General features: G+C 34.7%; 225 protein-coding genes, 12 pseudogenes and 2 riboswitches (2 of these 239 only partly in view). Of the genes and pseudogenes, 127 read left to right on the forward strand and 110 right to left on the reverse strand.

Going from position 1 to position 230686, the window contains the following annotated elements; translation table 11 throughout:
* The 3 genes from O7776_RS09765 to O7776_RS09775 form a co-directional block, all read left to right on the forward strand.
* Window positions 1-536, forward strand: partial view of a GNAT family N-acetyltransferase gene (locus O7776_RS09765; protein ID WP_274310394.1) — the 3' portion only. It extends 94 nt beyond the left edge of the window; 536 of the gene's 630 nt are visible here — the last part of the coding sequence; its start codon lies beyond the left edge, outside the window; its stop codon occupies window positions 534-536.
* Between the two features lie 72 nt (window positions 537-608).
* Window positions 609-935, forward strand: a complete 327-nt coding sequence (locus O7776_RS09770; RefSeq protein WP_274310395.1) for a nucleoside triphosphate pyrophosphohydrolase — start codon at window positions 609-611, stop codon at window positions 933-935.
* Window positions 936-1306: 371 nt separating this feature from the next.
* The gene (locus O7776_RS09775) at window positions 1307-1771 is read left to right on the forward strand and encodes an RND transporter (protein WP_274310396.1); all 465 of its coding nucleotides are present in this window, start codon (window positions 1307-1309) and stop codon (window positions 1769-1771) included.
* Between the two features lie 127 nt (window positions 1772-1898).
* On the opposite strand, the gene O7776_RS09780 is transcribed toward O7776_RS09775, so the two are convergent.
* Window positions 1899-3040, reverse strand: a protein-coding gene (locus O7776_RS09780) for an IS3 family transposase (protein ID WP_420802120.1) whose coding sequence is annotated in 2 segments (ribosomal slippage) — window positions 1899-2767 and window positions 2767-3040 — 1143 coding nt in all. Because the reading frame shifts where the segments join, the coding sequence is not laid out codon by codon here.
* Between the two features lie 330 nt (window positions 3041-3370).
* On the opposite strand from O7776_RS09780, the gene O7776_RS09785 reads away from it, so the two are divergent.
* From O7776_RS09785 to O7776_RS09805, 5 genes are all read left to right on the forward strand, one after another.
* Window positions 3371-4213: a DUF6612 family protein gene (locus tag O7776_RS09785; RefSeq protein ID WP_274310397.1), complete on the forward strand. Its 843-nt coding sequence runs from the start codon at window positions 3371-3373 to the stop codon at window positions 4211-4213.
* Window positions 4214-4386: 173 nt separating this feature from the next.
* Window positions 4387-5886, forward strand: coding sequence for a lmo1851 family serine protease (locus O7776_RS09790; RefSeq protein ID WP_274310398.1), 1500 nt, complete (start codon window positions 4387-4389; stop codon window positions 5884-5886).
* Between the two features lie 61 nt (window positions 5887-5947).
* Window positions 5948-6847 (forward strand): CobW family GTP-binding protein, encoded by a 900-nt coding sequence (locus O7776_RS09795; protein ID WP_274310399.1) that lies wholly within the window; start codon window positions 5948-5950, stop codon window positions 6845-6847.
* Window positions 6848-7025: 178 nt separating this feature from the next.
* Entirely contained in the window at window positions 7026-7919 is an 894-nt protein-coding gene (locus O7776_RS09800) for a CAP domain-containing protein (protein ID WP_274310400.1), read from the forward strand.
* Window positions 7920-8335: 416 nt separating this feature from the next.
* A complete protein-coding gene (locus O7776_RS09805) occupies window positions 8336-9412 on the forward strand; it encodes an undecaprenyldiphospho-muramoylpentapeptide beta-N-acetylglucosaminyltransferase (protein ID WP_274310401.1) in 1077 nt (358 codons plus the stop codon).
* A gap of 32 nt (window positions 9413-9444) precedes the next feature.
* Here the strand turns inward: O7776_RS09805 and O7776_RS09810 are convergent, their stop codons facing one another.
* Complete coding sequence (locus O7776_RS09810) at window positions 9445-9993, reverse strand: GNAT family N-acetyltransferase (RefSeq protein ID WP_274310402.1); 549 nt, start codon at window positions 9991-9993, stop codon at window positions 9445-9447.
* A gap of 396 nt (window positions 9994-10389) precedes the next feature.
* Between O7776_RS09810 and dapF the strand changes: the two genes are divergently transcribed.
* The 6 genes from dapF (at window position 10390) to odhB (ending at window position 20076) form a co-directional block, all read left to right on the forward strand.
* Window positions 10390-11346 (forward strand): diaminopimelate epimerase, encoded by a 957-nt coding sequence (gene dapF / locus O7776_RS09815; RefSeq protein WP_274310403.1) that lies wholly within the window; start codon window positions 10390-10392, stop codon window positions 11344-11346.
* Window positions 11347-11372: 26 nt separating this feature from the next.
* Entirely contained in the window at window positions 11373-13418 is a 2046-nt protein-coding gene (locus O7776_RS09820) for a sensor domain-containing diguanylate cyclase (RefSeq protein WP_274310404.1), read from the forward strand.
* A 103-nt stretch (window positions 13419-13521) separates the two neighbouring features.
* Entirely contained in the window at window positions 13522-14193 is a 672-nt protein-coding gene (locus O7776_RS09825) for a response regulator transcription factor (RefSeq protein ID WP_274310405.1), read from the forward strand.
* A complete protein-coding gene (locus O7776_RS09830) occupies window positions 14190-15593 on the forward strand; it encodes a HAMP domain-containing sensor histidine kinase (RefSeq protein WP_274310406.1) in 1404 nt (467 codons plus the stop codon). Before O7776_RS09825 ends, O7776_RS09830 begins: the two co-directional genes overlap by 4 nt.
* A gap of 322 nt (window positions 15594-15915) precedes the next feature.
* Window positions 15916-18729 carry a 2-oxoglutarate dehydrogenase E1 component gene (locus O7776_RS09835; RefSeq protein ID WP_274310407.1) on the forward strand — a complete coding sequence of 938 codons (2814 nt, stop codon included), beginning with the start codon at window positions 15916-15918 and terminating at the stop codon, window positions 18727-18729.
* 93 nt (window positions 18730-18822) lie between these two features.
* On the forward strand, window positions 18823-20076 hold the full coding sequence (gene odhB / locus O7776_RS09840) for a 2-oxoglutarate dehydrogenase complex dihydrolipoyllysine-residue succinyltransferase (RefSeq protein WP_274310408.1): 1254 nt from the start codon (window positions 18823-18825) through the stop codon (window positions 20074-20076).
* Between the two features lie 237 nt (window positions 20077-20313).
* Here the strand turns inward: odhB and O7776_RS09845 are convergent, their stop codons facing one another.
* On the reverse strand, window positions 20314-20538 hold the full coding sequence (locus O7776_RS09845; RefSeq protein WP_274310409.1) for a hypothetical protein: 225 nt from the start codon (window positions 20536-20538) through the stop codon (window positions 20314-20316).
* A gap of 138 nt (window positions 20539-20676) precedes the next feature.
* A complete protein-coding gene (locus tag O7776_RS09850) occupies window positions 20677-21222 on the reverse strand; it encodes a DUF7010 family protein (RefSeq protein ID WP_274310410.1) in 546 nt (181 codons plus the stop codon).
* Window positions 21223-21978: 756 nt separating this feature from the next.
* A riboswitch (Lysine riboswitch) is annotated at window positions 21979-22164 on the forward strand.
* Window positions 22165-22278: 114 nt separating this feature from the next.
* Here O7776_RS09850 and O7776_RS09855 point away from each other — a divergent pair.
* From O7776_RS09855 to O7776_RS09875, 5 genes and pseudogenes are all read left to right on the forward strand, one after another.
* Window positions 22279-23109: a transporter substrate-binding domain-containing protein gene (locus tag O7776_RS09855; protein WP_274310411.1), complete on the forward strand. Its 831-nt coding sequence runs from the start codon at window positions 22279-22281 to the stop codon at window positions 23107-23109.
* A 109-nt stretch (window positions 23110-23218) separates the two neighbouring features.
* Entirely contained in the window at window positions 23219-23965 is a 747-nt protein-coding gene (locus O7776_RS09860) for an amino acid ABC transporter permease (protein ID WP_274310412.1), read from the forward strand.
* Between the two features lies 1 nt (window position 23966).
* Entirely contained in the window at window positions 23967-24701 is a 735-nt protein-coding gene (locus O7776_RS09865; RefSeq protein ID WP_274310413.1) for an amino acid ABC transporter ATP-binding protein, read from the forward strand.
* Window positions 24702-25004: 303 nt separating this feature from the next.
* Window positions 25005-25202, forward strand: coding sequence for a DUF6501 family protein (locus tag O7776_RS09870; protein WP_274310414.1), 198 nt, complete (start codon window positions 25005-25007; stop codon window positions 25200-25202).
* 311 nt (window positions 25203-25513) lie between these two features.
* A pseudogene (locus O7776_RS09875) lies at window positions 25514-25849 on the forward strand (nuclear transport factor 2 family protein); the annotation flags it as partial.
* A 94-nt stretch (window positions 25850-25943) separates the two neighbouring features.
* Here O7776_RS09875 and O7776_RS09880 read toward each other — a convergent pair.
* From O7776_RS09880 to O7776_RS09890, 3 genes are all read right to left on the reverse strand, one after another.
* Window positions 25944-27053: a toxic anion resistance protein gene (locus tag O7776_RS09880; RefSeq protein ID WP_274310415.1), complete on the reverse strand. Its 1110-nt coding sequence runs from the start codon at window positions 27051-27053 to the stop codon at window positions 25944-25946.
* 3 nt (window positions 27054-27056) lie between these two features.
* Complete coding sequence (locus tag O7776_RS09885; protein ID WP_274310416.1) at window positions 27057-27704, reverse strand: 5-bromo-4-chloroindolyl phosphate hydrolysis family protein; 648 nt, start codon at window positions 27702-27704, stop codon at window positions 27057-27059.
* Window positions 27705-27868: 164 nt separating this feature from the next.
* The gene (locus O7776_RS09890; protein WP_274310417.1) at window positions 27869-29596 is read right to left on the reverse strand and encodes a methyl-accepting chemotaxis protein; all 1728 of its coding nucleotides are present in this window, start codon (window positions 29594-29596) and stop codon (window positions 27869-27871) included.
* A gap of 117 nt (window positions 29597-29713) precedes the next feature.
* On the opposite strand from O7776_RS09890, the gene O7776_RS09895 reads away from it, so the two are divergent.
* The 3 genes from O7776_RS09895 to O7776_RS09905 all read left to right on the forward strand — a co-directional run bounded on the left by O7776_RS09895 (window position 29714) and on the right by O7776_RS09905 (window position 32506).
* Complete coding sequence (locus tag O7776_RS09895; RefSeq protein WP_241369704.1) at window positions 29714-30004, forward strand: DUF1033 family protein; 291 nt, start codon at window positions 29714-29716, stop codon at window positions 30002-30004.
* 410 nt (window positions 30005-30414) lie between these two features.
* Window positions 30415-30615, forward strand: a complete 201-nt coding sequence (locus O7776_RS09900) for a cold-shock protein (RefSeq protein WP_274310418.1) — start codon at window positions 30415-30417, stop codon at window positions 30613-30615.
* 91 nt (window positions 30616-30706) lie between these two features.
* Window positions 30707-32506, forward strand: a complete 1800-nt coding sequence (locus tag O7776_RS09905) for a hypothetical protein (protein ID WP_274310419.1) — start codon at window positions 30707-30709, stop codon at window positions 32504-32506.
* 292 nt (window positions 32507-32798) lie between these two features.
* On the opposite strand, the gene O7776_RS09910 is transcribed toward O7776_RS09905, so the two are convergent.
* The gene (locus O7776_RS09910; protein ID WP_274310420.1) at window positions 32799-34403 is read right to left on the reverse strand and encodes an ABC-F family ATP-binding cassette domain-containing protein; all 1605 of its coding nucleotides are present in this window, start codon (window positions 34401-34403) and stop codon (window positions 32799-32801) included.
* 473 nt (window positions 34404-34876) lie between these two features.
* A complete protein-coding gene (locus tag O7776_RS09915; protein ID WP_274306921.1) occupies window positions 34877-35458 on the reverse strand; it encodes a copper resistance CopC family protein in 582 nt (193 codons plus the stop codon).
* A 592-nt stretch (window positions 35459-36050) separates the two neighbouring features.
* Between O7776_RS09915 and O7776_RS09920 the strand changes: the two genes are divergently transcribed.
* The 10 genes from O7776_RS09920 to O7776_RS09965 all read left to right on the forward strand — a co-directional run bounded on the left by O7776_RS09920 (window position 36051) and on the right by O7776_RS09965 (window position 47605).
* A complete protein-coding gene (locus O7776_RS09920) occupies window positions 36051-37076 on the forward strand; it encodes an S-layer homology domain-containing protein (protein ID WP_274306922.1) in 1026 nt (341 codons plus the stop codon).
* A 167-nt stretch (window positions 37077-37243) separates the two neighbouring features.
* On the forward strand, window positions 37244-38425 hold the full coding sequence (locus O7776_RS09925; RefSeq protein ID WP_274306923.1) for an MFS transporter: 1182 nt from the start codon (window positions 37244-37246) through the stop codon (window positions 38423-38425).
* A gap of 85 nt (window positions 38426-38510) precedes the next feature.
* Window positions 38511-39635, forward strand: coding sequence for a hypothetical protein (locus O7776_RS09930; RefSeq protein ID WP_274306924.1), 1125 nt, complete (start codon window positions 38511-38513; stop codon window positions 39633-39635).
* A 204-nt stretch (window positions 39636-39839) separates the two neighbouring features.
* Window positions 39840-40514: an HAD hydrolase-like protein gene (locus tag O7776_RS09935; RefSeq protein ID WP_274306925.1), complete on the forward strand. Its 675-nt coding sequence runs from the start codon at window positions 39840-39842 to the stop codon at window positions 40512-40514.
* Between the two features lie 4 nt (window positions 40515-40518).
* Window positions 40519-40854 (forward strand): serine hydrolase, encoded by a 336-nt coding sequence (locus O7776_RS09940; RefSeq protein ID WP_274306926.1) that lies wholly within the window; start codon window positions 40519-40521, stop codon window positions 40852-40854.
* A 154-nt stretch (window positions 40855-41008) separates the two neighbouring features.
* Window positions 41009-41428, forward strand: coding sequence for an SRPBCC family protein (locus O7776_RS09945; protein ID WP_274306927.1), 420 nt, complete (start codon window positions 41009-41011; stop codon window positions 41426-41428).
* Window positions 41429-41803, forward strand: coding sequence for an ArsR/SmtB family transcription factor (locus O7776_RS09950; RefSeq protein WP_274306928.1), 375 nt, complete (start codon window positions 41429-41431; stop codon window positions 41801-41803). It begins immediately after the preceding gene.
* A gap of 362 nt (window positions 41804-42165) precedes the next feature.
* A complete protein-coding gene (locus O7776_RS09955; protein WP_274306929.1) occupies window positions 42166-44034 on the forward strand; it encodes an FAD-dependent oxidoreductase in 1869 nt (622 codons plus the stop codon).
* A 320-nt stretch (window positions 44035-44354) separates the two neighbouring features.
* Entirely contained in the window at window positions 44355-46118 is a 1764-nt protein-coding gene (gene recQ, locus O7776_RS09960) for a DNA helicase RecQ (protein ID WP_274306930.1), read from the forward strand.
* Window positions 46119-46357: 239 nt separating this feature from the next.
* Window positions 46358-47605 carry a helix-turn-helix domain-containing protein gene (locus tag O7776_RS09965; RefSeq protein WP_274306931.1) on the forward strand — a complete coding sequence of 416 codons (1248 nt, stop codon included), beginning with the start codon at window positions 46358-46360 and terminating at the stop codon, window positions 47603-47605.
* Window positions 47606-47648: 43 nt separating this feature from the next.
* Here the strand turns inward: O7776_RS09965 and msrA are convergent, their stop codons facing one another.
* Window positions 47649-48164, reverse strand: a complete 516-nt coding sequence (gene msrA / locus O7776_RS09970) for a peptide-methionine (S)-S-oxide reductase MsrA (protein ID WP_274306932.1) — start codon at window positions 48162-48164, stop codon at window positions 47649-47651.
* Window positions 48165-48346: 182 nt separating this feature from the next.
* Between msrA and O7776_RS09975 the strand changes: the two genes are divergently transcribed.
* From O7776_RS09975 to O7776_RS09985, 3 genes are all read left to right on the forward strand, one after another.
* The gene (locus tag O7776_RS09975; protein WP_274306933.1) at window positions 48347-49288 is read left to right on the forward strand and encodes an LCP family protein; all 942 of its coding nucleotides are present in this window, start codon (window positions 48347-48349) and stop codon (window positions 49286-49288) included.
* Between the two features lie 75 nt (window positions 49289-49363).
* Window positions 49364-50593, forward strand: a complete 1230-nt coding sequence (locus tag O7776_RS09980) for an AI-2E family transporter (protein WP_274306934.1) — start codon at window positions 49364-49366, stop codon at window positions 50591-50593.
* A gap of 204 nt (window positions 50594-50797) precedes the next feature.
* Entirely contained in the window at window positions 50798-51187 is a 390-nt protein-coding gene (locus O7776_RS09985; RefSeq protein WP_274306935.1) for a cysteine synthase, read from the forward strand.
* 218 nt (window positions 51188-51405) lie between these two features.
* On the opposite strand, the gene O7776_RS09990 is transcribed toward O7776_RS09985, so the two are convergent.
* The gene (locus tag O7776_RS09990; RefSeq protein ID WP_274306936.1) at window positions 51406-52563 is read right to left on the reverse strand and encodes an aminotransferase class I/II-fold pyridoxal phosphate-dependent enzyme; all 1158 of its coding nucleotides are present in this window, start codon (window positions 52561-52563) and stop codon (window positions 51406-51408) included.
* A gap of 158 nt (window positions 52564-52721) precedes the next feature.
* Here O7776_RS09990 and O7776_RS09995 point away from each other — a divergent pair, with 158 nt between their 5' ends.
* The 3 genes from O7776_RS09995 (at window position 52722) to O7776_RS10005 (ending at window position 55642) form a co-directional block, all read left to right on the forward strand.
* Entirely contained in the window at window positions 52722-53540 is an 819-nt protein-coding gene (locus O7776_RS09995; RefSeq protein ID WP_274306937.1) for a hypothetical protein, read from the forward strand.
* A 99-nt stretch (window positions 53541-53639) separates the two neighbouring features.
* Window positions 53640-55109, forward strand: coding sequence for an FAD-binding oxidoreductase (locus O7776_RS10000; RefSeq protein ID WP_274306938.1), 1470 nt, complete (start codon window positions 53640-53642; stop codon window positions 55107-55109).
* An 11-nt stretch (window positions 55110-55120) separates the two neighbouring features.
* On the forward strand, window positions 55121-55642 hold the full coding sequence (locus tag O7776_RS10005) for a hypothetical protein (RefSeq protein WP_274306939.1): 522 nt from the start codon (window positions 55121-55123) through the stop codon (window positions 55640-55642).
* Window positions 55643-55783: 141 nt separating this feature from the next.
* On the opposite strand, the gene O7776_RS10010 is transcribed toward O7776_RS10005, so the two are convergent.
* Complete coding sequence (locus tag O7776_RS10010; protein ID WP_274306940.1) at window positions 55784-56581, reverse strand: enoyl-CoA hydratase/isomerase family protein; 798 nt, start codon at window positions 56579-56581, stop codon at window positions 55784-55786.
* A gap of 326 nt (window positions 56582-56907) precedes the next feature.
* Between O7776_RS10010 and O7776_RS10015 the strand changes: the two genes are divergently transcribed.
* The 7 genes from O7776_RS10015 to O7776_RS10045 all read left to right on the forward strand — a co-directional run bounded on the left by O7776_RS10015 (window position 56908) and on the right by O7776_RS10045 (window position 63989).
* Window positions 56908-57777 carry a tyrosine-type recombinase/integrase gene (locus tag O7776_RS10015; RefSeq protein WP_274306941.1) on the forward strand — a complete coding sequence of 290 codons (870 nt, stop codon included), beginning with the start codon at window positions 56908-56910 and terminating at the stop codon, window positions 57775-57777.
* A 41-nt stretch (window positions 57778-57818) separates the two neighbouring features.
* The gene (locus O7776_RS10020; RefSeq protein ID WP_274306942.1) at window positions 57819-58220 is read left to right on the forward strand and encodes a hypothetical protein; all 402 of its coding nucleotides are present in this window, start codon (window positions 57819-57821) and stop codon (window positions 58218-58220) included.
* Between the two features lie 632 nt (window positions 58221-58852).
* Complete coding sequence (locus tag O7776_RS10025) at window positions 58853-59797, forward strand: tyrosine recombinase XerC (protein WP_274306943.1); 945 nt, start codon at window positions 58853-58855, stop codon at window positions 59795-59797.
* Between the two features lie 156 nt (window positions 59798-59953).
* Complete coding sequence (locus O7776_RS10030) at window positions 59954-60115, forward strand: transcriptional regulator (RefSeq protein ID WP_274306944.1); 162 nt, start codon at window positions 59954-59956, stop codon at window positions 60113-60115.
* Window positions 60109-60279, forward strand: coding sequence for a transcriptional regulator (locus O7776_RS10035; RefSeq protein ID WP_274306945.1), 171 nt, complete (start codon window positions 60109-60111; stop codon window positions 60277-60279). Before O7776_RS10030 ends, O7776_RS10035 begins: the two co-directional genes overlap by 7 nt.
* Window positions 60280-60468: 189 nt before the next feature.
* Window positions 60469-61992: a methyl-accepting chemotaxis protein gene (locus tag O7776_RS10040; RefSeq protein ID WP_274306946.1), complete on the forward strand. Its 1524-nt coding sequence runs from the start codon at window positions 60469-60471 to the stop codon at window positions 61990-61992.
* A 290-nt stretch (window positions 61993-62282) separates the two neighbouring features.
* Window positions 62283-63989 carry a putative bifunctional diguanylate cyclase/phosphodiesterase gene (locus tag O7776_RS10045; protein ID WP_274306947.1) on the forward strand — a complete coding sequence of 569 codons (1707 nt, stop codon included), beginning with the start codon at window positions 62283-62285 and terminating at the stop codon, window positions 63987-63989.
* A 164-nt stretch (window positions 63990-64153) separates the two neighbouring features.
* Here O7776_RS10045 and O7776_RS10050 read toward each other — a convergent pair whose 3' ends face one another.
* Entirely contained in the window at window positions 64154-65527 is a 1374-nt protein-coding gene (locus O7776_RS10050; protein ID WP_274306948.1) for a nucleoside-diphosphate sugar epimerase, read from the reverse strand.
* 391 nt (window positions 65528-65918) lie between these two features.
* On the opposite strand from O7776_RS10050, the gene O7776_RS10055 reads away from it, so the two are divergent.
* Window positions 65919-66293 (forward strand): rRNA methyltransferase, encoded by a 375-nt coding sequence (locus O7776_RS10055; protein ID WP_274306949.1) that lies wholly within the window; start codon window positions 65919-65921, stop codon window positions 66291-66293.
* 178 nt (window positions 66294-66471) lie between these two features.
* Window positions 66472-66933: a GNAT family N-acetyltransferase gene (locus tag O7776_RS10060; protein ID WP_274306950.1), complete on the forward strand. Its 462-nt coding sequence runs from the start codon at window positions 66472-66474 to the stop codon at window positions 66931-66933.
* A 521-nt stretch (window positions 66934-67454) separates the two neighbouring features.
* Here O7776_RS10060 and O7776_RS10065 read toward each other — a convergent pair.
* Window positions 67455-67595 carry a hypothetical protein gene (locus tag O7776_RS10065; protein WP_241369735.1) on the reverse strand — a complete coding sequence of 47 codons (141 nt, stop codon included), beginning with the start codon at window positions 67593-67595 and terminating at the stop codon, window positions 67455-67457.
* Between the two features lie 394 nt (window positions 67596-67989).
* On the opposite strand from O7776_RS10065, the gene O7776_RS10070 reads away from it, so the two are divergent.
* The 6 genes from O7776_RS10070 to O7776_RS10095 all read left to right on the forward strand — a co-directional run bounded on the left by O7776_RS10070 (window position 67990) and on the right by O7776_RS10095 (window position 74689).
* Window positions 67990-68916 (forward strand): ABC transporter ATP-binding protein, encoded by a 927-nt coding sequence (locus O7776_RS10070; protein WP_274306951.1) that lies wholly within the window; start codon window positions 67990-67992, stop codon window positions 68914-68916.
* Window positions 68907-69803, forward strand: coding sequence for an ABC transporter ATP-binding protein (locus O7776_RS10075; RefSeq protein WP_274306952.1), 897 nt, complete (start codon window positions 68907-68909; stop codon window positions 69801-69803). Before O7776_RS10070 ends, O7776_RS10075 begins: the two co-directional genes overlap by 10 nt.
* A complete protein-coding gene (locus tag O7776_RS10080; RefSeq protein WP_274306953.1) occupies window positions 69796-70581 on the forward strand; it encodes an ABC transporter permease subunit in 786 nt (261 codons plus the stop codon). Before O7776_RS10075 ends, O7776_RS10080 begins: the two co-directional genes overlap by 8 nt.
* A 325-nt stretch (window positions 70582-70906) precedes the next feature.
* A complete protein-coding gene (locus O7776_RS10085) occupies window positions 70907-72100 on the forward strand; it encodes an HD-GYP domain-containing protein (RefSeq protein WP_274306954.1) in 1194 nt (397 codons plus the stop codon).
* A 109-nt stretch (window positions 72101-72209) separates the two neighbouring features.
* Window positions 72210-73406, forward strand: coding sequence for a PqqD family protein (locus O7776_RS10090; protein ID WP_274306955.1), 1197 nt, complete (start codon window positions 72210-72212; stop codon window positions 73404-73406).
* 503 nt (window positions 73407-73909) lie between these two features.
* The gene (locus O7776_RS10095) at window positions 73910-74689 is read left to right on the forward strand and encodes an alpha/beta fold hydrolase (protein WP_274306956.1); all 780 of its coding nucleotides are present in this window, start codon (window positions 73910-73912) and stop codon (window positions 74687-74689) included.
* Between the two features lie 87 nt (window positions 74690-74776).
* Here the strand turns inward: O7776_RS10095 and O7776_RS10100 are convergent, their stop codons facing one another.
* The 3 genes and pseudogenes from O7776_RS10100 to O7776_RS20340 all read right to left on the reverse strand — a co-directional run.
* Window positions 74777-75481 carry a DUF421 domain-containing protein gene (locus tag O7776_RS10100; RefSeq protein WP_274306957.1) on the reverse strand — a complete coding sequence of 235 codons (705 nt, stop codon included), beginning with the start codon at window positions 75479-75481 and terminating at the stop codon, window positions 74777-74779.
* A 361-nt stretch (window positions 75482-75842) separates the two neighbouring features.
* Window positions 75843-76310, reverse strand: a pseudogene (locus tag O7776_RS10105) (GyrI-like domain-containing protein); the annotation flags it as partial.
* A gap of 38 nt (window positions 76311-76348) precedes the next feature.
* Window positions 76349-76473: pseudogene (locus O7776_RS20340) on the reverse strand (glutamate synthase); the annotation flags it as partial.
* Between the two features lie 84 nt (window positions 76474-76557).
* Here O7776_RS20340 and O7776_RS10110 point away from each other — a divergent pair.
* From O7776_RS10110 to O7776_RS10120, 3 genes are all read left to right on the forward strand, one after another.
* Window positions 76558-77271 carry a ZIP family metal transporter gene (locus O7776_RS10110; protein WP_274306958.1) on the forward strand — a complete coding sequence of 238 codons (714 nt, stop codon included), beginning with the start codon at window positions 76558-76560 and terminating at the stop codon, window positions 77269-77271.
* A 500-nt stretch (window positions 77272-77771) separates the two neighbouring features.
* Complete coding sequence (locus O7776_RS10115) at window positions 77772-78113, forward strand: hypothetical protein (protein WP_274306959.1); 342 nt, start codon at window positions 77772-77774, stop codon at window positions 78111-78113.
* Between the two features lie 375 nt (window positions 78114-78488).
* Window positions 78489-79034 carry a GNAT family N-acetyltransferase gene (locus O7776_RS10120; protein WP_274306960.1) on the forward strand — a complete coding sequence of 182 codons (546 nt, stop codon included), beginning with the start codon at window positions 78489-78491 and terminating at the stop codon, window positions 79032-79034.
* Window positions 79035-79108: 74 nt separating this feature from the next.
* Here the strand turns inward: O7776_RS10120 and O7776_RS10125 are convergent, their stop codons facing one another.
* Entirely contained in the window at window positions 79109-80533 is a 1425-nt protein-coding gene (locus O7776_RS10125; RefSeq protein ID WP_274306961.1) for an anion permease, read from the reverse strand.
* Between the two features lie 576 nt (window positions 80534-81109).
* Here O7776_RS10125 and O7776_RS10130 point away from each other — a divergent pair.
* Window positions 81110-83212 carry a transglycosylase domain-containing protein gene (locus tag O7776_RS10130; RefSeq protein WP_274310475.1) on the forward strand — a complete coding sequence of 701 codons (2103 nt, stop codon included), beginning with the start codon at window positions 81110-81112 and terminating at the stop codon, window positions 83210-83212.
* 194 nt (window positions 83213-83406) lie between these two features.
* Here O7776_RS10130 and O7776_RS10135 read toward each other — a convergent pair.
* Window positions 83407-83730, reverse strand: a pseudogene (locus O7776_RS10135) (flavoprotein); the annotation flags it as partial.
* Window positions 83731-83990: 260 nt separating this feature from the next.
* Between O7776_RS10135 and O7776_RS10140 the strand changes: the two are divergent.
* The 11 genes and pseudogenes from O7776_RS10140 to O7776_RS10190 all read left to right on the forward strand — a co-directional run bounded on the left by O7776_RS10140 (window position 83991) and on the right by O7776_RS10190 (window position 92951).
* Window positions 83991-84134 (forward strand): hypothetical protein, encoded by a 144-nt coding sequence (locus O7776_RS10140; protein WP_274306962.1) that lies wholly within the window; start codon window positions 83991-83993, stop codon window positions 84132-84134.
* Window positions 84135-84199: 65 nt separating this feature from the next.
* Entirely contained in the window at window positions 84200-84958 is a 759-nt protein-coding gene (locus tag O7776_RS10145) for a MerR family transcriptional regulator (RefSeq protein WP_274306963.1), read from the forward strand.
* 11 nt (window positions 84959-84969) lie between these two features.
* Window positions 84970-85548 carry a GAP family protein gene (locus tag O7776_RS10150; protein WP_274306964.1) on the forward strand — a complete coding sequence of 193 codons (579 nt, stop codon included), beginning with the start codon at window positions 84970-84972 and terminating at the stop codon, window positions 85546-85548.
* A 210-nt stretch (window positions 85549-85758) separates the two neighbouring features.
* A pseudogene (locus tag O7776_RS10155) lies at window positions 85759-85875 on the forward strand (IS30 family transposase); the annotation flags it as partial.
* A 97-nt stretch (window positions 85876-85972) separates the two neighbouring features.
* Window positions 85973-86560, forward strand: a complete 588-nt coding sequence (locus O7776_RS10160; protein ID WP_274306965.1) for an ArsR/SmtB family transcription factor — start codon at window positions 85973-85975, stop codon at window positions 86558-86560.
* A 28-nt stretch (window positions 86561-86588) separates the two neighbouring features.
* The gene (locus O7776_RS10165; protein ID WP_274306966.1) at window positions 86589-87845 is read left to right on the forward strand and encodes an MFS transporter; all 1257 of its coding nucleotides are present in this window, start codon (window positions 86589-86591) and stop codon (window positions 87843-87845) included.
* 234 nt (window positions 87846-88079) lie between these two features.
* The gene (locus O7776_RS10170; protein WP_274306967.1) at window positions 88080-88298 is read left to right on the forward strand and encodes a hypothetical protein; all 219 of its coding nucleotides are present in this window, start codon (window positions 88080-88082) and stop codon (window positions 88296-88298) included.
* A gap of 764 nt (window positions 88299-89062) precedes the next feature.
* Complete coding sequence (locus tag O7776_RS10175) at window positions 89063-89662, forward strand: nitroreductase family protein (protein WP_274306968.1); 600 nt, start codon at window positions 89063-89065, stop codon at window positions 89660-89662.
* Between the two features lie 356 nt (window positions 89663-90018).
* Entirely contained in the window at window positions 90019-90876 is an 858-nt protein-coding gene (locus O7776_RS10180) for a GRP family sugar transporter (protein WP_274306969.1), read from the forward strand.
* A gap of 15 nt (window positions 90877-90891) precedes the next feature.
* Window positions 90892-91677: a glucose 1-dehydrogenase gene (gdh, locus tag O7776_RS10185; RefSeq protein ID WP_274306970.1), complete on the forward strand. Its 786-nt coding sequence runs from the start codon at window positions 90892-90894 to the stop codon at window positions 91675-91677.
* Between the two features lie 653 nt (window positions 91678-92330).
* Window positions 92331-92951, forward strand: a complete 621-nt coding sequence (locus O7776_RS10190) for a YitT family protein (RefSeq protein WP_274306971.1) — start codon at window positions 92331-92333, stop codon at window positions 92949-92951.
* A 562-nt stretch (window positions 92952-93513) separates the two neighbouring features.
* Here O7776_RS10190 and O7776_RS10195 read toward each other — a convergent pair.
* A complete protein-coding gene (locus tag O7776_RS10195) occupies window positions 93514-94158 on the reverse strand; it encodes an acetyltransferase (protein ID WP_274306972.1) in 645 nt (214 codons plus the stop codon).
* A 242-nt stretch (window positions 94159-94400) separates the two neighbouring features.
* Between O7776_RS10195 and O7776_RS10200 the strand changes: the two genes are divergently transcribed.
* The 8 genes from O7776_RS10200 to O7776_RS10235 all read left to right on the forward strand — a co-directional run bounded on the left by O7776_RS10200 (window position 94401) and on the right by O7776_RS10235 (window position 99937).
* Complete coding sequence (locus O7776_RS10200) at window positions 94401-94715, forward strand: ArsR/SmtB family transcription factor (RefSeq protein ID WP_274306973.1); 315 nt, start codon at window positions 94401-94403, stop codon at window positions 94713-94715.
* Between the two features lie 9 nt (window positions 94716-94724).
* The gene (locus O7776_RS10205; RefSeq protein ID WP_274310476.1) at window positions 94725-96014 is read left to right on the forward strand and encodes an arsenic transporter; all 1290 of its coding nucleotides are present in this window, start codon (window positions 94725-94727) and stop codon (window positions 96012-96014) included.
* Between the two features lie 18 nt (window positions 96015-96032).
* Window positions 96033-96458: an arsenate reductase (thioredoxin) gene (arsC, locus tag O7776_RS10210; protein ID WP_274306974.1), complete on the forward strand. Its 426-nt coding sequence runs from the start codon at window positions 96033-96035 to the stop codon at window positions 96456-96458.
* 18 nt (window positions 96459-96476) lie between these two features.
* Entirely contained in the window at window positions 96477-96836 is a 360-nt protein-coding gene (gene arsD, locus O7776_RS10215) for an arsenite efflux transporter metallochaperone ArsD (RefSeq protein ID WP_274306975.1), read from the forward strand.
* Window positions 96836-98602 (forward strand): arsenical pump-driving ATPase, encoded by a 1767-nt coding sequence (gene arsA, locus O7776_RS10220; protein WP_274306976.1) that lies wholly within the window; start codon window positions 96836-96838, stop codon window positions 98600-98602. Before arsD ends, arsA begins: the two co-directional genes overlap by 1 nt.
* Window positions 98603-98604: 2 nt before the next feature.
* A complete protein-coding gene (locus tag O7776_RS10225; RefSeq protein ID WP_274310477.1) occupies window positions 98605-98880 on the forward strand; it encodes an iron-sulfur cluster assembly accessory protein in 276 nt (91 codons plus the stop codon).
* Window positions 98855-99082: a hypothetical protein gene (locus O7776_RS10230; RefSeq protein WP_274306977.1), complete on the forward strand. Its 228-nt coding sequence runs from the start codon at window positions 98855-98857 to the stop codon at window positions 99080-99082. Before O7776_RS10225 ends, O7776_RS10230 begins: the two co-directional genes overlap by 26 nt.
* Window positions 99083-99520: 438 nt before the next feature.
* Entirely contained in the window at window positions 99521-99937 is a 417-nt protein-coding gene (locus O7776_RS10235; protein ID WP_274306978.1) for a VOC family protein, read from the forward strand.
* Between the two features lie 211 nt (window positions 99938-100148).
* Here O7776_RS10235 and O7776_RS10240 read toward each other — a convergent pair whose 3' ends face one another.
* A complete protein-coding gene (locus tag O7776_RS10240) occupies window positions 100149-101534 on the reverse strand; it encodes an NAD(P)-binding domain-containing protein (RefSeq protein ID WP_274306979.1) in 1386 nt (461 codons plus the stop codon).
* 76 nt (window positions 101535-101610) lie between these two features.
* On the reverse strand, window positions 101611-102057 hold the full coding sequence (locus O7776_RS10245; RefSeq protein WP_274306980.1) for a MarR family winged helix-turn-helix transcriptional regulator: 447 nt from the start codon (window positions 102055-102057) through the stop codon (window positions 101611-101613).
* A 94-nt stretch (window positions 102058-102151) separates the two neighbouring features.
* Here O7776_RS10245 and O7776_RS10250 point away from each other — a divergent pair, with 94 nt between their 5' ends.
* Both O7776_RS10250 and O7776_RS10255 read left to right on the forward strand, forming a co-directional pair.
* Window positions 102152-102640, forward strand: coding sequence for a GNAT family N-acetyltransferase (locus tag O7776_RS10250; RefSeq protein WP_274306981.1), 489 nt, complete (start codon window positions 102152-102154; stop codon window positions 102638-102640).
* A 161-nt stretch (window positions 102641-102801) separates the two neighbouring features.
* Entirely contained in the window at window positions 102802-103854 is a 1053-nt protein-coding gene (locus tag O7776_RS10255) for a flavin-containing monooxygenase (protein WP_274306982.1), read from the forward strand.
* Between the two features lie 166 nt (window positions 103855-104020).
* Here the strand turns inward: O7776_RS10255 and O7776_RS20345 are convergent.
* A pseudogene (locus tag O7776_RS20345) lies at window positions 104021-104215 on the reverse strand (hypothetical protein); the annotation flags it as partial.
* 24 nt (window positions 104216-104239) lie between these two features.
* On the opposite strand from O7776_RS20345, the gene O7776_RS10260 reads away from it, so the two are divergent.
* On the forward strand, window positions 104240-104845 hold the full coding sequence (locus tag O7776_RS10260) for a methyltransferase family protein (protein WP_274306983.1): 606 nt from the start codon (window positions 104240-104242) through the stop codon (window positions 104843-104845).
* Window positions 104846-105320: 475 nt separating this feature from the next.
* Here the strand turns inward: O7776_RS10260 and O7776_RS10265 are convergent, their stop codons facing one another.
* The 5 genes from O7776_RS10265 to O7776_RS10285 all read right to left on the reverse strand — a co-directional run bounded on the left by O7776_RS10265 (window position 105321) and on the right by O7776_RS10285 (window position 110344).
* Complete coding sequence (locus tag O7776_RS10265) at window positions 105321-106838, reverse strand: transglutaminase domain-containing protein (RefSeq protein WP_274306984.1); 1518 nt, start codon at window positions 106836-106838, stop codon at window positions 105321-105323.
* A 135-nt stretch (window positions 106839-106973) separates the two neighbouring features.
* Entirely contained in the window at window positions 106974-107285 is a 312-nt protein-coding gene (locus O7776_RS10270) for a hypothetical protein (protein ID WP_274306985.1), read from the reverse strand.
* 204 nt (window positions 107286-107489) lie between these two features.
* Window positions 107490-108032, reverse strand: a complete 543-nt coding sequence (locus O7776_RS10275) for a hypothetical protein (RefSeq protein ID WP_274306986.1) — start codon at window positions 108030-108032, stop codon at window positions 107490-107492.
* A 488-nt stretch (window positions 108033-108520) separates the two neighbouring features.
* Window positions 108521-109714, reverse strand: a complete 1194-nt coding sequence (locus O7776_RS10280) for a chromate transporter (RefSeq protein WP_274306987.1) — start codon at window positions 109712-109714, stop codon at window positions 108521-108523.
* Between the two features lie 87 nt (window positions 109715-109801).
* Complete coding sequence (locus O7776_RS10285) at window positions 109802-110344, reverse strand: GNAT family N-acetyltransferase (RefSeq protein WP_274306988.1); 543 nt, start codon at window positions 110342-110344, stop codon at window positions 109802-109804.
* 541 nt (window positions 110345-110885) lie between these two features.
* On the opposite strand from O7776_RS10285, the gene O7776_RS10290 reads away from it, so the two are divergent.
* The 5 genes from O7776_RS10290 to O7776_RS10310 all read left to right on the forward strand — a co-directional run bounded on the left by O7776_RS10290 (window position 110886) and on the right by O7776_RS10310 (window position 115587).
* Entirely contained in the window at window positions 110886-111224 is a 339-nt protein-coding gene (locus O7776_RS10290) for a DUF485 domain-containing protein (protein WP_274306989.1), read from the forward strand.
* Between the two features lie 3 nt (window positions 111225-111227).
* Window positions 111228-112778 (forward strand): solute symporter family protein, encoded by a 1551-nt coding sequence (locus O7776_RS10295; protein WP_274306990.1) that lies wholly within the window; start codon window positions 111228-111230, stop codon window positions 112776-112778.
* Window positions 112779-113211: 433 nt separating this feature from the next.
* Window positions 113212-113538: a DUF485 domain-containing protein gene (locus O7776_RS10300; RefSeq protein WP_274306991.1), complete on the forward strand. Its 327-nt coding sequence runs from the start codon at window positions 113212-113214 to the stop codon at window positions 113536-113538.
* Window positions 113535-115079 carry a solute symporter family protein gene (locus tag O7776_RS10305; RefSeq protein WP_274306992.1) on the forward strand — a complete coding sequence of 515 codons (1545 nt, stop codon included), beginning with the start codon at window positions 113535-113537 and terminating at the stop codon, window positions 115077-115079. Before O7776_RS10300 ends, O7776_RS10305 begins: the two co-directional genes overlap by 4 nt.
* A gap of 118 nt (window positions 115080-115197) precedes the next feature.
* Window positions 115198-115587 (forward strand): hypothetical protein, encoded by a 390-nt coding sequence (locus O7776_RS10310; protein WP_274306993.1) that lies wholly within the window; start codon window positions 115198-115200, stop codon window positions 115585-115587.
* A 316-nt stretch (window positions 115588-115903) separates the two neighbouring features.
* On the opposite strand, the gene O7776_RS10315 is transcribed toward O7776_RS10310, so the two are convergent.
* The 5 genes from O7776_RS10315 to parE all read right to left on the reverse strand — a co-directional run bounded on the left by O7776_RS10315 (window position 115904) and on the right by parE (window position 122957).
* The gene (locus O7776_RS10315; protein ID WP_476661789.1) at window positions 115904-116779 is read right to left on the reverse strand and encodes an alpha/beta hydrolase family protein; all 876 of its coding nucleotides are present in this window, start codon (window positions 116777-116779) and stop codon (window positions 115904-115906) included.
* Between the two features lie 177 nt (window positions 116780-116956).
* Window positions 116957-117643: a DUF3600 domain-containing protein gene (locus tag O7776_RS10320; protein ID WP_274306995.1), complete on the reverse strand. Its 687-nt coding sequence runs from the start codon at window positions 117641-117643 to the stop codon at window positions 116957-116959.
* Entirely contained in the window at window positions 117636-118160 is a 525-nt protein-coding gene (locus O7776_RS10325) for a sigma-70 family RNA polymerase sigma factor (protein WP_274306996.1), read from the reverse strand. The genes O7776_RS10320 and O7776_RS10325 overlap by 8 nt, the downstream gene beginning before the upstream one ends.
* A 394-nt stretch (window positions 118161-118554) precedes the next feature.
* A complete protein-coding gene (gene parC / locus O7776_RS10330) occupies window positions 118555-120984 on the reverse strand; it encodes a DNA topoisomerase IV subunit A (protein WP_274306997.1) in 2430 nt (809 codons plus the stop codon).
* Complete coding sequence (gene parE / locus O7776_RS10335; RefSeq protein ID WP_274306998.1) at window positions 120981-122957, reverse strand: DNA topoisomerase IV subunit B; 1977 nt, start codon at window positions 122955-122957, stop codon at window positions 120981-120983. The genes parC and parE overlap by 4 nt, the downstream gene beginning before the upstream one ends.
* A 422-nt stretch (window positions 122958-123379) precedes the next feature.
* Here parE and plsY point away from each other — a divergent pair, with 422 nt between their 5' ends.
* From plsY to O7776_RS10355, 4 genes are all read left to right on the forward strand, one after another.
* Window positions 123380-123982 carry a glycerol-3-phosphate 1-O-acyltransferase PlsY gene (gene plsY, locus O7776_RS10340; protein ID WP_274306999.1) on the forward strand — a complete coding sequence of 201 codons (603 nt, stop codon included), beginning with the start codon at window positions 123380-123382 and terminating at the stop codon, window positions 123980-123982.
* 246 nt (window positions 123983-124228) lie between these two features.
* On the forward strand, window positions 124229-124519 hold the full coding sequence (locus tag O7776_RS10345) for a HesB/YadR/YfhF family protein (RefSeq protein WP_274307000.1): 291 nt from the start codon (window positions 124229-124231) through the stop codon (window positions 124517-124519).
* Window positions 124520-124591: 72 nt separating this feature from the next.
* The gene (locus tag O7776_RS10350; RefSeq protein ID WP_337999439.1) at window positions 124592-125245 is read left to right on the forward strand and encodes a YczE/YyaS/YitT family protein; all 654 of its coding nucleotides are present in this window, start codon (window positions 124592-124594) and stop codon (window positions 125243-125245) included.
* A gap of 227 nt (window positions 125246-125472) precedes the next feature.
* Window positions 125473-126243 (forward strand): ABC transporter ATP-binding protein, encoded by a 771-nt coding sequence (locus tag O7776_RS10355; RefSeq protein WP_274307002.1) that lies wholly within the window; start codon window positions 125473-125475, stop codon window positions 126241-126243.
* A 298-nt stretch (window positions 126244-126541) separates the two neighbouring features.
* On the opposite strand, the gene metA is transcribed toward O7776_RS10355, so the two are convergent.
* On the reverse strand, window positions 126542-127483 hold the full coding sequence (gene metA / locus O7776_RS10360) for a homoserine O-acetyltransferase MetA (protein ID WP_274307003.1): 942 nt from the start codon (window positions 127481-127483) through the stop codon (window positions 126542-126544).
* An 88-nt stretch (window positions 127484-127571) separates the two neighbouring features.
* Window positions 127572-127681, reverse strand: a riboswitch (SAM riboswitch).
* Window positions 127682-128133: 452 nt separating this feature from the next.
* On the opposite strand from metA, the pseudogene O7776_RS20350 reads away from it, so the two are divergent.
* Both O7776_RS20350 and O7776_RS10365 read left to right on the forward strand, forming a co-directional pair.
* Window positions 128134-128235: pseudogene (locus O7776_RS20350) on the forward strand (recombinase family protein); the annotation flags it as partial.
* A gap of 106 nt (window positions 128236-128341) precedes the next feature.
* The gene (locus O7776_RS10365) at window positions 128342-128932 is read left to right on the forward strand and encodes a copper amine oxidase N-terminal domain-containing protein (protein WP_274307004.1); all 591 of its coding nucleotides are present in this window, start codon (window positions 128342-128344) and stop codon (window positions 128930-128932) included.
* Between the two features lie 392 nt (window positions 128933-129324).
* On the opposite strand, the gene O7776_RS10370 is transcribed toward O7776_RS10365, so the two are convergent.
* The 4 genes from O7776_RS10370 to O7776_RS10385 all read right to left on the reverse strand — a co-directional run bounded on the left by O7776_RS10370 (window position 129325) and on the right by O7776_RS10385 (window position 132457).
* Complete coding sequence (locus O7776_RS10370; protein ID WP_274307005.1) at window positions 129325-129759, reverse strand: hypothetical protein; 435 nt, start codon at window positions 129757-129759, stop codon at window positions 129325-129327.
* A 280-nt stretch (window positions 129760-130039) separates the two neighbouring features.
* On the reverse strand, window positions 130040-130969 hold the full coding sequence (locus O7776_RS10375; protein ID WP_274307006.1) for a DNA/RNA non-specific endonuclease: 930 nt from the start codon (window positions 130967-130969) through the stop codon (window positions 130040-130042).
* Window positions 130970-131763: 794 nt separating this feature from the next.
* Window positions 131764-131937 (reverse strand): hypothetical protein, encoded by a 174-nt coding sequence (locus tag O7776_RS10380; protein ID WP_274307007.1) that lies wholly within the window; start codon window positions 131935-131937, stop codon window positions 131764-131766.
* Window positions 131938-131953: 16 nt separating this feature from the next.
* On the reverse strand, window positions 131954-132457 hold the full coding sequence (locus O7776_RS10385; RefSeq protein ID WP_274307008.1) for a hypothetical protein: 504 nt from the start codon (window positions 132455-132457) through the stop codon (window positions 131954-131956).
* A 183-nt stretch (window positions 132458-132640) separates the two neighbouring features.
* Between O7776_RS10385 and O7776_RS10390 the strand changes: the two genes are divergently transcribed.
* The 3 genes from O7776_RS10390 (at window position 132641) to O7776_RS10400 (ending at window position 134431) form a co-directional block, all read left to right on the forward strand.
* A complete protein-coding gene (locus O7776_RS10390; protein ID WP_274307009.1) occupies window positions 132641-133507 on the forward strand; it encodes a ParM/StbA family protein in 867 nt (288 codons plus the stop codon).
* Complete coding sequence (locus O7776_RS10395) at window positions 133504-133767, forward strand: hypothetical protein (protein WP_274307010.1); 264 nt, start codon at window positions 133504-133506, stop codon at window positions 133765-133767. The genes O7776_RS10390 and O7776_RS10395 overlap by 4 nt, the downstream gene beginning before the upstream one ends.
* A 103-nt stretch (window positions 133768-133870) precedes the next feature.
* The gene (locus tag O7776_RS10400) at window positions 133871-134431 is read left to right on the forward strand and encodes a DUF5067 domain-containing protein (RefSeq protein ID WP_274307011.1); all 561 of its coding nucleotides are present in this window, start codon (window positions 133871-133873) and stop codon (window positions 134429-134431) included.
* Between the two features lie 57 nt (window positions 134432-134488).
* On the opposite strand, the gene O7776_RS10405 is transcribed toward O7776_RS10400, so the two are convergent.
* From O7776_RS10405 to O7776_RS10430, 6 genes and pseudogenes are all read right to left on the reverse strand, one after another.
* Window positions 134489-134776 carry a hypothetical protein gene (locus O7776_RS10405; RefSeq protein ID WP_274307012.1) on the reverse strand — a complete coding sequence of 96 codons (288 nt, stop codon included), beginning with the start codon at window positions 134774-134776 and terminating at the stop codon, window positions 134489-134491.
* Window positions 134777-134844: 68 nt separating this feature from the next.
* Complete coding sequence (locus tag O7776_RS10410; protein ID WP_274307013.1) at window positions 134845-135219, reverse strand: YhjD family protein; 375 nt, start codon at window positions 135217-135219, stop codon at window positions 134845-134847.
* Window positions 135219-135548 carry a YolD-like family protein gene (locus tag O7776_RS10415; protein ID WP_274307014.1) on the reverse strand — a complete coding sequence of 110 codons (330 nt, stop codon included), beginning with the start codon at window positions 135546-135548 and terminating at the stop codon, window positions 135219-135221. Before O7776_RS10415 ends, O7776_RS10410 begins: the two co-directional genes overlap by 1 nt.
* 99 nt (window positions 135549-135647) lie before the next feature.
* Window positions 135648-135935, reverse strand: a complete 288-nt coding sequence (gene ligD, locus O7776_RS10420; RefSeq protein ID WP_337999470.1) for a non-homologous end-joining DNA ligase LigD — start codon at window positions 135933-135935, stop codon at window positions 135648-135650.
* A gap of 1267 nt (window positions 135936-137202) precedes the next feature.
* Window positions 137203-137478, reverse strand: a complete 276-nt coding sequence (locus O7776_RS10425) for a hypothetical protein (protein WP_274307015.1) — start codon at window positions 137476-137478, stop codon at window positions 137203-137205.
* A 501-nt stretch (window positions 137479-137979) separates the two neighbouring features.
* Window positions 137980-138102: pseudogene (locus O7776_RS10430) on the reverse strand (hypothetical protein); the annotation flags it as partial.
* Window positions 138103-138526: 424 nt separating this feature from the next.
* On the opposite strand from O7776_RS10430, the gene O7776_RS10435 reads away from it, so the two are divergent.
* Window positions 138527-138658, forward strand: coding sequence for a hypothetical protein (locus O7776_RS10435; RefSeq protein ID WP_274307016.1), 132 nt, complete (start codon window positions 138527-138529; stop codon window positions 138656-138658).
* A gap of 100 nt (window positions 138659-138758) precedes the next feature.
* Here O7776_RS10435 and O7776_RS10440 read toward each other — a convergent pair whose 3' ends face one another.
* The 3 genes from O7776_RS10440 to O7776_RS10450 form a co-directional block, all read right to left on the reverse strand.
* A complete protein-coding gene (locus O7776_RS10440) occupies window positions 138759-140531 on the reverse strand; it encodes an AIPR family protein (RefSeq protein WP_274307017.1) in 1773 nt (590 codons plus the stop codon).
* An 82-nt stretch (window positions 140532-140613) separates the two neighbouring features.
* The gene (locus tag O7776_RS10445; RefSeq protein ID WP_274307018.1) at window positions 140614-142812 is read right to left on the reverse strand and encodes a DEAD/DEAH box helicase; all 2199 of its coding nucleotides are present in this window, start codon (window positions 142810-142812) and stop codon (window positions 140614-140616) included.
* 1 nt (window position 142813) lies between these two features.
* Entirely contained in the window at window positions 142814-143755 is a 942-nt protein-coding gene (locus tag O7776_RS10450; RefSeq protein WP_274307019.1) for a HamA C-terminal domain-containing protein, read from the reverse strand.
* A 110-nt stretch (window positions 143756-143865) separates the two neighbouring features.
* On the opposite strand from O7776_RS10450, the gene O7776_RS10455 reads away from it, so the two are divergent.
* A complete protein-coding gene (locus O7776_RS10455) occupies window positions 143866-144108 on the forward strand; it encodes a hypothetical protein (protein WP_274307020.1) in 243 nt (80 codons plus the stop codon).
* A gap of 80 nt (window positions 144109-144188) precedes the next feature.
* Here the strand turns inward: O7776_RS10455 and O7776_RS20355 are convergent, their stop codons facing one another.
* On the reverse strand, window positions 144189-144293 hold the full coding sequence (locus O7776_RS20355; RefSeq protein WP_420802112.1) for a stalk domain-containing protein: 105 nt from the start codon (window positions 144291-144293) through the stop codon (window positions 144189-144191).
* Between the two features lie 3 nt (window positions 144294-144296).
* On the opposite strand from O7776_RS20355, the pseudogene O7776_RS10460 reads away from it, so the two are divergent.
* The 4 genes and pseudogenes from O7776_RS10460 to O7776_RS10475 form a co-directional block, all read left to right on the forward strand.
* Window positions 144297-144626: pseudogene (locus O7776_RS10460) on the forward strand (non-homologous end joining protein Ku); the annotation flags it as partial.
* Window positions 144627-145090: 464 nt separating this feature from the next.
* Complete coding sequence (locus O7776_RS10465; protein WP_274307021.1) at window positions 145091-145897, forward strand: hypothetical protein; 807 nt, start codon at window positions 145091-145093, stop codon at window positions 145895-145897.
* Window positions 145872-146678: a radical SAM protein gene (locus O7776_RS10470; RefSeq protein WP_274310478.1), complete on the forward strand. Its 807-nt coding sequence runs from the start codon at window positions 145872-145874 to the stop codon at window positions 146676-146678. The genes O7776_RS10465 and O7776_RS10470 overlap by 26 nt, the downstream gene beginning before the upstream one ends.
* Before the next feature lie 550 nt (window positions 146679-147228).
* Entirely contained in the window at window positions 147229-147540 is a 312-nt protein-coding gene (locus tag O7776_RS10475) for a hypothetical protein (RefSeq protein WP_274307022.1), read from the forward strand.
* 369 nt (window positions 147541-147909) lie between these two features.
* Here the strand turns inward: O7776_RS10475 and O7776_RS10480 are convergent, their stop codons facing one another.
* The 9 genes from O7776_RS10480 to O7776_RS10520 form a co-directional block, all read right to left on the reverse strand.
* Window positions 147910-148680, reverse strand: coding sequence for an HNH endonuclease (locus O7776_RS10480; protein WP_274307023.1), 771 nt, complete (start codon window positions 148678-148680; stop codon window positions 147910-147912).
* A 286-nt stretch (window positions 148681-148966) separates the two neighbouring features.
* Complete coding sequence (locus O7776_RS10485; RefSeq protein WP_274307024.1) at window positions 148967-149191, reverse strand: hypothetical protein; 225 nt, start codon at window positions 149189-149191, stop codon at window positions 148967-148969.
* A 239-nt stretch (window positions 149192-149430) separates the two neighbouring features.
* The gene (locus tag O7776_RS10490) at window positions 149431-150822 is read right to left on the reverse strand and encodes an MrcB family domain-containing protein (RefSeq protein ID WP_274307025.1); all 1392 of its coding nucleotides are present in this window, start codon (window positions 150820-150822) and stop codon (window positions 149431-149433) included.
* A gap of 887 nt (window positions 150823-151709) precedes the next feature.
* The gene (locus O7776_RS10495) at window positions 151710-152315 is read right to left on the reverse strand and encodes a recombinase family protein (protein ID WP_274307026.1); all 606 of its coding nucleotides are present in this window, start codon (window positions 152313-152315) and stop codon (window positions 151710-151712) included.
* An 887-nt stretch (window positions 152316-153202) separates the two neighbouring features.
* Entirely contained in the window at window positions 153203-154735 is a 1533-nt protein-coding gene (locus O7776_RS10500; protein WP_274307027.1) for a DEAD/DEAH box helicase family protein, read from the reverse strand.
* Between the two features lie 1170 nt (window positions 154736-155905).
* Window positions 155906-156820, reverse strand: coding sequence for a tyrosine-type recombinase/integrase (locus O7776_RS10505; protein WP_274307028.1), 915 nt, complete (start codon window positions 156818-156820; stop codon window positions 155906-155908).
* Between the two features lie 214 nt (window positions 156821-157034).
* Window positions 157035-157775: a nucleoside-diphosphate sugar epimerase gene (locus tag O7776_RS10510; protein ID WP_274307029.1), complete on the reverse strand. Its 741-nt coding sequence runs from the start codon at window positions 157773-157775 to the stop codon at window positions 157035-157037.
* Window positions 157776-158033: 258 nt separating this feature from the next.
* Window positions 158034-161780, reverse strand: a complete 3747-nt coding sequence (locus O7776_RS10515; protein ID WP_274307030.1) for an AAA domain-containing protein — start codon at window positions 161778-161780, stop codon at window positions 158034-158036.
* A gap of 107 nt (window positions 161781-161887) precedes the next feature.
* Window positions 161888-162307 carry an acyl-CoA thioesterase gene (locus O7776_RS10520; protein WP_274307031.1) on the reverse strand — a complete coding sequence of 140 codons (420 nt, stop codon included), beginning with the start codon at window positions 162305-162307 and terminating at the stop codon, window positions 161888-161890.
* Window positions 162308-162852: 545 nt separating this feature from the next.
* Between O7776_RS10520 and O7776_RS10525 the strand changes: the two genes are divergently transcribed.
* From O7776_RS10525 to O7776_RS20360, 3 genes are all read left to right on the forward strand, one after another.
* A complete protein-coding gene (locus tag O7776_RS10525) occupies window positions 162853-163116 on the forward strand; it encodes a Parvovirus coat protein VP1-like protein (protein WP_274307032.1) in 264 nt (87 codons plus the stop codon).
* A gap of 971 nt (window positions 163117-164087) precedes the next feature.
* A complete protein-coding gene (locus tag O7776_RS10535; protein ID WP_274307033.1) occupies window positions 164088-164261 on the forward strand; it encodes a hypothetical protein in 174 nt (57 codons plus the stop codon).
* Window positions 164262-164400: 139 nt separating this feature from the next.
* The gene (locus O7776_RS20360) at window positions 164401-164640 is read left to right on the forward strand and encodes a tyrosine-type recombinase/integrase (protein WP_420802176.1); all 240 of its coding nucleotides are present in this window, start codon (window positions 164401-164403) and stop codon (window positions 164638-164640) included.
* Window positions 164641-165000: 360 nt separating this feature from the next.
* Here O7776_RS20360 and O7776_RS10540 read toward each other — a convergent pair whose 3' ends face one another.
* Window positions 165001-166890, reverse strand: coding sequence for an S-layer protein (locus O7776_RS10540; protein ID WP_274307034.1), 1890 nt, complete (start codon window positions 166888-166890; stop codon window positions 165001-165003).
* 454 nt (window positions 166891-167344) lie between these two features.
* Between O7776_RS10540 and O7776_RS10545 the strand changes: the two genes are divergently transcribed.
* A complete protein-coding gene (locus O7776_RS10545) occupies window positions 167345-167551 on the forward strand; it encodes a hypothetical protein (protein ID WP_274307035.1) in 207 nt (68 codons plus the stop codon).
* A 246-nt stretch (window positions 167552-167797) separates the two neighbouring features.
* Window positions 167798-168127 (forward strand): antibiotic biosynthesis monooxygenase family protein, encoded by a 330-nt coding sequence (locus O7776_RS10550; RefSeq protein ID WP_274307036.1) that lies wholly within the window; start codon window positions 167798-167800, stop codon window positions 168125-168127.
* Window positions 168128-168184: 57 nt separating this feature from the next.
* On the opposite strand, the gene O7776_RS10555 is transcribed toward O7776_RS10550, so the two are convergent.
* Window positions 168185-168367, reverse strand: a complete 183-nt coding sequence (locus tag O7776_RS10555; RefSeq protein WP_274310479.1) for a hypothetical protein — start codon at window positions 168365-168367, stop codon at window positions 168185-168187.
* 171 nt (window positions 168368-168538) lie between these two features.
* Here O7776_RS10555 and O7776_RS10560 point away from each other — a divergent pair, with 171 nt between their 5' ends.
* Entirely contained in the window at window positions 168539-168637 is a 99-nt protein-coding gene (locus tag O7776_RS10560) for a YjcZ family sporulation protein (RefSeq protein ID WP_274307037.1), read from the forward strand.
* A gap of 265 nt (window positions 168638-168902) precedes the next feature.
* Here O7776_RS10560 and O7776_RS10565 read toward each other — a convergent pair whose 3' ends face one another.
* The 3 genes from O7776_RS10565 to O7776_RS10575 all read right to left on the reverse strand — a co-directional run bounded on the left by O7776_RS10565 (window position 168903) and on the right by O7776_RS10575 (window position 169698).
* Window positions 168903-169028: a RusA family crossover junction endodeoxyribonuclease gene (locus O7776_RS10565; protein WP_274307038.1), complete on the reverse strand. Its 126-nt coding sequence runs from the start codon at window positions 169026-169028 to the stop codon at window positions 168903-168905.
* Entirely contained in the window at window positions 169028-169312 is a 285-nt protein-coding gene (locus tag O7776_RS10570; RefSeq protein ID WP_274307039.1) for a RusA family crossover junction endodeoxyribonuclease, read from the reverse strand. The genes O7776_RS10565 and O7776_RS10570 overlap by 1 nt, the downstream gene beginning before the upstream one ends.
* A gap of 167 nt (window positions 169313-169479) precedes the next feature.
* The gene (locus O7776_RS10575; RefSeq protein WP_274307040.1) at window positions 169480-169698 is read right to left on the reverse strand and encodes a DUF3955 domain-containing protein; all 219 of its coding nucleotides are present in this window, start codon (window positions 169696-169698) and stop codon (window positions 169480-169482) included.
* 885 nt (window positions 169699-170583) lie between these two features.
* On the opposite strand from O7776_RS10575, the pseudogene O7776_RS10580 reads away from it, so the two are divergent.
* Together O7776_RS10580 and O7776_RS10585 are read left to right on the forward strand one after the other, a co-directional pair.
* Window positions 170584-170976, forward strand: a pseudogene (locus O7776_RS10580) (NUDIX domain-containing protein); the annotation flags it as partial.
* A gap of 198 nt (window positions 170977-171174) precedes the next feature.
* Window positions 171175-171705, forward strand: a complete 531-nt coding sequence (locus tag O7776_RS10585; protein ID WP_274307041.1) for a GNAT family N-acetyltransferase — start codon at window positions 171175-171177, stop codon at window positions 171703-171705.
* Between the two features lie 280 nt (window positions 171706-171985).
* Here the strand turns inward: O7776_RS10585 and O7776_RS10590 are convergent, their stop codons facing one another.
* Entirely contained in the window at window positions 171986-172456 is a 471-nt protein-coding gene (locus O7776_RS10590) for a peptide-methionine (S)-S-oxide reductase (RefSeq protein WP_274307042.1), read from the reverse strand.
* 15 nt (window positions 172457-172471) lie between these two features.
* On the opposite strand from O7776_RS10590, the gene O7776_RS10595 reads away from it, so the two are divergent.
* Window positions 172472-172672 (forward strand): hypothetical protein, encoded by a 201-nt coding sequence (locus O7776_RS10595; RefSeq protein WP_274307043.1) that lies wholly within the window; start codon window positions 172472-172474, stop codon window positions 172670-172672.
* Window positions 172673-173187: 515 nt separating this feature from the next.
* Here O7776_RS10595 and O7776_RS10600 read toward each other — a convergent pair.
* From O7776_RS10600 to O7776_RS10610, 3 genes are all read right to left on the reverse strand, one after another.
* A complete protein-coding gene (locus tag O7776_RS10600) occupies window positions 173188-173748 on the reverse strand; it encodes an AAA family ATPase (protein ID WP_274307044.1) in 561 nt (186 codons plus the stop codon).
* Between the two features lie 183 nt (window positions 173749-173931).
* Entirely contained in the window at window positions 173932-174861 is a 930-nt protein-coding gene (gene epsC, locus O7776_RS10605; protein WP_274307045.1) for a serine O-acetyltransferase EpsC, read from the reverse strand.
* Window positions 174862-174947: 86 nt separating this feature from the next.
* Window positions 174948-175394 (reverse strand): Rrf2 family transcriptional regulator, encoded by a 447-nt coding sequence (locus tag O7776_RS10610; protein ID WP_274307046.1) that lies wholly within the window; start codon window positions 175392-175394, stop codon window positions 174948-174950.
* Between the two features lie 157 nt (window positions 175395-175551).
* Between O7776_RS10610 and O7776_RS10615 the strand changes: the two genes are divergently transcribed.
* Window positions 175552-176187, forward strand: a complete 636-nt coding sequence (locus O7776_RS10615) for an NAD(P)-dependent oxidoreductase (RefSeq protein ID WP_274307047.1) — start codon at window positions 175552-175554, stop codon at window positions 176185-176187.
* A gap of 123 nt (window positions 176188-176310) precedes the next feature.
* Here the strand turns inward: O7776_RS10615 and O7776_RS10620 are convergent, their stop codons facing one another.
* The 7 genes from O7776_RS10620 to O7776_RS10650 form a co-directional block, all read right to left on the reverse strand.
* On the reverse strand, window positions 176311-177156 hold the full coding sequence (locus tag O7776_RS10620) for a MetQ/NlpA family ABC transporter substrate-binding protein (RefSeq protein ID WP_274307048.1): 846 nt from the start codon (window positions 177154-177156) through the stop codon (window positions 176311-176313).
* Window positions 177157-177166: 10 nt separating this feature from the next.
* Window positions 177167-177829 (reverse strand): methionine ABC transporter permease, encoded by a 663-nt coding sequence (locus O7776_RS10625; RefSeq protein WP_274307049.1) that lies wholly within the window; start codon window positions 177827-177829, stop codon window positions 177167-177169.
* Entirely contained in the window at window positions 177830-178567 is a 738-nt protein-coding gene (locus O7776_RS10630) for a methionine ABC transporter ATP-binding protein (RefSeq protein ID WP_274307050.1), read from the reverse strand. It lies immediately after the preceding gene.
* 178 nt (window positions 178568-178745) lie between these two features.
* Window positions 178746-179600 (reverse strand): glycine betaine ABC transporter substrate-binding protein, encoded by an 855-nt coding sequence (locus O7776_RS10635; RefSeq protein ID WP_274307051.1) that lies wholly within the window; start codon window positions 179598-179600, stop codon window positions 178746-178748.
* Window positions 179601-179616: 16 nt separating this feature from the next.
* A complete protein-coding gene (locus O7776_RS10640) occupies window positions 179617-180471 on the reverse strand; it encodes an ABC transporter permease (RefSeq protein WP_274307052.1) in 855 nt (284 codons plus the stop codon).
* Window positions 180464-181660 carry a quaternary amine ABC transporter ATP-binding protein gene (locus tag O7776_RS10645; RefSeq protein ID WP_274307053.1) on the reverse strand — a complete coding sequence of 399 codons (1197 nt, stop codon included), beginning with the start codon at window positions 181658-181660 and terminating at the stop codon, window positions 180464-180466. The genes O7776_RS10640 and O7776_RS10645 overlap by 8 nt, the downstream gene beginning before the upstream one ends.
* A 268-nt stretch (window positions 181661-181928) precedes the next feature.
* Window positions 181929-182555: a GntR family transcriptional regulator gene (locus tag O7776_RS10650; RefSeq protein WP_274307054.1), complete on the reverse strand. Its 627-nt coding sequence runs from the start codon at window positions 182553-182555 to the stop codon at window positions 181929-181931.
* A 384-nt stretch (window positions 182556-182939) separates the two neighbouring features.
* On the opposite strand from O7776_RS10650, the gene O7776_RS10655 reads away from it, so the two are divergent.
* The 3 genes from O7776_RS10655 to O7776_RS10665 all read left to right on the forward strand — a co-directional run bounded on the left by O7776_RS10655 (window position 182940) and on the right by O7776_RS10665 (window position 185587).
* Window positions 182940-183410 carry a DinB family protein gene (locus O7776_RS10655; RefSeq protein WP_274307055.1) on the forward strand — a complete coding sequence of 157 codons (471 nt, stop codon included), beginning with the start codon at window positions 182940-182942 and terminating at the stop codon, window positions 183408-183410.
* Window positions 183411-183486: 76 nt separating this feature from the next.
* Window positions 183487-184338: a hypothetical protein gene (locus tag O7776_RS10660; protein WP_274307056.1), complete on the forward strand. Its 852-nt coding sequence runs from the start codon at window positions 183487-183489 to the stop codon at window positions 184336-184338.
* Window positions 184339-184621: 283 nt separating this feature from the next.
* On the forward strand, window positions 184622-185587 hold the full coding sequence (locus O7776_RS10665; RefSeq protein WP_274307057.1) for an urea transporter: 966 nt from the start codon (window positions 184622-184624) through the stop codon (window positions 185585-185587).
* 134 nt (window positions 185588-185721) lie between these two features.
* On the opposite strand, the gene O7776_RS10670 is transcribed toward O7776_RS10665, so the two are convergent.
* Window positions 185722-186054, reverse strand: a complete 333-nt coding sequence (locus O7776_RS10670; protein ID WP_274307058.1) for an alpha/beta fold hydrolase — start codon at window positions 186052-186054, stop codon at window positions 185722-185724.
* Window positions 186055-186116: 62 nt separating this feature from the next.
* Window positions 186117-186497 (reverse strand): alpha/beta fold hydrolase, encoded by a 381-nt coding sequence (locus tag O7776_RS10675; protein WP_274307059.1) that lies wholly within the window; start codon window positions 186495-186497, stop codon window positions 186117-186119.
* A 405-nt stretch (window positions 186498-186902) separates the two neighbouring features.
* Here O7776_RS10675 and O7776_RS10680 point away from each other — a divergent pair, with 405 nt between their 5' ends.
* On the forward strand, window positions 186903-187457 hold the full coding sequence (locus O7776_RS10680) for a TVP38/TMEM64 family protein (protein WP_274307060.1): 555 nt from the start codon (window positions 186903-186905) through the stop codon (window positions 187455-187457).
* A 164-nt stretch (window positions 187458-187621) separates the two neighbouring features.
* The gene (locus O7776_RS10685; RefSeq protein WP_274307061.1) at window positions 187622-188296 is read left to right on the forward strand and encodes a serine/threonine protein kinase; all 675 of its coding nucleotides are present in this window, start codon (window positions 187622-187624) and stop codon (window positions 188294-188296) included.
* A gap of 359 nt (window positions 188297-188655) precedes the next feature.
* Here the strand turns inward: O7776_RS10685 and O7776_RS10690 are convergent, their stop codons facing one another.
* The 12 genes and pseudogenes from O7776_RS10690 to O7776_RS10745 all read right to left on the reverse strand — a co-directional run bounded on the left by O7776_RS10690 (window position 188656) and on the right by O7776_RS10745 (window position 196596).
* The gene (locus tag O7776_RS10690) at window positions 188656-189264 is read right to left on the reverse strand and encodes a CPBP family intramembrane glutamic endopeptidase (RefSeq protein WP_274307062.1); all 609 of its coding nucleotides are present in this window, start codon (window positions 189262-189264) and stop codon (window positions 188656-188658) included.
* A 274-nt stretch (window positions 189265-189538) separates the two neighbouring features.
* Entirely contained in the window at window positions 189539-190522 is a 984-nt protein-coding gene (locus O7776_RS10695; RefSeq protein WP_274307063.1) for a hypothetical protein, read from the reverse strand.
* Window positions 190523-190872: 350 nt separating this feature from the next.
* Entirely contained in the window at window positions 190873-191256 is a 384-nt protein-coding gene (locus O7776_RS10700) for a VOC family protein (RefSeq protein WP_274307064.1), read from the reverse strand.
* A gap of 121 nt (window positions 191257-191377) precedes the next feature.
* Window positions 191378-191847, reverse strand: a pseudogene (locus O7776_RS10705) (GNAT family N-acetyltransferase).
* Window positions 191848-191951: 104 nt separating this feature from the next.
* Window positions 191952-192407 carry an NUDIX hydrolase gene (locus O7776_RS10710; RefSeq protein ID WP_274307065.1) on the reverse strand — a complete coding sequence of 152 codons (456 nt, stop codon included), beginning with the start codon at window positions 192405-192407 and terminating at the stop codon, window positions 191952-191954.
* A gap of 372 nt (window positions 192408-192779) precedes the next feature.
* Window positions 192780-193220 (reverse strand): NUDIX hydrolase, encoded by a 441-nt coding sequence (locus O7776_RS10715; protein ID WP_274307066.1) that lies wholly within the window; start codon window positions 193218-193220, stop codon window positions 192780-192782.
* A gap of 313 nt (window positions 193221-193533) precedes the next feature.
* The gene (locus O7776_RS10720; RefSeq protein ID WP_099424311.1) at window positions 193534-194037 is read right to left on the reverse strand and encodes a GNAT family N-acetyltransferase; all 504 of its coding nucleotides are present in this window, start codon (window positions 194035-194037) and stop codon (window positions 193534-193536) included.
* Window positions 194038-194363: 326 nt separating this feature from the next.
* On the reverse strand, window positions 194364-194816 hold the full coding sequence (locus O7776_RS10725; RefSeq protein WP_274307067.1) for a GNAT family N-acetyltransferase: 453 nt from the start codon (window positions 194814-194816) through the stop codon (window positions 194364-194366).
* A 222-nt stretch (window positions 194817-195038) separates the two neighbouring features.
* Window positions 195039-195503, reverse strand: coding sequence for a hypothetical protein (locus O7776_RS10730; protein ID WP_274307068.1), 465 nt, complete (start codon window positions 195501-195503; stop codon window positions 195039-195041).
* Window positions 195504-195607: 104 nt separating this feature from the next.
* Window positions 195608-195799 (reverse strand): DUF1272 domain-containing protein, encoded by a 192-nt coding sequence (locus O7776_RS10735; RefSeq protein ID WP_274307069.1) that lies wholly within the window; start codon window positions 195797-195799, stop codon window positions 195608-195610.
* Window positions 195800-195826: 27 nt separating this feature from the next.
* Entirely contained in the window at window positions 195827-195961 is a 135-nt protein-coding gene (locus tag O7776_RS10740) for a DUF2812 domain-containing protein (RefSeq protein ID WP_337999471.1), read from the reverse strand.
* 50 nt (window positions 195962-196011) lie between these two features.
* On the reverse strand, window positions 196012-196596 hold the full coding sequence (locus O7776_RS10745; RefSeq protein ID WP_274307071.1) for a DJ-1/PfpI family protein: 585 nt from the start codon (window positions 196594-196596) through the stop codon (window positions 196012-196014).
* A gap of 137 nt (window positions 196597-196733) precedes the next feature.
* On the opposite strand from O7776_RS10745, the gene O7776_RS10750 reads away from it, so the two are divergent.
* Window positions 196734-197150, forward strand: a complete 417-nt coding sequence (locus O7776_RS10750) for an Lrp/AsnC family transcriptional regulator (protein WP_274307072.1) — start codon at window positions 196734-196736, stop codon at window positions 197148-197150.
* Window positions 197151-197329: 179 nt separating this feature from the next.
* Here the strand turns inward: O7776_RS10750 and O7776_RS10755 are convergent, their stop codons facing one another.
* The gene (locus O7776_RS10755) at window positions 197330-198064 is read right to left on the reverse strand and encodes an HAD-IIB family hydrolase (RefSeq protein ID WP_274307073.1); all 735 of its coding nucleotides are present in this window, start codon (window positions 198062-198064) and stop codon (window positions 197330-197332) included.
* An 84-nt stretch (window positions 198065-198148) separates the two neighbouring features.
* On the opposite strand from O7776_RS10755, the gene O7776_RS10760 reads away from it, so the two are divergent.
* On the forward strand, window positions 198149-198811 hold the full coding sequence (locus O7776_RS10760) for a Crp/Fnr family transcriptional regulator (protein WP_274307074.1): 663 nt from the start codon (window positions 198149-198151) through the stop codon (window positions 198809-198811).
* Window positions 198812-199090: 279 nt separating this feature from the next.
* Here the strand turns inward: O7776_RS10760 and O7776_RS10765 are convergent, their stop codons facing one another.
* Complete coding sequence (locus O7776_RS10765; protein ID WP_274307075.1) at window positions 199091-199522, reverse strand: hypothetical protein; 432 nt, start codon at window positions 199520-199522, stop codon at window positions 199091-199093.
* Between the two features lie 139 nt (window positions 199523-199661).
* Window positions 199662-200051, reverse strand: coding sequence for a VOC family protein (locus tag O7776_RS10770; protein ID WP_274307076.1), 390 nt, complete (start codon window positions 200049-200051; stop codon window positions 199662-199664).
* A 323-nt stretch (window positions 200052-200374) separates the two neighbouring features.
* Between O7776_RS10770 and O7776_RS10775 the strand changes: the two genes are divergently transcribed.
* Window positions 200375-201175 carry a cupin domain-containing protein gene (locus tag O7776_RS10775; RefSeq protein ID WP_274310480.1) on the forward strand — a complete coding sequence of 267 codons (801 nt, stop codon included), beginning with the start codon at window positions 200375-200377 and terminating at the stop codon, window positions 201173-201175.
* A 383-nt stretch (window positions 201176-201558) separates the two neighbouring features.
* On the opposite strand, the gene O7776_RS10780 is transcribed toward O7776_RS10775, so the two are convergent.
* From O7776_RS10780 to O7776_RS10800, 5 genes and pseudogenes are all read right to left on the reverse strand, one after another.
* Window positions 201559-202700 (reverse strand): IS3 family transposase gene (locus O7776_RS10780; protein ID WP_420802113.1). Its coding sequence is split into 2 segments (ribosomal slippage): window positions 201559-202427 and window positions 202427-202700, totalling 1143 coding nucleotides; the frame shifts between segments, so codons are not numbered across the junction.
* Window positions 202701-203248: 548 nt separating this feature from the next.
* Complete coding sequence (locus tag O7776_RS10785; protein WP_274307078.1) at window positions 203249-203533, reverse strand: hypothetical protein; 285 nt, start codon at window positions 203531-203533, stop codon at window positions 203249-203251.
* Window positions 203534-203822: 289 nt separating this feature from the next.
* Window positions 203823-204302: pseudogene (locus O7776_RS10790) on the reverse strand (GyrI-like domain-containing protein); the annotation flags it as partial.
* Between the two features lie 116 nt (window positions 204303-204418).
* Entirely contained in the window at window positions 204419-204952 is a 534-nt protein-coding gene (locus tag O7776_RS10795; protein WP_274307079.1) for an NUDIX domain-containing protein, read from the reverse strand.
* A 103-nt stretch (window positions 204953-205055) separates the two neighbouring features.
* Window positions 205056-206197 (reverse strand): IS3 family transposase gene (locus tag O7776_RS10800; RefSeq protein ID WP_420802114.1). Its coding sequence is split into 2 segments (ribosomal slippage): window positions 205056-205924 and window positions 205924-206197, totalling 1143 coding nucleotides; the frame shifts between segments, so codons are not numbered across the junction.
* Between the two features lie 349 nt (window positions 206198-206546).
* On the opposite strand from O7776_RS10800, the gene O7776_RS10805 reads away from it, so the two are divergent.
* Together O7776_RS10805 and O7776_RS10810 are read left to right on the forward strand one after the other, a co-directional pair.
* Window positions 206547-206663, forward strand: a complete 117-nt coding sequence (locus O7776_RS10805; protein WP_274310481.1) for a hypothetical protein — start codon at window positions 206547-206549, stop codon at window positions 206661-206663.
* A gap of 29 nt (window positions 206664-206692) precedes the next feature.
* On the forward strand, window positions 206693-206788 hold the full coding sequence (locus O7776_RS10810) for a hypothetical protein (RefSeq protein WP_274310482.1): 96 nt from the start codon (window positions 206693-206695) through the stop codon (window positions 206786-206788).
* 345 nt (window positions 206789-207133) lie between these two features.
* Here the strand turns inward: O7776_RS10810 and O7776_RS10815 are convergent, their stop codons facing one another.
* Window positions 207134-209362 (reverse strand): YcdB/YcdC domain-containing protein, encoded by a 2229-nt coding sequence (locus O7776_RS10815; RefSeq protein ID WP_274307081.1) that lies wholly within the window; start codon window positions 209360-209362, stop codon window positions 207134-207136.
* Between the two features lie 112 nt (window positions 209363-209474).
* Here O7776_RS10815 and O7776_RS10820 point away from each other — a divergent pair, with 112 nt between their 5' ends.
* Window positions 209475-209783: a DUF2971 domain-containing protein gene (locus tag O7776_RS10820; RefSeq protein WP_274307082.1), complete on the forward strand. Its 309-nt coding sequence runs from the start codon at window positions 209475-209477 to the stop codon at window positions 209781-209783.
* 648 nt (window positions 209784-210431) lie between these two features.
* On the opposite strand, the gene lepB is transcribed toward O7776_RS10820, so the two are convergent.
* From lepB to O7776_RS10840, 4 genes are all read right to left on the reverse strand, one after another.
* Entirely contained in the window at window positions 210432-210998 is a 567-nt protein-coding gene (gene lepB / locus O7776_RS10825) for a signal peptidase I (RefSeq protein WP_274307083.1), read from the reverse strand.
* A 234-nt stretch (window positions 210999-211232) separates the two neighbouring features.
* Window positions 211233-211901, reverse strand: coding sequence for a DNA alkylation repair protein (locus O7776_RS10830; protein WP_274307084.1), 669 nt, complete (start codon window positions 211899-211901; stop codon window positions 211233-211235).
* Window positions 211902-212149: 248 nt separating this feature from the next.
* Window positions 212150-212989, reverse strand: a complete 840-nt coding sequence (locus O7776_RS10835; protein WP_274307085.1) for an aminoglycoside 6-adenylyltransferase — start codon at window positions 212987-212989, stop codon at window positions 212150-212152.
* 271 nt (window positions 212990-213260) lie between these two features.
* Window positions 213261-213815 (reverse strand): GNAT family N-acetyltransferase, encoded by a 555-nt coding sequence (locus O7776_RS10840; RefSeq protein ID WP_274307086.1) that lies wholly within the window; start codon window positions 213813-213815, stop codon window positions 213261-213263.
* A 417-nt stretch (window positions 213816-214232) separates the two neighbouring features.
* On the opposite strand from O7776_RS10840, the gene O7776_RS10845 reads away from it, so the two are divergent.
* From O7776_RS10845 to O7776_RS10865, 5 genes are all read left to right on the forward strand, one after another.
* Complete coding sequence (locus O7776_RS10845) at window positions 214233-215762, forward strand: spore germination protein (RefSeq protein WP_274307087.1); 1530 nt, start codon at window positions 214233-214235, stop codon at window positions 215760-215762.
* A 19-nt stretch (window positions 215763-215781) separates the two neighbouring features.
* Window positions 215782-216969 carry a Ger(x)C family spore germination protein gene (locus tag O7776_RS10850; RefSeq protein WP_274307088.1) on the forward strand — a complete coding sequence of 396 codons (1188 nt, stop codon included), beginning with the start codon at window positions 215782-215784 and terminating at the stop codon, window positions 216967-216969.
* 3 nt (window positions 216970-216972) lie between these two features.
* Complete coding sequence (locus tag O7776_RS10855) at window positions 216973-217224, forward strand: hypothetical protein (protein WP_274307089.1); 252 nt, start codon at window positions 216973-216975, stop codon at window positions 217222-217224.
* Between the two features lie 11 nt (window positions 217225-217235).
* On the forward strand, window positions 217236-218375 hold the full coding sequence (locus tag O7776_RS10860) for a GerAB/ArcD/ProY family transporter (RefSeq protein WP_274307090.1): 1140 nt from the start codon (window positions 217236-217238) through the stop codon (window positions 218373-218375).
* 174 nt (window positions 218376-218549) lie between these two features.
* Window positions 218550-218714 (forward strand): IS3 family transposase, encoded by a 165-nt coding sequence (locus O7776_RS10865; RefSeq protein ID WP_420802177.1) that lies wholly within the window; start codon window positions 218550-218552, stop codon window positions 218712-218714.
* Window positions 218715-218752: 38 nt separating this feature from the next.
* Here the strand turns inward: O7776_RS10865 and O7776_RS10870 are convergent, their stop codons facing one another.
* Together O7776_RS10870 and O7776_RS10875 are read right to left on the reverse strand one after the other, a co-directional pair.
* The gene (locus tag O7776_RS10870) at window positions 218753-219337 is read right to left on the reverse strand and encodes a helix-turn-helix domain-containing protein (RefSeq protein ID WP_274307091.1); all 585 of its coding nucleotides are present in this window, start codon (window positions 219335-219337) and stop codon (window positions 218753-218755) included.
* Window positions 219338-219677: 340 nt separating this feature from the next.
* Window positions 219678-222764: an efflux RND transporter permease subunit gene (locus O7776_RS10875; RefSeq protein ID WP_274307092.1), complete on the reverse strand. Its 3087-nt coding sequence runs from the start codon at window positions 222762-222764 to the stop codon at window positions 219678-219680.
* A 94-nt stretch (window positions 222765-222858) separates the two neighbouring features.
* Between O7776_RS10875 and O7776_RS10880 the strand changes: the two genes are divergently transcribed.
* Window positions 222859-223689, forward strand: coding sequence for a TetR/AcrR family transcriptional regulator (locus O7776_RS10880; protein ID WP_274307093.1), 831 nt, complete (start codon window positions 222859-222861; stop codon window positions 223687-223689).
* A 62-nt stretch (window positions 223690-223751) separates the two neighbouring features.
* Here the strand turns inward: O7776_RS10880 and O7776_RS10885 are convergent, their stop codons facing one another.
* A complete protein-coding gene (locus O7776_RS10885; protein ID WP_274307094.1) occupies window positions 223752-224486 on the reverse strand; it encodes an alpha/beta fold hydrolase in 735 nt (244 codons plus the stop codon).
* A gap of 104 nt (window positions 224487-224590) precedes the next feature.
* Window positions 224591-225463 carry a DMT family transporter gene (locus O7776_RS10890; RefSeq protein ID WP_274307095.1) on the reverse strand — a complete coding sequence of 291 codons (873 nt, stop codon included), beginning with the start codon at window positions 225461-225463 and terminating at the stop codon, window positions 224591-224593.
* Between the two features lie 383 nt (window positions 225464-225846).
* On the opposite strand from O7776_RS10890, the gene O7776_RS10895 reads away from it, so the two are divergent.
* Complete coding sequence (locus O7776_RS10895) at window positions 225847-226209, forward strand: nucleotide excision repair endonuclease (protein ID WP_420802178.1); 363 nt, start codon at window positions 225847-225849, stop codon at window positions 226207-226209.
* Window positions 226210-226260: 51 nt separating this feature from the next.
* Here O7776_RS10895 and O7776_RS10900 read toward each other — a convergent pair whose 3' ends face one another.
* The 6 genes from O7776_RS10900 to panF form a co-directional block, all read right to left on the reverse strand.
* Entirely contained in the window at window positions 226261-226869 is a 609-nt protein-coding gene (locus O7776_RS10900) for a transcriptional regulator (protein ID WP_274307097.1), read from the reverse strand.
* Between the two features lie 75 nt (window positions 226870-226944).
* Window positions 226945-227505: a 5' nucleotidase, NT5C type gene (locus O7776_RS10905; RefSeq protein WP_274307098.1), complete on the reverse strand. Its 561-nt coding sequence runs from the start codon at window positions 227503-227505 to the stop codon at window positions 226945-226947.
* A 9-nt stretch (window positions 227506-227514) separates the two neighbouring features.
* A complete protein-coding gene (locus O7776_RS10910) occupies window positions 227515-228591 on the reverse strand; it encodes an FAD-dependent monooxygenase (RefSeq protein WP_274307099.1) in 1077 nt (358 codons plus the stop codon).
* Window positions 228584-229696, reverse strand: a complete 1113-nt coding sequence (ribD, locus tag O7776_RS10915; RefSeq protein WP_274310483.1) for a bifunctional diaminohydroxyphosphoribosylaminopyrimidine deaminase/5-amino-6-(5-phosphoribosylamino)uracil reductase RibD — start codon at window positions 229694-229696, stop codon at window positions 228584-228586. Before ribD ends, O7776_RS10910 begins: the two co-directional genes overlap by 8 nt.
* A gap of 15 nt (window positions 229697-229711) precedes the next feature.
* Window positions 229712-230446, reverse strand: coding sequence for a GTP cyclohydrolase II (locus O7776_RS10920; protein ID WP_274307100.1), 735 nt, complete (start codon window positions 230444-230446; stop codon window positions 229712-229714).
* Window positions 230447-230568: 122 nt separating this feature from the next.
* Window positions 230569-230686 carry the end of a sodium/pantothenate symporter gene (gene panF, locus O7776_RS10925; protein WP_274310484.1) on the reverse strand. The gene runs 1328 nt beyond the window's last position, so 118 of the gene's 1446 nt are visible here — the last part of the coding sequence; its start codon lies beyond the right edge, outside the window; it ends in the stop codon at window positions 230569-230571.

Consider the following 230686-nt stretch of genomic DNA (forward strand, 5'->3'; position numbering starts at 1 on the left):
AAACGTCAAAACCAACATTTGAAGGGCGTCCATCCATTGAGTTAATAGCAATAGAAGATGGAATTGTAGTCGGGCTGCTAGACATGGTACTTGATACAGACGAATTAAAAACATCATTTTTAGCAAAAGGCTTAGGTGCGTTTTTAAAAGTCATTGCTGTTCATCCAGATTACCAATCTAAAGGAATTGGACGGAAATTATATGAAACGGCTCTAATAGAACTCGAAAGTACTCCTATTGAATTCATAGAATTGTACACACGGGGAGATGAACAAGCTAATAATTTTTATAAAAAATTAGAGTTTGAGTTATTTTTAGAAACGTATGACGTATTTGGAGTGGAAATAGGATTAAGTAAACCTATTTCTATAAATGGAATAGAAAATAAAAAGCTTATGGCAACATATGAAAACGGTGAGACGTGTGATTATATCCTAGTCGATGGTGTATATGAAGTATACGATTTAAAAGCACTAGATAACATTGACTATGACCGTTATTACCCAGCACGAGGATATTACAAAAAAATAAAATAATAAGTACATACGTAAACTGGATAGAATACATTTAGTTGGACACAGTTTATATAGTATAAGGAGCTAAAAATTATGCCTGTGTATAATAAGTTAGTAAGAGATAAGATTTTAGAAATTATCGAAGCAGATGGGTTAGCTTATAACGCACGAATATTGGAGCGTAATGAACTTTTATATGAAGTTAAGGCGAAAATGATTGAAGAAGCTAAAGAGTTTCATACGGCAAATAGTACTCATGAGAGCGTTGAAGAATTAGCTGATGTATTAGAGTTAGTACATACAGCTCTTAGTACATTAGGTGTGACCTTTGAAGAACTTGAAGAAGTGCGGCAGCAAAAAAAGGAAATACGTGGAGGCTTTGAAAAAGCAATTTACTTGATTGATATAGAAGACAAGTAATTTGTGTCAAAGATTTTGTATATGAATAGTTACTTGGATAATAATAATTCTTTAGAATCTAGTTTCCGTTTGAGATACTTGTTTGGTAGGAATGGTGCTATTCAAGAATAGTCATAGCAAGGGTTTAAGCATTACATATTTTCAAAAGGGACATTAACTTATTTTATTGACCATCCAAGCTCACTAGACAATAATTTGTTAAGTGGGCTTTTTTGTGGATGGGAATATATAAAATTTTCCAGTGTAATCCACAAAATAATGATGGCTTGAAATGAATCGCATCGGCTGTATACGCTATAAAAAATATTATTAATTAGATGTTATGGAATTTCACTCTTCATCAAATAATGATGGAGAAGGAGATGAAAAAAATGAGTAAAGAAGTAGGGAAAATATTTGTAGAAAGATTAACGACGAATAGCGACCCATTATCAAATATTGTGACCGTTCACCTTTTTTGTGAAAATGCGATTAACTGCTTGATAAAAGCAAGGGGAATCGGTGTAGAAGATTTTTCTAAAAGAAATAGAGGAGAAACCTACATCCCTATATTAGATTCAAATTATTCTACAAAATTATATTTTGTATACTCAATGGGTTTCATTGATCAAAAACTGTATGATAATTTACGGTTGCTCAACCATTGGAGAAATAAAGCAGCCCACAATATACATGAAGAAATAAAAAAGTTACCCATGGATTTTCATATATCGAGCGATAATGAGAAGAAAATTGCTCCTGAATCCACTGAAAATGAAATAGTGATTGGTGTCGCTTTTGCAACTTATGTTGAATTACATAAGTTTATTGAAGAACATTACGACATCAAATTATAAGCTTTTGTAAAAGTATCATGCAATCGAATTTGCCAAGCTTACAATTATAAAAAATACCGGTTCAACTTAGAAGCCCTTTACAATAAGGCACTGACTACCCTTTTTGAGACAAGAATAAAACACCCTTTTATGCAGCCAATTGACGGTATTGAACCGGCGATTGGCTGTTTAGTTTCGTTTGAATACGGATATTGTTATAATAAGTAATGTATTCTTCGACAATCTGTATCACACGTGCGTTCGTTGTGCGATAGATATCGTCGAGATAGAACGTTTCAGACTTTAGCGTGGAATGAAACGATTCGATTGGGGAATTATCAGCTGGCGTGCCTTTGCGGGACATGCTCATGGTAATTCCTTTTTCTTTGGCTGCTTTTTGATAAGCATAGGATGTATAAACGGAGCCTTGGTCACTATGCAGAATGCATCCTTCTGGTAGCTTAGGCAATTGATAGAGCGTATCCAACACAAAATCAGTGTCTTGTTTGATACCAGTAGTTTGTGCCACAATTTCGCCATTGTAGACATCGAGAATACTAGAAAGATACATCATCGATTGTCCAAAAGGCAAGTACGTAATATCCGTGACTAGCTTCTCCATAGGCTTAGATGCTGTAAAATCGCGTGCTAATAAATTCGGTGCGACGTATGCTGGCTGCCCGGTACGCTTCCGTTTCTTCACCTTTACTTTACATTGCCAACCATATTTTTGCATAACACGCTGCACAGTCTTCCTACAAACTCCTGGGTACAGATTAGCAATCTTTCGATAACCATATCGAAATTTATTCTGTTTGCACAAGTCGCCAATCTGCTGATCTCGAATCTCCTTTTGTGTGGATTGATCCACATCCTTTCTCCAACGATAGTATGACGAGCGACCTACGCCTAAATGACGACAGATTTCACCAATTGGCATAACATCTTTTAATTCTTCAACTAATTGAAGTACTACTTTTGGCGCCACTTCCCTTCCAATTCCGCGTACTTTTTTAAAACTTCAATCTGTTGTTTCAACTCTAGATTCTCTGCCTGTAGCTTGGCTGTCTCACTTTCAAATTCCGGTCCTTTGCCGAAGGCATATTGTTTACCAACTGGTTGTTTAAGACGGTGCATTTCACCATTTCGATACCAATGCATCCATCGCTTCAACTGCGTATAGTTTCGAATGTCCAATTCTTCCATTACTTCTTTTACCGGTACGTTAGCCATTCGCATTTCAATTGCCTTCATTTTCACTTCTACTGGATAACTGACTCTTGTTCCCATAGAAAAACACCTCCACATTGATTATTTCAGGTTTAAGTCCCCGTTATTCAATGAAAGGTGTTTTTATTTGTCTCATGTTATTAGGTCAGTGCCTAATGTGTAGAGGGCTTTTTATTTGCGAGAAGATCTTAGTAGATGAAAAGAAGGTTACTCCCAAGCTTTTGCATTTTGAGAAAAGAAGTTATTAAAGAAACATCTTACATAATTCAATGGTGTAAATTGTTCAGTCTATACAATTAAACTGTAATAAATTTCACGTCTCCGAAATACGATAATAATCTACGAAACCGGGTATTTTAGTGTACGAATTATAGAAAAGGAGTTGGCGTTTTGAAGAAACGGTACTCTCTCGCTATATTGGCGTTGGTTGTGTTTGTACTAGCTGCATTTGGTTATTTTGCGAAATTACTTATTGAAACTCACGGAGAATCAAACTTAACACTCCAACAGGTTTATAAAAAAGCAATGAAGCGTCAACATACATTGAAAAATGTACATGCTGATGTTGATATGGAACAACAAACGGAAATGACTGTGGACGGGGTAACAGTTCATTTTTCAACTTCTTCTGATTTAGTAATGGAAATTCAGCAAAAACCAATGGCGATGTATACGAAGGGAACGGTCGCGATGGAGATGGAAGGCGAATCGATGGAAATGCCAATGGAAATGTATATGAGCAAATCTGATGGCTTTTATTTATTAACTGGTGAAGAAAATCAATGGTCCAAAATTCCAAAAAACGATTATGATCAAGTACTTGCGCAAACAGGAGCAAAACCTGATGCGACAGCCCAGCTAAAAAAATTGAAGCGGTTCACTAATGATTTTGAATTCAAACAAGACGATACGAGCTATTTCCTAACACTGAATTTGGAAGGGGATAAATTTAAAGAATTTATTGTCGATCAACTTGGTTCGGTAATTGAGGGAACAGTTGAAATGACGAGTGAGACAGTAGAAGCTATGTCGTTCGAAGACTCGAAATATGAGCTTGTTATTAACAAAGATACTTTTGATACAAACGAGATTCATATGGATATCACCATATTAATGGATATTGAAGGCCAGCTAGCGCAAATTAAAAATGATGCATCTATTAAATACTCGAAATTTGACGAATTAGATGAAATTACTGTACCAAAAGAAGTAAAGGACAACGCAGTTTATTAATAAAGATAAGCAGTGCAGCAGTGTAAATTTACTGAAAGGCACTGCTTTTTTTCATTGAAATAAAAAACCATATAAAAAAGTTGGCGTCTATTCTTTTCTAGTGGCTTGGAAACTGCTATTATTGGTATATGTGTGAATCAGTCATGGCAAATATGAGAGTGGTGAAAATTTAAATGGATGATCAAAATCAAAATGGGCTACAACCCGAAAACAACGAGCAGCAAGTAAAAGTAAAACCTGCGGGGAAATATTTACGCATGAAGCCATTTGCGTTCATTATGCTCATTTTTTTAACAATTTTACTTACAGCAGGTTTGACAATCTTTGCGCTTACGTTTGGTGAGCAAAAAGTTGTTGAAGTAAAAGTTCCAGTAGAGCGTACAGAATTTAAACAGCTGTATGAAGCGTATGATGCATTAAAAGAAAAGTACTATGAAGATATTGATGAAGATCAAGTAATTCATGGTGCTATCAATGGATTATTCGATGCATTAGGCGATCCATATTCTGATTATATGGACAAAGAAGAAGCAACATCGTTCAACGATAGCTTATCATCAAGCTTCCAAGGCATTGGTGCTGAGATATCAGAGCGAAACGGTTATATAATGATTGTTTCACCGATCAAAAACACACCTGCTGAAAAAGCAGGATTGCAGCCTAAAGATATGGTACTTTCAGTAGACGGCAAAAGCGTAAAAGGCTTGAGCTCTACAGAAGCGGTATTATTAATTCGTGGCGAAAAAGGTACTGAGGTAACCTTATCTATTCAACGTGGGGAAGCAGAACCGTTTGATGTAACAATCGTACGTGATGATATTCCAGTTGAAACGGTATATGGTGACATTGACGAAAATGGTATCGCACACTTCCAAATTACATCATTTAGCGAAAATACAGCAAAAGAGCTTGAGAAGCTACTTGAAGAATTTGAAAAACAAGGCATGACTTCAATCATTTTAGATGTTCGTCAAAATCCAGGTGGTTATTTAAAAGCTGCGATTGATATTTCAAACTTGTTTGTTGAATCTGGCAAACCAATTGTCCAAATTCAAGAAAAAGGTCAAGAACCATCAATTGTTGCGGCGGATAACCGTACAAAATACAACTTGCCGATCACGGTATTAATCGATGAAGGTAGTGCGTCAGCTTCGGAAATTTTAGCGGGTGCGTTAAAAGAATCAGTTGGTGCAAAACTTATTGGTTTAACATCATTCGGTAAAGGCACAATGCAAGAAGTTGTTTATATGGAAGATGGTGCAAACCTTAAATTCACAACAGGTAAATGGCTAACGCCAAATGGTAACTGGGTGAACGAAAAAGGAATTAAACCAGACGTAGAGGTGAAATACCCTGATTATGCGTCATTACCTTATATAGATCCTTCACAAACATTTGAAGTTGGGGCAACAAATCCAATGATTCAAACAGCAGAACGTATATTAGAAGTGCTTGGCTACACTCCAGGTACAGTCGATACAACGTTCACGGAAGAATCAGCGGACGCGTTAAAAAAATACCAACAAGATAATAAATTTGAAGCAACAGGCGTATTAACGGGTGAAACAACGTATGCGTTAATGGATGCAATTAGCGAAAAGCTAAAAACTGATGATCCACAAATTTTAAAAGCAAAAGAATTACTAGGTACTACTGAAGCAACAAAAGAATAAAACTATTGGGCTGGTCTTGGGTATATCCTAAGCCGGCCCATTGTGTTAAGGACGTGACGATATGAAAGATGTATATTTATTTAGCGGATTTTTAGGGAGTGGCAAAACGTCGATGTTAACGGATGTCATTCGTCAATTGAAGGAAGCCGGTTTAAAGCCAGCTGTTATTATGAACGAGCTAGGAAAACTGCCATTTGATTCGCAAGCAGTAGAAGAAGACGTACCATTAAAAGAAATGTTGGAGGGTTGTATTTGCTGTAGCGGCGCTGAAAAAACGGAGGCTCAAATTCAATCATTATTACATGACCAAGAATTTGATGTATTAATTATTGAAACAACGGGCGCAGCTCACCCAGTTGAAGCATTAGATGCCGTGTATTCACCGTTATTTGCTGATAAATTAAATATTAAAGGCATTGTCACTGTAGCGGATAGTAAACTATGGCTAGACCGCGCAAGTTTAACTCCTCAAGTGCGCTCGTTATTTATGGAGCAAATTCGCCACGCGCATTTACTACTAGCAAACAAATCTGATTTATTATCAGAATCAGAGCAAGCGCAAGTGGTATATGAATTACAAGGTTTTAACGCAAAAGCATTCATTTTACAAACGACGAATGGGCGAGTGCCATTAAAGCTTTTACAAAACATGCAGTCAACTGCGCAAATTACAAAAGATGATATCGTGTCAGCACGCATTGGCGACAGCTTTAACTTAGGCTCACGTTTAATTTCGTTTCAAACTAGCTTCACCCAAGAGCAGTTCGAAAACTGGGTACGTAGCTTACCAGAAACGGTGTATCGTATGAAGGGGTATGTGCAAATTGAAGGTGTTAAAAACCCGATGCTATTCCAATATGCTTATGGAATGGTGCAATGGCTGCCAGAATACGTGAAAATGGCGCCGAATTTAGTGATGATTGGAGAAAATATTAAAGACGTTACGATAATTGGTGAATAGTCGTCAATAGCTTTTTACATGAAAGTGTTGCGTAAGTTGGATAAATTTACGTAAATTATGTTCGAATAAACCCCTAAAACAAGGCTTATAGATTGGTAGTTGGACAACTTACCAATTTATAGGTCATTTTTTTTTGATATTTGCGTTTACGATGAAATCACGAAAGGAGATGTACCAAATGAAAAAATCAGTATTAACATTTTGTACAGTATTACTTTTAGCAACGCAAGCACCCGTTGCAAATGCAGAGGGGGGCAAAGCTGAAACTGAAGCTAAAGCGAAATACTTCCAATCGGCTTCTGAATATCAATTGCAAATAAATGCAGCTAATTTTAAAATTCAATGGCCATTCGAAAATATTAAAATCGGGGATTTAGAATCGATTATAAAGACATTACCAAAACCGGAAGTAAAACCAGTACCGAAACCGGAAACAAAACCGGAAGTAAAACCAGTACCGAAACCGGAAACAAAACCGGAAGTAAAACCAGTACCGAAACCGGAAACAAAGCCGGAAGTAAAACCAGTACCGAAACCGGAAACAAAGCCAGAAGTAAAACCAGTTCCTAAACCGGAAACTAAACCAGAAACAAAACCAGAAACAAAACCAGAGCAAAAACCAACAACGCCACCAAATCAAGTGACTGATTCAGAAAAACCAAATCAGCCAGATAATAGTACAAATGATTCTGATGTTGCTGCGATTGAAAAGCAAGTAGTTGAATTAACGAATAAAGAACGTGCGAAATTTGGTTTACCAGCACTTCAAATAGATCAACCATTAATGGCTGCTGCTCGTGAAAAATCTCAGGATATGAAAGATAAAAATTACTTCTCTCATACTTCGCCAACATTCGGTAGTCCATTCGATCGTTTGAAAGCGTTAGGTATTTCTTATAAATCAGCCGGTGAAAATATTGCAAAAGGTCAAACGAGTGCGGCACAAGTTGTCGAAGCATGGATGAACTCAGAAGGCCACCGAGCAAATATTTTAAATAAAGACTTTACGCATATTGGTGTTGGTTATGTGAAGTCAGGTAATATTTGGACACAACAATTTATAAAAAAATAATTGTATTGCCTACCCTCTATTTAGGGTAGGTTTTTTATATGAAAAAAACGACTCAATAAATAATATTATCCATATAATAATTTTTTTGCTCTATTAGAAAATATGAATATACGGATATCAAGTTTACACTTGTGATTTTTAGATGAAATGTTTTCTAAGTTCATGAAATATGCTACAATAAACAGAGTAGTTCATATGTTTAAAATGAAATATTGTTTGATTTCACTAGGAGCTTATGTTTATACATAACTAATTCCTAAATTTAAAGAAAACATTACTATCATAAAAACATATCGTTACTTGATAAATTAATTATATAAATATAGTAAGTGACATTATGACAATAAAAGAAAATGCATGAAAAGCAATGATGTTGCATAAAATTGAATACTCATATTGTTTGTTAGGAGAAACTTATGAAAGCAAAATCAATTATTTTAACCGGTGGGGGTACGGCTGGGCACGTCTCGTTAAATGAAGCGATTATCCCATCATTAATCGAAGCAGACTATGATGTGCATTATATCGGATCACATGATGGCATCGAAAAAGAGTTAATCGGCAACGCATTCCCTGAGTTACCGTATCATAGTATTTCAAGCGGGAAATTACGTCGTTACTTTTCGATACAAAATTTTACGGATCCATTTAAAGTGTTAGTCGGCATAGGGCAAGCATTTTCAACTATTAAAAAGGTAAAGCCAAGCGTTATTTTTTCTAAAGGCGGCTTTGTTTCAGTACCGGTAGTGATTGCTGCAAAATTAGCGAATATTCCCGTCGTTGTTCATGAATCAGATGTAACACCCGGATTAGCAAATAAAATTGCCCTGCCATTTGCATCGCATATTTTTACGGTATTCAAGGAAACGGTCAAACATTTGCCAAGTGACAAAGCGACCTGTACCGGCTCGATTATTCGCCAGCAGTTATTTGAAGGCAATCGCGAGCAAGGACTTGCCTGCTGCGACTTTACAGCAGATAAAAAAGTGCTACTAATAATGGGCGGAAGCTTAGGATCTGTTGTAGTAAATGATGCTGTGCGTGAGAACCTAACGAAATTACTTGAAAAATATCAAATCATTCATTTATGTGGTAAAGGGAATATAGATTCGTCTTTGCTAAATTTAGAGGGCTATCGACAGTTTGAATATGTAACGGATGAATTACCTGATTTGTTATATGCAGCCGATTTCATTGTATCACGTGCGGGTTCGAATTCGATTTTTGAATTTTTAGCTCTTCATAAACCGATGCTATTAATTCCATTATCAGCTGCAAAAAGTCGTGGTGACCAAATTTTAAATGCTCGTTTATTTAAGCAACAGGGCTTTGCGCATGTACTTGATGAAGATACGATGACAATAGAGTCATTTTACAAGGCGGTGGAAACACTAGTAGCCAATGCCGATGAAATGATCGACAAAATGCTAGATGTAGAACAGCCAAAGACACCGTCAGAAATGGTTTCATTAATCACACAATACGAAAAATAAAAATCGCCGAGGCAAAATGCCTTGGCGATTTTTTACATTGCTTGCTCTTCGTCTTCGCTTTGCGTGTAAGCAGTTGTTAAGTAGAACAAGTCTTTTGGGATTTTAAATAGGAGAAATTTCGTCTCTCCTTGATTGATTTCATTAAATAATGATGGGTTTGAGTGCTCAGCATCGACCACATAAGGTAATTTTAGCGCTGCAGCTTGAGAGCGACCGTTTTCTTTGCGAATGCGTAAAAATACCGTATTAAAATTATAGTCATAAAACAACTCATTTAAAAAAGCTAACTTTGCTTTTTGGTTGTAGCCAAAGCCTTGGAAAGGTTGCCCGATCCAAGTGCCTAAAAAACCGGCACCATCTTGAATATCAAAAATACTAATTGTACCGATTGGCGTACCCCATTCATCGATAATCGTTCGTGATATTGTTAAGCCGTTTTGCTCTTCTTCCATTAACTGCTTCGTCATAAATAAATATTCTTCGGCAGATGTTGCTTTTTGACGTACGTAAGGAAACACAGACGGATGACGTAGTAACTCGTACAGTTCTGCAGTTTCGTGTAGTTCTCTTTGTTTTAACATGAGAAACGCCCCCTTTTAAGAAGAAAATGGTAGAGCCTAATGCGAAAATTAAAAAACCTAATTCAAATGGAAATGAAAAAGGTTTTATATCCAAAGGCAACGGTCATTTCGAACTTGATTCAACCTAAAAGAATCTGACGTTAAACTATTTGTACGTTAGTCGTATGTCTCGCTCTAAACTAGACTATGAAAAGCAATATCGAAATAAAATTATTATCTACATTTTATTATAATAACTTCTATTTATGCAACATTCAAGCTCGAAAAAAACATATTTTTCTCATTAATTGCATATTAATTCTGAATAATCTTAATATTCTCTTCTTTATTGTCATAAGTAATTTTTACGAAGTATAATAAACTAATCGATAGAGTAAAGAGGGAGCGTTTAAAACGATGAAACTACTAAAAGTACATGGCTCAAGCAATACATTTTATTTATTCGAAGCATTATATGATAATGAAGTTAATTATGTGCAATTAACAAAGTGGCTATGTGATAAATCCAATGAAGGTGGTGCAGATGGATTATTGTTAGTCCTTCCATCACAAATAGCTGATGCAAAAATGCGGGTTATTAATGCAGATGGGTCTGAAGCGTCTATGTGTGGCAATGGACTTCGATGTGTTGCCCGTTATGTTTGTGAAAAACTTGGTGTTGAAGAGGCGGTAATTGAAACGATGCGTGCCAACTTACATGTGAAAAAAGCACAATCGATTTTTGAAGAGCTGCCAACCTATGCAGTCGAAATTTCACCCGTATCATTTGATTTAAATACATTGCCGATGCACTATGATGACAAAAACCAAATTCGTCATGAAAATTTAGCGAAGTTTTCAGACGATATCTTATTTACAGCTGTATCAGTGCCAAACCCACATTTAGTAGGGATTGTCCAGTCTTCTCATATTATGGATACAACTCATCAACAACAACTGGCTTCATATTTGAACGGGAAAAATGAAATTTGTCCGGATGGGGTAAATGTGTCCTATGTTTATCCGATTTCTGAGCATGAAATTTTCGTTCGTACATATGAACGAGGTGTAGGCTTTACTAATGCATGTGGAACAGCAATGACAGCGTCTGCTCTAATTGCCAATGTGGAGAATTATGTAAGTACCGAGGTTGTGACGGTATACAATCCTGGTGGCTTCGTTCAATGCAGCGTTAAAATGTGTGAAAATCAATATGAATTATTATTAATCGGCAATGCGACAATTATCGGATATTACGAAGTGGAATCTAAAGCGGATAAATTTGAATTTATAAATTGTTTTTTAACAAAGGAACCGTTACAATATGAAAAATGTAATATTTATGTAAAAGAAAAATTAGGACAATATATTTAGCGTTAAATGCTATAGGGAGGGATTTCATGAGCTCGGTATTTTCCGTTGAGCAATTCGAGTTATTATTTGGCAAAAGTCATGATGCCGTATTCTTTATGGAAAAAGTTAATGACGATTATCGCTATATCCATGTAAATGAAGTAGCAAAAAAACTAATTAACATGGAACCTACAGGGAAATTCGTTGGGCAAGTTGTGTCACCGCATATAGCGAAGAACATTTTACAGAATTATAACTTAACACTTCAAAACTGTGAGCAAGTGGATTTTGAGGATTATACCTATGCTGAAATGGAAGTACGAAAACAGCGCACATCAACAATTCCGATAATTGATGAGGACAAGCAATATATTTTGGCCATTACAAAAGAAGTGCACTTGAGTCGAGATATGGAAGACAAATATTTGTTTATGCGCTCAGTATTTTTTAAATCGTTTTTATCGACGATTTTAATTTCAAATGAAATGTTCCTAATTGAGGCTGATCCGAAATTTGCTGATGATTTCAATTTAAGGCCAGAAATCATGAAGGATAAAACCATTTTTGATATTCCATTTGTTGATGAAAAGACTGCACCACTTTTGCGAGAATACTTGCAGCTTGCGCAAAAAGGTGAAAATATCACATCAAAAATGTTGCATTTTATCGATAAAAATGGTCAAATCCGCCATTATAGCGCAACTTTCTCTTCACTGACGAGCAATGATGAAATATTTGCTGTCTTTATTATTTTGCAAGAAATTACAAGTTTCATTAAACAAGGACAGGCGTTAAAAACTGCATCGCACGGCTTAGAAACGTTTAAGAATGCGATTAGCTCGGTTGCAGATGTATTATTTACGAGTATAGATGGAACAATTTTGGATGTGAATGAGCGAGTTTTAAAAAATACTGGTTACCAGCGTGATGAATTAATTGGACATAATCACCGTATTTTCAACTCGGGGCATCATGAACCAGAATTTTTTGTGAAGCTTTGGGATACCATTAAAAACGGTAATATTTGGCGTGGTGAAGTTTGTAATCGTAAAAAGAACGGTGATATTTACTGGATGGATATGACAATTATCCCATTGAAAAATATGCAAGGTGAAATTGAACAATTTTTATCGATACACTACAACATTTCTTCAGAAAAACGTTTGATGTCTGAGCTTTATAAAATTGAGCAGACATTCCGTGCGATTACAGAAAACACGAATGATTTTATTGTTATTACCAATCAATCTGGTAAAATCAAATATGCTTCCCCATCCTATACACGTAAGCTTGGTTACAGATCCGATGAATTAATCGGTTTGCCGTATGAGTCCTTGCTAACTTCTGATAGTATTGATACTTGGCGTAATGTAATCGAACAGCCTCAACATAGTGCGATACAAGAACAAAAAATTGAATTGCAACTGCGCTCAAAATTCAATGGAGATATCTGGACGGAAGGCAACTACACAATTTCTTTAGAGCTGATGGAACAGGAAGTAGCTGAAATTGTCATGGTTTCGCGTGAAATTACTGAACGTAAGGAGTTAGAAACTCGTCTTACGTATTTAGCATATCACGACAGCTTAACGCAATTAGGAAATAGACGTAAGTTATATAAAGAATTTCCAATAATAGAAGAACGGGCAAAAATTTCACAATCAAGCATAGCGATTTTCTATTTAGATGGAGACAATTTCAAGCGAGTTAACGATCAATATGGGCATGATGTTGGTGATGAATTTTTAAAGTGCTTTGGCCAATCTATAGTAGGTAGTGTGCGACATGATGATTTAGTCATTCGATTAGGCGGCGATGAGTTTTTAATTGTTGTGACGGGCTTGTCTTTAGAGGAATTTGAGAGAATGGAACAAATCCAACACATTATTGACCGTATAAAAACCCAGTTAGCAATTGGTTGGGAAATTAATAATATTCACTTTTCACCGACAATAACGATTGGTATTTCGATTTTTCCAGATCATAGCTCGAGTTTAGATGAATTAATCGATTTAGCTGACCAGGCTTTGTATGAAGCCAAACAAAAATCGAGAAATTCATTTCGACTATGCCAAGAATCTCAATTGAAATAAATTTCAGGGGTGCGATTATTTCGCATCCCTTTTTCATGGGTTAATAGTAGCCCTAATGGTACACTGTAAATAGTTTCATGTTTATAAGAAAGAAGGAGTTTTTTTGAAGCAAAAAATTTTAATTGTTGAAGATGAAAAAAGCATCGCTCGTTTTTTAGAGTTAGAATTGCAACATGAACAATTTGATACGGCGCAGGCACATGATGGCCGAAGTGGGCTTGATATGGCACTTTCACAAAATTTTGATTGTATTTTACTGGATGTAATGCTGCCAGAACTAAATGGAATCGAGGTTTGTCGACGTATTCGCAAAGTAAGCGATGTCCCAATCTTGCTATTGACAGCTCGTGATGCAGTCATGGATCGTGTGGCAGGTCTTGATGCAGGAGCAGATGATTACATCGTAAAACCATTTGCAATTGAGGAGCTTTTAGCGAGAATTCGTTCAATTTTGCGTCGTGTTAAACCATTAGAGCAAAAGGATATTCTTAAAATCCGAAATTTAGAAATAAATGTCAATGCATATGAGGTCGTATTTGAAGGTAGAAAGCTGGAACTTACAAGAACAGAGTATGATTTACTAAAGCTACTTGTAGAAAATAATAACCACGTATGTACCCGTGAATCAATTTTAGAACGTGTATGGGGCTTTGAAACAGAAGTCGAAACGAATGTTGTTGATGTGTATATTCGCCATTTACGGTCAAAGCTACAAACTGACGATGAGCCATACATTGAGACGGTACGTGGGGTTGGTTATGTGGTGCGTGTATGAAACGATTGGAGGAACGCTTCTTAAAAACATCGTTAAAATCAAAGTGGATACTTGCAGTTGGAGCTACAATTTTTATTAGCTATACCATCATTTCGGTTGTACTCTATATTGCACTACAAACGTGGCTATTAAATAATGAAGAAAAAAATGCAATGCGTACAGTAGATGATATGACGAGTTTTTTTTACGCGCAGGAAAGATCTGTTACAATACAGAATTTGCAAAATAATAGTGCACTGATGAAGGCGATTTTAACGCAAGAACAAACGGTGCGAATTTTTAATATGGATGGTATTGAAGTATTAAGCATTAATGATATTACGTCGGTAGCGGATTTTCCCAGTAATGCGAATATCAATGAAAATGAAACGAATATTAGTGAACAAACAGTAGATGGGAAAGATTCCTTTGTTGTTCATCAACTTGTACAAATTGGTCCATTTCAAGGAATTATGCAGCTTATTCATCCATTATCGACCTTCCATTCGATGATGAAGTATATATTAACTACTATTATTATTGTTGGTATAGGTGCTTTATTATTTTCTGTTTCCATTAGTTATTATTTGGCTAATCTATTAATGAAGCCGCTTGTGCAACTGCGAGATGCGATGAATTTAGTGCGTAATGACGGCTTTATAGCACAACCAGAATTTCATTATAAAGCCGATGATGAAATAGGAGACTTGCTTCATATGTATCGGACGTTAATGAATGAGCTCGAAATTTCGTTTACAAAACAACAGCAATTTGTTGCCGATGCCTCACATGAGCTACGAACGCCAATCCAAGTAATTGAAGGTCATTTATCGCTTCTTTCGCGTTGGGGTAAGAATGACCCACAGGTGTTGGAAGAATCGTTACATACATCCCTTGCAGAAATTACAAGTATGAAAAAGATGATTGAAGAGCTACTACAGCTTGCCCGGAATGTGGAAGTAGATGAAACTAAAAGCGCGGATGTTGAAGTCGTCTATAATCAAGTAAGTAAAGAGTTGAAGCAACTTTATCCAAATGCAAGTTTTGAATTAACTGTTATAGGGCAGATTGGAAATGCGGTTATAACTGAACATGCACTAACCCAAATCTTTAGAAATATTATGAGTAATGGCATTCGATATAACATTAACGAACCAATATTACAAACAACGATACAATATACAAATAGCGCTATTTTTGTAACGATAGAGGATAATGGGATCGGCATTGCACAAGAGCATTTACCACATATCTTTGATCGTTTTTACCGAATTGACGCATCGCGAACAAACGCTATTTCAGGTACAGGGCTAGGCTTGAGCATTACAAAGATGCTTCTAGAAAAATACCAAGGGGAGATCAATGTCGAAAGTACGCTAAATAGTGGCACGGCATTTGTAATAAAGTTATTTAAAAAATAGAGTGAATTTAGTGCATTTTCGTGTAATTTCAATGGTTCAAGAAAAAAATTGCTTATTTTTATAAAAATAGTTGTATTTTTTGTGAAGAGTAGTAAGATTGAGATGGAAAAAATGTTCTTTAGCGCGCTCAAACAATGTGCTTTCAGTATGCGATAAAGAATGGTAAAATATTATTTGATTTATTTTGGTAGATAAATAAAGAAATTCTTTATTATCGTCAGCAATTAAAACATCATTTTGGATAGTATTAATATTATTCAAAACATGTTTTTCAAAGTAAATTATTGGAACAGCCATAAGGCGAAATTTGGAGGTTATTTTCATGTCGAACAATGTATTACCTGCAGGTTCTCCATGGTCAGCATTCTCTGGACCTAACTTAGGTTACGTATTAGAGCAATATGACTTATTCCTGCAGTCTCCTGAAGAAGTTGAACCGGAATTAGTACAATTATTCCAAGCTTACGGTGGTCCTGTTTTTGTGAATGGTCAAGCGCCAGTTGCAACGACTACTGCTACAGTAGCAGGTTCTGGAGACTACAAAAAAGTATTAGCTGCAGTTAAATTAGCAGCGTCAATTCGTGAAAACGGTCACTTAGCTGCGGATTTATATCCACTTAAAAATCGAAAATTAGACACTACTCGCATTGAAGAAAGCGTATTCAATTTAACAGATGCAGACCTTGCTGCGATTCCAGCAGAAGTATTCTTTGCTACAGTACCAGCAGGTGTTACAAATGGTAAGCAAGCAATTGATTACTTAAAATCAGTTTATGCTGATAAAGTTGGTGTTGAAGTAGCTCACTTACAAAACGCTGAAGAACGCGCTTGGATTGAAGCACAAGTTGAATCAGGTGCTTTTAAACAAACATTAGCTGCTGACCAAAAGAAAGCGGTTTTAGAGCGTTTAACTCGTATCGAGAACTTTGAAAAATTTATTCATAAAACATTTGTTGGTCAAAAACGTTTCTCAGGTGAAGGTTTAGACTCTCAAATTATTTTATTAGATGAAATCATTAAGGGTTCAGAAGAACAAGGCGTTAAAAATGTACGTATCGGTATGGCTCACCGTGGCCGTTTAAACGTATTAACTCACGTATTAAACAAACCATATGACATGATGTTCTCTGACTTTGCACACGTTTCTAATGACCTATTCTTACCAGAAGACGGTAAATTAGAAATTACTAAAGGTTGGACTGGCGACGTTAAATACCACATGGGTGCTTCTTACACTTATGATTCTGGTTTAAACGTTAAATTAGCTTACAACCCATCTCACTTAGAAGTGGGTAACCCATTAGTAATCGGTGGCGTTCGTGCTGCTCAAGATGATACTTCGGCACCAGGCTTTGCAAAACATGATGATTCTAAAGCTTTGGGTATCTTATTACATGGTGATGCTGCTTTCGCAGGTCAAGGTATCGTAACTGAAGGCTTCAACTTCTCACAAGTTAATGGCTTCAAAACAGGTGGTACTGTACAAATTATCGCCAACAACATGATTGGTTTCACAACGGAATTATTCGATTCACGTTCATCTAACTACGCATCTGACCCTGCAAAAGGTTATGATATCCCAGTAGTTCACGTAAATGCGGATAGTCCTGAAACGGTTGCTGCTGTTGGTCGCTTCGTAGCAGCATACCGTGCGAAGTTCAAAAAAGATATCGTAATCGACCTTATTGGTTACCGTCGTTATGGTCACAATGAAACAGATGATCCGACAGTAACAAACCCAGAAACATATAAATTAGTTTCTAAACACAAACCAATTCGTGCTTTATACGGTGCTGAGTTAGCAGCAGCAGGTGTATTATCTGCAGAGGAAGTAAAAGCTATTGATACTAAAATCTATGCTGAAATGCAAGCTGCTTACGATTACGTAAAAGCGATGGCAGAAAAAGACGAGCACAAATCGCTTGAAATGCCAGAAGAATTAAAGGTTGAATTCCCAGCAATCGACACGACTGTTGCTGCTGAGCGTTTAGCAAAAGTGAATGAAGATTTACTTGTATTTGCTGATGGTTTCGAGCCACAAAACAAATTAGGTAAAATTTTAGAAAAACGTCGCGATGCATTTGCAACTGCGAAAATTGACTGGGGTCATGCTGAAACATTAGCATACGCTACAATTACGCAAGACGGCACACCAGTTCGTTTCACTGGTCAAGATGCACAACGTGGTACGTTCTCTCAACGTCACTTAGTATTACATGACAAAAACAACGGTTCTGAGTTCACACCATTACACCATGTAGATGGCGTAAAAGCTTCATTCACAGTTTACAACTCTCCACTTACAGAAGCAGGGGTTGTAGGTTATGAATATGGCTACAACTTAGAAAACGAAAATGTATTATCTGTATGGGAAGCACAATTCGGTGACTTCGCGAACATGGCACAAGTAATGTTCGATAACTTTATCTCAAGTGCTCGTTCTAAATGGGGTCAAAAATCTGGTTTCGTTCTTCTTTTACCACATGGTTATGAAGGTCAAGGCCCAGAACACTCATCTAGCCGTATGGAACGTTTCTTACAATTATCAGCTGAAAACAACTGGTTCGTAGCAAACTGTTCAAACGCAGGTAACTACTACCACTTATTACGTCGTCAAGCAGGTTTACTTGGTACTGAAGGAGTTCGTCCATTAGTAGTTGTTTCACCTAAATCATTATTACGTCACCCATTAGCTGCAGCATCTGCTGAGCAACTTGCAACTGGTCGCTTCCAAGAAGTAATCGAGCAAGAAGGCTTAGGTAAAAATGTAAAAGCAGTAGAAAAAGTAGTACTTGGTTCAGGTAAAGTAATGATCGACCTTGCTGAACGTGTAAAAGATGGAGAAGGTTTAGACCACTTACACATCGTTCGTGTTGAACAAATCTATCCATTCCCAGCAGAGCAAGTAAAAGAAATCATCGCTCGTTTCCCTAACGTAAAAGAAATCGTTTGGGTACAAGAAGAGCCGAAAAACCAAGGTTCTTGGACATATGTTCTTGAAACATTATATGATATCGCTGAAGGTAAAAAAGTTCGCTATGTAGGTCGTCCTGCAATGAGCTCAACTTCTGAAGGTGATGGCGATTCACATAAAGCAGCTCAAGCTAAATTAGTAAACGAAGCACTTGAAAAATAATTTTATTATTACTTGATTGAAATGCGGCTACTTCATAAAATGGAGTAGCCGGCTATACGAAAATGTATGGCGTTATTAAAGGAGGATATTAACGTGGCTGAAATTAAAGTCCCTGAGTTAGCAGAATCAATTACTGAAGGTACAATTGCCCAGTGGGTGAAAAAAGTTGGAGATCGCGTAGAAAAAGGCGAATTCATCGTAGAATTAGAAACAGATAAAGTAAACGCTGAAATCATCTCTGAAGAAGCAGGCGTATTAACACAAATTTTAGCTGAAGAAGGCGACACTGTACTTGTAGGTCAAGTAATCGCAGTGGTTGAAGCTGGCGAAGGCGCAGCACCTGCTCCAGCAGCACCAGCTAAAGAAGAAGCGGCTGCCCCAGCTCCAGCACAAGAAGCTCCAAAAGCAGCAGCACCTGCTCCGGTAGTAGTTGAAGAAACTTCTGGTGAGCGCGTAATCGCATCTCCAGCAGCTCGTAAATTAGCTCGTGAAAAAGGAATCGACTTAGCAGCGATCTCTCCAGTAGATCCACAAGGTCGTGTACGTGTACAAGATGTTGCAGCTCACGGTACAGCTCCAGTTGCACAAGCAGCAGCACCAGTAGCAGCTACAGCGGGTCCAATGATCTTCACTCCAGCTGGTGAAACTGACCGCGTAACAGTTGAGAAAATGTCTCGTCGTCGTCAAACAATTGCAAAACGTTTATTAGAAGTTAAACAATCAACTGCAATGTTAACTACATTTAACGAAATCGACATGACGAACATCATGGCATTACGTAAACGTAAACAAGATCAATTCGTGAAAGCAAACGACATCAAATTAGGTTTCATGTCATTCTTCACTAAAGCTGTAGTTGCAGCACTTAAAAAATATCCATACGTTAACGCTCAAATCAATGGTGATGAAATTCACTTAAACAACTTCTTCGATATCGGTATCGCGGTATCAACGGAAGAAGGTTTAGTAGTACCAGTAGTTCGTGATGCTAACGCTAAGAACTTCGCTGAAATCGAGAAAAACATTGCTGAATTAGCAGGTAAAGCTCGCGATAAAAAATTAGGCTTAAACGACATGGCTGGTGGATCATTCACTATCACAAACGGTGGTGTATTCGGTTCATTAATGTCTACGCCAATCATGAACGGTACACAAGCTGGTATTTTAGGAATGCACTCAATCGTTAACCGCCCTGTAGCTGTAAACGGTGAAGTACAAATCCGTCCAATGATGTACGTGGCATTATCTTATGACCACCGTATTATCGATGGTAAAGATTCTGTAGGCTTCTTAAAAACAGTTAAAGAAATGATCGAAAACCCAGAAGATTTATTATTAAACTCATAATTAACTCCGAACCCCACAAACGCTGTAATATAAGTGTTTGTGGGGTTTTTTTGTTTAGATGGAAAATTAGGACGACGATGATTATACAGTGTCATATCTAATTTGGTGGCATTACAAATTATCGACGAAAAGCAAACTATGGGAAATGAAAAAGCTAGTTAATCGACATAAGAAAAAAATGTGAAGTAAGTGGAATAAGACGTGAGCAAAAAATCCCTCTATAAAAGAGGGTTGGTATTAATATAGTCGTCGGTGGTCCTGGCAAGGTGGAAATCCATTTATATCCTGAATCATTTGAAAATCATATTGCTTCAAGGCGAATTGTGCTTGATATAAATATTCAATGACAAGAAGTTTTCCATTGGATGCACCACATAATACCCCAGAAGTTCCTTGGCCATTTATTAATGAAATACCAACAGGTTGACCAATTAAATAACCAATTTTTTGATGCCAAGGCATCGTCATCACCCCTTTAAATACATAATATTATCTATGTATTTAGCAAGTGCCTGTCTGACTTTAGAAAATAAGATTAATGCACAATATGTAAAATAGATATCGTATTATCTATAAAAAAAATCACCTAATAATAGGTGATTAAACAAGATTGACTTTAAGTTCTCTTTTAATTAAAAGCACTCCAATTCCATACACAATAGATATTGCTAAAGGTACAAGAGTGTAAGCATGTTCAACAAAGAAGCTTCCTAAGATTAGAGCAGAAAAACAGGTTCCTAAAGTAACAAATAAGTAAGCTTTACTTTTATAAATCCATATATAAGGTAAAAAATGAGAGCCTGCAAGCAAACCAATTGTGAATGGAAGGTATTCAGGTATGTTCATGTACACAATGATAAATACAGGAATATAAAAAGCTTGAGGAGCTGCGACTATTCCTCCTAAAGTGCCTAAAGGATTGTTAGTAGCGTTTAAATTTACGCCTAAAATTTTACTGATGAAAAAGCCAAGAGGAAAAATGACACCTAAGCCAAATATCCAAATTAAATGTACAATTTCTATTGGGAAAACAAAGTACATTAGCATGAAAATTATAAATACGACAGATCCAGATAGCAAAATTGGGAATCCTTTTTTTGCTTCAAAAATAATTTCTTGTTGTAAATTATCAAGTGTTTTACTCATATACTCATCACCTTTCGAAAAATTAGTAGATTGTCTAAATAATATAACTAATATTACCATATATAAATGATTGATGGTAATTATTGTATTGTATTTTTTCGAAGGTTAAGAGGAATTTGCAATAGAAGGGATATTTATGATGCATATAACTAATATATTTGCCTGATTCATTTTGCAGAATATTTAGAAAATATTGCGCGGGAAATAAGTATAGAAATTTCAAAATATTCTGTACGGACAATAAAGTTCGATTTATTAAAGATACCTACGACTGAACCGTAATGTGTACTTTATGTAAAAGACATTTAATAAAAGAATAGGCAAGATGATAAAGCGGCAGTCCGTATTTTCCATGCAGTAGCTTTTTTTTATGGATAAAAAAAGAATATGAATTTCACATAAAAATCTTTTTCGATAGGAAATCGAAGTCGAACAATCATTGAATTCGATTCACGTAAAGCCTCGCAACAATGAGTGTCAGCGCTTATTTTCGTATGACATTAGTATTGCCCATAGTCAACACGCGATAATTTCGACTTTTGGCGTAATGCAATCGGGACATTTTTTTAAGTAGAGAAGCATAATGTATTAGAAGTAATATCGATTTCAAATGTAAGTGTTCATGAGCGCCGTTTATTTAGTTGGAAAAATTGCGTATTCTTAGAAAATCGTTAACTATCTGAAAATTGCTTATTGACGGATATATAACATTAATGTAATATAAACATATCAATTTCATATCAAAACCTCACAAACTCGTGAGGTAGAGGCGCGATATTTATTAGTTTTTTATGGAGCCATTGAGCTGGCTAAGAAGTTTGAAAGAAGGAAATGTCGCCGAAGTGTTGTTAACGCTCGAATTAATAATGCTGGGTCTGCAGTGAATAATTGCAGAACTGTCTCAATCATCATCCCGGATGATTGAGTTGTGCTATCTCAAAAAGGGAATGTAGAGGATTTGGGCTAACTGTACACGTATAACGACCTAAAGACTTCTTTTAGGTCGTTTTTAGTATCTGTAAAACCCAAAAATTATAAAAAAAGGAGAGATTTGCTATGAAAAAGAAATTATTAATTTGCCTAACAGCGATGATGACAATGCTAGTATTAGCAGCTTGTGGATCAGGTGATGAAAAAACAGGCGAATCAGGTAAAAAGGTTTTAAAAGTTGGGATGGAGGCAGCATATGCACCATTCAACTGGTCACAAAAAGATGATTCAAACGGCGGCGTAGCAATTAAAGACTCTAAAGAATATGCAGCAGGTTATGATGTAGAATTCGCGAAAAAAATCGCGGAAGGTTTAGATATGGAATTACAAATTGTTAAAACAGACTGGGACGGTTTAATCCCTTCTTTACAATCAGGTGCTATTGATGTTGTAATCGCAGGTATGTCACCAACAGCTGAGCGTAAAGATACAATTGATTTCTCAGAAAACTATTATACAAGTGATTATGTAATCGTTGTAAAAGCAGATGGGCCATATGCAAACGCTACAACATTATCAGACTTCTCAGGTGCAAAAATTACAGGTCAGCAAGCTACAACACACTATGATGTAATTGACCAAATTCCTGGCGTAAATAAACAAGTGGCAGGTACTGACTTTGGTGCAATGCGCGTACAATTACAATCAGGTGCAATTGATGCCTATGTATCAGAGCGTCCTGAAGGGATTTCTGCTGAGATGGCACTTAAAAACATTAAATACATCGTACCAGAGCCAAACTTCGAAGCTGACCCATCTACAACAGCTGTAGCAGTAGGTCTAAAAAAAGGCTCAGATTTAACAGAACAAATCAACAAAGTTTTAGCTGAAATTTCGGAAGAAGAGCGTCAAAAGATTATGGAAGACGCTATTGCAAACCAACCAGCAGCCGAATAAGCTGCTAAACAAATAGGTTGTCTTGCCGGCAAACGAGCGAGACAGCCTTTTGTGATTTTTAGGTTAAATTTTATCATTTAAAGTGTGAAAGTATAAGGAGGACAAGACGATGCTATTTTTAGAGTCCGTATGGAGCTTGTTTACAAACAACTGGGATCTTTTCCTACGTGGTGCATGGACAGCGTTATTATTAGCAATAATCGGTACAATTTGTGGTACGTTGATCGGCTTTTTCATCGGCATTATGCATACAATTCCACATCGTAAACGCAGTGCAAAAACAGTTATTATAAAAATCTTTAACTTTATTTTGACAGCGTATGTAGAAATTTTCCGTGGAACGCCAATGATGGTTCAAGCAATGGTAGTATTCTATGGTTTAGTATATTTAGGTGTTGATATTGACCGATTCTTAGCAGCGTCAATTGTAATTAGTTTAAACACAGGTGCCTATATGGCGGAGTATGTGCGCGGTGGGATTGTGTCGATCGACAAGGGGCAATTCGAAGCAGCACAAGCAATTGGTATGAATCACTTACAAACAATGATTTACATCGTAATTCCACAAGTTGCGCGAAATATTTTACCGGCAACAGGGAACCAATTCGTAATGAATATTAAAGATTCCTCTGTATTAAGTGTTATCTCGGTTGTAGAGCTATTCTTCACAGCAAACTCAGTAGCCGGCAGTAACTACCGCTATATTGAATCATTTTTCATCGCAACGGTGCTTTACTTCATTATGACGTTTGCTGTAACACGTATTTTACTAATGTTCGAAAAGAAAATGGACGGTCCAGAGAGCTACAAAGTGGAGCTTATTACTGGGAACAAGCTAGAAAAGGATGGTGAATAACATGTCAGTTGTTATTGATATTCAACATTTGAACAAAAAATTTGGTACACACGAAGTATTAAAAGATGTGAACTTCCAAGTAAACAAAGGTGAGGTAGTAACGTTAATTGGTTCATCAGGTTCTGGTAAATCAACACTTTTACGCTGCATTAACTTACTAGAAACACCTACTGCTGGTTCGATTATTTACAATGGTGAAAACATCTTAAATGAAGGCCACAATATCGAAAATTACCGTACACATTTAGGCATGGTATTCCAGCAATTTAACTTATTTAATAACTTAGATGTATTAAACAACTGCATGGTTGGCCAAATGAAAGTGTTAAAGCGTTCAAGGGAACAAGCGGAACAAAATGCGATGAAATATCTTGAATTAGTGGGTATGGCTACTTATAAAAACGCCAAGCCAAAGCATTTATCTGGTGGACAGAAGCAGCGTGTTGCAATCGCTCGTGCACTTGCAATGGATCCAGATGTAATGCTGTTCGACGAGCCAACTTCAGCGCTTGACCCAGAAATGGTAGGGGAGGTATTAAAAGTAATGCGTCATTTAGCAGATCAGGGGAACACAATGTTAATTGTAACGCATGAAATGGAATTCGCAAAAGAAGTTTCAGACCGAATTGTCTTCATGGATAAAGGTGTAATTGTTGAAGAAGGTCATCCATATGACGTACTTGTAAACCCGCAGCATGACCGTACAAAAGAATTCTTAAAACGAACATTACGATAAATTATATCTTGCTATCTTGCAAATATATTAATATAAATAAGCTCGCAAAATTGCGAGCTTATTTTCGTGAGTTATATTCGCTTATAAGTATAAATACAATTGCAAAGGCAATCGCAATGGCGAAAAACCACATCGGAACGCTACCAAATGCCATTTAATATCCACCTCTCGCTTGTGAGTGTAACACGGAGCATGGCGCCAAATCAAACTTCCACAAGTAAAATTTGACTCTAGACTTTCATCTAGTATGAAAATCGTATAAAATAAGAAAGAATTCATTTACGTAAAAGTGAGGTTATTTTAATGTTACATTTAAAATGGAAAGATGCACCTACAATCCGCACAGTAAAATGTGTCCACACGAATGCATCAAAATATTTAGTATCAAATGTATTAACAGTTGGTAAAGAGTATGAAGTGAAAAACGAAACAGAAGAGTTCGTATTCGTCATCGATAACACAGGCGAAGTAGGCGGCTACTACAAAGAATACTTCGCATAATGAAACGAAAAATAACACCATTTCTCAGATATGAGGATTGGTGTTTTTTAGAATTCACTTTTCCTATAAAGCCTGTTGGCAGAAATTGTGATGTTTTTAGCATTCGTACTATTATTGCCTAGGCACAGATACAGCATTTACTTCGTACAGACAATTTATGTTGGATTTTTATGTTTATGTTGTTTTAAAGATTGTGAAGAAATATCTTTAAACTAATCTAAGTAGGTAAGTTGCATTAAAGAGTACTAGTATATCAAAAATATGGACTGAAAAGGTGAATAATAATGACATATAAATCTTTAAAATAACAGTTATTACAACTAGAGGAAAAACTGTTGGAACCAGAAATCAGAACATCAAAAGAAGAGCTATCTAATCTACTAGCAGACAATTTTTTTGAATTCGGAAGCTCTGGTAAAGTATTGTACAAATACGAGAACATTGGAGAAATGAATCTTAGCGTAGTACAAATGAAGTTGAGTGATTTTGAAATTCATCCAATGTCTGAAGAAATCATATTAACAACCTATCGAATTTATAACAAAATGAATAACCAACATTCATTACGCAGTTCGATATGGAAATTAATTGACGGACGTTGGAAGATGCATTTTCACCAAGGGACAAAAATTACTTCTTCGCTCTAATTATTCTAGAGCATAAAAATGCCGAAAACTTGATAAATCAACATTTCGGCATTTTGTATAATTCAAGCTAAAACATCCTTCATAGAGCAGTCCCTTATTTGAGTTCCAAAATTGTATGCTCAATCTCGTTGCGTTTTTCGTCGGTGCTTACCTGCATGCGTAGGGTATCCTCAATATCTTGTAAAAGCTGCAATTGGGTTGCTTTGAAGCGGTCTACGTCTGTATGTGACAGAGTAGGGCGCTTGCTGTTTTTTTGTACTTCAAGCATTTTTCCGTTTTTGTGTAACATTTGTTCTGAGGCATTCATCAAACGCTCTTGAGACTGCATTGCACGGCGTTGGTTGTTCATGCTTAGAAGCATACTAATTTGCTGCTGCCAGAGCGGGATAGTGGTCATAATCGACGTTTGAATCTTTTCAATAAGCATTTGATTGGTCTGCTGAATTAAGCGAATTTGAGGAGCATATTGAATGGCCACTTCACGTGATAATTCTAAATCATACATTCGGCGGTCAAGCCATTCGATTTGCATTTGAATATCTTTTAATTCATGTTGCTTAAACGGATCAGCATCTTCAGAAATAGCCTTTTCAATAGAGGGCAACACGACATCGTAAATATGCTGTTTTTTTATTTCCAATGAGGCAATGAAGACGTTTATTTCTTGAAAGTAGTCTTCGTTCATCGCATAAAGCTCATTTAGAAATTGGTAATCACTTAGTAAGGCATGTTGGTTGTGCTCGAGTTGGATGCTTAAACGGTCAATGCGCTTAGAAAGCTTATTATACTGTGTCATCACTTCTTGAATCGATTGCTTTGGTTTACTGAATATCTTCGCAAAAAAGCCCTTTTTCTGCTCAATTAACGCATCCGGATCAATGAGCTCTAGGTGGTGCAGTAAATCGTTTAACACATCGCCAACTTTGCGCACATCTTTTCGCTGTATGTAATTGAGCATTTGTGAGGTGAATTTTTTTAACGCTTCTTGTGATGGGAGACCAAAACCAAGCACATCCTCATATTGTTTAGATTCTAAATGGAGTGCCAGCTTTAGCGAACGCTGCTTCATATCGTTTGAAAGTGATGCGAAAAGCGGTGATGTTGCATTATTCGCAACATTCACCGCAAATTGATCTTTACTAACTTGAATATCCACACTGTCACTTGTTGTAAACGCTTCAAATGGATTATGGTTGTTTGTCATAGCTTATTCACCGCCGATTTTTAATCGATCTTTTCGCTTTTCGTTCGACATTTTTGCAAAATCTAATTCGATTTTTAAATTTTCAATGTCTGAAGATAGAGCACTTTTTAAATCATCTTCTATTGTTACTTGTAGCTCTTTTAATGTTCTACGTGTATCTTCTAGTGCTAAATGAACATCTGTACCAGGAATTTGCTCTTTTGTAAGTAACGTATATTTATCAGAAAGCTGCACCGCTGAAGGTAGGTGAGCATAGAAGAAATCTTCTACCGCATAAAATTTTTGCGGATTTGATTGTACGATATTGATAATGCGCTTTGCTAGTTTAGACATTTCGTTAATTTGTTTGAACGAACGAACTGAACGTACTCGTACATATTGTTGGTTCAGTGCTTGTACATGTGATTTTGCTTGTTTCAATTGAGCCTCGATTAAATTATACTCTGATTTCGAAAAGCCGATTTTTTTACTTTGGCTTGATTTTTGAATGGCCAATGTAATTTTGTTACTTGCGTAGTATGCTACAATAGCAAGAGGTAGCGATAATAGGCTAGCCATGCCAGGAATATTAATAATCGCAACAACAAGTGCAGTAGTACCTACTAAAAAGTTGAGTATGTGTCTTGTTAAAAAATTGATAGGACCAAGCATTTTCGTACCTCCTTTACTGGTTACTAATTTTACGAATAAAACTGAAAAAGGTTTCGTTTTTCCTATATCTATCGTAACAATTTTTTTCATCCGAAAAAAGTAAAAAGCTTTTCTAGCATATAAAAAAGAAGCAAAACGATCCTGTTTTGCTTCTTTTAGAAAAATTAATGCATTAAACGCTCTTTTTCAATTGCGGCAATTAAAACATTAATATAGCTAATTACTTGCTTAGAAGCAGCCTCAATTTCATTTAGATGCTGTTCGGCCTTTCCTAAATTACCAGCGTTATACGCTTCAACTGCTGCTCTAGCAGAAATATGTACCTGTTCATGGTGATGATCTAATTCGTGGTAAGCAGGATGGTTGTTAAAGCGCAATTTCGTTTTTTCTGATGAATACCATTTCCCTAGACGACAATCAAGATGTGAAGAAACATCAGATGGTGAAAGCTTTTCTAAACCTAAGAACATGTTGTATACTCGCCATTTCCATAAAATATGGTCGGCTTTTGATAATAATAATAAAGAAATGCTAGATAGTTGCACGTTGGTCGATGTTGTTACTTCATTTCGGAAGCGTGTTATTTCTTGACCTAATTTATGAATATCACGCGATGTGTCATTACCGAATCCTCGAATATCTTCCTGTAAGTTAGAAATTTGTACCATGCGTACTGAAATTTCATCGATGGAAGCGGCTTGTTCTTGCGAAGCAGCGGCAGTTGTCGTGACATCAATATTAATGCTTTCAATAATTTCAACGATGGAGTTGAGCAGAGGTAAAGATTCCTTTGCTTCACCTGTCGCTTCACGAATAATTGTTGTTGTTTCAGAAATGGATGATGCAACATTGTTTGAATACGATTTTAATGATTGAACATTCGCTGATACTTCAGTTAATGCCGAAACAGTGCTTTCTGCAAGCTTACGAACTTCTTGTGCAACAACTGCGAAGCCTTTACCATGATCACCTGCTCGGGCAGCCTCAATCGAAGCATTTAAAGCTAATAAATTTGTTTGATCAGCAATTTGGTTAATAAGTGTTACTACACTTTCAATATCGTCGACATGCTTTTGTAATTCTTTGAAGCTATGTACAATTTCAGTGAATGTTTCTTCTGTTGTGAAGATTTCCTGTAGGGCATGTTCGATGGCATGCTTACCAAGTGCGGCATTATTAACGGATTCATTTGTTTTTTCGGCAATATTCGATGAAGTGCGGGCAATTTCTGCAATAGAAGCAGCTAGTTGTTGAGACGCTGCAGTCGAACTAGCAATATCATCAGACTGTGTATCTAAGCGTTGAATCAAATCCTTCATATACACAATATTAGCGTTTGAATCCGTTAAGGAAGCTAATTCTTCAATGATATTTTCAAGTAAACGCTCCTGCATGACTTCAATTAATATTTCCTGCTCGATATTAACTGCCGCTGATACAGATTTCATATATTGGAATGCAACATGTGGCTTCATACCAAAATGATGCAGTACTAGTGTTGTAATATAAAATGAAAATTGGTTGAAGACAACTATTAATTTACCAGATTCAAATTTATTTTCACGTAGTAAATTGAAAAATTTAATTGTTTGGTCAACGTATTCATTGTTTCGCTCAGCTAAGAAGAAATTCTGTAAGTAACGATCTATTTGACTATTTGAGATATTATTTTGGCCATTAGGTGAAATTTCAATTAAATATTTGTTGAATATTTCTTGCATTGTTGGTGATACATCAGCAACACGCTCATATAATTTTTTTAAGTCTTCTTGATTTGTTAATTTGAAATTATTGAACGCTAATGTTTCTTTAAAACGGCCAGTTGCAATTAAATCTGTACCACGTTCAAATAAGTCATGTAACTCAGCTTTTGGTTTTAATGCAGAAAACATTGTAAATATCCTCCTTAGATTTGACACTCCCATAATTTTATCATACACAAATGTTCAATAATAGACATAATTGTTCGGGTTGTTTTAATATAAAGGGAAGAAGAGGTGTTAGAAATTATGTATAAAATTATCTATATGAAAGCAGATTACGAGCCCTGGTGGCAGTTTGAGGGTTGGGAAGAGTTCATTGTTTCAGAGCAATTTTTTGAAACCGACGAACAGCTCCAAGCAACTTTACAGTCCACATTACAAAAGTTTCGTGCAAATTATGAAAATGAAACATGCAAAAATGAGCTCTTTTATGCCTTTTGGTCAGAAGATGAATGTGAATTTTGCGAAGCATGTGATGAAGAAGCGCAAATTTATCATGGTATTATTGTACTTACACCGGAAAACATACAAATCTAAAATGATTTACGTTAAAATTGGTAGAATTCAAAATAATGTAATTGACATCCATAAAATTGGATTTTATACTAATTTTAACAATTGAAATTATGATGCCGAACAAGTAGATTCACATATTACAAAAAGTAATCGATTTAGTTGAACGGTACTTTCTGTAATATGTGAATTTTTTATTTGTATTTTAACTGGATTCAGCGGGGGTCCAAACCCCGGCTGAATCCAGTTAAGCCCCAGCGGATGTCACAGATTTTTTAGGTGAATTTTAAAGAGGAAGTCAGCCTAAAGACGTCACATCGTGTGACAACGGCTGACTGACCCACGTCCTGTGGCCCCGAGCTTGAAAAAATCTGGACGCAATTACGCTGAGGTGTAATTGAATTGTTCACTTTTATTTTTGGAGGTTTTCACAAATGAAACAAGGTACAGTAAAATGGTTTAATTCAGAAAAAGGTTTTGGCTTCATCGAAACTGAAGGTGAAAACGATGTGTTCGTACATTTCTCAGCAATCCAAGGTGAAGGTTTCAAAACGTTAGAAGAAGCACAAAAAGTGGAATTCGAAGTGGTTGAAGGTAATCGTGGACCTCAAGCTGCTAACGTTACAAAATTATAATCCATACTAATTCCAAAGCCACACAAAAATTATTGTGTGGCTTTTTATAATAAATAAAAGTGTTTAAAATGCATTGGGGGGATTGAATAATTTGAATAACAATGAACAATTATCGCAGGGATCATCCAATCGAAATAAAATTTTCATTTATTTAGGCGTCATTGTGGTGTGTATTGTATTAGTGACTTTAGCAATTACGTGGCAATCACAAGGATTAAATCAAAATAATGAATCTGAACCAACGAAAGACGCGCAACCAGCTGTTGAAAATCCAATCAGCGAAATTTATTTAAATATTGCCCAATATGAATACTTTTATCGAAATTGGATAATAGAGTCAAAAGAAGCGGCTACATTCAATGCACTCAGTCAGGCAATTAGGATGTATTCACTATTCGATTACCTTAAACAGCAAGGTATCGAACTATCCTCAGAAAAAGAGCAATTACAGCGAAAACTATTAGCAGAACAGCTTTCCTATGATTTACAAGATCCGCAATTTAAAGCATATTTCGATACAATGCTTGCAAAATTAAAAATAAAAGAACAGGATTACATAGATCATTACTTGTTTATCGATAAAAAGTATGAAATTTTAGAGCGTGAAATGTTCGAAACAGGAAAAGGCCTAACTGATGATGGTTCAGGATTTATGAGCTATCCAAGTGGAGAACAAGAAGAAAAATTCAAAAATAAAGTGGGCATATCCATCGATTATTTAGAATATTTAGTGCTACAAAAACCAATCCGCCTTCAGCCTATGGAGCCACAACCAGCACTTATATCTGACGGACATCGATTTGAGTTTGCAAAAGGTAAGAATGGTGAACTTATTTTTACAACAGAGGAATTGCCTCCGATTAATTTTTCTGATGCACAAAGAGATTTGTTATTAGAACTGAAATATCAGCATTCATTAAAGGACTTATCAAGATATAATTATAAGCAGTATCAAGAACTGCTAGAACAAATAGCCGAAACAAATGATCAGCAATCAGTAATTGCCAAAGATATACTTGCTTTATTTGATATTGCGCATGAAATATTAGAGATGGATTTTGGTCAGCCTGTTACGTATCATTTCGATGAATTACCTACATTTGATAAAAATATATTGAGAAAGCATAAAGATATAACGCTCAAAATCTATGAACATGAATATTATTACCGAACGGAAGGTATTCCTCAGCAATTTTATGCTTACCGAGTGGCCAATGAGCAAATGGTTGAGATATATGGTTTATTTAATTATTTAGAGCAAAATTTTGACTTTACATTAGATGAAGAAACGGTAGATTCGCTTCGTATAGAGGTAGAGCAAACACTACAGCAGCAAATGCAAAATGCCTATTTTAAAAAGTATATCGAGGCATTATTAACTAAGTTTGACATAACTATTGATACTTATATTGATGATTACTTATTAGTTCTGGCAGAATACGAGACACTTAAAGAAAAGATGTATGAGCAACATATTGGTCTTGATATTAAGGGGCGTTACAATATTGGGGAAGTATATGCTAGTTACCGGATTGCAGCGAACTTTTCTTGGAAAGAGCTGTATTCAACAATGGATACGCTCAATAACGCTGAATCGATTGAAGCACTCGATCCACAGCCTGAACTTCCATTTGACTTGCCTGAATATCCATTACAAGTAGGGATGAATGCAAAAGGGGATTATGTATTTATTGGCGTAGATACACTAGAAATTTGGTTAACAGAGCAACAGCAGCAATTTTTAAAAGAGCTTGTTACAGTCAATGCATTACCACCTTTATCACGTTACTCAATCCAGCAATATCAAGATGCTTTACAACAAATGGATCCAAACAATACGATGAGAAATCAACTAATAGAAATTTTCGTTATCTATGGTAATTCGATATAAGATGCCTAATACTAAAAAGATATTTAGAAATAGGTTAGGCAACTTGTTAATGCTGCTGTCTGTAACTTGCAGGCAGCAGCTTTTTTAGATTTATGAAGAAGCTAAACAATGGATGAAGCATGGTGTTCGAGTGTTTAAAATAGATAACTATCCTAAAAAAACAGTTAGTTTACCATTCGTAGTTCGTACCGTAAAGATGTGCTATTTTTGATTCGGGTTTTACCATTAAACGAAATAAAAAATCCCCCAAGTACCCTTAAAATAAGGGCATTTGGAGGATTGGGAGCAGTGATTATTTTAATCCTTGCTCATCTTTCCAGTCTAGGAATTCATCATAAGTTAATTGCTTATCTAAAATTGAACCGTCTTCACGGATTTCAATAACGCGGTTTGCAATTGTTTGAATGAATTGGTGGTCATGAGATGTGAAAATCATCGCACCTTTGAAACGGATTAAGCCTTCGTTTAGCGCTTGAATTGATTCAAGGTCTAAGTGGTTCGTAGGCTCATCTAATAATAATACATTCGAGTTCGATAACATCATTTTAGAAAGCATGCATCGTACTTTTTCGCCACCTGAAAGAACAGCAGGTGATTTTTTCACTTCTTCACCAGAGAATAACATACGACCTAAGAACCCACGTAAGAAGCTTTCTGTTTCGTCATCTGGAGAGTAAGGACGTAACCAGTCTACTAATGTTTTCTCGCTTCCAGTGAAGTATTGGTCATGATCCATTTCGAAGTAGCTTTGAGAAGTTGTTACACCCCATTTGAATGTACCAGCTTCAGCCTTTTGGCGCTCTGTTAAGATGTCCATTAATGTAGACTTCGCAATCGTATTACCAAGTAAAATGATTTTGTCTTCTTTATTCATTGAGAAGCGAATGTCTTTGAATAACGTTTCACCTTCATGTGATGCAGTTAAACCATCAACAGTTAATACGTCGTTACCGATTTCACGGCCGATTTGGAAGTTGATGAATGGGTACTTTCGGCTTGATGGTTGGATATCATCTAGCTCGATTTTGTCTAACATCTTTTTACGTGATGTCGCTTGAGAAGATTTCGATGCGTTTGCAGAGAAACGCGCAATGAATTCTTTTAACTCTTTAATTTTTTCTTCTTTTTTCGCATTTTGGTCAGCCATTAACTTTTGCGCTAATTGTGAAGACTCATACCAGAAGTCATAGTTACCAACATAAAGCTTGATTTTACCAAAGTCTAAGTCAGCGATATGTGTACATACTTTGTTTAAGAAGTGACGGTCATGGGATACGACGATTACTGTGTTTTCAAAGTTAATTAAAAACTCTTCTAACCATTTGATTGCCTTAATGTCTAAGTGGTTGGTAGGCTCGTCCAGTAAAAGAACATCTGGTTGACCAAACAAAGCTTGAGCAAGTAACACTTTTACTTTGTCAGAACCTTCTAAGTCAGCCATTTGCATGTAATGTAACTCATCGCCAATACCTAAACCATTTAATAATGTAGCTGCATCTGATTCAGCTTCCCAACCGTTCATGTCCGCGAATTCACCTTCAAGTTCAGCAGCACGCATTCCATCTTCGTCTGTCATTTCTGGCAGCATGTAGATTGCATCTTTTTCGGCTTTTACTTCCCAAAGACGTTTGTTACCCATAACTACTGTATCAAGTACAGTGAATTCATCGTACTCAAAGTGGTTTTGGCGTAATACAGATAAACGCTCATCTTTACCCATTGAAACGTTACCTTCTTGTGCCTCGATGTCACCAGCTAAGATTTTTAAGAATGTTGATTTACCAGCACCGTTTGCACCGATTAAGCCGTAACAGTTTCCTGGAGTGAATTTAATATTTACATCGTCAAATAATTTACGGTCACCATATCGTAGACCAACGCCTGATACTTGAATCATGTAAGTACCTCCCAATAATTTTCGTTAAATTTTAGATTGCTTTCAAAAGGAGATTTCTCTTTTGCACACAATGTTTCTATTATAGCACGTCTACCTGCTAAATTAAATAACAGTTGCTAGTTAAAAGTGGTGAAAAGTTAATGAAAGGATTGACTTTTTAGTTTTATGAGGTAAATGAATAGTGAAAATAATGAATTGTTTAAAGGTGGGTGAGGTTAAGAGAAAGTCTCATTTCATTTATATAGGGGATGATAGCGCTATTGATTGTCAAATAGATATCATTATTATACTCCTAGAGGGCCATATTAGTTATTGCAAAGCTTTAGGATTTGTAATTAATTAAAGAAGATCGACAAATAGGAAAAGGGAATACCATCAGTTAAAAAAGGCATTCCGCAATTAGATTAATCGAAAAACGTGATAACATAAAATAGGCAAAGATATGGAGAAAATTAACTTATTTCGAAAAAAGATTATTTATTTTTCTTTCGCTTAACATAAGTTCTCTTATAGCTATATATAGTTACAACAGTTATAACAAGTAAAATAATAGCTATGACGATTATTAGAGCCCATATTGAATTCCCATCTTCAGAATCGGTTTCAGTTTTTAATGTATCTACAATTTTTGATACATCTGATGCTATTTGCTCACTCGTATCAGCTCCAGATTCCGTTTCGTTATCAGTATTAGAAGCAACATGCGCATTTATTGTAAAAGAAAATGAACCTGATAATGGGTGTCCGTCTTGGCTAATACTATCCCATTCAACCGTATAGGTGTCATTTGGAAGAGGAGAAGCTAATGTACCGGTTAATACATCATCATTTATTGTAAACGATTCCATAGCCATTTCTGAACCATCACTTGCAAGTACCTTAAAGATACTGCCTTCTTCAATTTTACCTGAATAGACTAAATCAATCGTTTGTAATTCCTCTGTTATAGTCGCGCCATCTGTAGGATTTGTTGAATCTAAGTACGTGTGTCCGTAAGTCTTAGGTACAAATAATAAAAATGTAGCAACAAGCGTAAATAATAATTGTTTCAACATTCAAATAACTTCCCTTCATTATCATATTACCCACTCCTCATTGTAAAAAATGCTACCTTTACACATTTGGAATTAAAATCCCCTGTGAATGGAGTGATAATTTTAGTATGACCCAAAATTTGTAGAAATATTTGGGGACACCATACTATGAAGGGAAGTGGTTTTTAACTTTTAAAGTTAATAAAAATCTAAATCAATATTTAGAACGTTATTTTGTGCCATTTTTTGTATCCCTACTTTAAGCACACATTTAGAAACAGGACGAGGTAGACAGATCGATGGAATCCACCCTCCTAACACTCTTTTGTGAACATATTTTCTACTTTTATTTCCATTGCTGTTTTCATGCACATTAAATTTCATGCCGAAGTTCCAAATATATGTTCAATAAAGCTCAAACAAAATGGAGTTCAACGACGAAATATAGTAGTTAATAAAAAATAGCAAAAAAACCGGAATTCTAATTTTTGGTATGAATATAAAGTATTGTAGGGTGAAACTAAAATACTAAAAATTATGACCATAATTAAAATTTTATTGATAAAACATCTTTAAATGTATAATAATGGAATCTAAAGGAGAGGAATAAAAAATGAAAAAATGGTTATTTGTAGGTGCCTTAAGTTTAGGAATACTAGGCGCAACTGAGGAAATGAATGTGAAGGCAGCTGAAAATGGTATTTCAAAAAATGTTTTATCTGAAATAGCAGCTGTAGAGCAAAATTCAGTTTCATTCTTTGATTTGTACAGAGTTTTTAAAATTGCTGAGCTTAATTCAGAAGGTATTGTAACAACGATGAATGCAAAAAAAGATAGCTTTATCGTAAAAATGCCGATTACGTCATTAATTGAATCAGAGGAAGGTTCGACTACATACAAGGCGGAGTATCAAGAATACTTAGGGCTATTTGGTAAATCAATTCAATTAAAGCTTACACAGCATGGGAAAACGTTCGATTGCGAAATTTATACAGCAGGAGACTGGATAGCGCTTGAAGGTGAAGACAAGGATGATTTTCTAGCAGAATTTCTAAGTGAGGATCTGCAATTGAGAACAGGTGGACACTTTACAGATACAATTGGACACTGGGCTGAAAGCTATATTCATACTCTTTATGAAGCAGAGGTTATTAGTGGAATAACTGCGACAACCTTCAATCCGAATGGTAATGTGACCCGCGGCCAGTTAGTTGCAATGATTTATCGAGCATCAAGCGTTGAACTAGACGAACAAGAACAAGAACAAGTGACATCTGCTTATTCAGACCTTGCTAATTTCTGGGGTGCGAAAGAGGTTGCTATTTTAGAAAAACAAGAATTATTAACGATTTTTGAAGGCGATCAGTTCGAACCAAACAAAGCTGTAACACGTGAAGAGATGGCTTACGTAACGGCAAAATTTTTAGCATTTGAAGGTCTTGATGTTGGAACATTAAATACAAACAATACTTTTAAAGACATCGACAAAATGAATAAGGACGCTGTAGAATCGATTGGATTATTACAGCAATTAGACATCATCGGTGGTGAAAATGGCCAGTTCAATCCGAAAAGCAACTTAACACGTGCACAATTTGCTAAGATTTTCACGCTATCATTAATGTTATTTGAAGAATAAGTAAACTTTATTATTAGAAGGCTATGTTGCTTAAGAGGCAGCATAGCTTTTTTAATTACATTAAAATCACGCTCTAGGACCATTATTTAAATAATCTTTTTAATTGTCAGTCATCTAAGGATTGTGTTTTACTAACTAACATAGGAATAAGAGAAAGAGGATAGGCAATGAATCAAAAAAATATAGGAAGTAAACTACTAATTTTATTAGCAATCTTTCTGGTATCTATAAACTTGCGACCTTCAGTAACGTCTGTTGGACCAATTTTATCTACAATTAGTGAGGCACTTAATGTTTCAAGCACACAAATGAGCTTATTAACGTCGATCCCAGTTTTCTGCATGGGGTTATTTGCACCACTTGCTGTACCATTTCAAAAAAAATTCGGTTATAAATGGTCGATTACACTATTATTGGTGTTGATCGGTGTTGCAACGTTAGCACGTATCATTTTTTCAAGCTATAGCGCACTGGTAGTTACAAGCTTTTTAGCTGGTTTTGCAATTGCAATTATTAGTCCGATGATCAATGCTTTCATAAAAGAAAAATTCCCAACAAAAATAGCGCCGGTTATTGGGCTATATTCATTTGCGATTGGCTTTGGTGCGACATTAAGCTCAGGCTTTACCGGAATTTTTTACGAAAGTTTTGAAGGTAACTGGGCATTAGCACTTGGAGTATGGGGCGTACTTGCACTTGTCGCAATGATTAGCTGGTTACTTACTGTCGATTCAGGACAAGCGAAACTGGCGCAAAAAGCTTCTACAGAGCCTGCACGTAATCCATGGAAAAACGGGCTTGCCTGGACAATATTAATATACTTTGGTTTTCAAACGTCGTTGTTCTTTAGCTTAACGACATGGTTAGTATCGATTGCAGAAGAGCAGGGGATGAGCTTACTTACAGCAGGTTCTGTATTAACATTAATGACGATAGTGCAATTAGTTGGTAATATTGTAATTCCATCAATGATTAACAAATTCCCAAATCGTATTGCGTGGCTATTTGGATTAGTCTTAATGGGATTAATTGGCTCAGTATTCTTCTTTATCGATGTTAATTGGGCGATTTGGGTTGGCACGATTATTTACGGGGCAGTTTTAAGTGGATTATTTCCAATTGGCTTAATGCTGCCACTTGATGAAGCGAAAAATAATCAAGAGGCAAATGAATGGAGTTCAATGGTGCTTTCAGGCGGCTTTATGATGAGCGCGGTTATACCTCTTGTCATTGGTTATGTATTCGACATAACTGGAAATCACTTTATAACTAAGCTAATTTTCGTAACTTTATTCATTCTGATGTCAATTTCGATTTTCGTAATGCAAAAAATGAAGAAATCCTTATAATGAGTAAGTAGTCGAGTATTCGGCTACTTTTTAATTTTGAACAGAATTAAGTTTACATAATCTTATTATTGTAAAGGAGAACATTGTGAAAAAATTCATATTAATTTGTATTGTGTTGTTTCTTGCAGCCTGCTCGGATTCAACTGAAAAGGCAACATGGGTAGCACAAAATATCCCGAATGAAAAAAAGGAACTAGCACCGACGTATCCAGCTGAAGTAGCTGTCTATTCACCAAATGTAAACACAATTGGACAGATCATTAAGCAAAAAGAGCGCGAAAAATGGATTTTAGTTAATGCTCAAGACGTTGCAGGGCATCCTAATGTTCTTGTACATAATAGTTTGCTAACACTTGGAGAAATTGTAGCAGTTGATGAAGTCAACAATATTTCACTCATCCATATCAGAAATAGTACTAAATTTGAAGTTGCAGAAATTGTGCCGTATACAACAACAAGAAACGGTGGGCAAGTTACGGCAACCTCTCAGCAAATTGAAGCACTCCTTCAACAAGCAATAGATGAACCGATTGACTGGCAGCAGCGCTATGAGAAAAACCGAACATTACTTCAAGAGTTAGATCGCGAGCCGCATGAAAATTTCACAACACACTATAACAAAAACATATTTACGTATAATAGCGACGAACTAAAGTATGCCGCAAATCAGTTTATCAACAAGCTTAATACAGCTATTGATAAACACTATTATGATGAGCTTAATCTACTTATTAGTTCAGATGATGTGAAAGAGGAAATGACGTATGTAACAAGCCCTATTAATGGTTTTAAAATTAAAGAAGCAAAAAGAGAAGGTGTCTATTATTTTGTAAATGGAGTAGATGAAAACAAAGAGGAAGTTCGATTAACATTTATTCTTGAAGACCAATTATATAAACTAATTGGCGCGAATATTATCAACACAGATGCCTTAATAGATGAAAAGGTCGTTACGATTGACGTTATCGAACAAAAAAAGCTGAGTGAAGTACCAGCACTTGAAATGTTTGCAAACAAGCATCTTACAAATATTAAAATTAAAACAACAGACTTAACTTGGCAACTTTCGTATAAAGATAACAAAATTGCAGTTCAAAAAGATGGCGAAGCGAGCTATAGCTGTAATGAAGCCCTAATTCAGAATAATCAATTCACAATAATCGGCTGTGGTCCACAAAATGCAAGTGTACCACTTGTGAAATTGAAGTAATACCAGGAGAGATTTGCAACATTGCAAGTCTCTTTAATCAATAATAACATATTATCCGACACTATATTATTGATTAATTAATCTAAAAAAAGCTAACAAGGCAATAACAAATCAGCATGAACTAATCAAATATATGCAACTATATTTGGAAATTTTAGTTACACTATAATAGATACAAGAAAAAACAAAAGGGGCGTATACAAATTGAACATTGCTATCATTTTTGATATGGACGGAACATTATTTCAAACAAATCGAATTTTAGAACCTGCACTTGAAGTCACTTTTCAGCAATTACGTGAAATGGGATTATGGGAAGGCATTACTCCATTAGAAAAATATCGTGACATTATGGGCGTGCCACTAACAGTCGTGTGGGAAACGTTATGTCCACACCATACAACTGAAATGCGTGATAATACTAATCGTATTTTCCAAAGTGCACTTATTAAACTGATTGAAACAGGAAGTGGCGCTTTGTATGAAGGTGTCGAATATACACTAGAAAAATTAGAGCAAGACTATCCATTATTCATTGCTAGCAATGGACAAACAGCTTATTTACAAGCAATTGTAGAATACTACCAATTATCACGTTGGATTAAAGGGGTTTATAGTATTGATCGAATCGCTTCAGGTAACAAATCTGAGCTTGTAGCGCTTGTCATAAAAGAACATAGTATCAAACAAGGATTTGTAGTTGGAGATCGTGCATCTGATATTAAAGCTGCTGCAGACAATCAACTAACATCAATTGGCGTAGATTTTGATTTTGCCCAGGAAAATGAACTGCAAAAGGCTGACTATGTAGTGAAACGATTTGAAGAAATTAATACTATCGTAAAAGATAAAACAAGCTACGAAAAATGGGAGGAATAACGAATTGGTTAAAGAAATAATAAAGGCATTTGAAAATACATACAAAACATTAAATTGTACTGTTGCAGCACTAATTCTATATCAAAATAATGAATTGAAAATAGAAAAATATTGGGGCTATCAAAGTGCAAAAGAGGATGCGAGAGCGGTTCAAGCAGATACGAAATTCCATCTTGCATCATGCCGTAAAAGTTATATAGCTTTTGCTGTGGCCTATGCGTTACATGGAGGTTTTATCCGTTCTCTAGATGAAGAAATACTTCAATATCTACCATCTAGCCAACAGCTTACGGTGTATAATGATTCCAAGCGAAAATATTGTAGCAGTACGTGCGTTTAATAGTTTTGGTAATCCAAAAGGCTATGATTATCTACGTGATGTGAAAGACTTTGGAAACGTAATTGTACAATGTTTTCAATAGATAGATGGATGTAAATTAATATTGACATGAAACCAAATGGTTTTATATTAGAAGAGAAAAGTAGGGGAATTAATGGGAAAAACATTACAAGATATAAAACAGACAGTTGTCATTGAAGCACAGATTCAAAAGGTATGGGAACAAGTATCTACTGCTGAGGGCATTGCATCATGGTTCATGCCTAATGATTTTCTAGCACAAGTAGGACATGAATTCCATTTTCAATCACCTTTTGGACCTTCACCTTGTAAAGTAATAGAAATCAAGCCCCCAAATCGTCTTTCTTTTTCATGGGATGTGGAAGGATGGTTTGTTACCTTTATTTTAAAAGAGCTGGGAGAAAAAACTGAGTTCACACTTATTCATGGCGGTTGGAAACAGTCAGATGAACTTATAGGGAAAGCGAACGAAAAGGCTTCGGTTATTCACGATAGAATGTCTGGTGGCTGGATTAACATCATCGGAAATCTTCGTAAGTCATTGGAGAGCTAAATGTCCGCATCTCAACAAAAGTATGATGTATTTCAAGCGATTGCTGACCCAACGCGAAGAGAAGTTCTAAGATTACTTGCAGAAAAAGAATTACCTATTTCAGAAATTACATCCCATTTCCCGATTAGTCGTACCGCAATTGCCAAACATCTCCGCATTCTTTCAGAAGCTGAACTAGTAAGTGGACATAAGGTAGGAAGAGAAAAAATATTCCGACTGCATCCTGAACCGTTAATGGAACTAAAGCAATGGCTTGCTTTTTACGAGCAATTCTGGGAAAACAAACTTTCTATATTGAAGCATATTGTAGAAGGTCACGGGGAAAATAGGCTGAAAGTGATAAAATCTGAAACTAAAGAAGACCGGCATATTTAATTGCCGGTCTTCTTAATGTCTCAAATAGTAAAATGGGTTCCCGTCGAAAATAAGTAACACTGAGGAAATCTATCTTTTGTAACGGATTTCCTCAGTATTGGATTTTAATAAAATTAAGTTTACATAATCTTATTATGTTTCATACTTATTCGTAATCTTGATGGCTATCACTATGAAATGGCAACGATATGAAAAGATTGGTTATTACTTGAAGTTGTACAAAATGAGGAATTACAAAACTTTACAGCATTATATCGTACAAATCACTTACTTATACAAAAGTAACTTTCTCAACATATACATAGAATTTCTTCTGTACTAATGTATAATTTGAAAAGAGATAACATTCAACAGGGGGCATCATGAAAAATAAAAAACTACTCTTAACTATCGCTATTTTGGCGGTATTCATTACAGCAATATGTGTTATTTATGTGATTACCAAACCAAAAATATTAAAACAATCATACGCAACACCGATCACACTTCAAACATTTGATAACGAATATGATGTCATTGTTATTGGGGGGGAACCAGAGGGAGTTGCTGCAGCGGTAATGGCTGCCCGTAGTGGTTCGAAGACATTGTTAATCGAAAAGCGCGAAGATTTAGGCGGCCTGTATACATTTGGTATGCTCAATTTTCTAGATATCCCCAAAAGTGTAAACCAAAAAAGCATTAGCCGAGGCGTATATGAGGATTGGCACAAATTAGTTGGAAACGGCAACGGATTTGATATTCAAGATGCAAAGGCAGCTTTTAAACAACTCGTTTATGCTGAAGAAAACTTAACATTAGCAGTCAATACAACTGTTAATAACCCAGTGATGCACAAAAATACCGTAACCGGAGTCGAAATTGAAAACGAATATGGGGCTTTTTCTATAAAAGGGAAAGTGTTTATCGATGCCACTCAAGATGCAGATTTTGCAGTAATGGCACAGGTTCCATACTTTTTAGGTGGTAAAGATATTGGCATAGAAGATAAGAAAATGGCTGTTACTTTAATGCTTCATTTAAAAAATGTTGATTGGCGTGGTGTTAAAAAGGCCGCGAAATCTGAAAAATTTGGCCCTGCAACTGTAACGCGTTCTGTTGCTTGGGGATTTTCAGAACTACATGATATGTATCAGCCTGTAGAAAGCAATACACGCTTACGAGGCTTGAATTTAGTAAAACAAGACGAGGATTATTATATTAATGCCTTACAAATTTTTGATGTCGATGGGGTGAATGAAGCAGCAAAATTGGCAGCAATTGAAAAAGGAAAACGTGAAACACTACATATTGTCGATTATTTGCGCAAAGAATTTAGCGGATTTGAAAATGCTGAAATTGTCAGTTATCCAACTGAGCTATACGTTCGTGAAACAAGACATATTTTAGCAGAATACCAACTTCCGATGTCAGATATTTGGACAAACATGGATCATTGGGACAATATAGGGTATGGTGCTTATCCAGTGGATGTCCAAGCACAAACTCCACAGGATTATGGCTATGTCTTATCAACGCCAGAACAATATGCGATTCCGTTTCGTTCGCTAGTGCCATTAGAAATTGATGGACTACTCGTTGTAGGACGTTCTTCAGGCTATTCGTCTCTAGCAGCTGGGAGTGCACGTATAGTCCCAACTGGAATGGTGACGGGCGATGCAGCTGGCATTGCAGCTTCACTTGCTATTCTTGAAGGGATTACGGTCAGAGAATTAAGTAAGGATGAAGAGTTAATTGAACAGTTGCGCACTAATTTGAAACAGCACGGTGCATTTGTCGATCATATAACTTCTACTTACCCTTATCAGGATGAATGGTTCGATCAATCTATTCAATTGTTAATGGATTATGGATTAGTAGTTGCAGGCTATGATAATGAATTGCCGATTGAAAAAGAAGTATCCACGCATAATTTTATGAATATGTTAATGAGCGCATCGAAACGAATGGCATTAGAAAGTTCAGCCGCATACAGTGACCAGCTACAAATAAGCTATGATGTTTTATGTAGTAGAGAAAATAGACCGCTCGATTTACTGGAAGCAAGTGACATTTTATCGTTTATTTATCTAAATGATTCAACGTCAAAAGACAATTGGGCTAGCCTAATTGATGCGGAAGTAATTAGTGAAAAAACTGCTAAACAAATCGAAGCAACAAATCATCCTTTAACTATGAAGGAACTTTACGCGATTTGTGCAGATGTAATGCGCTATATGGAGTCTCGCGAGTAATATCTGGATTTAACAAAAGTGCATAAAAAGCTGGACAAATAATGTCCCATACGAAAAGCCACAAACGCTGATTTAATAAAGTTTGTGGCTTTTTCTATACAGCTTTGAGGATATAAATCCCTGATAAATAGAGAACAAATCTCTTAAGTTGGAGTATTAAGTCTTTTAACGTTCCATTCAATATTTACTCACATTGAGTAATTTCACTGCTAAAACCGATCAGTTGCAGACTACTTACTTTTGGTGGGCTACCGTATGTACGCTTTTACGAACAAGTATTTCCATGTATAATAAGCTAACAGCACTATTCGGGAGGTATTATGAATACACAAGCATTGCAACATTTAAAAACATATTTTGGTTATGACTCATTTCGACCTGGCCAAACACAAATAATTGAAAGCGTACTAGAAAGCAAAGATACGCTCGTGATTATGCCCACTGGTGGTGGGAAATCATTATGCTATCAAATCCCAGCACTATGTCTAGATGGGACAACACTTGTTATTTCTCCACTTATTTCACTTATGAAAGACCAAGTAGACATGCTTACGAATAGTGGAATTCCAGCAGCATTTATTAATAGCTCGCTAAGCTTTGATGAAGTACAAGACGTTTTATACGCGGTACGTAGCGGCAAAATTAAGCTATTATATATAGCACCAGAGCGTTTAGAAAATGAGCGCTTTTGTATGGAATTATCGCAAATAAAAGTACCACTATTAGCCATTGATGAAGCGCATTGTATTTCGCACTGGGGACATGATTTCCGCCCAAGCTATCGAACGATTCAAGGATTAGCAAATTTATGGGAGCAAAAGCCAACTGTGATCGCACTTACAGCAACGGCTACAGAAGAAGTAAGTGCGGATATTCAACAACTGCTGTCAATTGACGAAGAAAATACCTTCATTACAGGCTTTGCACGTGAAAATTTAGCGTTTTCGGTATTGCTTGGTGAAAATAAAGAAGCCTACGTGAAGCAATATGTAAAAGCAAATTCTAATGAAGCCGGTATTATTTACGCAGCTACGCGAAAATCAGTAGAAGCCGTTTATGAAATGCTTTCGCGTGCAGGAGTTGCTGTTGCAAAATATCATGGAGGTATGTTTGAGGAAGACCGCACATATGAACAAAATCGCTTTTTAAACGATGAAGTACAAGTAATGGTCGCAACAAACGCCTTTGGAATGGGTATTAATAAAACGAACGTGCGTTATGTGCTTCACTACAACATGCCACGCAATATGGAAAGCTATTATCAAGAGGCTGGTCGTGCAGGGCGAGATGGTTTAGAAAGTGAATGTATACTGCTTTATGCATCATCTGATGAGCAAACGCAGCGCTTTTTAATCGATCAAGCGCAGGACCGTTCCCGCATTCCTTTAGAGCTAGAGAAACTACATAAGATGATTGATTATTGTCATACTGAGCGTTGTTTACAAAGCTATATTATCGATTATTTTAGTGATCCAACGAGCTCAAATTGTGGTAAATGTGGCAACTGTACGGATGATCGGCCACAGCAAGATGTCACAACTGATGCACAAAAAGTTTTATCGTGTATTGTCCGCATGGGGCAAAAATTTGGTAAGCAGCTAACTGCCTCTGTTTTAGCTGGTTCACGAAGTAAGAAGGTAACAGACTTCAATTTTCACAAGCTACCGACATATGGTATTTTAAAAACGATGAATGCAAAGGAAATTGCCAGCTTTATTGAATTTTTGATTGCAGAAAAGTTAATTATTGTTCATAACGGTCAATTTCCGACACTTGCAATTTCAGATTTAGGGAAGGACGTATTGCTTGGCAAACACGCCGTACTCCGAAAACAGGCGCGTATTATTAAAGCGCAAGTAGATACTAATGATCCACTATTTGAAGTGCTACGCCAAATCCGTAAAGAAATCGCTGACCGTGAAAAAGTACCGCCTTTTGTTGTATTCTCGGATAAATCACTAAAAGATATGTGTATGCGTCGTCCAAAAAACAGCTCGCAATTTTTAGAAGTAAGCGGTGTTGGGGAAAGTAAACTCGAAAAATACGGGAAAACATTTATCGACGCTATTATTGCAAATTCGTAACACTAAATTAAACATTTTATTGAACGATTAAACTAAAATATATACTTCTAAATTTTTGTAGAAAAAGAAAATATACCCTCATTTGTACAGCCACCTTACGTCAATGTTATTTTACAATACCAAATAAGTATGTGCTTCACGGAGTTTTCTGTATATTCATTAAACTTTAAGTTAAGCTATTGTAAAAAAGTTGCATTCATAGTTTAATTATAATATTCAGAAAAAAGTGTGGTGGGGATTTGGAGACATTAGGTACACGTATCAAAATGCTTAGAAAACAAAAGAAATTAACGCAAACTGAGCTAGCAAAAGACCGTTTAACTAAGGGGATGCTTAGTTTAATTGAAAATGATAAAGCAAAGCCTTCAATGGAAAGCCTACGCTTCATTGCCCAACAGTTAAATGTTGAGGTAAGCTTCTTAATAGACGATGGAACTTTAGCTCAGCTGCGAGAATTGTACTTAGATATAGAAGATGATATGGAACGTAGAAAGATCATTCGTGATCCAGATGAACTTCAATCTTTAACGGTGAAGATGATTGAAAAAATTGAACCGCACTTAGCGCAAATTCAAGGGACTAATTATGAGCAAATTCGTTTACGAGAAGTCTACTTTTTAATGAACCGTACGATTAATAATGCAAAATCACTTGATGAATATTGGAAGTTTATTGATCAATATGAGGCGATACATGTATATAGTAGAATGTTGCGTTGTTATTTCTATTTATGTTCAGCTGCAATAGAACAGCGAAATTACGCAAAAACACTAGCTATTCTAAAACAGGGCGAGGAGCGTATTATGCCCTATGAGCTTATTATTGACCCGATTGTTCGTTTAGATTTGTATTATAATTTGACGATTTCATATTCGGCTGTAGATGATGTTAAAATGTCGAATTGTTATTTGCAAAAAGCATTAGAACTGGCTCAGAAAAAACAAATCTTATATCGTATGGACCGCTTTTACGAAATTTTATTTATACAATCTGTTGCAAATGAGGAGTATGAGAAGAGCAAGCTATATATCGAAAAGCTGAGCTTATTATCACAATTTGCGGATGAACCGTCCATTACCATTCTTTATGTCTATAATTACTTACATTATTTAAACAATGTTGAATTACAGTTCGAAACAGTTGAGCCAATGATTGAGCATACAAAAGAAAAATATAAGGCAAGCTTATTTTTATTTAAAAACCCTATTTTTCTTGGTGAACAAATGTACGCTCAATATCAAATGCAAAACTTTGAGAAAGTGATCGAAATTGGTACTAATTTTGAAATACCTTCTTATTTACATCATCCAATTGACTTAGCGAAATATTATCGTTATTTTGCAATACGCGCATTAGCATATTTCCATTTACACGATGAAGTAGCTGCAAAACGAGATATTATTTTTGCAAAAAATGGGGTAGAAGATTACCCTGAAACCATTTACAAAAAATTTATTTACGAAGCATTCCATACTATTTTCAAATAAAAAGATAGCAGCGCCCTAGAGGGAACGTTGCTATCCGATTTAATTATTTCCAATGTGCATCAATAAACGAATCTCGACCCGATTTTTCACGATCTTCTTTATAATGCTTTTGTTCTTTTTTATAATAATCTTGGTGATAGTCTTCAGCTGGCCAAAATGTAGCCGCCTCCTGAATTTCTGTAACAATTGGCTTTTTAAAACGACCACTATCAGCTAGTTGCTGCTTGGACTTGTGAGCAGCCTCAAGTTGCTGATCGCTATGTGTAAAAATTACAGTTTTATAAGATTCACCGCGGTCGTGGAATTGACCTCCCGCATCAGTTGGATCAATTTGCATCCAAAATATTTCAAGCAAACGCTCATAACTAAATACTGTTGGCTCAAATTCAATTTGAACAACCTCAACATGGCCAGAATCACCGCGCTTTACATCTTCATATGTTGGGTTTTCAATATGGCCACCCATATAACCACTTGTTACTTTATTAATACCATCCCACTCTACAAATGGCTTAACCATACACCAAAAACAGCCACCAGCAAATGTTGCTTTTTTCATCTAAACACACTCCAAGTTGCTAATAAATATAGTTATTATATCCTGTTCAAGTCATTCAAGCAATGCATTTTTTGATAGTAATACAAGTGTTTTCATAATAATTGTTGCCATTCATAGAGATTTGCAACTAATTCCATCTTAATTCGTCTATACTTCATGTAAATAGAAAGGAAGTTATTTTTATGGAAGAGCAACCACGTCAAGCGCGCTATCAAAAGAATCGTAAGTTAAGAAAAGGGCGAACACTGTTAGTTGCCTTATTAATTATTATTATCGGTATATCCGCATATAGTTATTTCCAATACAAAAAGGGATATAATTTAGCATCTGAAACTAAAATTCCCGTAGAGCAATTTGAACCCGATGAAAACCATCGAACAGTTGAAAATTACCTTATTGCTGGGGTAGATAGTCGTGGGGAAGAGCAGTCACGATCAGATACGATGATGTTATTATCATGGAACCGTGATACGAATGATATGAAACTCGTTTCATTCATGCGTGATATTTATGCAGATATTCCAGACTACAAATCATATAAGCTAAATACAGCATATTATTTAGGTGGCATCTCCTTATTAAAGGAAACGTTAAACAATATGTTCGATGTACCAATCCATCATTATGCAATTATTGACTTTAAAAGCTTCGAAACATTAATCGATATTTTAGCGCCAAACGGTATTGAAATGGACGTTGAAAAGGATATGAGTGGGGACATTAAAGTCGAAATAGAAAAAGGTTTGCAACATCTAAACGGGAAAGAATTACTTGGCTATGCCCGTTTCCGTTCAGATGCTGAAGGGGACTTTGGGCGTGTAGAACGTCAGCAAAAGGTCATTGAAGCATTGAAGGAGGAACTAATATCTCCCAAAAACATCTTGAACATGCCAAAATTCGTCGGTGCAGCTGAGGGCTATATCACAACAGATTTAACAAGTAAAGAGCAATTATCAACGGTTTTAAAAGCAGTTTCTGGTGGAACAATGAATATAGAGAAGATGACAATACCAGCTGAGGGGACATACAGCTTTGGAAGTTATCGACATGCAGGTTCTGTATTAGAAATTGATGTTGAACAAAATAAACAATTATTACACGATTTTTTAAATTTAACCGAGTAACCATTAGTTCATAGGTTAATATTCATGCTAAAATAAAGGATATAGTTAATTTTGTCGATATGTTGAGGTGGTCTTTTGGAAAAAGAAAGAGAAATAGACAGAGCTAATAAATTACCGCAAGAAAAATCAAATTTTTTTGCATCACATTTTATCCGTTTTTTAGGTGGGAAAAATTTATTGTTCCTGCTTGTAATCATCCTACTCGTTGGATGTATCATCTTTATGTACGATAAAATTTCATTCATTTTTGAACCATTAAACGTCTTATTTGAAATGATTATTTTACCTGGTGTTCTCGGCGTTATCTTATTTTATTTATTGCGCCCACCATTAAAGTTACTTTTGCGTTGGAAGATACCACGTGCATTAGCGATCTTAATATTATACCTAATCGTTATTGCGCTGATGGTGTTACTCGTTATATTAGTTTTCCCATTCCTACGTGATCAATTTACTAACTTAGTGCAAGAATTCCCGGTCGTATTAATGACCTTTGCAAATGATATATTGTCCTTTTTGAATAACTCGCAATTTGATGAGTATTTTTCAAAAATTAACTTTAATTATAATGAAATTTTGACAAACTTTACGGATGACTTTATTAATACGGTAAAGGATACGTTAACAGCTGTTACAACAAGTGTTGCGACAGGTATTACTGGATTTGTATCGGCAGTGACGGGCTTTGTACTTTCACTTGTCATTGTTCCATTTATTACATTTTACTTATTATATGAAGGCGAAAAAATGCCGCGCTTCATCTTGCTTTTATTCCCACCGCGCATGCGTGAGGAAATTGGTGAAGTTTTACATGATATGGATAAGCAAATCAGTTCATATATTCAAGGGCAAATTTTAGTGTCGTTTTGTATCGGGGTCATGATGACAATTGGCTTTGTAATTATCGGTATGCCATATGCGCTTTTACTAGGGTTCTTGGCCATGATTACAAGCGTTGTACCATATCTAGGGCCAATGATTGCTGCAACACCCGCTGCAATTATCGCCATCGTCAATTCACCATGGCTACTTTTAAAATTAGCGATTGTGTGGACAATTGTTCAATTAATCGAAGGTAAGTTTATTTCTCCACAAATTATGGGGAAATCACTAAGCATCCACCCAATTTCAATTATTTTCGTATTATTAACTTCTGGCGCATTATTTGGTGTTCCTGGTGTTATCCTTGGTATTCCTGGCTATGCCATTATTAAAGTGCTCGTAACCCATCTATATCGCTTATTTAAAGTACGCTACAATCGGTTCCAAACAGACGAATCAAATCGTTATGAAAAAATTAATTAACACTTTTAGCTGTGCCAAATAAAATTTTTGGTACAGTTTTTTTTGAAAAATCATGCGGTTTTGACCATTATTTCTAACTTCTACCACATTAGGTTTAACATCTGAAATAGCTAGGGAAAAATATAGAAGAAATAGTATAAATAAAATCTAGCTGAATATGTTAATAACAAACGCATATTAGGCAAAACAATCGGGGGAGTATTTATGTTAAGCAAATGGTTAATCACCATTGAGGAAAATGACGTAAAAGTAGAAACTGTAATAGAAAAAACAGAGCTTGTTGAAGGCGGAACTTTAAATGGTTCTGTATATATTACGACTGAAGATGAAAATGATTTCGATAAGATTGATTTCATTGCATTAAATGTATTAATTGTGCAGGCAAATGGTGTGCAAAATATTATTGCAAAACATTCATTTCAATTAGTAGGCAACATTCATTCGAAAGATGCTGAAATTGTTCCTTTTGAACTTATTCCAGACGATCGATGGATTTGTAATGAGGATGAGCACTTAATATTCAAAACGAAGGTTGTATTTTTAGACGGTACTGAATTTGAAGAGCAAGGATTTATTTATTATCATATGGAATAGGAAAGGGAGTGTCCGAGTAGTATTACTGGGACACTCCCTTTCCGCCGAAGATGGAGTCCAGCACGAAGCTGATCATGAATGCGTTGTCACACGATGTGACGGTTTTAGCATTCGTTCCTATTCTGACCACCGTGAAAAGCAGCCTAAAGCGGATTATTATTACACGAGGTTTGCACTGCCAAAAAAGTTATGACTTTTTGGACAGCCTCTTTCTTTATTTATAATGTAGCTAAACGTGCTACTGCTTTTTGTAACATTTCGACAGGTTGTACTAATGCTAAACGCATATAGCCTTCACCTTCAGAACCAAATACTGTTCCAGGGACCATGACAACTCCAGTCTCTTCAATAGCTTTAAAAGCAAAATCTACACAGTTCATATTTTGAGGATATTGCGCCCATACGAACATTCCTCCGTCACTTGGCGCTACCTCCCACCCAATTGACTGTAAGCCTTCCATTAATGTTTTATGGCGAGCTGAGAACGTTTTACGAAGCTCTGCTGTTACATCTTCTGCATTATCAAGTGCTAGTGCAGCTACTTGCTGGATTGGCTCAAAAATACCGAAATCCAAGTTCGATTTTAATTGCTTCATCATACTAACTAGTTCGGCATTCCCAACGATGTAGGCAATACGAGTACCAGCTAAACTAAAACTTTTTGATAATGAGTTAATTTCAAGCCCAAATTCTTTTGCGCCAGGAGTTGCTAAGAAGCTAATCGGTGCATCACCTTTGAAATAGAACTCTGAATATGCAGCATCATGTAACACGATGATGTTATATTTTTTTGCAAATGCTACGACTTCTTCAAAATATTCTAAGGAAGGCATTGCAGGTACTGGGTTACCTGGAAGGTTTAAAATTAGTAATTTTGCATTCTGTAAAACATTTTCAGGAACTGCTTTTAAATCTGGTAAATAGTTATTTTCTTTTGTTAATGGCATGTAGTAAGGTATAGCACCCGCTAAATGAATACCAGCATCATAAGCAACATACGCAGGGTTTGTAGTTAAAACAATATCTCCTGGATCACAAAAAGCGACTGGTAAATGTACTAAGCCTTCTTGTGAGCCAATTGTTTGTACAACTTCAGTTTCTGGTACTAAATCCACACCATTTACACGTTTATAATAGCGACAAACTGCTTCATTAAAAGTTTGAATACCCGTTAGTGTATAGCCGTAAGAAGATGAAAGCGCTGTTAACTCTGACATCTTTTGGCGTAAGTTTTCAGCAGGAGGAATATCAGGACTACCTAAGCTAAGGTCGATCAATTCCATACCTTTTTGTTGCTGTAATTTTGCATGATTTTTTAAGTCTCCAAAAATAGCAGGTGCAAATAGAGACATCTTTTTTGATGGTTGGATATTCAATGTAAAACACTCCTTAAAAACTTTCAAATGTAAGCCCCATTTTATCACACTCATACAGTATAATGGGGATGAAATCAGAAAACAGAATTAATTTACTACACAAAAGCGTTAAAGTGAGATAGAAGAGAAAATTTCTACGTTTTTAAAGGGGAATCATTATGGAAATATATTCATTAAGTGGGGCAAGTGGCACAGGAAAAAGTACGAGTGCGCTTCAATTTGCACACAACCATCATATACGTGCGATCATTGATGATGGTTTACTAATTATTGATGGAGAAAAGGTAGCTGGTACTTCGGCAAAATTCGAAAAATCTGTATTACGCGCAGTGCGTCGTGCAATTTTTGACGAAGAAGCACATCGAACGGAAGTACTTAATGTTTTACAAAAATACGAACTCCCTTCAATTTTACTTATCGGTACATCTACGAAAATGACGAAGAAAATTGCCGAACGCTTAGCATTAGGGCAAATTAAGCATTTTTATAAGGTAGAGGATATTCGCAGTGAAAAAGAGATTGATCGTGCTCGCTTTGTTCGTGAAATTCAAGGTCAGCATCTGATGCCTGTTCCTTTTCGCCAAGTGGAACAAAACTTTTTCAAACGCTTTATACAGCGCGGAATGGATATTATTGCACCAAATCGTGTAAAGATTGGTGAAACGACACTGGTGCGTCCAGATTTTCATCAGCAAACGATTACCATTGCAAAAACGGTTTATACGGACATTGTAAAGCATGTTGTTGAATCCAATTCATTGGTTACACGCATTCAGCATTTACAATGCATTGTCAATCAAGTCCCGCGTATATCATTCGAAATTTATTTAGCGGCTCCGGTGAATTATTCGATACCAGAGCAAATATTGGCGTTGCAGCAAGCCATTGCAGATAGCTTTTCAGTGCATTTCCACATGGAACCAGAACAAATTAATATTCGTGTAATAGGGATAGAAAGGAAAACGCACTATAGTTAGGGGTCTCGCCAACCATTTCCGAAATGTTGACGAGACCCCTTAAAGCCACCGTTAAGTATGAAATACTGATGACATACGATTTATAAAAAAGGAGTTAATATGCAAGCAATAAAGGAATTATCTATAAAACCATGGTTTCTTGGGAGTCTAGTTTTTGTTTTTGTTGTCGTGATCTTATGGAACATCCCGATTGAGAAAAGAAAATACGGACTCTCTCAAGGTAATTTAGCAACGGACTATACAGGTCTTCTTCCAGAACGTGTTGAACGAGTAGTTAAAGCGGAAAATCGTATGGAATTACAAAAGATTGTAAAACAAGCAAACAAGAATGGCCAGCAAATATCAGTTGCTGGATTACAGCACTCACAAGGAGGCCATACGTATTTCAAAAATGGTGTTGTTCTTGATATGCGGACATTCAATGAGGTATTAGAAATTGATAAGCAGGAAAAAACCATCCGTGTAGAAGGTGGAGCAACATGGGAAGATGTTCAAGAAGCCATAACACCTTATGGTTTGGCATTAAAAGTGACCCAATCTCAGTCGATTTTTTCGGTAGGAGGTTCCCTTTCAGTAAATGCGCACGGGCGAGATATTCGCTTTGGCTCAATGGCCAGTACGGTAAAAGAAATGACGTTATTAACCCCTATAGGAGAAATCAAGAAAGTAACCCGAGATAACTCAGAGGAATGGATGAAATACGTATTTGGCGGATATGGATTATTCGGTGTGATTTTAGATGTGACATTGGAATTAACGGAAAATGACGTATATACCATCCATACAGAAGAATTGAAAACAGATGAGTATGAATCCTACTTTAATAATTTATTAGATCATAATAATACAGCATTGCACTATGCAAGGGTTAGTGTTGCTCCAAATACCTTTTTAGACGAAATGTATGTGATTGATTACAATTACACAGGAAAACAGGATCATAAATCGTCACTCAAAGGAGAACAAGGTGTACATCTTAGTAAGCTGGCGCTTGATCTTGGACGACAAGGCGGATTCTTTGAGGATGTTTTTTGGGAAACTCAAAAACTATATATTGATTCAATTGACGGTAATACGATTACAAGAAATAACGCTATGCGCTCGGAGTCTACATTCATGGAATTTACGAAATCTGGTCGAATCGAAGTGTTGCAAGAGTTTTTTGTTCCAGTCAATTCTTACGAAGAATACATAAATGATGTAAAGCAGTTGCTCTCACCTAACGACAAAAATGAAGATTTTAAAGTCCATAATATTACGGTACGATATGTTGCTCAAGACAACCTCACCAGTTTGAACTATGCTAAGGAGGATATGTTTGGTCTAGTCATTTTGATTCAACATGGATTAAAAGAAAAAGAGATTGCTAATGCCCAAGAAATTATCCAAGATTGGACCAGTTTAACCCTTGAACATGGAGGAACCTATTACCTTCCTTATTATCGTTATCAAACAAAAGAACAATTCATAAAGTCTTATCCTGAATGGAAAAAATTCCAGAAAGAAAAATTACGAAGAGATCCAAATGAAGTCTTTCAAAATTTGTTTTATGACTATTACATCAAGTGAAGGAGCACAACATGAAAAATAGAAGTGAAGAGTATATCCCTCTTGTTGTAACTGTTGGACAGGTCGCTATTTTCCCATATTATATCGTTTGGTTAAAAGAAGTATCTTTGACCTTCACATTATTTGCATGGTTATTTGCCGCATTTTCTTTTGCGGCTGCTTGGGGCTATCGAGTCTTTCAATCGAAAAAGAATAAGAACAATTCTTATATACCTTTTATTTATGTAGGTATGGGAATTGTATACATACTAGTTGGTTGTATAAAGAATTCGTTTGAAATTCTTCTCTATGGTGTACTCCTATTGCAAGTCATCTTAGGGTTTTTACAGGGTTACTTTCGTGCATGGCATATTGAGCAGAAGGCCTATCATTTACACGCGGTTCACCATTATTTAATTGTCGGTGTTACTATGATTGGGCTTTCATTTGTTAAAATAATTTCCCCTGTTGTCTTTATTACTTTTTTTGGAATCTTGTTGTGTACGTGTGGATTTTGGACTCTTATTAGAAAAAAGAAAGCTGAACTTATCTAGGAGGCAGACCACGTTAATATTATTCCTACAGGAGTTTAAGTAGTTTAGGGGATGGACAAAAACACCCATATTGTATTTAGTAAATGAATAACTACCAAAAAATCCACTCAAGCATTTTCGTGCATTAAGTGGATTTTTTGTTTATTTTAATTTACGTGTAAATTGTGGTTGACGCTTTTCAACAAATGCTCGAACGCCTTCAGCAAAATCTGTTTGAGATACAAATGGTGTAGAACCTTCCCATAAGGCTGGTGTTGAATCGATACATTCTTTCACGGAGCGTTTTACGGCTATTAATGATTCAGGAGACATGCCGGCAACCAGTTTACCCATACGAATAGCAAAGCGATTTAAATCCTTTTCTGCGACTAAATAGTTTAACATGCCGGCTTTATAGGCTTCTTCGGCTTTATACATACGGCCAGTAAAAACAAAATCCTTCGTTGCAGATGGGCCAATTAAATCCACAAGGCGTTTTGCAAATTTATTGTTTAATGTAATCCCTAATTTACCAACAGGAATCCCCATTTTTGCCTTATCTGAACCGATTCGGATATCACATGCGAGCGCTAATTCTAAGCCTGCGCCCATTGCGGGACCATTTATTACACCAATAACAGGAAGCGGTAAGTTTTCAATAGTTGAAATCGTACGTTCCATATGAATAAATGCTTCCTCGGCTTTTTCTAAAGAGATAGAATTGAATTCTTTAATATCTGACCCTGCTGTGAAGTTCTCACCTGAGCCACGCAATAATAACACTTTGTTTTTTGGATTTTCTAATGTGCGTAGTGCAATTTTTGCGAGCTGATCCCACATATTTGCTGTTAATGCATTTTTTAATTGTGGACGGTGAATTGTAATAATCGCAAGGCCCGCTGTTTCCTGATAAATAATCTTTGCTTCTTCTGATTCTAGTCTTGTCGTTCGTACTTGCATAGTTTTTCCCCCTAAACTTTCCTTTTATCCTACATTAAGGGACAGTAAGACGCCCATTTCAAGCTGGTAAGTGTAATGAACTAGCTAAGTGGGTGATTCAATGTCCCTAAAAGCCCGATTGGTGAAAGCTTATGCTCGAGGAGTATGAGGAAAATCCTCACCGAGCAAAGATTCACTTTATCGCTCATTATAGACTAATTCAACAGTAGGAGACACGCAATTTAGAATTTTCAAGTAAAAAAGTGTAATGTTTAGCATTTTTGTTTAATCTTTTTTCTAACAATAGTGCTAAACATGCTACAATAAAAGCAAAGGAGTGAAGAAACATGCTGGATTTCACACCGAATGTTAAAGCGTTTGAAGCCTATTTAAAATCGTTGAATAAATCCTTTCATACAGTGAAACAATATACAATTGATTCCAATCAATTTTCAATTATCACCAGAAATAGCGAGGATATAAATGAAGCATTACAACGCTATACAATAGAAATCCAAACATTGTATCCATCTAAGAACTCCGTGAACCGCAAATTTGCAGCGATTCGCCAATTTTTATTATTTTTGCATTCACGGGGTGTCATTCCACTCTACAATGAACAATATTTGCAAAAGCTAACAAAAGAACAGACACCGCTTGTTGTATTGCCAATAAAGCAGTTGCAACAGGCATTAAGCTTTTGGCCGCATCAATATGATATTGCACTAACTGAAGAACATGCCTGGCTTGCATTACGGAACACAGCAATTGTCTATATAATTGCTGAACTCGCTCTGAAACCGGCCGAGCTTGTACGCATGCAATGGAGACATATAGACGACACCACAAATGAATTAACAGTAATAGCGTCAAAATCGTTCCGCATTTTGCCTATTACAAAAGAACTTTCTGCACTGTTGCTGCGTTATCAACAGCATACAACCACATTTATGCCGCTAACTGAGTATTCACCGTATGTTTGGCTTGGTGTTGGTAATAAGCTAGGGGAACCGATTAGTGTAAAAACAATAGAGCGGATATACAAAGCGATGTCCGAACAACTTGGTTTTAAAGTAACCGCTACAAATATGCGTTATCATGCAATTCAAAAAGAATTGAAAAATTCTGAGGATCTGGATCTATACAAACAATTTGGCTATGCTCGGAAGTGGGTATTAGATGAACGCGGTCAAAGATTTAATCAAAAGGAAAAATAATTATGCTACAATTGAATAAAATACCTAAAGGGGAGCAGAAAATGGCGATTTCAATGATGGAAGCATACGGGATTGAACTTTTAAAAGCGAATGGCATTTCGTTTGAACAATTAAGCGAGCAATTTAAGCAAAATCAGGGTGCATTTAATATTGATGAAAACTTTGACTTTACAGTACTCAAATCACTTTATGACACGGATTTTGACACATTCAAACAAGCATACACGGATATTTATACAGTAAAATTTATGACAATCAACGGCTTGCGTAATATTATGCGTATGCGCTTTAATATCCCGATTGAGCAATATGAAACATTAGAAACGGGCAACGGATTAAGAAATGTGCCCGCATCAGAAAGTATAGAACAGCAAATTCGAACAATCGTTTCTTCAAATTGGAACGTGGAGCGTAACGGTAAAACGTTAACGTTATTCGTATAAATGGAAGTAATTATTCTATTAATTTTGTTGTTTATTTTCATTCCGCTTATTTTTAAAATTGTTAGTAAAGTATTAAAATTTACACTGATTATCATCGTGTTATATATTTTATATATAATGTTTATAGGACAATAATGAAAGCAGCTTCGTTTTAAAACGAGGCTGCTTTTTGTCTTAGTGCACGGTGTTTGCTTCCGGTATCGCTTGTTAATCGATTATGAATTTGTTTACCAACTAATAGGTTAGAACTCGTAAGACCAATAATGGGTAAAATAATTGTAACCCCCAAAAATTTAGAACGACCACCTATCAACAAATTGGATACTTTAATGACTTTCCGCCGACTTCAAAGCATTATCCACCTCAAAATACCCCAATAATTGCAAAAAGAACGCTCTCATCCACTATCCGCAGAATCGACTTGAAACGAATCGAGATGTATAACTACCCACAAACAGTTATTTCACTTCGTCTGAATGCGAAATCGCAAACATAGAACAAACGTTCTTAAAAGCACCTATTTCACATTGAAATTAGCTGAAAATGGCCCATTTTATAAAAAAGGTTCCCAAATTTATATTTGGGAACCTTTTTTATGCTATAATTGATCTTAGAAAGGGAGATTTGCGTCTATGAAACTGCCAAAGTATTTACGAGACTTTTTAATTTACTTGACGACGATTACGGGGAAATCTCCTCGCACTCGAAAAGAATATGAATATGATTTAATATTATTTTTCCGTTTTATCAAGGCAATGGAACAAGACCTTGATATTAAAACTATACATACGATTGATATATCTGATATTACGATTGATAGCATAAAGGATGTAACTCTAGAGGATTTATATTTATTTATGGAATATTGTGAAATGCAGCGCGGAAATTCGGCAGCATCACGCGCTCGCAAGGTAGCAACGTTAAAGGCATTTTTCAAATATTTAAAAGGGAAACGTCGACTGATTGAGGATAATCCTGCCGAGCATTTAGAAACGCCAAAAATCGGGAAACGCCAGCCAGTATATTTAAATTTCCAAGAAGCACAACAATTTATTGAGGCTGTTGAATTTCAGCATTATAACTCACGTGATTATTGTATGATGATATTCTTTTTGAATTTAGGAATTCGTGTTTCTGAGCTTTGTTCATTGAATATGGATTCGATAAACGATCGCATGCTAACGGTTATTGGAAAAGGGGATAAAGAGCGCAAAGTCTATTTGAACGATGCTTGTTTGGCTGCGCTTGAAAATTATATGCAGGAGCGTAAAGTCTATAAAGGGGAAGGATCACAGCCATTATTTGTTTCGCAAAAAGGAACCCGTTTTGCTCGTCAAACAATCGCAAAAATTGTTAAGAAAATCAATCGAAACAGTATTACACCAAAGGATAAATTAACACCACATAAACTAAGACATACCTCGGCAACGATGATGTACAAGGCTGGTGCGGATATCCGAAGCTTACAAGCAATTTTAGGTCACTCCAGTGTAGCAACGACCCAAATTTATACGCATATTGAAGATGAACAAATTCAAGAAGTATTAAAGAACAATCCGTTTAATAGTTTTAAATAATAAGATTATGTAAACTTGTTACGCATTTTGAGCTATCATGACTCTAAATGCGTTTTTTATTTTTTTCAGAAAATTTATTGACACTGTACTACAACTGTTATATATTTAATTTACAAAATAAAATCTGTTATAGTACAAATGAGGAGATGACGAACAATGACAATGTTCCAACAAGGATATAAAGTATATGTAAAAAAATGCGAGCAGTTCGGATTAGAGCCAGTTAATTTCCGATATTATGTAATGCAATTATCATCAGAGCAGCTTCAAGAGTATAATACTTATGCATCAGAAATGGAGATGAAAAACGAATGTTAGATTACCGAGGTGGCTTCGAATATTATAAAGAAGCTTGCGAACGACATGATATAGAACCTATTAATTTTCATTATTTTATTATAAATTTATCCCAAAATCAGTTAATCGCCTATAATGATCGTGCATGTCAGAATAGGGGGCAAAATGAATTTGCAACTCCATAATTTCAGATAAATCATTTTACCTATTAGAAGTGTAAAATGATTTTTTTGTTTTTATAGGAGTATGTATATTTTAATTAGAATAAAAACACTTTACTTATAAATGATAAATTAGTAATATGTAAAAGTGATAAAATTTACCTAAATAAGGAAAAAAATCAATAATTACTATTAAAAAAGAAGGTGGAACAATTGAATTCCAAACGTAACAACTCGAAGACAATGCTAATTCTCACAACATTTGTTGTCTTATTATCAATCTTTACCCATCTATTACATCGTCAATTTCAATTTTTAGATGGCTATTTATTGCTGCAAGGCATTACAAATGTTGTTGGTGGTCTGTATGTTATGATGAATGTACTATTTGTTATTCCGGTAGTTTTATTGGTACTCACTTTTTGGCTATACAGAAAACAGCACGATGCTCAGCAATTATTCATGGCACTAACGTTAACATTTAGTAGTATTTCGATCATTGCTGGTGGTGACGGCTTAACAGAATATCATTTCTCCATTTTTATGGTTGTAGCGATGATCGCTAGTTTCCAACAAGTAAAGTACATTATTATTAGTACGGCTATTTTTACAGTACATCATTTAACAGGCTATTTTTTCTTTCCACAGCTATTATGTGGAACCGAGGATTATAGCTTTGCATTACTCATGATTCATGCGATTTTCTTAGTGATGACGGCTGTTTCTACAAGCATAGTCATTTTATCAACTCGCAAAGTGGAAACACGATTAGCAGTAGATAATGAAATAGCAGAGCAGCAATTGCAACAATTATTACGTCTAATTAATGAAGAAAGTAATCATTTACACGAGTTATCGGCACAAATTGCAATCGACTCTTCTGCATCTTTTGATTCAAGTCAGAATATTACCAATGCATTATCAAAGTTCCAGCAAAATGCAGAAAATGAAGCGAATTCATTAAACGAAAGTGTACGCAAAAACGAGGAAAGTATCCAGCAATTAGCAGGTATTCATGAACGTACTGAAAATGTTACGCAAAATGCGAAACATAGCCTAGAACGTGCAGCTCTTGGTAAAGAGAAAGTAAATGCCGTAACTAACCAAATGCTTGTCATTACTGAAACGGTTGCGTCGATTAAGCATCTAATCGAAATATTAGAATCACAATCGAAAGATATTTCAAACTCTTTAATGGTCGTTCATAACATTTCTGAACAAACAAAGCTACTGGCACTCAATGCATCTATTGAAGCTGCACGTGCGGGGGATGCAGGAAAAGGCTTTTCTGTAGTTGCAAGTGAAATTCGAAATTTAGCATCTAGTACACAAGAATCTGTAGTAAAAATGGATAGTGTACTTGAAGGGATTCAACTTCAAATCGGAAATGTTGCACAAAAGATGCAAATCGGTATGGAAGAAATTTATAAGGGTGATCAGTTTATTCGTGAAAGTGAGCATGCTTTTGAAACAATCTTGGAGATGATTTCAACATTAGAACAAGATATCGACCATATTTCAAATGCTTCAAAAGATGTCGTTAACCAGACGCAGTTATCGAGTTCGTTATTCAATGAAATCGCTCATATGAACGGGCAATCACTTCAAACCGTTAGTATCATTACTGATTCTGCCCGTCAGCAACAAACGGCATCCCAAAGTTTAGGACAAGTAATCACCCAATTAAACGCTGTAACCACTAAGTTAAAAGCTTTAACAGATCAAATGCATTCCTAAAGCCTAAAAGGTATATAAGTTGCTAGTAAATAATTACTACTTTTATCACAAAATTTATTTCATATCCTTTAAAACCATTTTAAAAGCCTCCCTTTTGAAATGGTTATTTCCTTTTTTTTAGGATATTTTAAGCCTATTAACATATGATGAAATTGTGAATGTTTCATAGCAGCCTATGAAATATCGATACTATTTTGCAGAAAAAGTTGGCTAAAACAGGGAAACCAATTTATAATTTTTAGATAAGAACATTGTAATTTTTATAATCCTAATGGATTGGAGATGTTATCATGACCAAAATGACAGATTCAAAAATTCTTGAATCAATGGAATTATCATACGAACAGCTTGTCGATTTGAAAGCTGCACTCGATAAAACTTCTATAGTAGCAGTAACAGATAAAAAAGGGCTAATTTTGCAAGTGAATGATCAATTTTGCGAGATTTCAAAATATAGTCGTGAAGAACTAATAGGCCAAGACCACCGTATTTTAAATTCAGGTTATCATCCGAAGTCATTTTTCAAAGAAATGTGGCGCGCGATTGGCAACGGTGAAACATGGCAAGCTGATGTTTGTAATCGTGCGAAAGATGGATCATTGTATTGGGTAAAAACAACAATTGTTCCGTTCATAGGTGCAAATGGTAAACCAGAGCGTTATATATCAATTCGAACTGATATTACAGCACAAAAGAATATAAAAAAAATTGCACATATCGCATATCATGATGATTTAACTGGTCTACCAAACCGTCGCAGTCTTTCAAAACGTATTGAAAACGAAATTTCAAACGGCTTACGTAATAAAAATCAATTTGCTGTATTTTTCTTTGACGTAAATCGTTTTAAAAATATTAATGACAGTTTAGGACATAAAATTGGAGACTTATTTTTAATCGAACTAGCGAAGCGTTTAACTGATATTGATACGCAATCAAACTCGTTCTACCGTTTGAATGGCGACGAATTTGTATATATTTTAGAAGATGTAAAACTTGTAAACGAAATGGCAGAGAAAATTTTAGATGTCTTTAAAGCAAGCTTTGTCTTTGACGAATATGAGTTTTACGCCAGCATCAGCTTAGGTGTTAGTGTTTATCCGGATCACGGGGAAAATGTATCGAAGTTATTAAAAACAGCAGATATTGCAATGTACGCAGCGAAAGCGAAAAAAGGCAATAGCTATAGTGTATACAGAAAATTAATGCGCGGTTCAAATGATCAATTTTTAGTGTTAGAAACAAAGCTACATAAAGCATTACGTGAAAACATTTTTGAGTTACGATTCCAGCCAACATATAACCTGCAATCAGGAAAAATTATTGGTACAGAATCGATCATTTATTGGCATGACGAAGATTATGGTGAAATGAACCCGGTTGAATTTATGCCATTTGCATCTCAATGCGGCTTAATTATTGAAATTGATCAATACGTATTAAAAAATTCGATTCAACATATGGTACAGCTAAAGCCGCATGTCGATGATGACTTCAAAATTACTGTGAATTTATCGACAGATTATTTAAAAGATGCGAACTTTATTGTTGATTTAACAACTTATTTAGAAGAAGCTCAGCTTGATTCTAAGCATATTGAAATTGAAATCTCTGAGTTATGTTTACTAGATACGGATTTACAGTTATACGATAAAATCAATCAAATTCATGAATTGGGCGTTACAATTTCAATTGATGATTTCGGTATGGGTTACTCGTCACTAAGCTATTTACGTGAAGTGCCAATCAGTTTATTAAAAATTGATCAATCATTTACTCATGAGCTAAACCTTGTACCTGCAAATGCCAAAATGGTAGCGGCGATTATTTCACTGGCAAGCGCACTCAACTTACAAGTGGTAGCTACTAAAGTGGAAAATGGTGAAGACCTAGCCATTTTAAAAGAGTTAAACTGCGCTTTTGTTCAAGGGTTATATTTAAATGATTTGCTTCCTTTACAAGATCTCATCGCATTTATTAAAGAAAAGAATAATTAAACGTTCAATTACGCCTCGGCGAAATTGCGTCCAGATTTTTTTCGTGCTTACTAAAAAAATCAGTGATATCTGCCAAAGGCTTTAACTTGCTTCATTCAGTAGGGGGTGGAACCTCGCTGAAGCAAGTTAAAAGGAGTGTCCCGTGTTTTTGGGACACTCCTTCTTTAATTATTCAAGTGACTTTCAATTCGGGCAAACTCATCTAAATCAATGCTTTCGATATATTTATAAAGTACATCGATATTGACTTGAATTTGGTCCTTATGTGATAAATAGAAATCCTCGGTTAAATGACGAATAATTAAGGGTACAACTTTGGAATGATTAAAACGATGCATATACTTCTCTAAAAAGTCGGTATTGACCGCTATATCTGTATTTTGGCCAAGTGCTTCAAAATCTATATATTTTATATGGGCCATTAAAAACTCTTCTGTTAATTGCTCATTATACTGACAGACATACGACCAATCGATTTCGTTTTTGTAGCGATTAATCCAGTGTAATTCTGATACAGCCGTAAATAACTTTTGCTGTGTTTTTGACATGATCGCAAACTTGTCGTCCATCTCGCTATTCGTTAAGCGCTTATCACCATAACGGTCGTATCTTTGACATTTTAATGACGGGATACCTTTCACTAAATGCTCGCTACCTGGCCATTTATAATTCCCACGGTCATATTCGAAATATTGTAAGTCCATGACTGGAATTTCATCCACTTCTGGTAAATAGACAATGTCAAATGATCGATAAAAGACATTACTTTCGATAAAATCGTCTATTTGATCTACAAAATCTGGATGAATATGCTTTTTATTTTTTAATAACTCATCAATTAAATACCGTTTGAAGCTCGTTGTAAGACGATTTAATACACTTTTATTATGTTGAAGTGCTTCTAAGTTCACTGCTTGTAGATGTTCAATTAAAAACTGCTCCGATAATAATGGATTCTTATAGCAAATGTACGTAAACGGAATATAGCCTAAATAAGGTAGTAGCTTACTATGGTGCTGCTTGGCGGCTAAATGCAGCCAGCTGTAATATGAATTAATAAACGCGCGGTCATACGGCAATATTTCGTAAACCGCTTCATCATTAGATTCTAATGCCCGGATTAAAGATAATGAATCAAAATGAGCCACGTCAAAGTCATTAGGAAACGGAATGGCCTCAAACGCCTTTTTTATATGGAATTGAACTTTCGGCTTTGTTGAAAGGAAGCTATATGTACCTATTGCGCCGCGCTCTTCCAGTAAAATATATGCAAGTTCCTGGCGTTCTTCACTTGTTAGTTCGCAACCCTTTGGAAACTTCACTGATGCAAAATATTGGGCTTTTGCTAAATCGTAAAAGAATTTATAGTCGCCTGCTTTTGTATAGGGCTCTTCAGAATTGTTTTGCTGCCAATAGAGAAGGGCACCGTTTATCGCTTCATAATTCGAAAACGTAATATTCGCGATAGAAAAAATATTTTGTGCTAATGCATCATCATACAATACTTTCATAAATTCTATTTTTTTAATTTTAAGCATAAGGCACCTCCAGTCTTTCTATTATAAACGTTCTTTAGATATTTCAAAACGAAAACTAGCTTATTATAAATAAGTTTAATTATTTTTACGGGTGGTATAGTAATTATAGTAAAGTTACGGTCATATAATATAAATGATTTACGGCTAGTTTAAGTATATTTATTGAGAATTCTATTACCTTCGTTGTATGCGTTATTGAACCATGTAGAAATGTACTGCAATTTATTTTTGATGTAAATGCTTTATTATAGTTAAACCATGTACGAAACCTTACAATTACACCTAAATAAGAACAACCGACCGTAACTTTACACTTTACACTCCTTATCACATAAGGAGTGTTTTTCCTGCTATAATGAATCATAATCTTTACAACAAATGGAGCGTGCCTATGTGGAAAATACATAACGGAAAACTTATTCAAACAGCCGATGAATCGCGCATGCGATATAAAACCCGTATTAGCGCAGGTCTGGTCGAACAGCTCAAACAAATGGCTGAACTACATGACACCCACATTAGCTATCTGCTCGAAAATGGGTATAGTAATTTACTAGAAACAGGCGGTATTAACTTCAACAAAAAAAATCGTCCTAAAGATCGCATAGAATTTCGTACAACATGCGATAAGGAGCTTTTACAATGCCTAAAAGACTTTGCACATGCAAAGGACTTAAATTTAAACGATTGCATTGAGGCGAGCATCGCACATATTAATGTCAATGATGTCAAGCATGCCAATTGGCGGTATCGTATTGAAAGTTAGTGAATAAGTGTTCCACTGTCCATAAAGATTGTGGAACGCTTTTATTTTAGGAATCAAGTAATAAAATTATAGTCTTCAATAATTGTAATTGAAGGAGAAACATTGAGTTCTGAGCATCTTATCAAAATATGTGAACCAAAATCATATTGATTGTAAAAAATGCGAGTAGAGGGGACGTATGAAAATGTTACATTTAAAACCGATTACAAAGGATAATTGGATTACTGCGATTAAACTAAAAGTAGCCGCGGATCAAAATCACTTTGTAGCTACAAATGCCGTATCATTAGCGCAATTAAATTTTCTTGAAAACTTTTATGCACACGGTATTTATGAGGATGAAACAATGGTAGGCTTCACGTTATTTGGTATTGATGAGGAAGACCATGAATTTTGGATTTATCGTTTGATGATTGATGAAAACTATCAGGGCAAAGGATATGGAAAAGAAGCCGTTTACCTTATTATCAAAGCCATTCATACAATGAAAACGCCACAGCATCAGTTGATAAATATCTCATATGAACCAGAAAATATCGTAGCGCAGCAAGTCTACAAAAAAGCTGGATTTACCGAGATAGAAGGATTGTTTATTGGTGGTGAGCAAGTTGCGCGGTATGATTTTGTGAAAGAGGCGTAAAGTATTCTAAGGAATAATTATCAATTATTCCTTTACATCCGAATAAAGGAGGTACTTACAATAAAACACACTTTAATATTGTATATGACTATTTGTCTAATGTTTTTTATAATATTAACTAATATTACTCTTCTAAATGGGGAATGGAATGGTATCACGATGTTTTTATGTATGACGTTATTTGTTTTTTCAAGTGTAATTTTTGGTTTTAGTAGGAAAGAAGAAAAAATGGCAAAATAATGACAATAACATTTGAATTAAAAAACAGCAATATCCTATTACAGAACCAAATAATTAAATTACTTTGTTGAAAAAAGCATAAATGACCCTTCATGTTGAATATAATATAAGCAATTCATTGACTTTTACCATTTAAAAGCATACAATGAAGGCAGAAAGATTCTTGTCGTGAAGAATCGTATGCAGTGCAACGTCTGGTTTGGTCACCAGACGTTTTTTATATGGCTGAAAACAAAAAGAGGCGTTGATTCTAATGGGAATCAACGTCTCTTTTTGTGTTTTTACAACATCATACGAAAGAAACGATACAATGTATCAAATAAACGGAAAAGATCCGTTGCGTATCGAAAGATGGTCAGTCCTTCTTCACGCTTTTTCTCTCGCTCAGCCTTTACTCTTTCTTGTCGTGATAACTTCGGCATGCAGTGCACCTCCTTTCGAAAAAGGAGTCAGCTGTGATGCTGCCTCAATATTGTAGCATGAAAATTACTATTTTTATGGCAAGATTCAAAATAAAGTCATATAAAAATCAAAAGTTTAAGAATGTAGGTTTTATTGAATACTCATCATTAAAGCTAAATAGAAAGAAATCACGCATAGTACATTCATTTCTATACAAATTAAAATTCTTAATTCATAGAGTAAGCAATATCACAGTTAAAACAACAACTGTAATATATTTGCATATAGCTTCTTTATTTCCAATATTTTATACTTATAACAACATCGTGTCAGAAAAGGGCTAAATAAAAAACTAATCAAGACAATATTATAGCTACAAGACCTAAACCCTTAAACGATTCAAGGAGTGAGAAGATGACGGTTATTTCATTGCAACATGTCACAAAGGATTATGGACATGGACGGGGTATTTTTGATGTTTCATTTAATGTTGAACAAGGCACAGTATATGGATTTCTAGGACCAAATGGGGCTGGAAAAACAACAGCCATTCGTCACATTATGGGATTTTCAAAACCAGAGCAGGGGATCGTAACAGTAAATGGTCTAGATTGTTGGACAAATGCTAAAACTATTCAAGAAAACCTTGGCTATTTACCTGGCGAAGTAGCATTGCCTGAAAATTTAACAGGGAAGCAATTCATTCAAATGATGATGGATTTACGAAAAGTTAAAGATGATACACATTGTAAAAAACTAATGGAATTCTTTGACCTTGATGCTTCAGGGAAGGTAAAACGTATGTCACTTGGTATGAAGAGAAAATTAGCAATTGTGACGGCATTCATGCATGATCCGGATGTACTCGTCCTAGATGAGCCTACAAGCGGTTTAGATCCGATTATGCAGCAACGTTTTATCGACTTTGTAAAATTAGAGAAAAAGCGCGGCAAAACAATATTACTTTCAAGCCATATTTTCACTGAAATTGATGCTACTTGTGATGAAATTTCGATTATTAAAGATGGTTACTTGATTTCTTCATTTAACAAACAAGAACTATTAAAAATGACAGAAAAGGTCTTTAATTTGACAGTTCAAAACGCAATGCATTATACACAGCTTGTGCAAATGATTGAATCGAATGGCTTTAATCTACTCTTTAAAAATGAACAAACAAATGAACTTCAAATCGGCTGTTATCCAAATGATTTATCAAAGCTCATTAAAATACTTGTTGATTTTCCTATTTCAAGTTTCAACGAAGTGCCGTTTAGTTTAGAAAAGCATTTCATGGAATTTTATGATCGACGGGAAGGGGGGGAAATCCAGTGGCAATAATCGAATTACAAAATGTTACGAAAGATTACGGAGATCGTCGAGGTATTTTTAATATCGATCTTTTAATAGAATCGGGTGAAGCATTTGGATTTGTCGGTACAAACGGAGCAGGCAAAACGACGACAATTCGCCATCTAATGGGGTTTTTAAAACCACATAAAGGAACAGTGAAAATTAAAAACCTTGATGCGTGGCATGATGCGGCGGAAATCAAACAGTGGATTGGCTACATTCCAGGTGAAATTGCCTTTCCTGATGTAAAAACTGGTTGGGATTTCATCCATCAGCAAGCAGATCTGTTACAGCTAACGGATTTAAGCTTTGCAAATGAGTTAATTGAGCGACTTCAACTCGACCCTTCAGCAAATATTAAACGGATGTCAAAGGGAATGAAGCAAAAAACCGCCATTGTTGTCGCATTGATGGCAAACGCTCCAATTCTTATTTTAGATGAACCTACAACAGGACTTGATCCATTGATGCGTGCGGAATTTATACAAATTATTAAAGACGAAAAAGCAAAAGGCAAAACAATTTTTATGTCTAGCCATATGTTCGAAGAAATCGAGGAAACTTGTGATAAGGTGGCGATGATTAAAGAAGGGAAGATCATTACAATCAAATCGATTTCAACGATTATGTCAAATGATAATCAACAATTTATCATCGAGTTTAGTAATGAACAAGAATGTACGCGCTTTATGCAAGAAAAGATTGATTCTGTAGCTATTAGTAACACAACTGCTTCTGTGAATATTGAAAACAATACATTAAATAAATTTATAGCTATTTTATCAGCATATCAATTCGATAATTTAACAGAACAAAAACATACACTTCAAGAGCAGTTCTATCATATATATTCAGGAGGCCCATCCCATGATTAATGGTACGATATTTAAACAAACCTTACGCGCAAATGTAAAGCTTTGGCTTATTTTTACTTTAGTTTTAATTTTACTACAAGTAATTATGGTTGCTGTATTTGATGATAGTACATTAACAGATATTAGTCATTTAGTAGAGGGTACACCACTTGCAGGAATGCTCGGACAAACGACATTACTAAGTATGCTTGCTTCAACATTCTATTCTATTCATGGTGTCATATTTCCAATTATTTTCATCATTATGACAGCAAATAGTTTAATAGCCACACAAGTGGATCGTGGTTCTATGGCATACTTATTATCAACACCAACGAAACGTTCTACAATTATCGTTACGCAAGCCTTTTACTTAATAGTAGCTTTAGTTGTGATGTTCTTTATTGAAACAGTGGCTGGTTTTATCGCCATTCAGGTGTTTCAATCTGAGACGGACATCGTGATAGCTGATTTTATCATGCTGAATGTTGGTTTATTTTTATTAATGTTTGCTATTAGTAGTATTTCGTTCTTTTTCTCAAGCTACTGCAACTTAACGAAAAACTCCCTTGCTTTTGGTGCTGGTATTCCGATTGCTTTCTTTTTATTTCAGCTACTAAGCTCCGTTGACGATAGTCTTGACGTACTGAGCTACTTCACAATAAATGCATTGTTTGATACGACGGCAATTCTAGAAGGGGAAAACTATTGGTGGAAGCTAGGTCTTCTTTTAGGTATTGGCATCGTTCTCTATATAGCTAGTTTAGAAGTATTTAAACGAAAAGACCTTCCACTTTAATCTATATAAAAACGAGCATGCAAATTATTAGACTTGTATGCTCGTTTTTTTCTGTTAAGCACTACGAGAAGATGGGGAAGAGATGTATACGCTATCAGAGGATATAGCGCGTTATATTAAAAGAGTTGTAATTGATTATTGTTGTGTAGAATTGAATACAGTGCAACGTTTGGTATAGGCACCAGTCGTTTTTATTTGGCTTAAAACTAAAGAATCATTGATTTCATTGGTCCCTTGCATAAAACCCTTGATATATATAGAACTAACTTCCAATCTCGTGTTATAATAAGGTCTATTAATTGGTAAATAAATTGCGAGGTGAAATATGAAGAAAACGTCTTTGTTACAAGAAGAAAAGCATTCAACAGTACTGTTTTTATGGCTATTTTATGTTGTATTTTTTGTATATGAAATATTGTATAATAACCTTTTCCCAGCATTTCCATGGAGCGATGCTAATGCAAAGAGTACAGTATGGTACGATTTTATGTTTGTTAAATATGGAGTCATCATTGCGCTAATCCCTTTATCTATTTATTTGATTAAAAAGGAGAAAACAGAATCTGTAAAATACATATTATTTTTCGGTTATTTTTTAACTAATGTAATTTCAGATATATTGTATTATAAAGACAGTACGCTTACTTACACTAGCGGAAACATGGTAGAACTTGTAGTTGTACTTTTCGCTCCAATCTTTGTAAACAAGAAATTTACATATTTTATAACAGTTGGTTTATTACTAAAATATATTTTGGTTGGTATATTTATACAGGATCCATTGATTTTGTTTCCAATTAGTATATTGTTAGTTCTGTCATTTATTTCCTTTGTACTACTTCATCGTTTTTTAAATTATATAAAAGCGTTGAAGTACTCATATGATGAACAATTGGAAGGTATTGTTAAAGGAGTCATTGCTATACTAGAGTTGAAGGATCCCTATACTCGGGGACATAGTGAACGGGTTGCTGCATATGCAATGAACATGGCAGAAGCTACAGGAAAATTTAAACCCTCTGAATTAAATTATTTTTATTATGCCTGTCTATTACATGATATTGGAAAAGTTAATATACCGGATTCCATTTTGACAAAGTCTGGTAGACTGACAGATGAAGAATTTGATATAATTAAGACGCACCCTGTAGTTGGAGCCGAAGCCATTCGAGATGTCGATGGAATTGCCGATAATATTGAAGTGATTTACCATCATCATGAAAGATGGGACGGGAAAGGGTATCCAGATAGACTAGCTGGGGAAGATATTCCTTTTTTAGCCAGAATTACGGCAGTTGCCGATGCTTTTGATGCGATGACTTCATCCAGGTCCTATCGTCCAGCACTTCAATTTGAAGAAGCATATAAACGAATTCTCGATGGACAAGGGAGTCAGTTCGATCCACAACTGATCGAGTTATTTAAACAAATTTACCCTCAATGGATGCAAATTTCTAAAACATATCGGAAGGGTATGTACATGAGAGGAGGAGAAAAACGTGAAAATTCGCAAACTTAATAAAATTAAAGTGACTTGCTGGTGGTGTTGGTTAATTCCGAAATGATTAGTAAGTACTTATAGGATGCTGAAATTTTAGCATCCTATTTTAATTTATAGAGGAGGCTAAATGTTGAAGGTATCCTTGCAATCCGAAATAACATTATATCCGCTATCCATTCAAAAAGATAAAAAAAATTATATCGTGGAGGAGCTGATTTCTGGTGATTTCTTTGAATTACCTGAGATAAGTGTTGATGCAATTAAACGATTGGACAAAGGTGAAGGTCTAGCTGCGATTGAAAAGACACTAAAAGATTCTTATCCCGAGGAAGAAGTGGATATCATCGAATTTGTGGAGCAATTGGTAGAGTTAGGCCTTGTTCAAGATGTGGATGGGGTACGAGTTAATAGAGATAAAGAGAAGCAGGCTAAATCTGTATCAAATGCAGGTGGTTTCTTATGGATCCCACACTGGGTTGGAAATATGTTTTTTAATGGAACGATGAACAAGGTTTACTTGCTTCTGCTAGTATCGAACATATTAATTCTTATACTGAATCCAGAACTTTTTCCTCATTACAAAGACATATTCCTATTCGATTCCATGATGCTAAATGTAATTAATTATCTATTAATTTCTATAGTATTAATTTTAATTCATGAATTTGGGCATATCCTTGCCATTCGATCGTATGATTTACCAGCTAAATTAAGTATCGGAAACCGACTAATTTTTATTGTTTTTGAAACTGACCTGACTCAAGCGTGGAAGCTCAATCCTAAACAGAGGAATATCCTGTATCTTGCTGGCATGTCTTTTGAGCAGATCATTCTTTTCCTTTCATTCGGTTTTATACTTCTTTTTCCAGATGCAAATTTTGTAGGAATTCTTAGCATCATCGTGTTAGATATTTTTATTAAATCAATATATCAATGCTGCTTCTATATGAAAACAGATGTATATTACGTCGTAGAAAATGTAACAGGATGTTATAACCTGATGGAGAGTGGCAAAATATATTTAAGTTCATTACATAAGAAACCTCGAAAGTCAAGGAAGGATCATAAAGAAATGTTCCAGGATGAATGGAATTTGATTCGTATATATAGTGTATTTTACATAGTTGGAGTTTTTTTAACGTTACTTTTGACAGTTTTGTATTTTTTACCACAGCTCTATTATATGTTTAGTACGATTTATTCGAATATTCTCGGAGCAGGAGATCGTGCAGCGTTTTGGGATGCTATTGCATTTTTAGTACAGACAACGTTCATGCTTGTCTTGTTGGTTTATTTGGCAAGAAAAGAAAGGCGTAAGAATTAATTAAACGGTTCTATAATAGTGACCCCTTGGGGTTAAACAAAACAAAAAAAGCATCTTCAATTGAAATTTGGGTATGGTATCCTAAAATCTTTTGGAGGTGCTTCTTTTTATGGAAACTAGAGTGAGTTATCCGTATGATGTAAAACTAAGGGCTGTAGAAATGATAGTTTTAGCCTTTCTTACCGCAGTTGCATCATAAACAAATGTATTTCCTTGAACTGAACCCGTCATTTTCACCGACGGATAATGTTACCTGCTAACTTAGACACACCTAACAAGGAGGTGCTGGAAAGACAGATTTTACACAAATGATAATGGAAGAGGTAAAAAGAGATGTCAACTATCTTAATACAGATCCATACATAGTGAGTTCATCAAGGTTTATTGGATATCTATTCCAATCGACTGTACAAGTATTTTTCTCAACAAATGAAGGAATATTATTATTCTTGAAGATACATACTAGTATGCAACATAATAATATTTGTTTGAGGTGATTAGAAGTGCCAATGTTAGATGTTGAAGGTAGTAGCTTATACTATCAAGCAAAGGGTGAAGGAACACCAATTGTCTTTATTCATCCTCCATTACTTACCTGCACAAACTTTGTTTATCAATTAGAACAATTATCTAAAATGTATAAAGTAATCACCTTTGATATTAGAGGTCATGGAAGAAGTGTGTATTCCAAACAAGCTATCACATACCCACTCATTGTTAATGATATTGTTAAATTATTGAATCATTTAAGTATAGAGAAAGCGTATATTTGTGGATATTCAGCAGGTGGGTCGATTTTATTAGAGTTTTTATTGACAAATCCTAGTAGGGCATTAGGTGGTATTGTCATTAGCGGAATGTCTGAAGTGAACGATATTTATTTAAAGCAGCGAATTTCTTTAGCAATCAAACTAGCAAATAAAAAAGCCATTTCAATTCTAACACTTGCCATTTCATGGGGGAATTCCAACACTCGAAAAATATTTAGTAAACTTTACGAAGACGCATCCTATGGAGACGCACGTAATATCCAGCAGTATTACCGTTATAGCCTACACTATAATTGTACAAGTCGTCTTCAAGACATTGATTCACCGCTTTTACTTGTGTTTGGTACGAAAGATGAATCATTTCATCAATATGCTCGCATACTGCATGAAAAATTGCCAAATAGTGAATTAGTGTTTTTAGAAAAAGAAAAACACCAAATTCCGACTAAAGCAGCAATTAAATTAAACGAAACGATTGATAAGTTTATCCAGAATCAGCAGGATGTAAATTGAGAAAATAACAGTGGTTAGTAAACTTCAATTCCCAAAAATAAGTACCTTTTTTTAACTAGGATTCACTTCATTAACAAAGTGAATCCTTTATTTGTACAGGAAAACTTGCAAGTTATTATTTTGATCGATTGTCGCTAGTAAGACATCTTTAACGTCTACATTATATGTTGATATAAGATTATTTTTTAGCAAATCCTCTGTAAGCATAGATTTATTTAACTCGTGGTAATCAATTTTTCCTTCATTAATGAGGACAGTAGGGAGGGAAAAAGGGTTTTGTACGATCTTTAAATCTGCTCGTGTTGGCATTTGATGTTGTGGGTAAAGAAAACTTGAAATCGAACCATCGTGTTCCCATAATGCGAGAGCAATTTTTTGAATATCTTCTATTTTTTCTTTTCTCAGCTCAGCTAAAAGAAAATCAATAGAAATCCTTGCTTTTCGTAAGTTTGCTGAAATAATTTGCCCGTTTTTAATAAGTGGAATCGGAGGTGGATCCATAAAATGTCGAAATGGTATCCATTTCATACTCACAAATACCCCGAGTAAATATAAAATAATTAACACTGTCATGGTAATCATAGAACCCTTTAAACCTAATCCTTCATCAGACAAAGGATGAGCGATGATATTACCAAGAGTTATTGCCATAGCAAAATCGAGTAACCCTAACTGAGCAATTGAACGCTGTCCCATAATTTTTGTCGCGAATAATAGAAAGAAAAAAGCAATGACCGCTCTTAAAATCCATTGGACCGCTGTAAGTGATTCTTGTCCATGAATGAAATCCACAATGATACATCCTTTCACATTAAACCTTTATTTATTATGTCTTTAAACATCATTATTATGTGATTGTCACAAACGGTTATTCGCAACAAATCCTTTTGTGAGGAATCTATCGTAAATGAGAAAAAATGTATTGTTAGTTAGTACAGACACTGGTTCAAGGAGAACATTCAAGTTTTGTAAATTAATAATCTAAAAAATGTTCAGTGTAATAAGGCTTATTAAAGTTGTTAAAAACCGAATTGATCTAAAAGAATTTTACTGCATAAAAAGATAGTAAAGTCATTTAATTCTTTTTTAACTAAAGCACGATAACTGGAAGCTCCATTCTTTTACATCTTATACTCTAATTATTATTATGAAATTATTTGGGGATTACAGGAACCCAAAGTTCATTTCTTGGTTTATGCTTTGGTGGATAATAACATTCGATACAAGGTATATCAGCCAGTTCATATCCAGAATTTAGAGCCCATTCTGTGTATAATTGCTTCCACGCATTCGCTATTCCTGGAAAAACAGCCCAAGTACGGTGAGTAATGAATAGCGTTTCCATATCACTTGTTACCTCTCCATCATATCGGACGCCCATAAAGTATATAAATTCTTCATCCATAATGGTTGCCTCTTTTCCACAAACACCTAAAAGACTCTCAAGAGTGCATTTTGGTTCTTCCCAGGACATATCAATCAAATGTTGCATAAATCCATCTTTTTTAGCACTACTCCAAAGCGTAGGAATTGTTTTAAAGGCTTTACTGGTTTTGACTAGCTTTCCTTTTCCTATAACTTTTAAATCAAAATCAATATTCTCAATCCGATAATCCATTTGGTATCTCCTTTATCATGTTTTAAAGAATATTCCTGTAATTCACCATGTGGACGAACAGTACCACAGCTAAGCTCGTTTGGATCAATAGTGGGATTCATGCTTTGATACTTTCTACAGCAGTATCAATCGATAAGTGCATTTCTTTTAAGAAAGAGAAGTCTGGATTGTATTTATCTAAAGGTTTTTTCATAAATCATCTGGATTAACCATACCACTAATTATACTCATTGAAAGGTGATAATGTGGAATGTGGTTATTAGGTTTTTTATGTACTTCTTCAGGAATATTCATAGGTGGAATGATAGCATGGCATTTAAAGGGGTTGCAGCAGAGGGTAGACATCATTTATGGACTCTGTGCAGGAATAATCTTGGGCTTAATTAGTTTCGAAATTTTTCCAGAAGCAATTGAATTAGGCGGTTGGTTAAGTACTTTTATTGGATTTACAATAGGAATGATTATATTCGAAGTATTACATAATAGTTTACATAGTAACCAGGGTAAAAAAAGTACTTCAAAGAAAAAATTGTATATACGTACAGGTTTAACATTAATGTTTAGTTTCTCGGTTCACAATTTACCTCTGGGAATTATTTTAGCGACAAATCAAGAATCCGATTTTACAATGACTTTATTGCAAACACTCTTATTCCATAGTATCCCCGAAGGAATTATTTTGTTTACACCATTAATTTTGGCAGGTATAAATATCTTTATTGTTTTATTAATATCCATTATTGTATCGATACCAGTCTCTTTAGGCTTCTTTATTGGCGGTTATTTAGGATTTGATCTCCAGTTAATAAATACCACCTTAATTAGTTTTACTATAGGAATTATTTTTATGGTTACAATATCAGAAATTTTATACCCAGTATTAATCAAATCTTCAATATTTAAAGTATTATTTTGGGTCCTAATAGGATTAGGAATAATAGGATTTTATCTAAAATTATTATAAGTTAATACTTGTCCTTTTAGGATTTACATTATTTGTTCAAGCCCTTTTTGATATTTTTGGTTCCGATTCCTGTCTATATAAAATTCATAAAAAACAAGGTGTTGACCTATTTAAACTTACAGGGATAGAGGGTTTACTTAATTTTTTTAATTAAATTAGCTAATAAAATTAACGGATTTGTATTTCAAGGTTGGGATGAAGATGCTTTGGATGAAGAAACTTTCGCGTACACTCTACAGGACCATTGTGAGAAAATATTTCATACGATGACTACATAGTTTTTATTTTTAACGATCCTGAAAAGTCATTAAATAAACAATTCTTTAGAATATGTCTGGATTTTCTTGTCCAAATTCAGAGACAAGAAAGTCCAGACAAACATGTTAAATTATTTAATTAAACCAATAAGAAATAGTTGTTGTTGGATAAGAACAATCTCAGTTGGATAAAATATTTGTGAACTTAAAAAGTTCACATTTTAAGGATTGGGAGGACTAATTATGTCATCTGAAATGGGAGAAATACATCGTACAGGTCGAGACATTAACAACGAAATAGTACATTTTGGTGGGCAAGCTGAGAGTGTTTTTAGTTCATTGGCTGAACAAGGCCGACTTTCAATACAAAAGAAAGCAGACGAATTAGCTGCACAGTATCTTGAAAGTAATCCTAATCCAGACTATTATGATTGTGTAAAAATTGTAGCAGAGGGAGTTTTGACAGCAGGGAACGAAATAAAGGCTAGCAGTGGTTCTTGGGGAGAATCAGTAGAGGCAGCACTTGGTGCTGGTGTTGAAGTTCCAGCAGCAAAAATAGCTTGTAAAAGAATATCGATGTCTTAATATTAATTCTTGAAAAGCGTAGGCGTAAAAAGCTTATGCTTTTTGATATTTATTGATTTCTTTAGCTGAGCTACATGAGCAATAAGAGGAGTCCATCTCTAATAAGAGGTGGATTTTTTCTATTGTCATATAAAACGTTAGGAATAGTAATTTAATAAGGGGTTTCAATATGAGTTCAAAAGAATCCTGTAGCCTTTAAATTAAGATTGATAATTTAAAATAAAATTCGATAATTTTAATAAAGATTGTGAAGAACTGTACTTAAACTAACGCAGCAGGTTAGGGCAATAAGAATTTACATTAAAATAGTAATATACATCATACTCTTCTATTAAATTGAATAAAATGGTTATAATAAGAAATTGGAGGGGTACTATGAATCTAGAAGGGGAACAAATTTATCTCCGACTTTACAAAATTTCTGACGCAAGCGAGTTAGCTAGCTTGAATAATAGAAATCGCGAATTTTTTCAACGAGTTAGCCCATTACTTCCAGAAGCTTTTTATACAGAGGAATTTCAAAAACAACGCCTTCAACAGGCATTGAAAAAGTCAGATGAAGGGCAATTATATCCCTTTGGAATCTTTTTAAAAGCAACTGATAAACTTATCGGAGACATTTCATTAACTCAAATTTCAAGGGGAGACCTACAAAGCTGTTATACGGGATTTACTTTAGATAAGGGGTATAATGGAAAGGGTTATACAACTGAGGCTCTTAAACTTGTTGTAGACTTTGCTTTTCAAGAATTAAAACTCCATAGAATTGAGGCAGGAGCTATACCTGACAACGTAGCATCCATTCGTGTATTAGAAAAAGTAGGGTTTGTAAAAGAAGGTATAGCTAAAGAAAATCTGAAGATTAATGGAAAATGGACAGATCATCAAATATTGGCTATCATCAACAGCTTGGATGTGTAAACTCTTTTCACTTCATTTACTTGAGCGCGGCTAAAAAGACTTTTTGTCCTAGTGTAGCCGTGCTCAAATCAATCTTACCAATAGCCAAGTAGCTTCCACCATAAGCCGCCAATTATAACAAAAATGAGAATCGTAACGATAGAAACAATAAAACCTACCGTCCACCATTTTTTCTGTTCCATATAACCCGCGCCAAAGAATACAGGAGCAGGACCTGAACCGTAATGAGTTGTTGCACCAAATAAATTACTGAATGCTGCTAATATGATTACCGAAAGCATGGCTGGTGCTCCCGCTTGAAGCATAACAGATAGAAACGCGGCATACATGGCACTAATATGCGCTGTAGAACTTGCAAAGAAATAGTGTGAATAGAAATAGACAAGTGCTAATATCAATACCGCAAACATCCAATTATAGCCAGACACAAAGGAGCTGACTTCATTACTAAACCACGGTATCAGTCCAAGCTTGTTCATGTAAGAGGCCATCATAAAGAGCGTCGCAAACCAAACAAGCGTATCCCATGCTCCTTCTTCCTTCTTAATATCTGCCCATGTTAGTACTTCTAATAATAAAAGCAAGGAAAGCCCTATTAAAGCAGCAGTTGTAGCACCAATGCCTAAAGAATCCCCACTAATCCAAAGTCCTAAAATAACTATAAACACTGCAATCATGCGTTTCTCAGAGCTTTTTAATGGCCCAAACTCATCTAATTTCTCTTTCGCAATTCGACTTGCTTCTGGAGTTTGTTTAATCTCTGGAGGAAAAATCTTATAGATAACAAATGGAACAACAATCAATGCTACTAGTCCTGGAACAATCATAGCAGTTGCCCACCCAAACCACGTTATTGTCACACCAGCCGTATCACTCGCTAGCTTAACAATTAAAGGATTGGCTGCCATAGCTGTCATAAACATAGCAGATGTAATCAAGTTCCCTTGAAATCCTACCGTCAAAAGAAAGGCTCCCATTTTACGTTCTGTACCATCTTCTGGTTTAGAACCAAATGTACGTGATAAGGATTGGATAATAGGAAAAATCACACCACCTGCGCGTGCCGTATTACTCGGAATAGCAGGTGCCAAAATTAAATCGCTTAGCAATAAAGAATACGACAAGCTTAAAGTTTTCTTTCCAAATAACCGAACAAATACATAAGCTATACGTTCACCTAACCCCGTCTTAATAAATCCACGCGAAATAAAGAACGCAATAACGATAAGCCAAATAGTCGAATTACCAAACCCACTTAGAGTTTCTTCAATTGTTAGCGTGTTAGTCACCGCGATTACTGCCATAGCAATAATTGAAATAGCTCCCATAGGTAATGGTTTTGAAATAAACCCGACAATTGTCGCAACAAACACAGCAAACAAATGCCATGCACTTTCTTCTACTCCAGCAGGTGCCGGTATAAACCAAATAATAATACCAATTGCAATGGTAATGAAGAAAGGAATCCATTTTATCGTACTTCCTGATGTTTCTTTCATGAAAACAAACTCCTTTTATGTCTATCTTCTATAACAATTACGTACTCTGTTTAACATTTCCCCTTCATTGGTTATTCACATTAAGTTTAACCAATTTAAATTGATAACTATGCACTCCATTTACTTGAAAACTAAAATATTATAACTAGTTCGTGTCCTAATGAAAAGAATTTTTTCATCATTCGATGTATTTTCTTTAGATCTCACCAAAACTCGAAATTAGAAAGATCACCATAGACTTACTCATTCATTAATTCATACGTCTCGTGAACTGTAGCTTTGTAAAAAAGACCATCGTTTCTAAGGGGCTTCAATATGCGTTCAAAAGAATCCTGTAGCCTTTTAATTAAGAATGATAATTTAAAATAAAGTTCGATAATTTTTATAAAGATTGTTAAAAATTATCTCCCTTCTAGATAATCGGGCCATTTAATGGAGTAAGGCATATCTACAATTGGGTAAAGAAATAAATTTAGAATGTTAATTTTTTATTATGTATTGACTTAAAATATTAGATATTTAACAATAAAGCAATGTGTATTAATAAGCTTGAAGGTGGGAATAGAAGTGGGAAGAATGGAAAGAAGACAACAAGGCAAATTGTCTAGGAATACTGTATGGAAAAAGATAAAATCTAAAAGTTTTGTAGTTAAGTTAGTATTGGCAGGTATAACGTTTGTCTTAATTTGTTTATTTATTTTTAATATCTTTATCTGGAAAAGTGATGTTAGTAAACTAGATAATCCGGTTCCACAGCCAACTATTATATATGATCAAAACGGAGACATTGCAAGCAAGATATCTAATTCAAATATTGAAGGAGTTAGTATAGAAGAAATACCAAAAGAAGTCATACATGCTGTTATATCAACAGAGGACCAGCGTTTTTATAAGCATAATGGCGTTAATTATATAGGTATCATTCGGGCATTTTTTCAAAACTTGATAAGTGGAGAAGTTGTTGCAGGCGGAAGTACAATTACACAGCAGTTAGCAAAAAATGTTTTTCTAACACATGAACGTACCTTTACAAGAAAGATAAAAGAATTAATTTTAACTAAAAAAATTGAACGAACTTACACCAAAGATGAAATCATGGAACGATACTTAAATCAAATTTATTTCGGTGAGGGAGCTTGGGGCATTCAACGTGCTGCTCAAACTTATTTTGGAAAAGACGTAAGTGAATTGTCGTTAAGTGAATCTGCAATTCTTGCTGGTTTAATTAAGGCGCCTTCTGTTCTGTCACCTATAAAAAATTTAGATAAGGCAGTTGAAAGAAGAAATATAGTTTTAACATTAATGAAAAATGAGGGATATATTGACCAAAGTGATGTTGAAAAGGCGAAGAAACAGACTATTGTATTAGAAAGTAAGAAGTTCGATGACAAGTACAAAGGTAAATATCCTTATTATGTAGATCATATCATCGAGGAAGCAATTCAAAAATATGATCTGACAGAAAATGAAGTACTTTCTGGTGGCCTTCATTTTTATACTGAATTAAATCCTACTATTCAGAATGCTACTGAAGAAGTATATGAAAACGGAAATTTGTTTCCAGAAAGTCAGAAGGATCAGCTAATCCAAAGTGGAGGTATCTTTATTAATCCTTCAACCGGTGGAATTAACGCACTTGTTGGTGGAAGAGGCGAACATACTTTTCGTGGTTTCAATCATGCTACACAATTAATACGCCAGCCTGGATCAATAATGAAACCATTAGCAGTGTATACACCAGCTTTGGAACAAGGATATGATACATTTGATTTGTTAGAGGATAACCCGCTTAATATAGATGGATATCAACCGACTAACTATGATAAGCAATACCGTGGTCAAGTGACGATGTATGATGCCGTAGTTAACTCATATAATGTACCAGCAGTTTGGTTATTAAACAAAATGGGATTGGATTACGGGATAAATGCAGTAGAGCGTTTCGGTATCCCATTAATTGAAGAAGATCATGGACTTGGGTTAGCTCTGGGAGGAATGTCTAAAGGAACATCACCATTATTAATGGCACAAGCATTCTCGACATTTGCCAATAATGGATTAATGGTAGAGGCACATGCCATTAAAAAAATAGAGGATGCAAATGGGAATCTACTTGGAGAATGGCAGAAAAATGCGACGCAAGTTACTGAACCAGATGTTGCTCAAAAAATGACATATATGCTTAAAGGTGTTGTAAATGAAGGTTCGGGGATAAAGGCTCAGGTTGAAGGTGTAGAAATAGCAGGGAAAACAGGTACAACACAGCTCCCATTTCTGGCAGATGGAGGAGCAAAAGATCATTGGTTTGTCGGATATACTCCTCAATTAGTCGGGGCGATATGGTTAGGGTATGATAAAACAGATCAAGATCACTATCTTTTATCAACTAGCAGTGGAACTACGACAGTAATCTTTAAAGAAATAATATCTAAGTCTGCATCGGAGATTTCCAATAAAGATTTTGACTTAACTTTGATTGAGAACAAATACAAACAAGAGTTGAAAAAGAAAAAATATGAAGAGGAAAGGAAAGAAGAGGAAAAGGAAAGAAAAGATGAGAGAAAAGAAAGAAAAGAAGCGGAAAAAGAAAGGAAAGAAGAGGAAAAGAAAAAGCAAAAGGAAAGAAAGGAAGAAGAAAAAGATAGAAATAGTAAAGATAAAAAGGACGATGAGGACTAGGGATATTAATTGAAATCTTATTCAACAATCGGGCGCGATTGTTGAATATTCGCATTCCGAAATAATCATTCTTTATTATAAAAACCAACTGTTTTGATCAAAATTTGATTCAAAACAGTTGGTTTCTTTCTGTATAAATCAGCGTTTTCAACTTACTTTTTATCGAATTTTATTCAAAAGGTACAGATACTTTTTTAACAGCAATTTGTTTTGTTATTATTGCTACTTAAATCTAAGCTACATAGACCGGTTTCTGGTAAGTCTAACTATACTTTACGAGCAGCCTCCAAATCACCTGTTAAATACGCTACAATGGGACGCACTTGCTCATAGCCAGTTGCCATTAAGAATGTAGGTGCGCGTCCGTAGCTTTTCATACCAACAACGTAGAATCCAGTTTAAGGGTGACGTAATTCTAGCTCACCGTGTGGACGAATGGTTTCACAGCTATGTTCATTTGGATCAATTAATGGTGCCCATGCTTCGACACTTTCAACAGAAGCGCCAATCGATAATCTTCACTTTTCCCACCTTCCGAACAGGCACTTAAAAACATTATAGTAAGAATAACCTACATAACAATACAGTATTTCTTCATTTTTCTATTCCTCTCTTTGGATACCATTTTAGAAGGTGACCCCTCGGCAGTTTCAAGGTTTATATAGATTAATTAATAATAGTCAAAAAAACTTGAAGCTAACGTTACGTCATTTTGTATACTGTTTAGGAACTACTTTTTTTGCAATATCTAGATTTATTAGAAAAATAGGGGGATTAGATGAAACAGGGAGATATTATTATTTATGGTTGTGTCATTATAGGTGCTGGTGTTGGAATGACTCTGGATAATGCATTTCCTGGTGTACTGATTGGCTTGGGAGCAGGGTACTTACTTAAAACTTTTTTTCGTAAAGAAGAATAAAAGTAGAATGAATAAAACAGTTGTTAACGATAAGGTCTTAACGAACAGGAAGGTAGGTTAATCAATTGATACACATTAACAAAGTCGGAGAGCTGACAGGTGTTACAGTAAGAACACTACGTCACTACGATAAAATCGGATTATTGAAACCAACATCTAAAACAGAAGGTGGTCATCGTTTATATACGAATAAAGAAATAAAAAAACTACAGCAGATTCAATTTTTAAAAAAGGTTGGATTTCGCTTAAATGAGATTAAGAATATGCTCGCTTCCAGTGAGTGGGATTGGTCGGATAGTTTAAAGAGTCAATTATCTTTTGTAATAGAAGAACAGGAAAATTTAAAGAAAATAGAGCAGTCTTTACGGGAATTGATACATGGAATTGCTATAGAAGGAGATGAAAACTGGATTGCGATTCAGAAGATCATGCAATTATCCAGTAAAGATAAAGAAATACAGCAGAATTATCGCGAATCTGTATTTAAAGAAACAGAAATAAAGTTATGGAAAAAGGTTCCCAATATGACAAGTGACAGTTCTGACTCACTAGAATGGATTGCACTAATAGGTCAGTTAAAGCGTTATATCAAGGACGGTCCAAAAGCAATAAAAGTTCAAAATATCATTAGAAGAATGGATGAAAAGCGTTTAGAGGAATTTGCTGGTGAAAATGAATTTTTAGATAAGCTGTGGGAAATAAGGATGTCGCAAAAGCAGTCAGAGAAACTGGGATTATATCCGATTGATCAGGATGTGCTTGAGTTGATGAACCAGGCATATGTATTCTTTATGTCCGAAAAGAATAAATCTCAACCGAAATAAGGGGGGAAATGATGAGTACAGAACTATTTCTCCTGATAGGATGTTTGGCTTTAATGGATACGTTAAGCTTGACGGTTGCAGGATTTTATTTTGCTGTTGGAGTTTCACTCATGTTAGGACTAGTTTTTTTACTTGAGATTATTTCTGGCGTATTTCAAAATCGAATCGTAAGTTGGATAGTCTTTATTATTGGAGCAATCTTGTTCATTGCAAGTTTTTATGTTCCTACAAAGAAAAATTCAGACCTACCTTCACCAAAATCAAAAAGCATTCTTTCAATGGTTGCTCTGGGATTCACTACTTCATTAATAGAAGTAGGTACAGCATTTCCATATTTTGCAGCAATCGGAATAATGACTACTTCTAATCTATCATGGATGGAATGGTCTTCTATTTTAGCTGGATACAATCTTATCATGGTGATGCCCTCCATCTTGTTGTTTCTCTTTTATCTCCTGTTTGGTCGGAGGATGCAAAAACCTCTTAAGAAACTTCGGGTGAAAATAGCTAATAATACAGGATCTGCTCTTTCTTGGATAATGTGTATTGTTGGAATCATCCTAATGTTTAATAGTCTGGATTACTTGTAGGTTGTTTGACCAAAGTACGAAATTATAAAGGCCGAAAATGATCAAACTTTTTTATAAAAATCAAAATGAAATCGTTATTAAGCAACGGGGGCTTTAGTTAGTGCGACACGTTACTGACTCAAAAGAATTGTGATTAACACAATCTCGGTAAAGGTCAGGCAATTAATGTGTTTAATTGAAGTATATTATCAAGGAGTTTCCGTTTTCATTTCTTCCTGGCAACGGGGTAGAAATGATAACGGAAACGGCTTACTGCGCGAGTTCTTCCCTAAGAAAACGAATTTCGATCCCGTAACACTAGATGATATGAATCAAGCACTCCATCTCAATATCCTTTGAGGATCACATAATTGATTTACAATTCTGTGATTTCAGTCTACAATAAAGTTAATAAATATTAACCGGTTAAAAAGGTGGTTGCACAATGGACCAAAAGTCGATATTCATTATTGAAAATTATGAACAGTTAAAGGTAATAAGCGATCCTTTACGTACTAAAATGTTAATTTTCTTAGTCGAAAAGCCGCACACAGGCCAAATGCTTGCTCAGGAGCTTAATTTATCCAGAGCTAAAATTTTGTATCATCTTCGAGAACTTGAGAAGCACAAAATTATACAACTTGTAAGAAAGGAAGAAAGAGGAGGGAACATATTAAAGTTTTATCAAGCAGTAGCTAGAGGATTTATCCCTGCAGATCACTTACTAAATTATGTAGAATCTAAGGAGGCTACTAGACAATCCTATTTGGAAGTCATTGATAGAGCGAAGACAAGGGTGTTAACAGCTCCTGAGAGTTCATTTGAATTAGATTCATCGAATGTTGAAGAGTGGCCAAAACTTTCCATTCAAACAGAATTTACAGTAAGCAAAGATAAATTTTTGGAATTTACGAAAGAATATAGAAAACTCTTGAAAAAACTTGAAGAAAAAGATGATGAAAGAGAGAAGCAAAATTATTATTTAATGACAACTGCTTTTCAAATTGAAGAGCCTCTTTTTAAGAAAGATTGAGCTCATTTAATGATAAGGGGGGATATTATTGAGTAGAGACTATCATTTAGCTTCACCTACGAATGACAATGCAGCCTCAGGTCTTTTTAAAAATAGTTCTTTTGTTTTTTTATGGCTATCGAGTACAGCTTCATTTTTGGCTTTATCTACTTATTTATTTGCTGAGCAATGGTACATTATTACTGTCCTGAATAAGGAAGGTGCTCTAGGTATTGTAATGATGGTGACAATGATTCCAAGAGTACTCTTCATGACTATTGGTGGGGTGTGGGCGGATCGGTACAGGAAATCTCGCATTATGCTTGTTACTAGTATTGTAAGATGTATATTGGTTGTGGTTATGATTCTCTTTCTTCAAATGAGTCTCCTCGAATTATGGCCTTTGATTGGTTTCGCATTGCTTTTTGGCGTTGTAGATGCATTTTTTTCTCCAGCAACCACATCCTTACTTCCATCCTTGGTTTCAAAAGATGTACTTACAAGATCAAACTCATTTATTCAGAGTTCAAATCAAATTGCTATGTTTTCTGGACCAATGATCGGTGGATGGGTGCTTTCTGTAAGATCTTTTAGTCTTTTATTTTCAATCGTAGTTGTCTTTTTGATTATGTCATTCGTTTTCTCGTTTTTAATAAAAGAAGAGGAAAACGTACATGCAATCTCACAAAAAAAGGTCTCGACTAAAGAGGAATTAAAAGAAGGATTAACGTATGTATGGAATATGCCCTTTCTGAAAAACATGCTTTTAATTCTCATTGTTATTAATTTTTTCTTTTTTGGTCCTCTCCTTATGGGTATCCCTCTTATCGTGGATAGCGTGATTCATGGGAAAGCTTTAGATTTAAGCTTTCTTCAGAGTTCCTATCAAGGTGGGATGCTTGTCGGAGCGTTCATTGTCGGGATACTTAACTTAAGAAAAAAGAGAGGATTAATTATTCTGGTCATGATAACGGTACTTGGAATTTTCTTATCCCTGCTTGGAAAAATCGGATTTCTCTGGCAAGGAATGGTCTTACTTTCAATGATGGGTGCGCTTTCATCCTTTATTAACGTTTCACTCATCTCAACTATTCAAGAACAAAGTGAGGATAATAAAATCGGGAGAGTGATGAGCCTAGTTAACGCTTCTTCTAATGGACTTGTGCCACTCTCCTATGCTTTTGTTTCATTGGCTCTCGTACTAAATATAACAATTTCAAACATTATGCTGTTATGCGGAAGCCTAATCGTGGTTATATCTATGATATATACAATGAATTCAAAAGTCATAAAAGAAGTTAATTAAGTCAATTATCTTCTTTTTTACCAGTATGGGGTCCACAAGCTTAATTAGACAACTGAACAACTCATAGTAAAAAATATAATGACCGCTGTATCTGACATTAAAAACAGTGAGAAACACATCATTATTTTAAATGAAAAAGGCGAAAATCTTAATTAAACTAACGGGAAATTTTAAGTGCAAAAAGGATTTATAAAGTATACAAAATAAACCTAATAAACGTTCACAAATGAAAGTTTGGAAACAGACTTAAATGCCATGAATGTTGTGAAATCAGCGTTCGTGGCTTATCGTTCAGAAGAAGTATTAAATGGTGGAGCAGATGATAGAAAAATGGTAGCAAACGCTTGGGAGACTGTACTTAAAGGAACAGGATTAGCACCAATTGATATCCATACTCCATTATGGCTCTGGTCCCGTGCTGGATTTCCTTCCCTATTAGAAATTCAAAGATAAACAGCATCCTATCAAGAATTAACAGCAAAGGAACGCCTATTAAATTGTGTATTTTTAGCTCCAGTAACAATTATGATTTCGGTTGCTATTTACAACACTAATAACCCTTACAGATAATAATGTTATTTATAATTCTTGTCTTTCTTATAATTGGGGGAAACAGCAAAATATCGTTATACATTATATAAGAATTGGTATGATGAGATTTTAAAAAGAAGTTGGATATAAAAGGTAGTGGAATAAAATCATAACAATAGATAATAGTGCTATGCTCCAGTACCAGTAGGGGCATAGTTTTTTTTATAATATGTTTCGATAAAAAATGATAACTTATCGTTAACAAAATTAGTTAAGCTATAGTTATTTTAACAATTAATATTTATTGATGAGATTGACTCGATATAAAGGGAGAGTAAAAACTTTCAAGAACAACTGTTTAGTGTGACAATGAACACATTGGAGACTGAGTTAATTGGAAGAAATTCTATTTTTTTTGTTAAACCTTACGAAAAAATTATTATTGACTTTTTATCTTGAATTACTATTTGAATACTCTTACTTTTGTTTGGGCAACATATTTTTACGAATATTAAACATGTTCATGTAACTTTCAATTCTTTTTTTGATTTAATAAGTAGGAGTGGCGGATAATTCGCAGTTTTACTTGGAGAAATCTGGCCATTTGAAAATTCAAAAAAAGATTTGGTAAGTAAAAATCTCGAAGCGTCAGGTATGATTTGTTGAATTTTAGGAGGAGAGAAATTATGACAAAAGATTTCTACACTACACTTAAAGAAAGACGTTCTTACTATGGAATTAGTAAAGAGGTAAAAATATCGGATGAAAGAGTTAAAGAAATTGTAGAATTTGCTGTGAAATATACTCCGTCAGCATTCAACTCTCAATCAGCACGTATAGTTGTCTTATCAGGTGAGGCACATAATAAATTATGGGACATCACAACGGAAACTTTAAGAAAAGTAGTTGGAAATCAAGATTTTTCAGCAACTCAACAAAAAATGGATTCCTTTAAGGCAGGGTATGGCACCGTATTATTCTTTGAAGATGAGGCTGTAGTTAAATCACTTCAAGAGCAATTTGCACCCTATGCTGAGAACTTTCCAATTTGGTCAAATCAAGCATCAGGTATGCACCAATTAGTTATGTGGGCAGGATTGGAAGCAGAGGGATTAGGAGCTTCTTTACAACATTATAATCCACTAATTGATGATGAAGTAAAAAAAGAATGGTCTATACCTGAAAACTGGAAACTTATTGCACAAATGCCCTTTGGTAATCCAACGGTCACACCAGGTGAAAAAGAATTCCGACCGCTTGAAGAGCGAATTAAATTTTTTAAGTAATGAATAGAAATATTTCTAACCAGTACCGTTGGGGAACTGGTTTTTTTATGTATGTAGATACCTTGGAATGAAGGTTTTCATATGGAAGTCAATTGCTCAATATCGTAACGCAAAAATGTTGTTTTGAATATGAACACTTTGATTTGGTTCCCATTTAGCTTTTAGTCTGTTTTATATCGATGGTATAAAAGTTTTTGTTACGTTTCATATTACTATTGTGTTTCTCTCCTTTAAATGAGAAGAAATAATATTCGTAATAAACATGCAAAGAGCTACAATTCAGCAAGCGGAACATTTACAGTACTGGGTATAATAGTAAATCAATAAAAAATTTATTATAGATAGGGGAGCAAAAGATGGATATCTTCCTAGCGATTTTACCAGCTCTGTTTTGGGGAAGTATTGTGCTATTTAATGTCAAGCTTGGTGGTGGCCCTTATAGTCAAGTGCTAGGAACCACAATTGGTGCACTTCTTTTCTCCATAGGGGTTTATTTTGTAGTTAAACCTGAACTGACACCTGTAGTGTTGGGAGTCGGCATTGTATCAGGCCTTTTTTGGGCATTAGGACAAGTTAATCAATTGAAAAGTATTGATTTAATCGGCGTTTCTAAAACAATGCCGATTTCAACAGGTTTACAGTTAGTAGCCACAACTTTATTTGGCGTAATTGTGTTTCATGAATGGTCAACGACAATGTCGGTTATATTAGGTGTTCTGGCGCTTATTAGTATTATTGTTGGGATTGTTCTTACATCTCTTCCGAATCCAGAAGAGAAAAAAGAAAACAATGGTGGCAATTTGAAAAAGGGGATTTTAATTCTACTTGTTTCAACATTCGGATATTTAGTCTATGTGGTGATCATACGCTTGTTTAATGTAAGTGGATGGTCTGCTTTATTGCCACAAGCAATCGGGATGGTTATAGGTGGTGTTTTATTAACCTTTAAACATAAACCATTTAACAAATATGCAATCCGTAATATTATCCCCGGTTTAATTTGGGCTGCGGGGAATATGTTTTTATTTATTTCTCAGCCACGTGTAGGAGTAGCCACAAGTTTTTCTCTTTCCCAAATGGGAATCGTGATTTCAACTTTAGGTGGAATATTTATCATTGGTGAGAAAAAAACAAAACGACAACTTATAGCCATTTTCATTGGGATTATTTTTATTGTCGCTTCTGGAATTATGCTAGGGTTGGCGAAAGGATAAGAAGGAGGATTTTGCATGTATTCAGATTTAGAAGGAAAAGTTATTGTTATTACAGGTGCATCAACAGGATTAGGAAAAGCAATGGCCTTACGCTTTGGCGAGGAGAAAGCAAAAGTTGTCATTAATTTCCTCTCAAATGAAAATGAGGCAAATGCAGTTGTTGAAGGAGTGAAAAAAGCAGGTGGGGATGCTATAGCTGTAAAAGGAGATGTGACAGTTGAAGAGGATGTCATCAATCTGGTACAGACTGCTGTGAATAAGTTTGGAACCCTCGATGTGATGATTAATAATGCGGGTATTGAAAATCCAGTAGCTTCCCATGAAATGCCGTTAAGCGACTGGAATAGAGTGATCAATACCAATTTAACAGGTGCGTTTTTAGGAAGTCGAGAAGCAATTAAATATTTCGTGGAGTACGACATTAAAGGTTCTGTTATCAATATGTCCAGTGTCCATGAGAAAATTCCTTGGCCTTTATTTGTGCATTATGCTGCTAGTAAAGGGGGCATTAAATTAATGACTGAAACATTAGCTTTAGAATATGCTCCTAAGGGAATTCGTGTTAACAACATTGGACCTGGAGCGATTAATACGCCTATAAATGCGGAAAAATTTGCTGATCCAGCAAAACGTGCAGATGTAGAAAGCATGGTACCGATGGGGTATATCGGAAAACCTGAAGAAATTGCTGCTGTAGCAGCATGGCTTTCTTCATCCCAAGCTAGTTATGTAACAGGGATTACTTTATTTGCAGATGGTGGAATGACATTATATCCTGAATTCCAAGCTGGTCGTGGGTAAGTAACAGTAACGAAAATATAATTATATCTCACATTAAGAGCAGTTAATTTTTATAATAATTATTGCTGCGTTCATTTGTTTAGTAAAAAATAGTAAAAGAATAGTATTAATAAAAAATGCATTTGCCACTTCCAATGCATTTTTTATTTTCTTTGAAAAAGTAATTCCTGCTTTGCATGACACACATATCACCTAATAAGTGTGACATATCGTTCATCAATAGGTTCACAGCATACTTTCTAGTGTAAATTGTTCTAAAGAAATAGTGGAATCAATTAAGGATAATCGTATCCTTAAACATTATATATAGTTGCTGTAATAATGGTTGATCTAATTCCTGAACTTAAAGGTAAAATTGTTTTAGCACTTGCCATACCGGCAAAGATTGAAAATATTCTTTAGACAGTGGTTGGCTTTGTTGATACATTGTTCGTCGCAAAAATTTGTTTAAATGAAGTAACAGCTGTTGGGATTGCCAAATCGCCTTTTTTTATTAGAAGAATTTTGCTCCATAAAATTAAAAAGAAGTAACTTAAAAAACTTACCGTTAAAAACAAGAAAAAAACCCAGCACAATCGAAAGTACATTATACATGTTCTTTCAATTCACCTCATAAAATAGTGCATGTCCTAATTTGTGAAGGTAAAAATTACATGTATTATATAAAAAAAGGTATAGCTATCTTAATTGGAAGTATTCTTATAGCAGTAGGGATAAATGTTTTTATCACTCCTTATGAAATCTTAGATGGGGGGATTATCGGCTTATCACTCATCTTATATTATACTCTGCACTTAAAAATTGGTCTTATGACAATTTTATTAAGTGTCCCCATTTTTATTTTGGCATGGTTTAAAAGTAAAATTTTTTTCTACAACAGCCTTCACGGGCTACTTATTTCATCCTTTATTATAGACATACTAAAACCCCTTCGTTCACTGTTACGCTTAGATCCTATATTAAGTTCCATTCTTGGAGGAATTTTTGTTGGTCTAGGTATTGGCATTATGTTACGTTTTAAAACGAGTACAGGTGGTACAGATTTATTAGCCCAATTTATTTCAAATAAGACAAATATAAACGTTGGAATTTTAATATTCTTGATTGATTTGTTCGTCATTGTGTTAGGTGGATTATTATTATCTACGGACACTCTACTCTTATCTGTAATTACGATACTTTGCATCGGAATCACCACTAGTTTTATAACAAGCAGACATACAATTACATTTGTTTCTCGATCTTTTGAAAAAGAGTCTTTGTTCCTTAAATAACATTTATTATACTAATAAACTTTAGAAGAATATTAGAAGTAATGCTCCACAACGAAACAATAATATGTAAAATAAACTAGTTTTCCATTCCCTGAAACAAATCATGAGACATTAGGGGAACAGTCATTTGGACTAGAAGCTAAAGAATTTACAAAAAAAATTAATTGAAGGTCAAGAAACGGTTATTTGGAATTCGATGTTTCTTATATAGATAAGTATAAAAGGTTGTAAACTTATACGAATAGGGGCTTTACTTGAAGATAATTGAGTTGCATATACAGCCCTTTTTTCTTTATTGAACTAATGACGCAGTTTAGTGAAAGAAGAGGTATTATTAGAAATGTATTAAAATAGGTAATATATGGCGATGATACGATTCATTTAAGTCATGAAAAATTTTGTTAAATAAAATGAGGATATTTATAACTAGGAAATAAAAAAAAGCACTACAATGAACATAACATTGTAGTGCAACGTTTTTCTTAAATCGCCTAAATATTTATTTAGAAGTTTATATGTGAAACACAATACATCATAGGTTTTAGAAAATTGATATTCTGAATCATAGGAATTTTACTTGTTTAGCAGGAGTACCCACAACTGTAGATTTTCCGGGAACATCTCTGATTATTACAGACCCTGCTCCGACAATACTTTCTTTTCCAATTATTAATCCTTGTATAACTGTAGCATGTGTCCCAAAGTTAACCTTAGATTCCAGTTTAACATTACCCGAAATTGAAGCTTTAGGGAGTATTGTTACAAAATCATTTATCTCAACATCATGACCAATCGAACAATTTAAATTTAGTGTAACAAAATTATTAATTGTAATATTTGTTGTCAATATATTTCCTTCACAAATAATATTTCCCTTACCGATACTATTATATTTTGAAATATAAACATTTGGATGAATAAGATTTGGATATTCAATATCTTTATTTTTTTTAAGTTTATTAACTATACTTTCTTTTACTTCGGGTGAGCCAATCCCTAAGGCAATACTAATTTTAGGATTATCTATTAACCATTCATCTCCACCTAAAACAGGAAAACCATTATTAATTTGATTGTGATTTTCAACGTTATCGTCTAAAAACCCTAATAATTCCCATGTTGGACGATTTAGATTTATTTGTTCAATTAGATGAGCTACTTCGCGTGCAAATCCTCCAGCGCCGTAAATTACAATTTGCTTTAACAAAATTAATCCCTGCCCTCTTTATAAATTTAATACTCTTAATAAAGTATAAATGTTAAATGTGGAGAAATTGTGGAGATTATCCATTTATAAAAATAATCAAATAAATTCAGAGAGAATTTTTATGTCATTACAAATTCAATTAGAAATAATTCGCATAATATTACTTTGCGTTTTAGTGGTTGCAAAAATCATCACTACCACATAATATAAGTATATCGTTATATAATTATGGAGGTGTGGAAATGGAAATCGAACTAATTGAGAAACAATTAAAAGCTGTAGCAGATGCGAACCGATTGAAAATCCTTGCTTGTTTAAAAAAAGGAGAGGTATGTGTTTGTGATTTTACGGATGTATTAGGTATCTCACAGCCAGCAGTTAGTCAGCATTTAAGAAAGCTAAAAGAGGCTGGTATCATTACAGAGCGTAAAGTTGGAACATGGAAGCATTATCGTATACATGAGAATCAAACTAAGTTAATGCAAAACATACTGGCTTCCATCGATGAAGAGTGGACATGTGGTTGTAAAATTGATTGTAAATGTGTGGAGGGCTAAATTTTGAATATGTTTGTCATTGCGGCATTCATTTTTATCGTAACACTGATTTTTGTGATTTGGCAGCCAAAGGGACTTAATATTGGCTGGTCTGCAATGGCTGGGGCTGTCATTGCATTACTTGTTGGTGTTGTTGATTTTAATGATGTCGGTGCAGTAATTGATATTACGTGGAACGCGACATTATCTTTTATTGCGATTATTTTAATTTCACTTGTATTAGATGAAATTGGTTTGTTTGAATGGGCTGCACTACATATGGCACGTGCTGCAAAAGGCAATGGTGTCAAAATGTTTGTGTATGTCAGTTTACTTGGAGCTGTCGTTGCTGCATTATTTGCGAACGATGGAGCAGCACTAATTTTAACGCCAATCGTATTAGCGATGGTGCGTAATTTACAATTTAGCGAAAAAATGATTTTCCCGTTTATTATGGCGAGTGGCTTTATTGCCGACACGACGAGTTTACCGTTTGTCGTGAGTAACTTAGTCAATATTGTATCAGCAGACTTCTTTGACATTGGGTTTGTTGAATATGCTTCACGTATGATTATCCCTAACTTATTCTCACTTGTGGCGACAATAGTAGTGCTACTGATTTACTTCAACAAATCGATTTCACGTGAGTACAATGAAGCGATGTTAAAAGAACCACGTCTTGCAATTAAAGATATGAAAATGTTCAAGCTATCTTGGTTTGTCCTAGCGATATTAGTTGTCGGTTATTTCTCAAGTGAGTTTATCGGAGTACCGGTATCACTTGTTGCAGGCATTATTGCAATTTTCTTCTTAGTCATGGCACGACAAAGTTCAGTCGTTGATACAAAAGCCGTTGTGAAGGGGGCACCTTGGAATATCGTCTTCTTTTCAATCGGGATGTACGTTGTCGTTTATGGACTTGGCAATGCAGGGTTAACACCCGTCTTAGCTAGCGTGATTGAATGGACATCGGAACAAGGTTTGTTCGTGGCAACAGTCGGGATGGGCTTTATCGCAGCATTCTTATCATCTATTATGAACAACATGCCAACGGTGATGGTCAATGCATTAGCCATTGCTGAAACATCAACGAATGGCACGTTACGTGAAGCGTTAATTTACGCAAACGTCATCGGTTCAGACTTAGGACCAAAAATTACACCAATCGGTTCACTTGCAACACTGGTTTGGTTATATGTACTGTCTCAAAAAGGTGTGAAAATTTCTTGGGGTACGTACTTTAAAACAGGGATCGTGTTAACGGTACCCATCTTAATCATTACATTAATTGGACTTTACATTACATTACTAATTTTTTAGTTAAGGGAGTTTATTCAAATGACAAAAAATACAATTTATTTCCTATGTACAGGAAACTCGTGCCGTTCACAAATGGCAGATGGATGGGCACAAAAATTATTACCGGAAGACTGGGAAGTTTACTCAGCTGGTATTGAAACACATGGTGTCAACCCGAATGCCATCAAGGCAATGAATGAGGTAGGGATTGATATTTCTCACCACACATCTGATTTAATTAACCAAGTCATTTTAAATAAAGCTACATTAGTCGTGACACTTTGTGGGGATGCTGCAGATAAATGTCCAATGACACCTCCTGGCGTACGTCGTGAACACTGGGGTTTTGAAGATCCAGCAAAAGCTACGGGTACTGAGGTAGAAAAATGGGCTGTGTTCCAACAGGTACGTGATGCTATTGGTGCTCGTATTGAGCAATTTGTAAACGAAGAACTTAAAAAATAAGTATTCGGAGGGACCGACATGAAGAAAATTGAAATTTTTGAGCAAGCAATGTGCTGTCCGACAGGCGTATGTGGACCAGCGATTGATCCAGAGTTACTACGCATGTCTTTCATTATGAATAACTTAAAAAATACAAGTGTTTCAGCTGAGCGTTTCAATTTAACGAATAACCCTGACGTGTTTGTCAACAACAAGGCTGTCAATGATTTACTAATGACAGACGGAATGGATAGCTTACCTGCGACATTCGTAGGTGGTGAGCTTGTGTTAAAGGGAAGTTACCCGACAACAGCTCAGTTTGCAGAGTGGTCTGGACTAAATGAAGAAGAGTTAGTGAAAAAGCCGAAACTACGCATTTCTATTGGAGTTGATAAATAATGGAACGTTTTACACGTGAGCATTTCCCAACAACACCGTTCCTTTTCTTTACAGGAAAAGGCGGTGTTGGGAAAACATCGACTGCCAGTAGTCTTTCTATTGCTTTAGCGAAAGAAGGAAGGAAAGTGCTGTTAATTAGCACAGACCCTGCTTCGAATTTACAAGATATTTTCGGTCAGGACTTAAAAAATGAACCAACGAAAATAAACGGTACAGAAAATTTATATGCACTAAATCTTGATCCAGAGCAAGCAGCAGCAAGTTATAAGGAGCAAATGGTTGGCCCTTATCGTGGAAAGTTGCCAGAAGTCGTGATTCAAAATATGGAGGAGCAATTATCAGGTGCTTGTACCGTTGAAATTGCTGCCTTTAATGAATTTGCGATGCTACTAACAAACGTTGCGTATACAGAACAGTTCGATACGATTGTGTTTGATACGGCACCAACTGGCCATACACTTCGTTTATTACAGTTACCATCTGCATGGACGACATTTTTAGATGAAAATACGACAGGTACGTCTTGTCTTGGTCCATTAAAAGGGCTTGAGCCACAACGTGAAGTGTATAAGCAAGCAGTTGCACAGTTAACGAATGAGGCACAAACAAAACTGATGCTAGTGACACGACCTGAAGCGAACCCATTAAAGGAAGCAGCACGTGCATCAGGGGAACTATTTGAGATTGGTTTGCGTAATCAGCAGTTAATCATTAACGGCTTTTTACAATCAGAAAGCGATGATCCGGTTGAAAAAGCAATTTATGAACGTCAAATCGAAGCGCTAAAAGAGATACCAGAAACATTAAAGGTTTTTGCCCATTATTACTTACCGTTCGTGCCGTATTCTTTATCAAGTATTGAGCGAATGGAAGCATGGATGATGGATACGAAGTTCCAGACAAATGCGAATGAGCCAATGTTGTTAGATACCCCAGAACTTGAAGAAATGATTGCAGACTACGTAGCACGCAAGCCAAAGATTATTTTTGCAATGGGGAAAGGTGGCGTAGGGAAAACAACTGTTGCCTCGTATATTGCATTAAGACTGGCTGAAGAAGGCATACGTGTACATTTAACAACAACAGACCCTGCAGCCCATTTAAATTGGACATTTGGACAAGAAGACCAAGAAGGCGTAACAGTTAGTCGTATTGACCCGAAAGTAGAAATTGCGAATTACGAAGCAGAAGTGCTAGCAAAAGCTAGTGAGACGATGAATGAAGAGGGACTCGCCTTTGTAAAAGAAGATTTAGCTTCACCTTGTACCGAGGAAATTGCAGTCTTTAGAGCTTTTGCAAATCTAGTCGAAACGCATCAAGATGAAGTCATTATCATTGATACGGCACCAACAGGACATACGTTGTTACTGCTCGATGCAACAGAAAACTATCATAAGGAAATTTCTCGTTCAGAAGGAGAAGTACCTGTTGCTGTTTCGAATTTATTACCACGATTACGCGATAAAGACTATACAAGTGTAGCCATTGTCACGTTACCAGAAGCCACACCTGTGTACGAAGCATCACGTCTACAAGAAGATTTATTACGTGCAGGGTTACATGTTGATTGGTGGGTAGTCAATCAATCATTTGCTAATCTAAAGCTAACAAGCACGACACTGATGCAAAAACAGCAATCTGAGGTTAAATGGTTAGAAGAAGTGAAAAATAAAAGCAATAACCGTTTTGTGACGATTCCTTGGGTAAAGGAATCGCCAGTTGGGAAAGACGGATTACATGCATTAAAAGGAGAGACAATCCAGTGAAGATGAGTCCAGAAGGTAAACAATTTGTAGAGCAAGTATTAGCACAAGCTGAAGGCGCAACATTACGCTTTTACGGTGTAGCCGGTTGTTGTGGTATGAATTTAAGTGCAGAAATTGCACAAGCAAAGGAAGAAGATACAGTGCAAACAATTGAAGGTATTGAAATTGCCGTAGATCCACAAATTGCACAGCAATTAACAGACGTAACGATTCACGCAGAAGAAGAAAATGGTCAGCTTGGGTTAGTATTACTTGGCTACGAACAATCAAGTTGCTGATATGCGATTACATCATTCGAGTACATTAACTGCTGAGTATTTCATAAGTTATGCACAACTTGTGATGAACAGCCGAGAACTATCGGTAGAAGAAACAAACCTATATATGGAAGAGTTTTTCTTTAAAGGGGAACCGCTTTTATACGGTGATGCAACGCGCCAACAATTTTTACAAGCAATGGCTGAGATCCATGAAAAATGAGAGGAATCCATCTCTAATAAGAGGTGGATTTTTTTCTGTTTCCCTATGCTACGGTGATAAAAGAGATTTATGAAGGAGCTATTAATATGCTTGCAAGAGAAAAACTAGAAAATAATTAAGTCCTTGTCTACATAGTGATTTTAATTGTCGCAATTATTGGTGAGTTGATCTGCATACATATGATTCCAAATATTCTGCTACGTGATGAATAAATAAATCCCCTTGAATAATATAACTATAAAGATTGTGAAGAACTGTACTTAAACTCCCATGAAAGAACGTAATAATCTTTTATTCTCTGTGGTGAAGTGGTGATTTTTGCGCTTCATGGATGGCTAACGGGGCAGGTTAGTTCAATAAGAAAAAATGGAGACTAGAAGGAAGAGAATACATAAATGGAGAAAGTATCTGTTAAAGATATTGGAAGGAGTCGATATAATGAGCGAAAAGTTGCTAAGAGTAGGAACTACTTATATTCCAGTAACTAATGTAGAAAATTCTTATGAATGGTATGTAAACAAATTAGGGGCAGAGTTAAGCTATAAAGACGCAGACAAAGCAATTCTTAATTTTGCGAACCAAAGTATTTTTCTTGTTAAATCTAAAGATAATCAAAGTTCTAACTTCTATGATTGTTATGGTGAAGAACGTTTTTCTATAACATTTGAAGTTAATGGATTAACTGCATTGGAGGCAATTCATAAAGATTTTACCGATAAAAAAATAAGAGTTGGAGAAATTGAAAACCGAGGACACTCTGGAAAAAACTTCATTTTCTTCGATTTAGATGGTAATAAATTTGATGTGTGGAGTGAATTAAGTCCACTTTATAAAGAAAAATATCTTATGAAATAGAAAGAACTATTTTCTTATTGAACTAACGGGGGCTTTAATTGAAGATTCGCATCCCGAAATAATCACTCTTTATTATAAAAACCAACTAGATAAATGAAAAACCAACTATTTTGTTCAAAATTTGTTTCAAAACAGTTGGTTTCTTTCAGTAAAAATCAGCGTTTTCAATTTACTTATTATCGAATTTTATTCAAAAGCTACAGATACTTTTTTAACAACAATTTGTTTTGTTATTATTGCTACTTAAATCTAAGCTACATACACCTGTTTTAGGTAAGTCTAACTCTACTTTACGAGCAGCCTCTAAATCACCTGTTAAATACGCTACAATGGAACGCACTTGCTCATAGCCAGTTGCCATTAAGAATGTAGGTGCGCGTCCGTAACTTTTCATACCAACAACGTAGAAGCCATTTTCAGGATGACGTAATTCTAGTTCACCGTGTGGACGAACAGTTCCACAGCTATGTTCATTTGGATCAATTAAAGGTGCCAATGCTTCAACGCTTTCAACAGCAGCGTCAATTGATAATCGGATTTCTTTTAGGAAGGAGAAATCTGGGCGACTACCGGTATTAGCAATGATTTCATCTACAGCAGGAAGTTGTTGTTCGCCGTCTGGACCTTCACCTTTAATGATGATGCCATCGGATGTTTGGGAAAGTTCCTCGATATAAAATGGGGTAAAGGCCTTTACTTTCCTTTCATCAACTAAAGCATGAATGCGACTGCCTAATTCGCCACGAGCAGCAAGGGCATCTTTTTCTTCACCACCATAAGCATCTTCTACACGCTTTTTACGTAAAATCCATGTAATTTCAACATCTTCAAGTTTATCTAATTCTAAAATGGTATTAATCGCAGAATGACCGCCACCAATAACAGCGATACGTTTGCCTGTATAACGTTCTTTTAATGAATCCACATTTGGGATGCCATAAAAGATTTTATGAGCAAGTTTTTGTTCAGCAGATGTCCATACGCTGTCAGCATGAACAGGATTCGGACTTGCCCACGTGCCAGTCGCATCAATTACGGTACTTGCAATTATTTGTTTTGTTTCACCATTTTGTTCTGTATAAATAACAAATGGTGCCTCATTGCGACGAGCAGACTTCATTTTATCGTGATTTTTTTTACTTATGCCAAAAACAGTTGTATTTAATGAAATGAATGGCTTGATTTCAGGTACATTCGCTAATGGTTGTAAATAAGCTTCGCGAATTTCTTGACCAGTTGGCAATCGATCTTCTTGTGGCATTTCCCATCCAGCTTCTAGTAAAAGTTGCTTTGCTGCCTTATCGACATTGTACTGCCAAGGTGAGAATAATCGTACATGTTGCCAAGTTTTTATATTGTCGGCTACTTCTGCTCCTTTTTCTAAGACGATAAACGATTCACCGGCAAGGGCTAAGTGGGCTGCTGCAGCTAATCCAACTGGACCAGCACCAAGTATAGCGACTGGATATTGTTTATTTAATTGAAAAGAAGTTTCATTCTTCGTTTGTACAGTTGGCTCGCAGCAAGAAGTAGCAGGTTCTGGACTCGGTGTACAGCAGATTGATGTTTGTGATTTTACATTTAATTTAATTTGCATTTAAAAATCCTCCATTAAGTAATTTTAGTTGTAACTTGCAAGTAATGATCAAAATGAAAAGCAAGATTTCTCCTGCTTAATAGATAGGGGTACAGCATACAGTCGACTTCGACATCGCTTCGTTTAATAATTGGATTGAGCGAAGTACTGTTTCTTTTTCGAAATCATTCATATGTGAGAAGACTTCCTCTAAGTATGCATTCATTGATTCGTCGATCGTTGTAGCAACAAATTTCCCTTGTGTTGTTAATTTTAAAATGGAAACGCGTTTGTCTTGTGTAGACGGTATTTTTTTTACTAAATCCATCTTAATTAGTGTTTGAATTTGTCTACTAAAGGTCGTGATATCCATTGCAAGTATCTCGGCAATTTGTAGCATAGATGGATTCGTTTGTTTATCAATTTCATAGAGGATATGGCTCTGTGTTGTAGAAATTTCAAAAGTACCTATAGAACAGCAATTTTTATTTAATAATCCAAATCTCCTCGTTAATACGTGGAAGATTTCACGATTGTTTTCCATTCCATCACCTCTAGGTACAGTAAAACATAAATACTTGTAAAATGCAACTTTATTGTTTAATATTTTAATTATCACTTATTTGGAGGTTAATCCTATGGCTATTAAAGTTCGAATTGTTACAAGTGAAGATTGGCTAGACGTAAAGCGAATTTATGAAGCAGGGATAGAAACAAAAATTGCTACATTCGAATTAAAGGCTCCAGAAACTTATGAAGAATGGTTTGGTCAAGCAAATCCTAATTGTTCATTTGTTGCATATGAAGAAAATCAAATTTGGGGTTGGTGTAAATTATCGCCTGTTTCAAAAAGAATCGTATATAAAGGAGTAGGCGAAGTAAGTATTTATATTGCTCCACATGGTAAAGGGAAGGGAATCGGCGATTTGTTGCTAAAGCATTTAATTGTAGCTTCTGAAAAGGAAGGTTTTTGGACGCTGGAATCCAAAATCTTTAAAGAGAATGTCGCTAGCCTCAATTTACATAAAAAGAATGGCTTTCGTATCGTAGGGGTTCGAGAAAAGATTGCTCAATTAGATGGGATATGGAAGGATAATGTGTTATTAGAAAGAAGGAAGACTTTATAGTGTTAATTAATATAGTTCTTAACTAAATTGGATTTTCATCAAGTTACTGGACACATTCCGCATAAGTTTTGTTCTGAAGTCAACATACCGAACAGCCCTTAAACTTGAAAAGAGCATTTCCGAGGAGTATCTGAAAAATATAAAAGCCAAGGGGGATTAATATGAAAGAAATACTTGATACAATTGTTATTGGAGGGGGCCAGGCTGGGCTTGCTGCGGGTTATCATTTACGTAAGAAGGGGCTACATTTTCTGATATTGGAGGCAAGTGATCAGTTTGGTGGATCTTGGTCAAGTTATTACGACAGTCTTAAATTGTTTTCGCCAGCAGGCTTTTCCTCTATGCCGGGTATGAAGTTCCCTGGAAATCAAAATAGGTATCCACACCGAGATGAAGTTATTCGATATTTACTGGATTATAAATTAAAGTTTGATTTGCCAGTTCTAATTAATCAGCGAGTAGATTTGATTGAAAAAGACGAGGAAGGATTTGTGGTTCGAACTAAGACGGGAGAAATATTTAAAGCTCAAACAATTATTAATGCTACTGGCTCATTTAACAATCCATTCATACCAAAAATAGCAGGGATGGAGGAGTTTCAGGGAAATACACTCCATTCTTCACAATATCGAAATTCGAAACCATTTCATAACCAAAGAATAATCATTGTAGGTGGTGGTAATTCTGCTGTGCAGATTGCAGTTGAATTGGCTGAGGTAACTCGAACATCTTTAGCTGTACGCCAACCGATCAAGTTTGTGAAACAACATATTGGGAGATTAGATTTACATTTTTGGATAAAACTAATTGGTTTTGATAACTTTCCATTCTGGCGATTCGGGAAAACTGCGCCGAGTTCAAATGCAGTAATTGATACCAATCGATTCAAAGATCGAATAACTGCAGGAAATCCAAATCAACAAACAATGTTTATATCTTTTTATGAAAGAGGCGTTATTTGGCCAAACGGGGATAAAGAACACGTGGATACCGTAATCTTTGCGACAGGGTTTAAACCTAACGCTCCATATCTTAAATCGTTAGGTGCGCTTGATAAGGAAGGTAGGCCTTTACATAGGGCTGGTATTAGCAACGTTTCCGGTATTTATTTTGTTGGACTGGAAGGTCAGCGATCCTTTGCTTCTGCTACTCTAAGGGGAGTGGGACAAGATGCAAGGTTTGTTGTGAATAAAATATTGAAATATCTTAAGTAGTGGTTTTTGATAAGCTTTCAAGTAGGTAGACAGAATAAAAATAAAATCGGTTTATTAATTGGGAAGTTTAGCTGTTCTGTCATTAATGGGTATTGATAGTATTAGATACCATTTACTTTTACCGTTTCAGCCAAATTTAAGCAGATAGTATTGGCTTTAGCATTGGCTAATTTAGTTGGGGTAAATTCAAACGGTTATAAATGAGTGGAATAATCGTTATCAAGTTTGGTACTAGTAAGCTACGACGTATTTTATAATAAGAAACTTTTTCGATTAATTTTAGTAATCTTAAGGAATTGATTATTACAAGTAATGCTGCACCTGTATCACTTAATACCGCCATCCACAACGTTAACCAGCCTAAAGAAAGAAGGAGAGAAGAAGTATGACTTTAGTGAGTATATTATCATTATTACTATTTGTAATATTTTTATCATCTTATATTTCAAAGCTAATCATCATGAACAAGAAATCCGGAATTAAGGCACTAGTTTTGGCAAAAGGAAATAAGGGGAAAACCATTAATTTCTCTGAGTCCTTAGTTCGTACTACTACATTTTTGTGGGGAGCCACTTGGTTACTTGAATCAATATTCAGTAATTGGCTTGATGATTTTTTACCTAATCTATTCACTAATAATATCATCAACTATTTAGGATTATTAATTATTTTGATAGGTTTAATTTTCTTTGTATCTTCAATGATTACAATGAAAAATTCTTGGAGAGTTGGTATCGACAAAGACACAAAAACTCAACTCATAACAAATGGTTTGTATAAATACAGTAGGAATCCTGCTTTTGTAGGATTTGATTTAATGTTCATGGGGTTATTCATAACATTCCCAAATATTGTGACACTTTTTATTTGTTTGATAAATATTTTAGCTATACACAACCTCATCTTACAAGAAGAAAAACATTTAGAGAATACAATTCAAGAAGATTATCTCTTTTATAAATATAATACTCCGAGATATTTAATCTTCTAAAAAAAGATTTGAATTACACATATAAACACAGTAATTTTAATTGCTGTGTTTTTTTCACTAGAATGAAGTCTTTCTTAACAACCCCAAAAGTAGGGAAGATGGGTCCTGTAATTGATATGACGCCAGAAAGGAATTAGTTATTAATGAACAATATGTAATCAAATTTATGAAATAGCAAATTTTGATTTTATTTTACTCGAAAAACTTTAAATGTTTTCCTTCCTGTCTAAAAGAAGGAAAAGTAGAAAGTTAAACTTTCTTGTCCTTTTACATTTTTACAAGGGAATTTAATGGATAACCCCTTTATGGAATTTAAGAATAGGGACACGGTCATAATATATATTATAGGAAGTTATGTATCATCTCAAAAGTATACTTAAAACAGTGAGACGAAACACGAAAAATTCAATAGATCTGTAAAATGCATTCAAAAAAATCCTATGCTACTTTTTCACATAGGATTTCCATTACATTATTATCTCTTAAATTGCACATGTAAACTTCGATTTACTTCAAGTATCACGGTATGTTCCTTTACAACTAATTGTTCAGCAAAATGCTTTTGTAATGCTGGTAAATCGTTTGCAACGAGCTGTATTGGTACTATTAATTTTGCTGCTTGTTCAAATTGGACTTGCTTTCGATTCGCAGTCATTTGCAACTGGATCCCTTTATCTAGCTCTAATGATACTGTTAATTGCTTCACTGGTTCATTTATGAATAATGCCACACCATCCGCGCTTTTTAGTGCAACAAGTGTCTCTGAAGTCTCATTATATGTTGCTAGCCAGCTATCACCAAACGACATCATCGTAACTTCCGTATAACGCTTTTCATCCCATTCATTCACAGTAATCGCTTCCGCATCAATCGTTTGTGAAGTATGCTCAAGTTCAATATGTTTCGTTTTATCGTTATCATACGTAACAACAACTTGATTCAAATCTCTAGCAATTGACTTAACCTTATCCGCGCTCAGTTTCGTTATTTCTGCGGTCTCAATATGATACGAATATAAAGTTTCTCCATCCGAGTAATTACTCACATACACAATTCCATTCGCAAATGTACATTGCTGCACACGAATGTCAGCAAGTTTCCTAGCCTTTAACGTTTTTAGGGACATCGCCGTTAAACAAGCCGTTTTCGGATGCGGATAAATAAGTTCATCACCCACAATACATGCATCATACAATTGATGTAGCATATGAAAATGATCACTTGTACATGGCGGATACAAATCCAAATCCCATTGATGATTGTTTGCGATTTGATCATCCGTCAATAAAAAATAGCAATACCTAATTTCATGATGCTCATACGCATGGCCAATATCATCCCACGTCACATCCACATGATACCAATCCCCATCAAGTTGCACCATATTCCAAGCATGACCGGCATCTCCTTCCCCGTCTGCCTTCCCTATTACGTAATAACAAGGAATATCGAGCATATGCATCATTTTTTCAAATAATAACGCATATGCCATACAAACACCGCGCTTTTCCGCCATAAACGTAGACACAGCAAATGGCGAACCTTTTGTGTGCATTTCATAGCTATAGGTACGCACAATATAATCATGCACAGCTACAATCTTTTGTAACGTAGACATCGCTGGTGTTGTAATCTGCGCAAGTACCTCAGTAATTTCTGCAAGCATGTCCTTTTCCTGCGTTCGATTCATGCGATAACTAAGCGTGAAATCCACTTTCACACGATTTTTAGACAAACTCCGGTAACGATAGCTCCGATTGGCACAATGCTGCGTGTAAAATGCCTTATACAAATGACTTTGCTCAAACGCGTCGTCTAAAATTTCATGCAAAGGCTTTGGTAAATGGCCATTAATCGTTAACGAAAACTGCTTATCCAAGCGCTCCATATGCATCGTTAACACTGCTAACAGCTCTTCATATGTAATCGTTGAAGATTTAATCGAACCACCTTTTGCTTTAAAATCTTCATAACTTTTAAAATAACTTTTCATAACAAGCATCCTCAAATCATTTTCATTTCAATGATATATAGTTTAACAAAATTTTAAGTAGTTGTTTAAATATAAAATACTATGATAAAAACGGTAATGCATTTATTCCGTTTTAATATCAAAAAAGCTCCCTCTTTAATTAGAGGGGGCTTTTTCCATAATCTCAACAAGTTTATTATAAATGCTTAAATCTTTTGTTATATATTTTGAATCACTAAAATCAGCTCTTATTAAAACTTCATCTTTATTTTTTTGCAATGAAAATTGAAACTCTAAATCATAGCTCATTGTGTAACCGTTATTACTTAAAGTTGTCTCATAAGATTGGTCATCTTTAAATTTTTTGTTTGTTTTCTTTACTTTAGTAGTAGCGAATACATCTAAAATCGCTTGTGCATCTGATTCTGATAATCTTACAAGTCTATCTTCATCTGGATTCCAGTTCATTTTTAGAATATACCCTGAAACAAAACTTTCTGCTAAAAATGGCTTATCTTCTTCAAAAGAAGTTGAGTTTTCAGCAACTTCTATAAGTGTTGTTTCTTCTGAACTAAATTTACCATAGATAATATAAGCTATTAAAAATAAGGCGACAATTAATACTATGCTTATAGTCCATGTTTTTTTATTAATACTAATTCCTCCATCCCGTTAAGGAGCTTGCTTTCTCAATTCTTCAATTATGTTATAAAGTTCTTCACCTTGCACAAGGTATATTTCTGCTAACTTCATATCATCTTTCACAATGCTTACATCTAAAAAAATTTTTTGAGTGTTTTTATCTCTACCTATATCAAAAAAGATGGTCTCTGCATACTTCGATTTCAATTCAACAAAATATAAATTACGTAAATCTAAAGCGCCTATATCTGCTCTTTCCATACCTCTTACTGAGGTGTTTTCTAATTGCGTTAAGATATCCAATATATCATCTTTCGAAAGTTCAAATTCTTTGTTTTCTGTAGAACCTTCCGAATAAAAGTCAATACGTCCAGTAGTGTACAAGTCTTTTGAATAATCCGAAACAGCTATTTCAAATACTTTATTTCCAGTTGTTTCAGTATATTTAACGAAATCTACATATGTCATATAACCTTTAAAAATAACAATTATTGCTACCCCAGTTAAAATCCAACGCCAGTTTTCTTTTTTACGCTCTTTTTCCCAATTATCCCAATCATCTACCTTCTTCAAACAACCACCCCTTATATAAAGTATATAATCCTGTAAATAAAAGGTAAATACATACTTTTTAAATAAAAAACAATGAATTCTATATACATAAATAGTTGACATAACAACCAAAGACGGGATTTTCAGATTGATGTGAGACCTTGGTAACTTTGAATTTCTTGCATCAATCTCTCCATACATACCATGCAACCTCTATACATTGCCTTTATACCAAGGGTTCGCCACTTTAAGAACCCAAAAAACTGCATAAATCATTAGCTATTCCACTTATTTAAAAAATCCCAAATCGCTTCATTTACCACTGTTTTCTTAGATAGATCCATATGAATACTTAAAGGTGAAAGTCCTTATAAAATATTTCTGTTCTCAGACGTTTTAAGCGCTTCATATTCAGTGAATTCTGTTCAATTTCCACTTTAAACTAAAAAACCCCTTAATTCGATAATACGTATTAAGAGGTTTGCGAATCCTATTCAACTATTTAATAATTACATAAACGAAACAACCCATCCGCCAACCGCGCCAGCTATCACAATGACCCATGGCGGTAACTTCCAAAACATAAGCAAACTAAATAATATCGCAGCTAAAGCAAAATCAATTGGCTGTAAGATGGCACTCGTCCAAATCGGATGATAGAATGCCGCAATTAAAATGCCTACTACCGCAGCATTGATGCCCATAAATGCGCCTTTGATTTTCGAGTTGCTTCTTAGTTGGTTCCAAAATGGTAATGTTCCTAAAATAAGTAGAAACGCTGGTAAAAAAATAGCGATCGTTGCCAATAACCCTCCTTGCCAACCGCCAATAATTGTCCCAATATATGCTGCAAATGTAAATAATGGTCCAGGTACAGCTTGCGTAACACCGTAACCTGCTAAAAATGCCGCTTCATCGATTAAACCTGAATGGACAAACTCATTTTCTAACAATGGTAGAACTACATGTCCTCCACCAAAAACTAATGCTCCAGCGCGATAAAAAGAATCCACCATCGCAATCCACTTTAATGATGTCACATTACTTAATATCGGCAAAACTACAAGTAAACTGAAAAATAACGATAAACATACATAGCCTACCTTTTTAGAAATGAAATGTACGCCATTCGGTCCATTCGTTTCTGCATCATCTTTGTATAGAAGATAACCAAGTAAACTAGCGATCAAAATAATGACAACTTGTGTAATAGCCGATTGAACTAATAATGAGGCGACTAACGCCAATAATACGATTGCTTTCCGCTTGTTATCGGGAGTTAAATTTTTTGCCATACCCAAAATCGCATGCGCTACAACAACAACCGCCACGATTTTTAACCCGTGAATCCAACTAATATTTCCTATGTTCGCACCTTGTAATAGGAGCGCAAAACCCATTAATGCTAAAACAGATGGCAATGTGAAGCCAATAAAGGAAACAATTCCACCTACAATTCCAGCACGCATAACACCGATACCAATCCCAACCTGACTACTTGCAGGACCAGGTAAGAACTGACATAAAGCAACTAAGTCCGCATAGCTTTTTTCATCAATCCATTGTCGTTTTCGGACATACTCTTCATGGAAATAACCTAAATGCGCGACTGGGCCACCAAACGATGTTAAACCTAGTCGAGTTGAAACGAATAGCAGTTCTAATAATGTTATTAACTTACTTTGTTGTGAGATTCTTTGCATATTGTAAGACCTTTCTTGTTCATTCCCCACAATGTAGCATTGAATCATAGCGAATACAATTTGTTGCATACAGATTTTACAAAATCTTTAGATTGAGTAGGTATCTTCTTCGTAATCAATCTCATTCTCAATTACATAGATTTCTACCTCTTTCCCCTCCATCTGAATGACTTTTTCTAGCTGCATACCATTTTTTAAAGCAATACGTTTTGAACCTTCATTCCCAACCTGAATGGCCGAAACATAGCGTTCTAAATACAAGGTTTCATCTGCATAAACTTTTAAAGCATGCGCTGCTTCGTACCCATATCCTTGCTGCCAAAATTCCGGCCTTATCCAATACCCTAACTCCATCTCAAAGGCATCATCAATAATTTGGGCAACTAAGCCAGCATGACCAATCACTTCATTCGTTTCTTTGATGACAAGCTTATGTAAACCGTAATCATCGAAATTTTTATATTGCTCTAGCATACGTTCAATTAAATTTTCTGCATATTGAACCCCCTTTATTTTACCATCACCAATATAGTTCATGACATCTGGATTCGTGACCAGTTCCAAAACAAAAGCTATATCCTCTTTCATATAACGTTCGAACCGTAACCTTTTTGTTGTTAAATTTAACATGAAACCATCCTTTTTATGATAATTATTTGCTTTAAGTATAAAAAAACACGGGTTATGACAACTGAAAAATCAAATTAATATCATTTCTTAATGAATGCCATAAAATTTCCTACTTCCCTTTTAATTTATTTTAACACCTTAATGTAAAGAAATTTTAAATTTTTTTAATATCAAATTTTTATCATTTTTTGATTGTTATAGTACAAAGGTGGCTTTATTTGAAAATACACGAAAAATCATGATATTAGCGAGTCGAAATATTATATCGTACTTAATGTATCTTATTTTCTATTAAAATATATTATTTTGTACTAAATTAAATTGGAATAATAATGCATATAACAATTTCATATAATTAGCATCGTTATTTTCTTAAAAAAACCTAATAATTCTGCTTCAAACGCATTCAAACAATTAAAAGTTTTCTGAAAAAATGTTATTGCATTATAAAGAATTCCCCCTTACAATCAAATCTATCAGCGGAATCAAACAGTAATATTCCGTTTAAAACAGAATAATGATTCTTAAGGGGGAATTAGTGATGAGTAGTTTAGAGGGAAAACTCTCAAAAAACCAACATACAATCAACTATGATAAGATTGATCGTATGGATTCATTCAATACATTTGTAAGGAAGAAAAACACGTTTTTATTCGGTATAACTTTTACATTTTTGACATTTTACATTCTATTACCGATATTAGCGTTCACTCCTGTGTTACAACAGAAGGCAATTGGAAGTATTACTTGGGTTTGGGTATACTCGCTTGCCCTATTCATTATGACAATTGTGCTTTGTACGGTTTATGTCAAAATGGCATCTAAGTTCGACAAAGCGGCTGCAGCTGTATTAAGTGAATATGAAAAGGCAGGTGCTTAATCCATGAATTTAGTTTCTATTGGTTTCTTCTTAGGAATTGTAGGGTTAACATTAATCGTTACATATATAGCGGCGAAACGAACTTCTTCCGCAAGTGATTTCTATACAGCTGGCGGTGGATTAAAAGGTTGGCAAAATGGTTTTGCGATTGCTGGTGACTACTTATCAGCAGCAGCGTTTTTAGGCGTATCCGGTGCGATTGCTTTAACAGGATTTGATGGTTTCTTTTTCTCAGTTGGTTATGTAGTAGCAAACTTAGTTCTACTATATATTATCGCTGAACCAATGCGTAACTTAGGTCGTTATACATTAGCAGATATGTTAACAGCACGTTTCAATGAAAAACGTATTCGTGGAGTTGCGGCAACAGGAACAATTATTATCGTTATTTTATATATGATTGCACAATTAGTAGGTGCTGGGGCACTTATCAAGTTATTATTCGGAATTGAATACTGGATGGCGGTATTAATCGTAGGTGTGATGATGACAACTTACGTATTATTCGGTGGTATGACGGCTACATCTTGGGTTCAAATTATTAAAGCGGGTTTACTATTATTCGGTACTACCCTATTAGCCTTTTTAGTATTTGCTAAATTTGATTTTAATTTAGTAAACATGTTTGACACAATTAGCACAAATTATGGTGAAGAATATTTAGTACCAGGAATTAAGTACACTTCTTCTATTGATTCTGTATCAATGATGTTAGCTTTAGTTTTAGGTACATCAGGATTACCACATATTTTAATGCGCTTCTTTACAGTAAAAGATGCAAAAACAGCGCGTGCGTCTATTTCTTGGACAACTTGGATTACGGCGATTTTCTTCTCATTAACAATTTTCTTAGGTTTTGGTGCAATGCACTTCGTAGGGATTGATGCGATTAAAGCAGAAAATGCTGCGGGGAATACAGCCGCGCCATTACTTGCTGAATTTTTAGGTGGTAACATTTTATTATCATTTATTTGTGCAGTAGCCTTTGCAACAATTTTAGCAGTAGTATCAGGCTTAGTATTAACAGGTGCGTCTGCCATTTCACATGATATATATGGTGAAATTTTAAATGATGGTAAATTAACTGAAAAACAACAAGTTTTAGCTGCGCGTATCGGATCAATTTCAATTGCGATTGTGTCAATCATTTTAGCGTTATTCGCACAAAGCTTAAACGTATCATTCTTAGTATCATTCGCCTTCTGTATCGGGGCATCTGCAAACTTACCAGTAATTCTATACACAATTTACTGGAAAAAATTCAATTCAAACGGTGCCGTTGCGGCCATGGTTACAGGTTTAGTATCATGTTTAGTATTAGGTGCAATGGGTCCAAACATCTGGAGCCCAACTGGTAACGCTATTTTCGTAGGTGAACCATTAGTAAATCTAGCAGTACCAGCAATTATTACTATTCCACTTAGCTTCTTTGCAGGCTACTTAGGATCCGTATTAACAGCTAGCAAAGTAGAACAAGCTGAAGCAGAGCGTATTTACAAAGAAATTCGCGTAAAAGCACATACAGGAGTTTCAGTACAAGACGTATCACACTAATTTCTAGAGAAAAAGTAGGTTTTACCCCCTACTTTTTCTCTTTTTTATTGCAGTAAATTTACAATAATTAGGAGAAAAATTGTTTTCTTGTAAAACAATTCGCTTTATTAAATTTATTATTGTGACAAAATTTGAATAATAATTCTGTACTAAAATTTCTCGAAAAAGCAAAAATGTTCTCTCCCTATAATTTTGAAAAAGTTGATACATCAAGGTTTACCACTGATATATAACATGAAAATTGCGTTTTTTTAGTTGTTAATGCACTATATTTTCTCTCTTAAACTTATTTTTAGAAAAAATTTTTTTGCATAATTTTCAGAAAAAGTATTGCAATTTTGTTACAGCTAAAATAGAATGAAAATGTAAAATCCTTGAAAGAGAATTTTGCACACATAAAGTAGAAAAAATAAACACAATTGGGGGTATGTTTATGGAAAAAAACAAAAAACCAGTCATTGATTATGACAAAATTGCTTCACAGCCTTCTTTCCAGCAATTAGCGAAAAAGAAAAATTCATTTCTGTGGACTATGACATTTATTTTCCTAGCACTTTATATGTTATTACCGATTTTAACGTCATACACAGACATTCTTCACCAAAAAGCAATTGGCGATATCACTTGGGTTTGGGTTTATTCAGCTGGGTTATTTATTATGACTTGGGGCTTAGCTCACTTCTACGTTGCAAAAGCAAACAAATACGACTCAGATGCAAAAGATATTATTGCAGAGTATGAAGGAGGCCGTGCGAAATGAGTTTCACAGCTATATTCTTCTTCGTTGCAATCGTAGGTTTAACATTAATTATTACTTGGTGGGCATCTAAACGTACATCAAGTGCATCTGATTTCTATACAGCCGGTGGAGGTTTAACTGGTTGGCAAAATGGTCTAGCTATCGCGGGTGACTACTTATCAGCAGCTTCATTCTTAGGGATCGCTGGTTCAATCGCATTATTCGGTTTCGATGGATTCTTCTTCTCTATCGGTTACTTAGTAGCCTATTTAGTAGTTCTTTACATCGTTGCTGAGCCATTACGTAACTTAGGTCGTTTCACTTTAGCAGATATGATCACTGCTCGTTTCGACAAAGCAAAAGTTCGTGGTACAGCGGCATTATCTACAATTACAATCGTATTATTCTACATGATTGCACAATTAGTAGGTGCAGGTGCTTTAATCCAATTATTATTAGGTATTGAATATTGGATGGCCGTTCTTCTAGTTGGTGTCATGATGACAATTTACGTATTATTCGGTGGTATGACTGCAACATCTTGGGTACAAATTATTAAAGCTTGTTTATTAATGATTGGTACAGTTATTATTTCATTCTTAGTATTAGCAAAATTCGACTTCTCTATCGCGAACATGTTCACGCAAATGGCGACGGAAACAGAGCATGGCGCAGCATACTTAAATCCAGGTTTACGTTACTCGAACGGTATTGATACAATCTCAGTGCTTATCGCGTTAGTACTTGGTACAGCGGGTCTTCCGCACATCTTAATGCGTTTCTTCACAGTAAAAGATGCGCAAACAGCTCGTTCTTCAGTAATTTGGGCTACTTGGATTGTAGGTCTGTTCTACGTATTAACAATCTTCTTAGGCTTCGGTGCTGCGGCATTCGTAGGTAAAGAGGCAATCGTAGCGGCAAACCCTGCTGGTAACATGGCTGCCCCACTTCTTGCACAAGCACTTGGTGGCGACATTTTATTCTCATTCGTGTGTGCTGTAGCATTCGCGACAATCTTAGCGGTAGTAGCTGGTTTAGTACTTTCAGGTGCATCAGCATTATCACATGACATTTATGGTCAAATCATTAAAAAAGGTAAAATCACTGAAAAAGAAGCGGTTAAGGCTGCTCGTATCGGTTCTATCATTATCTCTGTAATCTCTATTTTATTAGCATTAGGTGCACAAACATTAAACGTTGCATTCTTAGTATCATTAGCATTCTGTATCGCAGGTTCTGCAAACTTACCAGTAATTATCTACACAATTTACTGGAAAAAATTCAACACAAATGGTGCAGTAACTGCAATGTTAACTGGTTTAATTTCTGCATTAGTTTTAGTAGCAATTTCTCCAAACGTTTGGAACCCAGAGGCAGGTAAAGCAATTTTCGTTGGTGAGCCATTAATTATGTTAACAAACCCAGCGATTATCTCAGTACCACTTGGTTTCCTAGGTGGATTAATTGGTACATTATTATCGAAAGAAACTGACGAAGCGAAATACCGTGAAGTTGAAGTAAAAGCGCAAACAGGTATCTCGGTACAAGACGTTTCTCACTAAGAACCTCCAATTTTTTGGACAAACTATATCAGCTTCTAACATCTGTTAGAAGCTGATTTTTTTAACCATTTATAAGCGTTCTCTCCCCTATTCTTTTTAGATGAAGGAAGTGATCAGGTTGACTTTTGGACAGCATGTTCGTGTATTGATTTGCGTTGTCATTATGGGCTGTATAGTTGGCTATGTACTAACAGCTTCAGAAATTGAAACCGACTCGCCATATATTGATTTCATTAAAGCGCAGCAACTCCCCCTTACTGAAGGAAAAATCATTGGCGATGTCTTTGCCGATTATTATGAACTGACCTATTGGGAATACTTTACCGCGCGTAAAGGTGAGCATGTCGTACAATTCACAGGTACACACGGTAAGCAGCAACTGATTTTTCAATTTATCATTGCAGAGGATCGTTCGAGCTTTGAACTCGGTGCGATTAAGCAAAATAATATTGTGCTATCATCTGAGGCAAAATGGGATTATGTGCGGAGTTTGGCGTTTCGAACGTAATTCTTTCTCAAATGAACAATTAAACACTACATTACCATCCAGTGCACGAATATCCTCTGTTAAGAGCGATTTTAAATTAGTTCGAAGTACCAGAAGAATTTTGTGATGTTTCTGAGTAAGGAATTGAAAATCCCATATAGCAAACCAAAATAACCGAGTAAAAGCGACATAAACGCTCTTACTCGGTTTTCTATATAATAAATCATTTAATATTTCATGTAATAAGTGTTTTCGCGGATAGGTCGTACGTAAATTGTGAATCAGTTCGTGTCAAAAGCCCTGTTAGTACAATAAGGTTTATCAAAATAGTATCCTATTAATGATTACCAAGATGCTTTTCAAACCAATTGCAAGCTTCAAGCTTCATATAATAATTAAATTGGTGATTGACAAAAGGCATGCTAAGTCGAAGATTTTCTGGCTGTTCAGCATACAATGGTAACAACTTTTCATAGAGTTCTAATGAATAAGTAAATAGTGAATCTGTATCTTGATCACCATTGATAATTAGTAATGGTTTTGGTGAATAATTACTCAATTTTTCATATGGATCTATCATTTGGAAGTAATCTGTTCTTCTTGCTATTTCTTTTTCTGCATTTTGAATCGGTTCTCTCCATTGTTCATAAGTACCAGTTGAAAGGATACTATCTTTCCATGCTTTTGTAAAAGCTGGCTTTCCAGCTATTGGAACCGCTACTTTTATATCAGGGTTATTAGCTGCGATATAAAATGTTGCATACCCTCCCATAGAAAAACCTGATATTCCTATATTATTCTTATCAATCTCATCTCTACTTTTAAAATATTCAATGAGACTTTGTATATCGAATGCAGACTGTTCTATTACTTCATGCATATGAACATAAGAATCAAGTCCAGTATCTGGTGGAAATACTTTAGAAAATTTGTTAGTTTCGGTGTTCGTTTCCCTCATACCATGGTCTTTGCAGTCGATACTAACATAATAAAACCCTTTTTTTGCTAGCATATATCCAAAATCTAATCCTTGCTCACAATCTCCTCCATATCCATGAAGAAAAAAGATTAATGGGCATTTCTTTAATTCACTTTGATAAATACTCAAAATTGGTATGTTATTCACTATGCAATCTTCCATTATTATTTTTGTCATTAATGATACCTCCCCTAATATTAATATTGTCCATTTAAGCTCACTCCTTTCTCGCATATTCTTTGCTATATGTTCCTTCTTCAAGAAAACTACTTCGTTAGTTTAAGTATATTTCTTTACATTTATAAAGTGATATTAACATAATTATCCAATAAAAAACATCTCACCTCTAAAAAATCTAAAGAGGTGAGACTATTTTAATCAAACTTTTTTTCACTGTCATCTATCATTAATTCAGTTTCCAATTTGTTTTTCATTCACATAAATTAAGTATTGTTGCGCTTCAGAGAATTCCTCTTGCAGCTCTGTAGGAATTACCCCGATCTCAGGAACACTTGATACTCCTGCTTTTGCCATAATTGATTCATAGGTCATCAGGGCTTGAATGTATTTTTCAAATTCTTCAGCTGTTAAAACCTCTTTGCTTGATGGGAGTCCATTTAATTTATCAAAGTATGCTTGAATTTCGTACATAGCTACTTTAATTTTTTCAAATGATTCTGTAGGGACTTGAGAATAATCTATATTTCCATTGTTATCACCATATTCAAGTTTTGCACTTGTAAATACATTTAATAACTCTTTAAATTGCTTAAATTCTTCTTTACTTAGATCACCTTTTGCTTGATTCAGTTTTGCGTCAAATAATAAGTAGCCCTCCATAGTTACACTTGCTACATGTTTTTTGAGATTATCAAACGAACCATATAAATCATCGGCCAATAACGCTTGATAAGCAAATACACCGGTTGGAACCATTAAACAAGCCGAAATTACCGCTATAGCCAATCGTTTTTTAAAAAAACGATTCATTTTGCCACTCATTTCAGATTTTGCTTTCGTAATGCCCTGTTTACTTCTTTCATGAATCTCCAATGGGATTTCGATTTTTGATAACTCTCCCTTAAGATGGTTATGCATAATTATCTACCTCCTTTAAATTTTGGCGAAGTTTATCTAAAGCGCGGTATAACACTGACTTTGCAGTTCCAAGTGGGATATCTAATATCTCTGAAATTTCCTTTAATGTACGATCATCGTAATATTTTAGTAAAATGACGCTCTTCTCATCCTCTTTCAAAGTATCAATCAACTTATGTAAAGACAATGTAAGTGCAATATCTTTATCTTCTGACCCTGTAAACACTTCAAAGTCTACATTTAGTGGGATTACCTTTTTATTTTTATTGATTAAGTTCAATGCACAATTAATCGTAATTTTCATAAGCCATGTCTTGATATATTCTGGCTTTTCCAATGTACTGATTTTCTTAAAAGAATGATAGGCCACTTCTTGTACAAGATCTAATGCATCTTCTTTATTTTTTACATAAACATAAGCCATTCGATAAATATCTGCTTCGTATTGCTGGAAAAGCATTAAGTAAGCTTTATCATTTCCTTTTTGTGCTTTCTTTACTAAACGTTCAAGTTTCATCTTAATTCCTCCTTTCGTTTTGGTTGTACATCTATTAGACAAACGGGAAGGTAATTTGGCTTAAATTTTTTTAAAATTTTTTATGTATTTCGATTTGGAAGGTTTAGTAATGAATGTATACTTTGTCAAAATAACACATAATTGTATTCAGTAGTAGAGAATAATCCCCATTTGATATATTGGTTCTGATCCGAAATAATGCCTTAAGAGGTAAATTGATCACCACTTACTTAAGTGTATAAGAAAATTCTTTACTTGCGGAGAATTGGAGGCAAAAGAAAAGCAAACAATCGTTGATATATCAGTGATTGTTTGCTTTATCAATTTTTAGGTCATAGCCATCGAATAGCATAGCGACATTTTAAAAGTTCTTCAACTTTATTAAATTTATATGTTACTCCATTTTCTCCACAAATGCGCGGATAATGGCACCGTCACCATCAGTATCAATACGTAACGAACCATTTGAGTAACGGTCAGCACGCGTTAAATTCGTCACAGCAATGGACTCTTGTACACCTTTTTCTGTTTCGATTGTAATCGTATTTCTAAAGTTGACAACTAAAATTGTGTAAATGCGATGTGGATTTGTTTTTAACTCTTTTAAAATCACCACGCCGCGTTTCGCACGGTTGCCTAATTCAATTTCTCCAACAAGCATACGCTTAACAGCACCGCGCTGCGTCACAATGATTAACTCTTGATCTTGCTCAGGGTTTAAAATAACTACACCAGCCAACTGTTCGCCTTCTTTAATAACCATCCCTTTCACACCGGCAGTTCTTACACCAGTAACAGGTAAATCATTCATCGGGAAGCGAATAGTATAGCTTGTATTCGTAGATAATAATACTTCTTCATTTTCCGTCACAAGTTGGGCGAAAATCATCTCGTCATCGCCTTTTAGGTTCATTGTCTTAATTGGCTTCGAATAACGAGTTACAACGTAATCTGCTAGCGCTGAACGCTTAATTTGACCATCTTTAGTTGCCGTAAAGACGTAAATATCTTTTTGTTCAAACGTCTCAATGCCAATGACTTCAATGATTTCTTCGTTTTGCTCGAGCGGCACAATACTTGAAATGTGCTGGCCTAAATCTTTCCAACGAATATCCGGTAATTCATGCACCGGCTGATAAATATAATTGCCTCGATTTGTAAATAGCAGTAAGTGATGCTGCGTATTGGAATGCGCTTCGTATAAGAGATAATCAGATTCCTTCATTGCAAAATCTTTACCATTTGACGCGTTATGTGAGCGCAGGCTTGTACGTTTGACATAGCCATCTTTTGTTACCGTTACAACAACTTCTTCACTTGGTACTAATACATCTCGTGTTACTTTAATTTCTTCAATTTCAGCTTCAATTATAGAACGACGTGGTGAAGCAAAGCGTTTTTTAATGTCGGCAAGCTCCGTTTTAATAACACGAATCAATTTCTTCTCATCCTCTAAAATCGCAGTAAACTTCACAATTTGCTTGTTCAGTTCGTCTTGCTCTTCTTCGAGCTGTGTAATATCGGTATTAGTTAAGCGGTACAGTTGTAAACTCACAATCGCTTCAGCTTGCACTTCTGTAAAACCAAATTTGTCGATAATATTATTTTTGGCATCGCGTTTGTCTTTTGACGCACGAATGGTTTCAATGACTTGATCTAAAATCGATAATGCCTTCATTAACCCTTCGACAATATGTAAACGGTCCTTAGCACGTTTTAAATCAAATGCTGTACGACGGCGTACGATTTCTTTTTGGTGGTCGATGTAGGCATCAAGCATCAACGGTAATGTCATCATCATTGGACGGCGATTATGGATTGCAATCATATTAAAGTTGTACGATACTTGTAAGTCCGTTGATTTTAATAAGAAATGGAGAATTCCCTGTGCTTGTACGTCTTTTTTCAATTCAATAACAATACGTAGTCCTTCTCGGTCTGATTCATCTCGAATTTCAGAAATGCCATCTAAACGGCGGTCACTAACACGTAACTCGTCCATCTTACGAATCATATTTGCTTTATTCACTTCAAACGGAATTTCGGTAATGACGATTTGCTCTTTATTGCCCTTTAACTGTTCAATTTCAGTACGAGAGCGCACAATAATTTTGCCTTTACCTGTTTCGTATGCTTTTTTAATCCCGTCAAGCCCCTGAATAATCCCGCCTGTCGGGAAATCTGGCCCTTTAATAACAGTCATCAGCTCGTCAACCGTACAGTTTTTATTATCTAAACGCATTAGCACCGCATCCAGTGCTTCTTCTAAGTTATGTGGTGGAATATCCGTCGCGTAACCAGCTGAAATCCCTGTTGCCCCGTTTACTAATAGATTAGGGAAACGTGATGGTAATACAGTTGGCTCCATGTCCTGATCATCGAAGTTTGGAACAAAATCAACTGTATCCTTGTTTAAATCACGTAATAGCTCGCTAGCAATAGATGATAAACGGGCTTCCGTATAACGCATTGCAGCTGGTGGGTCTCCATCAACCGAGCCGTTATTACCGTGCATTTCGACTAACATATGACGACTTTTCCAGTCCTGACTCATACGCACCATCGCATCATATACAGACGAATCTCCGTGTGGATGGTAGTTACCGATTACGTTACCAACTGTTTTTGCTGATTTACGGAACGGCTTGTCATTCGTGTTGCCTTCGTTAAACATTGCAAATAATATGCGGCGTTGAACTGGTTTTAATCCGTCACGTGTATCTGGTAACGCACGGTCTTGGATAATATATTTTGAATAGCGACCAAAACGGTCACCCATGACTTCTTCTAATGGTAAATCTTGAAATTTTTCTACAGAGCTCATTTGTCACTAACCTCCTCATGCTGGATGAATTCATTTTCTAAAATGCTTGCATCCTCTTCCATGCCGAAGTTGACATTTGTTTCAATCCATTTACGGCGCGGCTCTACCTTATCACCCATTAACGTTGTCACACGGCGTTCTGCACGTGCTCCGTCTTCGATTTTTACACGAATTAACGTACGAGTTTCTGGATTCATCGTTGTGTCCCATAATTGGTCAGCGTTCATTTCACCAAGACCTTTATAGCGTTGGATGACATAGCCTTTACCGATTTTTTTTATCGCTGCATCTAGTTCATTTTCAGTCCAAGCATATTCAAGTTCTTGCTTTTTACCAGAGCCTTTTGACACTTTATAAAGAGGTGGTAACGCGATATATACTTTGCCGGCCTCGATTAATGGTCGCATGTAACGATAGAAGAATGTTAATAGTAACACTTGGATATGCGCACCATCCGTATCGGCATCGGTCATAATCACGACTTTGTCATATGCCGCATCTTCTACTGTAAAATCAGCACCAACACCAGCACCGATTGTATGAATAATCGTCGAAATCTCTTCGTTTTTCATAATGTCTTGGAGCTTTGCTTTTTCCGTGTTAATAACTTTTCCGCGCAGTGGTAAAATCGCTTGGAACGTACGGTCACGCCCTTGCTTTGCCGAACCACCGGCAGAGTCACCCTCTACTAAATAGAGCTCGTTTTTCGCTGCATTTTTTGATTGTGCAGGCGTTAATTTCCCTGACAATAACGTGCTCGATTTTTTCTTTTTGCCGTTACGTGCATCATCACGTGCTTTACGCGCTGCTTCACGAACTTGTTGTGCACGGATTGCTTTACGAACAAGAGAAGATGATAATTCAGCGTTTTCTTCCAGTACATACATAAGCTTTTCAGAAACAACGGTATCCACGGCTGATCGCGCTTCGGAAGTACCTAGCTTACCTTTCGTTTGCCCTTCGAATTGTAATAAGTGCTCGGGTATTCGAACGGAAACAATCGCAGTTAAGCCTTCGCGAATATCAGCGCCTTCTAGGTTTTTATCTTTTTCTTTTAGCAAGCCTATTTTTCGTGCATAATCGTTAAATACACGTGTCATAGCTGCTTTAGCACCTGTTTCATGGGTACCTCCATCACGCGTACGTACGTTATTTACGAATGACAAAATCGTTTCAGAATAACCATCGTTAAACTGGAACGCAAATTCAACCTCTATTTCTTGCAAATCACCTTCAACATATTTGACTGGATGCAATACATCTTTTTCTTCGTTTAAATACGTGACGAATGCCTCGATACCGCTTTCGTAATGGAAAATCTCGTGCTTACCTTCACCGCGCTCATCAATAAGCTCAATTTTTAAGCCTTTTAATAAAAATGCAGACTCACGTAAACGCTCTGCTAATGTATCGTAATTATATTTCGTTACTGAAAAAATCGTTGGGTCTGGTAAGAAATGAACTAATGTACCGTTTTCTTTTGTTTTTCCGATAATATCTAACGAAGTAGCAGGCTTTCCACCGTTTTCGAAACGTTGTTTATATATTTGTCCATCACGATGAATCGTTACTTCTAAAAACGTAGACAGGGCATTTACGACCGATGAACCCACACCGTGTAACCCGCCACTTGTTTTATAGCCTCCTTGACCAAATTTACCACCGGCATGAAGCACGGTGAAAATAATTTCAGGCGTCGGCTTACCCATTTTATGCATCCCAGTAGGCATTCCGCGACCGTGATCACGTACACTAATACTATTATCTTCATGAATTTTCACGATGATATGATTCCCAAATCCTGCAAGTGCTTCATCCACAGCATTATCTACAATTTCATAAACTAAGTGGTGAAGACCTCGGCTATCAGTTGAACCAATATACATCCCTGGTCGTTTTCGTACGGCTTCTAAACCTTCTAATACTTGAATGGCATCTTCATTATAAGAAACACCCGTTTGGTTTTTTACCAAATGTAATCCCCTCCAAAAATACAAACAAACGTTCTATTTCTATCTAATCGTACCGCCAAAATCGCACTCTGTCAATGTTTGGAGCGGTTTTTTAGTCTTTGCAAAGACTAATTGTATCATCAAAAATGTCCCTTTAAAAGCATATCCTCTAATACTTTTTCTCTAAATGTAACTATTTTCCTGTAAATTTCATTGGATTCGGTAAATTGACATAGATAAATAAAAAATGTTGTATTACTTTTCAATACGTTATATTATCAATTGCATATTTATTTTTTCACTGAATGTTTTAGCCGTATACATATTATCTCTCATATCCATTTTTTATTTCTTCTTTTCTTCTAATTGAAAACGGTGTAAAATATTCATTACATACTATTAGTACCAACTAATAATTCTGAATTTCGAAAGGAGCACAACTCTTGTTTAACGCTTTTATTATTATTTGTGCTTATTTAATCGGTTCGATTCCATCGGCTTTATGGATCGGAAAAATTTTTTACAAAACAGACATTCGCCAGCAAGGCAGTGGTAACTTAGGAACGACAAATACATTTCGCGTATTAGGTAAAAAACCTGGTATTGCTGTCATGCTGATTGATATTTTAAAAGGGACAGCTGCTGTTCTATTGCCACTATTACCAATATTCGCAGATAGCACGGTGCATCCTCTTACTTTAGGGATTATCGCAGTAGCGGGCCATATGTTCCCTATTTTCGCAAAGTTCCGTGGCGGTAAAGCAGTCGCAACAAGTGCAGGTGTTATTTTGGGCTATAACTTACCCTTATTTTTAGTGTTATTAGCTGTATTTTTAATCTCATTAAAAACAACAAAAATGGTAAGCTTAACTTCAATGATTACCGCAACGGCTGCGATGATTTATGTTACTATTTACTGGATTGTAACGGGTAACTTTGCCTTATTTATTTTAATCTCATTTTTGGCTAGTTTTATTTTCTACCGCCATCGTGAGAACATTAAACGAATCATAAATGGTACAGAACCAAAAATTAAAGGCTTTTAACTTGCTTCAGTGGGGATCAAACCCCAGCTGAATAGAGGTACTTAGGCTAAGGACGCCACATCGTGTGACAACGGCTGACTGACCCACGTCCTGTGGCCCGAGCTTGAAAAAATCTGGATGCAATTACGCCGAGGCGTAATTGATATTGCGTGCTGGAAGTGAAAAAACTTTCAGCATGCTTTTTTTATCGTTATAATGAATGTGCACTGGAAGTTTTACGCCAAAAAGAATTTTGAGGTGAATCACATGGAAATTAAACTATCAAAAGAAGCAATCGGTTGGTTCAAGCAAGAAATGGAAGCAGAATCTGGAGATTATATTCGCTTTTATGCACGATACGGAGGCTCTTCTCCATTTCACGAGGGGTTTTCACTTGGTATGAATCGCGAACAACCACATGAAATTGGTGTTGAAACTGTGGTAGACAGCATTCATTTTTATATTGAAAAGGCAGATGAATGGTTTTTCAATGCGCATCATTTAATTGTAAATGTTGATACGAATACTGATGAACTAAGTTATACCTACGAAAAATAGTTTAAATTTTTCAAATATATTGTAATCCCTGTTTTGGCATTTTGACTCGTTATAATAAACAAGTCGAATTTTATGAACAATGAGGGATTACAATTGAATGTAAAACAGGGTTTTTATTGGCGCTGCGTATTTTTTATTACCGGCATTATTATTTTATCACTTGGCATCGCATTAACAATTAAGGGGCAAATTCTAGGCGTTGGCTCTTGGGACGTGCTTCACATTGGCTTACAGAAGAACTTAGGCTTAACCGTAGGAACATGGTCGATTATTATAGGCCTAACCATTTTAGCGATTGATGCAATTTTTACTAAACGTTTACCGAAAATCGGAACATATTTAGATATGTTTTTAGCAGGGATTTTTGTCGATATCTTTTTATACACACTACCCGATCTACATAATCTATTTGAACAAACATTAGCATTTGTCATTGGCATTGTTCTTTTAGGCTTTGGTTGTGGGATGTATATGGTTGCAAATTTAGGGATTGGCCCACGTGACACATTGATGTTATTGCTTGTCCGTCGCTTCGGTTGGACTGTTAACCGTGCGCGAACAACGATGGAAGTTACAGTTGCAGTTATTGGTTTTTTATTAGGTGGTCCTGTTGGTGTAGGTACCGTCTTTATGGCATTTGGTTTAGGGCCAGTTGTTCAATGGGCATTACGATTAAATGAAAAACTATTTTTCCGTGCTTCTGGTATGGAAAGTGCTGTTTTATAATGAGTTAAGGGATTGATTATAGTTAACTTGATGTGTAAATGATTCCTTAAAATTAGCGCTAATATATATTTAATTGGCTAGCTTGAATGCGGTGTATCACTAAATTCATGCTAGCCTTTTTCTTTTTCCTTAATGATTACCATCATCTCCATAATTAACTAGAAAATTCAAAAAATACTTTTCGTTTCAATCAAAAAGGTGCATAGTTAAATTGGAGGTGTATTCATATGATACATATCGAAAACATAGAACTTTACCGTAATGAAAAGCGTATTTTACATCAATTGAATTGGCATGTCGAAAAAAATCAGCATTGGGCAATTTTAGGCTTAAATGGCTCTGGCAAAACGACTTTATTAAAGGTCATTAATGGCTACATATGGCCAAACGAAGGAAAAGTTCAAGTGTTAGGCGAAACCTACGGGGAGACATATATCCCAAAGCTACGTCGTCGAATTGGTTGGGTCAGCAATGCAATGATTGATAATTTAAACTGGCAGGATAATGCCATTGAAATTGTTTTAAGCGGCAAATTTGGTGCATTACGCTTATTTGAGGAAGTTAGTGAAGCGGAAATTGAAGAAGCAGTGCGGATTATGAAGCATTTTAACTGTGATCACTTGGCGAATAAAACATTCGAATATTTATCACAAGGCGAACGTCAACGGGTTCAGATTTCACGCGCAATTATTTCCGATCCTGAAATCCTAATTTTAGATGAACCTTGTGGTGGCTTAGATATCATTGAACGAGAAAATCTACTACAAACTATCGAACAAATCGCACGTCGTGACAACTGCCCAACACTCATCTATGTAACACATCATGTAGAAGAAATATTGCCATGCTTTAATCATGTTTTATTGATGAAAGATGGAAAAGACGTCGCTGCTGGTATGCGTGAGCAAATTTTAATCGAACCAGTTTTAAGCGAGTTTTTCGGTCGTGAAATAAGCTTACAAATCGAACGAGACCGCGCTTGGGTTGCGGTAAAATAAGCGAATAATTAAAATCGCACTCAAACGAATTGAATGAGTATGTACCCATCTTGCGTACATTTCAATTCGTCTGAGCTGCGAATTAGATATATCACTTACGCCTCGGTGTAAGTGCGTCCAGATTTTTTTGAGCTTGCTCGAAAAATCCCTCAAAAAATCAGTGACATCTGCCAGAGGCTTTGGGCCAACACGATGTTGGCCACTTAGGCTTTGCCGCACGATGCGGCGCACTTAGCATAAGTTCATCTATTCAGCCAAAGTTTGAACCCGCTTAATAAAGGATGAATGCTGAAGCAAGTTAAATGTGAAACTCAATTTGCTCATCTACAAAATGCCAATCATACGGTGTTTCTTGGTAAACGTAGTAATTTAACCAATTGTAAAATAATAAATGCGAGTGTGCACGCCAAACATTTTTAGGTGCTTGTTGTGGGTCATTATTTGGGAAGTAATTAACCGGAACTTCCGTATTTTCTGGATCCTTTGCAATATCGCGGAAAAATTCGTCAGATAGCGTCGTTGCATCATATTCAAGATGCCCTGTAATCATAATATGTTTATTATTTTTCGATTGCGCAATAAATACCCCAGCATCATCTGAATAGCTAAGTAAGCGTAAATCAGGATGCGCTCTTACTTCATCAATAGACACAGTCGTATGTCGTGAATGCGGTGCTACATATTCATCACTAAAACCTCGCACTAAATCAACTGTTAAATCGGTTATAACATGCGAATAAACGCCCGAACATTTTTTCGGAAGTTCAAACTTACCAATGCCAAAGTGATGGTATAACGCTGCTTGTGCGCCCCAACAGATGTACATAATCGATGTTGCATTTTTCTCTGCCCAATCCATTACCTTCGTAATCTCTTGCCAATAGCCAACTTCTTCAAATTCCATCTTTTCAACCGGCGCACCTGTGATGATTAAACCATCATAGCGACGGTGCTTAATTTCATCAAATGTTTGATAAAATGTATCCAAATGCGATTTTGACACATTTTTCGATTCATAGGTAGCCGTATTTAAAAATGTAACATCCACTTGAAGTGGCGTATTCCCTAGTAAACGTAATAACTGTAGCTCCGTTTTCTCTTTTTCAGGCATTAAGTTAAACACCAAAATATTTAATGGTCGGATTTGTTGTGTTTTCGCACGGTCCTCTTCCATCACGAAAATTTTCTCTTGTCTTAAAAGCTCGCCAGCAGGCAAACTTTTCGGAATATTAATTGGCATCTCTTGTTCCCCCTAATTTTCTTCATTTTATATAAATCAAAAAGCCCCTCATTTCCAGCGTAAACAGAAATGAGAGGCTATTAAACCGAACTTATCTGCCAAGGGAAGTCCCTTGCTGGAATTAGCACCTTTCTAACGCCATGTTAGAGGTTGCTGAAGCGTCAACGGGCCAAATCCCTCAACTTCTCTTGATAAGACTATGAAATTGACATAAGTGTACCATGTTAAGATAAATTATGCAATAATTCTAATAATATTTATATTGCCTCGCTAAACATACACATTTACGAACATTTCATTAATATTTGATTGGGAGTAAATACAATTTATTAATTATTCCACTTCTTATTAAATCTATGTAAATTTCATTATAACTCATACTTCAGAAAAAAAGAAGCGCAGTGTACTCACTAATAAAATCGCTACAAAATTTCTCTCACATAGCCTTAATCTTGAATATCTTCAATGCAGTTCTTATCAATTTATCTATGCTAACTTCGTGCTTCTTTCGCCTGCCATCGGTCAATGTACCAACAAAGATCGTTTCTATATTAATCACACTAAAAACGTCCGCCAAAACGTTCAGTATTTATCTTCTTCCGATCATCCGTCTCCAACTGTAACAATGCAGTATAATCTCGAATGTTTGTAAACGCGTCAGGGGTACTAAAAAGGAACGACAAGAACTGAATAGATTGCTTGATGGTGATACTGTTATCAATACTGATTTATCACGACTATCAAGAAGTACGTGAAAGGTAACAAAATCAAATGAAACCTAATATTAACAATAAAGTTATTTAAACAAACACAGATTAATTGTATAATAATTCCATACTTTGAAAACAGGAGGTTATTATGAAGAAATTAGTTTTAATTATTACAATGTTATCTTTATTTATGGTGTCATCATTAAGTGTTGATGCACACTCAGGTCGTACCGATAGTAATGGAGGTCATAACTGCTCTGCAAAGTCACAGGCAAAAGGCCTTTGCTCAGGTTATCATTATCATAATGGAGGTAGTGAGGCATCAACTTCTACCAATACAAATTACAAAAAACCAACATATAAAAGTACACCAAAACAAGTGCTTACAACTGTAGATGTATATATCAATAATACAAAGCAATATTACAATCCAAGTGCTTATTTGAAGAACGGAACAACTTTAGTTCCTATGAAACCTATTTTTGAATCACTAGGTGCAACTCTTAATTACGACAATGTAACAAAAACTGTGACTGCACACAAAGACGGTAAAAAAATTGTCATCGGAATTGGGAATAAAAAAGCTTATGTTGAATCGAACGGCGTTACAACTACAATTAATTTAAATCAAGCAGCTGAAATTTATAAAGGGACAACTATGGTGCCTTTACGTTTTGTAAGTGAAGTACTAGGTGCAAATATTACTTTTGATGATGGTGTATATATTTCAACAAAATAATTAAGATGATTTACACGTGGCAGCATTCTTTTTTTGATGCTGCTTTTGTAATTTAATTTATTTTATTAAAGCATATCTATAACAGCCATTATGCTGTTATGTTGATGTACCTCATCTCACTTTCTTCCTAAACCACGTTCTCTTAAAACGCCCGCTAGCTACGCTATCCCTTTCTCTTACTGTAATTGTTTTACATCGTCAACTTTATTAACGCTCCTGGATCGACTTTAATCTAGTCATAACAAAAGGACATGCATATATGGAAATTTATCATAAACACAAGTCCTATTCTTATTAAACTAAAGCACCCCGTTAGTTGAAGATCATTAAGAACATAATGAAGATTAATAATCAAATCAATAAGAGAAGATGAAACTTATAATAACCAGTAATTACTCTCCTAAACCTTCTAAATGTATTAGGTCACTTTGTAAATCAGATGTTTCCCACCCTTGTTGGATAATATCACTTTTATTACGGGCGAAATATTTATATTCCACTAGTGGTTCAGTATCAAATATTACGCCTATATAATATGGATTCAGGTGTTTATAGCCGTCCACACGATGAGGCACTGTACTATATTCCCACGTTTCCCCAGGGTACTGTTCTTCCAAATGTATCTGTATATAACCTACTTTTTTTTCAATTTGCATATCAATCCAATATGGACGTACAAAATAAAAAATACCAAAAGACAACATAAGTAAAATAGCCAATCCTTGAATAATTTTTCTCCATTTTCCTTTCAAAATAAGAGAAACTAATAGAATAACAAGTAAAATCCCACCGACTATGCTCAATTCAATTAGTTCAGCTGGATGCAATGAATACCCCCCCTTTTTTTGAAACAGTTAGAGTTTGTTCTTCAACTAACCTGCTCCGATAGCTCAATAAGAAAAAAGAGCTGCCTAAGCAACTCAACGTTCTTCAAGTAAAGCTCCACGTTAGTGAAAATAATTATATTTTCACTGTACAAATTTTATAGATGATATGACCATTAACTTCAGTTATTCCTGTACAATCACCCATTTGCAAATTGCTATAAATCGGCCAACGAGGAAAATCTTCTTTCGTTCATTTATTTTGACTCAAAGCTCTAGGGGCTTATTCACCTACCATACCGTCATTATCACGATCTTGCATATATTTGTACAACCAGTGTTTATTGGTTATTGGCATATTGAAACCAGCTGCTTTTGCTTCTGCAATTGTCACGATACCATTTCCATTTGTATCAACACTAGAAAGCTCACCTTCATTTGTTGAAGATCTTGCTGATTTGGACTCGGACTCATTATTTCCGGTTAGTCCAAGAGATTCATTTACTTCATCTGGATTCACATTTTCAAAAGAATCCGTAATGACATTACCGTTTATTGTATAGGTATACTGATAACTTGAAGGAATCTGCGTTTCCGTATTAGGATATGTGATAATTGCTTCGAAATTAGTAGCTCCACCAGCTTTACGAATAGCGTCTTCCATATATGCTTGATCACCATGTCGGTTAAGCGTACTATCTTGTGGCGTAATATTATAAGCGTTTGATACCCCACCAAGAGAATCTGCAATAATATGTCCCTCATCTAAATCTGCTCTCTCGACACCAGGTACTTTTGCTTCATCAGCGTAGTATCTGCCAGATGATGTTACGGGTTCGGTACGATCATCTTGTAGAACAATTTCGTCAGCAATGACACGAACCAATTGCCCTGCCTCATTCGTGAATGCATAATAATTTCGGTCCCCAAAGCCAATGTCAACGACGATGTTAGGTTCGCGATGTCCTGACAAATCGCCACCATCAACTTCAAGCAGTTTGTATCCTTTGAACAGTTCATCTTTTGATTGAGTTGATGTTTTTTCTGATACTGAATTTTCAGTTACCGTAGTTTTTTCTGTTTCACTATTATTTGTTGTTACTTCTTGTAAATCTGTTTCTTTATCTGTAACGGATGCATCTTCTACGTTAGTACAACCAACTATAAAGATGGTTGTTAAAAGTAAGATTAAATAGTTCTTTTTCTTTATCATTTTAGGACTCTCCTATAATAGTTTCATACTGTTCATTCTAACATATCTAATCTGTTCTATATTTTTTTAGGCTAGATGCAATATAAAACTTCATAATTATTTCTCTCCTTTTTATTACAATTTAATCATATATCTTACTATCCCTTGTTCAACTAAACTGCCGCATTAGTTCAATAAAGAAAAGAAGAGTTGCATATGCAACTCAATGAACTTCAAGTAAAGCCCCCGTTAGCCATCCATGAAGCGCAAAAATCAGCACTTCACCACAGAAAATGAAAGATGATTAAGTTCTTTCATGGGAGTTTAAGTACATTTCTTCACAATCTTTATAGTAACATTAACATAAATATCCAATAAAAAATTCATCTCTCTACAATAAAATCTCTATGGGAGCGATGTTTTTAATCAATCTTTAATAAAAGTTTATTATCAACCCTAATTTAAAGACTATATCGCCTTTATAAGTTTAAAGAATAAAATACATTGATATAGGATTTTTTCTAATAATCAACCATAAAATTTTCGTAAAAAATAAAGCATAAGCTTTCCATTTGGAAAAATTATGCTTTACGTCACAGAATATTTCAGAACTAAATGAAATCTTAACAATGTAGACAGCGGGAGTCGAACAATAGCGTATTTTATTTATTTTCTATTTAGCGAAACCGCTCCATTATTACATTTATGCTATATATATTAAATTGAAAATAGCGTATAAATTAAATGAATTGCTACCATTAATGTTACCACTTTGACCGTTCTTTTTTATAGAGCGTTCTTTTTATTTTGAGTAATTACACAATCAATTTGAATTCGTCCTCGTTATCGTTTGAGGGATTATCTAGAGGTGATGCATCCGGTTCTATAAGAAAATTTACAATACCTTTAATCGCATCGTATACATACAAAGCTAAATAACAACCAATTACACTCATTCCAGTAAAGCTTATTAAATCAAAATCCAACAACGCATTCCCTCCTATTTTATTTAATATGAACTCCCCATACATTAAATACATAATCCTTTATCTTTTGATCATCATTAACTTTGTTTAATGTATTAATAAAATACTGCATAAATTCAGGATCTCTTGTAGTCAATCTGATTAACATCGTAGCTGTTGCTGTTGGCGTTATATCCAAAGCATAAGCTAATTCACTTAATTTGTCGTAATCGTTTATTTTTAGTCTTATTGACACTTTCCCTGTTTCGGATTGTGAAGTTAATTTTAATTTCGGTCGCTCTGCATATCCAATTGCGATCGAACTATTGTATGTGTAATTTCTACGCAGCCATTTACAAAACTCTTGTATTATTATCGGAGAAATCATACCCATCACGACTAATCTTTCCGCAGTATCTTTAACTGGTTCGTTGCATAACTCCGCGAAATCATAAAGTTGTTGTTTTAAAGTGACAGACATCGTTGGCTTAACATCTACCTTTTTATCAGACCTTCTTTTGCGCTCCCCTACCTCGTTATTCAAGGTACCCCTCCAATTTTCGAGTTTATCCCATGGAATCATTTCTAAGTTTTTATAGATTCCCATGCTTATAACATGTTATGGGGGAGTGCTCTGAATAAGAACCGATAAAATAAAGTTTAGAACAATTGTTATACAATGACTTCTTTAACCATAAATTGTTCTACAATTGTAAAACAAAGGAGGATGTTGTTGGATAAAATGATTTTAGGTATCGATGCCGGAAGTCACAGGGTAAAAGTATTTGGTTCATTTGGAGAAGATAAATTCCGCTCAAATGTTTGTGGATGGTTCGAACGTGATATAGAGGAACAATTCGATGAAGATGATATGGAATTTGAAATCGACGGAAGGAAGGGTTTCGCAGGAACGATAGCCTTGTATGAAGATGAATTCGGTAGCGCATCTATTTATGGAGATAGTAAAGCACATCAAGATACTAAAATCCGTGTCTTACTTGCAATTAATCGTTATTTAGAACGACATAGTCCTAGTATGGGTCGTGTAGCAATAGTAGTTGGTCAACCGATTAAAGGACATAAAGAGACAGAAAAAAAACGCATAAAGGGTATGTTAGAAGGTCAACATACTGTAAAAGTAAACGGAAGAACAAGGACATTTTTTATCGAAAACATCGGGGTGGCTGCTGAAGGCTCCGCGGCATTTTGGAGTAACCCCTCTGATGGAGTAGTTAGAATTATCGACATTGGAAGTGGCACAGTCAACGCCGCAACAATTACAGATAAACGTCACGTAAATAATGCATCCGATACGTTTAACTTTGGCGTTGAAACAATTAATAACAAAGAAGATTATGGCAATTTGGCTAGTGGAATAATTCGCAACACAACGAGGCTGAAATGGAACAAATCAGATAGAGTATTAGTCTGTGGAGGGATAAGTGAAGGGATTATACAACTTATTGCCGAACATTATCCAAATGCACATATTTTAAATCCAGTATCAAAAATCGGAAGTGAGGTGAAATTCTTAAGTCCGATTTATGCTAACGCTGCTGGATTTTATGCAATAGCGAAAGGGGCATTTGGATGAACAGGAAAAATAAAGCCGTAAGTTTTAACACCGGAGATCCACACGAATTAGCGCTAGTTGAACACGCTGAAAGAGTAAATCCACTCACAGGAAAACCTCAAAATTTCAGCAAGTATGTAAAAAGGTTAATTGAGGAAGATATGAAAAAAGAGCAAAGTGGCAATCATCCTACTGGCTATACAATTATCGATAGCCCGAAATTTAACGAGGATGAAGATTACACGCTAGAAGTCAAAAGCGCGATGAACAGCTTTTTGTAATACAACTACTAAAAACAGATAGCGATTAATAGTTGTCTGTTTTTTATTATGTACTTTTGCCAATACTGTAATTAAATTGATAATTGAAAGGGAATGTATTAAAATGAAGAAACTCTTTTATATCGGTGCGTTATCCGCATTACTATTAGCTGCATGTGGTGATGATAAACAGGAAGCTAATAGTGCACCAGTTACTACACAAACAGGTACAAATGCAAATGAACCTGAAAAAGAAGAAACGTCAAATAATGATGTGTATTTTAAAGATGGTGAAGCAAAGTTAAACGACCTAAAAATCAAAATCACTGAAACAAAAGTGATTCCGGTTGGCGAAAAAGGTAATGAATACGGTGATAAGCCTGTATTTGCGATTTGGTACGATACAACAAATTTAAGCGACAAAGATATTGACCCAATAAATGCATGGATAGCTGTATTTGAAGCAATTCAAGATAACAATCCTAATGCTATTAATGAATTAAATGTAGGTTCCCTACCTGACGATGCATTTTTAGATACTCAATTAGAGACAATTAAAAAAGATGGTACAGTTGCAAATGCGATAGCATATGAACTTGACGATTCGGAAACACCTGTTAAATTGATCGCGCGACAAGGATTTGCTGGCGATGTATTAGGTGAAATTGAATATCCAGTTAAATAAAAAATAGCCCTCCACAGATTGAATTGTGGAAGGCTTTATTTATGATTATCCATGTTGTCACGACCAATAACGGTCTTTGTCCTCCATTGCTCTTATTGCGAATTTCTCGACTAATATAAGAGTATCTTCTTTTGTCTTATTGATGCCGTTACATGTGCCGTTTGTAGTTAGCTCATCGCTTAATCTGATAACCTCGTAATCCGCTGAATAGTTTTCATACGGCGCTACACCGTAAATATTTAAGTGGATATTTACTATAGCGTGGTGATTTAACAACTCCATGCGGTATACTTCCGTTCTGTAATCACTACTTTTGAATAGTATTGATTTTGATAATGCATACATTTCTCTCACCTCCCTTTGCACAAACTTACAATAATTAACATGTGAAGTAAATACAATTGGGCAAACTGTCAATTTGGTATGTTTTCTAATTTTTCAACGACTATCGGCAGCATTTTTTGTTCTACTAACAATTGGCTGTTTTGCTTTAGCACAGGCGTAGAAAATCGTATTACTGCATCTTCACCATTAGTAGCTAAGATGGCGTCTGTAAAATACTTATCAACCTTTACCCATTTGTTAAAACGTATTTTCTTTCCCGCTAGCTTTTTGCGTCGCCAATGGTAATCAGCTTGTAAATTTTTTAGTACTCCGTCTAGCTGGGTAAAATACAGTTCCGCAAATTTTAAATGTTTCATATTATCCATATCATGCTGTAATGACCGAATGGCTAATTCCAACATAAGAAATTCATAAACTAATTGACGATCTTGGAGATCAATCATTATTCAATCTCCCTAACGTTATCAATTTCTATATACTTAATACGCTTAACGCTTATTTCTGTATCAAATAGTAATTCATTGTGGCCAGAATGCAATGCTGTAATGATTCCTCTGTCTTCAATCCATTTACCACGCCACAATTTCAATTCTACTTGCAGTTTTTGTTGATATGCTTTTACAATGGTCTGCTGTAGTTCTTCCCATTCCCAATCCGTTTTTTCTTTCGGGTACTCATTCCCTAAGCTATCTTGCCACTCTTTTATTTGATGCAGGTGCTCTGGTATCATCATGCCAGTCCATTTCTTAGCCAATCCTCTACTTTTAATCATTTAAGTCCCTCCATTTTTTCGAACCAACAGAAAAAAATAGAATGTATGTTCTTGTTTTTGTTAATTATAGAACAATCGTTCCTTTTTTAAAAGTGGAAATTATAGTTTATTCAATTGATTAAGAACGGATTTATAATCCTGTTTTGTTCCCGCATCTCTAAAATTGTTAAATGGGTTCCCTAAATTATTTATCCTATTTAATACATTCGGAATAGTAAAAGTGTCTGGTCTCAGCAGGTCATTAACCTCGTTCGAGTATAATGGAGTAGCTATTAACCCTTTCTCATTTCCCCTTGCTGAAAATGGAGCCACAATCGTTTTTCCTTCTCTATGTTGAACATAATCGAGATACAATCTGTTTCCTCTATTTTTCTTTAATCGCTCAATTGTAAATCACTCGGGATATTGTTGTACTAAAAAATTGCACACAAATGCCGGTTTTTTTTATTATTTAGGCATTGTTAAAGAATAATGTTGCCTCCTATTCGGAATAGGAGACCCAACGGTATTTTGATATAGCAAATTTTTCACTACAAATAACAGGTATAAAGAACCAGATTTCCTCTAATTCCAATTTATGCATTTTCGCTACGAAAAAATGCAAGATTCCCCTCCAATTTGTGCAGTAAAATTTGGAGTGTAATATATAATAAATATATATATATAAGATACACATATAAGATACAGTATGGCAAAAGAGAGCAAATTGAAATTTGCCCTCTTTCGCAAGCAGGCTTGATGTGTGTTTTTACAGTTTATGAGGCAGTGTATTGTATTTATTATTCCATTTTATTTAGTGTGCATTTTCTTCCTTATGCTAATAAACCATTCATAATCAATACATCGTCCCAGAAATGCTTTAGAAAATATCATGCATGTTAATTTCGTTTTCAAACATCACTAAACCGCTCAGATTACGCTCTATTCAATTTTAACGACCATCAGTAACATTAAGTACCCAGTACTAATAAAAGCGCTTACAGAGCATTATGAGAGGTCGTTTTCTAAATTAGCTTCCTGCTCAGTGTATGGCTGAAACCTTGCGTAAAATATACGGCGTAAAACCGCGCCTTTTGTTAATCGTTTTTTATTATGCCAGCTAAATTCAACATTACTCTTTACGCTTCTTTAAATGGCTTATACCGAGCTGTAGGTACTTTCTCACTCTGCTCCTAATTCAAAAACTGATATTACTTGCTATATCAAGTTACAGAGAGCGGAATAAAACCCTTTTGTATCAACCATATGTGTTCAATGCTCTTTGATTTGCTATCGCTAGGAAATCATATTTCTTGATTTTATACTTCTCACAGAAAGAGTTTAGGTGAGCAATCACTATATTTAGACTCACCAACTTCTTTTTTACATGCTGTATGACTTCTAGGATGTTATAGATCCACTTGATACATCGCCTGGCTCGCACCTACTTTCCCACTGTGTTGATGCAATAGATTATATACATTTCTACTTACTCACATCTTAAACATCATGAATAATTTCGTTATCTCTTCTAAACATATAAAATAACATTTATATACTTGCAAAAAACGTTCCAAAAATCTTTTTCTACACTTTTATTGATTATCATTGCAGTTTATAAACACTCATAATATAGTTTAAACCAAGTAAAAAAGGATCTGGTCACTATTTTATACTATTCAAATATCATACGGTTAAATTCAGTAACATCACCTAAATCTATTTTTTCTATATTTTGAATAGACCATAATTCACGGCCATTTTGATAAAGTAACATTATATATTTATGATATTGTTTATAGAATTCAGATAATGTAATTCTATTTCCACCATTTATTCTCCTATAGTCCGCGTGTGATAACGAATTTCTTATTTGTCTAAAATCTGTTGCAAAATAAATAGGACAATCTTCTTGATAATAACTTCTGTCATTTACCCAACTTGGTGCCATTTTGTTGTCAATCAATAATCACATATTACGTAGAATTTTATTCACTTCAGTATTTATTAAAATATCTATTTGATCATTAGGAATTTCCTTTGTATTATTTCTATCACGTTTCATACAACTTACTAAGTACTCATATAAATGCTGTATAAATAATGCGTACGAATTATACCGTAAAACACTAGCTATTGTTGATTGATTATCTCTATAACTTTTTTCACTTAAATGTATAAAGCTGTTAAAAGCTAGGGTGCATCTGGAAAATTCATGAACTGTAACTTTAACAACCATTTCATCAATTTCATCATTATAATTAAACTTCACACGGCCATCCCCTTCTTCTTTTTCTCTTAATATCGAATCAACAAAATCACTAATAAAATTACACAATTTCACATTAAATAAAATGTTTTAATCGTGTGTGTAAGTGGACAATCTGTCATATCTAGTCAAATTACTTCGGTTCGGAAAATGCCCAACTATTTAACACTCTTTATTTTATATTTACTCCGTAAGCTTTTGTGCAATCACTATTATATCATTGAATGTCGTATGACTTTCTTCAGAAGTTGTTACCTCACCTGTAATGATGTGGTCAGATACTGTTAGAACAGTTAATGCTCTACGTAGCAAGGTTTGTGAGCATTTTTCAATACATCATCTTTAAGAAAATAAACGATAGCTGTTTAGCTTAATTACTTTTCAACCTCCATTTTAGACACTTTTGGAAACTCATATGAACAATCGAGTATATAACGGTCAATCTCTATTAAAAACGGACTTAATGACATAAAAAAATACGCCTCCCAAAACAGTTGTAATAAACTGTCTTAGAAGGCGCTATTAATTTCGTTATATAATCGATATTTACAATAAGTTTACCGGTCATTCTCCGCTAGCCTATACGCTACAAACGCAGTTTCACCAACGCTTATCTCGCAACCATTTCTATACGAATCTTATCCGCAATTATGGCGATGAATTCTGAATTGGTTGGCGGTATCGTTAAATATATAACTTAAAATCATTGATATATAAGGGGTTTGCGAACATGATGAAGCATATAGTCCATCATAGTAAAAAAACTGAAGAGGAAGCATTAGCCACCCTATCAGTTTTTCTATATTTAGATGCTGGTTACCATTGTGATAATAATAATACTCCTACCCCTATTATTTATTAATGTAGCAAAAAGGTGGAAATATATCCTACAATCTCAAAGTATTCAATAGCTGCAAGGGCAATTTACTTTTTAGGATACATTATAAAAGAACCATTTTAAATTAATTTACAATACTAACTTGTGCAAACCTTAAATAATTTGAGGTAATATATCTACTAAACTCTGTTTGCTTAGATATATTCACTATATCTGAATAAGTAGTCTCTTCTATATAAGCTCTAATAATGGCTTTTAAGATTTCCAATGACCTTCTAACAGTTTGCTCGTTTAGAGAATCAATAGTAATTTTCAACATTTCATTTTCATGATAATTTGGTTTTGAAAGAAGTACGCTGACAGCCACTCTAGAAATATGGAATAAATAGTATTTCTTTAGCTTTTCATCTAGCTCATCACCTTGTTCAATAGTTAAAATATCTTTTATTATTTGTTCTACTTTTTTTACAACCTGAATACTTTTCAGATATATATTTGGGTCTCTAGATTCTGTAAACAATTCTTGATAATCTGTATCCTCTTTAGTTAATATTGTGGGATTAGATCTCGCTTTAGAAGGATTTTTCTCAGTTATCACTAAACTTGTTAAGCACTGCGCTAAGAAATTAATCGAAATAATTTTCTTTGTCGGTTTCTTCAAGTTTTTATAATAATTTTTTCTTCTATCGTAGTAATAATCGTGAGATAAAAAGAATTCTTCAATATCACGTTGAATTGTATCAGTAGCACGTAATAAAGATGTCGGTACAGGATTCTGCGAGTTTGTTGACTTAATCACTCTATCCGAGGTTACTTTATTATCTGTAATTATTATTTTTAGTAAGACTGAACGTTTTTCTTCCGGAAATTCACCTTCTGATAACGTATTATAAATCGAATAGGATGTTTGTAGCCCATTTACAATCTGTACATTATCTAAATTTAATGTCTTACCAGTCAAAGATCCTTTATCTGCAAGAATAGTAACGCCGTTATTTAGCCACCAAAAATCTAATTCCTTTTCTTCTTTAATTGTATTAGAAATCTCTGAATTAGTTACTGTGTTATTTTGGAAATCTCTGATATTTGAATCAAACAAGTAATTTCGTAATAAGCTATCTTGATCAGTTATAAAATTAAAATAATCCTTTAGATTTGCAGATGCTATATATCCACGTTTATCGTCTCCAGAAAAGTCCAATGCAATTGGGTTTTCATTCAATTTTAATGATAATGAAAATTGCTTTTCTTCCCTATTCATTGCGACCAATTCTCTACGACCTACCAAGTCAAAATCAAAGAAGGCACTACCTATATCAGTCCTAGCTAAAGTTGTTTGTAAAATCCTTACTTTATCAATATACGATTCATTTGGGGCATCATCATTATATATATTAAATCTATCCCCTTTGCAAATGTGTCTGTATATAATTTTATATACTGGATGTGCTGATGCAGTTTGAATAATAATTTTACGTAACCCATGAATTCTTTCTATTAAATCAGTATTCCAACTCACAGGAGAAAAAACTGTTTCAAGATCAAATATTGATGATGTAGCGGTATTGAACTTATGCACCACATTCTCTTCAATAGTATTTGAATTTTTATATTGATGTATATGGACTTCAATATTTTTTGCTTTTTTAATATGTTCTAATTGTTCATACGAAGATATGTACTCATCGTCCACAAAAATATAAAAACCATCTATCCCGTTATCCTTGCCGCCTCCTATAAGTCCATTTCTAATTTCTTCACTATCCAAATCTTTTTGTTTTAATAATTGCTCAGCTGCAAATATTTCAAAAACACTATCTTTCTCCACTGGAGTAGTCATCCCCAATTGATCAGCATATTCATTCAAAATAGTATCAAGTAAAATTGAACCAGTCATATTTTTCCTCTTCCCTCAATAATTATTGCCATTTTTAGTAAATCAAATTTACATAAGCTTTTCAATTAAATAAAAATTTAACTCAATGATTATTTAAAAGATTTTTTAATTTATTTTTTTCATATTCCAATAAATTATTGTCATTCCAAATTTTATTTTCATTAATATAATCTAATACGGCGTTAATTTTAATATCCTCAGGAATTCTTGATTGAATCTTTTTTAATGCCGTTGCTGGGATGCCTAAATCTAATAGATGCGTAAGGTTTTCTATAATGTTTTCATTTTCTATTAATTGAGCATATACAGAGTAATCCCCTGGTGTTATACCTATTTTTTCACATATTTCTTTCTGAAGAATATTTAATACATTCAACCATTTAGGAACTTTATATTTTAACCAGTGCCTTTGAAATTGCATAGCTTTTACAATTGAGGTATCTAAAATTTGGTCTCTACTTTTATTTTTATTTTTGGCTAATTTAGACTCAAAATTAAACTCATTATTTATTAAAGGTATTAAATTTTCATTAAAACCAAAATTAAAAGTCATATAAACAAGTCTACCCTTAGTCATTGGTCTAGTTGTTTCACCTGGTTTCAATAAATTATCCCAAGCTATTCCTAATAAATATTCTAACTGTTCGTATTTAGGCACACCTTTCCAACAAATTAATTCCCTATCTTCTCTAAGCTTTTGAGTCAATTCTCTAATAATATTTACTTGACCATTCACTGATACATAATTATCTCTAACTACTTCAAAAAATTCACCAGTTGTTTGAAGTAAACAATTATATTTATCCTCTAAACTATCTATTATTTGTTCTTTCTCAATGTTTATTAATAATTCATCTGAAATAGCATTTTGATCTATAAAAGGTATGTCAACAACTGTTTCTTGTTTAACTGGAATCTCATTAAATAAATATATTCTACCTAATATATGCTGCATAAATCTGCCTGCACGGCCTTTTATATTACTAAAATCAAAATAATCTATTTCATTACCACCCTTTTTATTATCAAAAATTGCTATATTTTTTGCTGAAGTATTTACCCCTTCAATTAATGTCGATGTACAAAATAAGTAGTTTAATTTTCTGCTGTTAAAATATTCCACTACACTTTCGTTCAAATGCTTTAACATACCGCCATGATGTACCCCTATTCGATTTTTTAGTAATTCAGTATACGACCATCGGCGAGGGAAATTTTGTTCGATCCACACGATTGCGTCTAGTTGTAGTGGTATGACTTCAACTAAATTATTATCTTTTTCCTTTAAATAATTTAAAAACTTTTGTGAGATACTACGCACTCTATCAGGCGATGAACAATATATAATTGTCTGTTCTTCCCTTAAATCCCATAATAAATCAAATAAAAGTTTTTCTTTAAATTTAACTTTTCCCTTTGAGGTTAGGGCATCACAATAAGTAGCATATAAATCTACAACTTCACTATTAACCAAATTAAAATCAGTCTTGTAAAAAATTACCTGATTTTTTTCGATGAATTTTCGAGAGATATAATCGATATTTGGACCTAAAAAATATAACTGTGGATTATATTTATTAATCAAAAAATTCACAGCTATATTTAAAATGTCTGCTCTTTCATCATCTCTAGCATTGCTAAATTTATAAAATTCATCAACTACTAGAAAATCAATATCTGGTAATTTCTCAATTTCCATAACTCGTTCACTTGTTAATATAAATATATTTTTACTTTCTAACTCTTGTTTAGTATTCAGAATTATATTGTATTCATTACTGTATTTAGTTAATTTTTTATATGTTTCATGAATTAATGCAAGAGTAGGTTGAATAATAATTATATTATTATAATTTAGACTAGCTATTATTTCTTCAATTAACAAACTTTTCCCGAAACTTGTTGGAGCACTGAGAATTAAATTATTTCTTTTCTCAATTAAATTTAGTATATTCTTCTGTTCACTATGTAAAGTTATATTTCCTATATTTTCTGAATTGTGATAACTAACTCGAATTAATTGACTTAAGTCTTCTTTCTTATCATTTTTATATTCTTTAAAGTATGGATATAGACCTGCCGAATCAAGTAAATCTAACCAAATCTTTTGATTTTCTGAATCTACTTTAGACCAATTGTCTAATATAGCCAATATCAATTCTCTAGCTTCAGCTTCGTTACCTTTTCTTAAAGAGCTCGACGCTATCTTAGATAAATTAAAGGTATAGTCAAAATCTAATAATTCCTCATCATAAATCTTTTCAATAAACGTATTCGACATCTCAATCACCTAATTTCTGCATAATAGTTAATTTTTGATGCATTTTTTTTACTAATTCATTTTTAGATAGTACCGGAAATAGAATTAATATTATATTTAACTTGTCCCTTAAAGGATGATCGTTTTTATTATCAAAATGACTTTTCAATGAGGCTATTTCTTTTTCCAAATCTGAAATAAAACTCGCATCTGTCTCATCATTATGATTTCCAAAAATTTCACACGTATATGTGCAAATCATAGGTATTACAATTTGAGACAATTGATTTTTTAAAGTAGTACTTGAATCTAATAAATCTAACCAGTACATTTGTTTTTCATTACTTGAATCTTTTATTCGATTTGAAATGATATTAAATTCATCATTTAAATAATCTCTTTGAAAGTGCTCTTTTAAATCACATACGAGAGCTTCTACTCCTTTTTTACCATCTGAATAAAGTTTTGATTCGCCTAACCATAATGTTTTAGAATCTTCGTGTATATGAATTGAATCAAACCCATGTACAGCATGGCCATAAGAGTCTTTAAAATAAATCTTTGAAATTAATGGAATTGTAGAATGAAAATCTCTAAGTATTAAATGTAAAATTAATTCTCCAAACTCACCTCTTTTTAAATACTTTTTATCAACTTCTATTTCATCATCCAACTCACCATTTGCTAAATATAATTCTGCAACTTCTTTAAATTCTGAAATTTTATAAATAGATTTTGCAGCATTGGCTATTTTTTCCACCATTTCATCATTTGGAGTCGAATCTCCTAAATGGTAACCAAACGCAAATTCAGGAATTAAATTAACAAGTAATTTCACCAACTTTCCAAGTCGATATTCCATCTCTCCATTGTCATTTAAATCGTAGCCAACAAAATAAGCTGTACAGTCTGCCCCTATTATCTTTTCATTTATTATCTTAGAAGATTTACTTATAGTACTCACATAATTTCACTCCATCCAGTTATGCAATTAATTACATTATACCCAATTTTACTAAATACTGTATAATAAAAAAGTCTCCAAACTGCTCCACAAGCACATATGGGGACAATATGGCAATTACAATCAAAAAAGAAACATTAAAAAATGGGACTATATCTTATAAATTCGTTGTGAATTTAGGTATTCCTGAAGGTGAAACTAAACCGCGAATCGTTACTCGACGTGGGTTTACTTTAACAAAGGAAGCAAAGCAGGAATTAAAAAAACTACAAACTCAAGCTGCTCTTGGAATCTATCCTGAGAAGACAAAGCGCGGTATTACTGAAGTTACGAATTTTAAAAAAAATTGCTAAAGTTGTAACAGCCCCGACTTGCGCCGGTACATCGATGTTCACCGTTTTTCCGTTTACTTTTGTAGCTTTAGAGCCGATTTTCAGCAAAAAATTTTTTCGTCATTTTTTGAAGCATTTATAGTTTTTGATGATTGTTCCCATAGTACCTCTGCTCCTAAAACCTCAAAAATGCCCCGTAAGGGCACCTTTTCCCCGATGAAGTGAGAAGTGTTAATGATGTCCCGAATATACCTAGCGTTGATGCTGTTGTACAAAAAGAACTTGATACAGCTCTAATGTTAGTAGAACAGTTAACAACAGTTTTCGAACCAACTAAATACACTGACGAATATAGAACAGCATTAATGGAACTAATAGAAGATAAAAATAAAAAAACTAGTAGTACAGTTACTGCAACCGACAAGAAACCATTGCCTGATAATGTGACCGATCTTATGTCTGCTCTTCAAGCATCATTAGATAAAACGAAGAAGCCACCTACAAGAAAGCGTACAACCAAAAATAAGAAAAATGCTTAGAATTGAATCATAATAATTTGCAACTAATTAGTTCTAGGTCTATTACTTTGTAAAAGATAATAAAAATTCTTCCAAACAGACTAAATTCGGGAGGTGATATTCATGCCAAATGACAACAACACCTTCAACGCCCAGAAGCTAAAAAAATCAAGCTTCTGGGCGTTTTCTAAATAACGAAAATATAATGATGTTTTTTGATTTGCTCAAACGTTACTCTTTTATGGATGGACTAAAATACTAAAATCACCGAGAGCGACATAATTAACCAAATCAGAAATCTTAGCCGAACATAATTCCCCTAAATTAATATTAATTTATCCCCTGGTACAACCACAATGCTGGCTACTTACAATTTCCCCTTTTTTCTAATAACCGTGGATAGCAATCTTTTATATAAGAAAGTTCTTCAATTAGGTATTATAATAATATATGGAAAATTAATTATTTATTGGAGGTTTTAGATTTTGAATAGACCAAGTTTTTTGTATAAGTTAAACATTGCTTTAGAAATAATTTTATTCTCAATATCGTTAATAATCCTTGGAATCCTGCTAGAAGAAGGTTTGTATGTTTGGTTTACTATTATTTCCATCCTAGCACTAGGTTTGGAAATTTTACTAAAAGTTAAAAGTGTTAATCCAATTATCAACAGGGCACAAAAATTAGAATCAAAATCAATAGAATTAACTACCAATGGAATCGAGAATATCTATTTTATGTATAACAACGATTCTAAAAATGATCGTAATTCCCAGATAATAAAAGCGATTGATAATGCAACAGAAATGTTTTTATTAGCTGAAACCGGGAAATCATATTTAGATAAATTAACAGCAAGACATTGGAATAATGTAAAAAATCAACTTAATAATGGAACTCAATTTAAAGTGTTATTAATAGACCCTACATGTGAGAATAAAGTTGCTAGAAACAAACGCAATAATAGGGATGGCGTAGATAAGAAATTAGATATTGATGATTTAATTGAACTAGATAAAACATATGAAAACTTAACTATTAAGTTCACTAACCATGTTTATAATACTGTGTTCTTCACGGATACATATATGGTTTATGATCCCTATCATCTAGGAAAAACTTCTGACAGACTTGAAAACAACTTTGTAGCTATAGAATTTAGTAGTTCAAATAATAATTATAAAACTTTAAAAAGTCATTTTGAATATTGTTGGGATAATGCTAAAACACTCGAAGAAGTTGCAGATGAAAGTCAAGGTGAAAATAATGAAAAGACTTATACTAACTTATAATCAAAGCTGTAATTTAAAATGTAAGTTTTGTTACATAGATTTCCATTATAAAAAAATAGAAGATCGAACATTGGAAATTGTTCGACAAGCAATTTCATTAGGATTTGATATCATCACTTTCGGTGGTGGTGACTCTTTTAGTAAAAGGAATTTTAGAAATGCCTGTCGTATAGCAAAAATCAATAATATTTTTATTCATGTAGATACAAACGGCGTATCTATACGCGAAGATGATTATGATTTTATTAATGATAATGTTGATTTACTTGGAATTTCCATAGATCAGTTATGGGATGAACATGACAATTTTAGAGATACCAAAAACTTATTTGCAAAAATCGACAAGACTTTAACACAGTTAGAAAAAAGTAATATAGAAATAAAAATAAACACTATCCTTACAAATAAGAATAAAGAATCTATTGAAGAAATTTTTTATTATATAAAACAGTTTAAAAACATCTCAAGATGGAGTATTTATCAATTTTTCCCGTTATCATCTGCTAGATTACACAAATCTATTTATGAAATTACTGATGAAGAATTTGATAATACTCTAAATTTCTTAAATAAGTCATCTCAACATTTTAAAATTGAAAAATATAAATTTGTTGATAGAGTTCAGGGCTATATTTTCTGTGATGAAGAAGGTAAACTCTATTCAAACAGTATTGAAGGTGAATACCTTCCAATAGGTTCAATCTTTAATGAAAATGATTGCTTAAATTTATTAAAGAAAGATCAATTAATTAATCCTAAAACAGAAGATAGATATTCATAAGAAGCTGTTTCATTCTTTTAGGTATAATGCGTGCATGTGGCGTGCTGCTGATTCATCCTTTCGGGAGGGGGGTTCGGGACGTCTCCGGGCTACGTTGCTTTGTTGCTGCGTGGTCTGGTAAACGATTGAAGGGCAAAAATACTGTACATATTATTTGGGGTCTTATCTCCTTAGCCTTCCACCCCGCCCCCCCATATTCCCCCTCTATCGAATTCTTGTATATTATTTTTCGAAATAACCATCGATTCATAGCACGGCAACAAAGATTGATTGCTGAATATGAATTGAATCGCTTTAATCGTGTGTGAATTGTTTATCAGTTTATTAATGCCTTAGTAATACGAAATAACAATATGAAACAACGATATAAAACGTACTGTATAGCGTACATATAGGGGCTATTTAAAACGTGTTGTTTGTGTTCCCATACGGAATGTATAATTATAGGATTTATCTTCCAAAGCAGATTATCAATATAATATAATGAATGCATCTTCTATAAAAATCTCAACTTTAGAAGACATAACATATACAGAAAGTAGGAAAATAAATGTCTGCATTAATAATTGATAGTATTAAAGTTGAAAACATAATTGGAACAATAGATGATTATGGACTTGGGGGATTTATGGCTAAGGTATCCATTAAAGGTGATTTTCTGGGTGTTACTTTTGAAGAAGATTTTATCGTTAGTAAACCACTAAAATCACAGGATAGTCTTTCAGTTCAATTTAGTGATTTTATTAATCCTGGAAATACACAAAATGCATTACTAAATGCAGTGAAAAAATGGGTTCAAGATAACCTCTTTAATATCCAAAAAGCAGGATTATCTAATCCGGGTAAGTGGGTAAATATGTAATTAAATAAAAATCCATCTAACATAAGGTGGATTTTTTTTATTTATAACGTATTCATAACTTAGAGGTTTTGAAACCAACAATATAACCCGATAAATTCAATATATCAAAAGGTAGCATAACTTATATCCATATACAAACCTAATAATGAGGAGAGTTTCATGAAGTATGGCTATGCAAGGGTAGCGACTTCTGTCCAAAATTTATCGTGAGCACTTCACTGGAAAAAAACAGATAGACCAACGTAATTTAACGCTTACCTTTCTATTTCCCCATATGTTTTATACACTTACGAAAATAGACGAGTTTATAGATAAGTATAATAAAAAAAGAGAGCACAAACGTTAATTTATGCCCCGTCATTATATTGTCTATTTAACGATGGTTTTACAGAAACTTCTAATTCCCTTCAATTCATCAATTGAGTAGGCTGGCTTTCGTTTGTGCAACATTGCATGACAGTTTGGACAGACTGGTTTTAAATCGTTAATAGGGTCAATTTCATATTCTTCACCAATGGAACTAATCTCAATTTCATGATGAACGTGAATATATTTTTCTCCAATTTGACCATATTCGTCTTCGAATTTCATTTCACACACTTGGCAGCCATATCCATAATGGTCTAAACATTCATTTCTTGCTTTAGAATTTCTTTCATAACGAGTAATTGTACTTTCCTTTTTTGCACCTTCTATAAATTGTTTACGTTTATTTGCTATATATTTCTCAGGAATTTCATCAAGATCTTCAATAAAGCCCCAAACTATATGAGCAGGTTTTCCATCTTCGAAATCTTTAACATAACCTAATCCTTTAAAAATGAAATTTACATCAGAACTATCTTCTCTTGTGAAAATATAAACTTCATGATTGCCACTCATCATCTGTTTAATTGAAAAGGTATCTAATGTATGATTGTTTTTACTAAACCAATATAATTCATCCTTAGTTAGAATATTTGGATAGTCATGACCTGTTCTTCCCGCTGTTTCCGTAGTCGCAAAAATAAAATAACAATCTCTATAAGTTGTATATCCTGTTGCCCAATCATCCCTGTTAATCCCAGGATTTGGATGCCCTACTTTTGTTTTTACATCTTTCCTAGTATAATTTGTCCCAATAGTAAAACGATATTTCAATTATATCAACCACCTTAAATTTATTTGAAATCCAATTTCATATTAACTACATTATGTAAATATTTGAAGATGTATACAATAAAAAACACAAACTTCTGTCCTTCTCCAAACTTCGTGGATGGACATTTTTGGTGTATGAGACTTATTAGTGTATCTTTCAATTAGTAAAAATTTAGTACAAAAAAGACCACCATTTAAAGGTGATCCAAAAAAAGGAAAAGCACTCAGTTAAACATCCAATTCATAACCATTAACTTGTTTGGTTGACGCTTGAACTGTCTCAAATTCAGTATCTTGCACAAACTTCTAAATTTGAATACATGCCTTCCATTATTATATTTATACACCTTTTAATAACGTACACCCCCATCATTAGAAGGTCGCCAGGTAGAGTGTTCTCCAACTCGCCATCATCATTTAATTTTGGCGTTACCTCATCAACCACGTACACAGTCAAGTAACCACTAATTAGACCTAACCCTACCACGCTAATTAAATCAAAATCAGTCAACGTAACCCCCCTGCTTTAAATTATCACACCACGTTTTTGCTAAAAACTTTTTAACTTTTTCTTTTTGACCTTTATCTATCTCTTCTAAATCCTCCACAAAATTTTGCATGAATTCTCCTTAACCATTTGCACAATTTACCTATAATAGTTGAAGACACCAACCCTTTAACGCATAATCGCTCTGCAAATACAAAATCATACAGCTGGCTTTTTTCGAGGTTTAATTTACCCTATTAGTATTACTTGTAATAAGTTAACAACTCATCAAATTCAATGTATATTCCTTTCACCTTCCACTCTTCTACGCGATCTTCGTAAAGCTTTCGCAAAATACCTACTTTTTCTTCAAATAAACCGTGATGTAATAATCTGTGATCTGTCGAACATAAACACGCGATGTTTGAGAAAGTATCGAGCGACTTTTCAAACTTGTGCTGAACGTGTAACGGAATGATATGATGTAGCTCCATGAACATTTCCCCTGTCACGGCTGATATAAATGTAGTGTGAGTCGAATCTACTTCACAAGTATGGTTTGCTCGTTGTAATGCCTTCGCAGCCTCTGATGCGCTTCGTGGATATTGTTTCTTCCCTTTATTTTGTTCAATAGGGGGTAAAGCATCTGCTCCAGGTTCTAAAACTAATTCGTCAAAATTATATTCCTTTTGCTCTTTCGAAATTTTTTCAATTACTTGTTGTTCTTTTTCAAGCTCTTCTTCGAATTCATCTAAGTAAAGCTGATCATCTTCTAATAAAATAGAAGCATTCATTCCATCGAAGCCACCGTATAAAGAAAGTTGCGGTTTAATCTGCATTAGACCACCTAATAATTCTAAAATGACTTCAAAAACTTCTTTCGAATTAACTTTTTGTAGATCATTAATTGTTAACGAAGCTCCAGCAATATGTCCCGCTTCATAACCCTTCGCTAATTTACCCGAACCTTTTAAATGAATAGGACTTTTCGAAATTCTCTCATTAGAAAACTTAAGTTTATCTTTCCAAAACTCAGCTACCTTTTGAAGCTTTTCAATATAATTTCCGGGTAAACCTTTTTTGTTATATCGTTGTTCAAAGAATGTAACACCTTGATTTAAAGAAATGAATACTTCATTACCTGCCGGACTAAAGAGTAAAACTACGTAGTAGCCTTTAGTAGCAGATTTAGAAATCTCATCATCAAAAACACAAATCCAAGGTACCTCCGCGAAACGGCCTTTCCCCATAGACGGTGTAATCGTGTATTTAGTCATGTCTAATCCGGTACCCTTAGATATATAAGGAACGATCTCATCCTTTAGCACTTTTCCTAACGGATGATTTTTCAATTCTTCTTTATCACGTGCATTCGGATACTTCTCCATAAATGAAATTAATGTAGGTATAAACTCTATAACTTCAGTAGCTATACCTAAATTCTGCTTACTAATGAATGGTATATCAAGGATCTTTGCTAAAGGCACATCGTAAGCTGCACTAGCTTTCATTAGGCTATTAATTGTAAGAACCATATCTTCGTTGTTTTCCATCTTAGACAAATTCGACTTTGAAGTACCCATTTTTTGTGCAGCTTGCGTTAAGCTCATTCCTGACTTTTCACGTAAACCTTTTAAATTTGATTGAATAGACATTATTATTACCTCCGTTTTTTCGTTTCCTGACAGTGGAAACTTGATTAACATAACTTTATCACAACCAAAAATATAAATCAACACATTTCCACCCTCAAGAAACAACTACATATGTAAATAACCTATATCAATCTAAAAATAAAAGCTTTGTAACGTGTTATCCCCTAACGTTTTAACTAATAATCGAAGTTCAATTAATGATTTTTTTAAATCCAAAGGAATTTTTTAGAACAAAGGTGTATGTCTAAAAATTCTACCTTCTAGATTTAGCAAAACATCAGCTGCAGTGTTTACATATTCCTCAATGGCGTCTATAAATTAATTACGTGAAAACAGTAGATTTCCATCGTCACATTATTTATGCGGTTTAATTAGAATCTAATCACAGCAACGGTTTTGGGTCATTTTGGATACTACTAGAAAATCAGCTTTAATAACCTTCGTACAACTTTTAACATTCATTCTTTCCAAGGGCGTTGTTACAACCACTTATTTTAGCAATAGTTGCTAAATTTGCCCCTGCTCATTTGATTCATTACGTTTCGGGGGATAAGATAATTTCAAGTCGTGTAACTATACCTGGTTACTCAAATACCGTTCCAACAAGACGGCCTCTTGATATAAAATTACCCCCGTTTAATCGAAATAAAAATAGACTTTAAAGTAAATACGTGTAATTATTGGATTGTGTATTCTCCATTTTCTTATCAAGATCCAAATAACACTACATTTCGAATTAAAATGTGGATTTTATCAACATAAAAAGGAGTGCCTACAATTGATGTGGCACTCCTTAAATTTAAAGCTATTTTGTAAAATCATAAGTTCATACCGTACATTTAATAAAAGCTATTTTAGATCACAAAACTCAAGCGCTGCTTTCAAATTCATAAAGTACATTCATACTCTTTTACTTTCTTGTAAAAAGTAGATTTATTCATTCCTACCAATTGCATAAACTCAACTGCTTTCAAATTGCCATTTTTCCATTGTTTATAAAACTTATTCCAATTGTTAGGAAGTTCTAATATTGGTCGCCCTAAGTGCTTACCTTTCGATTTTGCAATTTCAATTCCTTCCCTCTGACGTTGCCTAATTGTGTGACGTTCTTGTTCTGCCATTGATGTGTATACTTCAATTATAATATTGTTAATCATATCAATAATCCATTCTTCTTCTTTTGGTCTATCTTGCATTGTCGTTGGAATATCAATAATCTTTACGCGTACTTCCTTCTTTTTAAACAGCTCTAAATACTCCTTGATTAGTTCTTTATTACGTCCTAAGCGATCAATTGACTTGATAAATAGTGTATCACCACTTCTCATTGCTTTTATCATATTTTGGAACCCATCGCGTTCCATATCTTTTCCACTAGCTTTATCACTGTAAATGTAATCCTCACTTGTCACATATGGAATTACAGCTTCAAACTGTCTATCTAAATTCTGTTCTTTAGTTGATACACGAATATAACCAAACGAAATTGTCACAGGTATCCCCTTCCAATTATGTTATTGTTAATATTAGTGTATCCAAAGGTCAATTATTTTATGTACGTCCATAAAGGTTTATTTTCAGCATTAAATAGACGTATAAACATAACTTTCTTCATACTCCTATAAGGTGTACCTTTATGAACCAACCACATTAGAACATAGGATGTTATTTTACAGTTTCATACGTACATTCTTTCAAAATACAATAACACTCGTCAAAGTATCTATTCATAAGGGTTTATATGACATATCACTAAAAATTTATATATTTTTACATAAATCACATAATTATCTCTGTCTCTAAAGCATTACAATCCCTTGTTTCTTTCGTCGTCGTTCGAAACCAATTACGAATCACCCCATTAAATCCGAGGTACTGAAAAGCCTTATTTATCAATGTTTTAAGATATAATATTAGTGAAATTTCGACCTGTATTTGTATCGATTAATAACAGCACCGTGTGTTTGAATGTATTAAGGATTCAAAGTGAATTTAATGAATTACCACTTCTACTTTTCACCTTATCCGTATAAACAAGGAAAAGGAATGAATTCAATCTATCCATTCCTTTAACCAATAAAAAACAAGTTCAAAACATTGGGATTCCATCCCCACTAAGCGAAAAGTACGCTCGCTTAGTTCCTACGGTGGGTCAATAAAGCAAAGAACGCTTTATTAACCAAGTCAATAAAGCAAAGAACGCTTTATCGACTTCAGCATGCTTCAACTATATATTCACCCACTATTTTAACGCTTTTATAAAATAATTATTATTTTGTGAATTTAGGAGGTATTTTACCACATTGATAACAAAATATTTTGTATCCCATTTTATACATTATTCAATATATAGATATAGAAGCTTTTTGGGATACATTGGTCAATCGTCTTTTTCTTTTATTACTTGCCAATACCTTTTTGATTTTACTTTTCCACTAACACGTATCGAAGTTTGTTTGTTTACAATTTGATAAGGCATATTACAATCTTTCAAGTATCCGTTTAATGTATTTATCCCTAATGTCCTCTTCCCCTTCAATCCACTAATTTCAAATTGATTCCTTAATGCTTTCTGCTCATTTTTAAATAACTTTTCACCAACAATACCATCTAGATAATTAGTCAATATGACTTTTTGTTTTTGCTGTTCAAAACCCTCATAATCTACAACAATTGAACTAGGACAATCTAGTTTATCTATAATAAATTCTTTATACCCAATCCCGATTATTTTGTTCCCTTTTTTATCAACCCAACCCATCATGAGCTGTAAATTAGCTTCATTTTCCAATAACTTCAAATAAGCTATGTCATTGATTTCCCATTCACCTTTCATACTATTATAATTTATATATGGATTTTTAAATTCTCGATTATTCAAATATTTACTATCAAACGCACTTCTATCATTTTTAAACAATGCCATTTCTTCTAAATAATTGGATTTTCTTATGTTTAATTGCCCGTTTGGATAATTACGAATATAATAAGTACAGCTATCCTCAAGTCCTTCTATATATTTGTGATTACCCTTATTAATACATCTTTTTCTTCCCAAACACTGTATTAATTGAGAATAATCAAAAATATTACAAATGATATGTTTGATCGCATATGAACTTAGTGAAATGCCAACATCTAACGCAGTAGTTGTAATTAAAAGCCTACCCTCAAAATCCTGATTGTGTAACTTTCCTATATTTTCAGAAAGTAATTTCTTTGCTTTGGTATCCTTTGTCCATTTAGAGCAAAAAAACGTTGCTATTTCCTTAAATTGCTCATATAATTCAATCGCTTCAATCATTGAATTAGTGAAATAGATTAACTTATCATCTGTATTTTCCAACTTATCTTTAATGATATCCAAATATGCAGATTTACGTGTGTAAAATATCACCTGATCTACGTAACTATAATCCTTAGGTATATAATAACGCTGCTCGTTTTTAACTTGCCCTGAATGTATTAATAGATTAAATAGCCCTTCACAAGTTGCACTCATAAATAACTTCTGTGCTGAATGGCTTATAATCCACTTATATGACAAATCAGTATACAAATCATATATTTCAAGTACATGATGAAATTCATCACAAACAACCCAATCATAATCCCCAACAATTTCAATACTATTTTTCACCCTATCTTCAATGTGTTGATATGTCATTACTTCTATATTTGATTTTCCTTTGTCTTTAATTTCTAATCTAACTTCATCCGCCAGTTGTAAACGATTACAGATAAAAAGTACTCTCAATTTATTTTTTAAACAATATTCATAAAATTTATTAAGTACAAAGTACGTTTTCCCTGTCCCCGTCCCTCCCTCAAAAATTACATTCCCTTCCCATTTTCCTATATCTTCACAATTTATAACATTTGTAAAATTTTCTCCAACATTAAATTTAATCATCCTAATTGCCCCCTATGTATATGTTAGACTTCAAAATAACAGAAATATATTACATAAATGTACAAGTAAGGTATATATTAACCGGAATAAACGTTCGATAATAGCTCTATAATTTTAAAAAATTTTATAGTATAATAACTATAGGAACTCCCTTTAAAGTAAGATAATTAAAAAAATGTTTTATTTTAAAAGCTATTTTGACAGTTATTTTGTAGCCTCTGGAATTTAAATATTTCGTTATATTCTAATTTCTATACATATACAAATAAGCAAAAAACACCTTTATATTGCGTGTATAGTTGGCTATTGTTGAATTGGATATTTCCCTTCCAAATCGTCCCTAGCCTTTGGATTGTTATTGGCATTGTCATTGACAGTCAATTCATACTTCCCTCGCTCTCCCAAACTGCGCATATAACTTTTTTAATGTTCTGCTTTGACATGCCTAGGTGAATCAATTTCAAATTCTACAAGTATTCATTTAGCAAATAACCTTAAGGTCTGTTCATAGGATTTTAATGTTTTAACAGACAATCCTTTCGCAGTACAATCCAACATAAATCGATCAATATCTATATCAAATTCATTCAAAAAACACTTCCATGAACGAGATTTTCTCGTAAATGAAAGCGTTTCAAAGTAAGCATCATTTAATTAACATTAGTTGTATGAATTCAAGTATTTATTTGTTGGTATGGCTACAGTAAATTCATAACTTAAAAATCTTATAAATCCAGTCATACCAACGCTTTGAATGTCACCTGTAAATCAGATAGAGGAATCAATCTCTCATTGATTTCTCTTCAAACACATTAATCCCCTTTTTAGTAAAAAACTTGTGTAATAATATTCTACATCCAATTCCCCATAAACTTCCACTTTAGTCTCTCCATACATGTATGACTGTGTTGGATTACGGTCTTTGCTAGTATTAATCTTATTTGTGTTACCTTACTTATATCCAGCCCAAAATTGTTCTACCAATTCTATTGACCTCATCATCGCTAAATCTATCACCATCGACTACGTTAACAAGACAATATTTATTAAAGTTAGGTTAGCAATTACCCATCGTTGCTTTTCTATATTCCAAATTCGACTAAGAAGCCTATATAGTGTTATTCAATTTTAGTAGTCGTTAGTGTTCAAGCACTAGCGGCTTTTTTATGTTTAAAAATCAAAATTGTTCAATGGATTGTGCTTATCATTTTCCTGTTTTAAATGACTTCCCCAGAGGTTTACGTAGCGCTGGGTTGTTTGAATATGCTCATGGCGCATCAATTTTTGAACTGCAAATGCATTAACTCCGGACATAATAAGTCGCTGTGCGTAGGTGTGCCTAAATGTATGCGGAGATAATCTCACGCTGTCCCCAAAGTTCATCTTCCTTTTTAAGTCTCTAAAAATGTACTCAATCGTATGGATTGTAAAAGGAACTTCTTTGTTTGTTACAAAAATATAGTCGCTCTTTGTCTTTAAAACCGTGTTAGAGAAACTTTTAAATGCCATTAACTCTCTAGTTAATTTATCCGTTAAAAATACTGTTTCATATTTCCTACTTTTACCGAAGACATTCATTGTTTGGTTAGTAAAAGAAACATCATTCCACTTCAATAAAATTAACTCTTTCCTTCTAATCCCTGTCCCTAATAAAATTAATAAAATTACATAATTTCTGTAGCTGGAATAAGATTGTTGCTTCTTTTTTTGAGTCCTATAATAAGCTAACATTTGATTGATTTGGATATCTGTAAAAGTATCGATTTTAACGTCAACCTTTTGTGTTTTTACCTTTTTAGCAATGTTTTCTTCAATGTAATTTTCTTCGACACAGTAATTGAAAAACGCCTTAGTCCGTAAAATAATCGTGTTGATCGTATGAGGTTTCTTATTTTGCTGCTGTGCCATAATTAAGTAATTTTTAAAATGAACCCTCGTCACATCCTCAACATTAATTGCACCCTCATCTATACAATAGTCAATGAATGGTTTTACCATGTAGCGATAACTAGCTATATTTGATTCACTCGTATTCTGATACTTTCTGTCAGCAATAAAATCTTCAAAAGCAAATTTTAGCAACAAAAAAATACACTCCTTTTCATCTAAATTAATAGATAATAAGAAGTGTACTATTGATAATAAATAAATTGTAAAAAACTCCGCATCTTATAAAGTAGCTCAAACTCTTGATAACACTAGGTTTACAAAAGTTTTAGAAAGCTTTCTCTTGATAAGACTATGAAATTGTCATAAGTGTACCATGTTAAGATAAATTATGCAATAATTCTAATAATAATTATTTTGCCTTTTCAAACTCAAACAATAATGCTTCTAGCTTTGCATCCCACTCACCCGTTAGCGTATTATACACACGAGCAAACTGTTGATTTTCCGCATCATTATGTGCCATAAAGCAAATGACCGGCACATCATTAATTTGTACAGATGATGAACTCACAACACTTGAAATCGATGATGGCACTTCACCTTCAGCTAAAGGCTGCTCTGATAATTGTTGTTGAATATATTGTATCAGTATAGCTTCATTCATTTCTTCAATTTCTTCGGAATCTATTGTTGGAAATACTTCTGGAAACTGTTCCAATTCTTCAAATTGCTCTAAATCCCCCTCTAAAATCCCTTCATGCAAGGGGCTGAATTGTACAAAATAGCTTGTTTCATCAAGTTCCTCTTCAAAAATACCACTCGCTAATTGTGCCTCTCCTTTAGCAGTTAGTGAGAAAGCATCTTCTTTTTTAATCATACCTAGGCCCAGCATTTTATTGGTTAAATCATGAATTAATAGCGGTTCTACAAGTAAAATATCCGCTAAAAGCTCGGCATTTGTAAGCCTTGCTTTGTTAAATGAAATCAGCATCATCTTCATCAAGATATCCATCGCATTACGCATGACAGGGTGGTAGATGACTTCAAGTGTATGCACTGGAATGGAAAAGATCATTTGCTTTTCTATCGATACATCCTTTTGCTGCAAAATTTGCTGCTGCAATTTATCTGTTAAGCTTTGTAAATCCATAGGTTACTCCTTATCAATTACGCCCAGGCGTAATTGCGTCTAGATTTTTTTTGAGCTTGGGGCCACAGGATGTGGGTCAGTCAGCCGTTGTCACACGATGTGACGTCATTAGGCTGACTTCCTCTTTAAAATCCCCTCTAAAAATCTGTGACATCCGCCGGGGGCTTTGGGCCAACACGATGTTGGTCACTCAGGCGTTGCCGCACGACGCGGTGTTCTTAGCCTGAGTTCATCTCCTTCAGCCTCTGCTGAAGCAAGTTAAACCGCGTAATAACCGTTTTGCTGCTTTACGGTATCTAATACATGTCCATACATTGTACGTACTTTTTCAGCTTTCGGGCGCTCAGTAAACATTTTACTACTACCAATCATAATCAGTAGCTCACGCGCGCGCGATAATGCAACATTTAAACGACGATAATCCTTTGCAAATCCAATATCACCGCGCTCATTTTCATGGTTCCGCACCATACTAACGAGTATCACATCCATCTCCATTCCTTGGAACTTATCGACAGAACCTGTTCGAATGTGTAAGTGTGGCACATGAAGCTCCTGCTCAATTAATCGATTAATTCGCTTTACTTGTTCAGCGTAGAATGAGATAACACCAACTGATTTACAAGCATCCGGCTCGATTAAACCGTCTGCCTTCGCTTGTGCCGTCGCATCATTTATTTCGATTAACTGCGCTTTAATTTGATCTAGCTCAGCTTCATTATATAAACTCGAACCTTCTTTCATACGTAGTTCAAAGTTTGCCTGCTCATTCGCAATATCTAGCCATAGTAAATGATGATGGCGTGAAATTTTTGAAGTCGTTAAATAATGATCACGTACGGCATCAGAATCTTCTAAGCCGCATTGTAGGCGTTCAGATTCCTGCTCGTAAAATGGAGTAATCGTCTCCATAATATTTGCATGCATACGATATTGTAACGCTAACATTGTTTTGTTTTGCTGCGGTAAATTATTATACAAGCGTTCAAATAATGATTCCTCTAGTAACTTTTCAAGCTCACGTTTTTCTTCAAATGTCGTACTTTCCTTCACGACTTGCTCTAATGTTTCCTCAAATGTGGCGTCACCGACAAGTGGTGGTAGCTGATGATGATCTCCTACTAGGATAATTTTTGCCCCTTTTAGCATTGGTAACAGTAATTCAGGAGGCGTTGCTTTTGATACCTCGTCAATAATTACGACATCAAAAGTTGGATAATTATCCATGAACTCTTTATTAGCCGATGCTACACAAGTTGTACCAATCACATTTGCGTGTTTAACATATAACTTGCGAATTTCGTCTAAATCATGCTCATTTGCTTCGTTTAATAAACCATGCCACTCATTTTGTAGCTCTGCTGTTACAGGTAATAAGTCGATTTTAACTTGCAATGTAGCAATCATTTCTTGTAAACGTTCTATTTGTGCATTGACTTCAAGAATCGCTTGCTCTGGATTTGATTTTGTTAATAACTCTAGCTCCGTGCGACGTTTTTCATGTTGTACGCCCTCGCTGTTAAAGGCTTTAAATCGAGCTGTCATTTCCTCGACTGTTGTTGTGCCGAGTGCAATTTGTTCGTTGAGCACAGTAATTTCCTCTGATTTTTTTGCAAATTGAGTATCAAGCTTTTCGCGGTTTTGGCGCTGCGTTTCAACCTTCACTTGCTCAAGCTCAATTGATGCCAAAGTTTCTTGTAATTGTGGCACGGTTTGCGTAATGTCGATTGAATCATCGATGCGATCTTTTAGTGCTTGCATTTGGTTGTCATACGTTGTAGCTTCCGTTTGTAGCTTTGTTAAGAGCTCCAACTTCACGTCATTTTGCTCTTTGAATTGTAAAATGATTTCTTCTTTTAGCTTTTCAAAAATAAGCACGGTTTCACGAATGGCGTCCATATATTTTTCATTTAGCTGCTCCATGTATTGCATACGTAAATGAATGCCCTGAATCGAACGTGCACCATTTTGCACATTCACTTTGCGTTCAGCAAATGCACGGCTAAGCTTCGTTAAAAATTCCTGCACCTCTTCTAATGAATAATGGTGATTCATCGCTAACTGCTCAGCATTCACTTGGATACCAAGCGCGGTTTCACTATATTTCAACGCCTTTTCTAGTCGTTCGATTACGTCTTTTATCGGCTTGTATTGCTCCATTTGCGGCTGAATGCGATCGAGCGCTGTAAGTAATCGGTCCATCGCATAATTTCGGCGAATCTCATACTGTTGCATAAACTCTTCAATTTCATACACCTTTTTGAGTGAAGCTATTTTTTCAATAAGTGGATCAACATTCGCGGTTTCATTGGCACGCTCAATTTTTGTCATTACGGCTTGTTTTCGAGATTGGAATTGTTCAAATTGAGTACGGAGCTGACTTTGCTCCATTTGCAGCTTTAATTCGGTTTGTTGTTTAGTTAATTGCTGTTCTTTTTCATCTAATTGAGCCAGTGTTGAGCTGTCCGTTCGCTGCTGTTCAAAATTACTTACGGCTTCCTCGACAGATAGATGTGTTTGCTGTAGCTTTTCTAGCTTGCGTTCATTCTCTTCTAGCTCTTTTTTACAGACTGTGAGCTCTTTTTTCAACGCGTTAATTTTTTCGGCTAATACATGAAGCTCGGCTTTAGCAGCTTCTTTTTGCTCGATTTGCTGTTGGAGCGCTGTTTGTTCTTGTTCTAGCGCTGTAATTTCTATCGTTTTTTCTTCTATTTCGGCGAATAATAATTGCTCTTTTTTCGTGTGTAAAGAGATTTCGTGACCAATTGCCTCAAATGTTTGCTGCTGCCAATAACTTGCTACATTTTCCTCGATGAATTTCTTGCCTTCTTCTTCAATACTTTCCGTTCGACCATAACGTAAGATGCGAATATCCTTATTTGATAGGAGACGGCTAAGTGCGTTATCAACGGCTAAGTTGGACTGCGAGGCGACAAGCGTTTTCAAACCCGCCTTCGCATTTTGATAGCAAATTTCTGAAATAACAGTCGTTTTCCCCGTACCTGGTGGGCCCTGAATAACATATAAATCCTCAGCGCTCATTGCCCCTTCAACTGCCTGCTGCTGATATTCATTGAGTCGATTATGAAAATCAAGTGGAATGGTTGATTTGCGCTCGGCAATAGTTGGCTTGTCTTCAAACAGAATCGTTTCTAAATTGGCATTGGCAGCTAAGCCTTCTTTTAAACGCTCAAACCCTTTCAATAAGCGCTTTAACTGCGATTTCGTTGCTGCATTAGAAAATTCGATGTCCTCCGATTGGAAATGTAATTCATTTCTACGCGCTAAGTTACTGTAAAACGGCTTCAATGCAATTTCGACTGTATTTTCATTGCGGCGAACTTTCGCTACATCGCCAATTTCTTGAATATAGCCGCGCAACCGAGCACTCAATCCATCTAACTGCTTCCATTGCTTATTGTCTAAATTTGAAATACGAAATGTCGCATGGCTAAAGTCAGCATCAAAAGTGACATTCGAAAAACGCGCATGAATATCTTCAATATCCGCGTTTTTATTTAACACTTTTAAATACCCTTCCCAGCTCGAAATCCGTTTGTTTACATAGTCAAAGCGTTCCTGTGCAATTGGTAACTCATCTAGTACTTTCATAAAAGATTCATTGTATGTATGACCACTAATGCGTGATGCAACAAAATGTAGTTTCATCGTAGCACGACGATTTGTGACAACCGGTGTGCCTTTCCCACGAGTACGGAAGCTTTTGGCAACAAGTCCATTTTTTTTATCAAACACGCAGTCCATGATGACAACGCGCTCATCAAATTTGTTTTTTAGTTTTAAGTTTTTTTCATTGTCGAAATAAATTGTTATGTGTAGTTGTTCATCATCAACGGATACTTTTTCAATCGCAACAATGAAATATTGCTGTAAATTAAAAAAGGCGTGTTCATCTGGAACATGCTCCTTCATCGCTTCACGCGCGGTATTTGTTAATAAAATGTGACATCTAGTTTGCACTGCGGCGATTGTTTTCGGTGCCATGAACACACCTCCTCGTTGTTTAGTCATAACGTTTATTATAACAACTTTACAAGTTTCTATAAAGGAAAAATGCCCTGTTTATTTTAAACAGGGCATACTTAATCATTTTAATTTTTTGCAACTTCTGCGTATTTGGCATCCCAATCCGGATCAATCTTCTTTAATGCGACTGGACGGAAATTTTCTTTTTTCACCAAAATATGAACCGACTTCGCTGTAACCGCAACAGTGCCATCTTCATGTAAAATTTCATAGCCATATGTAGTACGTAAATTTGTGTGTTCTTCAATCCACGTACGAACAGTTGCTGTTTGACCGTAACGCATTGCCGCCTTGTATTGAATTGAAAAATCCATTACCGGCGATAAAAAGCCATCCTCTTCAAGTTTTGCATAATCAAAACCCAAATCCTTCACAATTTTCGTACGCCCTAGCTCGCACCAAATTAAATAATTGGCATGATACACAACACCCATCTGATCGGTCTCGGCATAGCGTACTTCTACTGTTGTTTCTGAAATAAACATTTCTTTCACCTCGTACCATATTATAGCTCTAAAAGTGTTGATTTGTAAGGGTTTTTAGTGATTGTTTATTATGTAGAGAGTTATTTTATTATAGAATTTTTTAAGAATCAGAAAAATTGTGAACTAAATTGAAATTTACTAACTATCCAAATTAATGTTATTAAACTTTATTAATTGGGGTTCAAATGGGCTTCGTCTGGGGTCCACTTAAAATTAACTTGCTTGGCAGGCGAAAAAAATTATAAGCAACAATAGAAAAACCTTCCTCAATTACTGGGGAAGTTTTTTTTAATGACTAAACACGATGTTATCTCCCTTCTGACTTAACTACTTTCCAAGCCTTTTCTCCACCTACAGGCACTTTACCAACCATTTGATTGCCCCCTTATGCTATAATTAGTTGTCACCTAAAATTTAGCAAGAGGGAAACCGTAGCGCTTGTACTTGCTGCGGTTTTTATATTTTTTTAGTTTTTAATCCTACTTTCAAAAGTAAAAATCACATATTTTATAATATCTACAAAACTTTTGAAAAGGAGTGAAACTATGAAGAGACAAAGAAAACGGGGTTTTTGTTATCCTGGTTATAGATACTGCGGACCAGGGTGTACTGGACCTGGGAAACCGACTAATCCAGTAGATGCGTGTTGTAAGTTACATGACGAATGTTATTCCCGAAATGGGAGAACACAGTATTGTGATGAAATGTTTTACTCTTGTTTGTTCCCAAATATTAACAATTACACCAAAACTGGAAGAGATGCCGCAATGTTCACCAACATTATTAAACTACGAAATAAATTCTTTTAACCTTTTGAATTATAATATAATGAACTTGTATAATTTTGCTGACTTGAGTCGTTGCTCAGGTCTTTTTTTATGGCTTCTTACTATTCATTTTTTCAGAATGTTGATTAAACTTCACTTTTTGCTGTAACGTTTAAAGGCGTTACGTCTTATTCATGATATAATTTACATATATTACACAAATAGTGATAATGTGGAAATATATAAATTAGTTTGTAAGGCTTGTGGTAGTGATTCCTTTACAACTGGTGAAGTTGGTGGCACTACTAGTCAAGGTAATGTTAAACCTATAGGAACTGTATTTGTGCAGGATCCCCCCTTATTTTTACTTTTTGTAAGTCTTGCGGAGAAGTAGCTTCAATCAAGGTTGCAAAACCGCAAAAGTTCTAATAGAAAATACATATTTTCCGTTCGAATTTTTAGTAATACACGAACATACACGCTATAATAGACCCGTAAAATTTTGCTGATCTGGGTGTGGAATCTCAGGTCTTTTTTTATGCGGTAATTACTACGCATAATGCTCAAAATATTCAGTAAAGCATTTCTATTAAACCACTTGCCATTAACAGAGTCTGTGTAATGATACTGTGGTCAGTATTATGCTACAATTTACATAAATTACATATAGAGGTGCTTAAAGTGACAAGATTCGGAAAATTTATATATATTGTATTCTTCGGATCAATCTTTTTAATTTTATCCGTTTGGGATTATTTCAAAAATGGTGATTGGTCTTTGCTTAAAAACTTTTTCTTTTCCTTATGGCTAGTAATTTTTTTACTCACGACATCGTTGCTAAATAGAAAAACAAAAAATGAGACGAAAAAAGCTAAAAACTGAAGCTGATTGGAAATCTACTCCTTTAAGCTTTTTTCCTACACAAAATGGTTCAAGACATTATATATTTAATTACTTCTCATGTATCAATCAGAAGCATATAATTTAGGTATTAAAAGATAGGGGATTTGAACATGAAATATAACTTATTGCACCAACTGCAAAAAGACCATAATAAACGGGTAATTGATTTCCATAAGAATCACGCCTTAGAATTAGAACGTGGCGAGAATGGAAACGGGTTGCTAGCTAAATGGGAAAGATTTGTATACAAAAAAGGAAAAGCTTTTTTAAAAGCTGTTAAATAAAGTGTTATTAATGAACTGTTCCATTTTAGGACAGTTCATTTTATAATCCGATCCAAAATATAAAAAACATAATCAATCAAAATTTGAATCTTCTTCCGCATCAAACCGCCTCCACCTTGACCTCTGCCCACTTCGTCCGATTGCAGATAGCTATTCAAAAGACGCAATGGCCTTTATTTGCGAAAAATATGAAATCCGCCGCCGTATTAAAACGCATGGGTTGCGTCATACATTTGCGTCAATACTTCTTTCGAGAAATGTACCTTTAATAACTGTGGCCGAAATGCTGGGCGATCACCCTAACACAGTCGGAAGTATTTATGCTCATTCCCTTATAAAAAAGAATCAGATGCAAGCGATATTATTAATGCGATTATGAGCAGTAATTAGGAAAATTTTTTTTTACTGTATTTGGGGTTCAAATTGGGGTTCATAGAAAACAAAGAGGCTAGAAACCTAGTTATACCAATGGTTTTAGCCTCTTATCACGTGAAATTAAATAATTGGCATGATACACAACACCCATCTGATCTGTCTCGGCATATCGTACATCTACTGTTGTTATTACCTTATTTCTTTGTCCACTTAAAAAAGCAAAAACCCTTATACATCAATGATTTCTGCTTTATAGATTGTTTTCTTCTTTCGGTTTAGGTTAATTATCATTGGATCATGGGAAAAAACTAATCCGGTGTGAGATAAAAATGAAAAAGGACCCCGCATGTGAGGGTCCTTTTGATTAGTATGGTAGTAAGCCATAACTTTGGCTAGATTCATAAATGTAAATGGCGTTTTGTAAATTACTTACTGCAGTATTAATTTGCTCCCATGAAGCATATGGGGAGTCCATAATAGATTGTGCTGAAGCTACAGCTGACGAAAAGTTATTAAATGCTTCTTGAGTAGTCCACTTCAAGTATTTAGAAATGTCCTGACCATATGAATTAGAAACCTCGACATAATAATTAGATTTTAGCAATGACGACAGTTGAGTTTTATCCCCATACCCATAATAGCCATATCTTTGAGCGTTTTTGTAAGTCGAAATAGCATAGTTTAAATTGTTAATAGCATTTGTTATTTCATTTTGAGTAGCGTAGTAATCATCCCAAATTCTTTGAGCAGATGAAACCACTGAAACTATTGCATCTAGATCAGTTTGAGTTGTCCAGGCTGTGTTTGTAGATACGTCACTGCCATCCCATGAAACTTTAACATAATAAACCGAATCGATAAGTGACTTTAGTGTAGATTTATCGCCATTATATCCTGACAAACCATATTTATGCGCGTTCTTATATGTTGAAATAGCTACTTCTAAATTATTGAGTGTTGAAACGATTTGATCCTGTGTAGCATTGTAATTATTCACAACCGCTTGAGCAGATGAAACCGCTGAAACTAACGCATCCTTTTCAGCTTGTGTTGTCCAAGGTGTGTTTGAAGGTACCTCACTACCATTTCTCCAAGAAACCGTTACATACTGCACGCTATTAATTAACGCTGAAATAGCAGCTTTATCGCCAGTCGTATGCTTTTTACCATTCTTTTGAGCCGCTTTATAAGTTGTTACAGCGTTATTTAACTGTGTGTGCGCCGCATTTACTTGTTCTTGTGAAGCTTTTGGATCGTTAGCTACCGTTTTAGCACTTACCAAGATTGACTCAAATGTACTTTTCTCTGCTTGAGTTGTCCATTTTTCAGGATATGCAATATCGAAGCCATTAGCCGATACAGATACATAAGCAGATGCATTAATTAATGCGCTAAGGGCTGTTTTATCGACTAAGGAAACGATTACATTGGCAGTTTTATCGTTTACTTGTACATTTTTAAATTGGTGGTAGGAATCCAAATCAACCTTTTTCCCTTTTTTAACTATAACATGCTTAATTTCCCCTTCCCCGCGAAGACTGATATCTTTCTTCACATCGATTACAAGTTTTTCAACATCTGCTTCCACTTTTAATTGGGGCACATCATCTGTTACGTCAATACGTGTAAGCGATTTGTCAGAAATAAGCGCAATTTTATTACGTTGCACATTAATTTCTGTTTTTGGCATATTTATAAGTGAAACATTCAACCAATTGACTTTTTTCATGCGTAACGGTTGGAATTTTATCGTATCTCCAACAGAAACATTACTTAGTGTAAGTCCTTTTTTGACACGATTTGATACGATTAATTCTTTCTTAACCGTAACATTTTGAACTTTTGTATAATCAGCAACTACTGTTAAATTGCCACCAATCGTAGCTTGACCACCATCGAAAGTGATTGGATTTTTAGAAGTACCTTTTTTAGTTAATGTTAGTGATGTAATATCTGTAATTCTTCCCTTATCTACAATTACTGTAGCTTGGGCATTTGTAAGTGCTTGTCTATTTTCTGATTTAAAAATAGGCTTTAATGCATTGCTAATTGTTAGTGTTCCACTAGATGTATAAATCGTATCATTTGAAAAACTATTAATTGTAAGTGAAACGCTCCCAGAAGGTATCGCATTCGTTTGCTCTGCTGCAACAACCGGTGCATGATGGATAGAGGCATTTGCCGTTGAAACTGGTAATACAAGTGATGCTGTCAGAGCTGTTACCATAAATGTATTTAGTGTCTTTTTCTTCAAAATAATCACTCCTAATCACAATATTCTGTATATAACATATCACATTTATGTATATTTTGGTAATAAAATGTAAATTATGTTAAATGTTGATTATAAATTTTAAAGAAATGACTGTCGTTACTTTCGTATAGTGAAGATAATTGGCTCATCACCATAACTAGAGGTTGAAGGGATTCTAGGCTCAACGCCACCAGATTAAATAATTGTATGATACACAACACCCATCTGATCGGTCTCAGCATAGCGTTCTTCTAGTGTTGTTTAACGCCCTCTGACTTCATCTGCTGCAACAACTGTTTGTACTCTACTAACAAATCTGCGAAATACATAATATTGCCACCTTATGCTATAATTTAAGTGTCACCTATATATAGCAAGAGGGAAACGGTAGCGCTTGTACTCGCTGCGGTATTTTTGTGTTATCTTTTACATAATAAATATTTGAGGTGATATTTTGGATAAAAATAAATTTGTTTGTAAAGCGTGTGGGAACGATACTTTTACATCTGGCCAACTTGGTCATGGTAGTTTTACCATGGAAGGTAATGTTAGACCCATTGATTCTTTAATCGCTTCCGGTTCCCCAATTATATTGTCATTTTGCAAAAAATGCGGTGAAGTTTTTTCAATCAAAGTAGCTAAACCCGAAAAATTTAATTAACTCCTTATAATAGTTTCTTTGTCTACTGTGACATAAAAAATTTAAGTTATACAAACATACGTGCTATAATAAACATGAATAATTTTGCTGACTGGAGTAGTTGCTCAGGTCTTTTTTTTATACTTATTTCCCGTGCAATATTTTCAGAATATTCAGCAATACGAATGTTTAAACTTCCTTTTTGACAAATGTTGAATAAAGAATATGGTATTATTTTTAATATTAATTGTATTGGAGGTAATCAATATGTTATTTGCAAATACTCCTAATCCCCCTTACTATGCTGTTATTTTTACCTCTCAAAGAAACGAAAAAGATGATGACGGCTACCATTCTATGGCTGATTTAATGGTGGAACTTGCTTCAAAGCAACCAGGTTTTTTAGGAATTGAAAGTACTAGAGATGAAAATGGACTAGGGATTACAGTCTCTTACTGGGATTCAATAGAGTCTATTCAACAATGGAAGGAAAACCATTTCCATATGGGAGCACAAGAAAAAGGGAAGAAAGATTGGTATTCTTCTTACAAAACTCGAATTTGTAAAGTTGAAAGAGATTATACAAATAGTATCTAATTTATTGAGCTTCACGTTAGTTTGTGAAGCTTACTCTCATTATTTTGTTTGGTATAGTTAGTAACCCATTCTCCAATTTAGCTCAATCGTTACACGACCGTTCACCTTACGACCCCGATCAGATTCAACTTCTATCACTTCGAACCATCGCCCAGTTTTATCGTATTTGATTACATCACCTTTACTAGGTTTATATCCAAATGAAAATACTTTTACTCCATTCACAAAAAACGGATACATATCGTTCACCTCATTTCCTCAACATTATTGTTCAATGATTTGTTCGTATTGCTCGGTATGCTACATCATAATTTCTTTGGATATTGCAAAAAAATAGAAAAGTTTATGCCCTTATTGCCCTACCGTTCCTCACCTTTGCGAATAGAATAACGAGGAAAGGAGGGGATATTCATGGGATGCAATAATGGCAATAACAATGGTTCAGGTTTTGTTCTAATCGTTGTGCTGTTCATTCTTCTAATTATTGTCGGCGCTACTTTCTTATATTAGAAGCTTGTATTAACAAATACCTTTGTTGCTAGCTAAGATAGGTAGTAAAACCAGCATATCCAGCAAAGAATCTCGGCACTTCCCAATGTTTTTTAATTTGGGGTCACTTTCCTCTAGGTGACCCTTTTTATAGTTACTTTCCTTATTTGCATATTTAGTTAACACCTTACTTCACTTTTTTGTTTCAAATGCTTAGTAATTTTACTTAATTAACCGATTTAAATATAAATAAGGTAATCAATCAAAATTCGAATTTTCTTCCGCATCAAATCTCTTCCACTTTAACCTCTGCCCTCGGCTGCATTGCGTAAAATTTACGCCCCACCAGCTCAACAATCTGTGCATAATCCACCCAGAAAATTTTGGAGCGACCATCTTTAATGCCTTTCATCAAATTATCCAAGTCAGGCTTTTAATTGGTCGTTTTTCACCACTTGCCATCCGTGCTAATTTCGGCTTTGTATGGTGCTTTTGATGGCACGAGTAACCATCTACCTCTATCGTTAGCGCGCCTTGTAATGGCTCCTGTGGTTTATTCTCCCATGCTACGATCTTGACAAACTCTTTATATGCACGAGACTTCGGGGCATCGTGTGTTTTGACACCCCTACCAACGCGACTAAGGCGTGGTCGTTCATGCGCTTGTGTAGCACCAGGCATTGTAAATTGAATCATTGCCCTAACCACTTATTTTTGGAAATAAAAAGAACAGGCTCCAAATTAATTGGCACCTGAACCTAAAAGAAATATTTTTTGCTGAAATTAGAGAGTTGGCAGACAATCTAATTTAATTTCAAAAATCATTGTTTTTTTCTCATGATGTTTCGGTTAATCATAACTTTTTAATTAATAAATTGCGTTTTTTTAAACGCAGAGATTATTGCTATGCAAACTAATGAGATAATTCCAATGAAAAACATTAAGAAGCCTATTGGGATTAAAAAGAATGCCGGTTCCACTAAAGTACCATCTTCTGCTATGCTACTTCCAATTACAGTGCTCACAATAAAACAAATAACTCCTATTAGAATCGGTGTAGAAGCAATTAGATATTTTTTCATTATATATTTCCCTCCATTTATTTATTATTATCTTTATTTCCCAAATTGTCCCGGTCAATACGCTAATTATTTTCAATCTATCTGGATTTTTGGCTGTAAAATCTCGAACTGAACCAACATCAAAACAGATTATCCATCCTAAACCCAATGCGATAAAAAACGGAATTCCCGTTACCCTTTGATAATTCTTTCTCTTTAATAAAGTACCTCCTTATCTTCTATTGCTAGGATAACGACAAATATATCTTAAGTCAATTATTTTTTATCGAAAAACAATAAATTTTTATTTAAACTCAAAAATTGTATATACAATTTTTAATGTAATTAATTATTGTTTTCACAAAAAAACAAACTCGGCTAACGATGAATAAACGCGAAAATGCCCGCCACCACTGTACTTAAGAGAGATGACGGGATTTGACTAAATTAAACACTTAGATACAATTATTCCTTTATGCATTTAATCCAATTTCCTTACTGATTACTAGATATACAACTTCGGTATTTTCAATATTAAAAGTACGCTTAGAATGGCGTGTAAAACAGTATACTTCCAAAGTATCACTAGCTATTCTTACTAATTTAAAGCGATGTATACCAATGAAACCATTACATATCGATTAATTGATTACGTTGCATTACTTGCTTTAATTGATCTTTCATAATAATTAACTTCACAATAAGACAGTTCATAAGAATCAAAAAAGGATATTATTATTTAACGTTGAATTTTATAAATAGACCAAGTGCAGTTCCCTTGGTTTAGGAGCAAATTGAAAATAAAGGATGTGTATTTAATTGTCGTTTCATATTAGAGTACGAGCAGGTGCAATTATAATAGAAAATAATAAAATTTTATAAACAGTATATAACGACCCCAAAAGAGGTATCGTATATGATTTACCTGCTGGTGGAGCAAAACCAAATGAATCTATTACAGATACAGTTAAAAGAGAAGCAAAAGAAGAAGCTTCTATAGATGTAGAAGTAGGCCCTCTAGCCTTTGTTTATGAATACACACCTCATCTTAATTTTGAAAAGTTTGGGGAAATACATACATTAGTTATGATGTTTGAATGCAAAATAAAAAATAACTGCACGCCAAAATTTCCAGAGAACCCAGACTCAAATCAAATAGACGTTAAATGGATACCTATTTCAGAACTACAAAATGTTGAAATGTATGCCAATATCGGTCTTTATTTACAGGAATATATGTTAAAACCAAGAAACATTGATTTAATAGAAGAACATAAGCTAAATATAAATTTAAATTAAATGTATTAGAAATTGAATTATTCAACTAACAGAACTTTAGGTAATCCCTTTAATGATTCCCAATGGCGCATTGGTAAATTTTGTACTTAAACAACGAGCATTTTAGTTGTTTATGAATTTATATTTTATAATTTATAAAGGTTATCTTTATATCAAAACAAGGATAATAAGAGTAGTATTATTGATGGAGGTTAGCAAATGTACATTAAAACTAAAAGGTTATTGATACGCAAATTTGAATCCAATGATTTGCAAGCTTTATATGAATATACATCAGATCTTAATGTTATGAAATATATACCCGAAGGTGTCTTTACTGAAGAAGTTGCAAAAGAGTTTATAAATCAAAATCTGGATGATACGGCTGAAAAGTTTCCTGTCGTTTTGATAGACGAAAATATTCTTATTGGGCACATCTTTTTTGGTAAATATTTTGGTGAACATTCATACGAGATTGGATGGGTGTTCAATCCGAAATATTACAATAAAGGGTATGCTTCTGAAGCAGCAAAAGCAATCTTAGATTTTGGTTTTGAAAAAATGAAGTTACATAGGATTATAGCAACTTGTCAGCCTCAGAATATTCCATCGCATCGAATTATGGAGAAGATTGGAATGAGAAGAGAAGGCTACTTTAAAAAATGTATTCCAAACGGGATTGAGTGGTGGGATGAGTATTATTACGCTATTTTAGAAGAAGAATGGAAATCTACTACAATAAATAATTAAATAAATAAATAAATAAATAAATAAATAAGTAGTATCCTGCTGATAAGAATCCCTTTTGATCAATCATTTTTCAAAAGGGATTTGTTAAACTTATAGTGAAGTATGGGTTTGTGAGATTTATTTAATGCTGATCTATATTTCACAGAGAATTTCACAATCTATGGGTTCATATCCACGTATTATGTCAATATGATGTTCAAAACAAGCGAAAGAATAGTGTTTTACATTCTTGTCTTCCAACTTAAACGCCTAAGATAACTTGATTTTTCAAATTTCTTCATTACTTATATCTACTTAATATTTCTTCGGGAATATGACAATAATCGTTTGGACATCTGGCTAACCTATCTTGATGTTCTTCTGCACTTCTCACATAGTTTGTAAGAGGTATTACCTCAACAACTATAAGGTCATAATCATTTCTCTCAGCAAGAAATGCCTTCGCTTCTTTTAAGTGCTCTTTATTTTCACTATATACCCCTGTTCTGTATTTCTCACCAACATCCTGTCCTTGTTTATTCAGACTGTACGGATCAATAATTTCAAAAAAATAGCCCATTAATTCCTTGATATTAACCACCGTTGGATCAAATCCGGTTTTTACACATTCGGCATAACCATCATAATCACCCTCGAGCGTGTCACTTGTTCCATTAGCTCTTCCTGCTTCTGTAAACTTGACTCCAGGCAAGGTTTTTATAAAAGCTTGTACTCCCCATAAACATCCACCTGCAAAATATACTATTTCCATATGGTTCTCTCCCTTATGCAGCAAATTCGCCTAACACTCCAAGAATGGCGTCCAGTTCTTATTCGAGTATTGCACCAGTTACTTGAACAAGCAAGTTACAAATCACAACTGTCATCTGGATTATTCCACTTCTTTTTATCACCAAGATACTTCCAAAGATGGTATGTCGACCAGAATAAAGCTGTAGATATTAATATTGAAAATGGTAAAACGTAAGTTTTTTCAAGAATATAATCAGGGGTAAAAACATCGAACAAGACCAAGATAATTATAGCTGGAATCAAAAGAATCCAGTAACGTTTGTCTTTAAAAGTGCTAAAACTCCATATATAATTCTCCCTGTACAAAGCACCAAAGCGTCGTTTGGTTACTTTCTTAAAAAATGTTATTCAACAATACGGCCCGATTATTGAACACAAGTTAAATAACACTCTACAACTACCTGCCCCGTTAATTCAATAAGAAAAAAGAGCTGCAAAAGCAACTCAATGATCTTTAAGTAAAGCTACCCGTTAGTTTAAGTACAATTTTTCACAAACTATATGTAATCGTTAATCGAACTTTTGATTACCCTAAAAGAATGCCAGTCTCATTTCAACAATTTAAAAAAGTAGGAATCAAATTTAAGAGTTCAGTTAACACAGAGAATAACCAAAATAACAAATTAATTAGCAGTATATTTAGTAAAAAACGTTGGGACATACCAAACTTTTTTAATATCACTTATTTCCCTATAAATGAAATTTTCCCTTAATTATCTTGGCTACTTCTTCAGCACTAATATTTGTATTGTTAATCCTGATATAGTTTTGGAATGTGATTTCACCCTCTAAAGAATTTAATCTATGTTTCTCCATTGTGCTTTTTAAATCATTCTCAGACCATTCAATATCTCTTTTTTTAGGCTTGTGTTCAAGCCTATTTGGTGTTTTATTTCGCTCAAGTCTCTCTTCTAAGTTAGCCTCTAATTCTATATAGTATACAGTGCCTCCTCTTGACTCGAAAAGCTGGGAGAGCCGCTTAACATAATCCCAATCCGACTCCTGATTAAACATCCAGACATATGTAAAGACCATCCCATATAGATCACTCTTCGAAACCTCTTCAAAGATTTCCTGACGAAGCAAATTTACTAATCTTTTCCCTTCTTTTGTACTGTAATCAAAAAAATGATTCACTAAATCAATCGTCATATGGTTATGAAAAAGTTTCAAATCTGTTATTTTTGCTAGCTCCTGCCCAACTGTCATTTTACCAACCGCTTGTGGTCCAAATATATGAACAAATTTCATAAACTCCCTCCTAAGAAAATATTAAATAACTCCTGCAATTCAATTATGCTTATTAGGCGATTCTGCCCCTTTAACTCCACTGCAATAGCCATTTATTTTATTAATTCTCTATTAAAAGGAAAAAACCTTTATACATAAAAAAACAACCAAAGCACTCAGAAAGCACTTTGATTGCCTACTCAATTAAATTTCATAATCAGGAACATACTCTTTACTCACGCTAATATTTGGTGATGGCTGTGAATTATAGACACGTGAATAAGGCGGTACGGTATGTGTTAACCAAATATTACTCCCTAGCACAGTATCATGACCAATTGTTGTTTTACCACCTAAAATCGTCGCACCCGCATAAATCACAACATTGTCTTCAATATTTGGGTGACGTTTAATACCCTTAATCGGATTGCCTGACTCATCTAGTGGGAAGCTAAGTGCCCCCAGCGTAACACCTTGATAAATTTTCACATTATCGCCAATCGTACACGTCTCCCCTACTACAACACCTGTACCATGGTCAATGAAGAACGAACGGCCAATCGACGCACCTGGGTGAATATCAATTCCTGTTAGCTGATGTGCATATTCAGACATAATACGTGGCACAATTGTCACTTTTAATCGATACAGCTCATGCGCAATACGGTGAATAAACACCGCGCGAATCGAAGGATAGCTTAATAAGATTTCTTCTGTCGACGTCGCGGCTGGATCGCCATTATATGCAGCTTCAATATCTGATTGAATCATTTCACGAATTTTTGGGAAGCGATTCACTAGCTCCATGACAACAGTATCCGCACTTTCGCGGCATTGCCCATTGCAATTATCTACATTTTGATATATTAATACTTTTTCAATAATATCACGTAAATCTAAAGAAGCCTGACGCAATTTATCATTCACAACGACTTGTGTACGCACTTTATCAGAATTACCTTGATCATACATCGCTGGGAATAAAACCTCATGAAAACTTTGTAATATGGCATGTACTTTATCACGACCAACAAAGCCAATCGATTTTTCTATTTCTACATGCTGCTCATTATATGCCATTAATTCGTTGGCAATTTTTACAGTTTCTTTGTTTAACCAATCTTCCATCTTCATGTATTTGATACTCCTTTACAATCTCAAAATATACATAATAAATACCTATGAACTCATTATACCTGGTGATGTATAGAAAGATATCTTTATTTCATTTTTTGCTCATTTGATTCCTTCTCTTGAACACTGTGCACTATATCTTGCAACGTAACATGTAGTAGTACTTTTTCAAGCGCATGCTGTGCTGTTATAAATATTGGAGCTATCACCTCTTCAATATTTCTCCCCACTGGACAATCTGGGTTCGGATACTCATGTATACCGAATAATTCATTTTCTTCAACTACATTTACGGCCTTATATACATCAAATAGTGAAATTTTTGCGTGTTCTTTTGCTAACTTTGCTCCAGCAATACCTGGTTGCACCTGAATCAGCTCCGCCTTTTTTAACATTCCCATAATTTTTCGAACGACCACAGGATTTGTTTTCACGCTCCCTGCGATGAATTCAGATGTATTTGTTCCTTCTTTATTGACTTCTAATAAAGTTAATATGTGAATCGCAACAGAAAAGCGACTACTAATTGACATGGCATACTCCTTCTTTCTTTAAACTCTTATTAATATATCTATATTATTTTAACAAAAAAATCTTTATAATTGACAAAAATCATAGTTGTAACTATTATAGTTACAGGTAACTAAATTGGTTACAATATATACTTTATCATATTTGGAGGTTTTATTCATGAAAGTAGGTATTATTGGTGCAAATGGTAAGGCAGGTCATTTTATTTTAGAGGAAGCAATTCAACGAGGACATGATGTAACAGCGATTGTTCGAAATCAGGAAAAATTCACAAAAGCAAATGTCCCTGTTATTGAAAAGGATATTTTCCATTTAACTTCCGAGGATTTAGTACCTTTTGATGTTGTAGTCAATGCTTTCGGTGCGCCTATTGGAGAAGAACAAGCTCATGTAGATGCTGGTCATGCATTAATTAAAGCTGCTACAGGTACACATACACGTATTATTGTCGTTGGTGGAGCTGGTAGCTTATATGTTGATGATGCTAAATCCCTACAATTAATAGACACACCAGAGTTTCCAGAGATTTTTAAACCAACAGCAAAGGGACAAGCACGTAATCTTATGGAGCTACAACAAACAAAGGACATTACATGGACATTCGTCAGCCCGTCTGCATTTTTTGATTTCGAAGGTACAAAAAAAGGTACTTATACAAGCGGAGAAGAGCATCTTCTTGTTAACTCACAAGGTGAAAGCTATATTAGCTATGCGGATTTTGCACTAGCCATTGTAGACGAAATCGAACAAGCAACGCATATTAACCAACGCTTTACAGTCGTTGGCGAAAAATAAAAATTATCAAAAGCACCGAGTCTCTTTTTGTAATGACTCGGTGCTTTTATATTGGCTTTCGGAATAAATACAAAAAAGTGCGTCCGAATTTGTACTTCGGAACACACTTTTGACAATTAATTATTAAAATGCTGGTATCGATGTATCTTTATAATTTTCTTCTAAAAACTTACGAACTTCTTCACTCGTAACTGCTTCTTTTAGCTTTTGAATTGCTTCATCATTTTGATTATCTTCACGCGTTACGAGTTGAATTGCAAAATCATTTCCTGGTAGCTCTTGTAGTAATGCATCTTCGCTTGGAGTTAAACCAAGTGGCGCAGCATATGCTGGATACATTGCTACAATATCCGCTTCGTCATACATACGTGCTAACATTAATAAGTCTACTTCTTTGAATTGTAGATTTTTTGGATTATCTGTGATGTCTTTTAATGTGTAATAGGTATCTTGTTTTTCACCTAAAGTCAGCACATTATTTTGCACTAATAATTGTAATGTACGATCGATATTTGAGGCATCATTTGCAATTGCTAATGTTGCACCTTCAGGTAATTCGTCCCAATTTTTATATTTCTTTGAGTAAATGCTGAAGTTCGGGTAGTAAATTTTCTGAATAGCAGTTAATTTTGAACCGTTTGCTTTATTGTATTCCGTCATAAACGGTTTGTGTTGAAATAAATTGGCATCAACTTCACCAGCAGCTAAAGCTGAGTTTGGCTGCACATTGTCACCGAGGATAACAATTTCTAGATCAATGTTTTGCTCTGCTAAAATCGGTTTCGCAATTTCTAAAATGTTGGTCATTGGTGGGATTAAAGATGCCACCTTTAAAGTTGTACGTTCTGTTGTTGCATCAGATGATGGTTTTTCCTCTTGCTTGCTGTTGTTTTGCTTTGCATCATTGTTGCCACATGCAGCTAAAAGCAATACTGACAGTATGGCAAAAAGCATAACTAGTTTTTTCATGTTTCTACTCCTAACGTTTATCTATTTTTCTTGCAACAGTTGTTCCAATAATTTGAATGAACTGTACAAAAATTATCATAATGATGATCATATACATCATTAGATCCGTTTTAAATTGCTGATAGCCGTATCGAATGGCAAAATCACCGATACCACCGCCACCAACGACACCCATAATTGTTGAATATGAAATAAAACTAATTGTTGAAGTCGTTAACCCAAGTACAAGCCCTGAACGAGCTTCAACATAGAGAAATTTAAAAATAATCGCTTTTACGGTAGCCCCCATTGAAATGGCTGCTTCTATTACGCCTCTAGGCACTTCTAACAATGATTGCTCTACTAAACGTGCATAATGTGCAATAGCAATTATCGCAAGCGGTACACATGCTGCAGCTGTTCCGATAGCCGAACCAACTATAACACGCGTAAATGGAATTAAAAATACAACTAATAATAAAAACGGGAATGAACGAATAATATTGACAACCAAATTAAACGAATTATATAACGCTTTATTTTCAAGAATGCGGCCTTTACTCGTTAAAAATAATAATGTTCCTACAGGAAGACCAACTAAAATAGCAGCTAAAATTGACACCCCCACCATAATAGCAGTTTGGATAATCGAAGTCATAATTTCTGCTTGATATTGTACGAGCACTTCTGGCATTTAGTGGCCCTCCTTCGTCAATTCATGCACGAATGTTTGTGGACTAGGATCAATTTTCATCACTCCTGTTGGCACTATAGATACCGTTTCATACACTTCACCATCAGCTAAAACACATACCCGCTGGCAAATGCTTTTAATAACTTCCATTTCGTGACTTACAATTACGATGGTTACACCTAATGTTTTATTAATCGATTCTAGTACAGCCAAAATTTCTGCCGTTGTTGTTGGATCGAGCGAAGATGTTGGTTCATCGCATAATAAGACATTTGGTTTTGTCGCTAATGCACGTGCGATTGCCACACGTTGTTTTTGCCCACCACTTAGCTGCGCGGGAAATTTACTAGCCATCGATTCTAAACCTACAAATCGTAAGCATTCTTCAATACGCACTTTTCGTTCATTTTTTCTAAAATCCGCCAACTCTAATGCAATTTCGACATTTTCATAAACGGTTTTGTTTGCAAGTAAATTAAAATGTTGAAAAATCATTCCAATTGATTTACGTACATTGCGCAGCTGTTTTTGCGTGCTTGTCGTTAAATTTTGATCGGCAACAAATACATCACCACTTGTCGGCACTTCAAGCAAATTCATTATTCGTAAAAGCGTCGACTTGCCTGCACCACTAGGACCTATTAAGCCAAAAATTTCACCTTTATTAACTGTAAGGGAAATGTTACGTACAGCATTATAATGGTCATATTGTTTACTAACATTGCAGAGTTTAATCATTGGTATGCCTCCTACTTGTTCAAAAAGCTGTCACAATGTTTTTTAGTATACTTCATTTAGTCATTACGTGAAAGATGTTTTAAACATTCTATTCATAAAAATAATAAATTTTTGTTATTTTAAATGAGCAACAAAAAAGCGTTGGCAAAAAATATATTGCCAACGCCTTTCAATAATATTACTTTTTCCAACTTTCAACTAGCTCGCTATTATCTTCTACCCATTTTTCAGCAGCTTCTTTTGGGCTTGTGCCATCTTGAATATCAAGCATTACCTCTTCCATATCTTCTACTGTCCAAGAAAACGCATCTAATACTTTATACGCTTCTGCATGGTCTTCTGCTAGCCCTTTACGAGCAAATGTATGGATATTTTCTGCTCCACCATAAATACCTTTAGGGTCTTCTAAATATTTTAAATCATAAGAGGCAAATTTCCAGTGTGGACTCCAGCCTGTTACAATAATTTCCTCGTTATTTTTAATCGCTTGATCCAATGCAACGGTCATAGCACCAGATGAGGCAGATTGTAATGTCCAGCCTTCTAAATTACTATACTCTTTTAAAGCGTTTTCTGATGCACTCATAATACCTGCACCTGGTTCAATTCCTGTGATTGTTTTTTTCGCTTCATCTGAAAGATCTTCAATTGAATTAACATCCATATAAGAAGGTACAACTAAACCAATTTTTGCGCCTTCCAAGTTCGCACCTAAATCTTCTAGGTTAGCACCATATTTTTCAAGCTGTGCTGCATGGGTCGCTGGCAACCATCCAGCTACCATCGCATCTGCCTCCCCCTTTGAAACAGCTTCCCACATTATTGCATTATCAAGCGGTGTTAACGTAACATCATATCCCATATCTTCTAACACATGGCCAACTACATGCGTTGAAGCCACCTCAGTATCCCATTCAACATAAGCTAAGTTAATTTCCCCTAAACTTTCAGACGATTCGTCTCCCCCACAGGCACCTAATAATAATGTAGCTGCCATTGCAACAGATCCTAGCATCCATTTACTCTTTATCATGTGAATTTCCCCCTAATTATTGTTCGTTATTTTTGTTGATACTTTGTGTCAATCGATCAACAATAATCGCAAAAATTACTAAGCTAATTCCGGCAACAAAGCCATTGCCGACTTGTGCACGTTGTAGAGCAGATAATACTTCTCTCCCTAACCCAGGCGCACCAATCATTGAAGCGATTACTACCATTGAAAGTGATAATAATACCGTTTGGTTAATCCCCGCCATAATTGTTGTTTTAGCCAAAGGTACTTCTACTTTAAAAAGCTTTTGGGCGGCAGTACTTCCATAGGAATCAGATGCTTCGATTAAATCTTTCGGTACTTGTCGAATACCTAAATTTGTAAAACGAACTGTTGGTGGTAAAGCAAAGATGACCGATGCAAAAACACCAGGAACAACACCAATTCCGAAAAAGGCAACTGCTGGAATTAAATAAACAAATCCAGGCATTGTTTGCATAAAGTCTAATATTGGTTTAACAATTTGCTCAACTGCAGTACTTTTTGACATAAGAATCCCGATTGGAATCCCAATTACAATGGCAAATAAACTTGAAAAAATAACAAGCGTAAATGTATTCATTAATTGCTCCCATAGACCTTGGTTATTAATGAATAACAATCCAAGTAACGAGAATAAAGCCAAGCCAAATTTTCTTCCTGTTGCAAAAAAGGAAATAATAGCAACAAGAACAATGAAAAGTATTGGTGGTATCGCAACTAGTAAATCGGTTGTACCAAGCATTATATCTTCACCGGTATCTTGAACAAATTTAAATAATCCTGAAAAAGTATCTGTAATGATATCCATTAATTTTTCAACTTGATTGGCAACATCTAACTTGGGAATCACATCTAACCAACTATTCATTTCGCTCACCTCCATCTGATGAGGCAAGTGATTGTAAAATTACCCCTCGAATTAATACCCCTTTTAATTTATTGTCTAACACGACTGCGATTGGGGTTGGAGAATCAGAAATGGTTGATAAAATATCTTGTAATACGGTATCCGGCGTAACACTCGGCATATCTTGACGCAAAATCGATTGTAAATTTTTATCTCCACTTTTCACTAACGCAACAGCATCCTCCGCTGTGATATACCCTAGGAAATTGCGGTGTTTATCTATTGCTAACAAGACACTAACCTCTTCTTCACGCATTCGTTGTAGCGCAACTTTCGGTCCGTCATGCTCGATATTAATCGTCACTGGACGGATCATCGCATTTTCGGCAGTTAATACTTTTGAACGGTCCACATCCTCTAAAAAAGATTGAACATAATCATTAGATGGATTCGTTAAAATTTCTTCACCGGTACCGACTTGAACAATATGACCATCTTTCATAATGGCAATGCGATCACCAATACGCAAAGCTTCATTCAAATCATGGGTAATGAATACAATTGTTTTCTTTAAATTAACTTGTAAATCTAGCAGTTCGTCTTGCATTTCTTTACGAATAAGCGGATCGAGCGCAGAAAAAGCTTCATCCATTAAAATAATTTCAGTATCGTTTGCTAGTGCTCTTGCCAATCCGACACGTTGCTGCATCCCACCAGATAATTGGCGCGGGAATTGGTCTTTGTATGCTAATAGACCTGCATTTTGTAAAGCTTTTTCTGCTTTCAATCTTCGTTCTGTCTTTGGAACCCCTCTTATTTCCAAACCGTATTCTGCATTTTCTAAAATCGTACGATGTGGGAACAATGCAAAATTTTGAAAGACCATACTCATTTTTTGTCGACGAACTTCTTGTAAATCCTTCTTTTTTAAATTTGTAATTACTTTTCCATCAATTCGAATTTCTCCGGATGTTGGCTCAATTAATCGATTCAGTAATCGAATTAATGTGGATTTCCCACTACCAGAGAGCCCCATAATGACGAAGATTTCGCCTTCTTCTATTTCAAGGTTTGCATTATAAACCCCCACTGTGGCTCCTGTTTTCTTTAAAATTTCTTCCTTTGAAAAGTTTTCATGCACAAGTTTTAATGCCTGCGCATTGGTCTTTCCAAAAATTTTGGTGACATTGCTAATTTCTATTTTTGCCATCGCTCTCACTTCCCATAATATAATTAAAGTAACAACTATCCGTAATTTAGGGGTTGTTACTTTCAACCACTTAATTGTTACATACAAGTTGTTACTTTGTCAAACGAATGACAAATATTTCAAAATATAGTTGTCCAATAAGACACTTTTACTACAAAATAAATTGAATTAAAAAATGCCGAAACGCTGTTAAGTCAACGTTTCGGCATTTTAATTTGTGCATTCATATTCTTAGTTACCCTAATTGCATAAGCTTCTTGCGAATTAACTAACTGTTTAAAAATTGTTGAACTACTGAATAACTTTGCTCATTTCCAATAAAATATATGATATCTCCTGCTTGTAATATTGCATATGGCCCTGGTGATAACACAAGTTCTGTTTCTTTTTTTATTGCAATAATTGTAGCTCCAGTTTGTTGCCAAAAATGAAGTTCGCCAATATTTTTATTTAAAAATAGACATTGATTCGTGACTTCTAATTGAAATGGAATAAACGGGTTAATAGATTGTAAGCGATTTGTACGATTAATAAATTCAAAAAGTGACGATTGGAAGTTTTCAAGTTCACTTTTTTGTCTTTCAATGCTATTTTCTAGTTCATTTTGTAAAATTCGTACGCTTTTAACATCTTTTAAACGGTGAACAAATTCGGCAGCACGTTCATAGGATTGAATGATTACTCCGCTCCCCTTTGTGGCTTCTACGATGTTTAAATCTTGTAAAACTGCAATTGCACGGCGAGCGGTTTCAGCCGATACGGCATATGTTGTGGCAATCGATGAACGGGCATAAATTTTTTCGCCTACTTCATATTTACCTTCTACAATTTTCCCTGCAATGTCCTCTGCAATTAATTGATATTTAGGTTGTTTCACTGGTAGCTTTTTTTCCATGTAAAATAAAACTCCTTTACTTCATTACATTCATTTTACTATGGAATTAAAAAAACGCTATTGTTATGTCATTTAGTATTTCAGAAAAGTGAAAAACAGGTTAGGATGTTACGTAAATCTTACTGGAGGAATTGATTGCAGCTAGCTAAGGAATTCAGCAATTTGACTACACATTGACAAGGTTCTGCCAGTTGCTGCAACCTCATGGAATCCATTGTCTAACAGTTTGTTAATCGAATGTTTAATATTTGTGAAATGATCCGTTAATATAACTTGTAATGGTTCCATCTACGTCAAAAAATATGATTCTATGTTTCATATAAGCCTACGTTAAGTTATAATTTTTCTTACTATTAACAATATTCAAGTAGAAGGAGTTGCACAATGTTATCTTTATTTCAATATAATTGGCAAGTACGTGAAGATTGGTTTAATTGGTGTCAATCAATATCTGAAGAAGAATTTCATAAAGAGCGCATAGGTGGTATGAAAAGTATTCAGAAAACACTCATACATATAATAGATTGTGAATTACTTTGGTTAAATTCAATGGTTAAAAAACCCAACCTTTGTGAAACACGAAATTCAATATATCAATTAAAAGATATAAGGGCATACTCCGCCTTTGTAAAATCGAATACTAATAACTTTATTGAACAATTAACTTCAGAAAATGAGAATAGAATAATTGAAGTGAAACGTCGTGATGGTACTATTTTACACTTTACTCAAAAAAAGATATTAGCGCATATGATTACTCACGAAATTCATCACATAGGGCAATTATCTATTTGGGCTAGAGAACTGCAGCTTAAACCGATTTCTTCGGATTTAATTATAAGAAATTATGATTAGCCACATTGATAGTTGAATTTTTAAGTTGATTTTTCTAAGGTACATTTTATTTATAATCTCTTAGGAGGAGACAGCATTGAAAATAATCGATTACGTTACACCTTTTTTAGAAAAATACGAAGCAACGCCTGAATATTATGAGACCTATTTCCAAAAACACCGAGAATCATTTGATTTTTATTTTCGATTTCATTGTAAAAATAAAAAAGAAAAGCTAAACATCGCTATAAAGCAGCATCCAAATAAACTTGAAGACATAAACTTTGTGAAAGAACGAATTTTAATGAACATAAGTGAAATTACAGCCAACTATGAAAAAATGTTCGATATCACTTTTACAGAAGCTGTACATATATTTGTAGGATTAGGTGGCTCAAATGCTTATACAACGCATTCTATGAATCCTGAAGTAGTATTTTGTGTAGAGCGAATGCCAGCTTTAGAAATCGGTATTCGTACGTTAATTGCTCATGAATTCGGCCATGCTGTGCACCATATTGTAACGCTTCGAAATGGTGTGGAGATTGGCCAAATTGATTGGAATAGCCCATATACATGGCTTATTCAAGAAGGTATCGCAACGTATTTATCTACACAAGTTGTTGAAGCAGAAAAGGAAATTTACTTCGCATTTGAGAGGGATGAAGCATGGCTAAATTATGCTCGTATGAATAAAGCAAAAATTATCACTTCATTTCAACAGGATTTAGAGCAACTGTCTTCACAAGAAATTTTTAAAGAATGGTTTTCAATTAATGGCGGAGTGCGTTTTGGTTATACCCGTTTAGCTTATTATATTGGGTATGAAGTCGTTCAAGATTTGGTTGAACAAATCGGCAACGAGGACACGATATTATTTTGGCTTAAACCAAATTTTAAAGAACAAATGATTGGTTTATTAAATGCATTTGCAAACAATATTGAGTAAATCCACTTCAATATGGAAAATGATCAGGGAAACAATTAACAAAAGAATTAATGGAAGAACTCGAAGCAGCATGGATTGATTCCTGTGGCGAGAACGGGGAATTTCACACAATCTTGTGGATGGCACTATATTTTGCGAGCTCGTTCCCACTTCCATTGCTGCACCTATAAAAAAGAGGAATTATGTGTTCTCACTAGTTAAATTACAAGAGGAAACTATCATTTCGAAAGATTACATTAGAAGATATTGGTATTTACTATTCATTTTGGGAGTGTAGCATGATATGAACGTTAGCAAACAGGTCACATCAATGGAAGATGCTACTGTTAATAATAAGATGAATTGGCAGCAGATCTTCGTTGCGTCTTTTAAAGGAATCTCACAAGTGGGTTTCATAGAAAATACAATAACCGGCATTTTATTTTTGCTCGCAATAACAATTGTATCACCACTTTTAGCTGTAGTTGCATGGCTATCTTCCCTAATTGCCGTGCTTATCGGTATAGCCGGAAAGGCAGACGAAAAATTGATACGGCAAGGTTTGCTCTCCTTTAGTCCTGTTTTAACTGGGATGGCACTTACATTATTTTTAACAGGGCCATATTATTGGATTATTGCTCTTTTAGGAGCGGCAGTAACAACACTCTTTGCAGCTGCAATGATGCATTTCATGCGAAACACCGACATTCCAATTCTGACATTCCCTTTTATTGTCGTCAGTTGGTCTACATTATTAGCATCCTATCAATTTGAAACTATTCAATTATCATCTAGTCTATCTCCTCAAAATTTATCACATTTTATCTTAACAACAGAAGATTCCATCAGCTGGTTCCAAGCGACTTTGAATGGTTTTGGGCAAGTATTTTTCCTGAAAAATTTCATTTCAGCGACTTTAGTTTTTATTGGGTTATTTTTTGCAGGTTGGCAATTCGGCATATTTGCGTTAATTGGAAATCTCTTTGCCATGCTAACGGCCTTTGTGCTAGGCGGTTCACGTGACTTAATACAGGCAGGTCTCTACGGATTTAATGCGATTTTAACAATCCTTGCTGTAGCAATTGTTTTTAAAGGAGCGAATTCTCGCTTAAGCTTTATTATAGGAATAATTGGAGCCTGTTTAAGTGTGCCGCTAACTGCCACAATCACAACTTTACTTGTCCCATATGGGCTACCAACCTTCACCATGCCATTCGTTCTTTGTACATGGATGCTATTAGGTGCTAGAAAAATATTTCTGCGTTTTTAATTCCTTAGTATGTAGATAAAAACAGCTTCAGTCAAAATACTATGCCGGAAAATCCATTGAAAAGAGGACTTTCCGGCATTCGATCCGAATTGATTGGATGTAATATCCGTAATAAAATTAGCGATTCTAACTGCTTATTTGTCCAATGCATTTTCTAAAAATTGCATCGATACTTCGTTAAATTGTTCTGCCTGATCCACATTACATACATGCCCACTATTATTTAAAATGACTAATTGACTTGAAGGATGTTTCTTCACTAATCGTTTCACTGGTTCTAAAAATACGTAATCTTCATCTCCCATAATATAAAGTGACGTAATTTTTGTATCTTTCTCATTGAATTTCACTAAATGTTTGGCGATACCACCTGTTAATGTAAGCCAGCGTAAAAATTCTCGATGTTTTATTTTTTTCGCTTCTTGAATAAAGAGATGGCGTGAAGATTTATGCGTTTTTTTGGGCATCAATATCCAAGCAAATAATTTATATAACCACATAAACGGGATTATTTTTTTAAATAGATTGGCTAGGCCAAGTAAAAAATGGAGCTTGGGTGTAATACGTATACTGCACCAGCAAGTACCATCGTATGAAATCTCTCTGGGTTCGATTCGGCTAAATGACGAATTAACATGGTCCCTAGTGAAATCCCAACAAAATGAGCCTTCTCAATATCTAATGAATCTAATACTTTTAGAATATCTTGACTTACTAAATCGAGTGTATATTTTGTGGGACTATTCTCTATTTTACAAGCACCATGCCCTCGTAAATCAACTACCAACACATTGAAGTGCTTGCGGTATGCACGAATTTGCTTATACCAAATTGTTGAGCTTCCACCAGCTCCATGTACTAATACAACCCACTCTTTGTGCTGATGACTATAAATTTTATAATGTAACAACTACTACTCATCCTTTGATTATATAACGTCTATTATCAATACGAAAAGTAGCACGTGATGGTTTCACGAATATCATATATTTACAACTTTCTTACCTAAATACAAGAAAAACGGCCCTCTTTAACCAATAAGGATACGCAAAATACAGTACTAAAAAATTACTCTTTTTCAATATAAGACGTTTTTAGTTACTTGCTGTAAAAATACAAGAAAGGCTTTCAATAACGCTACACCTCAAATAGGTATATTTATTGGCGGTGCATGCATCTTTTTTATTAAATTATGCGTCTCATTAAGGTCGATTAAAAAAGCTTTATGTATGAATAAATGCTTACAAGCTAAGTTTTATTTTTTTCAATAACTAAATGAATTTACTATTAACTACAAGAATTTAAAGGATAAAATATGGAACATCTATTTTTAGACTTCGTACAAAATGAAAAAACCTTTGCATGGCTTTATCAATTTTTAATAATGGTATTGGTTTCTATGGTTCCATTTGCACCCATTCCTGTACTAGCTGCCTTTATTGCCAGTAATCATGATTTCTTACCAGGATTGCTCATTAATATGCTTGGTACAACAACCGGATCGCTCCTGTTATATTTACTAAGTAAAAGATTGCTACGAAGTGTGGCACTGAAATATTTAACTAAGCGACAATATTTGACGAAATACTTTGAGTTAATCGAAACAAATGGCTTCTTAGCGGTGTTACTTGGCCGAATTATTCCGATTTTGCCCTCTGCAGGTATTAATTTAATTGCTGGTATTTCGAATGTTGGTTTCGTTGCCTTTATTACAGCAACCTTTCTCGGAAAGCTACCGACCATCTTAGCTTTTTCACTTGTCGGTCATCAAATGGCAGAAGGTAACTGGGATACAGTGTTGATTATTGTCCTGTACTTATTCGCTTTATTTTTACTCGGGAAAAAATTAAAACAAAAATGGAGCCGATAATTATAACTTTACAAGTGTTGTTATAGCTATGTAAAACGTTATTAGTCAATGGGGAAAAATAACATAAAGCCCCCTTTGTTTCGAGCCTATTTTGCCTAGTCAATGTTCATACAACAATAAAAACCACCCTATCACACAATTTCAATTATGAAAGGATAGATGATATGAATAATGAATGGGAAAAAGACATAGGCTCTCTTTCAAATATAAAAGTTTTCTCAAACCCAAATAACGCTCCTGTAACGATAAGTGGGGACGCTGCTAATTTGAAATGTATAGGTGTAGGGACAGATGCAGCCGTTTTTCAATCACTTACTGCCCCCGCTTATGCATTTAAAGTATATGCCCAGGACAAATTAGACAAGGTAAAAAATGAAGCAATTGTTTATAAACAATTAGGTGATTCCTCTATCTTTCCAACATGTTTTGCTTCATACGACGAATATCTTGTATTAAGTTACGAAGAAGGAAAAACCCTCTATGACTGTGTTCTACAAGGCATACACATTCCAAAGCAGGTGGTAAATGAAGTGGAGGAGGCAAGAGCGTATATTCGGAGTAAAGGTCTTAACCCACGAGATATTCATTTAAAAAACATTATACTTCAAAATGGAAAAGCAAAAATAATTGATGTCTCTGAGTACACAGTCCCGGGTAATGATTTTCGATGGGAACATTTAAAAAAAGGATATGAACAATACTATCATTTAATAGATGGAAATTCTGTACCATTCTGGATAGTGGCAACAATTCAAAAATGGTATAATCAGCGAAGAGGAAATTCTTTTTCATATGAAGATTTTACAAAAACTATTTTAAAGCTTCTGTATAAAAAATAATTGAACGAACGAGGATTTTTGTTGTATAGCCAATACTCATAAAATATGGCATAGAACGTTGATATATGCGTATTTCTTGCCTATTTATGCCTGATCAAACCTTTAATTGTACCTGCAATGTTTTCTGCAAAATCTTGAAAAGTCTTATTGTAGCTATGTTAATATACCTTTGCATTAAAAGCTGTATTAACAATATTCAAAGGAAAAGCCACGAAACGTTGGTTTCACAGCCTTTCATAGCTTGTTCTGTATTCCAAAACTTTCATTTGGGAACGTTTTTAGGTTTATTTATGTATACGTTATAAATCCTTGTTTCACTAAAGCACCTGTTAGTTGAATTGTCCTTCTTAAAAGTATCATTATATCAAATTAAATAAAGCCCATGTTGAAGAGATAGTATTAACAATCCCATGTATTAGCCAGCTTGAAATAATTGACCCGTTTGATTGTTTCTCATTTATCCAGCCAAGCAAATATCCTCCGACTCCAGTAATTAGTATAATAATTATTAGTTGTATTGGATTAAGTAGCATCATAAAAATTGCACCATGCATTAATCCAAATAGAAAACCTTGTATAGAATTACCGAGTCGAAAACCGAATTTATATATTAATCTTTTAGTTAGAAAACCACGGAAAAATATTTCTTCTGATAGTCCAGTTTGCAAAAAGGCATAGATTAGAGCTGGAATAAATGCTGTAAGCCCTTTACCTGAAAACTGTGAGGTTGCCATTGCCGACTCATCCATAAAAAAAATAACTGATATATAAGTGGGTATCACTAAAATAATAATAACGAATAAAAATGAAGCCATATAAGTTTGATTGTTTCTGATTTTTATTTTTTTTAGTCCTAACCAAGTTAAGAATCTAGTTTCTTTTCTAGCAGTAACCAGCCACCAAACGAATGGAATTATCGAAAAAAGCAATACTTGAAAAATTGCACTAATTAACAAATTAATTATCATTTCTCATCCACCTTTATAATCTAATCTACATTCACAACTTCAATAAACTTATTACTTTAATACGTTTGGAATAATTTTAAGTTTCATATTTTTGTAAATAAATTATTTTTAATTGACAAAATCCACCATTACCCATCCATTTAACAATACAACATTGCTACACCTCAGAAAATGAAAGTTTGGATGGTTCCTTTTATGGAAGTTGAATAAAAATTTTTCCCAAAGCGAGATATGGGAATGTTGTTTGAATGAAAATATTTAGAATATTTTTCCTTTAGGAACGTTCAAATTTCTGAGAATACAACTTTGCAAAAAACAAGTGGAATTCCCGAATATTGTTTTTGGTACTAGCTCTAGAATAAAAATGATAAATATAGTTCGCTTCCTCCCAATGTATCATCCAGCTTTTATATTTGGTATTTTGTCGACACAAAATAATTTCGTTAACAGGGATTTGTAAAATAGATCCACTCACTTTTTTGATATTCCAACTCTGTCTAGTTCCGATATTGTGACCTGTTAATGAAGGTAGAGGATCTGATAATTCTCTAGGAGCGATCCACAGCCAAAATCCGTTTGTAAAATCTTTTTTAGAACGATATAAAAAATGACACTCTGTACCAGAAGCATATTCTTTATAACCAATTGAATCTAAAAAAAACTCATTATGATTATTAGGTAACTTAATTCCCATGTTTTCTTCGATACTTATTCTTTTGTTAGACTCGTACCAAGATACCCGAGAAACTTCGTCATAGGAACCCCATTTAGATTTGTTAAAACGGGCGGTGTAACTATAAGTAGTAAAAGACTGTTCACCTATTGTGCGAATAGAATCTTCATCAACTGCTTTTAAATTTTCTAATACCATTAAAATCTCTTTTTCATCAAAAGTCCCCTCTATAACAGAGAGTTCAATATTAGTGAACCATCTACAAAAACATGCAGCTTGATTCCCTTTGTAATCTATACCAATAAAGCCAACTATACCTTCTATTTCAAAAGACTTTCCTTGATGTATTAAATTTGTATCCGATGTAATTACAGGTATCGCCCAATCATAAAAAAATTGTTTGATGCGAAGGGTTTTTCCTTTACTATGTATTTCAAAACGAATTGAAGAACGTTGCTCATTTGTTTCCTTTTTTATCGTAATATTTTTAAGGGTGTATGATTCAGGTAATGTAGGCATTAATATTACAAAATTCATATGTTTTTGAGCATCTTGTATTTCATCAATTAAAAGTTCGTTAATCACTTTAATCCCTCCTCAGCCCATTATTACATAAGGAAACTCATAACAAATCAATCAGAAGTCCAATATTCAATGTGCCATCCTACTTAAAGTCCCCATATTGTCGTTTGGTAACCATTCATAAAAAAAGTTGTTCAGTAAAATGGCCCTTTAGCTAAAGCAGACAGTATACTAATGTTTGATTGAAAAATACGATTAAAACTTAATTTCATGGCATACAAAAAGCTATCGTTTTAAATAAAGATTAATCAAAACGATAGCTTTCTGATATTTTTAGAAAGTTTTTTTATAAAAAAGTTTGATTATTTTATTGCTCCTTATTCTACTAAAGCCCCCGCTTTAAGTACATTTATTCACAAACTTTTAATGCCAAATGCTATCCATCTTCCATCTATATCTTCAATTACAAATTCTTTATTATTGTAATCAGTATTATCTAAAGTACGGATGATTTTCACATTTGAATTGATTAACTCATCTTGAAGTTCCTCTTGATTTTTTGTTATAAAGTAGGCATCGTACCCGTATCCATATAGTTCCCTTTTCGGAATTACATTTTGACCGTTAGTTTTAGTTAAGATAATTTCTGTTGTATCACGATACAAACAAATATGAGGTTCATTTGCATCCAAATACTGTACAGCCTTAAATCCCATTTTCTGTTCATAAAAATTAGCAGTTTCAACTATGTCTGATGTTGGAAATATACAGTGTGACTCTAATAATAGATTCTTCATATTGCTTTCTCTCCTTAAAACTTTGGGTTCGCTTTTTATTTCAATACTGCCTTTGAACACTCCTTCTTCAACCACAGAATTCGAAAAAATTAACGGTCCCCCCTTCTTGGTGTGGCAGAAATCAGAGTTGTAATACGGTAATTAGCTCGTTGTTGCAGATTTCGCCGTTGTTACGGAAGCCAAAGCTTTCATAAAGCTTTTGGGCTGCGAAGTTATCGGCTCCATATGGGATCCAGCAGTACCGTGCTGGCCCTGCTGGAAAGGTACGTATAAATTCCAAGATTTTTTTCATGGCTTCCCGACCGTAGCCCAGATTCTGGTATTGCTTGTCAATCATTAGTCGCAATATGCAATAACTGTCATCTACGATTGATGGGAGTTCGTATCCGGTATTTCCATAAGTCAGCATAACAAAACCGACCGGCTGCTCATCCGCGCAAATGGAAATGGATGTCCCCCATTGGTTGCAAGGACATAACACGAAGCCACGCTTGACAGATTGGACGCAACGAAGCGGCGTTGTTCTTCTGAAACTTCCAAATTAAATATGGTGCGGCGGTTTTCCAACGTAATTTTTCTAAGCTCAATCATGCACGGTTTTTCCCTTCATTATCAAAATTAGTATCTCAGCTACACCTTTAGTAAAAAAGCGTTCCTTCTTGAACGCCCCTTTAGCTCAATAAAGATGTTCTATCTTAACGAGAATTTTGCAAATAGAATTGTTGAGCTTTGTCGTAGGCTAAATTGAGGATATCGATTCTTTTTTTATTGTTTGGTTCCAGCTTTGTAATAATTTGTTTGGCAGTTTCAAAATTAAAGATTACATAGCCAGATTTCTCAAAATCAAAAGTATAAGGCAAAAATTTTTCAGCTTTTACTAAGAACCATATTGTATAACTATCAGTAGATTCCCAGTACCAAGAGGCAAACAGTATTTTCTCAGAACTAATGGTCATACCTACTTCCTCTATTAACTCACGTTCTAACGCTTCTTCAATACTCTCCTCACCCTCTAACCTTCCGCCAATAGTAGTCAATAATCGCTCATCTTTGTCCCAAGCCATAACTATAGAGCCATCTTCCATAATTGGGACGCAATGCACCCCTGCAATTCTTTTATCTTCTGGCAGGGCAGATATCGCTTTCAACATTTTTTATTACCCCTTTCTAAATTTAAATTATTTAACTAACCTGCTCGTTAGGCTTAAGTACATTTTTCAGAACCTCACCTAAATTTTAACATAAATATCCAACTTATTTATTTTCTTATTCAACAATCTGGCCCTTTCATGAAGAAAAAGTACAAATCTTGCTACAGAATTGCGCCCGATTGTGGAAGATCGTTTTTCTGGGTCCCCAAAACTTTCATCTGGGAACGTTATTTAGTAATTAGTATGTACTAATATTTATATTAAAACAGTTCATTCTATAGATTAATTTCTAAGTTTCATAAAGATACTGATATGACTAATTATTATAGCAGGCCATTAAATTAAAGAAATAACTGTTTCAGATTAATCACTTTAAATGTAGCCAACCTTTTCAAGTAACTTTAAAGTTGTATAATTTAGATTAGGAAGTTTGTCTAAAGAGAAATATTTTAAAGCCATGCTTTCTTCATTTTTCTTTATAGTACCAGTTACACTTGAAGTTTTATAAATCGCAGTTGCATTGTAAATTTCATCCCCATGAGGGAACTTATAATATAATTCTTTCCCAGAAGCTAATCCAACTAATATCAATTCTTGAGCGATTAATCCTGTTTCTTCAAATAATTCTTTTTGAGCGGTTTCTTCAAAACTTTCTCCAATTTCCATACCGCCACCAGGAAGCCCCCAATCATTTGTATCTGAACGTAATTGTAATAATATTTCATTCTTTTCATTCAAAACAATAATTGCAGACCCTGGTGCAATTATCGGTCTTGTACCAATGTGTTGTCGTAAAGATTTAATATAATTCATTATGTTCCTTCTTTCTAAAAAAATTTACTAAAGTTTAGCATAAGTTATTTATGTTACCAAAGCGCCGTTTGGTTACATTTCTTAACTTAGAGTTGTAAATCCCCATAATTTTAAAGGTACTCCTTGTTGCACTAAACTGCCCCGTTAGTTCAATAAAAAAAAGAGCTGCAAATGCAACTCAATGAACTTCAAGTAAAGCCCCCGTTAGTTGAAGAAGGATTTGCCACTCTATTGATTAACATTGTACTAATCCTAAAAAAAGAGACATCATTATAAAACGATGTCTCTTTTTTAAATACTTCAAGTAACCTTTTTAGACAAATCTCCAAAAGTATAGTTCTTCTGTTTCTTTATACATTTCCGCCCCTGATTTTTCTAAGACTCTGTGCGATGGAATATTATCTTTATCAGTATCAGCAATAACGTACATAACATCGGACTGATTTAACAACCAGCTTTTCAAATTATTAATAGTTTCCGTCATATAGCCGTTTCCTTGATATTCAGGGAGCGTATAGTAACCTATTACTACTTCACCATTTTCATTTGGAAGCCCTTTTAACATTATTCCACCAACACTACAGTTTTTATCTTTCGACACGATTAACCAATTTGTATACCAAATATAATTTTCCTCATCGCCTAACAATTTTGAAAGTCTTACTTCCATAGCTTGTTTAAGTTCTGGACTAAGAAATCTATCTGAGTCAATTAAAGATAACCTTTGTTCCATTTTCTTTGGGTTATCTATTAGCAATCTTAGATTTTCTGCACTCAGTGGAATTAATCTTAATCTTTCTGTGTCTAGCTCAATCATCATTACACTCCTATCATAATTTTGTACGTCATTTTATAGACAAAAACAAATTTAAAAATAGGTATATGTTATTGGCAGCTACTCCCATTACATTAAATCCAAAATAAAGGAGGCATAATACTATGCAATCCAATATTAAATGGTTAATAAAGTTTATCATTCCATAAATATATTGTAAACTTTTCCAGTAACCGAAAAATGATTCTCTGCTAACTGTTTTCTTGTTCAACTAAACTGCCCCGTTAGTTTAAAAAGAAAAAGCCACCCTAAAGGCAGCCTTGTTCTGCTAAAGCCCCCGTTAGTGAAATAGGCTTTTCTTTTTAAACTTATAAATCTTGGGATAATCGAACCATATCTCTACACTGTATACCATTTTCGAAAATTTCTTCTGGATAGTGCCTAATGAAAAAGTCTATATCCACACCAATAATTCTAAAACCACATTTTTGATATAGAGCTAGTTGTCCTATGCTTGAATTTCCAGTGCCGATTTCAATTGTTTTGTACCCTCTTAACTTGGCTGTTTGAATTGCATCTATCACTAACTGTTTCCCTATGCCTCTACTATGCTGGTCTTCTACAACTGCAATGTTCACCAACTCCACAGTATCAGGTCTTGTGGAAAGTAATACATAAACTCCAATTATTTGCTTATCACTTTCAGCTAAAAAGCATTCTCCCCTTTTTACATATTCCTCAACAATTCTTTGAGAAGGGTCAGCTAATAACAACAAATTCATTGGAGGTTTTTCACCTATATTTAGTTTCCTAATTTCCATATTGTTCACCTCGATTAAAATTTGTATTTCCCTTCATTTTACCATTTCTTGTTTCACTAAAGCCCCCGGTAGTTTAAGTGAAAATCTTCACAAACTTTCTTAACTAATGGTTTCTGTTCTATTTACTGTTTTATAGGTCTTTCAAAAATCAATTCATAGTATGACCCTACTGCAACTCCTTTCAAACGTATTAAAGTAAAGGTGCAGGAAGTTCAATAATATTTATTGGGTGAATTGATTTGAAAATTTATTCCTAATATTTTGTATTATATTTACTACTCTACTACTTGTATTGAGAACACCATAATTAGATACCCTCTCTAATTTTAATTGGTCTTTAAAACAGGCAAGCCAATTTCTATTTCCGTTTGACGTTGGATGACAAAAATCTAAAGTACCTTTTTGAATACTGCCATCAAAAATACCAGCATCAAAATCACGTGCAGAAATCATGGCGTCTAATTTGTGATATTCATTTTCCGTAATTTTACCACTTTCGAATAAGTATTGACGTAGTCCATATATTTCTTTTCTTGAACAGTTAGTTACATCTATTATTTTAGCTATTTCTTCTTCGTTACCGTTTGTGACTTTTAAGGAATTTACTACTTCTCTTAATTCCTCTGCTGAAATTATAGGATTAAATTCATACGGTTTACGTGTCCTAAGATAACGTTTTTGTGCCATTAGTTTCTTTTAGTTTCTAAATCCTTTTTTGAAATTTTTTCATGTATTGAGACAATTTATGAGAATAAAAAAACAGGGTAAATCCAAATCCCTGTTCAATAATTTTAGAGTGTACAAACCTTTTGTGGTTTCTTAGGTCTTCTTACAAGTTCTCCTCCACAATTAGGACAGATACTATTCATTTCTTCTGTGCATGGAGAGCAAAATGTACATTCATGAACGCATATATACGCGAGAGAATTCTCCTCAATAGAAGAGTTACAACTCTCACAGTTATTTCTCATTTCTAATGCCATATTATTAGATGCTCCTTTCTTATTTATTTAACAGGGTACAGGGTCTGTATGTAGCTCTGGTGCATCACGTTCGACAGGTGATGAATACACTTGAAAATATTGATAGCCTGTAACATAATCCCATCCACTATCCGCATACATCTCAATCTGTTCTGGTGTAATCTTCTAAAAAGGATTCTTTTTTATAAGTATGTAAGAACTTATTTATTAAATTAATAGAATCCCATTAATTCTTTAATTTGCTCTGTATTTTCCTTTGACGTTAACATTTCAAGTAACATAAATGCAACTTCAAAAGCTGTACCAGGATTAGAAGACGTAATAATATTTTTATCACAGACAATTCGTTGATTCACAACTTGCACTCCGTATTGTTTTAATTGTTCTAATCGCTTGCTAGTTGGGTGATTATAAGTGGTCGCCTTTCGATCTTGTAACACACCGCTATGTGCAACCATTAAAGATGCCACACAAATCGAGGCAATCGGCTTTTTATGAAAATCGAAATGCTGAATAATTTTCTGAAACGGCTCACTAAATGCATCTTCATAAAAACCAGCTTCTTCAAATCCTCCAGGAATCGCTAGTGCATCAAACTCTTCTAATACGATCTCATCCAATTGCTTTTCAGGTGCTACTTGAAAGTTCCATGTACATTGTAGTTGAGGATGTAATCCCACTGTAATTACCTCTGTAGAACCGTCGCCCTCCCACTTGTTCCAACCTAGTACATCTGTAAAGACACTCGCTTCTACAGCTTCAAACCCATTTGCTAGTAGTAATAAAATTTTTGTCATTAAGAAACCATCCTCCTTTATAGTAAATTGTAAATAAACATGGCTTTCAGATACATAATGCAAAAAAGGAAATTTAATATATATACCTTTGTATTTATTGAAAAATCGTTATATTATTAATAAAAAAAGGTGATACAATGGACCACATAGATTATGAAATATTAAAAAAGCTTCAGCAAAATGCAAAGATGTCGATGAAGGATGTTGCTTCACATGTCCACTTATCGGCACCAGCTGTAGCAGAAAGAGTGAAAAAGTTAGAGGAACAGCATGTGATTGAAGGATATCAAACTAAAATCAATTTAAATAAGCTTGATCGTTCAATCGTTGCACTGATTTTATTTAAATCGACGGATTGTAAAAATCTCGCTCAATTTTGTCACACACATCCAGATGTAATTAAATGCTACCGAGTAGCTGGAGAAATTAGTTATATCGCTAAGGTAGCGACGAATTCAGTCGAAACATTAGAAAATTTTATTGATCAAGCTATGCCATTTGGTACTCCATCAACTAATATTGTGTTATCTGCTTATGAAAAAAATATATTATAACCAAAAGAAAAACAGGCTTAAAACGTTGCCTCTTTTTTTGAATGATTGTTCCTTATTTTTCTGCCCATTAGTTGAATAAAACTTTCTTACCTCATTTATTACACTAATAGATAAATAAAAACAGCTTGCAATCTCCACATGATTAGCAAGCTATTTTTATCTAACTTTAAAATTAAATATCATTCCCCTACACGATACTTACCCATTAATGCTCGAATTTTTCCTGCTACATCTGCTCGTTCGATGTTTTCTTTCGCATAACGGTTCACGTCATTATTCCCGACGCATACGCTATGTACCGCATGTTCAAACAAGCATTGGTCGTTACTATCGTTCCCAAAAGCAATAAACTGTTTAATGTTTAACATATGAAGTCCTCTAACTTTATTAATACCTAGAGGGCTAATGTCGATGGCATGCTCAGTTTTATAGTGTGTGACTGTGACTGGAATTTCTTGAAGCGCTTCTAACACTTCCTCATTTGGTTGGAATAAAACTAATTTGCAGACTGGCAGTAATTGTTCCAACGGAATGTTCGTTGAATTGGTTTTATCGATATTTCGATAAATAGGATGTGCAATATCACCTGTAAAGGTGTAATCCCACTGACCATCTGCTAAATATATTAATTGATGTTGATGAATAAGTCCGATAAGTTTATCTAAAAGTTGTTGTTCAAAATGTATCACTTGAATTTGCCCATGATCATAAGTAAATGTACCGTTTCCTCCAACCAATAGACCTTCATGAAAGCTTTTCGGTATGACAGGTACTAAATCACGAATCGGCCTAGCTGAGGCAAAAATCACTTGATGCCCTGCTAATTTTAATTCTTGAAGTGCCTCAATAATTTCTCTATCAATACTCTTGCCATCAAAACAAAGTGTTCCATCTAAATCGAATACAAAGTTCATTTGAATCCCTCCCTCTTTATTAATTGACTATAACTATATTAAAATAAATAAGAACAATAAAGGACAGATGTCTCGGAGGAAAAAATGAGTCAAAATCTATTTCGATCTATTTATCACTACACTTTTACAAAAGAACTAATATCGTCCCTTTTTGTACGTACTTTTCAACCTAATGAATTTATTTTAAAAGCAGGGGACAAGATAGATGGCATCTATTTTTTACTTTCAGGAAGGTATATGGTGTCTAGCTTAGAAGTGACTGGCAAAGAGTTACTATTACGCTACTGTCAACAACCAGCGATTATGGGCGATATCGAAATCTTTGCAGATTGCTTAGTTGTATCAAACTGTATTGCATCAGAGCAATGTGAAATATTATTTATCCCTTTAGAAGTGTACGAAGCACATTTAAAATTTGATAGTAAATTTAATCAACTATTGTTGAAAGAGCTAGCCTATAAGCTTCTAACTTGCACCATTTCATCAAGAGTAAATGCACTCTCACCAGTCAGTGTACGTTTAGCTGCTTATTTATGCACGGTTGAATACCCTTCACATGTAAATCAATATATAAAAACAATTTCTTTAGATGATATTGCCTCATTGATTGGTACTACAAAAAGACATCTAAATCGAATACTAAAGGACTGGACAGAGAAAGGGATTATCAAACGAGAAGAGAAAGAAATTCAAATTTTAGATTGGGACAAGATTAAAGAAATTTCAGAAAATGTGCGCTTTGAATAGTTTCAAACCGTGAAAAATTTTATAAAACATTCTAGTGCTTACATTCAAACCAATCAGTTGCAAATTTAAAATAAAAAATATCCCTTTGGATCATAAAATTCAAAGGGATAACATCGTGACTTTTTTACAAATATCGCGACTTTATTTTAAACGTCGCACCTTTTTTATAAGCATCGTAACTTTATTTCAAATTAACACGTCGTTTGGGAAAGTTTTAGAAGCTTGTTGTACTAAAGCACCCGTTAGTAAAAAGTACAACTCTTCACGATATCTTCCATTTTAGACAGACCTAATTGTTTTATCATCACTTGTTATACAGACAGAATTAAGAATTAGTATATAAAATGGATAAACTATCAATCCTCCTATTGCTAAAAGACCAGTAACAGGATTGGGGGTATCACCACCATTAGTTATTGGAAATAAGGATGCCATTACATAAATAAAAAGAACAAAATAGGGTATCCATAGGATGACTGTCCAAAAGTTTGCCTTTCGCCCATCCAACCACTTTTTTGTTAAGAAAAGGATTAATATTGTACCACCTATAACCTCAAAAATAAGCGTTATGACAGTCAAAATATTTACCGTACCAATTTTCCAATTTGTTAGTCTGCTAATTCTATACACATTTAACATAAGTTCAAGAGGAACAAATACCATAAGGGCGTACAGAATACTAACAACATTTAACTTTAGGAAATATCTCATGTAATAAGTCCCCCAATAATATTTATAATTATCTCTTATTCAACTAAACTGCCCCGTTAGTTCAACAAGAAAAAAAGAGCTGCATATGCAACTCAATGATCCTCAAATAAAGCCACCGTTAGTATAACAAGCAAAATATTTAAACTCCCAAAATTGTTTTTATACGGTCATTTTCCTCTTTCTTATCTAAATACTCAAATAGTCCAAGTCGATTTCCCCAAGGGTCAGTGAAAGTTCCCCATTTTGCAGAAACTTCTTCACGGGAGTAAATCTCAAATTCGTCAATTTCCAATTCTTTTACTAGTCTATCTCTTTCAGCTATTATATCTGTTACCCCTAAACGTAAAGGTCCACTTTCTTCTGATGGTGTTCCCTCAGCAACTTGCAACCAGCAACCAGGTATTATTTCCCATTCAGCAAATCCATCGTGTGGAATGAAATCAGCTTTTTTGCTTAATAGTGCTTCATACCACTTATATCCTTCTTTAAAATCAGTTACACGAACTTGATTGGTTATTTCAAAAATCATCTATTCACCTCCTAAAATAGTACATATTGTATGTATTCTATAAGGTAAGAAGCAATCCTTCTTATTGAACTAAACTGCTCCTTTAGTTCAATAAAAAAAGAGCTGCCTAAGCAACTCAATGATCTTCAAGTAAAGCCCCCGTTAGTTGAACAAGAAATGCTCCCCTAACGAGGTTTTGTTACCTAACTTTTATTTGGGAACGTTATTTAGATTTATTTTGCATACTTTATAATTCTTGTAGCATTATCAATAAGTACCCCATTTCTTTTACCGTACATAATATAATATATAAATAATAAATGAACGTGAAGGGATTGAAAAAAATGTACAATGTGCCTTATACGTATCAATATCCTTATTATGCAAATTCACCAACCCATACCCATAGAAATCCTACTAGTTATTGGGCTGTTCCGAATGAGTTGGCATTTGGTTCTTATGGGGCTTTTTATTATGATTGCAGAAATGTACTAAAAGATTTTGGGGCAAATCCATTTGTTATAAATATCAATGATGCTACCAAACAAAATAATACGTATCGCACTGCACTATGGACAGGAAATCATTTGCAACTCACATTAATGAGTCTAAATCCTGGAGAAGATATTGGTTTGGAAATGCACCCTAATGTGGACCAATTCTTACGAGTTGAACAGGGACAGGGGATTACACAAATGGGTAAAAGTAAAGATAATTTAAATTTCCAATGGCAAGTCTTTGATGACTCAGCTATTTTCGTCCCCGCTGGAACGTGGCATAATCTTAAAAATATAGGGAATGTCCCGTTGAAACTATACTCCATATATGCTCCGCCAAACCATCCATATGGTACGGTTCATCAGACGAAAGCAGATGCAATGGTGAAGGAAGAAGATTTGGGTAATGGGGACACAGTATTTTTCGGAAAGACTCCAGATGAGTGGGTAAAACATACGGATATTTTGGTGAAAGAAGGTTTGGAAGATATTAAGAGAGGAATTAATATGACACACATTCTTCAAGAGTTTATTCTAATGGGCGTTCTTGTTGGAAAGGGATATTCTCCTGAGCAAGCATATGAAACAGTAGAAAAATGGGAACGTACAGGGGAATCGAAACTTCTTCAGCAAAGCAAAAATATGTAGAAAAACCATGCTCATAAGTAATCACAACACCCCTATTCAATTGAATAGGGGTGTTGTTACCTAGCTTAACTAAGTATTTTTTTGATATGTTTTAATTCTTTTATTAAATAATCAATCTGCCTTTGTGTTGAATCTAATTGTTTTGATTGATCATATTGACTTTCTGAACTTTGATTATTTGATTTTTCTAATTCTTGTAAGGTTGAAGAAGAAAACGTCCCCAAAGCGTCGTTTGGTCATATTTCTTAACTTAGCGTTGTAAATCCCTATAATTTTGAAGGTACTCCTTGTTGCACTAAACTGCCCCGTTAGTTCAATATGAAAAAAAGAGCTACTTATGTAGGGACTGACTACCCTTTTTGAGACAAGAATAAAACACCATTTTATGCAGCCAATTGACGGTATTGAACCGGCGATTGGCTGTTTAGTTTCGTTTGAATACGGATATTGTTATAATAAGTAATGTATTCTTCGACAATCTGTATCACACGTGCGTTCGTTGTGCGATGGATATCGTCGAGATAGAACGTTTCAGACTTTAGCGTGGAATGAAACGATTCGATTGGGGAATTATCAGCTGGCGTGCCTTTGCGGGACATGCTCATGGTAATTCCTTTTTCTTTGGCTGCTTTTTGATAAGCATAGGATGTATAAACGGAGCCTTGGTCACTATGCAGAATGCATCCTTCTGGTAGCTTAGGCAATTGATAGAGCGTATCCAACACAAAATCAGTGTCTTGTTTGATGCCAGTAGTTTGTGCCACAATTTCGCCATTGTAGACATCGAGAATACTAGAAAGATACATCATCGATTGTCCAAAAGGCAAGTACGTAATATCCGTGACTAGCTTCTCCATAGGCTTAGATGCTGTAAAATCGCGTGCTAATAAATTCGGTGCGACGTATGCTGGCTGCCCGGTACGCTTCCGTTTCTTCACCTTTACTTTACATTGCCAACCATATTTTTGCATAACACGCTGCACAGTCTTCCTACAAACTCCTGGGTACAGATTAGCAATCTTTCGATAACCATATCGAAATTTATTCTGTTTGCACAAGTCGCCAATCTGCTGATCTCGAATCTCCTTTTGTGTGGATTGATCCACATCCTTTCTCCAACGATAGTATGACGAGCGACCTACGCCTAAATGACGACAGATTTCACCAATTGGCATAACATCTTTTAATTCTTCAACTAATTGAAGTACTACTTTTGGCGCCACTCCCCTTCCAATTCCGCGTACTTTTTTAAAACTTCAATCTGTTGTTTCAACTCTAGATTCTCTGCCTGTAGCTTGGCTGTCTCACTTTCAAATTCCGGTCCTTTGCCGAAGGCATATTGTTTACCAACTGGTTGTTTAAGACGGTGCATTTCACCATTTCGATACCAATGCATCCATCGCTTCAACTGCGTATAGTTTCGAATGTCCAATTCTTCCATTACTTCTTTTACCGGTACGTTAGCCATTCGCATTTCAATTGCCTTCATTTTCACTTCTACTGGATAACTGACTCTTGTTCCCATAGAAAAACACCTCCACATTGATTATTTCAGGTTTAAGTCCCCGTTATTCAATGAAAGGTGTTTTTATTTGTCTCATGTTATTAGGTCAGTGCCTAGCTCAATGATTTCAAGTAAAGCACCCCGTTAGTTTAATAAAAAGAGGTGCCAAAGTTGTTTAGTTTTATTAGTTGATTAATTTATTACTTTACTTTTATTATTCAATATTTTAATTTCATAAGAGTTAATTTGAGATATTGAATTTAGTTCTTTAGATTGTAAGATTTTATTTATTGTTTCTTCAATTTCCATTGCTAACTTTTGTGCATCTTTGCCTGTACCTTTAATTGATGTATAAATAGTAATGGATTTTTCAGATCTAGTAGTTATATTTTTATATACCTCATAATCGGCTTTAAGACCTTCATCTAAAGATTTTGTTAAGAGTAAAATATCGTCATTAATTTTTTTTGTTCTTCAGTCATAAAAGATAAATCCAATCTCATTACAATAACTGTATAGTCCTTTAGTATGGAAGATTTAATTTCACTTTTTGCAATGGATTCAATATTTTATTTTACTGAATTAAAATATTCCTCATTCTCCGAAACTTGTACCTTCAATTCTTTCGCTGAGGTCGAACCTACAGAAAACTTTAAATCCTCATATTTCTCAAGAATTTTTTCCGTTATCGAGTTCAATATAGAATGAGTTAGTTTATCTTCTTTAGTAATTGAAGGTTTTTGTTCCTCTTTACTTGCAACAGCACTATCACTTTCTAAAGGTTTATTTAACAAGATAAGTGTGGCTATACCCACTATGAGTATTCCAACAACAATCAATATCCTTTTTAACATATAATCCCTCCCGTTAAAAAGGTATGTCTAATATCCCTATAGGATGACATGACAACACATTGTCTCTTCTTGAAGTAACCTGCTCCGTTAGTTCAATAAGAAAAAAGAGCTGCGTAAGCAACTCAACGTTCTTTCACTAAAGCCCTCCGTTAGTTTAAGTACATTATTTCACAATCTTACTTGCATATTTAAGTTATACAAACAATAATGTAAAAATTGAATGAAAAAAGAGCCGACAAATTGGCTTGATGTTCTCTTCTTGTACGTTTGATTCCCTAATTATTAATATTTATTTAGGGATTACAGGAACCCAAAGTTCGTTTCTAGGTTTATGCTTTGGTGGATAAAAACATTCGATACAAGGTATATCAGCAAGTTTATATCCAGAACTTGGAATCCATTCTGTGTATAATAGCTTCCAAGCATTCGCTATACCCGGAAAAACAGCCCAGGTACTGTGGGTAATAGAGAGCGTTTCCATATCACTTGGAACCTCTCCATCATATCGGACACCCATAAAGTATGTAAATTCTTCATCCCTAATGGCTGCCTCTTTTCCACAAACCCCCAAAAGACTTTCGAGTGTGCATTTTGGTTCTTCCCAGGACATATCAATCAATTGTTGCATAAATCCATCTTTTTTTGCACTACTCCAAAGTGTAGGAATTGTTTTAAAGGCTCTACTTGTTTTGACTACCTTACCTTTTCCTATAACTTTTAAATCAAAATTAAGATTCTCAATCCGATACTCCATTTCGGTACCCCCTTTATTTGTCAGACATTTTAGGCACAAATATGTCGGATATTTTCCTTACCACTGTCTTAATTCTATTACCTTTGCGAAATTCCCTTCCTATGCTAACCTGCTCCGGTAGTTTAATAAGGTTAATCAATCAAACAAGACCATTCTATCTTTGAATGATTAACTGACCCTATAAACACTGATTGTTCATCTGGATTATTTGAAAAATGTTCAATCATATATTTAACTGTTAAAGGCATTTCTAAGTTTAAAACTTCCGAAAAATCTATCCAATGCAAAGTACCTTCATCTGAATTAATAAAATTAATCCTTGATGTATTTCCAAAATAAATATAGTGTTGGCGAATTTCATCTTTGCTTCTTCGCATTACTATATAACGGAGTTCAAGCCCTTCTATTTCATTACTTCTAATACCCGTCTCTTCGAAAATCTCTCTTAAACAAGACTCTTCAGGACTATTATGTTCATTGGCTTCCACATGCCCACCAATTCCAGTCCATAAATTAGGTGCTATTGCCCTTTCTTTAGAACGTTTCATCATTAAAAGTTTATTATCATTAAAAAGATAAGCCCCCGTCATTATTCTCATTCTTATCATAAACACCCAACCTTTTATTCTCTTGATTGCTATTTTAATTCTTGATTTCTGTAACAAATTCCTTCTTCAACTAACCTGCTCCGTTAGTTCAATAAAGAAAAAAAGAGCTGCATATGCATGGCACTGACTACCCTTTTTGAGACAAGAATAAAACACCCTTTTATGCAGCCAATTGACGGTATTGAACCGGCGATTGGCTGTTTAGTTTCGTTTGAATACGGATATTGTTATAATAAATAATGTATTCTTCGACAATCTGTATCACACGTGCGTTCGTTGTGCGATAGATATCGTCGAGATAGAACGTTTCAGACTTTAGCGTGGAATGAAACGATTCGATTGGGGAATTATCAGCTGGCGTGCCTTTGCGGGACATGCTCATGGTAATTCCTTTTTCTTTGGCTGCTTTTTGATAAGCATAGGATGTATAAACGGAGCCTTGGTCACTATGCAGAATGCATCCTTCTGGTAGCTTAGGCAATTGATAGAGCTTATCCAACACAAAATCAGTGTCTTGTTTGATACCAGTAGTTTGTGCCACAATTTCGCCATTGTAGACATCGAGAATACTAGAAAGATACATCATCGATTGACCAAAAGGCAAGTACGTAATATCCGTGACTAGCTTCTCCATGGGCTTAGATGCTGTAAAATCGCGTGCTAATAAATTCGGTGCGACGTATGCTGGCTGCCCGGTACGCTTCCGTTTCTTCACCTTTACTTTACATTGCCAACCATATTTTTGCATAACACGCTGCACAGTCTTCCTACAAACTCCTGGGTACAGATTAGCAATCTTTCGATAACCATATCGAAACTTATTTTGTTTGCACAAGTCGCCAATCTGCTGATCTCGAATCTCCTTTTGTGTGGATTGATCCACATCCTTTCTCCAACGATAGTATGACGAGCGACCTACGCCTAAATGACGACAGATTTCACCAATTGGCATAACATCTTTTAATTCTTCAACTAATTGAAGTACTACTTTTGGCGCCACTTCCCTTCCAATTCCGCGTACTTTTTTAAAACTTCAATCTGTTGTTTCAACTCTAGATTCTCTGCCTGTAGCTTGGCTGTCTCACTTTCAAATTCCGGTCCTTTGCCGAAGGCATATTGTTTACCAACTGGTTGTTTAAGACGGTGCATTTCACCATTTCGATACCAATGCATCCATCGCTTCAACTGCGTATAGTTTCGAATGTCCAATTCTTCCATTACTTCTTTTACCGGTACGTTAGCCATTCGCATTTCAATTGCCTTCATTTTCACTTCTACTGGATAACTGACTCTTGTTCCCATAGAAAAACACCTCCACATTGATTATTTCAGGTTTAAGTCCCCGTTATTCAATGAAAGGTGTTTTTATTTGTCTCATGTTATTAGGTCAGTGCCGCATCTCAATTACCTTCAAGTAAAGCCCCGTTAGTTGAAGGACAAAAAATTAAAAGAATTCATATAACCCATTTACAAAATAATCATAAACGTTTTCATCAATAATCTTTTCCCCGTAACCTTCAAAAAAAATTTCTTAATCCATTTCATTTTCAAGAGCATTGGGTTATGTGCGTATAGCCAATGATACGTCATACCTTGGGACTCCATAAGCTCCGAATACACATTAAATCGTGTACTTGAGTTAAAAACTTTTCTGTTCGATGGTCAGATTGATATTGATAATAATCAAGTTGAAAATGCCACTCGTCATATTGTGATCGGCTTTTCTCTGTTAGTGAAGCTGGGGCTAAAGCAAATGCGATCGGCTTAAGTTTTGCTGAAACAGCAAAAGCTAATGGTATCGACTTCTATCAATACCTAGTGACTTTAATGACAGAGCTGCCGAATTTACCGATCCATCATCAATCCAAGATTTTAAATAATTACATGACTTAGTCAAAAAATATCCAAGCCACATGTGCAAAATAGCCATCTATCCGAAATAAATTTCAGATAAATGGCTATTCGTCTTACTTACCGAAAAGGTGCGTTATTTTTTTTATTTGGGGCTTACTATTCACCACTCGTTTGAAAAGCTTCAATACGAGACTGCCATAAAAGGCGAAGTTCTGATCATTTCGTAAAAAACCCCAACTAAATTACTGTCATGAATGTCTCATGTTAGTTGATTTAGTAGAAGGTGTGTTGTATTTGTCACTAACAAATGTAATAATCCCCATGCTATCCAAATGGCAAGGGGATTATTACATTTATTGGGCGCTTTGCTCGCCCATACTCTTATTAATAGTTGTCAATCTGATATTCGTTCATCTTATGGGCTAAACGAATTGTCACTTGTGCTAATTGTGCATACGTTACTTCACTTTTTGGCTTCAGCTGATTATTTTCCGCTTCAAGTAATCCAATTGCATACGCTAATGCAACATAGCCACGTAGTTCCTTATCTACTTGTGCAGCATCACTGTAATTTAACTCATATATATCGCTATATTGCGCTACATTATTTAGCTTCAGTGTACCAATTACCCATTTTGCTAGTTCCTGATTTGAAAGGGATGCAGCCGCATTAAACGTTTTAGTAGACGCATCAAGCATGCCCATTTTCAATGCACGTGTTACAAATGGATATAAAGCATGATCTGGCGCAATATCCGTAAACGATTGATTCGTCGTTTCAGACGCATTATATCTAGAATCATAATACATATATGTTACAGATTTCAGTAAAACTTTTAGCGCTTCCTCTTTTGTAACGGGTGCATCTGGATTGAATGTTTCATCTATCTCTAAAATTCCTGCATAAATTAAATAATTTAATTCCTCCGCAGCTGTTGGATGCTCGATTGTCGGCTTATCTGAATTAGCCATACCAAAAGCATCTAACCATTCCCCTGTTTTGGCATCAATGACAGCATACGAACCTTCTTTGAAGACCGGTTGATATGCTAAGCTATAATGTTGCTCATTTTCCACTTTTGGATGGTTTACATATTGTAATTTCAGCTTTAACTGATTTTTCAACAACTTTGTTGCTTCTTGTTGTGTCAAAATATCTGTTGCTGCTGGCCATTGAATATTATCAAACGCGTTCACGTGCAAACTTAATAAACCACCTGTTTTTGCATCGATATTTACTGAGATTTGGTCTCCTTCTACCGTTAAACCATTTACAATACGTGGGAACTTAAAGTAATAACTGTCATTATAATCCTGGTAAATTGCCTCATCTACTGGTAATGCATATTGATGCGCATAAGAAGGTACCCATTCTTTCACATATGCAATCGCCTTTTCTAATGCCTGTTGTCGTGTTAGTTCTACTTCTGTATTACTGTCATTATCTAGTACTTCGAGGCTATTTTTAATATCACTATAATTAATAATCTCCCCTGTTGCTTTATCAATTGTCAATTCTGTGCCTGTCCCACCATTTCTATAGTGATACATATATTGAATGTTAAATACTGCCTTACCAGTCTCCGTTGTTTTTTCTTCAATGGACTCAATCGTTAATTTTACACCTTTCTTATCTGTTGCAAGCAACTTCTCCGCCATCGCTTGTGCCTGTTCCGATGTTAAGTTCGACTGTTTTGCCGCTAATGGTTCCGTCACAATCGGTGTAATCTTTTGGTTTGATAACGTTGAGGATAGCCCTTCCGATGTTAACCATTCCCCCGTAAGAGCATGTACACCTGATGTAACCTGGCTATTCGGTTGATAAACAAGCTTTACTGTGTAATCCCCTGTTGTATAATCTGTTTCAATCTTGTATGACAACTGCGCTTTTAATGCATCCCGTAAACGGTTGGCTATGACTGATTCACTTTGTTTCTTGGACGGGTCATCATACGTAAAATTATCTGTTACATCTTGTTTTTTATAATAAGATGTTACTGTGCCATCCCCTAATACACCTATACTAATAGATTGATCTGAAATCGGTACACCAGACTTTTTCTTCATATACGTAAACGAATATTGAACGGGCTGCGTTAAAATTGATGATGAATAATAATTGAAATCATTTGGTACAAGCTCATACTCTTCACTTTTATCGAACTTTTCAATAAACTCATTCGCTACTTTTTGCGCTTCCCCTTTTGAATATTTTGCTGGGAACAATACATCTTTTGAATTTACTGGTTGATAATGAAATTGTTCTAACTCTAACGTTTCTCCAACGAATGTAAAGCTTCCATATACATATTGATTATCAATGTTCTTTGAGAAATTAAGTTCATAACGCACCGTAGAGTCTTTAGGATGTGAGTAGCCTGTCCCCATACGAAAATCTTTTTCAGTTACATTTGGAAACTCACTTGGAAATAGCTCTCGAAAACGCTTCATTAAATCATTTTTTGTTACCGATGTATTCGTTTGCGCGACTTGAATTGGCAATGTCTCCATACGCTCAATGCCTAACGTTGAAGCGCTTGCCATTGGTGCTAATAATCCAACAGATAGCGCTGTTGCAGATAACAATACACCCGCCTTTTTAATAGTTACCATTCTTCATCCTCCTATCTCTTTTTCGTAAAACATATGTTTACACTTTCATTATACATAATTTGGCAATAAAAAGTTATTATTTGCTATAATTACCCATTAATTAGAAATTTATATGGGTAAGGTAAAATATATTGACTATAGTACTGAAAGAAATTTTCATGGGAATACTCTTTCACCTTTTTTCACTAAAAGAATTTCATTTAGTCATGAAAATGAAGTTAGATTACTTTATTCCAACAATATAGATTTTAACGAAGAAATATATGGGAAAAATATCAAAGTAGACCTTACGGAATTAATTGAATGTATATATGTATCACCTGATGCTCCTTTGTGGTTTGTGGATGTTGTAAAAGTAGTTGTTAATAAATTTAATATTCAATCAAAAATTATTCATTCAGATTTATATAAAATTAATTAGATGGAGTATTAAAATTAAGGCTGTTTTCTTAAAGATTGTTGCTAAATGAAATCTCGAGGGACAACAAAAAAACAGAGTTTATCTACATAAGTGCGTAGAAATAAACTCTGTTTTTTAATTTCTCAAACTGAATTTTAAAGTAAAGCCCCAGTTAGTTGAAGAAGAAAAGTGAAGCTTATTCAACAATCGCGCCCTATTGTTGAAGATCACAAAAGATAAAAAGTGACGACTGCATACATACGTTGTAATGAAATAAACTAAGCTAATAAAGAACCACTGACTTTGTGCTTTGTTAGTTTAGTTTGACTCTTCAATAGGAGTTGAATAACTACTGAATATAAGGTAAGAATTATTAAGAAAAGAAGGAGAGATACGATGTTCGATCAAGTTGCGTATTTTATTTTAAAAGCCCTGGTAATTCTAACGGTTTTGGTTGTTGTGGTTGGAATCCCTCTTGGGGATACACTGATTAGAAAAAAATAAGACTGCATCCAAATGGATGCAGTTTTTTGATTTTACATCTTGCTTCGTTTATATAATAGATTTAGGGATTGGTGAAAAATAGTGAACCATATTGAAGTAATGCGCCCGCCCCCGTTAGTTGAACAGGAACATCAATTAACTTATTTCATTTACAATTCACTTTTATCATTTTATTATCTTTAAATGATCTAGAGGTAAAAATACAATTTTTGCGGTACCCAATATTTTATCCTTCGAAACAAAACCAACTCTAGGGTCTCTGCTATCTGTACTGTTACGACGATTATCTCCTAGTACAAAAAAGTATCCATCTGGCACAGCTATTTCACCTAAATATTGGTCTAATGTAAAGTCTTCAGTAAGTGTACCATAGTCTATCAAAGCTTTTTTATATTCCTCTAAATAGGGTTCTTCGTACCTCTCACCGTTAATAAAAAGTTCATCGTTTTCATAAGCGATGCGATCACCAGGAATACCTATAATACGCTTGATATAATTTGTATCTTCTTTTGCTTCAAATACAATCACATCGAATCGCTTATACTCCGTCAATTTTGGTCCGATTTTATCCACTACAACTCTGTCACCATTTTCAAATGTGGGCATCATAGAAGCACCATCAACTACAATAGGTGTAAATAGGAAAAATCGAATACCACATGCTAATAAAATAGTAATTCCTATTGCTTTAGCCCATTCCAATAATTCATTTTTTACTTTTGCTTTTTTCACGTTCAACACCTCTTTCTTTTTTAAACACTTAGCATTTATTTGATTAACTCATTAAATTAACTTATTCGACCGCCTTTTAACAATACCTGCTATTTCAACTAAACTGCCCCGTTAGTTCAATAAGAAAAAAGAGCTGCAAAAGCAACTCAATGATCTTCAAATAAAGTACCCGTTAGGACAGATTTTAAGTGGGAGGTATAAAAATGGAAGCAAAAAAGAATTTTTCAGAGGTAACTAATTATTATGTCGTTTGTTAACCTCAATCCTAATGAACTCCGGCAAATAGCTGGGAGTACATCCTTTTGCTACTATTTCATCTTTGTAAAGACTCGTTTTCTCACCAAGTTTAATACAACGTTTACGATTCTTTTCATCATAAACACCTATCCAGCCTGCAGTGAAATTCATAGCCCATTGAACTTCCGGTTCTTCCAGCGTAATATTTGCTTCTAATGCAGATAGCAAGTCTTCGGTGTTATCAGGCGGTGTTTGTCCAGTCCATCTCAATCGCCCTTGATAATACCAGAAAGCTCGCCTTTGAAGAGCAGAAGGACTATTTTCCCATGACTCCATCAATGCAATTTTGTTCTTGTCTTTGGTTAGCTGATTAGCCATTAACCAATCCATTAAGTTATTTCGCTCATCAAAAGTGTGAGTCTGCATATCCTTATCAAGCTTATTTAGCACATCTTGTGAAAGAAGTTTTTTGTCTATAATTAAGATTGCTAATAGTCTGGGCAAAAACTCTTCGGTTGACCAAAGTTCCATAGCTAGTTCGTGATCTTTTTTAATGTCCTTCGCGATTTTTCGTAAGTCGCCTAGCTTAGTTTTACTATTGATCTGAGGTAGAATGTTTTCTGCTTTTGAAGAGCGTTTTATTACTGTATCTTTTTTTTCATCCATTTTAAACAACTCCTTTTTTAAAGCACTGATTCATAAAATGTCCTATACGGGATATTCAAGAACTTAATTTCGTTATAAGTCTTATTGCAGTGATTAAGGATGCCACTTTTGTATAATGTATTGCACTTTCAGTTAATTGAGGTTCTTCGAATCGCGCCCGATTGAAGAATATTCAACTAAAGCACCCGGTAGTTGAACAAGAGAGGTGTACCAAATCATAGTACACCTCTCATTTAAATTGTTTTATATTAGTAAGCCATTTCTATTATTTTTTTAATTTGGTCTTCATTTTCTTCGATATTAACTTGCTTACTTAGGTATTTATTCAGTCTAAGAATTTCTGAAACCATACTAACCAATGTTTTCATAATTTGATTAGTATTACGGCCACAATCCCAACTTTCCAAGAGAGATAATTGCCAATCTTTTAATTTACTTCTTTTACCCTCAATTTTTGACCAAACACCGAAAGGGCTATCCAAATGCTGTTCCATTTCCATATACCAACCAGAAACAATTAACCAACGTACTCTATCTAAATTAGATAAAGCATAATATATTTCATCCCTCATAACGGCACGGTAAGTTTCGTGTATAAAAGCAACAAGTTTGCCTCTCCAAAACTCAACTTCGTCCGATGAAGGTTTATAAACCTTATATGATGATTCCTTAATAACGACACTAATAATGTTATTTGGGTCGTAAAGAACCTTATATCCCTTTAACCAAATAGAAGGTTCAACCTCATCAGGTGAATGATACCAGCTATCTACTTTAACAAAGGAATCGTAATGGGTAACTACAACGGGAGAAGAAGGATTGAAGTCTTCGAAAAATAAAACACCTCCCCATTTTCTAGCCCTATTACGTTTGTCTTTAATAAAATCTGCTTTCTTTTCAGGTGTAACAATAGTGTGTAAATCAATATCGGAGTAATTGTCAAAGTTTCCTCTCGCCAATGAACCCGCTTGATAAATAGCCAAAACATTAGTATCTGATGTTAAATCATTTAATGCTTTTTCCAAGAGTACATCGCGACGTTTTGGCAATGATAAATCTCTTTCTAAATGTCTACTTACAAATCCCACACACAAAAACCAGCTCCTTATCTTCTTTAGAGATTCTTTCAAATTAAAATATTCTTTATAAGAAGAAAAAGTCCTTCTTTAACTCTCCTGCTCCTGAACTCTAAAATACATATCCAATTTTCTTCAAAGTCTTATTCAATTAAATGGCCTTTTTCATGAAGAAAAGGCACAATTCTTGATTCAGAATTGCGCCATTTAATGGAATATGAAGGGACTAAATATTATTGAAATTAATGTAAACAAACCTCTTCATTTTATCTATACATGAACTCTAAGTTTCCAGGTTAGTAATTTTGCCGAAAAGTAATGCATCATAATACTTTTCCTCTATAAAATAGTGGTCTTTTAATCGTCCTTCTAACTCATACCTGTTCTTTTCAAGTATCCGTGCAGAGCCAATATTGGCATGCACTACCACAGCATGGAGCTTATGAAGATTAAGTGATTTAAATGCAAAATCACTCACCAATGCAACAATCTCTGTGCCATACCCCTTACCCCAATGATGTTTATGCAACACATAACCAATTTCAGCTTGGTTTGCTTCTTGGTCAAAGTTGAAAATTATGGCTGTTCCAATAACTGCTTGAGTTAATTTTTCAACAATGGAGGAATATAAATGAGTTCCTGCCGACTCACGTTTTAACATTATTTCAATGAACTGAGAAGTTTCCTCCATAGTACTCATCAAATTCCAACCAATAAATCGTGAAACCTCTTGATCTGACGCATAATGATGTATCTCTTGAACATCCTCTATCCTTAGTGCTTTGAAGTAGATTTTTTCACCCTCTAATGAATGAAATAATACAGCCTGCTTCTCCATTTTAACCTCCTATAATTGCGCTTTGTTAATTAACTCCGATGGTAGCGAAAATGTCCCCAATTAAAGTTAATATTTCGCACTTATCTTAGTACATCCTTTCAAATAATTTAACATATATATGCAACTGTTTCCTCAACAATCTGGCCAGATTGTTGAATAATATATTTTATTATTTTAGTTACATTTCAACCTTGTGACGTTTATTTATAACGCCTGCAAATTATCAACAGATAGAATCAATGCCATCTTACAAGATCAAAAGCTAAATTTTAAAAACGTAAGTTTTGAATTAGGAGCAGTCTAAGCTTTTGAGAAAGATGAATTATGAAATCAACTCAGTTATCTTCAATAAATTTAGTATAAACACCTTACCTTTTGGATAGTCTTTTTAATAGAAAAATTAAGGAGGACATTGTAGTGAGTAATTTAGAAAATGAACACCTTTTAAAAGATAAATCGATTACACACCTTTCTACATCTCTCCTAAAAAATGTTGAAACAATAAAAAGCTCACTAGGTAATAGTAATGATATTATTATTCGTGAATTTTTAATTGGTAAACCGATTGAGGTACCAATAGCTATTATTTATACAGATGGACTTGCTGATAATACTGTAATTACAGACTTTATTTTAGAATCTATTATTTCTGATTTTGAGGTGACAACTGAAACTACTTTACAAGAAATCGCTAAACGATTAAAAACTTATTGCTTAACTGTAGGGAGTATAAAAAATGTCTCTGACTTCCCTTCATTGTTTAATACTATTTTAGGTGGAGAAACCGTTTTGTTAATAGATGGACTTGCTAAAGGCATTTCTACAAGTACAAAAAACTCCAAAGACAGGGCCATAACAGAGCCAGCAACTGAGTCTGTAATTAGAGGACCTAGAGAATCATTTACAGAAACTTTAAGGACCAATACCGCATTAATTAGACGGAAGATAAAAAGTCCCAACCTTTGGATAAAGTCTAAAGTTATCGGTAAAGTTACCCAAACAGAAATAGCAGTAATGTATATAAATGGCATAGCGAATGAAAAAATTGTTAAGGAAGTAATTCATAGATTAGATCAAATTGATATAGATGGAATTTTAGAGAGTGGTTATATTGAACAATTAATCAAAGACTCAAAATTCACTTTATTTCCCACTATATATAATTCAGAACGTCCAGATGTAATTGCAGGAGAATTGCTTGAAGGAAAAATAGCAATTTTAGTAGATGGTACACCATTTGTCTTAGTTGTACCTGCATTATTCATTTCTTTTTTGCAATCCGCAGAAGATTACTATCAAAATGCATTTGTCAGTTCGTTTATTCGCCTTATTAGATTTTTAGGTATTAGCCTTGCATTAGTTGCTCCTTCACTTTATATTTCTCTAACGACTTTTCATCACGAAATGATACCAACTCCACTACTCATCAGCATATATGCACAACGAGAAGGTGTTCCATTCCCTGCATTTGTCGAGGCATTAATTATGGAAATTGCATTTGAAGTTTTAAGGGAAGCAGGTCTAAGGATGCCTAGAATGATTGGGCCTGCAATTTCTATAGTTGGAACATTAATTATCGGTCAAGCAGCAGTTGAGGCAGGAATTGTTTCGGCAGCAATGGTCATTATTGTAGCTTTAACCGCAATTTGTAGTTTTCTTTTCCCTGCATATGGTCTATCCAATACTATTCGTATTTTACGCTTCCCATTAATGGTGTTAGCAGCTATGTTAGGATTGTTTGGGGTATTTATTGGACTTATGCTTTTAATTATCCATTTATGTAGCTTGCGTTCTTTCGGTGTTCCATACATGAGCCCATTTGCACCATTAATACCTAAAGACCAAAAAGATGCTTTGATTATTTTCCCACGTAATTTCATGCTTACACGTCCACGATTAATTAGTCAGATTAACAATAAAAGAGGACGTAAAAACGGTAATAATTAACTGTAAGATGAGGTAACTTATGAAGAAAAACATAATCTTTATTCCATTGATTTTTCTAATTTTGATTCTAAGTGGTTGTTGGAGTAAACGTGAATTAAATGAATTAGCAATTGTTGCCGCGCTAGGCATTGATTATATAGATGGTGAATACGCCATTTCTGTACAAGTAATTAACCCAGGCCAAGTTTCCTCCAAACAATCTGGAGATGGACAAGCACCAGTGGTCACCTACCACGGTAAAGGAAAAACAGTATTTGAAGCGATTAGAAAATTATTAGTAGCTTCCCCGAGAAAATTATATTTTGCACATATGCAAATGGTTATTTTTGGGGAAGAATTGGCAAGTAACGGAATAAGAGATGCTGTTGATTTTCTTGCAAGAGATCAAGGGATACGTAATGATTATTCTATTATCGTATCAAAGCAAGCAACTGCAAAGGATGTTTTAAATGTATTAACCCCTATTGAAAAAGTTCCTGCCAATAAAATGTTAAATTCTTTAAAAGGAACGGAGGAAGCATGGGGCTCCACTTTAGAAGTTGATATTGAAGATTTATTGACATTTTTAGGAGTAAATGACAAGTATTTTGTTCTATCAGGCATTGAAGTTCAAGGAGATAAAAGCTTAGGTATAGACCAAAAAAATGTTGAAAGAATTGAAACGCCCGTATTACTTAAATTTACTGACCTCGCTATTTTTAAAGAGGATAAATTATTAGGTTATATTGATGAATATGAAAGTAAAAGTTTTAATTATTTAAACGATAATATTAAATCAACAGTTGAAATTATCGCTTGTCCTTCAGGTGGCGAGTTAACAACCGAAATTACTCAATCTAAAACGGAAACGAAAGGGAAAATTAAGAATGGCCAGCCAACAATAAATGTTAGCATTGATGTTGTTCAAAATGTCGCCGAGGTCAAATGTGATATTGATTTCTCAGAAATAAAAACGATGGATTGGATTAATAAACAAACTGAAGAACACATTAAAAAAAATATTAATCAAGTGTTGAATAAACTTCAAGAAAATTATCAAGCAGATGTACTTGGTTTTGGTGAAGCGATTCATCGTGCAGATCATACAGAATGGAAAAAGATTAAAGACGACTGGCAAACAATTTATCCTGAGGTAGAAGTAAATGTTAAGGTTAATGTCAATACACAAGGGTTAGGGACTATGAAAAACTCAAAATTAAAGGAGTAAATATTGACTATGTTAATCCCCTTAGGCATATGTATGATTTCAATGGCTATTATTTTTTTCGAACTTCCTAAATTAAAAAAAGGCGGTACTAAACTAACTTGGACATTCTCTATTTTGTTAGTCATGGGGACATCATTAAACATCGCTATAAGTTTAAATGCTATAATTATTAGCCCGTTGGAAGCAATTATGTATATTTTTCAACCAGTCAGTGATTTTCTAAAAGAAACTTTGTTAAATAAAAAAAATTTATAAGAGGAAATATTATGGAAAAACAATTGATAAGCTCACGTCAATTCACAATAATTGTTATTCTCTATACAGTTGGAACAGGAATATTAATTATACCAGCAAGTATCGCTCTAGAAGTAAAACAAGATGCTTGGATTGTAGCAACTATAGGTACTCTATTAAGCTTACTATTAATAAAACTATATATCATTTTATCAAATAAAATGGTAAACCTTTCTCTTGTAGAGGTAACTGAAAAATTTTTAGGGAGCTTTGTTGGAAAATTTGTTTCACTAGCATTTGTGCTGTTAACACTTCTGTCAACAGGAGAGTTAATATACTTCATTGGTAATTTCCTACAAACAGAGGTGATGACAGAAACACCGCCAGTAGTATTTGGCATATTTTTTAACTTTATTATTCTATTTGCGGCATACTATGGTGTTGAAGTTTTTGCCCGCACATTAGAAATAATATTTCCAGTTTTTTTGTTCCTATTTATAATTTTTTTGATCTTCGTTTCACCACAAATTGATATAAAAAATATGCAACCGGTTTTTGAAGTATCCATTCAACCATTAATATATAGTATTTTACATTTCATGGGTTTGTTTTCATTTCCATTAATTGTATTATTAATAATTTTTCCTTCTGCTATTAATAATCTTCAATCCAGTAGGAAGGGTTTTTACATCGGCACATTAGTTGGTGGTTTTATTGTAACAGCCTTTATAGCTTTATCGATATTAGTATTGGGAGTAACCAATACTTCTTTAAGAACATTTCCAAGTTATACATTAGCACAAAGAATTTCGGTCGGGGACTTTTTACAACGCATTGAAATTATAATGGCTTTTATGTGGATGGTCACAATATTTGTAAGAGCTTTTATGTATTTTTACGCTTCTTTAATCGGTATTAGTCAAATTCTTAAATTAAAGGATCATAGACCTTTAATTCTACCACTTGGAATGATTGTTATAGCTCTTTCTCAAATTGTTCATGAGAACATCATTCATTCAGGTAAGTACAATCAAGAGACATGGCCCCTATCTATAGCTGTTTTTTCAATTTTCCTACCAATAATATTGCTTATAGTTGCTAAACTACGAAACATCAAAGACAAAGATAATAAAAAAGCTATACACAATCTCGAAGATCCTCGTAAAGGTTAGAATAAAACAATTCAATTGAGCAAAGCTTTCATGATATTTTGAGACTTTTGAAATGTCACTATTTTAATCTTTTTTTATTTCCTAATAATGACATCCCTTTATGTTAGATGGCTGTAGAATATGTACAATGAACGTTGAACGCAATACAGATTTTATTAATATGCCTAATTGTAAATATTATTGCGAGGAGGAATTCGTCTCTTACGACGTATTAGAAAGAAAATTGAGAAGTATATCGATTACTATAATAATGATCGGATTAAACAAAAATTCGACGGTATGAGTCCTATACAGTACAGAACTCATACCAGCCGATTAACTGCATTTATTAAACTCTAACTTTTTTTAGCGGGCGTTTGGACATCTTCTGAAGAAAGTTAAATATACTGATAAAACAACCCATTTCGCGTATCAAACCACAACAATATCCCGTGTTTTTTCTTCGGGATATTGACCTGTAATGCCCATTCAGGGAATTGTTTGTACAGTTGAATATGATCGCCCGTTGCAAATGCCACAAATGAAACATAATGTTCTTTTGTCATCGGGTGTTCGGCAGTAATCGACCATTGCATATCAATTTCTTCCACCGATAATTTTTGTTCATCCGTCGCTTTAACAGCCTCTAGAGCTTCTAATTTTCGCCCACAGCAAGCGACTTCAAAATTTCCTGTTGAAAGTCCGATATTCATACAGCTTGGACAAACATAATAAGTAGATTTTTTCATATTTCCTCCTACAAAGTCATTCGATTGTATTTCACCATCTAGTAGTGTTTCGATATTTACTTCGAGGATGGTTGATAAATGGGCTAGTAATGTAATATCTGGGCAACCTTGACCACGTTCCCATTTCGAAATTGTTCGGTCTGATAAATATAACGCATCTGCTAATTCCTTTTGCGTCAATCCTTTTTCCTTTCGCAATGTCATAATAAGTTGCCCAATCTTTTCCTTATTCATCAACATCCCTCCATATACTTACTTTATATCGAAATCACTTGTGCTACAACAAACGCTCCGTAGAGTTTCACCACTTATTCGCTTCACTTGCTACATATAGCCCCGACCCTTTTGATAGCATACCCACAATCTGATTATTTCGCATTAACTCCACATCTTCTTGTAATTGAATAGTTTGTCCATATCTTATGTCCTGCTGTGCAAAAGTTGATGGCGCAAACAATGTTATTTAGATATAGGATATTAGAGAAGTATATTTAGTAAAATATAGTGGAATTTCTTTAAAATCATCCATTAAAAAGCCTGTACGGAATAGTCTCCATACAGGCTTCGAAATTTATTAATTCTCTTCCATATCTTTACGTTTTTTCTTCATCAGTTTTGAAAGAACTTCATAAACGATTGGAACAACGACTAATGTTAATAATGTAGATGATAGTAAACCACCGATTACCGTGATTGCTAAGTCTTTTGAAATCAGACCGCCACCGCCGCCACCAAATGCCATTGGTAACATCGCACCAATTGTCGCAATTGCTGTCATTAAGATTGGACGTAAACGTGTTGCACCAGCTTCTAAAATGGCTTCACGCATGTTCATACCATCACGTTCCATGTGGATAATACGGTCTACTAATACAATGGCGTTTGTTACAACGATACCAATTAACATCAGTAAGCCCATCAATACAGATACCGAAATCGTTTGACCCGTTGCCCATAATCCTACCCAAGAACCAATTACCGCGAATGGTAATGAGAATAAAATTGCAAACGGCGCTAAACCTTCACCGAATGTTACTACTAAGATGAAGTATACAATCGCAATCGCAGCGAGCATCGCTACTCCTAATTGAGTGAATGTTTCAGCCATATCTGCTGCAACACCACCGACGCCAGTTGTTACACCCTTTGGTAAGTCTAACTCTTCAATTTTTTCATCTGCACTAGATGTAGCTTTTGAAATATCTTTGTCTGTTATTGTTGCAGACACAGTTGCAAAGTATTCACCTTTTTGACGAGAAAGTGAATTTAATGTTGTACCTTCTTCCACTTCTACTAAGTCACCAATTGTCATTGTTTGACCTGTCATCGTTTGAATTGGTGTTTTTAGTAACTCATCGATGTTCGCCGAAGCTGATTTAGCTTCACGCTGAACGATTACATCAATATCATTACCATCCGATTCAACTGTAGTTAATACTTCTTTTGAATTATTTGTTTGTAATGCCATTAAAATTTGAGCTGTTGTTAATCCATATTGTAAGATGTTCTCTTGCTCTACTTTTAACACATGCTCTACATATGGGTTTGACGCGTTCGATTCAATATCTTCTAACCCGTCGATATCGACTAATACGTCTTCAACTTGTTTCACCGCATCATTTAAATTATCTAAATCTTCACTATACAATGTGTAGCTTACTTCGTTTGAAGACATACCCATTCCGAAGTTTTGCGTTTTCCATTCGCCAGTTTGACCAATGTTAAAAATATACTCTTCTACTTCTTTTTTCGCAGCAGGGAAATCCTCCATGTCTGGATCAAAGATTAAGTACATTAATCCACCACCAGCTGCGCCACCTGTCATCATAGCCGATGCATCTGTTGTTGTTTCCTTGTTTACAGATAATTGTAAAATATCAACATCTTCACGTTTCATTAATTCTTTTTCAACAACTTCAATATTCGCTAACGTATCGTCGATTAACTCACCAGTTGCTGGTGTGTACGTTAAATACATGACTTTCTCTTCTTGAGAGCCCATGAAGCTGAAGCCGATTAATGGCGTTAACGCTAAAGAACCAACTAACATGACAATCGCAACGATTGAAGTAATCCATTTATGATTTAAACATTTTTCTAGGAAGTTACGATATGTTGTAGCTAGTTTTCCAACTTCTTTATGCTGACTTTCTGATTTTTCACCGTAGATTTTTTTACGGAATAATGTATGAGAAAGTGCTGGTACAATTGTGATCGCTACGATTAATGAAGCGATTAATGCAAATGACATCGTTAATGCGAATGGAATAAATAATTCGCCCACCATACCACCAACAAACATTAACGGTGCGAATACGGCAATTGTAACTAATGTTGAAGATAAAATTGGCTTGAACATTTCAATCGTTGCTTCACGAATTAATGCACGGCCTTTTAATTTTTCATCTTTTAAATGCATACGACGGTAAATGTTTTCAACCACTACGATTGAGTCATCGATTACACGACCTATCGCTACCGTAATCGCACCTAGCGTCATAATATTTAACGTAATATCCATCCAGTGCAGTAACAGTAATGCCATGAATACTGATACTGGAATAGAGATAATAGAAATAATAGTAGATTTGAAGTCACGTAGGAATAATAGGATAATTAATACCGCGATTAATCCACCGAATACCGCTTTTTCAATCATCGTAAATACTGAATCTTCTATTGGCTTTCCTTGGTCTAACGAAATATCAATTTTTAATCCTGAAATTAAATCTTGCTCTTCCTCGATTAACTTTTTCACAGCGTTTACAACTGTTACCGTGTTGGCATCTTGACCTTTAACTACTTGAATTGAAATTGCATCTTTACCATTTGTACGAGACACCGACTGAACTTTACCTACTTTTTCAATCGTTGCGATATCCCCAAGTTTTACGAATGGTACTGGGTTTGATTCAGATGGCGTCACAGGGATTAACATTTCTTTTAAGTCTTCTTCTGTTTTAAATTTACCATCTATCGCTACCGCTTGCTCACCATCTTCAAATTCATATAAACCTAATGAAACCGCTAAATCACTTGCTTGAATCATTTGCTTCACTGAATCTTCAGTCAAGCCCAATGCTTTCATTTTTTCTTCATCATATGTGAACGCAACTTGTTCGATATGTTGACCTGTTACAGTCGCAGAAGCAACACCATCTATTTTGTTTAACTTCGGTAAAATTATGTCTTCTACTGTTGAAGTTAACTCTGTGATGTCTTCCTCTGAACTACTAACAGATAACGCAATGACTGGCATCATATTCATGCTGATTGCCATAATTGAAGGTTCTTGTGCGCTTTCAGGAATCGTAACATTATCTAATGCCGATTCTAATTGGCGTTTCTTTTCATCCATATCCACGCCGTATTCATATTCCACTTGAATTTGTGAAACATTTGAACTTGATGTAGAATACACCGCTTTTACATCTTCTAAACTTTCAACTGCCTTTTCATAAGGAATTGAAAGCTCATTCATAACCTGTTCTGGTGTCGCACCAGGATACACACCCATTACGATTAAGTACGGAATTGAAATGTCTGGAATTGATTCCATTTTCATTCGAGAAGCCGAATAAATACCTGAGAATACAATGATGATTGTTAACAACCATACTGCTAGCTTATTCTTTAATACGAAATTAACTAAGCCCTTCACGGTTTCACCTTACCTTTCTTGACTATATGTAACCACCATTCTATAATAATGACTAGCCGGTCACGTGTCAAATGAAAGGGGCAGGTAAATTACTATGACAAAAAAACAATTAATTTTGGATGCAGCTATCACCCTATTTTCAGAAAAAGGAATTGAGGCGACATCAGTACAACAAATAACAGAGCATTGCGGTATTTCAAAAGGGGCCTTTTATTTATCTTTCAAATCGAAAGAAGAACTCGTTTATTCAATTATTGAACATTTTTTGAACAATATTATCAAAGGAGTTGACCAAGCAGTCAATTCTGAAATAGACCCGTCCCAAAAGCTGCATTTATATTTTGAGCAAACGTTTAAAATACTCTCACAATATACAGGATTTGCACAAATTCTCATGAAAGAAAAAATCAAAACTATTAGTGAAGAATTAATTGAACGTATACAGTACTTCGTAAATTTATCAAATGAAAACTTGGCAAAATTGCTTATAGAAATTTATGGTGAAGAAATTCGAGAAAAACTTTATGATCTTATAGTTGTAATTAACGGAATGGTTCAAGCTTATTTACAAATTGTATTTGATGGAAAATTAGTAATGAATCAGGTTGATTTTTCAAAACTTGCTGACACATTAGTAGAAAAAACAACAATCATTGCGACCCATAGCCAATTAATTTTTTTACAACAAAGTGATTTTACAAGCAATAATGAAATTCCTTTGACTATAAATCAGTTAACGGAAGAACTCCAACGGTTAAAGGAAGTGACAGTTAATCAACTTGAACAAGAATCTGTCGCTCTATTAATAGAGGAATTACAAGCTTCAAATCCAAGAGCTGCAATAATTTTTGGACTTATTCACAATCTTCAAAACAATAACCAATTCAATTGGATTACACTGATGATTCACAAATATTTCTCATAAACTTTACCTCGCCAAATTAAAAAAACCGAAATGCCTAAAATAAATCGGCATTCCGGTTTTTTTTACTTTTTTAAAAACTTTGTCACTTCACGTGTCACTGTTTGCGCATCTTCAAGCATGCCCAAGTGTCCTGTATTCGTAAACACCTTTGTTACATTTTGATTCGAGGTTTCAATAGGTGTAACAGCTTTGTCTTGCTCACCTTCAATCACAAGAATCGGTGTTGTTGTTGCATCGACTAAATTTCGTTGATTTGAACGAGATTTCATTGCGCCTAAAGCAGCTACCAATCCCTCCACTTTTGCTTCATGAGCTACTTCTTTCGCAAATAAGATGTCTTCTGTTTTTGCATCAGGTGCCAAAAAATTATGAATAATGCCATCAACAAATGCACCAACACCATTTTGCAAAATTTCGTGTTGTTGCTTTGTACGCTTTTCAATCGCTTCTGGAGTATCCGGTGCGTCCGATGAATATAATAAGACGACCTTTTCAATATTCGTAAATTGTTTTTCTAATACAGCCAATGTGATATATCCACCCATGGAATGCCCAATCCAATAGGCATTTTCAACTTGTTCATGAGTTAATACATCTAAAATATCTTCGGCATAACGATACATTGTATAATCTCCTTCTGGAGCATCACTTTTTCCGTGCCCAGGTAAGTCGATGGCAATAACATCAAATTGTTTTGTTAATGGTTCAAATATTTTATCAAAAATTGAAATACCACCTAAAAAACCATGAATTAATACAACTACTTTTCCTGAGCCTTCGCGTTTGTAATGTAACATTAATTTCTACCTCCCCACATGTAGTCAACTTATCTTTTTCCTATATCACCTAATAATAAACAAAAAATGTACTATAAATTTTACAATTCATAAAAAGCATAGTTTTAACTATATACTTTCTTTCGTTTGAATGATGGCTTCACTTCAGCAAATAATATCGCGAAGAAAATTAAAATACAGCCAAAAATCATACGTCCAGTTAATAATTCATTTAATAATAATACAGAGAACATCGTACCAAATAATGCTTCTGTGGATAGAATAATGGCCGATTTTGTGGGATTTGCATACTGCATACCTAAGTTTTGACACACATAAGCAACACCTGTACAAAATACCGCTAAATAAACAATAATTCCAATTCCTTCTGCTGTATAAGTTGTAGGATAATCCTGCAAAACAATTACGCCAATTACACTACAAACCGTAGCAGAATAAAATTGTACAATTGTCAACGCAAGCGCGTCTTCTGATTTAACGAATACATTTGTATAAAAAATATCAAATGCAAACGCAATTGCACATAAAATCGATAAGAAGTCTCCGACATTAATTGTTAGAGAATCTTGTAATGATAAGAAACCAATTCCAACAATCGCAACACCTGCAGCGATAAATTCAAATCGATCAATTCGACGTTTGTAAATTATGTAAGCAATTATTGGTACAATGATGACATTAATAGCCGTTAAGAACGCATTTTTTGAAGCTGTAGTATATTCTAGTCCCCATGTTTGAAGCGTAAATGCTAAAAATAAAATAGCGCCTAATAAGCTACCCTTCCATAACACTGCTTTATTGATTAATTTAAGCTTCTTATAAAAGACTAAACTTAGAATAACCGAGGCTAAAAAGAAACGTCCTGCCATTAGTTGAAATACTGACCAATGCTCCAGTCCCTTAGCCATCCCAACAAATCCACTACCCCACATAATTGCTGTAATGAGCATCAATAACTCACCTTTATATTTTTGCATTTTCATTCCTTCTCTCTTTCATTCACAATAAATTTACAATAATCAAAATTCACACAAAAAGAAAGTAGAAATGTAAAAATACAGCACACTTTGCGATAAATTCTCGTAATTTATTTGACTTTACATTTTGGATTTGGCATTTTATTTACCGTAAAGTGTGTTGAATAATGTTTTTTTGTTGAATTTGAGCGAAGTAGTTTTTTCAAAAAATCAATAATAGTGTCGGATAATATGTCAAAGAGATTGAAAAAAGTACCCGCCTTTTTTCCAATTATGAACTAAAATTAGTCTTTCTCACTATAATCATAGCTATTTTAATGAGAATCATGTAAAATGAACCTTTACCATAATGTAGGGACGTGAATGTATTGATTAAAATTGAAATGCCAAAACCAGATTTAGTAATTCGCCAACGTGAGCAAGTAATTAAGCCAGGCGAAGTTGAAATTAAACCATATTTCGGATTTATTGATTTCCACAAAATTACACGCGATAAAGGCGGCCTTTTCTTCTTCTATAACGAGAAAAACGAGCTATTATTCGTAGGGAAAGCGCGCAAAATCCGTCAACGTATTAAAAAACACTTTGAGGACAATGTTTCGCCAGTGAAAAATCACCGTAATGAGATTCACAAAATTGAAGTGTATGAAATTGAAGATGCAGTAGAACGTGAAATTTACGAAACTTACGCAATCAATGAATTCAAATCAAAATTAAACGTCGATAAAGTATTTTTCGAACGTTAATTGAAATGAAAAGCATGGATACCGGACTTCCCGTAACCATGCTTTTTTTTACTATTGATTAAGTTTATAATCAAGCATTTCATTAATTTTACGGATATCTGATAAAATACCACCCTTTTGAGCAGCAATGCCTACGTACCACTTATCAATTAAGTCTTGCATACCTTCTTCAATTGTATCGCCTTGAGCAACTAAATGTACCATTAAATCTACAGCTTTCGTACGTTCCTCATAGAATTTTGCACGAGTTGGGAAGTCTTTACCAACATTTTGCTTGAAAATGTGACCCAATTTAATGACACCAAAGTTCATCATTTGTTCACCGTAAAGCGTCGAACCAACAATCGCTAAACGTTCGTTAAAATCAGGCTCATCTTTAATGTAATCTTGCATTAATAAGGAAACCTCACCTGCGAAGCTTTTTAATTTGTCGCGTTGGCCGTCCATTAAACTTTTTGTTTCTTCAAAGATTTTAACCATCATTTCCGAATGTTCAAACATGCCTTTTACTTTTTTCAGTTTTTCATCTGTCGCATTGTTAATTTTCACTTGAATTGTTTCATATACATAAAGTCGTTGTAGGTATGATGCCAATAATATGATTCCGTTATATTGAATGCTCGCTTCGTATTTTTGCGGATCACCGATGTTAATGTTCATGTTTTTCCTCCAGCAGTTGATTCTATATTATTAACAATACCATATAATTCGGCTGTGGAAAGAAAAAAATTCAAACTATTTTAATAATGCATTAAATTCATGCCAATTAGTTAAACGGATATAATCAACTTCTTGATTGTATGACTGATTTTTTACGATAACTTTCGTAGTTGTATTTGCTAATGTGTTTAACACAGCTGGCTTATCATCGACATAGACATCCAATTCTAAACTTTTAATAATGTCTATTTTCTCGTGATCTTGCATGCCACAGTAAAATCGCTCGTCTACTACAGGGAATCCTTGTGCTTTCACCCATTCACGTGTTTGCTGACAATATTCTTTCGGGCGTGACGTAATGTAGTAGATTTCATGTCCTGCGTCAGCTAAAGCGTTTAACACTTCTTTCGCATCTTGAAAACTTGGACAATTCGTAAAATAAATTTCCTGCATGGAATCTTTCCACATTTGACTTCCTTGTTCACTTGTCATACCAAATGCCCCATGAATTTCGACGGTAGGAATTTGATCAAAAACAGCCTCATTAACAGCCATCTTTAATTTTTTATTATATAAATGAAATGCATATCGACGTAAATCAATCAGTGTATCATCAATGTCAAAACCAAATTTCATAGCTCTCACCTAACTTAAAATAACAAAAGCCTCACTAAACTTTTGTTCCTTTTCTATTTGTGTTGCTTGTATTCTTTCAATTTCATGCTTACGCTTTGTTGCACAGCTCACAAAATCAAACTGTTCATTTTGCAGCAACATTTCAGCTAAAAGATGCGCATCCATTAGCGCACTATTTAAACCATAGGCCCCTGTTGGCGTCATTGTATGCACTGCGTCACCAATTAACACGACGCCATTTCTCCCCCACTGCTCTGCCATACTACTAAATACATCAAGGGGCACGAAATCTTGCCATGATTGGATATGTTGCTTGACGGATGCAGCTAATTGCGGAAACGCCAAACATAGCTTTTCTATAAACGGCGTGAACGGTTCCTTACGCAATGTTGAGAAGCTTCCCTTTTCGATATTCCAGCCAACCTGCACAAAGCCTTTAGCCTGTGTAAATAACGAAATTTGCATGCCATTTACTTGTGCCATTTTAATCGAAGGGCTCCAATTTTCAGGTGCAGGAATACGTGCCCACAATAAATCATAGCCATGGCTACGAACAGTCGAATCTATGTTTGCTAGCTTTCGAATGCTCGAATAACGTCCATCTGCACCGATAATCAGTTGTGATTCGATCAATACTTCCTTACCATTTTGTATGGCACGCACTGCAGTATATTGCCCTTGCTCATTTTGTATAAGTTCTTTTACTGTCGTGTTAAGTGCATAATCAAATGATGGATAGTGTTTTGCTTGCTCTAGAATGGCTTGTAGCAAATGAGCTTGGGGCACATGAATACCTAAATGACCAACTTTTTCATCTGGAAATATCGTTTTAATACATTCACCATGATGCCAATATTCTAACGTCTCCATTTTAAGTAGCCCAAGCTGTTCGATGCGTTCATAAATACCATGCTGCTTTAATACGCTCTCGCCCTCTTCATTTAGATGCTCACCACGAAAAGCTTTCGCAAAATCATTAGTTCGTTCAACTAATAGTACTGACACGTTTTGCTTTGCGAGTAAATTTGCTAGTAATGCACCGCCTGGTCCACCACCAACAATACATACATCTACCCTTTTATTCATTTTCGGTCACCTGTTTTGGATATGCAATAATGCGTAAATCAGGACCAATTTGTGTCACTTCTTCAAATTGTAATTGTGCTGCTAAATCAATCGAATCAACATCCTCACCAGTAAACGGTGGAATCGAACGCGCACCACCTAAAACTTTTGGCGCTACATATACGATATATTGATCAATCAAGCCACTACGTAAAAAAGAAGCATTGACCGCGCCACCACCTTCTACTAGTAAATGCGTAATGCCGAATGAATATAACGCTTTTAATGCCGCGTCCAAATCTAGCCCATTTTTCGTTTTAGAAACTTGCAGGATCACTACGCCTTGTTTTTGAAGTGCAACCTTTTTTTCATTTGATACATCAAATGACGTTACAATAACCGTTCGTGCTTCTGTTGTATTAGCAATTTGTGCTTCTAACGGCGTTTGCAAAGCACTGTCGAGTACAACACGAACAGGATTACGACCATTCCGATTCTTAAGACGTGTCGTTAATTGTGGATTGTCTTTTAACACCGTATTAACTCCTACTAAAATGCCGTCTACTTCGTGGCGTAATTCATGCACATCAGCACGAGCTGCTTCTGACGTAATCCACTGAGAATGTCCGTTATGTGCAGCAATTTTACCGTCTAACGTCATCGCAAATTTAGATACAACAAACGGACGCTCCGTTACCATATTGTGTATGAAACGCTCGTTTACTTTTCGTGCTTGCTGTTCTAGTAAGCCTACCTCTACTTCAATGCCCGCATCTCGTAGTAACTGAATACCACGTCCGGCTACTGACGGATTTGGGTCTTGCATAGCGACTATAACACGCGCAACTTTAGATTCTTTTACTAGATTTGCACAAGGGGGTGTTTTACCAAAATGTGAGCAAGGTTCAAGTGTTACATAAAGCGTTGCCCCTTCTGCCTGTTTGCCCGCCATTTTAAAAGCATGAACTTCAGCATGAGGCTCACCTGCTTTACGGTGTAGCCCTGTTCCGATAATAACCCCATCTTTCACAAGCACCGCGCCAACAAGTGGATTCGGATTGGTATTTCCTTTTGCGCTTGCTGCTAAATCAAGCGCTAATTGCATATAATCACGATCTGTTTTCATCATTATAGTAACTCCTTACACCATTAACTTTTCAACTTTACCTAAATGGCCAGATTTTTCAACTTTCGTTTGTAAATAATGAGCATTCGTTTCCGTTAAGCCACCCCAAAGTGGAACATGTCCATTAGCTGAAAGACCATGTGCTTGCAAGGCTGCTAGTTTTTTCGGGTTGTTTGTAATAAGTGTTACAGGTTTAGAACGTAAGCTTTCTAAAATTTTCAATGCATCCTCGTATGAACGTGTATCATCTTCAAAGCCTAATGCATGATTTGCTTGTACAGTATCGAAGTTATCTTCTTGCAATAAATACGCTAATGATTTTGAAAATAAACCAATACCTCGCCCTTCATGATCTGCTAAATAGAAAATTGCGCCACAACCATGACGGACAATCATTTTCATCGATTCATGTAATTGATAGCCACAGTCACAGCGCTGCGAACCAAAAATATCACCTGTATGACAAATACTGTGCATACGAATTAAAGCATCCTCACTATTTTCAAAATCTCCATATACTAAAACTGATGACTGTTGACCAAATGCTAGATCCATTGATGATAGTTCATCAATCAATTGTTCCTTTGTTTTATCGTTATTAACAGTTAACCAAGAATACCAATTGAATGTTGCTTCAAAATCACCTTGTTTAATAGGGAGCTTTACAGGGCCAACTAACGCTAGGTTCTGTGAATCGTTTCGCACGACAAAACGAATTTTATCCTTTAAAATATCAATAGTATTATTCATCTAATCACCATTATCCTATAATAAGTTACTTTATGTAACCTAGTTTAATATAATAAGTACTAAACGTCAAATAAAGGGACTGCAAATTTTCACATTTTGCAGTCCCTTTATCATATCTTCAATTAAAAATGATAATCCTCAATTTTTTTCACCTTATTTGCAATTAAGCTAACGACAACAAAGGCAATGAGTGAAGCCAATATTGGAATCGTTACTGAGTGCATGCCAAATAAGTTCTTT

The sequence above is a fragment of the Solibacillus daqui genome, assembly GCF_028747805.1.
Taxonomy (GTDB): Bacteria; Bacillota; Bacilli; order Bacillales_A; family Planococcaceae; genus Solibacillus; species Solibacillus daqui.

Coding starts and splice junctions, on each gene's coding strand:
- O7776_RS09770 (WP_274310395.1), top strand. CDS start 609: ATGCCTGTGTATAATAAGTTAGTAAGAGATAAGATTTTAGAAATTATC.
- O7776_RS09775 (WP_274310396.1), top strand. CDS start 1,307: ATGAGTAAAGAAGTAGGGAAAATATTTGTAGAAAGATTAACGACGAAT.
- O7776_RS09790 (WP_274310398.1), top strand. CDS start 4,387: ATGGATGATCAAAATCAAAATGGGCTACAACCCGAAAACAACGAGCAG.
- O7776_RS09795 (WP_274310399.1), top strand. CDS start 5,948: ATGAAAGATGTATATTTATTTAGCGGATTTTTAGGGAGTGGCAAAACG.
- O7776_RS09800 (WP_274310400.1), top strand. CDS start 7,026: ATGAAAAAATCAGTATTAACATTTTGTACAGTATTACTTTTAGCAACG.
- O7776_RS09805 (WP_274310401.1), top strand. CDS start 8,336: ATGAAAGCAAAATCAATTATTTTAACCGGTGGGGGTACGGCTGGGCAC.
- O7776_RS09810 (WP_274310402.1), bottom strand. CDS start 9,993: ATGTTAAAACAAAGAGAACTACACGAAACTGCAGAACTGTACGAGTTA.
- dapF (WP_274310403.1), top strand. CDS start 10,390: ATGAAACTACTAAAAGTACATGGCTCAAGCAATACATTTTATTTATTC.
- O7776_RS09820 (WP_274310404.1), top strand. CDS start 11,373: ATGAGCTCGGTATTTTCCGTTGAGCAATTCGAGTTATTATTTGGCAAA.
- O7776_RS09830 (WP_274310406.1), top strand. CDS start 14,190: ATGAAACGATTGGAGGAACGCTTCTTAAAAACATCGTTAAAATCAAAG.
- O7776_RS09835 (WP_274310407.1), top strand. CDS start 15,916: ATGTCGAACAATGTATTACCTGCAGGTTCTCCATGGTCAGCATTCTCT.
- O7776_RS09845 (WP_274310409.1), bottom strand. CDS start 20,538: ATGCCTTGGCATCAAAAAATTGGTTATTTAATTGGTCAACCTGTTGGT.
- O7776_RS09850 (WP_274310410.1), bottom strand. CDS start 21,222: ATGAGTAAAACACTTGATAATTTACAACAAGAAATTATTTTTGAAGCA.
- O7776_RS09855 (WP_274310411.1), top strand. CDS start 22,279: ATGAAAAAGAAATTATTAATTTGCCTAACAGCGATGATGACAATGCTA.
- O7776_RS09860 (WP_274310412.1), top strand. CDS start 23,219: ATGCTATTTTTAGAGTCCGTATGGAGCTTGTTTACAAACAACTGGGAT.
- O7776_RS09865 (WP_274310413.1), top strand. CDS start 23,967: ATGTCAGTTGTTATTGATATTCAACATTTGAACAAAAAATTTGGTACA.
- O7776_RS09870 (WP_274310414.1), top strand. CDS start 25,005: ATGTTACATTTAAAATGGAAAGATGCACCTACAATCCGCACAGTAAAA.
- O7776_RS09880 (WP_274310415.1), bottom strand. CDS start 27,053: ATGACAAACAACCATAATCCATTTGAAGCGTTTACAACAAGTGACAGT.
- O7776_RS09885 (WP_274310416.1), bottom strand. CDS start 27,704: ATGCTTGGTCCTATCAATTTTTTAACAAGACACATACTCAACTTTTTA.
- O7776_RS09890 (WP_274310417.1), bottom strand. CDS start 29,596: ATGTTTTCTGCATTAAAACCAAAAGCTGAGTTACATGACTTATTTGAA.
- O7776_RS09895 (WP_241369704.1), top strand. CDS start 29,714: ATGTATAAAATTATCTATATGAAAGCAGATTACGAGCCCTGGTGGCAG.
- O7776_RS09900 (WP_274310418.1), top strand. CDS start 30,415: ATGAAACAAGGTACAGTAAAATGGTTTAATTCAGAAAAAGGTTTTGGC.
- O7776_RS09910 (WP_274310420.1), bottom strand. CDS start 34,403: ATGATTCAAGTATCAGGCGTTGGTCTACGATATGGTGACCGTAAATTA.
- O7776_RS09915 (WP_274306921.1), bottom strand. CDS start 35,458: ATGTTGAAACAATTATTATTTACGCTTGTTGCTACATTTTTATTATTT.
- O7776_RS09920 (WP_274306922.1), top strand. CDS start 36,051: ATGAAAAAATGGTTATTTGTAGGTGCCTTAAGTTTAGGAATACTAGGC.
- O7776_RS09925 (WP_274306923.1), top strand. CDS start 37,244: ATGAATCAAAAAAATATAGGAAGTAAACTACTAATTTTATTAGCAATC.
- O7776_RS09945 (WP_274306927.1), top strand. CDS start 41,009: ATGGGAAAAACATTACAAGATATAAAACAGACAGTTGTCATTGAAGCA.
- O7776_RS09950 (WP_274306928.1), top strand. CDS start 41,429: ATGTCCGCATCTCAACAAAAGTATGATGTATTTCAAGCGATTGCTGAC.
- O7776_RS09955 (WP_274306929.1), top strand. CDS start 42,166: ATGAAAAATAAAAAACTACTCTTAACTATCGCTATTTTGGCGGTATTC.
- recQ (WP_274306930.1), top strand. CDS start 44,355: ATGAATACACAAGCATTGCAACATTTAAAAACATATTTTGGTTATGAC.
- msrA (WP_274306932.1), bottom strand. CDS start 48,164: ATGAAAAAAGCAACATTTGCTGGTGGCTGTTTTTGGTGTATGGTTAAG.
- O7776_RS09975 (WP_274306933.1), top strand. CDS start 48,347: ATGGAAGAGCAACCACGTCAAGCGCGCTATCAAAAGAATCGTAAGTTA.
- O7776_RS09985 (WP_274306935.1), top strand. CDS start 50,798: ATGTTAAGCAAATGGTTAATCACCATTGAGGAAAATGACGTAAAAGTA.
- O7776_RS09995 (WP_274306937.1), top strand. CDS start 52,722: ATGGAAATATATTCATTAAGTGGGGCAAGTGGCACAGGAAAAAGTACG.
- O7776_RS10000 (WP_274306938.1), top strand. CDS start 53,640: ATGCAAGCAATAAAGGAATTATCTATAAAACCATGGTTTCTTGGGAGT.
- O7776_RS10005 (WP_274306939.1), top strand. CDS start 55,121: ATGAAAAATAGAAGTGAAGAGTATATCCCTCTTGTTGTAACTGTTGGA.
- O7776_RS10010 (WP_274306940.1), bottom strand. CDS start 56,581: ATGCAAGTACGAACGACAAGACTAGAATCAGAAGAAGCAAAGATTATT.
- O7776_RS10015 (WP_274306941.1), top strand. CDS start 56,908: ATGCTGGATTTCACACCGAATGTTAAAGCGTTTGAAGCCTATTTAAAA.
- O7776_RS10020 (WP_274306942.1), top strand. CDS start 57,819: ATGGCGATTTCAATGATGGAAGCATACGGGATTGAACTTTTAAAAGCG.
- O7776_RS10025 (WP_274306943.1), top strand. CDS start 58,853: ATGAAACTGCCAAAGTATTTACGAGACTTTTTAATTTACTTGACGACG.
- O7776_RS10030 (WP_274306944.1), top strand. CDS start 59,954: ATGACAATGTTCCAACAAGGATATAAAGTATATGTAAAAAAATGCGAG.
- O7776_RS10035 (WP_274306945.1), top strand. CDS start 60,109: ATGTTAGATTACCGAGGTGGCTTCGAATATTATAAAGAAGCTTGCGAA.
- O7776_RS10045 (WP_274306947.1), top strand. CDS start 62,283: ATGACCAAAATGACAGATTCAAAAATTCTTGAATCAATGGAATTATCA.
- O7776_RS10050 (WP_274306948.1), bottom strand. CDS start 65,527: ATGCTTAAAATTAAAAAAATAGAATTTATGAAAGTATTGTATGATGAT.
- O7776_RS10055 (WP_274306949.1), top strand. CDS start 65,919: ATGTGGAAAATACATAACGGAAAACTTATTCAAACAGCCGATGAATCG.
- O7776_RS10060 (WP_274306950.1), top strand. CDS start 66,472: ATGAAAATGTTACATTTAAAACCGATTACAAAGGATAATTGGATTACT.
- O7776_RS10065 (WP_241369735.1), bottom strand. CDS start 67,595: ATGCCGAAGTTATCACGACAAGAAAGAGTAAAGGCTGAGCGAGAGAAA.
- O7776_RS10070 (WP_274306951.1), top strand. CDS start 67,990: ATGACGGTTATTTCATTGCAACATGTCACAAAGGATTATGGACATGGA.
- O7776_RS10080 (WP_274306953.1), top strand. CDS start 69,796: ATGATTAATGGTACGATATTTAAACAAACCTTACGCGCAAATGTAAAG.
- O7776_RS10085 (WP_274306954.1), top strand. CDS start 70,907: ATGAAGAAAACGTCTTTGTTACAAGAAGAAAAGCATTCAACAGTACTG.
- O7776_RS10090 (WP_274306955.1), top strand. CDS start 72,210: ATGTTGAAGGTATCCTTGCAATCCGAAATAACATTATATCCGCTATCC.
- O7776_RS10110 (WP_274306958.1), top strand. CDS start 76,558: ATGTGGTTATTAGGTTTTTTATGTACTTCTTCAGGAATATTCATAGGT.
- O7776_RS10115 (WP_274306959.1), top strand. CDS start 77,772: ATGTCATCTGAAATGGGAGAAATACATCGTACAGGTCGAGACATTAAC.
- O7776_RS10120 (WP_274306960.1), top strand. CDS start 78,489: ATGAATCTAGAAGGGGAACAAATTTATCTCCGACTTTACAAAATTTCT.
- O7776_RS10125 (WP_274306961.1), bottom strand. CDS start 80,533: ATGAAAGAAACATCAGGAAGTACGATAAAATGGATTCCTTTCTTCATT.
- O7776_RS10130 (WP_274310475.1), top strand. CDS start 81,110: ATGGAAAGAAGACAACAAGGCAAATTGTCTAGGAATACTGTATGGAAA.
- O7776_RS10140 (WP_274306962.1), top strand. CDS start 83,991: ATGAAACAGGGAGATATTATTATTTATGGTTGTGTCATTATAGGTGCT.
- O7776_RS10150 (WP_274306964.1), top strand. CDS start 84,970: ATGAGTACAGAACTATTTCTCCTGATAGGATGTTTGGCTTTAATGGAT.
- O7776_RS10160 (WP_274306965.1), top strand. CDS start 85,973: ATGGACCAAAAGTCGATATTCATTATTGAAAATTATGAACAGTTAAAG.
- O7776_RS10175 (WP_274306968.1), top strand. CDS start 89,063: ATGACAAAAGATTTCTACACTACACTTAAAGAAAGACGTTCTTACTAT.
- O7776_RS10180 (WP_274306969.1), top strand. CDS start 90,019: ATGGATATCTTCCTAGCGATTTTACCAGCTCTGTTTTGGGGAAGTATT.
- gdh (WP_274306970.1), top strand. CDS start 90,892: ATGTATTCAGATTTAGAAGGAAAAGTTATTGTTATTACAGGTGCATCA.
- O7776_RS10190 (WP_274306971.1), top strand. CDS start 92,331: ATGTATTATATAAAAAAAGGTATAGCTATCTTAATTGGAAGTATTCTT.
- O7776_RS10200 (WP_274306973.1), top strand. CDS start 94,401: ATGGAAATCGAACTAATTGAGAAACAATTAAAAGCTGTAGCAGATGCG.
- O7776_RS10205 (WP_274310476.1), top strand. CDS start 94,725: ATGTTTGTCATTGCGGCATTCATTTTTATCGTAACACTGATTTTTGTG.
- arsC (WP_274306974.1), top strand. CDS start 96,033: ATGACAAAAAATACAATTTATTTCCTATGTACAGGAAACTCGTGCCGT.
- arsD (WP_274306975.1), top strand. CDS start 96,477: ATGAAGAAAATTGAAATTTTTGAGCAAGCAATGTGCTGTCCGACAGGC.
- arsA (WP_274306976.1), top strand. CDS start 96,836: ATGGAACGTTTTACACGTGAGCATTTCCCAACAACACCGTTCCTTTTC.
- O7776_RS10225 (WP_274310477.1), top strand. CDS start 98,605: ATGAGTCCAGAAGGTAAACAATTTGTAGAGCAAGTATTAGCACAAGCT.
- O7776_RS10235 (WP_274306978.1), top strand. CDS start 99,521: ATGAGCGAAAAGTTGCTAAGAGTAGGAACTACTTATATTCCAGTAACT.
- O7776_RS10240 (WP_274306979.1), bottom strand. CDS start 101,534: ATGCAAATTAAATTAAATGTAAAATCACAAACATCAATCTGCTGTACA.
- O7776_RS10245 (WP_274306980.1), bottom strand. CDS start 102,057: ATGGAAAACAATCGTGAAATCTTCCACGTATTAACGAGGAGATTTGGA.
- O7776_RS10250 (WP_274306981.1), top strand. CDS start 102,152: ATGGCTATTAAAGTTCGAATTGTTACAAGTGAAGATTGGCTAGACGTA.
- O7776_RS10255 (WP_274306982.1), top strand. CDS start 102,802: ATGAAAGAAATACTTGATACAATTGTTATTGGAGGGGGCCAGGCTGGG.
- O7776_RS10260 (WP_274306983.1), top strand. CDS start 104,240: ATGACTTTAGTGAGTATATTATCATTATTACTATTTGTAATATTTTTA.
- O7776_RS10265 (WP_274306984.1), bottom strand. CDS start 106,838: ATGAAAAGTTATTTTAAAAGTTATGAAGATTTTAAAGCAAAAGGTGGT.
- O7776_RS10270 (WP_274306985.1), bottom strand. CDS start 107,285: ATGAACTGGAATCCAGATGAAGATAGACTTGTAAGATTATCAGAATCA.
- O7776_RS10280 (WP_274306987.1), bottom strand. CDS start 109,714: ATGCAAAGAATCTCACAACAAAGTAAGTTAATAACATTATTAGAACTG.
- O7776_RS10285 (WP_274306988.1), bottom strand. CDS start 110,344: ATGTTAAATTTAACAACAAAAAGGTTACGGTTCGAACGTTATATGAAA.
- O7776_RS10290 (WP_274306989.1), top strand. CDS start 110,886: ATGAGTAGTTTAGAGGGAAAACTCTCAAAAAACCAACATACAATCAAC.
- O7776_RS10295 (WP_274306990.1), top strand. CDS start 111,228: ATGAATTTAGTTTCTATTGGTTTCTTCTTAGGAATTGTAGGGTTAACA.
- O7776_RS10300 (WP_274306991.1), top strand. CDS start 113,212: ATGGAAAAAAACAAAAAACCAGTCATTGATTATGACAAAATTGCTTCA.
- O7776_RS10305 (WP_274306992.1), top strand. CDS start 113,535: ATGAGTTTCACAGCTATATTCTTCTTCGTTGCAATCGTAGGTTTAACA.
- O7776_RS10315 (WP_476661789.1), bottom strand. CDS start 116,779: ATGCGAGAAAGGAGTGAGCTTAAATGGACAATATTAATATTAGGGGAG.
- O7776_RS10320 (WP_274306995.1), bottom strand. CDS start 117,643: ATGCATAACCATCTTAAGGGAGAGTTATCAAAAATCGAAATCCCATTG.
- O7776_RS10325 (WP_274306996.1), bottom strand. CDS start 118,160: ATGAAACTTGAACGTTTAGTAAAGAAAGCACAAAAAGGAAATGATAAA.
- parC (WP_274306997.1), bottom strand. CDS start 120,984: ATGAGCTCTGTAGAAAAATTTCAAGATTTACCATTAGAAGAAGTCATG.
- O7776_RS10345 (WP_274307000.1), top strand. CDS start 124,229: ATGGAAATTAAACTATCAAAAGAAGCAATCGGTTGGTTCAAGCAAGAA.
- O7776_RS10350 (WP_337999439.1), top strand. CDS start 124,592: ATGAACAATGAGGGATTACAATTGAATGTAAAACAGGGTTTTTATTGG.
- O7776_RS10355 (WP_274307002.1), top strand. CDS start 125,473: ATGATACATATCGAAAACATAGAACTTTACCGTAATGAAAAGCGTATT.
- metA (WP_274307003.1), bottom strand. CDS start 127,483: ATGCCAATTAATATTCCGAAAAGTTTGCCTGCTGGCGAGCTTTTAAGA.
- O7776_RS10365 (WP_274307004.1), top strand. CDS start 128,342: ATGAAGAAATTAGTTTTAATTATTACAATGTTATCTTTATTTATGGTG.
- O7776_RS10375 (WP_274307006.1), bottom strand. CDS start 130,969: ATGATAAAGAAAAAGAACTATTTAATCTTACTTTTAACAACCATCTTT.
- O7776_RS10390 (WP_274307009.1), top strand. CDS start 132,641: ATGTTGTTGGATAAAATGATTTTAGGTATCGATGCCGGAAGTCACAGG.
- O7776_RS10395 (WP_274307010.1), top strand. CDS start 133,504: ATGAACAGGAAAAATAAAGCCGTAAGTTTTAACACCGGAGATCCACAC.
- O7776_RS10400 (WP_274307011.1), top strand. CDS start 133,871: ATGAAGAAACTCTTTTATATCGGTGCGTTATCCGCATTACTATTAGCT.
- O7776_RS10405 (WP_274307012.1), bottom strand. CDS start 134,776: ATGTATGCATTATCAAAATCAATACTATTCAAAAGTAGTGATTACAGA.
- O7776_RS10410 (WP_274307013.1), bottom strand. CDS start 135,219: ATGATTGATCTCCAAGATCGTCAATTAGTTTATGAATTTCTTATGTTG.
- O7776_RS10415 (WP_274307014.1), bottom strand. CDS start 135,548: ATGATTAAAAGTAGAGGATTGGCTAAGAAATGGACTGGCATGATGATA.
- O7776_RS10425 (WP_274307015.1), bottom strand. CDS start 137,478: ATGGCACCAAGTTGGGTAAATGACAGAAGTTATTATCAAGAAGATTGT.
- O7776_RS10435 (WP_274307016.1), top strand. CDS start 138,527: ATGATGAAGCATATAGTCCATCATAGTAAAAAAACTGAAGAGGAAGCA.
- O7776_RS10440 (WP_274307017.1), bottom strand. CDS start 140,531: ATGACTGGTTCAATTTTACTTGATACTATTTTGAATGAATATGCTGAT.
- O7776_RS10445 (WP_274307018.1), bottom strand. CDS start 142,812: ATGTCGAATACGTTTATTGAAAAGATTTATGATGAGGAATTATTAGAT.
- O7776_RS10455 (WP_274307020.1), top strand. CDS start 143,866: ATGGCAATTACAATCAAAAAAGAAACATTAAAAAATGGGACTATATCT.
- O7776_RS10470 (WP_274310478.1), top strand. CDS start 145,872: ATGAAAAGACTTATACTAACTTATAATCAAAGCTGTAATTTAAAATGT.
- O7776_RS10475 (WP_274307022.1), top strand. CDS start 147,229: ATGTCTGCATTAATAATTGATAGTATTAAAGTTGAAAACATAATTGGA.
- O7776_RS10490 (WP_274307025.1), bottom strand. CDS start 150,822: ATGTCTATTCAATCAAATTTAAAAGGTTTACGTGAAAAGTCAGGAATG.
- O7776_RS10500 (WP_274307027.1), bottom strand. CDS start 154,735: ATGATTAAATTTAATGTTGGAGAAAATTTTACAAATGTTATAAATTGT.
- O7776_RS10510 (WP_274307029.1), bottom strand. CDS start 157,775: ATGGATTTACAAAGCTTAACAGATAAATTGCAGCAGCAAATTTTGCAG.
- O7776_RS10515 (WP_274307030.1), bottom strand. CDS start 161,780: ATGGCACCGAAAACAATCGCCGCAGTGCAAACTAGATGTCACATTTTA.
- O7776_RS10520 (WP_274307031.1), bottom strand. CDS start 162,307: ATGTTTATTTCAGAAACAACAGTAGAAGTACGCTATGCCGAGACCGAT.
- O7776_RS10525 (WP_274307032.1), top strand. CDS start 162,853: ATGAAGAGACAAAGAAAACGGGGTTTTTGTTATCCTGGTTATAGATAC.
- O7776_RS10535 (WP_274307033.1), top strand. CDS start 164,088: ATGAAATATAACTTATTGCACCAACTGCAAAAAGACCATAATAAACGG.
- O7776_RS10550 (WP_274307036.1), top strand. CDS start 167,798: ATGTTATTTGCAAATACTCCTAATCCCCCTTACTATGCTGTTATTTTT.
- O7776_RS10555 (WP_274310479.1), bottom strand. CDS start 168,367: ATGTATCCGTTTTTTGTGAATGGAGTAAAAGTATTTTCATTTGGATAT.
- O7776_RS10560 (WP_274307037.1), top strand. CDS start 168,539: ATGGGATGCAATAATGGCAATAACAATGGTTCAGGTTTTGTTCTAATC.
- O7776_RS10565 (WP_274307038.1), bottom strand. CDS start 169,028: ATGAAAGGCATTAAAGATGGTCGCTCCAAAATTTTCTGGGTGGATTAT.
- O7776_RS10570 (WP_274307039.1), bottom strand. CDS start 169,312: ATGATTCAATTTACAATGCCTGGTGCTACACAAGCGCATGAACGACCA.
- O7776_RS10575 (WP_274307040.1), bottom strand. CDS start 169,698: ATGAAAAAATATCTAATTGCTTCTACACCGATTCTAATAGGAGTTATT.
- O7776_RS10585 (WP_274307041.1), top strand. CDS start 171,175: ATGTACATTAAAACTAAAAGGTTATTGATACGCAAATTTGAATCCAAT.
- O7776_RS10590 (WP_274307042.1), bottom strand. CDS start 172,456: ATGGAAATAGTATATTTTGCAGGTGGATGTTTATGGGGAGTACAAGCT.
- O7776_RS10595 (WP_274307043.1), top strand. CDS start 172,472: ATGCAGCAAATTCGCCTAACACTCCAAGAATGGCGTCCAGTTCTTATT.
- O7776_RS10600 (WP_274307044.1), bottom strand. CDS start 173,748: ATGAAATTTGTTCATATATTTGGACCACAAGCGGTTGGTAAAATGACA.
- epsC (WP_274307045.1), bottom strand. CDS start 174,861: ATGAAGATGGAAGATTGGTTAAACAAAGAAACTGTAAAAATTGCCAAC.
- O7776_RS10610 (WP_274307046.1), bottom strand. CDS start 175,394: ATGTCAATTAGTAGTCGCTTTTCTGTTGCGATTCACATATTAACTTTA.
- O7776_RS10615 (WP_274307047.1), top strand. CDS start 175,552: ATGAAAGTAGGTATTATTGGTGCAAATGGTAAGGCAGGTCATTTTATT.
- O7776_RS10620 (WP_274307048.1), bottom strand. CDS start 177,156: ATGAAAAAACTAGTTATGCTTTTTGCCATACTGTCAGTATTGCTTTTA.
- O7776_RS10625 (WP_274307049.1), bottom strand. CDS start 177,829: ATGCCAGAAGTGCTCGTACAATATCAAGCAGAAATTATGACTTCGATT.
- O7776_RS10630 (WP_274307050.1), bottom strand. CDS start 178,567: ATGATTAAACTCTGCAATGTTAGTAAACAATATGACCATTATAATGCT.
- O7776_RS10635 (WP_274307051.1), bottom strand. CDS start 179,600: ATGATAAAGAGTAAATGGATGCTAGGATCTGTTGCAATGGCAGCTACA.
- O7776_RS10640 (WP_274307052.1), bottom strand. CDS start 180,471: ATGAATAGTTGGTTAGATGTGATTCCCAAGTTAGATGTTGCCAATCAA.
- O7776_RS10645 (WP_274307053.1), bottom strand. CDS start 181,660: ATGGCAAAAATAGAAATTAGCAATGTCACCAAAATTTTTGGAAAGACC.
- O7776_RS10650 (WP_274307054.1), bottom strand. CDS start 182,555: ATGGAAAAAAAGCTACCAGTGAAACAACCTAAATATCAATTAATTGCA.
- O7776_RS10655 (WP_274307055.1), top strand. CDS start 182,940: ATGTTATCTTTATTTCAATATAATTGGCAAGTACGTGAAGATTGGTTT.
- O7776_RS10665 (WP_274307057.1), top strand. CDS start 184,622: ATGAACGTTAGCAAACAGGTCACATCAATGGAAGATGCTACTGTTAAT.
- O7776_RS10670 (WP_274307058.1), bottom strand. CDS start 186,054: ATGCCCAAAAAAACGCATAAATCTTCACGCCATCTCTTTATTCAAGAA.
- O7776_RS10680 (WP_274307060.1), top strand. CDS start 186,903: ATGGAACATCTATTTTTAGACTTCGTACAAAATGAAAAAACCTTTGCA.
- O7776_RS10685 (WP_274307061.1), top strand. CDS start 187,622: ATGAATAATGAATGGGAAAAAGACATAGGCTCTCTTTCAAATATAAAA.
- O7776_RS10690 (WP_274307062.1), bottom strand. CDS start 189,264: ATGATAATTAATTTGTTAATTAGTGCAATTTTTCAAGTATTGCTTTTT.
- O7776_RS10700 (WP_274307064.1), bottom strand. CDS start 191,256: ATGAAGAATCTATTATTAGAGTCACACTGTATATTTCCAACATCAGAC.
- O7776_RS10710 (WP_274307065.1), bottom strand. CDS start 192,407: ATGTTGAAAGCGATATCTGCCCTGCCAGAAGATAAAAGAATTGCAGGG.
- O7776_RS10715 (WP_274307066.1), bottom strand. CDS start 193,220: ATGAATTATATTAAATCTTTACGACAACACATTGGTACAAGACCGATA.
- O7776_RS10720 (WP_099424311.1), bottom strand. CDS start 194,037: ATGATTGAGCTAGACACAGAAAGATTAAGATTAATTCCACTGAGTGCA.
- O7776_RS10725 (WP_274307067.1), bottom strand. CDS start 194,816: ATGGAAATTAGGAAACTAAATATAGGTGAAAAACCTCCAATGAATTTG.
- O7776_RS10730 (WP_274307068.1), bottom strand. CDS start 195,503: ATGGCACAAAAACGTTATCTTAGGACACGTAAACCGTATGAATTTAAT.
- O7776_RS10735 (WP_274307069.1), bottom strand. CDS start 195,799: ATGGCATTAGAAATGAGAAATAACTGTGAGAGTTGTAACTCTTCTATT.
- O7776_RS10745 (WP_274307071.1), bottom strand. CDS start 196,596: ATGACAAAAATTTTATTACTACTAGCAAATGGGTTTGAAGCTGTAGAA.
- O7776_RS10750 (WP_274307072.1), top strand. CDS start 196,734: ATGGACCACATAGATTATGAAATATTAAAAAAGCTTCAGCAAAATGCA.
- O7776_RS10755 (WP_274307073.1), bottom strand. CDS start 198,064: ATGAACTTTGTATTCGATTTAGATGGAACACTTTGTTTTGATGGCAAG.
- O7776_RS10760 (WP_274307074.1), top strand. CDS start 198,149: ATGAGTCAAAATCTATTTCGATCTATTTATCACTACACTTTTACAAAA.
- O7776_RS10765 (WP_274307075.1), bottom strand. CDS start 199,522: ATGAGATATTTCCTAAAGTTAAATGTTGTTAGTATTCTGTACGCCCTT.
- O7776_RS10770 (WP_274307076.1), bottom strand. CDS start 200,051: ATGATTTTTGAAATAACCAATCAAGTTCGTGTAACTGATTTTAAAGAA.
- O7776_RS10775 (WP_274310480.1), top strand. CDS start 200,375: ATGTACAATGTGCCTTATACGTATCAATATCCTTATTATGCAAATTCA.
- O7776_RS10785 (WP_274307078.1), bottom strand. CDS start 203,533: ATGTTAAAAAGGATATTGATTGTTGTTGGAATACTCATAGTGGGTATA.
- O7776_RS10815 (WP_274307081.1), bottom strand. CDS start 209,362: ATGGTAACTATTAAAAAGGCGGGTGTATTGTTATCTGCAACAGCGCTA.
- O7776_RS10820 (WP_274307082.1), top strand. CDS start 209,475: ATGGGTAAGGTAAAATATATTGACTATAGTACTGAAAGAAATTTTCAT.
- O7776_RS10830 (WP_274307084.1), bottom strand. CDS start 211,901: ATGGATGAAAAAAAAGATACAGTAATAAAACGCTCTTCAAAAGCAGAA.
- O7776_RS10840 (WP_274307086.1), bottom strand. CDS start 213,815: ATGGAGAAGCAGGCTGTATTATTTCATTCATTAGAGGGTGAAAAAATC.
- O7776_RS10850 (WP_274307088.1), top strand. CDS start 215,782: ATGAAGAAAAACATAATCTTTATTCCATTGATTTTTCTAATTTTGATT.
- O7776_RS10860 (WP_274307090.1), top strand. CDS start 217,236: ATGGAAAAACAATTGATAAGCTCACGTCAATTCACAATAATTGTTATT.
- O7776_RS10870 (WP_274307091.1), bottom strand. CDS start 219,337: ATGAATAAGGAAAAGATTGGGCAACTTATTATGACATTGCGAAAGGAA.
- O7776_RS10880 (WP_274307093.1), top strand. CDS start 222,859: ATGACAAAAAAACAATTAATTTTGGATGCAGCTATCACCCTATTTTCA.
- O7776_RS10885 (WP_274307094.1), bottom strand. CDS start 224,486: ATGTTACATTACAAACGCGAAGGCTCAGGAAAAGTAGTTGTATTAATT.
- O7776_RS10890 (WP_274307095.1), bottom strand. CDS start 225,463: ATGCAAAAATATAAAGGTGAGTTATTGATGCTCATTACAGCAATTATG.
- O7776_RS10895 (WP_420802178.1), top strand. CDS start 225,847: ATGCCAAAACCAGATTTAGTAATTCGCCAACGTGAGCAAGTAATTAAG.
- O7776_RS10900 (WP_274307097.1), bottom strand. CDS start 226,869: ATGAACATTAACATCGGTGATCCGCAAAAATACGAAGCGAGCATTCAA.
- O7776_RS10905 (WP_274307098.1), bottom strand. CDS start 227,505: ATGAAATTTGGTTTTGACATTGATGATACACTGATTGATTTACGTCGA.
- O7776_RS10910 (WP_274307099.1), bottom strand. CDS start 228,591: ATGAATAAAAGGGTAGATGTATGTATTGTTGGTGGTGGACCAGGCGGT.
- ribD (WP_274310483.1), bottom strand. CDS start 229,696: ATGAAAACAGATCGTGATTATATGCAATTAGCGCTTGATTTAGCAGCA.
- O7776_RS10920 (WP_274307100.1), bottom strand. CDS start 230,446: ATGAATAATACTATTGATATTTTAAAGGATAAAATTCGTTTTGTCGTG.